The 230,686-nt window shown below is 73.8% G+C and carries 201 protein-coding genes, 2 pseudogenes and 1 riboswitch (1 of these 204 cut by a window edge); of the genes and pseudogenes, 113 read left to right on the forward strand and 90 right to left on the reverse strand.

Annotation, left to right across the window (positions count from 1 at the left end):
* Positions 1-860 carry the 5' portion of a 2-hydroxy-acid oxidase gene (locus FHX31_RS11590; protein WP_402883848.1) on the reverse strand. Its footprint begins 109 nt before the window's first position, so 860 of the gene's 969 nt are visible here — the first part of the coding sequence; it begins with the start codon at positions 858-860; the stop codon falls past the left edge of the window.
* A 5-nt stretch (positions 861-865) separates the two neighbouring features.
* Positions 866-1,804 (reverse strand): 3-oxoacyl-[acyl-carrier-protein] synthase III C-terminal domain-containing protein, encoded by a 939-nt coding sequence (locus FHX31_RS11595; RefSeq protein ID WP_047892608.1) that lies wholly within the window; start codon positions 1,802-1,804, stop codon positions 866-868.
* A gap of 71 nt (positions 1,805-1,875) precedes the next feature.
* Between FHX31_RS11595 and FHX31_RS11600 the strand changes: the two genes are divergently transcribed.
* The 5 genes from FHX31_RS11600 to FHX31_RS11620 all read left to right on the forward strand — a co-directional run bounded on the left by FHX31_RS11600 (position 1,876) and on the right by FHX31_RS11620 (position 7,181).
* Positions 1,876-3,036 (forward strand): glycosyltransferase, encoded by a 1,161-nt coding sequence (locus FHX31_RS11600; RefSeq protein WP_184976094.1) that lies wholly within the window; start codon positions 1,876-1,878, stop codon positions 3,034-3,036.
* 85 nt (positions 3,037-3,121) lie between these two features.
* On the forward strand, positions 3,122-4,099 hold the full coding sequence (locus FHX31_RS11605) for a daunorubicin resistance protein DrrA family ABC transporter ATP-binding protein (RefSeq protein WP_013286857.1): 978 nt from the start codon (positions 3,122-3,124) through the stop codon (positions 4,097-4,099).
* A 23-nt stretch (positions 4,100-4,122) separates the two neighbouring features.
* Positions 4,123-4,887, forward strand: coding sequence for an ABC transporter permease (locus FHX31_RS11610; RefSeq protein ID WP_013476421.1), 765 nt, complete (start codon positions 4,123-4,125; stop codon positions 4,885-4,887).
* 116 nt (positions 4,888-5,003) lie between these two features.
* Positions 5,004-6,656 carry a class I adenylate-forming enzyme family protein gene (locus FHX31_RS11615; RefSeq protein WP_396853885.1) on the forward strand — a complete coding sequence of 551 codons (1,653 nt, stop codon included), beginning with the start codon at positions 5,004-5,006 and terminating at the stop codon, positions 6,654-6,656.
* 45 nt (positions 6,657-6,701) lie between these two features.
* Positions 6,702-7,181, forward strand: a complete 480-nt coding sequence (locus FHX31_RS11620) for a hypothetical protein (protein ID WP_013286854.1) — start codon at positions 6,702-6,704, stop codon at positions 7,179-7,181.
* Positions 7,182-7,212: 31 nt separating this feature from the next.
* On the opposite strand, the gene FHX31_RS11625 is transcribed toward FHX31_RS11620, so the two are convergent.
* Positions 7,213-8,796, reverse strand: coding sequence for a ricin-type beta-trefoil lectin domain protein (locus FHX31_RS11625; RefSeq protein WP_184976097.1), 1,584 nt, complete (start codon positions 8,794-8,796; stop codon positions 7,213-7,215).
* A gap of 525 nt (positions 8,797-9,321) precedes the next feature.
* Here FHX31_RS11625 and FHX31_RS11630 point away from each other — a divergent pair.
* From FHX31_RS11630 to FHX31_RS11645, 4 genes are all read left to right on the forward strand, one after another.
* Positions 9,322-10,323, forward strand: a complete 1,002-nt coding sequence (locus FHX31_RS11630) for a glycoside hydrolase family 11 protein (RefSeq protein ID WP_184976100.1) — start codon at positions 9,322-9,324, stop codon at positions 10,321-10,323.
* Between the two features lie 139 nt (positions 10,324-10,462).
* On the forward strand, positions 10,463-10,891 hold the full coding sequence (locus FHX31_RS11635) for a Fur family transcriptional regulator (protein WP_184976103.1): 429 nt from the start codon (positions 10,463-10,465) through the stop codon (positions 10,889-10,891).
* 23 nt (positions 10,892-10,914) lie between these two features.
* The gene (gene katG / locus FHX31_RS11640) at positions 10,915-13,191 is read left to right on the forward strand and encodes a catalase/peroxidase HPI (RefSeq protein WP_013286850.1); all 2,277 of its coding nucleotides are present in this window, start codon (positions 10,915-10,917) and stop codon (positions 13,189-13,191) included.
* 368 nt (positions 13,192-13,559) lie between these two features.
* On the forward strand, positions 13,560-15,764 hold the full coding sequence (locus tag FHX31_RS11645; protein ID WP_184976106.1) for a carbohydrate-binding module family 20 domain-containing protein: 2,205 nt from the start codon (positions 13,560-13,562) through the stop codon (positions 15,762-15,764).
* A 53-nt stretch (positions 15,765-15,817) separates the two neighbouring features.
* On the opposite strand, the gene FHX31_RS11650 is transcribed toward FHX31_RS11645, so the two are convergent.
* A complete protein-coding gene (locus FHX31_RS11650; RefSeq protein WP_013286848.1) occupies positions 15,818-16,339 on the reverse strand; it encodes an RICIN domain-containing protein in 522 nt (173 codons plus the stop codon).
* Positions 16,340-16,533: 194 nt separating this feature from the next.
* Here FHX31_RS11650 and FHX31_RS11655 point away from each other — a divergent pair, with 194 nt between their 5' ends.
* Positions 16,534-19,308, forward strand: coding sequence for a helix-turn-helix transcriptional regulator (locus FHX31_RS11655; RefSeq protein WP_184976109.1), 2,775 nt, complete (start codon positions 16,534-16,536; stop codon positions 19,306-19,308).
* Here the strand turns inward: FHX31_RS11655 and FHX31_RS11660 are convergent.
* From FHX31_RS11660 to FHX31_RS11675, 4 genes are all read right to left on the reverse strand, one after another.
* Complete coding sequence (locus tag FHX31_RS11660) at positions 19,236-20,450, reverse strand: MFS transporter (RefSeq protein WP_091327128.1); 1,215 nt, start codon at positions 20,448-20,450, stop codon at positions 19,236-19,238. The two genes, FHX31_RS11655 and FHX31_RS11660, sit on opposite strands and share 73 nt — an antisense overlap.
* A gap of 79 nt (positions 20,451-20,529) precedes the next feature.
* Positions 20,530-21,003 (reverse strand): hypothetical protein, encoded by a 474-nt coding sequence (locus FHX31_RS11665; protein WP_184976112.1) that lies wholly within the window; start codon positions 21,001-21,003, stop codon positions 20,530-20,532.
* A 33-nt stretch (positions 21,004-21,036) separates the two neighbouring features.
* Positions 21,037-21,225 carry a hypothetical protein gene (locus FHX31_RS11670; protein WP_047890361.1) on the reverse strand — a complete coding sequence of 63 codons (189 nt, stop codon included), beginning with the start codon at positions 21,223-21,225 and terminating at the stop codon, positions 21,037-21,039.
* 41 nt (positions 21,226-21,266) lie between these two features.
* Positions 21,267-22,079: a hypothetical protein gene (locus FHX31_RS11675; protein WP_236619277.1), complete on the reverse strand. Its 813-nt coding sequence runs from the start codon at positions 22,077-22,079 to the stop codon at positions 21,267-21,269.
* A 110-nt stretch (positions 22,080-22,189) separates the two neighbouring features.
* Between FHX31_RS11675 and FHX31_RS11680 the strand changes: the two genes are divergently transcribed.
* Both FHX31_RS11680 and FHX31_RS11685 read left to right on the forward strand, forming a co-directional pair.
* The gene (locus FHX31_RS11680; RefSeq protein ID WP_013476432.1) at positions 22,190-24,850 is read left to right on the forward strand and encodes a cation-translocating P-type ATPase; all 2,661 of its coding nucleotides are present in this window, start codon (positions 22,190-22,192) and stop codon (positions 24,848-24,850) included.
* Between the two features lie 33 nt (positions 24,851-24,883).
* Positions 24,884-25,765 carry a universal stress protein gene (locus tag FHX31_RS11685; protein ID WP_013286840.1) on the forward strand — a complete coding sequence of 294 codons (882 nt, stop codon included), beginning with the start codon at positions 24,884-24,886 and terminating at the stop codon, positions 25,763-25,765.
* A 76-nt stretch (positions 25,766-25,841) separates the two neighbouring features.
* Here the strand turns inward: FHX31_RS11685 and FHX31_RS11690 are convergent, their stop codons facing one another.
* Positions 25,842-26,141, reverse strand: a complete 300-nt coding sequence (locus FHX31_RS11690) for an STAS domain-containing protein (RefSeq protein ID WP_013286839.1) — start codon at positions 26,139-26,141, stop codon at positions 25,842-25,844.
* A complete protein-coding gene (locus FHX31_RS11695; protein WP_184976115.1) occupies positions 26,138-30,283 on the reverse strand; it encodes a SpoIIE family protein phosphatase in 4,146 nt (1,381 codons plus the stop codon). Before FHX31_RS11695 ends, FHX31_RS11690 begins: the two co-directional genes overlap by 4 nt.
* A gap of 293 nt (positions 30,284-30,576) precedes the next feature.
* On the opposite strand from FHX31_RS11695, the gene rph reads away from it, so the two are divergent.
* From rph to mmsB, 7 genes are all read left to right on the forward strand, one after another.
* Positions 30,577-33,171, forward strand: coding sequence for a rifamycin-inactivating phosphotransferase (rph, locus tag FHX31_RS11700; protein ID WP_184976118.1), 2,595 nt, complete (start codon positions 30,577-30,579; stop codon positions 33,169-33,171).
* A gap of 48 nt (positions 33,172-33,219) precedes the next feature.
* Positions 33,220-33,588: a MerR family transcriptional regulator gene (locus FHX31_RS11705; RefSeq protein WP_013286836.1), complete on the forward strand. Its 369-nt coding sequence runs from the start codon at positions 33,220-33,222 to the stop codon at positions 33,586-33,588.
* A gap of 42 nt (positions 33,589-33,630) precedes the next feature.
* Complete coding sequence (locus tag FHX31_RS11710; RefSeq protein ID WP_013476435.1) at positions 33,631-34,725, forward strand: oxidoreductase; 1,095 nt, start codon at positions 33,631-33,633, stop codon at positions 34,723-34,725.
* A gap of 184 nt (positions 34,726-34,909) precedes the next feature.
* Positions 34,910-36,262, forward strand: coding sequence for a glycoside hydrolase family 10 protein (locus tag FHX31_RS11715; protein WP_013286834.1), 1,353 nt, complete (start codon positions 34,910-34,912; stop codon positions 36,260-36,262).
* A gap of 201 nt (positions 36,263-36,463) precedes the next feature.
* The gene (gene chvE, locus FHX31_RS11720; protein WP_184976122.1) at positions 36,464-37,603 is read left to right on the forward strand and encodes a multiple monosaccharide ABC transporter substrate-binding protein; all 1,140 of its coding nucleotides are present in this window, start codon (positions 36,464-36,466) and stop codon (positions 37,601-37,603) included.
* An 83-nt stretch (positions 37,604-37,686) separates the two neighbouring features.
* Positions 37,687-39,225 (forward strand): multiple monosaccharide ABC transporter ATP-binding protein, encoded by a 1,539-nt coding sequence (mmsA, locus tag FHX31_RS11725; protein WP_184976125.1) that lies wholly within the window; start codon positions 37,687-37,689, stop codon positions 39,223-39,225.
* The gene (gene mmsB / locus FHX31_RS11730) at positions 39,222-40,472 is read left to right on the forward strand and encodes a multiple monosaccharide ABC transporter permease (RefSeq protein WP_120569487.1); all 1,251 of its coding nucleotides are present in this window, start codon (positions 39,222-39,224) and stop codon (positions 40,470-40,472) included. Before mmsA ends, mmsB begins: the two co-directional genes overlap by 4 nt.
* 59 nt (positions 40,473-40,531) lie before the next feature.
* On the opposite strand, the gene FHX31_RS11735 is transcribed toward mmsB, so the two are convergent.
* Entirely contained in the window at positions 40,532-42,187 is a 1,656-nt protein-coding gene (locus FHX31_RS11735; RefSeq protein WP_184976128.1) for a glycoside hydrolase family 27 protein, read from the reverse strand.
* Between the two features lie 653 nt (positions 42,188-42,840).
* On the opposite strand from FHX31_RS11735, the gene araB reads away from it, so the two are divergent.
* The 9 genes from araB (at position 42,841) to FHX31_RS11780 (ending at position 55,132) form a co-directional block, all read left to right on the forward strand.
* Entirely contained in the window at positions 42,841-44,523 is a 1,683-nt protein-coding gene (araB, locus tag FHX31_RS11740; protein WP_013476440.1) for a ribulokinase, read from the forward strand.
* Positions 44,520-45,191: an L-ribulose-5-phosphate 4-epimerase gene (locus FHX31_RS11745; protein WP_091327160.1), complete on the forward strand. Its 672-nt coding sequence runs from the start codon at positions 44,520-44,522 to the stop codon at positions 45,189-45,191. Before araB ends, FHX31_RS11745 begins: the two co-directional genes overlap by 4 nt.
* Positions 45,192-45,288: 97 nt before the next feature.
* On the forward strand, positions 45,289-46,284 hold the full coding sequence (locus tag FHX31_RS11750) for an ABC transporter substrate-binding protein (RefSeq protein ID WP_013286827.1): 996 nt from the start codon (positions 45,289-45,291) through the stop codon (positions 46,282-46,284).
* 72 nt (positions 46,285-46,356) lie between these two features.
* Positions 46,357-47,898 (forward strand): sugar ABC transporter ATP-binding protein, encoded by a 1,542-nt coding sequence (locus FHX31_RS11755; RefSeq protein WP_013286826.1) that lies wholly within the window; start codon positions 46,357-46,359, stop codon positions 47,896-47,898.
* Complete coding sequence (locus tag FHX31_RS11760; RefSeq protein ID WP_184976131.1) at positions 47,895-48,965, forward strand: ABC transporter permease; 1,071 nt, start codon at positions 47,895-47,897, stop codon at positions 48,963-48,965. The genes FHX31_RS11755 and FHX31_RS11760 overlap by 4 nt, the downstream gene beginning before the upstream one ends.
* Positions 48,962-49,954 carry a galactofuranose ABC transporter, permease protein YjfF gene (gene yjfF, locus FHX31_RS11765; protein WP_013286824.1) on the forward strand — a complete coding sequence of 331 codons (993 nt, stop codon included), beginning with the start codon at positions 48,962-48,964 and terminating at the stop codon, positions 49,952-49,954. The genes FHX31_RS11760 and yjfF overlap by 4 nt, the downstream gene beginning before the upstream one ends.
* A gap of 26 nt (positions 49,955-49,980) precedes the next feature.
* Positions 49,981-51,483: an L-arabinose isomerase gene (gene araA / locus FHX31_RS11770; RefSeq protein ID WP_184976135.1), complete on the forward strand. Its 1,503-nt coding sequence runs from the start codon at positions 49,981-49,983 to the stop codon at positions 51,481-51,483.
* Between the two features lie 248 nt (positions 51,484-51,731).
* A complete protein-coding gene (locus FHX31_RS11775; RefSeq protein WP_091327169.1) occupies positions 51,732-53,807 on the forward strand; it encodes an RICIN domain-containing protein in 2,076 nt (691 codons plus the stop codon).
* Between the two features lie 335 nt (positions 53,808-54,142).
* Complete coding sequence (locus FHX31_RS11780) at positions 54,143-55,132, forward strand: LacI family DNA-binding transcriptional regulator (RefSeq protein WP_030268480.1); 990 nt, start codon at positions 54,143-54,145, stop codon at positions 55,130-55,132.
* A 54-nt stretch (positions 55,133-55,186) separates the two neighbouring features.
* Here the strand turns inward: FHX31_RS11780 and FHX31_RS11785 are convergent, their stop codons facing one another.
* Genes FHX31_RS11785 through FHX31_RS11795 form a run of 3 tightly spaced genes read right to left on the reverse strand, consistent with a single transcriptional unit; the run spans position 55,187 to position 57,575 of the window.
* On the reverse strand, positions 55,187-55,789 hold the full coding sequence (locus FHX31_RS11785; protein ID WP_013476443.1) for a copper resistance CopC family protein: 603 nt from the start codon (positions 55,787-55,789) through the stop codon (positions 55,187-55,189).
* A gap of 20 nt (positions 55,790-55,809) precedes the next feature.
* Complete coding sequence (locus FHX31_RS11790; RefSeq protein WP_184976138.1) at positions 55,810-57,027, reverse strand: Dyp-type peroxidase; 1,218 nt, start codon at positions 57,025-57,027, stop codon at positions 55,810-55,812.
* Complete coding sequence (locus tag FHX31_RS11795; protein ID WP_091327177.1) at positions 57,024-57,575, reverse strand: copper chaperone PCu(A)C; 552 nt, start codon at positions 57,573-57,575, stop codon at positions 57,024-57,026. Before FHX31_RS11795 ends, FHX31_RS11790 begins: the two co-directional genes overlap by 4 nt.
* A 229-nt stretch (positions 57,576-57,804) precedes the next feature.
* Between FHX31_RS11795 and FHX31_RS11800 the strand changes: the two genes are divergently transcribed.
* Entirely contained in the window at positions 57,805-58,209 is a 405-nt protein-coding gene (locus tag FHX31_RS11800) for a Fur family transcriptional regulator (RefSeq protein ID WP_013286817.1), read from the forward strand.
* 38 nt (positions 58,210-58,247) lie between these two features.
* On the opposite strand, the gene FHX31_RS11805 is transcribed toward FHX31_RS11800, so the two are convergent.
* The 6 genes from FHX31_RS11805 to FHX31_RS11830 all read right to left on the reverse strand — a co-directional run bounded on the left by FHX31_RS11805 (position 58,248) and on the right by FHX31_RS11830 (position 66,972).
* Positions 58,248-58,640 (reverse strand): SCO5389 family protein, encoded by a 393-nt coding sequence (locus tag FHX31_RS11805; RefSeq protein ID WP_013286816.1) that lies wholly within the window; start codon positions 58,638-58,640, stop codon positions 58,248-58,250.
* 139 nt (positions 58,641-58,779) lie between these two features.
* On the reverse strand, positions 58,780-64,245 hold the full coding sequence (locus FHX31_RS11810; protein ID WP_013476446.1) for an ATP-binding protein: 5,466 nt from the start codon (positions 64,243-64,245) through the stop codon (positions 58,780-58,782).
* Positions 64,246-64,480: 235 nt separating this feature from the next.
* Positions 64,481-64,711 carry a DUF2188 domain-containing protein gene (locus tag FHX31_RS11815; protein WP_013286814.1) on the reverse strand — a complete coding sequence of 77 codons (231 nt, stop codon included), beginning with the start codon at positions 64,709-64,711 and terminating at the stop codon, positions 64,481-64,483.
* A gap of 132 nt (positions 64,712-64,843) precedes the next feature.
* Positions 64,844-66,223 (reverse strand): MBL fold metallo-hydrolase, encoded by a 1,380-nt coding sequence (locus FHX31_RS11820; protein WP_184976141.1) that lies wholly within the window; start codon positions 66,221-66,223, stop codon positions 64,844-64,846.
* A 39-nt stretch (positions 66,224-66,262) separates the two neighbouring features.
* On the reverse strand, positions 66,263-66,607 hold the full coding sequence (locus FHX31_RS11825; RefSeq protein WP_184977770.1) for a rhodanese-like domain-containing protein: 345 nt from the start codon (positions 66,605-66,607) through the stop codon (positions 66,263-66,265).
* A 50-nt stretch (positions 66,608-66,657) separates the two neighbouring features.
* Positions 66,658-66,972, reverse strand: a complete 315-nt coding sequence (locus FHX31_RS11830; protein WP_013286811.1) for a rhodanese-like domain-containing protein — start codon at positions 66,970-66,972, stop codon at positions 66,658-66,660.
* A gap of 197 nt (positions 66,973-67,169) precedes the next feature.
* Between FHX31_RS11830 and FHX31_RS11835 the strand changes: the two genes are divergently transcribed.
* Positions 67,170-67,820 (forward strand): class I SAM-dependent methyltransferase, encoded by a 651-nt coding sequence (locus FHX31_RS11835; RefSeq protein ID WP_013476448.1) that lies wholly within the window; start codon positions 67,170-67,172, stop codon positions 67,818-67,820.
* A 12-nt stretch (positions 67,821-67,832) separates the two neighbouring features.
* Here FHX31_RS11835 and FHX31_RS11840 read toward each other — a convergent pair whose 3' ends face one another.
* The 6 genes from FHX31_RS11840 to FHX31_RS11865 all read right to left on the reverse strand — a co-directional run bounded on the left by FHX31_RS11840 (position 67,833) and on the right by FHX31_RS11865 (position 73,899).
* On the reverse strand, positions 67,833-69,035 hold the full coding sequence (locus FHX31_RS11840; protein WP_221488058.1) for a sugar efflux transporter: 1,203 nt from the start codon (positions 69,033-69,035) through the stop codon (positions 67,833-67,835).
* Positions 69,036-69,103: 68 nt separating this feature from the next.
* Positions 69,104-69,409 carry a DUF2470 domain-containing protein gene (locus tag FHX31_RS11845; RefSeq protein WP_013286808.1) on the reverse strand — a complete coding sequence of 102 codons (306 nt, stop codon included), beginning with the start codon at positions 69,407-69,409 and terminating at the stop codon, positions 69,104-69,106.
* The gene (locus tag FHX31_RS11850) at positions 69,406-70,944 is read right to left on the reverse strand and encodes a heme ABC transporter ATP-binding protein (protein WP_013476449.1); all 1,539 of its coding nucleotides are present in this window, start codon (positions 70,942-70,944) and stop codon (positions 69,406-69,408) included. The genes FHX31_RS11845 and FHX31_RS11850 overlap by 4 nt, the downstream gene beginning before the upstream one ends.
* Positions 70,941-72,044, reverse strand: coding sequence for a FecCD family ABC transporter permease (locus FHX31_RS11855; RefSeq protein WP_013476450.1), 1,104 nt, complete (start codon positions 72,042-72,044; stop codon positions 70,941-70,943). Before FHX31_RS11855 ends, FHX31_RS11850 begins: the two co-directional genes overlap by 4 nt.
* On the reverse strand, positions 72,041-73,075 hold the full coding sequence (locus FHX31_RS11860; protein WP_486481668.1) for a heme/hemin ABC transporter substrate-binding protein: 1,035 nt from the start codon (positions 73,073-73,075) through the stop codon (positions 72,041-72,043). The genes FHX31_RS11855 and FHX31_RS11860 overlap by 4 nt, the downstream gene beginning before the upstream one ends.
* Positions 73,072-73,899 carry a neocarzinostatin apoprotein domain-containing protein gene (locus FHX31_RS11865; protein WP_071094599.1) on the reverse strand — a complete coding sequence of 276 codons (828 nt, stop codon included), beginning with the start codon at positions 73,897-73,899 and terminating at the stop codon, positions 73,072-73,074. The genes FHX31_RS11860 and FHX31_RS11865 overlap by 4 nt, the downstream gene beginning before the upstream one ends.
* 193 nt (positions 73,900-74,092) lie before the next feature.
* Here FHX31_RS11865 and FHX31_RS11870 point away from each other — a divergent pair, with 193 nt between their 5' ends.
* The 3 genes from FHX31_RS11870 (at position 74,093) to FHX31_RS11880 (ending at position 77,693) form a co-directional block, all read left to right on the forward strand.
* Positions 74,093-75,586 carry an HtaA domain-containing protein gene (locus FHX31_RS11870; protein ID WP_114920628.1) on the forward strand — a complete coding sequence of 498 codons (1,494 nt, stop codon included), beginning with the start codon at positions 74,093-74,095 and terminating at the stop codon, positions 75,584-75,586.
* Positions 75,587-75,678: 92 nt separating this feature from the next.
* Entirely contained in the window at positions 75,679-76,794 is a 1,116-nt protein-coding gene (locus FHX31_RS11875; RefSeq protein WP_184976144.1) for a WxL protein peptidoglycan domain-containing protein, read from the forward strand.
* The gene (locus tag FHX31_RS11880) at positions 76,791-77,693 is read left to right on the forward strand and encodes a hypothetical protein (RefSeq protein ID WP_184976147.1); all 903 of its coding nucleotides are present in this window, start codon (positions 76,791-76,793) and stop codon (positions 77,691-77,693) included. The genes FHX31_RS11875 and FHX31_RS11880 overlap by 4 nt, the downstream gene beginning before the upstream one ends.
* Here FHX31_RS11880 and FHX31_RS11885 read toward each other — a convergent pair.
* Positions 77,690-79,264: an FMN-binding glutamate synthase family protein gene (locus FHX31_RS11885; protein ID WP_013286800.1), complete on the reverse strand. Its 1,575-nt coding sequence runs from the start codon at positions 79,262-79,264 to the stop codon at positions 77,690-77,692. The two genes, FHX31_RS11880 and FHX31_RS11885, sit on opposite strands and share 4 nt — an antisense overlap.
* A 40-nt stretch (positions 79,265-79,304) precedes the next feature.
* Between FHX31_RS11885 and FHX31_RS11890 the strand changes: the two genes are divergently transcribed.
* From FHX31_RS11890 to FHX31_RS11905, 4 genes are all read left to right on the forward strand, one after another.
* Positions 79,305-79,916 carry an RNA polymerase sigma factor gene (locus tag FHX31_RS11890; protein WP_145753472.1) on the forward strand — a complete coding sequence of 204 codons (612 nt, stop codon included), beginning with the start codon at positions 79,305-79,307 and terminating at the stop codon, positions 79,914-79,916.
* The gene (locus tag FHX31_RS11895; RefSeq protein WP_123109385.1) at positions 79,909-80,622 is read left to right on the forward strand and encodes a hypothetical protein; all 714 of its coding nucleotides are present in this window, start codon (positions 79,909-79,911) and stop codon (positions 80,620-80,622) included. Before FHX31_RS11890 ends, FHX31_RS11895 begins: the two co-directional genes overlap by 8 nt.
* 67 nt (positions 80,623-80,689) lie before the next feature.
* Positions 80,690-81,208: a hypothetical protein gene (locus FHX31_RS11900; protein WP_184976150.1), complete on the forward strand. Its 519-nt coding sequence runs from the start codon at positions 80,690-80,692 to the stop codon at positions 81,206-81,208.
* Positions 81,209-81,245: 37 nt separating this feature from the next.
* Complete coding sequence (locus tag FHX31_RS11905) at positions 81,246-81,806, forward strand: DUF5872 domain-containing protein (RefSeq protein ID WP_013286796.1); 561 nt, start codon at positions 81,246-81,248, stop codon at positions 81,804-81,806.
* A gap of 69 nt (positions 81,807-81,875) precedes the next feature.
* Here FHX31_RS11905 and FHX31_RS11910 read toward each other — a convergent pair whose 3' ends face one another.
* A complete protein-coding gene (locus FHX31_RS11910) occupies positions 81,876-83,069 on the reverse strand; it encodes an endo-1,4-beta-xylanase (RefSeq protein WP_013286795.1) in 1,194 nt (397 codons plus the stop codon).
* A 210-nt stretch (positions 83,070-83,279) separates the two neighbouring features.
* Positions 83,280-84,284: a LacI family DNA-binding transcriptional regulator gene (locus FHX31_RS11915; protein WP_013286794.1), complete on the reverse strand. Its 1,005-nt coding sequence runs from the start codon at positions 84,282-84,284 to the stop codon at positions 83,280-83,282.
* A 177-nt stretch (positions 84,285-84,461) separates the two neighbouring features.
* On the opposite strand from FHX31_RS11915, the gene FHX31_RS11920 reads away from it, so the two are divergent.
* The 7 genes from FHX31_RS11920 to FHX31_RS11950 all read left to right on the forward strand — a co-directional run bounded on the left by FHX31_RS11920 (position 84,462) and on the right by FHX31_RS11950 (position 94,395).
* Positions 84,462-85,730, forward strand: coding sequence for an ABC transporter substrate-binding protein (locus FHX31_RS11920; protein ID WP_240638062.1), 1,269 nt, complete (start codon positions 84,462-84,464; stop codon positions 85,728-85,730).
* Positions 85,727-86,725, forward strand: a complete 999-nt coding sequence (locus tag FHX31_RS11925) for a carbohydrate ABC transporter permease (protein ID WP_013286792.1) — start codon at positions 85,727-85,729, stop codon at positions 86,723-86,725. Before FHX31_RS11920 ends, FHX31_RS11925 begins: the two co-directional genes overlap by 4 nt.
* A complete protein-coding gene (locus tag FHX31_RS11930; RefSeq protein ID WP_013286791.1) occupies positions 86,722-87,588 on the forward strand; it encodes a carbohydrate ABC transporter permease in 867 nt (288 codons plus the stop codon). Before FHX31_RS11925 ends, FHX31_RS11930 begins: the two co-directional genes overlap by 4 nt.
* Before the next feature lie 39 nt (positions 87,589-87,627).
* Positions 87,628-89,952 (forward strand): beta-xylosidase/alpha-l-arabinosidase, encoded by a 2,325-nt coding sequence (locus tag FHX31_RS11935; protein WP_184976153.1) that lies wholly within the window; start codon positions 87,628-87,630, stop codon positions 89,950-89,952.
* Between the two features lie 206 nt (positions 89,953-90,158).
* The gene (locus FHX31_RS11940; RefSeq protein WP_184976157.1) at positions 90,159-91,265 is read left to right on the forward strand and encodes a glycosyltransferase family 39 protein; all 1,107 of its coding nucleotides are present in this window, start codon (positions 90,159-90,161) and stop codon (positions 91,263-91,265) included.
* Positions 91,266-91,378: 113 nt separating this feature from the next.
* A complete protein-coding gene (locus FHX31_RS11945; protein WP_184976160.1) occupies positions 91,379-93,247 on the forward strand; it encodes a glycosyltransferase family 2 protein in 1,869 nt (622 codons plus the stop codon).
* A complete protein-coding gene (locus FHX31_RS11950) occupies positions 93,241-94,395 on the forward strand; it encodes a glycosyl hydrolase (protein WP_184976162.1) in 1,155 nt (384 codons plus the stop codon). The genes FHX31_RS11945 and FHX31_RS11950 overlap by 7 nt, the downstream gene beginning before the upstream one ends.
* A gap of 288 nt (positions 94,396-94,683) precedes the next feature.
* Here the strand turns inward: FHX31_RS11950 and FHX31_RS11955 are convergent, their stop codons facing one another.
* Positions 94,684-94,860, reverse strand: coding sequence for a hypothetical protein (locus tag FHX31_RS11955; protein WP_225319553.1), 177 nt, complete (start codon positions 94,858-94,860; stop codon positions 94,684-94,686).
* Positions 94,861-94,894: 34 nt separating this feature from the next.
* Here FHX31_RS11955 and FHX31_RS11960 point away from each other — a divergent pair, with 34 nt between their 5' ends.
* Together FHX31_RS11960 and FHX31_RS11965 are read left to right on the forward strand one after the other, a co-directional pair.
* Positions 94,895-96,127 carry an RNA-guided endonuclease InsQ/TnpB family protein gene (locus FHX31_RS11960; RefSeq protein ID WP_114920619.1) on the forward strand — a complete coding sequence of 411 codons (1,233 nt, stop codon included), beginning with the start codon at positions 94,895-94,897 and terminating at the stop codon, positions 96,125-96,127.
* 50 nt (positions 96,128-96,177) lie between these two features.
* Entirely contained in the window at positions 96,178-96,396 is a 219-nt protein-coding gene (locus FHX31_RS11965; protein WP_013476467.1) for a YwqG family protein, read from the forward strand.
* Between the two features lie 13 nt (positions 96,397-96,409).
* Here the strand turns inward: FHX31_RS11965 and FHX31_RS11970 are convergent, their stop codons facing one another.
* Complete coding sequence (locus tag FHX31_RS11970; protein WP_184976165.1) at positions 96,410-97,735, reverse strand: aminotransferase class V-fold PLP-dependent enzyme; 1,326 nt, start codon at positions 97,733-97,735, stop codon at positions 96,410-96,412.
* A 140-nt stretch (positions 97,736-97,875) separates the two neighbouring features.
* Here FHX31_RS11970 and FHX31_RS11975 point away from each other — a divergent pair, with 140 nt between their 5' ends.
* Complete coding sequence (locus tag FHX31_RS11975) at positions 97,876-98,766, forward strand: alpha/beta hydrolase family protein (RefSeq protein WP_013476469.1); 891 nt, start codon at positions 97,876-97,878, stop codon at positions 98,764-98,766.
* Between the two features lie 123 nt (positions 98,767-98,889).
* On the forward strand, positions 98,890-101,577 hold the full coding sequence (locus FHX31_RS11980) for a helix-turn-helix transcriptional regulator (RefSeq protein ID WP_486481669.1): 2,688 nt from the start codon (positions 98,890-98,892) through the stop codon (positions 101,575-101,577).
* Positions 101,578-101,641: 64 nt separating this feature from the next.
* Here the strand turns inward: FHX31_RS11980 and FHX31_RS11985 are convergent, their stop codons facing one another.
* Positions 101,642-102,400, reverse strand: coding sequence for a class I SAM-dependent methyltransferase (locus tag FHX31_RS11985; protein ID WP_013286780.1), 759 nt, complete (start codon positions 102,398-102,400; stop codon positions 101,642-101,644).
* A gap of 181 nt (positions 102,401-102,581) precedes the next feature.
* On the opposite strand from FHX31_RS11985, the gene FHX31_RS11990 reads away from it, so the two are divergent.
* The 24 genes from FHX31_RS11990 to FHX31_RS12105 all read left to right on the forward strand — a co-directional run bounded on the left by FHX31_RS11990 (position 102,582) and on the right by FHX31_RS12105 (position 127,921).
* On the forward strand, positions 102,582-104,861 hold the full coding sequence (locus FHX31_RS11990; protein WP_184976173.1) for an FAD-dependent oxidoreductase: 2,280 nt from the start codon (positions 102,582-102,584) through the stop codon (positions 104,859-104,861).
* Positions 104,858-105,178, forward strand: coding sequence for a putative quinol monooxygenase (locus FHX31_RS11995; protein ID WP_013286778.1), 321 nt, complete (start codon positions 104,858-104,860; stop codon positions 105,176-105,178). Before FHX31_RS11990 ends, FHX31_RS11995 begins: the two co-directional genes overlap by 4 nt.
* The gene (locus FHX31_RS12000) at positions 105,175-106,401 is read left to right on the forward strand and encodes a cytochrome P450 family protein (protein WP_030268518.1); all 1,227 of its coding nucleotides are present in this window, start codon (positions 105,175-105,177) and stop codon (positions 106,399-106,401) included. Before FHX31_RS11995 ends, FHX31_RS12000 begins: the two co-directional genes overlap by 4 nt.
* 38 nt (positions 106,402-106,439) lie before the next feature.
* The gene (locus FHX31_RS12005) at positions 106,440-107,105 is read left to right on the forward strand and encodes a TcmI family type II polyketide cyclase (RefSeq protein WP_013286776.1); all 666 of its coding nucleotides are present in this window, start codon (positions 106,440-106,442) and stop codon (positions 107,103-107,105) included.
* A gap of 120 nt (positions 107,106-107,225) precedes the next feature.
* A complete protein-coding gene (locus tag FHX31_RS12010; RefSeq protein ID WP_184976175.1) occupies positions 107,226-109,361 on the forward strand; it encodes a sigma-70 family RNA polymerase sigma factor in 2,136 nt (711 codons plus the stop codon).
* A gap of 186 nt (positions 109,362-109,547) precedes the next feature.
* Entirely contained in the window at positions 109,548-110,906 is a 1,359-nt protein-coding gene (locus tag FHX31_RS12015; RefSeq protein ID WP_145822324.1) for a pectinesterase family protein, read from the forward strand.
* A gap of 20 nt (positions 110,907-110,926) precedes the next feature.
* Positions 110,927-112,297 carry a cellulose binding domain-containing protein gene (locus FHX31_RS12020; protein WP_184976178.1) on the forward strand — a complete coding sequence of 457 codons (1,371 nt, stop codon included), beginning with the start codon at positions 110,927-110,929 and terminating at the stop codon, positions 112,295-112,297.
* A gap of 126 nt (positions 112,298-112,423) precedes the next feature.
* Complete coding sequence (locus FHX31_RS12025; protein ID WP_013286772.1) at positions 112,424-112,807, forward strand: DUF1622 domain-containing protein; 384 nt, start codon at positions 112,424-112,426, stop codon at positions 112,805-112,807.
* 67 nt (positions 112,808-112,874) lie between these two features.
* Positions 112,875-114,956, forward strand: coding sequence for a heavy metal translocating P-type ATPase (locus tag FHX31_RS12030; protein ID WP_013476476.1), 2,082 nt, complete (start codon positions 112,875-112,877; stop codon positions 114,954-114,956).
* Positions 114,957-115,050: 94 nt separating this feature from the next.
* Entirely contained in the window at positions 115,051-115,458 is a 408-nt protein-coding gene (locus tag FHX31_RS12035) for a TOBE domain-containing protein (RefSeq protein WP_013286770.1), read from the forward strand.
* A complete protein-coding gene (modA, locus tag FHX31_RS12040; protein ID WP_013476477.1) occupies positions 115,455-116,237 on the forward strand; it encodes a molybdate ABC transporter substrate-binding protein in 783 nt (260 codons plus the stop codon). The genes FHX31_RS12035 and modA overlap by 4 nt, the downstream gene beginning before the upstream one ends.
* The gene (locus FHX31_RS12045) at positions 116,234-117,031 is read left to right on the forward strand and encodes an ABC transporter permease (protein ID WP_184976182.1); all 798 of its coding nucleotides are present in this window, start codon (positions 116,234-116,236) and stop codon (positions 117,029-117,031) included. The genes modA and FHX31_RS12045 overlap by 4 nt, the downstream gene beginning before the upstream one ends.
* The gene (locus FHX31_RS12050; protein WP_123109373.1) at positions 117,028-118,080 is read left to right on the forward strand and encodes an ABC transporter ATP-binding protein; all 1,053 of its coding nucleotides are present in this window, start codon (positions 117,028-117,030) and stop codon (positions 118,078-118,080) included. The genes FHX31_RS12045 and FHX31_RS12050 overlap by 4 nt, the downstream gene beginning before the upstream one ends.
* 95 nt (positions 118,081-118,175) lie before the next feature.
* Positions 118,176-118,448, forward strand: a complete 273-nt coding sequence (locus tag FHX31_RS12055; RefSeq protein ID WP_013286766.1) for a hypothetical protein — start codon at positions 118,176-118,178, stop codon at positions 118,446-118,448.
* Positions 118,449-118,497: 49 nt separating this feature from the next.
* The gene (locus tag FHX31_RS12060; protein ID WP_387030816.1) at positions 118,498-119,517 is read left to right on the forward strand and encodes a zinc-dependent alcohol dehydrogenase; all 1,020 of its coding nucleotides are present in this window, start codon (positions 118,498-118,500) and stop codon (positions 119,515-119,517) included.
* Between the two features lie 2 nt (positions 119,518-119,519).
* Positions 119,520-119,918, forward strand: a complete 399-nt coding sequence (locus tag FHX31_RS12065; RefSeq protein WP_013286764.1) for a 6-pyruvoyl trahydropterin synthase family protein — start codon at positions 119,520-119,522, stop codon at positions 119,916-119,918.
* Positions 119,919-119,922: 4 nt separating this feature from the next.
* Complete coding sequence (locus FHX31_RS12070; RefSeq protein ID WP_123109372.1) at positions 119,923-120,960, forward strand: glycosyltransferase family 4 protein; 1,038 nt, start codon at positions 119,923-119,925, stop codon at positions 120,958-120,960.
* Positions 120,957-121,766 (forward strand): small ribosomal subunit Rsm22 family protein, encoded by an 810-nt coding sequence (locus FHX31_RS12075; protein WP_013286762.1) that lies wholly within the window; start codon positions 120,957-120,959, stop codon positions 121,764-121,766. Before FHX31_RS12070 ends, FHX31_RS12075 begins: the two co-directional genes overlap by 4 nt.
* Positions 121,767-121,868: 102 nt before the next feature.
* Positions 121,869-122,810, forward strand: coding sequence for a lysylphosphatidylglycerol synthase transmembrane domain-containing protein (locus FHX31_RS12080; protein ID WP_184977772.1), 942 nt, complete (start codon positions 121,869-121,871; stop codon positions 122,808-122,810).
* A 69-nt stretch (positions 122,811-122,879) separates the two neighbouring features.
* Entirely contained in the window at positions 122,880-123,509 is a 630-nt protein-coding gene (locus FHX31_RS12085) for a GTP cyclohydrolase II (protein ID WP_091327262.1), read from the forward strand.
* Complete coding sequence (locus tag FHX31_RS12090; protein WP_013286759.1) at positions 123,506-124,195, forward strand: RibD family protein; 690 nt, start codon at positions 123,506-123,508, stop codon at positions 124,193-124,195. Before FHX31_RS12085 ends, FHX31_RS12090 begins: the two co-directional genes overlap by 4 nt.
* Before the next feature lie 107 nt (positions 124,196-124,302).
* Positions 124,303-125,982, forward strand: a complete 1,680-nt coding sequence (locus FHX31_RS12095) for an extracellular solute-binding protein (RefSeq protein WP_013286758.1) — start codon at positions 124,303-124,305, stop codon at positions 125,980-125,982.
* Complete coding sequence (locus FHX31_RS12100) at positions 125,979-127,004, forward strand: ABC transporter permease (protein ID WP_091327266.1); 1,026 nt, start codon at positions 125,979-125,981, stop codon at positions 127,002-127,004. The genes FHX31_RS12095 and FHX31_RS12100 overlap by 4 nt, the downstream gene beginning before the upstream one ends.
* Positions 127,001-127,921, forward strand: a complete 921-nt coding sequence (locus tag FHX31_RS12105) for a carbohydrate ABC transporter permease (protein WP_091327268.1) — start codon at positions 127,001-127,003, stop codon at positions 127,919-127,921. Before FHX31_RS12100 ends, FHX31_RS12105 begins: the two co-directional genes overlap by 4 nt.
* Before the next feature lie 50 nt (positions 127,922-127,971).
* Here the strand turns inward: FHX31_RS12105 and FHX31_RS12110 are convergent, their stop codons facing one another.
* From FHX31_RS12110 to FHX31_RS12130, 6 genes are all read right to left on the reverse strand, one after another.
* On the reverse strand, positions 127,972-128,709 hold the full coding sequence (locus tag FHX31_RS12110) for an amino acid ABC transporter ATP-binding protein (RefSeq protein WP_123109370.1): 738 nt from the start codon (positions 128,707-128,709) through the stop codon (positions 127,972-127,974).
* Entirely contained in the window at positions 128,706-129,476 is a 771-nt protein-coding gene (locus tag FHX31_RS12115; protein WP_013286754.1) for an amino acid ABC transporter permease, read from the reverse strand. Before FHX31_RS12115 ends, FHX31_RS12110 begins: the two co-directional genes overlap by 4 nt.
* Positions 129,477-129,514: 38 nt before the next feature.
* Entirely contained in the window at positions 129,515-130,369 is an 855-nt protein-coding gene (locus FHX31_RS12120) for an ABC transporter substrate-binding protein (protein ID WP_013476489.1), read from the reverse strand.
* Between the two features lie 109 nt (positions 130,370-130,478).
* Positions 130,479-130,604: a hypothetical protein gene (locus FHX31_RS32670; protein WP_262420631.1), complete on the reverse strand. Its 126-nt coding sequence runs from the start codon at positions 130,602-130,604 to the stop codon at positions 130,479-130,481.
* 33 nt (positions 130,605-130,637) lie between these two features.
* A riboswitch (SAM riboswitch) is annotated at positions 130,638-130,748 on the reverse strand.
* 55 nt (positions 130,749-130,803) lie between these two features.
* Positions 130,804-131,454: a hypothetical protein gene (locus FHX31_RS12125; protein WP_013286751.1), complete on the reverse strand. Its 651-nt coding sequence runs from the start codon at positions 131,452-131,454 to the stop codon at positions 130,804-130,806.
* A gap of 108 nt (positions 131,455-131,562) precedes the next feature.
* Positions 131,563-133,038, reverse strand: coding sequence for an NAD(P)/FAD-dependent oxidoreductase (locus FHX31_RS12130; RefSeq protein WP_047890416.1), 1,476 nt, complete (start codon positions 133,036-133,038; stop codon positions 131,563-131,565).
* Positions 133,039-133,219: 181 nt separating this feature from the next.
* Here FHX31_RS12130 and FHX31_RS12135 point away from each other — a divergent pair, with 181 nt between their 5' ends.
* A complete protein-coding gene (locus tag FHX31_RS12135; protein ID WP_013476491.1) occupies positions 133,220-134,464 on the forward strand; it encodes a hypothetical protein in 1,245 nt (414 codons plus the stop codon).
* A 76-nt stretch (positions 134,465-134,540) separates the two neighbouring features.
* On the opposite strand, the gene FHX31_RS12140 is transcribed toward FHX31_RS12135, so the two are convergent.
* Together FHX31_RS12140 and FHX31_RS12145 are read right to left on the reverse strand one after the other, a co-directional pair.
* Positions 134,541-137,090 carry a hypothetical protein gene (locus tag FHX31_RS12140; RefSeq protein WP_013476492.1) on the reverse strand — a complete coding sequence of 850 codons (2,550 nt, stop codon included), beginning with the start codon at positions 137,088-137,090 and terminating at the stop codon, positions 134,541-134,543.
* Positions 137,087-138,421 (reverse strand): SWIM zinc finger family protein, encoded by a 1,335-nt coding sequence (locus FHX31_RS12145; protein ID WP_184976187.1) that lies wholly within the window; start codon positions 138,419-138,421, stop codon positions 137,087-137,089. Before FHX31_RS12145 ends, FHX31_RS12140 begins: the two co-directional genes overlap by 4 nt.
* A 59-nt stretch (positions 138,422-138,480) precedes the next feature.
* Between FHX31_RS12145 and FHX31_RS12150 the strand changes: the two genes are divergently transcribed.
* Complete coding sequence (locus FHX31_RS12150; RefSeq protein WP_013286746.1) at positions 138,481-139,023, forward strand: GNAT family N-acetyltransferase; 543 nt, start codon at positions 138,481-138,483, stop codon at positions 139,021-139,023.
* A 37-nt stretch (positions 139,024-139,060) separates the two neighbouring features.
* Positions 139,061-139,471, forward strand: coding sequence for a hypothetical protein (locus FHX31_RS12155; protein WP_013286745.1), 411 nt, complete (start codon positions 139,061-139,063; stop codon positions 139,469-139,471).
* Between the two features lie 46 nt (positions 139,472-139,517).
* Here FHX31_RS12155 and pgi read toward each other — a convergent pair whose 3' ends face one another.
* A complete protein-coding gene (gene pgi / locus FHX31_RS12160) occupies positions 139,518-141,152 on the reverse strand; it encodes a glucose-6-phosphate isomerase (RefSeq protein ID WP_013476494.1) in 1,635 nt (544 codons plus the stop codon).
* Positions 141,153-141,399: 247 nt separating this feature from the next.
* Here pgi and FHX31_RS12165 point away from each other — a divergent pair, with 247 nt between their 5' ends.
* The 3 genes and pseudogenes from FHX31_RS12165 to FHX31_RS12175 all read left to right on the forward strand — a co-directional run.
* Entirely contained in the window at positions 141,400-143,340 is a 1,941-nt protein-coding gene (locus tag FHX31_RS12165) for an ABC transporter ATP-binding protein (protein ID WP_071094648.1), read from the forward strand.
* A 77-nt stretch (positions 143,341-143,417) separates the two neighbouring features.
* Positions 143,418-144,466, forward strand: a pseudogene (locus FHX31_RS12170) (aldo/keto reductase).
* Positions 144,467-144,597: 131 nt separating this feature from the next.
* Positions 144,598-145,029: pseudogene (locus FHX31_RS12175) on the forward strand (RNA 2'-phosphotransferase); the annotation flags it as partial.
* A 7-nt stretch (positions 145,030-145,036) separates the two neighbouring features.
* Here the strand turns inward: FHX31_RS12175 and FHX31_RS12180 are convergent.
* The 7 genes from FHX31_RS12180 to FHX31_RS12205 form a co-directional block, all read right to left on the reverse strand.
* Positions 145,037-146,320, reverse strand: a complete 1,284-nt coding sequence (locus FHX31_RS12180) for a sulfite oxidase (RefSeq protein ID WP_123109364.1) — start codon at positions 146,318-146,320, stop codon at positions 145,037-145,039.
* 83 nt (positions 146,321-146,403) lie between these two features.
* Positions 146,404-147,042, reverse strand: a complete 639-nt coding sequence (locus FHX31_RS12185) for a hypothetical protein (protein WP_123109363.1) — start codon at positions 147,040-147,042, stop codon at positions 146,404-146,406.
* Positions 147,039-147,491 (reverse strand): selenium-binding protein SBP56-related protein, encoded by a 453-nt coding sequence (locus FHX31_RS32675; RefSeq protein WP_402883886.1) that lies wholly within the window; start codon positions 147,489-147,491, stop codon positions 147,039-147,041. Before FHX31_RS32675 ends, FHX31_RS12185 begins: the two co-directional genes overlap by 4 nt.
* Positions 147,454-148,446 carry a selenium-binding protein SBP56-related protein gene (locus tag FHX31_RS12190; protein WP_402883888.1) on the reverse strand — a complete coding sequence of 331 codons (993 nt, stop codon included), beginning with the start codon at positions 148,444-148,446 and terminating at the stop codon, positions 147,454-147,456. The genes FHX31_RS32675 and FHX31_RS12190 overlap by 38 nt, the downstream gene beginning before the upstream one ends.
* Positions 148,447-148,462: 16 nt before the next feature.
* Positions 148,463-149,188 carry an ABC transporter ATP-binding protein gene (locus FHX31_RS12195; protein WP_047894429.1) on the reverse strand — a complete coding sequence of 242 codons (726 nt, stop codon included), beginning with the start codon at positions 149,186-149,188 and terminating at the stop codon, positions 148,463-148,465.
* Complete coding sequence (locus FHX31_RS12200) at positions 149,161-149,997, reverse strand: ABC transporter permease (protein WP_123109362.1); 837 nt, start codon at positions 149,995-149,997, stop codon at positions 149,161-149,163. Before FHX31_RS12200 ends, FHX31_RS12195 begins: the two co-directional genes overlap by 28 nt.
* Positions 149,994-150,965, reverse strand: coding sequence for a sulfonate ABC transporter substrate-binding protein (locus FHX31_RS12205; RefSeq protein WP_013286735.1), 972 nt, complete (start codon positions 150,963-150,965; stop codon positions 149,994-149,996). Before FHX31_RS12205 ends, FHX31_RS12200 begins: the two co-directional genes overlap by 4 nt.
* Before the next feature lie 143 nt (positions 150,966-151,108).
* Here FHX31_RS12205 and FHX31_RS12210 point away from each other — a divergent pair, with 143 nt between their 5' ends.
* A complete protein-coding gene (locus FHX31_RS12210) occupies positions 151,109-152,275 on the forward strand; it encodes an LLM class flavin-dependent oxidoreductase (protein WP_013286734.1) in 1,167 nt (388 codons plus the stop codon).
* 151 nt (positions 152,276-152,426) lie between these two features.
* Here FHX31_RS12210 and FHX31_RS12215 read toward each other — a convergent pair whose 3' ends face one another.
* Both FHX31_RS12215 and ybiA read right to left on the reverse strand, forming a co-directional pair.
* Positions 152,427-152,936 carry an NUDIX domain-containing protein gene (locus FHX31_RS12215; protein WP_013476504.1) on the reverse strand — a complete coding sequence of 170 codons (510 nt, stop codon included), beginning with the start codon at positions 152,934-152,936 and terminating at the stop codon, positions 152,427-152,429.
* Positions 152,937-152,970: 34 nt separating this feature from the next.
* Positions 152,971-153,567, reverse strand: a complete 597-nt coding sequence (gene ybiA / locus FHX31_RS12220) for a riboflavin biosynthesis intermediates N-glycosidase (RefSeq protein WP_013286732.1) — start codon at positions 153,565-153,567, stop codon at positions 152,971-152,973.
* Between the two features lie 648 nt (positions 153,568-154,215).
* Between ybiA and FHX31_RS12225 the strand changes: the two genes are divergently transcribed.
* Positions 154,216-155,367 (forward strand): IS110 family RNA-guided transposase, encoded by a 1,152-nt coding sequence (locus tag FHX31_RS12225; protein WP_486481670.1) that lies wholly within the window; start codon positions 154,216-154,218, stop codon positions 155,365-155,367.
* Here the strand turns inward: FHX31_RS12225 and FHX31_RS12230 are convergent.
* The 5 genes from FHX31_RS12230 to FHX31_RS12250 all read right to left on the reverse strand — a co-directional run bounded on the left by FHX31_RS12230 (position 155,343) and on the right by FHX31_RS12250 (position 159,577).
* Positions 155,343-155,984 (reverse strand): SRPBCC family protein, encoded by a 642-nt coding sequence (locus FHX31_RS12230; RefSeq protein ID WP_184976192.1) that lies wholly within the window; start codon positions 155,982-155,984, stop codon positions 155,343-155,345. The genes FHX31_RS12225 and FHX31_RS12230 overlap by 25 nt on opposite strands.
* A complete protein-coding gene (locus tag FHX31_RS12235; RefSeq protein ID WP_030268584.1) occupies positions 155,981-156,346 on the reverse strand; it encodes an ArsR/SmtB family transcription factor in 366 nt (121 codons plus the stop codon). Before FHX31_RS12235 ends, FHX31_RS12230 begins: the two co-directional genes overlap by 4 nt.
* 119 nt (positions 156,347-156,465) lie before the next feature.
* Positions 156,466-157,140: a peptidoglycan recognition protein family protein gene (locus tag FHX31_RS12240; RefSeq protein WP_013476506.1), complete on the reverse strand. Its 675-nt coding sequence runs from the start codon at positions 157,138-157,140 to the stop codon at positions 156,466-156,468.
* An 88-nt stretch (positions 157,141-157,228) separates the two neighbouring features.
* The gene (locus FHX31_RS12245; RefSeq protein WP_030268587.1) at positions 157,229-157,975 is read right to left on the reverse strand and encodes a lysozyme; all 747 of its coding nucleotides are present in this window, start codon (positions 157,973-157,975) and stop codon (positions 157,229-157,231) included.
* Between the two features lie 126 nt (positions 157,976-158,101).
* Positions 158,102-159,577, reverse strand: a complete 1,476-nt coding sequence (locus FHX31_RS12250) for a flavin monoamine oxidase family protein (protein ID WP_374537719.1) — start codon at positions 159,575-159,577, stop codon at positions 158,102-158,104.
* On the opposite strand from FHX31_RS12250, the gene FHX31_RS12255 reads away from it, so the two are divergent.
* The 8 genes from FHX31_RS12255 to FHX31_RS12290 all read left to right on the forward strand — a co-directional run bounded on the left by FHX31_RS12255 (position 159,548) and on the right by FHX31_RS12290 (position 166,850).
* Positions 159,548-159,898 (forward strand): YciI family protein, encoded by a 351-nt coding sequence (locus FHX31_RS12255; RefSeq protein ID WP_013286726.1) that lies wholly within the window; start codon positions 159,548-159,550, stop codon positions 159,896-159,898. The genes FHX31_RS12250 and FHX31_RS12255 overlap by 30 nt on opposite strands.
* On the forward strand, positions 159,895-161,100 hold the full coding sequence (locus FHX31_RS12260; RefSeq protein ID WP_184976195.1) for an RNA polymerase sigma factor: 1,206 nt from the start codon (positions 159,895-159,897) through the stop codon (positions 161,098-161,100). Before FHX31_RS12255 ends, FHX31_RS12260 begins: the two co-directional genes overlap by 4 nt.
* A 140-nt stretch (positions 161,101-161,240) precedes the next feature.
* Positions 161,241-162,059, forward strand: a complete 819-nt coding sequence (locus tag FHX31_RS12265; protein WP_123109355.1) for an ABC transporter ATP-binding protein — start codon at positions 161,241-161,243, stop codon at positions 162,057-162,059.
* Positions 162,056-162,772 carry an ABC transporter ATP-binding protein gene (locus FHX31_RS12270; protein ID WP_013286723.1) on the forward strand — a complete coding sequence of 239 codons (717 nt, stop codon included), beginning with the start codon at positions 162,056-162,058 and terminating at the stop codon, positions 162,770-162,772. Before FHX31_RS12265 ends, FHX31_RS12270 begins: the two co-directional genes overlap by 4 nt.
* Before the next feature lie 13 nt (positions 162,773-162,785).
* Positions 162,786-163,664 carry a branched-chain amino acid ABC transporter permease gene (locus tag FHX31_RS12275; protein WP_091327291.1) on the forward strand — a complete coding sequence of 293 codons (879 nt, stop codon included), beginning with the start codon at positions 162,786-162,788 and terminating at the stop codon, positions 163,662-163,664.
* A complete protein-coding gene (locus FHX31_RS12280) occupies positions 163,661-164,806 on the forward strand; it encodes a branched-chain amino acid ABC transporter permease (protein WP_123109354.1) in 1,146 nt (381 codons plus the stop codon). The genes FHX31_RS12275 and FHX31_RS12280 overlap by 4 nt, the downstream gene beginning before the upstream one ends.
* A gap of 50 nt (positions 164,807-164,856) precedes the next feature.
* Entirely contained in the window at positions 164,857-166,128 is a 1,272-nt protein-coding gene (locus FHX31_RS12285) for an ABC transporter substrate-binding protein (protein WP_030268596.1), read from the forward strand.
* A gap of 95 nt (positions 166,129-166,223) precedes the next feature.
* On the forward strand, positions 166,224-166,850 hold the full coding sequence (locus FHX31_RS12290; protein WP_013286719.1) for a TetR/AcrR family transcriptional regulator: 627 nt from the start codon (positions 166,224-166,226) through the stop codon (positions 166,848-166,850).
* 78 nt (positions 166,851-166,928) lie between these two features.
* Here FHX31_RS12290 and FHX31_RS12295 read toward each other — a convergent pair whose 3' ends face one another.
* A complete protein-coding gene (locus FHX31_RS12295) occupies positions 166,929-167,345 on the reverse strand; it encodes a MarR family winged helix-turn-helix transcriptional regulator (RefSeq protein WP_013286718.1) in 417 nt (138 codons plus the stop codon).
* Between the two features lie 79 nt (positions 167,346-167,424).
* On the opposite strand from FHX31_RS12295, the gene FHX31_RS12300 reads away from it, so the two are divergent.
* On the forward strand, positions 167,425-169,215 hold the full coding sequence (locus tag FHX31_RS12300) for an ABC transporter ATP-binding protein (protein WP_184976198.1): 1,791 nt from the start codon (positions 167,425-167,427) through the stop codon (positions 169,213-169,215).
* Positions 169,216-169,397: 182 nt separating this feature from the next.
* Here the strand turns inward: FHX31_RS12300 and FHX31_RS12305 are convergent, their stop codons facing one another.
* Positions 169,398-170,300, reverse strand: a complete 903-nt coding sequence (locus tag FHX31_RS12305) for a hypothetical protein (protein WP_184976201.1) — start codon at positions 170,298-170,300, stop codon at positions 169,398-169,400.
* 342 nt (positions 170,301-170,642) lie between these two features.
* On the opposite strand from FHX31_RS12305, the gene FHX31_RS12310 reads away from it, so the two are divergent.
* A complete protein-coding gene (locus tag FHX31_RS12310) occupies positions 170,643-171,188 on the forward strand; it encodes a hypothetical protein (protein ID WP_030268602.1) in 546 nt (181 codons plus the stop codon).
* On the opposite strand, the gene FHX31_RS12315 is transcribed toward FHX31_RS12310, so the two are convergent.
* Complete coding sequence (locus FHX31_RS12315) at positions 171,116-171,421, reverse strand: hypothetical protein (protein ID WP_013286714.1); 306 nt, start codon at positions 171,419-171,421, stop codon at positions 171,116-171,118. The two genes, FHX31_RS12310 and FHX31_RS12315, sit on opposite strands and share 73 nt — an antisense overlap.
* A 2-nt stretch (positions 171,422-171,423) precedes the next feature.
* Positions 171,424-171,684 (reverse strand): DivIVA domain-containing protein, encoded by a 261-nt coding sequence (locus tag FHX31_RS12320; RefSeq protein ID WP_123109350.1) that lies wholly within the window; start codon positions 171,682-171,684, stop codon positions 171,424-171,426.
* Positions 171,685-171,977: 293 nt separating this feature from the next.
* On the opposite strand from FHX31_RS12320, the gene FHX31_RS12325 reads away from it, so the two are divergent.
* From FHX31_RS12325 to FHX31_RS12355, 7 genes are all read left to right on the forward strand, one after another.
* A complete protein-coding gene (locus tag FHX31_RS12325; RefSeq protein ID WP_013286712.1) occupies positions 171,978-172,217 on the forward strand; it encodes a winged helix-turn-helix domain-containing protein in 240 nt (79 codons plus the stop codon).
* A gap of 56 nt (positions 172,218-172,273) precedes the next feature.
* A complete protein-coding gene (locus tag FHX31_RS12330) occupies positions 172,274-173,119 on the forward strand; it encodes an alpha/beta fold hydrolase (RefSeq protein ID WP_184976204.1) in 846 nt (281 codons plus the stop codon).
* Positions 173,120-173,359: 240 nt separating this feature from the next.
* On the forward strand, positions 173,360-174,619 hold the full coding sequence (locus FHX31_RS12335; protein ID WP_091327298.1) for a hypothetical protein: 1,260 nt from the start codon (positions 173,360-173,362) through the stop codon (positions 174,617-174,619).
* 211 nt (positions 174,620-174,830) lie between these two features.
* The gene (locus tag FHX31_RS12340) at positions 174,831-175,565 is read left to right on the forward strand and encodes an HNH endonuclease (RefSeq protein WP_402883563.1); all 735 of its coding nucleotides are present in this window, start codon (positions 174,831-174,833) and stop codon (positions 175,563-175,565) included.
* Between the two features lie 288 nt (positions 175,566-175,853).
* Positions 175,854-178,763 (forward strand): M36 family metallopeptidase, encoded by a 2,910-nt coding sequence (locus FHX31_RS12345; protein WP_232236594.1) that lies wholly within the window; start codon positions 175,854-175,856, stop codon positions 178,761-178,763.
* Between the two features lie 186 nt (positions 178,764-178,949).
* On the forward strand, positions 178,950-179,390 hold the full coding sequence (locus tag FHX31_RS12350) for a ribonuclease domain-containing protein (RefSeq protein ID WP_013476518.1): 441 nt from the start codon (positions 178,950-178,952) through the stop codon (positions 179,388-179,390).
* Positions 179,391-179,449: 59 nt separating this feature from the next.
* Complete coding sequence (locus FHX31_RS12355) at positions 179,450-179,878, forward strand: barstar family protein (RefSeq protein WP_013476519.1); 429 nt, start codon at positions 179,450-179,452, stop codon at positions 179,876-179,878.
* Positions 179,879-180,600: 722 nt separating this feature from the next.
* Here FHX31_RS12355 and FHX31_RS12360 read toward each other — a convergent pair.
* The 8 genes from FHX31_RS12360 to FHX31_RS12395 all read right to left on the reverse strand — a co-directional run bounded on the left by FHX31_RS12360 (position 180,601) and on the right by FHX31_RS12395 (position 190,202).
* The gene (locus tag FHX31_RS12360; RefSeq protein WP_184976206.1) at positions 180,601-181,326 is read right to left on the reverse strand and encodes an HD domain-containing protein; all 726 of its coding nucleotides are present in this window, start codon (positions 181,324-181,326) and stop codon (positions 180,601-180,603) included.
* A 7-nt stretch (positions 181,327-181,333) separates the two neighbouring features.
* A complete protein-coding gene (locus FHX31_RS12365) occupies positions 181,334-181,792 on the reverse strand; it encodes an ATP-binding protein (RefSeq protein WP_184976208.1) in 459 nt (152 codons plus the stop codon).
* A 283-nt stretch (positions 181,793-182,075) separates the two neighbouring features.
* Positions 182,076-183,419, reverse strand: coding sequence for a pectate lyase family protein (locus tag FHX31_RS12370; RefSeq protein ID WP_184976210.1), 1,344 nt, complete (start codon positions 183,417-183,419; stop codon positions 182,076-182,078).
* Positions 183,420-183,448: 29 nt separating this feature from the next.
* Positions 183,449-184,654 carry a Gfo/Idh/MocA family protein gene (locus FHX31_RS12375; RefSeq protein ID WP_486481671.1) on the reverse strand — a complete coding sequence of 402 codons (1,206 nt, stop codon included), beginning with the start codon at positions 184,652-184,654 and terminating at the stop codon, positions 183,449-183,451.
* Positions 184,651-186,135 carry a mannitol dehydrogenase family protein gene (locus tag FHX31_RS12380; RefSeq protein WP_184976212.1) on the reverse strand — a complete coding sequence of 495 codons (1,485 nt, stop codon included), beginning with the start codon at positions 186,133-186,135 and terminating at the stop codon, positions 184,651-184,653. The genes FHX31_RS12375 and FHX31_RS12380 overlap by 4 nt, the downstream gene beginning before the upstream one ends.
* Positions 186,126-187,427 (reverse strand): enolase C-terminal domain-like protein, encoded by a 1,302-nt coding sequence (locus FHX31_RS12385; protein WP_184976214.1) that lies wholly within the window; start codon positions 187,425-187,427, stop codon positions 186,126-186,128. Before FHX31_RS12385 ends, FHX31_RS12380 begins: the two co-directional genes overlap by 10 nt.
* On the reverse strand, positions 187,424-188,857 hold the full coding sequence (gene uxaC, locus FHX31_RS12390; RefSeq protein ID WP_123109342.1) for a glucuronate isomerase: 1,434 nt from the start codon (positions 188,855-188,857) through the stop codon (positions 187,424-187,426). The genes FHX31_RS12385 and uxaC overlap by 4 nt, the downstream gene beginning before the upstream one ends.
* A 16-nt stretch (positions 188,858-188,873) precedes the next feature.
* Positions 188,874-190,202, reverse strand: a complete 1,329-nt coding sequence (locus FHX31_RS12395) for a Gfo/Idh/MocA family protein (protein WP_013286698.1) — start codon at positions 190,200-190,202, stop codon at positions 188,874-188,876.
* Between the two features lie 241 nt (positions 190,203-190,443).
* On the opposite strand from FHX31_RS12395, the gene FHX31_RS12400 reads away from it, so the two are divergent.
* From FHX31_RS12400 to FHX31_RS12435, 8 genes are all read left to right on the forward strand, one after another.
* On the forward strand, positions 190,444-191,490 hold the full coding sequence (locus FHX31_RS12400; protein ID WP_013286697.1) for a LacI family DNA-binding transcriptional regulator: 1,047 nt from the start codon (positions 190,444-190,446) through the stop codon (positions 191,488-191,490).
* 97 nt (positions 191,491-191,587) lie between these two features.
* Complete coding sequence (locus FHX31_RS12405) at positions 191,588-192,931, forward strand: ABC transporter substrate-binding protein (protein ID WP_013286696.1); 1,344 nt, start codon at positions 191,588-191,590, stop codon at positions 192,929-192,931.
* Positions 192,932-192,952: 21 nt separating this feature from the next.
* Positions 192,953-193,933, forward strand: coding sequence for a carbohydrate ABC transporter permease (locus FHX31_RS12410; RefSeq protein WP_013286695.1), 981 nt, complete (start codon positions 192,953-192,955; stop codon positions 193,931-193,933).
* Entirely contained in the window at positions 193,930-194,799 is an 870-nt protein-coding gene (locus tag FHX31_RS12415) for a carbohydrate ABC transporter permease (RefSeq protein WP_013286694.1), read from the forward strand. The genes FHX31_RS12410 and FHX31_RS12415 overlap by 4 nt, the downstream gene beginning before the upstream one ends.
* Positions 194,796-195,446: a hypothetical protein gene (locus FHX31_RS12420; RefSeq protein ID WP_184976216.1), complete on the forward strand. Its 651-nt coding sequence runs from the start codon at positions 194,796-194,798 to the stop codon at positions 195,444-195,446. The genes FHX31_RS12415 and FHX31_RS12420 overlap by 4 nt, the downstream gene beginning before the upstream one ends.
* Positions 195,443-196,387: a DUF6807 domain-containing protein gene (locus FHX31_RS12425; RefSeq protein WP_184976218.1), complete on the forward strand. Its 945-nt coding sequence runs from the start codon at positions 195,443-195,445 to the stop codon at positions 196,385-196,387. The genes FHX31_RS12420 and FHX31_RS12425 overlap by 4 nt, the downstream gene beginning before the upstream one ends.
* Positions 196,388-196,493: 106 nt before the next feature.
* Positions 196,494-197,456, forward strand: coding sequence for a sugar kinase (locus tag FHX31_RS12430; RefSeq protein ID WP_363603607.1), 963 nt, complete (start codon positions 196,494-196,496; stop codon positions 197,454-197,456).
* Entirely contained in the window at positions 197,453-198,067 is a 615-nt protein-coding gene (locus FHX31_RS12435) for a bifunctional 4-hydroxy-2-oxoglutarate aldolase/2-dehydro-3-deoxy-phosphogluconate aldolase (RefSeq protein WP_071094746.1), read from the forward strand. The genes FHX31_RS12430 and FHX31_RS12435 overlap by 4 nt, the downstream gene beginning before the upstream one ends.
* On the opposite strand, the gene FHX31_RS12440 is transcribed toward FHX31_RS12435, so the two are convergent.
* The 17 genes from FHX31_RS12440 to FHX31_RS12520 form a co-directional block, all read right to left on the reverse strand.
* Positions 198,060-198,824, reverse strand: a complete 765-nt coding sequence (locus tag FHX31_RS12440) for a hypothetical protein (protein WP_184976222.1) — start codon at positions 198,822-198,824, stop codon at positions 198,060-198,062. The genes FHX31_RS12435 and FHX31_RS12440 overlap by 8 nt on opposite strands.
* A gap of 18 nt (positions 198,825-198,842) precedes the next feature.
* A complete protein-coding gene (locus tag FHX31_RS12445) occupies positions 198,843-199,319 on the reverse strand; it encodes a hypothetical protein (RefSeq protein ID WP_013286688.1) in 477 nt (158 codons plus the stop codon).
* Positions 199,320-199,374: 55 nt separating this feature from the next.
* A complete protein-coding gene (locus FHX31_RS12450) occupies positions 199,375-200,295 on the reverse strand; it encodes a carbohydrate-binding protein (RefSeq protein WP_013286687.1) in 921 nt (306 codons plus the stop codon).
* Positions 200,292-200,969 (reverse strand): phage tail protein, encoded by a 678-nt coding sequence (locus tag FHX31_RS12455; protein WP_184976224.1) that lies wholly within the window; start codon positions 200,967-200,969, stop codon positions 200,292-200,294. Before FHX31_RS12455 ends, FHX31_RS12450 begins: the two co-directional genes overlap by 4 nt.
* Positions 200,950-203,574, reverse strand: a complete 2,625-nt coding sequence (locus tag FHX31_RS12460; RefSeq protein WP_091327327.1) for a putative baseplate assembly protein — start codon at positions 203,572-203,574, stop codon at positions 200,950-200,952. Before FHX31_RS12460 ends, FHX31_RS12455 begins: the two co-directional genes overlap by 20 nt.
* On the reverse strand, positions 203,571-204,020 hold the full coding sequence (locus tag FHX31_RS12465; protein ID WP_013286684.1) for a GPW/gp25 family protein: 450 nt from the start codon (positions 204,018-204,020) through the stop codon (positions 203,571-203,573). The genes FHX31_RS12460 and FHX31_RS12465 overlap by 4 nt, the downstream gene beginning before the upstream one ends.
* Positions 204,017-204,355, reverse strand: a complete 339-nt coding sequence (locus tag FHX31_RS12470; RefSeq protein ID WP_013286683.1) for a hypothetical protein — start codon at positions 204,353-204,355, stop codon at positions 204,017-204,019. Before FHX31_RS12470 ends, FHX31_RS12465 begins: the two co-directional genes overlap by 4 nt.
* Complete coding sequence (locus FHX31_RS12475) at positions 204,355-205,926, reverse strand: phage baseplate assembly protein V (protein ID WP_013476538.1); 1,572 nt, start codon at positions 205,924-205,926, stop codon at positions 204,355-204,357. Before FHX31_RS12475 ends, FHX31_RS12470 begins: the two co-directional genes overlap by 1 nt.
* Positions 205,923-206,681 (reverse strand): CIS tube protein, encoded by a 759-nt coding sequence (locus tag FHX31_RS12480; protein WP_013476539.1) that lies wholly within the window; start codon positions 206,679-206,681, stop codon positions 205,923-205,925. Before FHX31_RS12480 ends, FHX31_RS12475 begins: the two co-directional genes overlap by 4 nt.
* A gap of 1,509 nt (positions 206,682-208,190) precedes the next feature.
* Positions 208,191-208,673, reverse strand: a complete 483-nt coding sequence (locus tag FHX31_RS12485; RefSeq protein WP_013286679.1) for a phage tail protein — start codon at positions 208,671-208,673, stop codon at positions 208,191-208,193.
* Position 208,674: 1 nt separating this feature from the next.
* Complete coding sequence (locus FHX31_RS12490) at positions 208,675-209,931, reverse strand: phage tail sheath family protein (protein WP_184976227.1); 1,257 nt, start codon at positions 209,929-209,931, stop codon at positions 208,675-208,677.
* A 17-nt stretch (positions 209,932-209,948) separates the two neighbouring features.
* Positions 209,949-210,629 (reverse strand): carboxypeptidase-like regulatory domain-containing protein, encoded by a 681-nt coding sequence (locus FHX31_RS12495; RefSeq protein WP_184976229.1) that lies wholly within the window; start codon positions 210,627-210,629, stop codon positions 209,949-209,951.
* Entirely contained in the window at positions 210,626-211,234 is a 609-nt protein-coding gene (locus tag FHX31_RS12500; RefSeq protein WP_047892460.1) for a glycine zipper family protein, read from the reverse strand. The genes FHX31_RS12495 and FHX31_RS12500 overlap by 4 nt, the downstream gene beginning before the upstream one ends.
* A gap of 14 nt (positions 211,235-211,248) precedes the next feature.
* Positions 211,249-211,593 carry a hypothetical protein gene (locus FHX31_RS12505; protein ID WP_013476543.1) on the reverse strand — a complete coding sequence of 115 codons (345 nt, stop codon included), beginning with the start codon at positions 211,591-211,593 and terminating at the stop codon, positions 211,249-211,251.
* Positions 211,594-211,730: 137 nt separating this feature from the next.
* Entirely contained in the window at positions 211,731-212,594 is an 864-nt protein-coding gene (locus FHX31_RS12510; RefSeq protein ID WP_256092749.1) for an LppM family (lipo)protein, read from the reverse strand.
* A gap of 145 nt (positions 212,595-212,739) precedes the next feature.
* Complete coding sequence (locus tag FHX31_RS12515; protein ID WP_486481672.1) at positions 212,740-213,213, reverse strand: nitroreductase family deazaflavin-dependent oxidoreductase; 474 nt, start codon at positions 213,211-213,213, stop codon at positions 212,740-212,742.
* Between the two features lie 92 nt (positions 213,214-213,305).
* Positions 213,306-214,295: a LacI family DNA-binding transcriptional regulator gene (locus tag FHX31_RS12520; RefSeq protein ID WP_114920561.1), complete on the reverse strand. Its 990-nt coding sequence runs from the start codon at positions 214,293-214,295 to the stop codon at positions 213,306-213,308.
* A 117-nt stretch (positions 214,296-214,412) separates the two neighbouring features.
* Between FHX31_RS12520 and FHX31_RS12525 the strand changes: the two genes are divergently transcribed.
* Together FHX31_RS12525 and FHX31_RS12530 are read left to right on the forward strand one after the other, a co-directional pair.
* Positions 214,413-215,672, forward strand: coding sequence for an MFS transporter (locus FHX31_RS12525; RefSeq protein WP_047892464.1), 1,260 nt, complete (start codon positions 214,413-214,415; stop codon positions 215,670-215,672).
* An 87-nt stretch (positions 215,673-215,759) separates the two neighbouring features.
* On the forward strand, positions 215,760-216,092 hold the full coding sequence (locus tag FHX31_RS12530) for a hypothetical protein (RefSeq protein WP_013476546.1): 333 nt from the start codon (positions 215,760-215,762) through the stop codon (positions 216,090-216,092).
* A 17-nt stretch (positions 216,093-216,109) separates the two neighbouring features.
* Here the strand turns inward: FHX31_RS12530 and FHX31_RS12535 are convergent, their stop codons facing one another.
* Positions 216,110-216,472 carry a fluoride efflux transporter FluC gene (locus FHX31_RS12535; RefSeq protein ID WP_184976231.1) on the reverse strand — a complete coding sequence of 121 codons (363 nt, stop codon included), beginning with the start codon at positions 216,470-216,472 and terminating at the stop codon, positions 216,110-216,112.
* A 22-nt stretch (positions 216,473-216,494) separates the two neighbouring features.
* Positions 216,495-216,965, reverse strand: a complete 471-nt coding sequence (locus tag FHX31_RS12540) for a FluC/FEX family fluoride channel (protein ID WP_184976233.1) — start codon at positions 216,963-216,965, stop codon at positions 216,495-216,497.
* A gap of 233 nt (positions 216,966-217,198) precedes the next feature.
* Here FHX31_RS12540 and paaK point away from each other — a divergent pair, with 233 nt between their 5' ends.
* Both paaK and paaI read left to right on the forward strand, forming a co-directional pair.
* Complete coding sequence (gene paaK, locus FHX31_RS12545) at positions 217,199-218,506, forward strand: phenylacetate--CoA ligase PaaK (RefSeq protein WP_013476549.1); 1,308 nt, start codon at positions 217,199-217,201, stop codon at positions 218,504-218,506.
* Between the two features lies 1 nt (position 218,507).
* Complete coding sequence (gene paaI / locus FHX31_RS12550; RefSeq protein WP_013286666.1) at positions 218,508-218,915, forward strand: hydroxyphenylacetyl-CoA thioesterase PaaI; 408 nt, start codon at positions 218,508-218,510, stop codon at positions 218,913-218,915.
* 87 nt (positions 218,916-219,002) lie between these two features.
* On the opposite strand, the gene FHX31_RS12555 is transcribed toward paaI, so the two are convergent.
* Positions 219,003-221,123: an adenylate/guanylate cyclase domain-containing protein gene (locus FHX31_RS12555; protein WP_184976235.1), complete on the reverse strand. Its 2,121-nt coding sequence runs from the start codon at positions 221,121-221,123 to the stop codon at positions 219,003-219,005.
* A 189-nt stretch (positions 221,124-221,312) separates the two neighbouring features.
* Here FHX31_RS12555 and FHX31_RS12560 point away from each other — a divergent pair, with 189 nt between their 5' ends.
* The 4 genes from FHX31_RS12560 (at position 221,313) to FHX31_RS12575 (ending at position 227,832) form a co-directional block, all read left to right on the forward strand.
* Positions 221,313-224,252 (forward strand): helix-turn-helix transcriptional regulator, encoded by a 2,940-nt coding sequence (locus FHX31_RS12560; RefSeq protein WP_114920555.1) that lies wholly within the window; start codon positions 221,313-221,315, stop codon positions 224,250-224,252.
* 115 nt (positions 224,253-224,367) lie between these two features.
* Positions 224,368-225,138, forward strand: a complete 771-nt coding sequence (locus tag FHX31_RS12565) for a DUF5995 family protein (RefSeq protein WP_013476553.1) — start codon at positions 224,368-224,370, stop codon at positions 225,136-225,138.
* A gap of 96 nt (positions 225,139-225,234) precedes the next feature.
* Positions 225,235-225,672, forward strand: coding sequence for a hypothetical protein (locus tag FHX31_RS12570; protein WP_013476554.1), 438 nt, complete (start codon positions 225,235-225,237; stop codon positions 225,670-225,672).
* A gap of 63 nt (positions 225,673-225,735) precedes the next feature.
* Positions 225,736-227,832: an APC family permease gene (locus FHX31_RS12575; RefSeq protein ID WP_036310118.1), complete on the forward strand. Its 2,097-nt coding sequence runs from the start codon at positions 225,736-225,738 to the stop codon at positions 227,830-227,832.
* A 39-nt stretch (positions 227,833-227,871) separates the two neighbouring features.
* Here the strand turns inward: FHX31_RS12575 and FHX31_RS12580 are convergent, their stop codons facing one another.
* From FHX31_RS12580 to FHX31_RS12590, 3 genes are all read right to left on the reverse strand, one after another.
* Positions 227,872-228,831: a TIGR03557 family F420-dependent LLM class oxidoreductase gene (locus FHX31_RS12580; RefSeq protein WP_013286660.1), complete on the reverse strand. Its 960-nt coding sequence runs from the start codon at positions 228,829-228,831 to the stop codon at positions 227,872-227,874.
* Between the two features lie 181 nt (positions 228,832-229,012).
* On the reverse strand, positions 229,013-229,219 hold the full coding sequence (locus FHX31_RS12585) for a hypothetical protein (RefSeq protein WP_013286658.1): 207 nt from the start codon (positions 229,217-229,219) through the stop codon (positions 229,013-229,015).
* A 108-nt stretch (positions 229,220-229,327) separates the two neighbouring features.
* Positions 229,328-230,530 carry a low temperature requirement protein A gene (locus tag FHX31_RS12590; RefSeq protein WP_013286657.1) on the reverse strand — a complete coding sequence of 401 codons (1,203 nt, stop codon included), beginning with the start codon at positions 230,528-230,530 and terminating at the stop codon, positions 229,328-229,330.
* Between the last annotated feature and the right edge of the window lie 156 nt (positions 230,531-230,686).

Raw genomic sequence — 230,686 nt, forward strand, 5'->3', positions numbered from 1 at the left:
GCCAGCGCGGCCACGCTCAGGTAGCCCAGGCCGGGCTCGTAGTCGGCCACCACCACCGGCCGGGGCCGCGCCGCGTCCCCGGCGAGACGGTCCAGCAGCGCCCACCAGACCCCGGTGGACGGCTGCCTCGGTGGACCGGTCGTCACCGCGCCGCCGCCGGGGCCGGGCCACACGGCCGCGAGGTCGGCGCCGAGCACGACCGCGACATCGGTACGCCCGGCCGTCAGCTCGCGCACCTCGGCCGCCGCGAGCGCCGCGACGTCGCCGGGGCCGACGTCGGCGTGCTGGCGCAGCCCTGTGACCCGCGTCCCGCCGGTCCGGGCGGTGTCGTCGTCGGCGGTGCCGTAGAGCATGGCCACGGCCCGGTGGCGGGCCGGTACGGGCACCGCCGTGTCGTACGGCAGGACCGCCTGCTCGACGGTGAGCAGTAGGGCACGGCGGCACCCGTACTCGCGGGCGATCCGCAGCCCGGTGAAAGCCGCCGCCGAACCCTGGTCGCAGAGCGCGAACGACATCGGCGTGCCCGGGCACACGTGACTGAGGTACGCCGCGGTGGCCCGCCCGGGCAGCACGTCGTGCACGGCGAACGCCAGCACCAGCAGGTCCACCGGCTCGTCCGGAGGCACGAGCGCCGGGATCAGCTCGGCGGCCATCTCCCCGTACGACTGACCCAGCGCCCCCGACGGCGCGTCGAACAGACCGTTCGGCACGCGCAGTCCGTACGGCCGGGTCAGGTCCGCCAGGTAGCCGGCGCTGCGCTCGCGCAGCACGGGATCGGCGAGCAGCGCGGCGGGGCCGGTGACCGTGCGCCGCGCGGCCCGCAGCAGGCGCAGCCCGTCGTCCAAGGTGGCCTCCCGCACGCCGGTCAGTGCTCGAACACCATGGCGGCGAACGTCGCGCCGTCCCCGGCGCCCACCGCCGCGACCAGGTAGCGGTCACCCGGCCGGAGCAGGTCGCGCTCCCGGGCGGTGCGGTAGTTCACGAACGCGTCGGCGCAGAACACGTGCCCGGTCTCGGTCACGTTGTCCAGCAGCACCCGGTCCAGCGGCAGCCCGATCAGCCGGCACAGCCGCTTCCAGGTCATCAGGTTGACGTTGTGCGGTAGCACCAGCCGCAGCTCGGACAGCGCCGTCCCGGCCCGGTCCAGCGCGCGGCCGATCACCTCGGCCAGCGCCGGCCGGTACGCCCGCTGGAACCGTGCCGGGGACTCGCCGCCGGCCACGTCGAACTCGCCCCGCTGGTGGCAGGCGTACGCGAGGAGCCGGTCCCGGCCGCCTCCGGCGCTGAGCAGGCAGGCCGAGGAGCCCTCGCTGAACACCGACGTCTCGGGGATGAACTGGGCGTCGCGGGTGAACGCCTTCTCACCGGTGAGCACCAGCGCGAGCGGCGGGCCGTCGGGCGTGTCCGGTTCGGACGCGAGCAGCCGCCCGGCCACGTCGATCGCGGCCAGCGCGCTGGCGCAGGACTGCTGGGTGAGCGTGAACGCGAGTGCGTGGCCCAGCCCGAGCGTGCGGCACACCTCGTGCAGCGGGTTGACCGGATAGGGGGTGACCACCGGGAACGCCCGCCCGTACACCACGAACCGCACGCGCTGCCGTAGCGCGGGAAGCGCGGTCAGGCCGGCCGCCGCGTGCAGCAGCAGGTCGGTCAGGGACAGCCCGGGGTCGCGACGGACCTCGGTCAGGCCGTGGAAGCGGCGGAACAGGCGGACCTGCATGTCGGTCAGGCCCAGCGGCGCGGCCAGGCTCTCGACCGGCACCCGGCGCTGCGGCAGGAACACCGAGACGGCGTCGATCGCCGTCATACGCGTACCGTCACGCCACGGATCAGATCAGTGACGCCGATGGATGTCAACGCGCGTGCGATCATATCGACGTGGCTCGTTTCCTCTTCGTCGTGCTGCCGGTGGAGTCCCATCTGCACGCCCCGGTCGCCATCGCCCAGCAACTGGAGGCGGCCGGGCACGAGGTGGCCTGGGTCGGGCCGCGCAGCGACCTGCGTCCGCTGGTCGGCCCGGACGCCACACTGTTCCCGACCGGCAAGCGCTACTACCGCCCCGACGGCGCGTCCGGGCCGGACTCCGTGCGCAGCCTCTGGGAGGGGCACGTGCTGCCCGCCAACCGGTTCATCCGCGACGCCGCCGACTCGGCGGTCGAGCGGTACCGGCCGGACGTGGTGGTGGCCGACCAGTACGCGCTGGCCGGCGCGCTCGCCGCGCACCGGCGCGGGCTGCCGTGGGCGACGTTCTGCGTCGGCATGCTGGAGCTGACGCCGCCGACCGGGGAGATGCCCGAGTTCACTGACTGGGTACGCGCCCAGGTCCGCCGGGTGTGGGCGATGACCGACGTACCGGTGGACGAGACGATCGACCTGCGCTTCTCGCCGTACCTCGTGATCGGGCTGACCACCACGGCGCTGACCGGCCCGGCGCCGCTGCCGCCGGGCTGCGTGCTCACCGGGCCGGCGCTGGGACGGCGGCCGAACGCGCCCGTGTTCGCCTGGGACGCGTGGGATCCCGGCCGCCGGCACGTGCTGGTCACGGTCGGGACGATGGCCGAGCACCTCGCAGCCGACTTCTACCGGCGGATGACGGCGGCGACCGCGCCGCTCGCCGACCGGGTCCAGGTGATCCTCACCGCCGCCCCCTGCCTGGTGCCCGACCCGCCGCCGCACGTGCTGGTCGCGCCCCGGGTGCCGGTGCTGGAGCTGATGCCCCGGCTGGACGCGCTGGTGTCCCACGGTGGCCTGGGCACCGTCTCCGAGGCGCTGGCACACGGCGTGCCGGTGGTGGTCGCGCCGATCCGGCACGACCACCCGGCGGTGGCGCGTCAGGTGCGCCGGGCCGGCGCCGGCCTGGAGGTCTCCTTCGGATCGGCGACCCCGGCGGAGCTGACCGCCGCCCTGATCGCGGTGCTCGACGAGCCCGCGTACCGGGCGGGCGCGCGCCGGGTGGGGGAGTCGTTCGCGGCGGCCGGCGGCGCCCGCGCGGCGGCGACGCACCTCGCCGCGTTGGCACGGACGGCTCCCGACGCCTGACGCATCGACCGTTGTCCAACAGTCGGGGCCGAACTAGCCTGACCTGACGCACCCGCGCAGGCGTCGTGCCGCACGAGGAGGCTCGATGATCGAGGCCACCGGCCTACGCAAGTCCTTCCGGGTCGGGCGCGGGCGCGGCGCCACCACAGTCGACGCGGTACGCGGCGTCGACTTCGCGGTACGCCGAGGCGAGATCGTCGGGTTCCTCGGCCCGAACGGCGCCGGTAAGTCCACCACGCTGCGGATGCTCGCGACGCTGATCCGGCCCAGCGGGGGAGCGGCCACCATCGCCGGTGTCGATCTGCTGCGCGCGCCCGCACAGGTCCGGCGGCGGATCGGCTTCGTGGCGCAGGCCAGCGGCACCTACGACGACTCCACCGCCCGGCGGGACCTGGTGCTCCAGGCCCGGATGCACGGTCTGTCCAAGTCGGTGGCGCAGGAACTGGCAGCCGGGGCGATCCGCGCGTTCCAGCTCGACGACTTCGCCGACCGCAAGATCAAGACGTACTCGGGCGGACAGCGCCGCCGTCTCGACGTGGCACTGGGTGTCATCCACTCGCCGCAGGTCATGTTCCTGGACGAGCCCACCGCCGGGCTCGACCCGCCCAGCCGGGTCCGGATGTGGCAGGAGGTACGGCGGCTGCGCGAGGAGGGCATGACCATCTTCCTCACCACGCACTACCTGGACGAGGCCGACAGCCTCTGCGACCGGGTCTCGATCATCGACGCCGGGCGGATCGTGGCCGAGGGCACCCCGTCGGCGCTCAAACGGGAGATCTCCGGTGACGTGGTCGCGATCGACTTCGCCGCCGCCGACGTCGCGGGCGAGACCGGCGGCGACCTGCCGGCAGCGACGAAGCTGCTGGCCGAGGCGCCGTACGTGCACGCGGCCGAGCCGGTCGACGGCACGCTGCGGCTCTACGTGGACAGCGCCGCCACCGCCATCCCGCAGATCATGCGGGCGCTCTACGACAGGGGCATCGAGCCCGGCGCGATCGAGGCCCGCCGGCCCAGCCTCGACGACGTGTTCCTGGCCAAGACCGGCCGGTCGCTCGCCGAGTGACCGGACGCCGAGAGGAGTACGGCGTGAAACTCGTCCGCGACACCTGGCTGATCTTCCAGCAGGAGGCCGGCCTGATGGTGCGCAACCCGGTGATGGTCGCGTTCAGCCTGGCCCAGCCGATCACCTACCTGATCCTCTTCGCGCCGTTCCTCAAGGTGGTGATGGTCGACCGGGGCGCCGCGTCCTACGCCGACGCGTACCGGATCTACGTGCCCGGCCTGTTCGTGGCGATGGGCCTGTTCGGTGGCCTGTTCGCTGGTTACGGGCTGCTCAGCGCGCTGCGCGCGGGCATCATCGACAGGTGCCGGGTGACGCCGGTGAGCCGGACCGGCCTGCTGCTGGGCCGGGCGCTCATGCACGTGTGCCTCAACGTGGTGCAGGCCGTCGTGGTCACGCTCGTGGCGCTGCCGTTCGGCCTGCGGGTGCACCTGGCGAACCTGCTGGTGTCGTACGCGCTGCTGTCGGTGATGGTGCTGCTCAGCACCTCGATCTCGTACGACATCGCGTTGCTGGTGCGCAACGAGAACAGCCTCGGCGTGCTGGTGAACACCGTCGGGCAGCCGGTGTCGCTGCTCGCCGGCGTGCTCATCCCGCTCGTGCTGGCGCCGATGTGGATCCAGCGGGTCGCGGTGTGGAACCCGTTCGCCTGGGCCACCGACGGCATGCGCGCGCTGTTCGCCGGCCAGATCACCCAGACCGTGGTGTGGCAGGGCGCGCTGATCATGTCCGGGCTGGCCGCCGCCAGTCTGTTCTGGTCGTCGCACCTGTTCAACCGCGAGGTCTCCTGACCATCCGTACATCGACCATTGTCTCAGCGTGGCGGGCGCTCTAGCCTGATCGTGTCCCCGCTCGGCGGCCGGTACGGGGCGCGGCCGTGACGCGTGTCAGCTGAGGAGGCCACTCGTTGGGTGCCGACAACTTCCGGGCGACGCTGGCGGCCGACATGGAGCTGGGCGCGGGCAACGTGCTGCTCAGGCTGGCCGAGCACGGCGCCGACATGGACATGCCCCGGGTGACGTTCGACGCCGACGTCGACGGCATCCCCGCCTGGACGCCGCTGTCGCTGGCCACGCTCACCGACCGGGTCGCGGCCCGGGCCGCCTGGTTCCGGGCGCGCGGCGTCCGCCGGGCCGACCCGATCGCGGTGTACGTGACCTCCGCGCCCGACGTGTTCCTCAACTTCCTGGCGCTGACCTGGCTCGGCGCGATCCCGGCGCTGATGAACGGCAACATGCCGGTCCCGCTGGCGGCCGAGTTCATCAGGCGGCTGCGCGGGGCCGGCGTGGTGGTCGACGCCGACCACGCCGCGCTGGCCGGGCACGACCTCGGCGTGGAGATCCTCGGCGACGCGGCGCAGACCGGCACCGGCGACCCGGCGCAGGCACCGCCGCACCACCGGCACCACCCCGAGGAACCGGTGGTCATCACCCACTCCTCGGGCACCACCCGGGTACCTGCCGCGATCGTCCACTCGCACCACGGCCTGTTCGCCGCGATCCGCGCGGTCCGCCTCACCGAGTCCCGGCCGTACGGCGAGGTGCGGGAGATGTCCGCGCTGCCGGCCGCGCACGCCGCCGGCATCATCACGCTCAACCAGGCGCTCTGCAACGGCTACCAGCTGCTGTGCCTGTCCGCGCAGGGCGGCCCGTTCGAGCGCAGCGCGGAGACGATCCTGGACGCGATCGAGCGGTGGCGTCCCACCGGCGTCTTCGGCTTCGCGGTGACCTGGTCGGAGCTGGCCCGGGTCGACCTGACCACCCGCGACCTCAGCTCGGTGCGCAACTGGTTCAACACCGGTGACTGCGCGCACGAGGCGCACGTACGCCGGCTGGTCGCCGTCGGCAGCCACCCCGCGTACACCCGCGACGGCATGGTCGACGTCCCGGGCTCCAAGTTCGTCGACATGCTCGGCTCCACCGAGATGGGGCACGGCGCGTTCCGGATCACCCACCGGCTGGGCAGTGACCGCTACGACCGCTGCGTCGGCAGGCCGTACCCGTTCGCCGAGATCGCGCTGCTCGACGTGGACACCGGCGAGGAGGTCCCGCCGGGGCAGGTGGGGCACGTCGGCCTGAAGTCGCCGACGCTGGCGCTCGGCTACTGGAACGACTCGGTCACCACGTACCGGACGCGGCTGGGCGGCTACTACCTGACCGGTGACCTGATGTACCGCGACGCGGCCGGCGACTACCACCACGTCGACCGGGCCAGCGACGCGGTCGACCTGGGCGGCGGCACCTGGCTGTACACCGCGCTGTCCGAGGAGCGCATCCTCCGGCACTGCCCGGACGTCCGCGACTGCACCGTCCTCGCGGCGGCGGGGGAGGACGGCACGACTGTGACCGACGTGCTGCTCCTGCTCACCGCCGACGCCGATCCGGCAGCCGACCGTACCGGCCTGGTCCGGGCCGCGCTGGGGCCGGCGGTGGCCGCGACGCTGCGCCGGGTGGTGACGGTCCCCGACGACGACGTGGTCATGGGGCCGACCGGGAAGGTGCGCAAGTTCCTGATGCGACAGCGGCTGCTGGCCGACGCCGGAGCGCCCGGCGCGGGCTGACCGGCGGGGGATCGACGGTTGGCACGGCCGTGCCAGAATCCAGCCGTGTCCTACCTCCCCTCGCAGCCGTACCCGCCGATGCCCGGCGGCGTCAGCCCGCTGATCGCCTACCCGCACCCGATCACCCCGCCGCCCGGCTGCGGCGTGCTCGTCGTCTCGGTGAACCGCGGGCCGTACCTGATCCCCGTGCCGGCGACCAGCCGCTTCAAGATCGACCGCCAGGTGGTCGCCATCCCCGGTGAGGGGACATGGCACGTCGCGGTGCCGGCCGGCGCGCACGACATCCGGTACACCGACTTCATGGGTGTCCCGATCGTCACCACGACGCTCGCGGTGCAGCCGGGGGCCGCGCACCACCTCGCGTTCCGCTTCGGCGGGTGGCGCAACCGGGTGTACGACGGCTACGGCACCGACGTCACCCGGTTCGGCATGTGGTCCAACTACAGCGTCATGCTGGTCCTGCTGGCCGTCGTCGGCGTGGCCTGCTGCGGGGTGCTCGGGCTGGCCGTGGGCTCGAATCCCTGATCCGGTCCGGCCAGCGGGCCCGGTCGCGCGGCTAGCGAAGCGACCAGGTCTGCTTCACGTTGAACACGCAGGTCCAGGCGTTCAGCGGTGCGCCCGCGGCGTGCCCGTCGACGTCCAGGCAGCGGTCGGTGGCCCGGTTGAACAGCGACCGCCGGCCCTGGCTCTCGATCCACTCCCACTTCTGCGCCGGGTTGCCGCTGCACCACGCCGTCTGCACCGGTACGCCGTCGCGCTTCTCGCCCCAGGCCACGTCCAGGCAGAGGCCGCCCTCGACCCGGACGCTGCCGTCGGACGCGAACGTCCACCACTGGGAGCGCTCCTCCCGGCAGGCCCGCAGCACGACGCGTACGCCGTCACCGCTGCCGCCGCTGGCGCACAGGCCGGTCTCCTTGCCGACGAGTTGCTTCGCGCCGGCCGGGCGGACCGGTGCGGCCGGCTTCTCCGGTTCCTTCGACGTGCCCGCTGCCGGCGACGACGTGGACGGGCGCGCGGCCGACGAGGCCGGCGGCTTCGGCGTCCGGGTGCCGGGCGACGGCGTGCCGGAAGTCGCCGGCGTGCCCCGCAGCCGGCCGTCGAGGGCGTAGAAGTCGGTGAACTCCCGGACCGTGCGCAGGAACTCCTGCGTCCTGGCGTCGAAGTCGCCGCCGGTGTGGCGCACGGCGTCGGTCCCGTCGCGGTGCGCCGCCAGCGCCAGCAGGTCCGGGTCGCCGTCGAGCGCGGCCAGTTCGCGCCGCAGCGCGCAGAGCGTGGCGCCGGCCGCCGGTACCGCTGCCTGCGGATCCCACGGCGAGGCGCCGGACGGGCCGTACGCACGCCACAGCTCGGGCCGGAACTGGGCGATGCCCTTGCGGCCGCCGTCGCCGAGCAGGTTCGGGTCGAACCCGGAGGAGGCCATCAGCTGCGCGGCGACAGCGGCCGGCGGCACCTGCGGGCACACCGAGCCGGCCCGCACCACGAGGCGGACGTACGCGGCGGGGACCGCCTTGGGCTGCCGGCGTTCGCTCTCGCGGTTCGCCGGGCCGGTCTCGGCGAAACCGTCCTGCCGGCCGTAGTAGGCGGCGTACCGGCTTGCCTCGTCGACGTACGGGACCGCCGTCGAGGGCACCCCCTCGGCAGCGCGTACCTCCTCGAACCCGGTGTGGAACGCGGCGAGCGACAGCCGCCACGGGTCGCCGGGGACGGCAGCCGCGCGCACCTGCCCGGCCAGGTCGCACATGTGGTGGGCGAGCGCGAGGATGTTGGCGGCGCTGTCGGTGCGCTGCGCGTCCGGCCACGGCGCCCAGGTCCGCCACCGCTCGTCGTCCAGCCCGGCCAGGCCCCGGCCGCCGGACGCGGTCCGCTCGGCCCGCGCGTCCAGACCCGATTCGGCCATCAGCTGCCCGGCCAGCCGCGCCGGGGTCAGCGCGGGGCAGGACCGGGCCGCGGTGCGGATCGTGGTCAGGTGCTCGGCGGAGACGGTCCGGGCGGCCGGCTCGTCGTCGCGGGCGGCGGCGACGCTCCCGCTGAGGGCGGCGACCACCAGGCTCAGCGCCGCCAGCCCGGCGGCGCCGGCGGCGACCACGCCGCGCGGGATCCGGCGCGGCCGCGGGCGCGCGCCGGGGGCATCGGGTGTCACAGGGCGGTCCTTCCGGTGATGACGTACGCCGGACGGGTGCGCGACGTCCTCGGTTCACCCGGCCGGAATCGGGTCCGACTCCGGTCCGGCCGTCATTGAACCGACCGACCGGCGAGCCGTCAAATGTGGACTGTCCGGCCCGGCCCCGCCCGCTCGCGCGCGCCGAGCAGCAGGGGCAGCGTTGATCCGGAACAGGTCCGAAAAGTTTCGGAATCCGGTCGCCTTCAATGGCTTCCGGGCGCCCTTCGCCGACATGTCGACATTGGTCGATGCTCTTTTCCGGCAGCCGCAACGGCCGTTCAGGGCCGGACAGCGGTTACCACAACATTTCCGGAACTTGTTGACAGGATGAACCGGGCCTCCAATACTGTGGCCATCGGCGTATCTCGATTGACGTCGATGTCCGACCATCACCCGTGGCGCGGCTGTCGCCCCGGTCCCGCCGTCCGCGGGCGGGCGAGCACCCGCGGCTCGCGCCACCGGAAGCTGGCCGCCCGCCAGCCGTCACAGGGAGGAAACCCGTCCATGAAAGACGCCCCCGTCCGTACGGGCATCCGCAGGCGCGGACGCCTCAGGATGGTCCTCGGCGGCGCCTGCGCCGTGGCGCTGATCGCCGCCGGGGCGACGGCCGTCGCGTCAGGTCCGGCCTACGCCGACACCACCGTCACGTCGAACTCCACCGGCACCAACAACGGCTACTTCTATTCCTTCTGGAAGGACAGTGGCAACGTCTCCATGACCATGGGCAACGGTGGTCAGTACAGCACCCAGTGGAGCAACATCAACAACTTCGTCGCCGGCAAGGGCTGGAACCCGGGCGGCCGCCGCACGGTCAGCTACTCCGGCAGCTTCAACCCGTCCGGCAACGCGTACCTGACGCTCTACGGCTGGACGCGCAACCCGCTCGTCGAGTACTACATCGTGGACAGCTGGGGCAGCTGGCGCCCGCCGGGCAGCGGCTACATGGGCTCGGTGTCCTCCGACGGCGGCACGTACGACATCTACCGCACCCAGCGGGTCAACGCCCCCTCGATCGAGGGCACCCGGACGTTCTACCAGTACTGGAGCGTCCGCCAGTCGAAGCGCGTGGGCGGCACCATCACCTCCGGCAACCACTTCGACGCCTGGTCGCGCTACGGCATGAACCTCGGATCGCACGACTACCAGATCCTGGCCACCGAGGGCTACCAGAGCAGCGGCAACTCCAACATCACGATCGGCGGGACCGGCGGTGGCAACCCGACCACCCCGCCGCCGAACAACGGTGGCTGCACGGTCAGCGTGAGCCGGGCCGAGGAGTGGGGCGACCGGTTCAACGTGACCTTCTCGGTCAGCGGCACCAGCAACTGGGTGGTCAACATCCAGACCCAGGGCGGGCAGAGCCTGCAGAACAGCTGGAACGCCTCGATCAGCGGCACCGGCGGCACGCTCACCGCGCGCCCGAACGGCAACGGCAACAACTTCGGCATCACGCTCTACAAGAACGGCAACAGCAACACACCGACGGCGAGCTGTTCCGCCGCCTGAGCCCTTCTCCGGGGAGGGGGTGCCGCGCGCGAGGCGCGCGGCACCCCCGTTTTCGTGCGCCCGGACCCTGCTGGTGTGACGGCCGACACACCTGGGCAAAAACTTGATTCATTCCAAAAGACCGGACTAAGGTCGTCGCATGACGGCCGACTTCGAGACGCAGCTCCGGGCGGTCTCGTTGCGGGTGACCCGGCCCCGCGTGGCGGTGCTGGCCGCGCTGAGTGACCACCCGCACGTCGACACCGACACGGTGATCGCCCTGGTCCGCGCCGAGCAGCCCACTGTGTCCCACCAGGCGGTCTACGATGTGCTCCGGGCACTCACCGACGCCGGGCTGATCCGGCGCATCCAGCCGGCCGGCGCCACGGCCCGCTACGAGTCGCGGGTGGGAGACAACCACCACCACGTCGTGTGCCGTTCCTGCGGCGCCATCGCCGACGTCGAGTGCGCCGTCGGCCGCGCCCCCTGTCTCACCGCCTCCGACGACCACGGCTTCGTGGTGGACGAGGCGGAGGTCGTCTACTGGGGCACCTGCCCCGGCTGCGCGGCCGACCGCACCGCCCAGTGATCCGCCAGTTCGGAAGGAAGCAGATGAGCGACACCCAGGACAACCGGCCCGTCAGCCCGCAGGGCGTGGACGCCAAGGAGGCGGCCGGCTGCCCGGTCGCGCACGACTCCGTGACCGCGCACGGCAGCGAGAGCGAGAACCCGGCGATCGACTCGCCGACCCCGAAGACCGGCGGTCGTCCGCGCAGCAACCGCGACTGGTGGCCCAACCAGCTCGACCTGTCGGTGCTGCACGCCCACTCGTCCAAGGGCAACCCGCTGGGCCCGGAGTTCAGCTACGCCAAGGAGTTCGCCAAGCTCGACGTCGAGGCGCTCAAGCGGGACATCACCGAGGTCCTCACCACCTCGCAGGACTGGTGGCCGGCCGACTTCGGCCACTACGGCGGCCTGATGATCCGGATGAGCTGGCACGCCGCGGGCACCTACCGCATCGAGGACGGCCGCGGTGGCGCCGGCGACGGCGGGCAGCGCTTCGCCCCGCTGAACAGCTGGCCGGACAACGCCAACCTGGACAAGGCCCGCCGGCTGCTCTGGCCGGTCAAGCAGAAGTACGGCCAGAAGATCTCCTGGGCCGACCTGCTGGTGCTCGCCGGCAACGTGTCCCTGGAGTCGATGGGCTTCAAGACCTTCGGCTTCGGCTTCGGCCGTGAGGACGTCTGGGAGCCGGAGGAGATCTTCTGGGGCCCCGAGGACACCTGGCTGGGCGACGAGCGCTACGCCTCCGAGAAGGACATGGTGGCCGGCGTCGGCGCGACCGAGATGGGTCTGATCTACGTCAACCCGGAGGGCCCGCGCGGCAACGCCGACCCGCTCGCCGCGGCGCACTTCATCCGCGAGACGTTCCGCCGGATGGCGATGAACGACGAGGAGACCGTCGCGCTGATCGCCGGCGGCCACACGTTCGGCAAGACCCACGGCGCCGGCCCCGCCGACCGGCACGTCGGCCCCGAGCCGGAGGCCGCGCCGCTGGAGGCGCAGGGCCTGGGCTGGCTGAGCACGTACGGCGAGGGCAAGGGCGGCGACACGATCACCAGCGGCCTCGAGGTCACCTGGACCGACAAGCCGACCCAGTGGAGCAACCGCTTCTTCGAGATCCTCTTCGGCTACGAGTGGGAGCTGACCACCAGCCCCGGTGGCGCCAAGCAGTGGGTGGCCAAGGACGCCGAGGCGATCATCCCGGACGCCCACGACCCGTCGAAGAAGCACAAGCCGACCATGCTCACGACCGACCTGTCGCTGCGCGTGGACCCGGCGTACGAGAAGATCTCCCGCCGCTTCCTGGAGAACCCGGACGAGTTCGCGCTGGCGTTCGCCAAGGCCTGGTACAAGCTCCTGCACCGTGACATGGGCCCGGTCAGCCGCTTCCTCGGCCCGTGGGTGCCCGAGGCCCAGCTCTGGCAGGACCCGGTGCCGGCCGCCGCGCACGACCTGGTGAACGACGCCGACGTCGCCGCGCTCAAGGCGAAGGTGCTGGAGTCCGGCCTCACCACCGCCCAGCTCGTCTCCACCGCCTGGGCCTCGGCCGCGAGCTACCGCTCCACCGACAAGCGCGGTGGCGCCAACGGCGCGCGGATCCGGCTGGAGCCGCAGCGCAACTGGGAGGTCAACCAGCCCGAGCAGCTCGCCACCGTGCTGGCCACCCTGGAGGGCATCCAGCAGGAGTTCAACGCCGCCGGCGGCGCCCAGATCTCGCTCGCTGACCTGATCGTGCTGGCCGGCTCGGCCGCTGTCGAGCAGGCGGCGCGCGACGCCGGCGTCGAGGTGACTGTGCCGTTCCACCCGGGTCGTACCGACGCCACTCAGGAGCAGACCGACGTCGAGTCGTTCCGGGTGATGGAGCCGCGCGCCGACGGGTTCCGCAACTACCTGCGGCCGGGCGAGAAGACCCAGCCGGAGGTGCTGCTCGTCGACCGCGCGTACATGCTGAACCTGACCGCGCCGGAGATGACCGTCCTGGTCGGCGGCCTGCGCGCGCTCGGCAACAACGTCGGCGGCGCCGCGCACGGCGTGCTCACCGACCGGCCGGGCGTGCTCACCAACGACTTCTTCGTCAACCTCCTCTCCCCGGGCACCCGGTGGAAGGCGGCGGAGTCCGAGGAGCACGTGTACGAGATCCGCGACCTGGCGACCGACCAGGTGAAGTGGACCGCCACCGCGGTCGACCTCATCTTCGGCTCCAACTCGCAGCTGCGGGCGCTCGCCGAGGTCTACGCCAGCGACGACGCGCGGGAGAAGTTCGTCCGCGACTTCGTCGCCGCCTGGACGAAGGTCATGGAGCTGGACCGCTTCGACCTGGCCTGATCCGTCACATCTGAGCGAGCCCCGGTCCGTCGCGACGCGACGGGCCGGGGCTCGTCCGTGTCCGGCGGGTGCCGGGCGCACCCGGCCCGCAAACGCTGGAAAATCTGCTCGGAAGTTGCGATCGTCCCGCGAAGCGGGTCGTCCCGTCCCGAGCAGCGGGATCTCGGTCGAGCGCCGACTCTCTCGGTCCAGCGTGGATCGCCGCTGGTGGCCGGGAATCCGAGCCCACTCGTGTTGCCTGCTGGTTTCGAAAACTTTGCCGCAAGCTCTTGCAAAGACTTTCATGGATGGCGCATGGTGTTCGCTACCCGGGACGGCCGCCCCACCCCCGCTCACCCTTTCGAACCCACGGAAGAGGTCCCCCGACCATGCAATCCGCCAGGCCACACCCCCGTGGCCGCGCCGGTCGCCTGCTGCTCGCCGCCGCGCTCGTCGCGGCCGGCGGCACGGTCGCCGTCGCCGCTGCCACCACCACCCCCACCCCCGCCCGCGCCGCCGTCGTCCTGAACGACAGCGAGGTGACCGCCAACCTCTGGGAATGGAACTGGAACTCGGTCGCCGCCGCCTGCACCGACCACCTCGGACCGGCCGGCTACGGCGCGGTGCAGGTGGCGCCGCCGCAGGAGTCGGTGAAGCTGCCCGCCAGCGCCGACGGCGCCTACCCCTGGTACGAGGTGTACCAGCCGGTGTCGTACAAGCTGGACAGCCGGTTCGGCAACCGCCAGCAGTTCGCCGCCATGGTCACCGCGTGCCACAACGCCGGTGTGCGCGTCTACGTCGACGCGGTCGTCAACCACATGGCCGGCACCAACAACCCGGCCGGCACGCGCGGCTACGCCGGCACCGAGTTCTCCGGCTACAGCTACCCGGCCGTGCCGTACGGCGCCGGCGACTTCCACCGCCCCGGCGACAACTGCCCGACCGGCGGCGCGATCAGCGACTGGAACAACGAGGCCCAGGTGACCAGCTGCGAGCTGCTGTCGCTGTCCGACCTCTACACCGAGAAGGAAGCGGTCCGCAACAAGATCGCGGGCTACCTCAACGACCTGATCGGGCTCGGCGTCGACGGCTTCCGGGTCGACGCGGTCAAGCACATCCGCAAGGACGACTTCGCGGCCATCCTGGGCAAGCTGAACAACACCGTCGCCGAGGGCCGGCGTCCATACGTCGCGCAGGAGATCTTCGACGGCGCCAGTAATCCCGCGTTGCAGGCCCGGGCGTACATCGGCAACGGCGACGTGCTCGACTTCGCGTACGCCAAGGGCATCCGCTCGGCGTTCCAGGGCTCGATCTCGGCGCTGGCGAACGTGCCGAACTGGAACCTCGACGCGCCGAGCGCCAACGTCTTCGCCATGGTCACCAACCACGACCTGGAGCGCGACGGTGTGGTGCTGTCGTACAAGAACGGCACCGACTACGTGCTGGCGAACTACTTCGCGCTGGCCTACCCGCACGGCAAGCCGTCGGTCTACGACAGCTTCACCTGGTCCAACCGCAACCAGTCCCCGCCGCACGACGGCACCGGACGGGTCACCGACACGACCTGCGGCGCCGCCTGGAACTGCCTGAGCCGCACCACCGGCGTCAAGGGCATGGTCGGCTGGGCCAACGCCGCCCGGCCGGTGAAGACCGTCTCGGACTTCACCACAGTGAACAGCAACGTGATCGGCTTCCACCGGGGCGACCGGGCCTGGATCGGCGTCAACGACTCCGGCTCGGCCACCACCGCCACCTTCGTCACCGGGCTCGCCGACGGCCGGTACTGCGACGTCATCTCCGGCGTCGCCACCGGCAGCGGCTGCACCGGCTCCACGGTGACCGTGTCCGGCGGCCGGGCCACAGTGACCCTCCCGGCCAACGACGCGGTCGCGATCCACGTGAACGCCCGGCCGGGTGCCAGCCCGTCCCCGACCGCCTCCCCGACCGTGTCGCCGACGGCCTCCCCGACCGCGTCCCCCACGGTCAGCCCGGGTGACCGGATCGCCACCACGTTCACCGTCGCCGCGAACCTGGCCGCCGGGCAGGACGTCTACGTCGTCGGCAGCATCCCCGAGCTGGGCTCGTGGACGCCCGCGAACGGCGTCAAGCTCGCCGCGCAGGGCGGCGGCACCTACCGCGCCACCGTCAGCCTGCCCCGGTCCACCGGCGTGGAGTTCAAGTTCGTCAAGCTGACCACCGCCGGTGCGGTCACCTGGGAGTCCGGCGCGAACCGGACGTTCACCACGCCGGCCACCGGCACGTACGCGGTGACCGAGACGTTCCGCGGCGACACCGTCAGCACGGCTGTGGCCACCACGTTCTCCGTCACCGCGACCACCGTCTACGGACAGAACGTGTTCGTGGTCGGCAACGTCCCGGCGCTCGGCGGCTGGAACCCGTCCGCCGCCGTCGCCCTCTCGTCCGCCGCCTATCCGGTCTGGCGGGCCACGGTCGACCTGCCCGCGAACACCGCTGTCGAGTACAAGTACGTCAAGAAGAACCCGGACGGCACGGTGATCTGGGAGTCCGGCGCGAACCGGACGTTCACCACGCCGGCCGGCGGCACCCGGGCCGTCAGCGACACCTGGCGCTGACGATCGTGCGGCCCGTCCCCCTCACCCCTGGGGACGGGCCGCATCCGCGCCGGTCAGACGGCCGCGAACGACCAGACCTGGGCCGGGTTGCCGAAACCGGTGCAGCGGTAGATCTGGACGGTCGCGCCGTCGGCGTCCGATCCGCCCCGCACGTCCATGCACCGGCCGCCGATCTGCGACTTGATCTGGTGCACCCCCGCGAAGGAGTTCGGGTCGACCGTCCACTTCATGCTCGACGTGCCGGTGCAGGCCCACTGCTGCAACGGCGTGCCGTCGGCGTTCACCCCGTTGCGGACGTCCACGCACATGCCGCTGAACTGGTTGACGAACGTGTAGGTGTCCCTGCCCACCGGCGACCAGCGCTGCACGGCCTGGCCGTCGCAGGTGCGCTGCACGACCCGGCCGCCGAGCGACGACGGGGCGCCGGACCGGTCCACCTCCAGGCACTTGCCGCTGCCGTAGTTGACGATGGCGTAGTGGCCGGTCGCGGCCTGCGCCGGCGGGCCGGACGCCACCCCGAGCCCGGTGGCGAGCAGTCCCGCCGCCAGCACCCCGGCGGCTCTCTTCCCGATCATGGTGTCTCCCCTCGGAGTCGTGTCGCCGTCCCGGATGCGCCGGTGGTCACCGGCCGGACGACTGGGGACGACGCTAGGGATCCGCGACGGCCACCGGATCCGGGTTCCTCCTAGTCGACGAGGCCGCGCGAGCCCCCTGTCGGGTTCGCGTCGCGCCCGCCCGCCCGGACGACGCCGGCGGCTAGCGTGCGGTCATGGGCAGTGGTCCGGCGCCGGCCGGTGCCGTCGGCACGGCCACGGACACCGGCGGGGACGCCCTGCTCGGGCGCGCCGACGAGTGCCGGCGGCTCGGTGCGCTGCTGGCCGACGCGGTCGACGGTCACGGCGGCGCCCTGGTGGTGCGCGGCGCGGCGGGCGTCGGCAAGACGGCGCTGCTGGAGCACTGCGCCGCCCGGTCCACCGGGATGCGGGTGCTGCGCGCCACCGGCGCCCCGTTCGAGGCGGAACTGCCGTTCTCCGCGCTGCACCAACTGGCGCGCCCGCTGCTGCACCGGCTCGGCGATCTGCCCGCGCAGCAGGCCGACGCGCTGCGTACCGTCTTCGCCATCGGCGGCGGCTCCCGTCCGGTCAACCGGCTCGCCGCGTACGTGGCGACGCTGAGCCTGCTCACGACGGCGGCCGAGGACACGCCGGTGCTCTGCCTGGTCGACGACGCGCACTGGATCGACCCGGCCTCGGCGGAGGCGCTGCTGTTCACCGCCCGGCGGCTGCTCGCGGACCGGGTCGCCGTCGTCTTCGCGGCCCGCGACGCCCCCGCGTTCCCCGCGCCCGGCCTGCCGGAGCTGCCGCTGACCGGTCTGCCGCGGGACGACGCGATCCGGCTCGCCATGCGCGCCGGCCTGGACCCACGGGTCGCCGCCGACCTGGCGGCGGCCACCGCCGGCAACCCGCTCGCGCTGACCGAACTGCCGGCGACGCTGTCCGAGGAGCACCGCAACGGGTGGCTGCCGCTGCGGGAGCCTCTCGTGCTCGTCGAACGCATCGAGATGACCGTCCTGGCGCACGCCCGCGGGCTCCCCGACGACACCTGGCGCGCGCTCGTCGCCTGCGCGGTCACCGAGGCCAGCACCCCGGCGCTGCTGGAGCGGATCCTGGCGGCGGACGGGCTGCGCCTGGGCGTGCTGGACCCGGCGGTCGACGCCGGGCTGATCCGGGTGACCGATCGCGAGGTGACGTTCCGCCACCCGCTGACCCGCGCCGCTGTGCACTCGGTCGCCGGCCCCGGCCGGCGGCGGGCCGCCCACCTGGCGGTGGCCGCGGCGCTGACCGGCGACGACACCGCCGACCGCCGGGCCTGGCATCTCGCGGCCGCCACCACAGTGCCCGACGAGGGCGTCGCCGCGTTGCTGGCCGACTCCGCCGAGCGGGCGCAACGCCGGGGCGGCGTGGTGGCCGAGGCGCGCGCGTACGAGCGGTCCGCCCGTCTCACACCGGACCCGGACGTACGCGCGTCCCGGCTCGCCGCCGCGTCCCGCGCCTGGGCCAACGCGGGCGCGAGCCGGCACGCGATCACGCTGGGGGAGGAGGCGATCGGGCTGACCCGGCGCGCCGACCTGCGTTGCCGGGTCAAGCCGTTGCTCGCCCACCTGGCGCAGCAGCACTGTGACACGGAGGGCGCCGAGGCGTACCTGGCCGACGCGCAGGCGTACGCGCAAGCGGATCCGCTCGGCGCGGCCCGGCTGATGAGCGCCCGCGTCAACCAGTTCTGGGCGCGGCTGGACGTCACCGGCATGGTGCCGCTGTGCGCGCGGGTGGCCGAGCTGGCCGCCGCGGACGCCGGCGCGACCTGGCCGAAGGGGCCGATCCGGCTGGCCGCGGCGCAGGTGCTGGCCGGGCTGCCCGAGGGGGTCGCGTCGGCCCGTGCCCTGGTCACCGCCTGCGCCGGCCACGCCGACGGCTCGGCGGCGGAGCTGGCCGAGGTGTTCTGCTGGATCGGGGACCACGACACCGCGCGTGCGCTGCTGGAACCGGAGATCGACCGGGCCCGCGCCACCGACGACGTGTTCCTGCTGGCGTACGCCCTGCCCCGGCTCGCCGGGCTGGAGTGGCGCACCGGCCGGCTGCACGCGGCCTACCAGGCCGCCGCCGAGGCGGTCCGGATCGCCGAGCAGGTGGCGCTTCCGGTGCTGCGGGCGGAGGCGCTGGCCGTGCTGGCCCTGGTGGAGGCGCTGCTCGGCGAGGAGCCGGAGGCGCTCGCGCACGTCGAGGACGCCCGTCGTCTCCTGCCGGGCGAGTTCCGGGAGATCGAGGTCCGGCTCCGCTACGCCACCGGGATCGCGGCGGTGGTGGGCGCGCGCTGGCACGACGCCGTGACCGAGCTGGAACGGGTCCGCCGGGCCCAGCGCGACGGCGGCATCGCCGAACCGGGGTGGCTGCCCGTCGCGGCCGAGCTGGCCGAGGCGTACGCGCACCTGTCCGACCCGCAGCGGTCGGCACGGCGGTTGCGCGACCTGGCCGGTACGGGTGGTGCCGCCGCCCGCGCCGCCTCCGCGCGCGTCGAGGGCCTGCTCGCCGGCGAACCGGACCTGGACGAGGTCTTCGCGGCGGCGCTGGCCCGGTGTGATCCCGCCGTCGTCCCGCTGGAACGGGCCCGGACGCTGCTGAGCTACGGGCAGCGGCTGCGCCGGGCCCGCCGTCGCCGGGACGCGCGGGTCCAGTTGCACGCCGCGCTGCGGTTGTTCGAGGCGCTCGGCGCACAGGGCTGGGCGCGGCGGTGCCGCACCGAGATCGACGCCACCGGCCGGCGGCCGCCCGAGCCCGGCGACCGGACCGTCGACCGGCTGACCGGCCAGGAACGCCTGATCGCCCTGCACGTGGCGGAGGGCCTGACGAACCGGGAGATCGCGGCCCGGGTCTTCCTGTCACCGAAGACCGTCGAGTACCACCTCGGCAACGTCTACCGGAAGCTGCGGCTGCGTTCCCGGCCGGAGCTGATCCGCCACCTGTCCGGCCCGCCGGCCGCCGGTTGACGACGCGGCCGGACGGCCGCCGCCAGTGCCGCGGCCAGGCACGCCACAGCGGCGAGCACCAGCGGCGGCCGGCCGCCGACCGCGACCGCCGCCGACCCGAGCGGGATGGCCAGCGTGATCGGGCCGAACATCGCGGTGTTCGCGGTCCCGGCGACCCGCCCGAGCATCGCCTGCGGCGTGTACGTCTGCACGGCGGTGACCGCCGCGACGAGCGTCCACGGCAGACCCACACCGACGACGACCGAGGCGGCCACAGTGCCCGGCCACCAGGGCAGGCAGCGCCCCAGACAGCCGGCGGCGAACAGGACCGCGCCCGCGGCACCGACCGTGATCTCGCCGTGGCGACGGACGAGCCGGCCGACGACGAGCCCGGCGAGCAGTGACCCGCCGCCCTGCGCGCTCGCCAGCACACCGAGGAACGTCGACGGCAGCGCCAGGTCCGTCACCACCACGTCGTACAGCGCTGCGGTGGTGAACCCGGACATCGCGATGGACACCGCCGCGAGCGCCACGGGTACGCGCACCGCCCGCCGGGCCAGCAGCGCGGCGAGGCCGTCCCGCACCCCCGCCGGGCGTGCGGCCGGGGGAGCGGGGGCGGTCCGCGTCAGGCGCAACGCGCCGTACAGGGCGGCCGCGAGCACCGGTACGGCGGCGGCGAGCACCGCGACGACGTGCCCGCCCCGCCACGCGTACAGGCCCGCCCCGGCCAGCGGCGCCACCAGCTTCATGCCCTCCTGTGCGCTCGACCGCCAGCCGTTGACGTCGGCCAGCCGGGCCGGGGGGAGCGCGGCGGGCAGCAACGCGGTCTCGCCGGCGTCGACGAGCACGTAGCCGATGCCGTAGGCGAGCGAGACGGCGTAGATCAGCCACGCCTCGCCGGGCCCTCGCACCGCCAGCAGGCTCAGCAGCGCGGCGGCGAGCGCGAGGTCGACACCGATCACCAGGGGACGCCGGGGCACCCGGTCGAGCAGGCCGCCGAGCCACGGTCCGGCCAGCGTCGGGGCGTAGACGCAGAGCCCGGCCAGCGCGGCGAGCCCGGTGGAACCGGTGAGATCGAGGATCCAGATGCCGGAGACCAGGGCCATGGCGCTACCGCCGGACAGCAGCGAGACGGCCACGAACAGGACGGCGTTGCGGCGCATGGATCCCCCGAGAGGTTGAGTCTGGTGGACTCACATCCTCCGGAGTTGAGCCGTCTCGGGGCAATGCCTTGGGCGTACGTCAATGCGATGTTGACAGCGCGGCGGCGATGCGCCGGGCGGCGTCGCGTGCCGGAGCGGGCAGCCGCCGCCCCGCCCCGGCCAGGTCGTCGGCGAGGTGCGCGGCCAGCGCGTACAGCGGCCCGGCGGGGGCGTCCAGCGCGAGCGCGCAGGTGCGGCGCGTCAACGCCGCGCGGGCGAAGCGCCCGTCCCACGCGCGGTCCGTCTCGATCCAGCGGTGCAGGTCGGTGACTGCCGCCCGCAGCACGGGCAGTTCGGGGGAGTCGCCCGGGTCGAGCCGGGCCAGGCGGGTCCGCCGGGCCGCCACGAGGCGTTGCCGGCGCTGCTCGGCGGCCTGCCGGCTGCCCAGGCCCAGCGCCCGCGCGACGTCGGCCCAGGTGGCGCCGTCGTGCCGGGCCCGGTCGCTCAGGTCCAGCTCGCGGTCGTCCAGCCGGACCCGGGCCGCGGCGATCTCGGACAGGCGGTCCAGGGTCACCCGTCAACGCTACATTGACATCGGCCCGGCGCGTCAGTCCGCCGGGACGCCCGGGCCCACCTCGCCGCGCGCCAGGTGCTCGGCGTTGCGGTCGGCCTCACTTTCCGCGTTCTCCGCCCCGGCGCCCGGATCCCGGGTACGCCGTCCCTCGGCGTCCTGGAACACCTGCCCGCGCTCGAGCGCGCCCTCCTGCTGCCGCTGGAACTGCTCCGGATCAGTCATGACCGTCAGGTGCCCCGGCGGCCGCGCGGCAAACCGGTACGTCAGCGCGGCGGCGCCACGTAGAGGGCGGTCCGGCAGCCGGTCTCGCCCGGCTCCAGCCAGATCCGGTCGTACCCGGGACTCTCGATCTTCCCGGCCGGCGTGCGGACGAGCAGGAGACAGTCCCGTTCGGCCGGTACGCCGACGGCGGCGACGAGCGCGCCCTCGTGCACTGTCGTGTCGACGCTGATCCAGTCCTGTGGGAAGGCCGCCCGCACCGCGCCCGCAAGCGTGTCCGGGGTGGCGGTGCGCAGCACGGCGGTGAGCCGCTGCCGCCCGTCCTCGGGCACCCTCGGCACCGGCGCGGCGGTGGGCGGCGAGGGAGCGGGGCCGCTCGGACAGTCGATCTCGTGGTACGTCGTGTAGCGGTAGAGCTCGAACTCGTAGCGGTAGCAGCGCGTGGCCTCACCGGCGCTGTTGCTCGCGCCACCGATCGACACCGGCGGCTGCTCCGGCACCGTCACCACGAACCGCACGTCGACGGTGGCCCGCTCGTTCCCGGCGGTGCGCCCGGACCAGGCCAGCGCCTCCCGCCGGACTGTCGCACCGCCGCCGGACGCGGCGTCCGTCGGCTCCTGGACGATCTCGGCCGCTGCGATCGACCCGGCGTCCCGCGCCCGGTTGCGGTGCCCCAGCTCCGTGTTGAGCTGCTTCGCCTCCGCCGCCGCGGTGTCGCGCGCCAGCGCGTCGCCGCTCTCCTCCCCGAACCCCCTCCCGCACCCCGCCGACGCGAGGAGGAGCACCGCGAGCGTCCACCGGACCCATCGGTGGCGGGACGGAGGTGTCGGCTCGGTGGCGCTGCGTGTCCGGCTCACCGCGCCGACGTTACCGACGAGCCGGGGGCCGCGCTGCCCCGTACGCGGGGGGCCGTTGGTCCCGGGTCCGACAGGCCCTCGGCCCTGCGAGCCACGTAGGTTCGCGCGGCATGCTGGGATTGCCCGGCGCGGGCGGCGACGACATGGAGGACGATGTGGTGATCAACGGCGGGCCGGCGACAGCGACGACGCCCACCGAGATCTCTCCGGCCCCCGCGACCGGGCTCGGCTCGGCCGAGGCGGCCGCCCGGCTGCGCGCCGACGGCCCGAACACCGTGGCCGCCCCGCGCAAGCGCGGGCTGGCCGGCCGGGTGTTCCGCCAGCTCACCGACCCGCTGGTGGCGCTGCTGCTGGCCGCCGCCGTGGTGACCACGCTGCTGCGCGACTACCCGGACACCGCGGTGATCGTGCTGGTCGTCCTGATCAACACCGCGATCGGCGTGGTGCAGGAGGTACGCGCCGACCGGGCCGTCGCCGCGCTGGACCGGCTCGCCGCACCGACCGCGCGTGTGGTCCGCGACGGCCGTGACCTCGTGCTGCCCGCCGCCGACCTGGTCCGCGGCGACCTGGTCCGGCTGGAAGCCGGCGACGTGGTACCCGCCGACCTGGACCTCACCGATGCGGTACGCCTCAGCCTGGACGAGTCGGCGCTGACCGGCGAGTCGGTGCCGGTGGCCCGGGTCGCGGGGGAGGAGGCCAGCGCCGGCACCGTGGTCACCACCGGCCGCGCCACCGGAACCGTGGTGCGCACCGGCGCGGCGAGCGCGCTGGGCCGGATCAGCGCCCTGGTCGCGGCGACCCGGCCGGCGCCCACCCCGCTGCAACGACGCCTGTCCTCGCTCGGCCGGGTGCTCGGCCTGACCGCCGTGGTGCTCTCCGGGCTGGTCTTCGCCATCGGCGTGCTCGACGGGCGGCCGGTCACGCAGATGGCCGTCACCGCCGTCAGCCTCGTGGTGGCGGCCGTACCGGAGTCGCTGCCCGCCGTCGTCACGCTCGCGCTCGCCCTGGGCGCGCGCCGGATGGCCGGCAGCCGCGCCATCCCCCGCCGGCTGCACGCGGTGGAGACCCTCGGCTCGGTCACCGTGATCGCCTCCGACAAGACCGGCACGCTCACCGAGGGCCGCATGGCGGTGCAGTACGCGGTCGTCCCCGGCCGCGACCGCTACGCCGTCACCGGCACCGGCTACGCGCCCGACGGCGAGGTGCACCACCGGGGCGAGCCGGTGAGCGCCCCCGACGAGCTGCGCGCTCTCGCCCGCGCCGGGCTGCTCTGCAACGACGCCACAGTGACGCCGCCGACCGACGAGCGGCCCGAGTGGACGGCGATCGGTGACCCGCTGGAGGCGGCGCTCGTCACGTTCGGCGCCCGCTGCGGCCTGGACCCGGACACCACCCGCGACGCCTGGCCCCGCGTGGCGGAGGCCCCGTTCGACCAGGACCTGCGCCGCATGACCACGGTGCACCGCCGCTGCGACGGGCGCTACCTGGTGGTCTGCAAGGGCGCGCCGGAGAATCTGCTGGCCGCGCCGCTGGTGGACGCCGACGCCGCGGAACTGGCCGAGCTGACCGACGCCGCGCACCGGCTCGCCACCGAAGGGCTGCGCGTGCTGGCGGTGGCCTCCGCGGTGGTCGACACCCTGCCCGACCCGGCCCGGCCGGCCGGCCTGCGCCCCCTGGGCCTGGTCGCGGTCGGCGACCCGCTGCGCGCCGCGGCCCCCGGCATCGCCGCGGGCTTCGAGGAGGCCGGCATCCGGCTGGTCCTCATCACCGGCGACCACCCGGCGACCGCCGCCGCCATCGGCGGACGGCTCGGGCTCTGGCGCGACGGCGACCCGCTCGCCAACGGCGACGACGGCGACCCGGGCCGCGCCCACCCCGAGACCCGGGTGTACGCGCGGACCCAGCCGGAACAGAAGCTCGACATCATCGCCGGCCTCCAGAACCGGGGGCACGTGGTGGCGATGACCGGCGACGGCGTCAACGACGCCCCGGCGCTGCGCCGCGCGGACATCGGCGTGGCCATGGGCGGCGGCACCGAGGTGGCCCGGCAGGCCTCCGACCTGGTGCTCGTCGACGACGACCTGACCACCGTGGCGACCGCCATCGGCGAGGGCCGCCGGATCTACGACAACATCCGCCGGTTCCTGCGCTACGCGCTCGCCGGTGGCGTCGCCGAGATCGCGGTGATGCTGCTCGGCCCGCTGTTCGGCCTGCCGGTGCCGCTGCTGCCGGCGCAGATCCTCTGGATCAACCTGCTCACCCACGGCGTACCCGGGGTGGCGCTCGGCGCGGAACCGGCCGAGCCGGGCACGCTGCGCCGGCCGCCCCGCTCGCCGCAGGAGTCGGTGCTCGGCGCCGGCCTGGGCCGGGACGTGCTGGTCACCGGCGGGCTGATCGCCGCGGCGACGCTCGGCGCCGGGGTGTGGGCCGCGGCGGCCGACCGGCCGTGGCAGTCGGTGGTGTTCGTGGTCCTCGGCCTCGCCCAGCTCGGCGTGGCGCTGGCGGTCCGCGCGATCCGTACCCCGGGTTCGCGCGAGCGCAACCTCGCGCTGCCGGTGGCGGTAGCGATCTCCGCTGTGCTCCAGGTGGCGGGCGTGCTGCTGCCGCCCCTGCGCGAGCTGCTCGGCACCTCGCCGCTCAGCGCGCTCGACCTGCTCGCCTGCGCCGCGATCGGCGTGCTGCCCGGGCTGGTGCTGCGGCTGACCCGCCGCTTCCGCGGGACCAACGGCCCCCACGCCGGGCCCGCCGGCCCTGCCGGGCCGGCCGCCTGACCGGCAGGCTGAGGACGAGTGAAGGAGGACGACATGACGATCCACTCGCAGGCCCCCGTCGTGGTGGGCGTGGACGGCTCCGCCGCCTCGCTGGACGCGGTCCGGGTGGCCGCCCGCGAGGCCGCCGACCGGAACCGGCCGCTGCAGGTGGTGCACGCCTTCATCTGGCCGCTGACCCGCGCGCCGCTCACCCCGGCCCCGGGCGCGCCCGCCGGCGCCGGCCTGCGCAACCAGGCCGAACGGGTCGTCGCCGAGGCGGTCGCCGAGGCCGGCAAGGTCGCCCCGGACGTGCCTGTCACCGGCGTGGTGGTCGACGGCGCGCCGGCGGCGGTGCTGGTCGCCGAGTCCCGCGAGGCGGCGCTGATCGTGCTCGGCCACCGCGGTCTGGGCGGGTTCGCCGGCCTGCTGATCGGCTCGGTCACGCTCCAGGTGTCGGCCCGCGCGCACTGCCCGGTGCTGGTGACGCGCGGCGAGGCGCGCGCCGACGGCCCGGTCGTGGTCGGCGTGGACGGCTCCGAGCTGTCCACCGCGGCGGTCGGGTACGCGTACGAGGAGGCCGACCGCCGGGGCGCGTCGCTGATCGTGGTGCACGCCTGGCTGTACCCCACCCCGATCGGCCCCGGCGACATCCTGCCCCTGGTGTACGACCCGGAGGCGCTCGCCGAGGAGTCCCGGCGCGTCCTCGCCGAGTCGATCGCGGGCTGGGCCGAGCGTTACCCCGACGTGCCGGTACGGCAGCGGTCGCTGCGCGGCGCCCCGGCCCGGGTGCTTGTGGAGGAGTCGAAGGACGCCCAGCTGGTGGTGGTCGGCGCGCACGGACGTGGCGCGCTGGGCGGGCTGCTGCTCGGCTCGGTCAGCCACGCGGTGCTGCACCACGCCCACTCGCCGCTGGTGATCGTGCGCAACGGAACCTGACCCCGCGACCGCGCCCGACCAGGCGACAGCCCGTGACGGCGCCCGACCCGCGACAGCGCCTGACGCCCCGACGGCGTCAGGCGCTGCGGACCGTGGTGAGGTCGGCCAGCCCGGAGATGGTCAGCAACGGCTCCAGCAGCGGGCCGGCGATCAGCGCGATCCGGTCGGCGTGCGGGAACAGCGCGGCCAGCCCGGCGCTGTCCAGGTACTCCACCTTCGTGAGGTCCACGACCAGGGGCTCGCCGTCGGGGCGTACGGCCTCGGCCAGCGCGTCGGCGAAGGCGGACGCGTTGCTCATGTCGATCTCACCGACGGCGGCCAGCACGCGGACGCCGTCCGGGCTGTCGCTCGTGGTCAGGGTCAGGGACGTGCTCATGGCGTGATCCTCGCCTGCATGTCGACGGTGGTGCCGGTGGCCCCCGGTGTGACGCTGATGTTGTCCATCAGCGCGCGCATGAGCACGAGTCCCCGGCCGCGGTGCGGGTCGGGAGGCTGGTCCCGGTCGCGCCAGTGTCCGCTGTCGGTGACGCTCAGGCGCAGGGCGCCGGCGGTGGCGGCGGCGCGCAGCCGGATCCGGCCGCCCGGGTTGTCGCGGTGCCCGTGCTCGATCGCGTTGGCGCACGCCTCCCCGGCCGCCACCAGGATGTTGTACGCGTGGGCCGGGGCCAGCCCGCAGCGGTCCAGCCATCCCCGCAGCGCGGTGCGGACCTCGGCCAGGCGCGTCGACTCGGCCGGGAACTCCAGTTCCAGCGGCCCGGGGTGACGGTAGAGCAGCAGTGCCACGTCGTCGTGGTAGCCCCCGTCCGGGGTGAGCCGGTCCATGATCTCGGTCGCCAGCACCTCGACCGGCGCGTGGTGGCCCTGCTGGATGGCGTCGGTGGCGCGGGCGATGCCGGCGGTGATCGGCTGGCGGCGGCGTTCCACCAGGCCGTCGGTGTAGAGCATCAGGGTGGCGCGCGGCGGGACCGTCGCCTCCGCCTCGGGACGTTCCTGCCCGGGGCGTACGGCCAGCGGCCGGGACCGGCCGTGCTGCAGCAGTTCGGGAGTGCCGTCGGCGCGGACCACGATGGCCGGTGGGTGACCGGCGCTGGAGTAGCGCATCAGGCCGGTGGCCGGGTCGAGCACGCCACAGAAGACGGTGGCGCAGGACGCCCCCGGCAGCAGCGCGGCGAACCGGTCCAGCGCCACGAGCGTCCGGGCCGGGCTCGGGTCCTGCAACAGCAGGGCACGGCAGGCGCTGCGCAGCTGACCCATCACCGTCGCGGCCTGAAGGCCGTGTCCCACGCAGTCGCCGACCACGATGCCGATGCGCCCGTCCGGCAGCTCGACGGTGTCGTACCAGTCGCCGCCGACCTTGAGCGGCATCGCGGCGGGGGAGTACCGCACCGCGAAACCGGCGGGGAGTTGCGCCGGGCCGAGGATCGCCCGTTGCAGGGCCAGCGCGGTCTCCCGCTGCTGGTCGATCTGGTGCACCCGGTGCAGTCCCTGCCCGATGTGGCCGGCCAGCAGCGCCAGCAGCGTCTGGTCCTGCTCGGTGAAGGGCCGCTTCTCGCCCAGGTCGATCCAGAGCGCCATGGTGCCGTGCGGATGCTCGACGGCGATGCCGGCGCCGTGCGTACGCGTCGCCACCGGGGTCAGCAGCGGGGTGTCCCGGAGCGCGAGCAACGCCTGCCGGCGCTGCTGCGGCAACGTCTCCCAGCGGGCCGCCGGGTCGGTGGCGGTCACCTCGGGGGCGGGCAGGTCGCCGAAGACGGCGGTGAGCACGCCGGCGGCCCGCCACAGCTTGCGCAGCTCGTCCAGCACCCCGTGCAGCGCGTCGGTGAGGTCGTCGGCCTGCGACAGTCGCATGCTGAGCCCGGCCAGGGCGGTCTCCCGCTGCACCGCGTAGTGCTCGGCGGTGACGTCGCGGAACGTGCCGACGATCATCCGGCGGCCGCTGTCCGGGTCGTCGACCTGGTTGAACGCGGCCGAGATCCAGATCCGGTGCCCGTCGCGGTGGGTCACCGGCACGGTGTACGTGCCACGGGTCTGCCCCACGAGTCTTGAGAACGCCTCTGCCACCTGGCGGTGCGCCTCGGGCTCGGCCTCCCGGTCCGGCCACCACGGGTGCACCGCGGGGTAGGGCAGGTCCTCGGTTCCGTAGCCGAGGATGCCGGTGAACGCCGCGTTGATCTCGACCACCGCGCCGTCCTCGTCGCAGACGAAGAACGCCTCCTGCAACGAGTCGACGAGCGCGGTACGCCAGCGGGCGTGGTGGTTGCGCAGCCGGGCCAGCTCCACGTTCGCGCGTACCCGGGCCAGCAGTTCGGCGGCCGGGAACGGCTTGACCAGGTAGTCGTCGGCGCCGGCCTCCAACCCCTCGATCGAGGCCTCCTGACCGGCGCGGGCGGACAGCAGCAGCACCGGAGTGCCGGCCGTACGCTGGTCGGCGCGCAGCGCGGCCACCAGTTCCAGGCCGTCGAGCCGGGGCATCATCACGTCGCTGACCACCAGGTCGGGGGTGTGCGCGCGGGCGGCGTCCAGCGCGGCCCGCCCGTCGGCGAAGGCCTGCACCTCGTGCCCGGCCGAGCGCAGCAGCCGGGTCAGGTACTCCCGCATGTCGGCGTTGTCGTCGGCCACCAGGACCCGGGCCGGCGCCCCACCGGGCAGCGGCTGGACCGGCCCCTCGGCCGGGTCGCCCTCGCCGACGGCGGCGCCCGGGTCGGCGGGCAGCCAGCGCAGCGCCTCCTGCACGAACGGCTCGGCCGACACCGGCGCCCGGCCGGTGCCCGCCGGGGCGAGCGCGTCGGCGGGCAGGTGGGCGGTGCCGAACGGCAGGCGGATCGTGAAGATGGTGCCCCGGCCCACCGCGCTGGACGCGTCGATGTCGCCGCCGTGCAGCGTGACCAGCTCCTGGACCAGGGCCAGGCCGATGCCGCTGCCCTCGTCGGAACGGGAGCGGGCGTTCTCGATGCGGTGGAACCGCTCGAACAGGCGCGGCATCTCGTCGGCGGGCACGCCGATGCCGGTGTCGGAGATCCGCAGCACCGCCGCGTCGCCCTCGGCGCGCAGCTCCACCCGGATCGTGCCGTCGAAGGTGAACTTCAGCGCGTTGCTGAGCAGGTTCAGCACCACCTTCTCCCACATGCCGCGGTCCAGGTGCACCGGCTCGGGCAGGGGCGGGCAGTCCACCTCGAAGGACAGACCGGCCCGTTCGATAGCCGACCGGAAGACGCTCGCCAGGTCGGCGGTCACCGCGGCCAGGTCCACCGGCTCGTAGCGGGCCTGCATCCGCCCGGCCTCGATCCGGGAGAAGTCGAGCAGGCTGTTGACCAGCTTGCCCAGGCGCAGCCCGTTGCGGCGGATGACGTCCAGCTCGGCGCGGACCTGCTCGTCGGCGCCCTGCAACCGGCCGCGCAACTCGTCCAGCGGTCCCATGATCAAGGTGAGCGGGGTGCGGAACTCGTGACTGATGTTGGAGAAGAACGCGGTCTTCGCGCGGTCCAGCTCGGCGAGTTCCTCGGCCCGCCGCTGCTGCGCCTGGTAGCTGCGGGCGCTGGCGATCCCGGTGGCCAGATGCCCGGCGGTCAGCTCGACGAAGCCGCGGTACCCGTCGTCCAGCGCCCGGTAGCGGTTCAGCCCGGCGACCAGGAACCCGTACGGCGCTCCGCCCTGCTGGCGCAGCGGCACCAGGAGCGCCTCGGCCGGCGCGGCGGGCCAGACACCGGCGGGCAGGTCCGTGAAGGCGGGGCCGTCGAGCGCGACCCGCACCGACTCGCCCTCGGTGAGGGCGCCGGCCGGCCACGGCGCGGCCGGGTCGCCGAGGGACAGCGTGGCCGGTGCCGCCGGGTGGCCCGCCGCCAGCCCGGTCGCCTCGACGAGCCGGGCGCCGTCGTCGTCGTACAGGTAGGTGAGCGTGAACGGCAGGTCCTGCGGGTTGCGGGCCAGCTGGCGGCTGACGAACGCGAGCGTCTCCTGTTCGGTGCGGATGACGCTCGGGTCCGAGCCGAGGTCGCGCAGCGTGGCCATCCGCCGCTCACCGATGACCCGCTCGGTGTCCTCGCTGACCACGCAGAGCATCCCGACCAGGCTGCCGTCGTCGGCGCGCAGCGGGCTGTAGGAGAACGTGTGGTACGTCTCCTCCCGGTAGCCGGCGCGCTCCAGGAACAGCAGCAGGCCCTCGTCCCAGGTCGCCTCGCCGGTGCGCAGCACGGTGTCGACACGGGGGCCGATGTCGTCCCAGATCTCCGCCCACACCTCGTTCGCCGGCAGCCCCAGCGCCCACGGGTACTTGCGGCCGAGCGTGTCCCGCCGGTAGGCGGCGTTGCAGAAGAAGCTGAGCTGCGGCCCCCAGGCCATCCACATCGGGAACCGGGAGGACAGCAGGATCCGCACCGCGGTCCGCAGGCTCTGCGGCCAGGTGTCCGGCGGGCCCAGGGGGTGCGCCGACCAGTCGATCCGCGCCAGGTCCGGCCCGATCTCCGCGTCCACGGCGAAGACGTCGGCACGCGTACGCGGGTCGGTGTCAGCGCCGCTCATCGCCCGAGTCTCCCCCACCCCGTCCGGTCCCGCTCGTCCGGGCCGCGTCGCGGCCTCGTGGTCGCTTCTTGCCCCGTCGCGCCCCCGGCACTCCACCCGGGGCGGGGAGATCTGACTCACGTGACGGCAGCGGGTCAGGGCAGGGGTTCGTGGTGCGGCAAAACGAAAGGCAAGGAGACAGCTCTCCTCGCCACTATCAACGTATATCGCACCCCGGGTCTTGCCGCAAGGCCCCGGTGATGCCGCAGAATCAGCGGCCGATGCGGGTCGAGCTGCGAAAACGGGGGCACGGCATGACCGGACGGTACGTGTGGCAACTGCACGAGATCGACGAGACGCGGATCGCCGCGGTCGGCGGCAAGGGCGCGCACCTGGGGGCGTCGACGCGGATCGACGGGGTGCGCGTACCCCCGGGTTTCTGCGTCACCACCGACGCCTTCCGGCTGGCCGTGGCGCGGACGCCGGCGCTGGCCGGCCCGCTGGAGCGGCTCGCCCGCGCGGACGCCGACGACCCGGCGGCGCTCCGGACGGCCGCCGCCGAGGTGCGTCGCGTCGTCGAGCGGACCGCGCTACCGGGCGACGTCGCGGCGGCGGTCACCGCCGCGCTGGCCGGGCTCGGCGCGGACGCCGCGTACGCCGTGCGGTCGAGCGCGACCGCCGAGGACCTGCCGACCGCCTCGTTCGCGGGCCAGCAGGACACCTACCTGAACGTGGTCGGCACGGCCGAGGTGCTGCGGCACGTGAGCCGCTGCTGGGCCTCGCTGTTCACCGACCGGGCGGTGACCTACCGGCGGCGCCACGGCATCGACGACCGGGCCGTGGACATGGCCGTGGTGGTGCAGCGGATGGTCGTCCCGGACGCGGCCGGGATCATGTTCACCGCCGACCCGGTGACCGGGAACCGGACGGTGGTGTCCGTGGAGGCCGGCTTCGGTCTCGGTGAGGCCCTGGTCTCCGGCCTGGTGAACCCGGACGTCTTCACGGTGCGCGACGGCGCGGTGGCCGGCCGGACGATCGGCGCGAAGGCGCGGGCGGTGCACGCCGTGCCCGGCGGCGGCACCCGGGAGACGCCAGTCGACCCGGCGCGGCAGGCCCAGCCCGCGCTGACCGACGCGCAGGCGGTACGCCTCGCCGCGCTGGGACGGCGGATCGAGGCGCGCTTCGGGTGCCCGCAGGACATCGAGTGGGCCCTGACCGGCGACGACATCCACATCCTCCAGAGCCGGCCGATCACCACGCTGTTCCCGGTGCCGGCGGCCGCCGACGGGCGGTTCCACGTCTACCTGTCGGTCGGCCACCAGCAGATGATGACCGACGCGATGAAGCCGCTGGGCCTGTCGATGTGGCGGCTGACCGCCATGGCGCCGATGCACGAGGCGGGTGGGCGGCTGTTCGTCGACGCCACGCCGCACCTGTCCACGGCGGCGGGTCGTACCGCGTTCCTGGGCATGATCGGCCGGGCCGACCCGCTCACCCGGGACGCGCTGGACACGGTCCTCGCCCGGGACGTCGTACCGGCCGCGCCGGACCCTGCCCCGGCCGGCCCGCCCGTGGGCGGCCCGCCGCCCTCGATCGACACCGACCCGGCGATCGTCACCACGCTCGTCGAACGCAGCCGGGAGTCGATCGCCGCCCTGCGCCGCGACGTCCGCGGCCGCTCCGGGCCCGAGCTGTTCGACTTCCTGATCGAGGCGTTCGCCGAGCACAAGCGGGTGCTCACCGACCCGTTGAGCGCCCAGGTGATCATGGCGGGGATGCAGGCCACCTGGTGGCTCAACGACAAGCTGGGGGAGTGGCTCGGCGAACGCGACGCCGCCGACACGCTCACTCTCTCCGCGCCCGGCAACGTCACCGCCGAGATGGGCCTGGCGCTGCTCGACGTGGCGGACGTGGTCCGCGCGTACCCCGAGGTGGTGGCGTTCCTGCGGGACGCCGCCGACGACGGGTTCCTGGACGACCTGCCGAAACTGCCCGGCGGCGTCGAGGCGCGCGACGCCATCGCCGGCTACCTCGACCGGTACGGCATGCGCTGCGTCGGCGAGATCGACATCACCCGGCCACGGTGGAGCGAGCGCCCGGCCACGCTCGTCCCGCTGATCCTGGACAACGTCCGCACCTTCGCCCCGGGCGCCGCTGCGCGCCGCTTCGCCCAGGGCCGGGAGCGGGCCGAGGCGAAGGCCCGGGAGGTGCGGGACCGCCTGCGCGCGCTGCCCGACGGCGAGCGCAGGGCCGCCGAGACGCAGGCCGTGATCGATCGGGTACGGACGTTCGCCGGCTACCGGGAGTACCCGAAGTACGACATCGTGAGCCGCTACGCCGTCTACAAGCAGGCGCTGATGGGCGAGGCCCGCCGGCTGGTGCGCGCCGGTGTGCTCGCCGGTCCGGAGGACGTCTTCTACCTCACCTTCGACGAGTTCCGCGAGGTCGCGGCCACCGGCTCTGTGGACGCCGCGCTGATCCGCAGGCGCCGGGAGGAGTTCCGGGCGCACCGGTCGCTCACCCCGCCCCGGGTGCTCACCTCCGACGGCGAGGCGCTGAACGGCTCGTACCGGCGCGACGACGTGCCACCGGGCGCCCTGGCCGGCCTGGCGGTCTCGGCCGGCGTCGTCGAGGGGCGGGCGCGGGTCGTGGCGGACCTGGCCGGCGCCGACCTGGAGCCGGGCGACATCCTCGTCACCGCACACACCGACCCGAGCTGGACACCGCTGTTCGTGGCCGTCGCGGGCCTGGTGACGGAGGTTGGCGGGCTGATGACGCACGGCGCGGTGATCGCCCGTGAGTACGGCCTGCCCGCAGTGGTGGCGGTGCCGGACGCGACCCGGCTGATCCCGGACGGTGGGCGGATCCGCGTGCACGGCGCCGACGGGTACGTCGAGCTGCTGTCCTGACCGGTGCGGCATGCCCGATGATGGAGGTCCGGCGAGCGGGGAGGCGCGATGCGGATCGGGGAGCTGTCGGCGCGTACCGGGGTGAGCGCCCGGTCCATCCGGTACTACGAGCAGCAGGGCCTGCTCGCCGCCGTGCGCACCGCGAGCGGGCAGCGGGTCTTCGCCGAGTCGGCCGTGGACCGGGTCCGGCTCATCCAGCGGCTGTTCGACGCCGGGCTGAGCAGCCGCCGGATGGCCGAGCTGCTGCCCTGCGTGACCGATCCGGAGGTCCGCACCTCGTGGCTCACCGACCGGCTGCGCGAGGAGCGGACCCGGATGACAGCCGAGATGGCACGGCTCGCGCACGCCGTCGCGGTGCTCGACGACGTGGTGTCCGACATGACAGTGACCGAGGACACCCGGGATCCGGCCGCCTGAGCGCTTGCCCTTGACACCGGTGTCAACTCCTAGCGTCGGGTCATGAACGCGACCCTGGACACCGGATCGCCGGTGACGCCGCTGCTGGAACCCGTCACCGTCGCCGGGCTGCCGTTGCCGTCCCGCTTCGTGATGGCGCCGATGACCCGTAACCGCGCGCCGGGCGGCGTGCCGACGCCGGAGATGGCCGACTACTACCGGCGCCGCGCCGCGGCCGGCATCGGCCTGATCGTCACCGAGGGTGTGCTGGTCGACCATCCCAGCGCGGGGCACGAGGACACCGTGCCCCGGATGACCGCCGGCGCGGCCGAGGCTGGCTGGCGGGACGTGGTCGAGGCCGTGCACGCCGCCGGCGGCCGGATCGCCGCGCAGCTGTGGCACCTGGGCAGCCTGCGCGAACCGGTCGACGGCCGTCCGGCGTGGACCCCCTCGGGGGTACGCGAGCCGGGCCGCCCCGCGCCGTACGCGATGACCGCGGCCGACGTGGACACCCTGCTCGCGGCGTACGCGAATGCAGCAGAGGTCGCGGTACGGGCCGGGTTCGACGCGATCGAGATCCACGCGGCGCACGGTTACCTGCTCGACGAGTTCCTGTGGCCGTACACGAACCGCCGGACCGACGCGTTCGGCGGCTCGCCGGAGCGGCGGGCGGCGTTCCCGGCGGCGGTGGTGCGCGCGGTCCGCGCGCAGGTCCCGGCGCGTCACCCGGTGATCGTGCGGTTCTCCCAGTTCAAGGAGCGGGCGTTCGACGCGCGGATCGCCGAGACCCCGGCCGAGCTGGCGCAGATCCTCGGCGCGTTCGCCGAGGCCGGCGCGGACGTGCTGCACGCCTCGCAGCGCCGCTTCTGGCAGCCGGCGTTCCCCGGCTCGCCGCTGAACCTGGCCGGCTGGGCGAAGCGTCTCACCGGCCTGCCGTCGATCACCGTCGGCTCGGTCGGGCTGCGGCGGGACTTCCTGCGCCCGGACGGCCCGGAGTCGGTGGCGGGCCTGGCCGCGCGGCTGGCGGACGGGGAGTTCGACCTGGTCGCGCTGGGCCGCGCGCTGCTGGGCAACCCGGCCTGGGTGACGCACGCCGCCGCCGGACGGCTGGGCGAGATCGTCGACTACCGCAAGGCGCACGAGGACGTGTACCCGTAGGACCGGGGTGACCCTCAGGGGTTGACGCCGGGGGATGTTATCGCTCACAGTCGATGGCAGGGCATGAGCGCCGCAAGGCTCACCGGGCGAGCCGCGCTGGTCGTACCTCGACACCACCGCCACCGGACGCGGGGTCGGGGAGTCGCACCACCACCATCGCGCAACCCCCGGAAGAGGAATCCGCATGAGACGAAAGAGAGCCTTGCTGACCACCGGCATCCTGGCCGGCGCGCTCGCCGCCGGGATGGCGGTGGCCCTGGCGCCGGCCGCGAGCGCCGGCACCACGCTGCGCGCGGCGGCGGCCGAGAAGGGCCGCTACTTCGGCGCCGCCGTCGCCACCGGCAAGCTGTCCGACAACACGTACGCCACGGTGCTGAACCGCGAGTTCAACTCCGTGGTGGCCGAGAACGAGATGAAGTGGGACGCCACCGAGCCGCAGCAGGGGCGGTTCAGCTACACCGGCGGCGACCGGCTGGTCAGCCACGCCCGCGCGAACGGCATGTCGGTGCGCGGGCACACGCTGCTCTGGCACGCCCAGCAGCCGTCGTGGGCACAGGGCCTGTCCGGCAGCGCGCTGCGCAACGCCGCGATCAACCACGTCACCCAGGTGGCCACCCACTTCCGGGGGCAGATCTACGCCTGGGACGTGGTGAACGAGGCGTTCGCCGACGGCGGCAGCGGCGGGCGCCGCGACTCGAACCTGCAGCGCACCGGCAACGACTGGATCGAGGCGGCGTTCCGGGCGGCCCGCGCCGCGGACCCGGGCGCGAAGCTCTGCTACAACGACTACAACACCGACGGCATCAACGCGAAGTCGACGGGCATCTACAACATGGTCCGCGACTTCAAGTCGCGCGGCGTGCCGATCGACTGCGTCGGCTTCCAGTCGCACCTGGGCACCACGATCCCCGGCGACTACCAGGCCAATCTCCAGCGCTTCGCCGACCTGGGCGTCGAGGTGCAGATCACCGAGCTGGACGTGATGACCGGCGGCAACCAGGCGAACATCTACGCCGCCGTGACCCGCGCCTGCCTGGCGGTGTCGCGCTGCACCGGCATCACGGTCTGGGGCGTGCGGGACTGCGACTCGTGGCGCGGCTCGGACAACGCGCTGCTGTTCGACTGCGCGGGCAACAAGAAGGCGGCGTACAACGCGGTGCTCGACGCGCTGAACGCCGGCGGCAACAATCCGCCGCCGACCACGACCCCGCCGCCGAACAACCCGACCACCCCGCCGCCGGGTCAGGGCGGGTGTTCGGCCTCGGTGTCGCTGAACTCCTGGACCGGTGGGTTCGTGGCGACGGTGAAGGTGACCGCGGGCTCGTCGGGCACCCGGGGATGGACCGTCACCATGACGTTGCCGGGCGGCGCGAGCATCACCAACACCTGGAGCGCCACCGCGAGCGGGAGCAGCGGCACGGTGCGATTCGCGAACGTGAGCTACAACGGCCAGCTCGGCGCCGGTCAGAGCACCGAGTTCGGGTTCCAGGGCAACGGCAGCGGATCGGGCATGACGCCCACCTGCTCCGCGACCTGAGCCGGGCCACCGCGGGGGCGGCGCGCCGTCGCCTCCGCGGTGTTCCGCCACGTCGTCCCGTCCGACCTGGACTGTCGTCTCTGTTACGAGAAAGAGACATGCGCATTTCGCGCGATTGGTTGACGGGGCAACTTGTGAGCGTTAACACTCCCCGTGAGGGTTACCTGTGTCACAGGGACCGCCACGACAGGGAGGACGCTCGTGCGCAGACGACTTCTGGCCGCACTCAGCGGTGCCGCGCTCGCGATCAGCCTGGCCGCCTGCAGCGGCGAGGGCGCGGGAGGCGGCGGAGACACCAGCTCGGCCAAGCCCGGCGACCTGACGATCGGCGTCTCGATGCCGACGCAGACCTCGGAACGGTGGATCGCCGACGGCAACTCGGTGAAGGAGAAGCTCCAGGCCAAGGGCTACAAGGTCGAACTCCAGTACGCCGGGGACGACATCCCGACCCAGTCGCAGCAGATCGACCAGATGATCACGCAGGGCGCGGACGTGCTGGTCATCGCCCCGATCGACGGCACCGCGCTCAGCGGCCAGCTCCAGGCCGCCGCGGCGGCGAAGATCCCGGTCATCTCCTACGACCGGCTCATCCGCAACAGCCCGAACGTCAGCTTCTACGTCAGCTTCGACAACTACAAGGTCGGCGTGGCGCAGGCCAACGCGCTCCTGGTCGGGCTCGGCCTGCTCACCAAGGACGGCGCCAAGGGCACCGCCACCGGCCCGTTCAACGTGGAGCTGTTCGCCGGCTCGCTCGACGACAACAACGCCGGGTTCTTCTTCAACGGCGCGATGGACACGCTGAAGCCGTACTTCGACGCCGGGACGCTGAAGGTCAAGTCCGGGCAGACCAAGATCGAGCAGGCCGCCATCCTGCGCTGGCAGCAGGAGACCGCGCAGAAGCGGATGGAGGACCTGCTCACCTCCAGCTACAACGACGGCAGCAAGGTCGACGGCGTGCTGTCGCCGTTCGACGGCCTGTCCCGCGGCATCATCACCGCGCTGCAGAACGCCGGCTACCGCGGCGGCGCCAAGAAGATGCCGGTGGTGACCGGCCAGGACGCCGAGGTCGCCTCGGTCAAGCTGATCAACGACGGCGTGCAGAGCTCGACCGTCTTCAAGGACACCCGGCTGCTGGCCGAGCAGGCGGTGATCGCCGCCGAGGCGTTCCTGCGCAAGGAGGAGCCGAAGGCCAACGAGACCAAGGCGTACAACAACGGCGTCAAGGTCGTGCCGGCGTTCCTGCTGCCGGTGCAGACCGTCTACAAGGAGGACATCAAGTCCGTCCTGATCGACTCCGGCTACCTGACCGAGCAGGAGGTCGCCGCGGGCCGGGCCGGCTGACCCGCGGCGACGGGCCCGGCGGCCGCCCGCGCCACCGGGCCCGTCCGCTCCGGACACCACGACCACGAGCAGGACGGATATCCATGAGCGATCACATCCTCGAGATGCGTGGCATCACGAAGACCTTCCCGGGCGTGACCGCGCTCCAGGACGTCTCGCTCGCCGTACGGCGTGGCGAGATCCACGCGATCTGCGGTGAGAACGGCGCCGGGAAGTCGACCCTGATGAAGGTGCTGTCCGGCGTCTACCCGGCGGGCAGCTACGACGGCCAGATCGTCTTCGACGGCGAGCCGGTCGGGTTCCGGGGGATCCAGGACAGCGAGGCCCGCGGCATCGTCATCATCCACCAGGAACTCGCGCTGGTGCCCTACCTGTCGATCGCCGAGAACATCTTCCTCGGCAACGAGCGCCGCGGCCGCGGCGGGCTCATCGACTGGCACCGGACCAACGCGGAGGCCGCGGCGCTGCTGCGGTCGGTCGGGCTGCACGAGAACCCGGTCACCCCGGTCATCCAGCTCGGTGTCGGCAAGCAGCAGCTCGTGGAGATCGCCAAGGCGCTGTCCAAGAAGGTACGGCTGCTGATCCTCGACGAGCCCACAGCGGCACTCAACGACGTCGACTCCGCGCACCTGCTGGACCTGATGCGCCGGCTGCGCGACCAGGGCATCACCTGCATCATGATCTCGCACAAGCTCGGCGAGATCACCGCCGTCGCCGACTCGACAACTGTCATCCGCGACGGCCGTACCGTCGAGACGCTGGACATGTCCGACGGCGCCGTCACCCAGGACCGGATCATCCGCGGCATGGTCGGCCGCGACCTGGCCGCCTTCTACCCGACCCGCAGCGTGACGCCCGGGGACGAGGTGCTGCGCATCGAGGACTGGTCGGTGCGCCACCCGACGCAGGACCGCCTGGTCGTCGACCGGGCCTCGCTGCACGTACGGGCCGGGGAGGTCGTCGGCATCGCCGGCCTGATGGGCGCCGGGCGCACCGAGCTGGCGATGAGCGTGTTCGGCCGGGCGTACGGCCGCGACATCAGCGGCCGGCTCTTCGTCCGGGGCCGCGAGGTACGGGCGCGGACGGTGGCCGAGGCGATCGCGAACGGCATCGCGTACGCCACCGAGGACCGCAAGCACTACGGCCTCAACCTCATCGACGACGTGCGGGGAAACATCTCGGCCGCCGCGCTCGACAAGCTGGCCCGGCGCGGCTGGATCGACGGCAACCGTGAGATCCAGGTCGCCGAGCGGGGCCGGCGCGACATGAACATCAAGGCGCCGACGGTGATGTCCGTGGTGGGCAAGCTCTCCGGCGGCAACCAGCAGAAGGTCGTGCTGGCGAAGTGGCTGTTCACCGACCCGGACGTGCTGATCCTCGACGAGCCGACCCGGGGCATCGACGTGGGCGCGAAGTTCGAGATCTACACGATCGTCAACCGGCTGGTGGCCGACGGCAAGGCCGTCGTGCTCATCTCCTCCGAACTGCCCGAGCTGCTCGGCATGTGCGACCGCATCTACACCCTGGCGGCCGGCCGGGTCACCGGGGAGATGCCGGTGGCCGAGGCCACCCAGGAGAACCTGATGGAACTCATGACCAAGGACAGGGATCTCGTCCGATGACCAGCACGAAGCCTCCCCCCGCCTCGAAGATCGCCACCCCGGACACCGGCGCGGCGGCGACCCTGCACACCGGCACCAGCGACCCGCGTGCGCTGATCCTGGGCAACCTGCGGCAGAGCGGCATCTACATCGCCCTGGTGGTGATCGTGGCGCTGTTCGCGGTCCTCACCGACGGCGTCTCGCTGAGCCCCGGCAACCTGACGAACATCGTCCTTCAGTACTCCTACATCCTGGTGCTCGCGATCGGCATGGTCATCGTGATCATCGGCGGGCACATCGACCTGTCCGTGGGATCGGTGGTGGCGCTCACCGGAGCGGTCTCGGCGGTTCTCGTCATCCGCGAGGGCATGCCCTGGTGGGCCGGCGTCCTGGCCGCGCTCGCGGTGGGCGTCGCGGTCGGCGCGTGGCACGGGCTCTGGGTCGCGTACGCCGGCATCCCGGCGTTCATCGTCACCCTGGCCGGCATGCTCCTGTTCCGTGGCCTGACGCTGCGCGTGCTGGACAACATCTCGCTGTCACCGTTCCCCGAGGAGTACCAGCGGGTCGCCGCCGGATTCCTCAACGGACTGCTGGGCGGCCAGGGCTTCGACGCCTTCACGCTGTTCATCGGCGCGTTCGCCGTGGTCGGGTACGCGGTGAGCGTGTTCCGCACCCGCGTCGCCCGGGTGCGCCACGAGCAGCCGGTGGAGTCGTTCCCGCTGTTCGTCCTGCGGATCGTGGTGGTCGGCGCCGTGGTCATGTGGTTCGCCTGGCAGCTCGCCCACGCCCGGGGCCTGCCGATCGTGCTGATCGTGCTCGCCGTGCTCGTGCTCGTCTACGGCCTGCTCACCCGCCGTACGGTGTTCGGCCGTCAGGTGTACGCGATCGGCGGCAACCTGCCCGCGGCGATGTTGTCCGGCGTACGGGTGAAGCGGGTCAACTTCTGGATCTTCGTGAACATGGGCTTCCTGTCCGCCGTGGCGGGCGTGATCTACTCGTCCCGGTCCAACGGGGCCCAGCCGGCGGCGGGCAACATGTTCGAGCTGGACGCGATCGCGGCGGCGTTCATCGGCGGCGCTGCCGTCACCGGCGGCGTCGGCACCGTGGTCGGCGCCATGGTGGGTGGCCTGATCATGGCGGTGATGAGCAACGGGATGCAGCTCATGGGCGTCGACCAGTCCGTCCAGTCGGTGGTCAAGGGCCTGGTGCTGCTCGTCGCGGTGGCGTTCGACATCTGGAACAAGCGCCGGGCCGCCGGCGCCCGGTGACGGCCGGCCGGACGCTCGCCCCTTCGTCCGGCCGACCGCCGTTCACCGGCCGCAGCCGCTCACACCCGGCTCCACCGTTGGTTGGTGTTGCCGTGGCAGGTCCAGACGATCACCCGCGTGCCGTTGGCGGTGCCCGCGTTGTCGACGTCGAGGCACAGGGCCGGGAAGCGCACGTTGCTCACCGTGCCGTTGCCGTTGATCGTCCACTGCTGGTTGGTGCCGCCGTTGCAGTCCCAGATCTGCACCCGGGTGCCGGCCGTCGCGTTCGTCGGCACGTCCAGGCACTTGCCCAGCACCTGCAATGCCTGCCCGTTGGCGGTGAACTGCTGGTTGGCGTTGTTGTGGCAGTCCCAGATCAGCGTCCCGGTGCCGTTCGCGGTGCCGGCGTTGTCGACGTCGAGGCACCGGCCGGACGACTCGCTGCGCAGCCGGAACGTGGTCGGGACCGGCGGCGGGGTGGTGGTGCCGCCGCCGCTGACCCGGTAGACCACCGTGCCGTGCGCCGGGACGCTGGCGGAGATCGCGCCGCTGCTGCTGGAGGTGGCGTCGGTCCAGGCGTCGCGCAACGTGAACGAGCTGCCGCTCTTGCCGACCGCCGCCGCCGTGGTGGAGACCGTGGTGGTCGAGCTGCCCTGGTTGAACAGGGCGACCGCCACGTCGCCGTTGGCCAGCGGCTTGGCCAGCACCCGCCGGGTGCCGTCGAAGGAGACCTGGACCGCCTGGCGGCCGAGCGTGTCCTGGTTGATCGCGACCAGGTTCGCGTTGCGCAGGATCGCCAGCGTCGCCGCGCTCGCCGAGCGTACGTCGTTGCCCATCATCAGCGGCGCCGCGAGCATCGACCAGAGCGCGAAGTGGCTGCGCATCTCGGTGTCGTTCATGCCACCGTTGCCGACCTCGAGCATGTCCGGGTCGTTGAACCCGCCGGGGGCGGCGTACCCGGCCAGCGGCACCGTGACGTCGACGATGTTCTGGATGCCCATCGGGTAGCCGTTGGTCTGGCCGGTGTTCCAGGCGTTGGTGATGTCCTCGGTGGTCCGCCAGAGGTTCGCCACGTCGCTCCAGTTGCGCTGCGGCCCGGTCTTGGCGTGGTAGCTGTTGGGGTTGATGCTGTAGACGATCGGCCGGCCGGTGGACGCCAGCGCGTCGCGCATGATGCCGAACCGCGCCACCTGGTCGTTGATCGTCCCGGTGCCGGAGCACCAGTCGTACTTGAGGTAGTCCACGCCCCAGGCGGCGAACTGCCGCGCGTCCTGGTACTCGTGGTTGAGGCTGCCGGTGGCGCCGGGGAACGCGCCGCCGACCTGGGCGCAGGTCTTGTCCAGCGGCACCTGGTAGATGCCGAACAGCAGGCCGCGGGCGTGCAGGTAGTCACCGAGCGACTTCATCCCGCTGGGGAACCGCTGCGGGTGCGCCTGGAGGTTGCCCTGCGAGTCCCGGTTCGGGTCGAACCAGCAGTCGTCCACGACGACGTACTTGTACCCGAGGTCGCGCAGGCCGTTGCTGACGATCGCGTCGGCGGTCTGGCGGATGAGGGTCTCGTTGATGTTGCAGCCGAATGTGTTCCAGGTGTTCCACCCCATCGGCGGGGTGCGGGCGACGCCGTTGTCCAGCGCCCGGGCGGGACGCGGGGCCACGGCCTGGTCGGTGACTGTCGCGGCGAGCGCCACCGCCGCGACGCCCAGGACGGCGAGCGTCCGTCGGGTCCATCTGCGCACTGATCCTCCTCGGTCGCCGGGCGCCGGCCGTGCCGGCGTCCGGTTGGGAGCGGCCCGCCGATCGCGCGGCGTCGCCCGGGGTGCGCGGGGACGTACGCGGCACGGCAGTGGAGAGGGGCCGGCCGGTCACCGGCGGGCGCTCGTGGGTGGTGGGTCCGGCGGTCGACGGGGTCGCCGTCCGCGTCGCCGCCCGGCTGCGGCGCCGGGGTTTCCCGGACGGCGGCGCCACGAAGCAGGGATGGCGAGAATGTTATCGCTGACATCAAACCCTGTAAATAGTGAGACGGTCCGCCCGGCCCGTGTCGGCGACGGTTCGCGCGGGTGTAGGCGCCGGGAAAAGTGCCGCTGAGGGGCGCTCTGTGACCTCGGGAGGCTCTCTCCGCGGGCCGGAGCCCGCCGCGCCGATCGCGGCGGCTCGACGATCCACTAAGGCATTGATTGTTGTCGCTAACAAGGCGCTCGCCGGGACTCGGCGGCCGGACCGGGAGCGCGTCCGTGTGGATCTCCTCCGGGCGCGGCCCCGCCGGTCCGTGCCGCCCGGCCGCGGTGGTCCGGCGAGGGTGGTTCCTCGTTACGTAGCTGTTGCCCGGAGGTGTCTTGACGGATGTATATGTGAGCGCTAACACTAACTCCGTGACACGGCGGAGGTGCAAATGAGCGAAGTGGACGCGTCCGACCGGTACGTGATCGGCGTCGACTTCGGCACGCTGTCCGGGCGGGCGCTCGTGGTCCGCGTCCGGGACGGCGCCGAACTCGGTACGGCGGTGCACGAGTACCGGCGCGGGGTCATCGAGACCGCGCTTCCCGACGGCGGCCCGGCGCTGCCCCCGGACTGGGCCCTCCAGGATCCGGACGACTACCGCGACGTGCTGCGCCACGCGGTGCCGGCCGCGCTCGCCGAAGCCGGCGTGGACCCGTCCCGGGTGGTGGGCATCGGCACCGACTTCACCGCCTGCACCGTGCTCCCGACGCTCGCCGACGGCACACCGCTGTGCGAGATCCCGCAACTGCGCGACCGCCCGCACGCCTGGGTGAAGCTCTGGAAGCACCACGCCGCGCAGCCGCACGCCGACCGGATCAACGCGCTGGCGGAAGAACGCGGCGAGCCGTGGCTCGGCCGCTACGGCGGCAAGATCTCCGCGGAGTGGCAGTTCGCCAAGGGCCTGCAGATCCTGGAGGAGGACCCGGAGGTCTACCGCCGGGCCGAGCGGTTCATCGAGGCCGCCGACTGGATCGTGTGGCAGCTGTGCGGCGCCGAGACCCGTAACGTCTGCACGGCCGGCTACAAGGGCATCCGGCAGGACGGCCGCTACCCGTCGCCGGACTACCTGACCGCGCTCGACCCCGGATTCGCCGACTTCGTGACCAAGCTGGACGGTCCGCTGCTGCCGCTGGGCGCGCGGGCCGGCACGCTCAGCGCCCGCGCCGCGGCCTGGACCGGACTGCCCGAGGGCATCGCGGTCGCGGCGGGCAACGTCGACGCCCACGTCACCGCCGCGTCGGCCCAGGCGCTGCGGCCCGGCCGGCTGGTCGCCATCATGGGCACCTCCACCTGCCACGTCCTCAACGGCACCCACCCGGCCGAGGTGCCGGGCATGTGCGGCGTGGTCGACGGCGGCATCAGCCCCGGCGCCTGGGGCTTCGAGGCCGGGCAGAGCGGGGTGGGGGACATCTTCGGCTGGTTCGTCCGCCACGCCGCCCCGGCGGGGTTCGACTCGCACGAGCGGCTCACCGAGGCCGCCGCCGCCCAGCCGGTCGGCGCGCACGGGCTGGTGGCGCTGGACTGGTGGAACGGCAACCGGTCCCTGCTGGTCAACCACGACCTCAGCGGGATGATCGTCGGGCTGACGCTGGCCACCCGGCCGCCGGACGTCTACCGCGCGCTGCTGGAGGCGACCGCGTACGGCACCCGGATGATCGTCGAGGCGTTCGGGCAGGCCGGGGTGCCGGTCGACGACCTGGTGGTGGCCGGTGGTCTCACCTCCAACCGGCTGCTCATGCAGATCTACGCCGACGTCACGAACCGGCCGCTGAGCATCATCGGCTCCGCCCAGGGCCCGGCGCTCGGCTCGGCCATCCACGCGGCTGTCGCCGCTGGGGCGTACCCGACGATCCACGAGGCGTCCGCCGCGATGGGGCGCATCGACGAGGCCGTCTACCGGCCCGTACCGGAGAACGTGCGGGCCTACGACGCCCTGTACGCCGAGTACCGCGCGTTGCACGACCACTTCGGCCGCGGCGCGAACGACGTCATGCTCCGCCTGCGGGCGATCCGCAACGCGGCGGTCGACGCCGCCGCGGACCGCGCCGCCGCGACCCTGGAGGTGGTCGGATGAACAGCCAGGTCGACGCGCTACGCGAGACGGTGGCCCGCCTGCACCGCGAACTGACCCGCTACGACCTGGTGGCCTGGACCGCCGGCAACGTGTCGGCCCGCGTACCCGGTCAGGATCTGATGGTCATCAAGCCCAGCGGCGTCGACTACGACGACCTGACCGCCGGGGCCATGGTGGTCTGCGACCTCAACGGCACGGTCGTCGACGGCGACGGCGCCCCGTCCAGCGACACCGCCGCGCACGCCTACGTCTACCGCGCGATGCCCGAGGTCGGCGGCGTCGTGCACACGCACAGCGGGTACGCCACCGCCTGGGCGGCCCGCGGCGAGGCGATCCCGTGCTGGCTGACCGCGCAGGCCGACGAGTTCGGCGGGGAGATCCCGATCGGGCCGTTCGCGCTGATCGGCGGCGACGACATCGGCAAGGGCATCGTCAGCACGCTGTCCGGGCACCGCTCACCGGCGGTGCTCATGCGCAACCACGGCGTCTTCACCATCGGCCGCGACGCCCGGGCGGCGGTCAAGGCCGCGGTGATGTGCGAGGACGTGGCCCGCACCGCACACCTGGCCCGCGCGCTCGGCCGGCCGGTGCCGATCGCGCCGGCCGACATCGACTCGCTCTACGACCGCTACCAGAACGTGTACGGCCAACGCCCGTCGGCGCACTGACCCCGGACCGCGCCGCGCACCCCCCACCACCACACCCGGGCCGCTCCGGTTTCCGCCGGTCGCGCGCCCGGAACATCCAACCCCCGGAGGAGAATCGATGAGAAGCAGGAGCACGGCACGCACTGTCATCGCGGCGTTCGCCGGCGTGCTGCTCGCCGCCAGCATGGCCGCGTGCGGCAACAGCGACACCGGCGGCGGTTCCGGCGACGGCAACGACAAGATCGTCCTGGGCTTCTCCCAGGTGGGCGCCGAGAGTGGCTGGCGCACCGCCAACACCACCTCGATCAAGGAGGCGGCGGCCGAGGCGGGCATCGAGCTGAAGTTCGACGACGCCCAGCAGAAGCAGGAGAACCAGATCAAGGCGATCCGCAACTTCATCCAGCAGAAGGTCGACGTGATCGCCTTCTCGCCGGTGGTGGAGTCCGGCTGGGACACCGTGCTCAAGGAGGCCAAGGACGCCAAGATCCCGGTGATCCTGACCGACCGCGCCGTCGACTCGGCCGACAAGTCGCTCTACAAGACGTTCCTCGGCTCGGACTTCGTCAAGGAGGGCCGCCTCGCCGGCGAGTGGCTGGTGGAGCAGAAGAAGGCGGCGTCCGGCCCGGTCAACATCGTGGAGCTTCAGGGCACGACCGGCTCGGCGCCGGCCAACGACCGGAAGAAGGGCTTCGCCGAGGCCATCGCCGCCAACCCGAACCTGAAGATCGTCGCCTCGCAGACCGGTGACTTCACCCGCGCCGGCGGCAAGCAGGTGATGGAGCAGTTCCTCAAGGCCAACCCGAAGATCGACGTGCTCTTCGCGCACAACGACGACATGGGCCTGGGCGCGCTCGAGGCGATCACCGCGGCGGGCAAGGAGCCCGGCAAGGACATCACCATCATCACCGTCGACGCGGTGAAGGACGGCATGCAGGCCCTCGCGGACGGCAAGTTCAACTTCATCGCCGAGTGCAGCCCGCTGCTCGGCCCGCAGCTGATGGACCTGGTCAAGAAGGTCAAGGCCGGCGAGGAGGTGCCCGCCCGGATCGAGACCGAGGAGACCACGTTCACCCAGGAGCAGGCCAAGGAGGCACTGCCCAACCGCAAGTACTGAGTCACCCGGGGGTCGCCGTCGCAACCGACGGCGGCCCCCGTACCACCACCGTCGAAGAAGAGGTCCGATGGGATGACGGGTAACCGTCCGGTCCTGACCATGACCGGCATCAGCAAGACCTTCCCCGGGGTCCGCGCGCTGCACGACGTCGACTTCCGGCTGTTCCCGGGCGAGGTCCACGCCCTGATGGGCGAGAACGGCGCCGGCAAGTCCACCCTGATCAAGGTGTTGACCGGCGTCTACGGGACCGACGCGGGCGTCGTCACGCTCGACGGCGAGCAGGTCTCGTTCACCGGTCCGATGCAGGCCGCCGCGGCCGGTGTCAGCACCGTCTACCAGGAGGTCAACCTCTGCACCAACCTGTCGGTGGCGGAGAACGTCTTCATCGGCCGGGAGCCCCGCCGGCTCGGCGCGGTGCGCTGGGGCGAGATGCGCCGCCGGGCCCGCGACCTGCTGGCCCGGCTCGATCTCGACCTCGACGTCTCCGCGCCGCTCGGCTCGTACTCGCTCGCGGTGCAGCAGATGGTCGCCATCGCCCGCGCGATCGACGTGCAGGCCCGGGTGCTGATCCTGGACGAGCCGACCTCCAGTCTGGACGCCGGCGAGGTGGCGCAGCTGTTCCGGATCATGCGGCAGCTGCGTGACGAGGGGATCGCCATCCTGTTCGTCACCCACTTCCTCGACCAGGTCTACGGCATCGCCGACCGGATCACGGTGCTGCGCAACGGCACGCTCGTGGGGGAGTACCGCACCGAGGAGCTGCCGCAGTTCAGCCTGGTCGAGAAGATGATCGGCCAGGAGCTGGACGTGCTGGAGCGGCTCGACGAGCAGCAGAAGCGCGCCACAGTCGACGCCGGTGGCGAGGCCCCGCTCGTGGACGCCGCCGAACTGGGCCGGCGTGGCGCTGTCGCCCCGTTCAGCCTCCGCATCCACGCCGGTGAGGTGGTCGGCCTGGCCGGCCTGCTCGGCTCCGGCCGGACCGAGGTGGCGCGGCTGATCTTCGGCGCCGACCGGGCCGACCACGGCCAGGTACGGCTCGACGGCGGCCGGGCGCCCGTGCGCAACCCGATGCAGGCCATCGGCCAAGGCGTCGGGTTCTGCTCGGAGAACCGCCGGGCCGAGGGCATCGTCCCGGAGCTGACGGTACGGGAGAACATGATCCTGGCGATGCAGGCCGCGCGCGGCTGGCTGCGTCCGATCCCGCGCCGCCGTCAGGACGAACTGGTCCGCAGGTACGTGGAGGCGCTGAGCATCCGCCCGGCCAACCCGGAACTGCCGGTTCGCAACCTGTCCGGCGGCAACCAGCAGAAGGTGCTGCTGGCCCGCTGGCTGATCACCGAGCCGCGCCTGCTGATCCTCGACGAGCCGACCCGCGGCATCGACGTCGGCGCCAAGGCCGAGATCCAGAAGCTGGTGGTGCAGCTCTCCGACGGCGGGATGGCGGTGCTGTTCATCTCCGCCGAGCTGGAGGAGGTGCTGCGCCTGAGCCACCGGGTCGCGGTCATGCGCGACCGGGAGATGGTCGCCCAGCTCGACAACGACGACACGCTCGACGCCGACCGCGTCATGCGCACCATCGCCAGTGGAACGCCCCGGGAGGAGGTGACCCCATGACCGCCGTCGCCGACCGCCTCCGCCCGCTGACCGGCCACCGCCTGTTCTGGCCGGCGCTCGTGCTCGTGGTCATGATCGCCGCGAACACCATCTACCGTCCCGGCTTCCTCGCCGTCGAGGTCAAGAACGGCCACCTGTACGGCACGCCGATCGACATCCTCCGGCTGAGCGCGCCGCTGATCCTGGTCGCGCTCGGGATGACGCTCGTCATCGCCACCGGCGGCATCGACCTGTCGGTCGGTTCGCTCTGCGCGATCAGCGGCGCGATCGCCTGCCTGCACATCAGCGGGGCGGCCGACCAGAACAGCCCGGCCACGGTGGCCACCGCGCTGGCCCTGGCCTTCGGCGCCGCGCTCGTGCTCGGCGCCTGGAACGGGATACTCGTGGCGGTCATCGGCATCCAGCCGATCATCGCCACGCTGATCCTCATGGTGGCCGGGCGGGGCATCGCCCAGCTGGTCACCGAGGGCCAGATCATCACGATCAACTCCGGCCCGTACCGGGCGATCGGGCTCGGGCACTTCCTGACGCTGCCGCTGGCCATCCTGATCGCGCTCGCCGCCGCGCTGCTCGTGGCCGCGTTCACCCGCCGCACGGCGCTCGGGCTGATCGTCGAGTCGGTCGGCGGCAACGCCGAGGCCAGCCGGCTCGCCGGCATCCGGTCGCGGCGCATCGTCTTCCTCGTCTACGTGATCAGCGCCGTCTGCGCCGCGCTCGCCGGTTTCATGGTCACCGCGAACGTCTCCAGCGCCGACGGCAACGCCGCCGGCCTGTGGATCGAACTCGACGCGATCCTGGCGGTCGTCATCGGCGGCACCTCACTGGCCGGCGGCCGGTTCTCCCTCGGCGGCACCGTCCTCGGCGCGCTGATCATCCAGACCCTGACCACCACCGTGTACGCCATGAACATCTCGCCGCAGACGTCGCTGCTGTTCAAGGCGGTCGTCGTCATCGCCGTCTGCCTCGTCCAGGCCCCGGCGTTCCGGGCCCGGCTGCGCCGGCGACGGCGCGGGACCGAACCCGGCCCGGCGGCACCGCAGCGGGAGAAGGAGCAGGTGCCGGCATGAGCAGCACGTCGTTGACCACCGGCCGGTCCTGGCGGCCCAGCCTGCCCCGCCGGCACGTCCCGGTGCTGGCCACGCTCGCCCTGCTGCTGGTCATGTACGGCATCGGCGTGTCCCAGTACCGCGCCTTCTCCAACGTCCAGGTCGTCTTCAACGTCTTCATCGACAACGGCTTCCTGCTCGTCGTCGCGGTCGGCATGACGTTCGTGATCCTCACCGGCGGCATCGACCTGTCCGTCGGCTCGGTGGTGGCGATGACCGCGATGGTGTCGGCCGCGCTGCTGCGCGACGGCCTGCCCGCGGCCCTGGTGCTGGTGATCGCGCTGCTGATCGGCCCGACGCTCGGTTTCCTGATGGGCTGCGCGATCCACTTCTTCGAGATCCAGCCGTTCATCGTGACACTCGCCGGGATGTTCTTCGCCCGGGGCATGTGCACGTTCATCAGCGACGCCTCCATCTCCATCACCGACGGTTTCTGGACCTCGATGTCGCAGCAGCGCATCGGCGACCCGGCCGGCAACTTCGTGTCGATCAGCGTGCTGATCGCGTTCGCGGTGGTGCTGATCGCGGCGTACGTGCTGGCGTACACCCGGTTCGGCCGCAACGTGTACGCGGTCGGCGGCAACGCGCAGTCGGCGCTGCTGATGGGCCTGCCGGTGGCGCGGACCCGGATCGCCGTCTACACGATCAGCGGGCTCTGCTCGGCGATCGGCGGCATCCTGCTGTCGTTCTACACGCTGTCCGGCGCGCCGCTGATCGCCGTCGGGATGGAGCTGGACGTGATCGCCGCCGTGGTGATCGGCGGCACCGTGCTCACCGGCGGTTCCGGGTACGTCTTCGGCACCGTGCTCGGCGTGCTGGTGCTGGGCGTGATCCAGACGCTGATCACGTTCGACGGCAGCCTCAACTCCTGGTGGACCAAGATCGTGATCGGTGGCCTGCTGTTCGCGTTCATCCTCCTCCAGCGCCTCATCGGCATCCGGTTCAAGTGACGGTTCCTAGCGCGGAAGGCAACAACATGGCAACTCACCCCCAGCCCGAGGTCTGGTTCCTCACCGGCAGCCAGGGCCTCTACGGCGAGGACACCCTGCGGCAGGTCGCCGAGCAGTCCCGGCAGATCGCCGCGCGCCTGGACGAGTCGCCGGACATCCCCGTACGCGTGGTCTGGAAGCCGGTCCTCACCTCCAGCGCGGACATCCTCGCCGCCTGCCGGGACGCGGCCGCGCAGGGCGCGGTCGGGGTGATCGCCTGGATGCACACGTTCTCCCCGGCCAAGATGTGGATCTCCGGGCTGGACGCGCTGCGCACGCCGCTGCTGCACCTGCACACGCAGGCCAACGTGGCGCTGCCGTGGGACGACATCGACATGGACTTCATGAACCTCAACCAGGCCGCGCACGGCGACCGGGAGTTCGGGTTCATCCAGACCCGGCTCGGGGTGGCGCGTAAGACCGTCGCCGGGCACGTCACCGACCCCCGGGTCGTCAGGCGGGTCGCGGCCTGGGCCCGCGCCGCGATCGGCTGGTCGGCGGTGCGGACGCTGCGGCTGGCCCGCTTCGGCGACAACATGCGCGACGTCGCGGTCACCGAGGGGGACAAGGTCGAGGCGGAGCTGCGCTTCGGCGTCTCGGTGAACACCTACGGCGTCAACGACCTGGTCGCCGCCGTCGACCAGGTGCCCGACGCGCAGGTCGACGACCTGGTCAAGGAGTACGACGACACCTTCCGCGTCGCGTCCGAGCTGCGGCCCGGCGGGGACCGGCACGACTCGCTGCGGTACGCGGCGCGCCAGGAGCTGGGCCTGCGTGCCTTCCTCGACGCCGGCGGTTTCCGGGCGTTCACCACGAACTTCGAGGACCTCGGCGGACTGCGCCAGCTGCCCGGGATCGCGGTGCAGCGCCTGATGGCCGACGGCTACGGCTTCGGCGGCGAGGGGGACTGGAAGACCTCGGTGCTGGTGCACACGCTCAAGGCGATGGCCGTCGGCGTGCCGGGCGGCACCTCGTTCATGGAGGACTACACCTACGACCTGACGTTCGGTCAGGAGCTGATCCTCGGCGCGCACATGCTGGAGGTGTGCCCGAGCATCGCCGCCGACGTGCCGAGCGCGGAGGTGCACCCGCTGAGCATCGGCGGGCGGGAGGACCCGGTACGCCTGGTCTTCGACGCCGCGCCCGGCCCGGCGGTCGTGCTGGGCATGGTGGACATGGGGGAGCGGTTCCGGCTGGTCGCCAACGCGGTGGACGTGGTGCCGCCGCCGCACCCGCTGCGCCGGCTGCCGGTGGCGCGCGCGGTGTGGCGTCCGCAGCCCGACCTGGCCGGCTCGGCGGAGGCGTGGATCACCGCGGGCGGGCCGCACCACACCGTCCTCTCCCAGGCCGTCGGCATGGAGGAGCTGCGCGACCTGGCCGCGATGGCCCGGACCGAGCTGGTGGTCATCGACGCCGAGACGCGCCCCCACCGCTTCGCGGACGAGCTGCGCTGGAACCAGGCGTACTACCGGCTCGCCCGGGGTTTCTGAGCCGCCTCGGGCCGCCTCGGGCCGCCCGTGCGGCGGGGTCCGTGTTACGCCTTGACGAACGGCATGTTATCGCTCACAGTCGATGGATAGGGTCACCGGCACCGCTCGCGGGCCGTTCCGGGCGCGATCTGCGCCGCAGTTGCCAGGGATCCGACTCCCGCCTGGGTGGGCATCGCTGTTAGCGATAACGCCGCCGTCGTCGGCGCGTACTGCCGTGCCCGGGCTCCGGTCGACGAAGGAGGATCGTGGTGACGGCTCGACTGTCCCGTGGACGTGGACGCCTGTCCCGGTTGCTGGCCGGGGTGGTGGCACTGCTTGTCGGCGGCGTGGTGGTGGGCGCCGTGCCCGCGCCGGTATCGGCTGCCACAGTGGACACCAGCGCCTACTACGTGCTGGTGAACCGCAACAGCGGCAAGGCGCTGGACCTGTACAACCAGGCGACGAACGACGGGGCGCGGATCACCCAGTGGACGCGCAACGACGGCGCCTGGCAGCAGTGGCAGTTCGTGGACTCCGGCGGTGGCTACTACCGGCTGCGGTCCCGGCACTCCGGCAAGGTGCTGGACGTGACCGGCGCGTCCACCGCCAACGGCGCGGCGGTGGTGCAGTGGACGGACCACGGCGGCACCAACCAGCAGTTCCGGCTGGCCGACTCCGACAGCGGGTACGTCCGGCTGATCAACCGGAACTCGAACAAGGTGATGGAGGTGCAGAACGCCTCCACCGCCGACGGCGGCAACATCGTCCAGTACGACGACTGGAACGGCGCGAACCAGCAGTGGCAGCTCGTCCGCGTCGGCGACAACCCCGGCAACCCGGGCAACCCGGGCGGCAGCTTCACCAACCCGGCAGTCTGGCAGGACTTCGCCGACGTCGACATCATCCGGGTGGGCGACGTCTACTACATGTCCGCCTCTACCATGCACTACTCGCCCGGCGCGCCGGTGCTGCGTTCCTGGGACCTGGTGAACTGGGAGTTCGCCGGGCACTCGGTGCCACGGCTGGAGTTCGGCACCAAGTACGACCTGAGCGCCAGCGAGCAGGCGTACGTGGACGGCATCTGGGCGTCGACGCTGAACTACCGGCCGAGCAACCGCACGTTCTACTGGGCCGGGTGCATCGACTTCGCGCAGACCCACATCTACACCGCCACCGCCGTGGACGGCGCGTGGAACCGCCTGACCACCATCCCCAACTGCTACTACGACGCCGGCATGCTGATCGACGACAACGACACCATGTACGTCGCGTACGGCAACGGCACGATCAGCGTGGCCCAGCTCTCCGCCGACGGGCGCAGCCAGGTCCGGGCCCAGCAGGTCTACCAGACGCCGTCGAGCATCGGCACGCTGGAGGGCGCGCGCTTCTACAAGCGCAACGGCGCGTACTACATCTGGCTGACCCGACCGGCCAACGGCCAGTACGTGCTGAAGTCCACGAACGGCCCGTTCGGCCCGTACGAGCAGCGGCAGGTGCTGCTCAACCTGCCCGGCCCGATCTCCGGTGGCGGCGTGCCGCACCAGGGCGGGCTGGTGCAGACGCAGACGGGCGCCTGGTACTACATGGCGTTCACCGACGCGTACCCGGGCGGCCGGATGCCGACGCTGGCGCCGATCACCTGGACCTCCGACGGCTGGCCGCAGGTGCAGACCGTCAACGGCGCCTGGGGCGCGAGCTACCCCAACCCGCTGCCGACCCGCCCGGTCAAGCCGCTCACCGGCACCGACACGTTCCCCGGCACCACGCTCGGCGTGCAGTACGAGTGGAACCACAACCCGGACAACAGCAGATGGTCGGTGAACAACGGCCTGCGGTTGCAGACCGCCACCGTCACGAACGACCTGTACCGGGCCCGCAACACGCTCACCCACCGCATCCAGGGTCCGACCTCGACCGGCACGATCGAGCTGGACTACTCGACCATGCGCGACGGTGACCGGGCCGGCCTGGCGATGCTGCGGGACAGCTCGGCCTGGATCGGCGTACGGCGGGACAACGGCGCCACCCGCGTGGTGATGACGAACGGCCTGACCATGGGCTCGAACTGGAACACCACGAGCACCGGGACGGAGATCGCCAGTGCGGCGGTGTCCGGTGGGCGGATCTGGCTGCGGGCGAACGCCGACATCCGGCCCGGCTCGGGCCGGCAGGCGCGGTTCTCCTACAGCACCGACGGGGTGAACTTCGTGTCGCTCGGTAACGCGCTGACGCTCAACAACGCGTGGCAGTTCTTCATGGGCTACCGGTTCGGCTTCTTCAACTACGCCACCCAATCCCTCGGCGGCGCGGTGACGGTGCGGCAGTTCTCCCTGACGACACCGTGACACCTGACGACACCGTGACAACGGTCACCATTCGCGGCCGTTGACACATCTTCGACAACCCGGGGTGCGGCTCCGGCAATCGCCGGAAATGCCGCACCCCGGGCGCAATTCCACCCGCTCCGAGCTGCCTGTTCGTGCCACTGCGTAACGGAAGGGAATGAGCCGCCTGTCGATTCCCCGATATCGCCGCGCCACGGCGGGAACGGGCGATCAACGGTGCCGATACCGATGGGACCGCTGGCGTAGACTGTCGCCACCCGGGACGGTCCGGTCGAGATCGACCGGGTGTGGCCGCGGGCAGTGGCGAAAGTGAGGTGGCCGTGCGCGGTCCTGCGATGACGGACGTGGCCCGCCTCGCCGGGGTGTCGCACCAGACGGTCTCCCGGGTTCTCAACGGGCATCCCAACGTGCGTGAGCAGACCCGGTTACGGGTGCAGGCCGCCATCACCGAACTCGGCTACCGGCCCAACCGCGCGGCCCGCGCGCTGGTGACCGGTCGGTCCCAGGTGATCGGCGTGGTCGCGCAGAACACCACGCTCTACGGCCCGGCGTCGCTGCTCGCGGCGCTGGAGCAGACCGCCGCCGAGGCCGGCTTCGCGGTGAGCGTCGGCAGTGTCCGCGACCTCGACCACCGCTCCATCTCGGCCGCCGTGGAACGGCACCTGGCACACCGGGTCGCCGGCATCGTGGTGATCGCGCCGGTCGAGTCCGCCGGGGAGGCGCTGGAACGGCTGCCCCAGGACGTACCGCTGGTGACTGTCGACGGCGACCCGCGGCGACCGATCCCGCTGGTCACAGTCGACCAGGTCGCCGGCGCCCGGGCCGCCACCGAGCACCTCCTCGCCGCCGGGCATCGCACGGTGTGGCACGTGTCCGGGCCGTCGGACTGGTTCGACAGCGCCGGCCGCATCGAGGGGTGGCGCGAGGCGCTGCGGCAGGCGGGAGCCGAGATCCCGCCGCTGGTCCCGGCCGACTGGTCGGCGGCGGCGGGCTACCGGTGTGGGCAGATGCTGGCCCGGATGCCGGAGGTCACCGCCGTCTTCACCGCCAACGACCATCTGGCGCTGGGCGTGCTGCGGGCGCTGCACGAGCACGGCCGCCGGGTTCCCGACGACATCAGCGTGGTCGGGTTCGACGACGTGCCCGAGGCGGCGTACTTCATCCCGCCGCTGACCACCGTCCGGCCGGACTTCGGCGCTGTCGCCGCGGCGAGTCTGGACCTGCTCCTGGCCCAGATCGAGTCGCAGACCGTCGGGCCGCTGCGGCAGACGATCGCGCCGACGCTGGTGCCGCGCCGCAGCGTCGGCCCGCCGCCCGCCCGCTGAGGCGGTAGCGGCCCGCCTGCCCGTGGCCGACCCCCGCCGTGCGAGGTCCGGTCGTCAGTGGTCCGTTCGGCGAGCGCGCGCCCGGCGTGCGACCAGCAGCACGATTCCGGTGATCACGAGCAGACCGGCGACCGCCCCACCCGCCAGCAGCGCGACCGGCGGGCCGTCGTCGCCGGACCGCGCGCCCGAGGCATCCGGCTCGTCCGCGCCGTCCACGCCGGCCGACGCGGCAACCGCCGTCGGCGTGGGAGCCGCCGATGCGGGAGCCGACGGTGCGGGCGCCGCCGGGTCGGCCACTGTGAAGCGGTACGAACCCTGGACGGGGTGGCCGTCGCGGGAGACCACCCGGTACGCGACGGTGTAGGTGCCGTTGCCCAGCGGCTCGTCGATCGTCACCGTGCCGGTGGCGCCGTCCACCGCCGGTGCGGAGGTGGGCACCGTGCGCTGGGCCGCGTCGCTGACCGTGATGGTGGTGAAAGAGGGGTTCAGCCCCTGCAGGAACCGCAGCGTGACCTGCGTGGGCGCGGCGGTGAGCCGGGCGTCGCGCGCCGGGGTGGCCTCCTGGAGCGAGTTGTGGGCCGCCGCGGGCGTGGCGGGGACCAGCAGCAGCGCGGTGAGGGCCGCGGCGAGCAGCGCGGTGACGGAACGGGTACGCATGACGCGCCTTCCTGTGGTGGTCAGCCGAGCAGTTGCGAGCCGATCCAGCCGCCCTCGGGGCAGCCGGGCGGTACGGCGAACACGGCGGAGCCGATCGGGGTGGTCCACTCGTTGAGCAGGTCGCGCTCGGCGAGCCGGCGCTGGACGGGCAGGAACTGCCGGGCGATGTCGGCCTGGTACGAGGCGAAGACGAGCCCGCTGTCGGCGGTCCCCTCCGGGGTCGGCACGCCGTCGTAGTTGTACGGCCGGCGCAGGATCTTCTGCCGGTCGTCGGTGACGCGGGCGCGGGTCAGGTGCGAGAAGTCGGGGATCACGGTGAGCCCGTCCGGGCCGAGCGCGGCGAAGTCCGGCTCGTCGTGTTCGGCCCGGCCGGTCAGCGGCGCGCCGGTGTCGATGCGCCGCCCCACGGCGAGTTCCCGGTCGGCGCGGCCCAGCAGGTCCCAGGTCTCCAGGTTCATGCTGATCCGCCGCACCACGAGCGTGGTCGAGTCCCGCAGCCAGTCCGGTCCGTCGGTCACCCACACCGCGGTGTCCGCGGGCGTGCCGGGCTTCGGGTTGGCGGTGCCGTCGAGCTGCCCGAACAGATTGCGCTGGGTACGCCCCGGCTCGGCGCCGGCCGCCCGGCGGAAGCCCTGCTGCACCCAGCGGACGACGGCGAAGGGACGGCTGTCCTTGACCAGGACCCGCTGGGCGTGGGCGACGGTGAGCGGGTCGTCGGCGCAGATCTGGAGCAGCACGTCCCCGCCGGACCAGCGGGGTTGCAGCCGGTCGATGCCGAACGCGGGCAGCTCGGCCACCGAGGCGGGCCGCCGGTCGTCGAGCCCGGCGGCGGCGTAGAGCCCGGGTCCGAAGCCGAACGTGACGGTCAGCCGGGCCGGCAGGACGCTCAGTTCCGGCTCGGTGTCGGCCAGCGCGGGGCGGCCCTGGGTGAGCCGGGCCGCGTCGTCGGAGAGCAGCCGCAGCATCCGCCCGAGCGCCGCCCGGTCGGTGCCGGGGCGCAGCGTGAACGCGACGAACGCCGCGTGCGCCTGCGGTTCGGTGGTGACCCCGGACTGCCGGACGCCGTGGAACGGCTCGACCGCGCTGCCGACCTGGGCCACCGGGACGGCGTCGCTGGGGCGTACCCCGGGAGGGCCGGAACGGACGGCGGTGAGGGCGCCGGCGCCGGCCAGCGCGCCCCCGGCGGCCATCGCGCCTCCGGTGAGCAGGCCGCGCCGGCTCACCCGCCTGCCGGTCATGACGCCGGGCTCGGGCCGTGGCCGGGCGCGTAGCTCTCCTGGGCGCCGGTGAACGGCTTCGCCACGGCGGTGAACGTCTGGGTCCGGCCGTCGGCGAAGGTGAGCGTGATGTCGAGCTGGTCGCCGGGGCGCACCGGGCGGGTCAGGTCCATCAGCATCAGGTGGTCGCCGCCGGGTTCCAGGGCGGCCTGGGAGCGGGCGGCGACCACGACGCCGCCCTGCTTCTGCCGCATCGCCATCTTCCCGTCGGTCATGGCCATCTCGTGGATCTCGGCCCGGGACACGTCGGTGGTCACGCCGGTGATCGTGACGTCGGTGTCGCCGTCGTTGGCGAGCGTGGCGAACGCGGCGGTCATGCCCTTGTCGGCGGCCTTCACCCACGGGTCGCGGACGGTGAGCACGCCCGCCGCCGCGCTCGCCGACGCCGACGCCGACGTGGCGGCGGACGGCGTGCCGGAGGATCCGCAGGCGGTGACCGACGCGGCGAGCACGGCGGCGCCGATCAGGGCCGCCGGGCGCAGGAACCGGCGGCTGGTGGTGCTGGGCATGACGTCGTCCCCTCGAAGATCCGGTGTTCGTACCGTTTGTCGGCGCGGTACGCCGGATAGTTCCGGCCGGGGCGGTCGGGCATGTCACACCCCGGGCGGCGGGCCGTCACGGACCCGGGATCGGCGGTGCGCCCGGAAGGCATAATGGTTCCGGGTGTCACGTGGCGCGCCGGGCGCGGCCGCGGCCGGACGAGGGTGCCGGGCGGGCGCCCGGACGAGGGAGGCGACGGTGACCCAGGCGACGACCGGGGCGACCCGCAACACCCGTCAGCGCGCCGAGGTGCTGGCGCTGCTGCGGGAGTTGGACGGCTTCCACAGCGCGCAGCAGCTGCACCAGATGCTCGTCCAGCGGCAGGCGAAGGTCGGCCTCACCACGGTGTACCGGACGCTCCAGATGCTCGTCGACAACGGCGAGATCGACTCGGCGCGGCTGCCCGGCGGCGAGCACCTCTACCGGCGGTGCAGCCAGAGCCGCCATCACCACCACCTGGTCTGCCGCCGCTGCGGCCGGGCCGTGGAGGTGGCCGGCCCGGCCGTGGAGCGGTGGGCCGACCAGGTCGCCGCGCAGCACGGCTTCACCGACGTCGGGCACACCCTGGAGATCTTCGGCACCTGCGACCGCTGCGCCGCCTGAGCCGCCGCGGGCGGTGACCCGCCCGCGGCGCGTCGCCGTCAGCAGTTGCGCAGTGCCGGTGACTGGTTCAGCAACTGGCCGCGGCTGGAGGTGAACCGGCGGTACGCCTCGGAGCCGGCCGCGCCGGGGCGGAACGCCGCCACCCGGTGGCAGTTCTGGAACGCCAGCGTCACCCCGAAGTGCCGTTCCAGGCCGGCGCGGATCGCGTCGCTGGCCATCGCGCGCAGCAGTTGCCCGCGCTCGGCGTCGCCCGGCGGCGGCACCACGTTGTCGGCGAACTCGGCGTCGGACGCGGCCAGGTCGGCGGCCACCCGGCTGACCGTCTCCCAGGCGTACGGCAGGGAGTCGCGGACGCAGGCGACGAACGCCTCCTCGTCCACGGGACCGGTCTCGGCGGCGTGCAGCAGGGCGGGCGGAACGGTGAGCGACATGGGTCCTCCGTCATCGCTAACGAACACGGTTTCCATTACCGATTGAGCACATCATGCGACGGCAGGCCCGTCAAGGACCGGCGCACGCGAAACGGCGGGCGGACCCGAAGGCCCGCCCGCCGCCCGGCGGTGCAACGTGTCAGCGCAGGCGCGCCTCGATCTCCTCGATGACGCGGGGACGCAGCTCGGCGGCGCGGATCACCGCGTCGACCGAACCGACCTCGACCGCCCGCTGGATGCTGTGCACCCGGTCGAACTCGGCGGCCACCTCGCCGAGCTTCTCCGCCCGCACCGACGAGCGCAGCTCGTCCAGCTCGGCGGTGAGCGCCGCCCGCTCGGTGCCGGCCGCGGCGGTGACCTTCGCCTCCAGGTCGCGTACCCGGGGATCGGCGGCCGTACGGGCGGCGACCTCGCCGGCGAACACCACGGCGGCGGCGGGCGCGCCACCGAGCACCGAGGCGAACGACCCCTCGATCGCCAGCACCGTCATGTCCGGGTTGAGTGCCTTGGAGAACACCACGAACGCGCCGCCGTGGTAGCGCGAGATCACGCAGAACACGATCGGGCCGCGGAAGTTGACGATCGCCCGGCCGATCTCCGCGCCGTACTCCAGTTGCAGCTTGCGCATCGACTCGGGCGAACCGTCGAAGCCGGAGAGGTTGGCGAGCACGACCAGCGGCCGGTTGCCGCTGGCCGCGTTGATCGCCCGCGCGGCCTTCTTCGACGAGCGCGGGAACAGCGTGCCCGCGGTGTACGTGTCCGGGCCGTCGGTGGGCGGGAAGCCGTGCCGGGGCACCGAGCGGGACTCGATGCCGAGCAGGCACACCGGGATGCCGCCGAGGTGCACGTCCTGCACCACAGCCGTCTCCGCGTCGGCCATGCCGGCCCACCGTTCCAGCACCGGGTGGTCCTGGTCGGCGAGCGCCCGCATCACGGTACGGATGTCGAACGGCTTCTTCCGGTCCGGGTTCGCGGTGGCGGAGAAGATCTCGCCCACCGTGGCGAAGTCGCTGCCGGCCACCGCGTGCGGGTAGCCGCAGATGTCCCGGTCCACCGGGTCCATCGTGACGGCCCGGCGCGGCGCGTCCTCGCCCGGCGCGACGTACGTGTGGTCGTAGTGCGCCATCAGCACGTCCCGCGCGGCCGGCAGGCTCGGCGCCCAGTACTGCGCCTGCCCGTTCGGGCCCATCACCCGGTCGTAGCCGCCGATGCCGAAGTTGTCCTCGGCCGAGACACCGCCGGAGAAGTCGAGCGACTGCTTGCCGGTGAGCACCATCGCCGAGTCCGGCGTCATGACCAGCACGCCCTTGGTGTGCATGAGCATCGTCGCCTCGGCGTTCCAGTACGGCTGGGCGCCGACGTTGATGCCCGCCACCACGATGTTGATCTCACCGCCGTCCTGGGTGAACTCGACGATGCGCTTGAGCGCCGCGGCCACCCAGTCCATGTTCTCGGTGCCGGAGGTCATCGAGATGCGGGCGCCGGCGCTCAACGCGTACCACTCCAGCGGCACGCCCATCCGCTGCGCGAGGTCCAGCGCGGCGATCACCCGCCGGCACTCCGGCTCGGACAGCGCGCCGAGGGACTTGGTCGGGTCGCCGAGCAGCACCACCCGGGTCACGCCCTGCGGGTGCCGCGGTGTCGGCGTGGTCACCACACCGGCCACGATCGCCGCGGTGTTGCGGCCCTTCGGCCGGTCCACCGGCACCAGCGCGTGACCGGCGTCCAGGTCGTGCTCGACGAAGTCGCCCAGCAGGCCGGTCAGCTCGTACGGGTACACCGTGTTGCGGCCGGCCGCCCGCAGCACCTTCAACCGGTAGTCGTCAAGCGGCTCGACCGGCTCGGCCGGCGGCTCGCCCACCGTCAGCTGCGCGTGCCCTGTGACGTCGAACGTGATCCGCACGCCGACCTTCGTCAGCTCGCCGGTACGGCGGTCGCGCTGCCGGGCGATGAACAGGATCTCCTCCAGCTCGGCGCCCACGGTGGTCGGGCGTACCCGGCCGGCGATCAGCTCCATCTCCTCGCGGGTCAGCTCGCTCGGCGGCCACACGTAGACGACGATCCGGTTGGTCGGGAACCGCGACTTCGACGGCCGCCGCGACTGCGCCCGGCGGATCGAGTCGATGCAGGCCGCCACCGTGTCCTCGGTGGTCGGCAGCGCCACCAGGCGGCCGTCCTGATCCCGCAGCTCGGTCAGGTCACGTACCTGCGCGAACGCGACCAGCCGCTGGTCGGACGGGTTCTGCCGGGCGACCGCCTGGAACAGGTAGACCTCCTCGTCCAGCGAGGGCAGCCGGGTCAGGTCGAACTCGCGCAGCCGTTCCAGTTGCATCCGCTGCGCGATGTACGGGTGCAGGCCGCGGATCAGCCGCTCCTCGGCCATCCCGCCGCCCTCGGCCGGACGGAACGTGACGTGGTGGTGCATCACCGCGCCGCCGCGCCCGGCGACGGTGGTGGTGAGGCGGCGTACCTGCTGCGGCAGCGGGTGTGCGTTCACCACGTCCAGCAGCGCGGCGGCGGCGGCGTCCAGGTCCTCGGGCTGGTTCTCCCAGGCCAGGTAGACGTCCGCGTCGACGGCCTCGCAGTCCCGGGCCACCTCGGCCAGGCCGCGCAGCGCGTCGCCGAGCGCGTCGAAGCGGACGGCGGCCGAGACGACACTCGACCCGTCCCGCCCGGCCACCACGAACGTGCAGCCACCGGCGGTGCGGGTGCGGACCTCGGTGAGCGCCTTGTTGCCGTAGTACCGGCGGGTCAGCACCTCCAGCATGGCCGCGTTGTCCAGGTCGTTGCGGACCAGGCGCTGACCGAGCAGCCGGACCAGCGGTTCGGTGCTGCGGACCATCTCGGCGATCCGCTCGGCGCGGTCCGGCGCGTCCGGCTGCGCGTCGAGGTGCCGCAGGTGGGTGCGGACCTGGGCGTAGACCCGGGCCCGGTTGCGGCGCAGCAGCGGCTGGGCGAACCAGGCGAACACCACGCCCCGGGCCAGGTCGGCGACCACCGGGAAGCGGACCTGGGTGGCCGCGACGAGGCGTTCCAGCGTGAGACCGGCCGGCTCGCGCAGCGCCTCGTCCGGCGGCGGCTCGCGCAGCCAGGAGCGCAGCAGCGCGGCGATCACCGCGGCGTCCGCGGCGGCCCGCTGCTGGGCCAGGAAGATCCGGAAGACCGCGGCCTCCAGCTCGGGCGAGCGGTCCAGTTCGGTGACGCCGTAGTGGGCGAGCGCCTTGGCCAGGCGGGCCCGGAACGACTCCGGGGAACCGGCCCGCTCGACGTCGAGGCTCTGCAGGTAGGTGTGGAAGTACTCGCGGGCGCTGTGCACGTGCCCGCCCGGCCCGTCGTCGCCGCCGGGCCGGTTACGGCTCAGCTCGGCCAGGTCGGCGAAGACGTTCACCAGTTCCAGTTCCTCGGCCAGCGGCCGGTGCCCGGCCTCCGTGGCCGCCCGCCGCGCGTCCAGGTAGTCGTCGAGCACCCGGCGCTCGTCGTGCGGGTCCACGTCGTAGCCGAGCAGCAGCGAGCAGAGGTCCTCCTGGCCGCGTTCGGCGCGGGACCGCGCGGGCACCTCGGCGGGCGCGGTGGGCAGGTCCAGCTCGACAGCCGGTCCGGCCGGCCCGGCGGCCGCCTCGGCGTCGTCCTCCGCGACCGGCTCCAGGCGCAGCAGCGGCGCCCCGGCCTCCACCTGGGTGCCCACCGCGACCGACGACTCCTTGAGGCGGGCCCGGAACGGCGCCCGCAGCACCGTCTCCATCTTCATCGCCTCCAGCACCAGCACCGGCGCGCCGGCCTCGACCTCCGCGCCGACCTGAAGCGGCGTGGCGACCACCAGCGCCGGCATGGGGGAGCGCAGCACGCCGCCCTCGTCGCGGCTGACCCGGTGCGTCACGCCGTCCACCTCGACCAGGTGCACCGGGCCGTGGGTGTCGGTGAGCAGGCGGAACCGGGCGCCGTTGACGGCGATCTGACCGGTGTGCCGGTCGAAGCGGTCCAGCTCGACGTCGGCGGTGCGCACGTCGCCACCGGCCTCGACACCGACCCGGAACCGGTGCGCGCCGACCCGGGCCACCCGCATCCGGTAGGTCACGCCGCGCAGCTTCAGGTCCAGCGGCCGGCCGCTGCGGTGCTGCACCTGCGGGCGTCCACCGGCCGCGGTGGACAGCAGCCGCTGCCGTTCGGCGGTCTCGTCCTCCTCGTACGCCTCGATCGCGGCTGCCGCCAGCGCGACGGCGGAGTGCCGGTGCGCGACCAGGCGGCCCTCGCCGCGCACCCGGTCGATCCAGCCGGTGTCCGCGCTGGCGTCGATCACCTCGGGCTGGTCGAGCAGGTCGAGCACGAAGCTCTTGTTCGTCGCGCCGCCGGCGATGACCACAATGGTGTTCGCCATCGCCCGGCGCAGGCGTCCCAGCGCCTCGTCCCGGTCCCGGCCGTACGCGATGATCTTCGCGATCATGGAGTCGAAGTCGGCCGGGATGGTGTCGCCCTCGCTGACCCCGGTGTCGACCCGGATACCCGGCCCGGCGGGCAGGTCGAGCCGGGTGATCCGGCCGGGGGAGGGCGCGAAGTCGCGGTCCGGGTCCTCGGCGTTGAGCCGGGCCTCGATCGCGTGGCCGCGCTCGACCGGCGGCTCGCCGGTGAGCCGGCCGCCGCCGGCCACGTGCAGCTGCGCCTTGACCAGGTCGAACCCGGTGGTGGATTCGGTGATCGGGTGCTCGACCTGCAGGCGCGTGTTGACCTCCAGGAACGCGAACAGCCGGTCGCCCGGGTGGTAGAGGAACTCGACTGTGGCCGCGCCCCGGTAGCCGACGGCGACCGCCAGCCGCTCCGCCGACGCCTTCAGCTCCGCGGTCTGCTCGGGGCTCAGCACCGGCGACGCGGACTCCTCGATCACCTTCTGGTTGCGCCGCTGCACCGAGCAGTCCCGTACGCCGAGCGCCCACGCGGTGCCCTGGCCGTCGGCGATCACCTGGACCTCGACGTGCCGGGCGCCGGTGACCAGGCGCTCCAGGAACACCACGCCGCTGCCGAACGCGCGAGCCGCCTCCTGGCTGGTGCGCTCGTAGGCGTCGGCCAGCTCGGCGTCGCTGCGGATCACCCGGATGCCGCGCCCGCCGCCACCGGCGGTCGCCTTGAGCATCAGCGGGTAGCCGATCGAGGCCGCCGCGCGCAGCGCGTCGTCCAGGCTCTCCACCGCGCCGCGGCTCCACGGCGCGACCGGCACGCCGACCTCCTCGGCGATCAGCTTTGCGCCGATCTTGTCGCCGAGCTTGCGCATGGCGTCCGGGCTCGGTCCGACGAACGTCACGCCGATCTTCTCGCACAGTTCGGCGAACGCCGGGTCCTCGGCCACGAAACCCCAGCCCACCCACGCGGCGTCCGCGCCGGTCTCGACCAGCGCGCGCTCCAGGGCCTTGAGGTCGAGGTACGGGCGGGCCGACGCGGGGCCCAGGTCGTAGGCGACGTCCGCCTCGCGGACGAAGGTGGCGGTACGGTCGACGTCGGTGTACAGCGCGACGGTCTCGATCCGGCTGCCGGTCTCCGCGGCCAGTTCCCGGACCGCGTGGATGAGCCGCATCGCGGCCTCACCACGGTTGACGATGGCGACACGGGTGAACACGTGACCGTCCCCTTCGGTTGACCCACGGTGGCGCGCCGGGCGCGGCGATGCCCCCGGCTCGCCTCACCTTTCCGCCTATGCGCGGGCGGCGCCATGTCGTAACGGCCGAAGCCTGAGCGGGGACCGTTGTAGGAACCGAACAAAAGTTTTTAGCCAGCCACTCACTACCTGCCGGTACGCGATACGGCGCCGGACCCGCTCGGGTCCGGCGCCGTACATCGCCTGCGCTGCGTGTTCAGCCCGGGATCTCCCGGGGGTCGCGGCTGCGGGGGTACGTGTTCTTCTCGCCGATCGTGCCGTCCTGCTTCTTGATCACGTGCTCGGCGCCGCGCTCGGCCGCCATCTCCCGGCCGGCCGCCTCGGCCTCCGCCTTGGTGTCGTGGCGGCTGGTCGCGCGCTCGTTGCCCTCCGGGCGGTTCTTCCACTGCCCGTCCTGCTGGTAGGTGTCGATGTCGCCCTTCGCCATGCCGTCAGCTCCCTCGTTCGCGTGTCCGATGACAAATGTCTGCCCATGCGAGGGGAGTGCTAATCCTGGCGGCGCGATCGGACGGTCCGGGCCGGGCGGGGGAGGGGCCCCAACCCGGGCCGGACCGGTGGGTCACGCGGCGGTGTGCAGGCCCTGCCAGGCGCCGTAGCCGCCGAGCAGGTCGGACACGTCGGCGTGACCGGCGTTGCGCAGCAGGCTGGCGGCCACCGAGGAGCGGTAGCCGCCGGCGCAGTGCACGACGACGGGGCGGTCGGTGGGCACCTCGCCGAGGCGGTGGGTCAGCTCGGCCAGCGGGATGTGCCGGGAGCCGTCCACCGCGCCCTGCTCCCGCTCGCCGGCGTTGCGGACGTCCAGCACCACCGGCGCGTCCGGACCGTCGAGGGCCGCGCGCAGCTCGGTGGCGGTGACCCGGCTGGCCCGGGTCATCTCGGGGACCATCTCCAGGAAGGCGCCCTCGGGTTCGCGCAGGTAGCCGATCACCCGGTCGAAGCCGATCCGGGCGAGGCGGACGACGATCTCCTCCTCCCGGTCCTGCGGGGCCACCACGAGCACCGGCCGGTCGGGCGCCACGACACTGCCGGCGGTCTCGGCGAACCGGCCGTCGGCCGGGACGTTGAGCGCGCCGCGCAGGTGCCCGGTCGCGTACTCCTGCGGGTCGCGGGCGTCGACCACGACGGCGCCGTCGGCCCGGGCGGCCAGGAACTCGGCCGGGGTGAGTGGGCGGGCCGGCCGGGCGTGGTCGAACAGCTCTCGCGCCTTGCGGTTGAGCACCGCGTCGAAGGCGAAGTAACCCGGCGCGGCCGGCTGCCCGCCGGTGACCAGGGCGAGGAAGCGCTCCTCGCTCATCGGCGCGCAGGCGTAGTTGGTGCGGCGCTGCTCGCCGATGGTGGACTGCCGCTCGGTGGACAGGTTCTTGCCGCAGGCCGAGCCGGCGCCGTGGGCGGGGAAGACGCGCACCTCGTCGGGCAGGCCCATCAGCTTGTGCTGCACGCTGTCGTAGAGCATGCGGCCGAGTTCCTCGGCGGTCACGCCGAACGAGGCGAGCAGGTCGGGCCGGCCCACGTCGCCGATGAACAGCGCGTCGCCGGTCAGCACGCCGTACGGGACCGGGTCGTCGGCGCGCTCGTAGACCAGGATGCTGATCGACTCGGGCGTGTGGCCCGGGGTCTCCATGATCTCCAGCGTCACGTCGCCGAGGCTGATCCGTTCGCCGTCGGCGAGCTTGCGGCTCGGGTACTCGGTCTCGGCCCGGCTCCCGTAGCCGATCCACGCGCCGGTCGCGGCGGCCACCTCCAGGTGCCCGGCGAGGAAGTCGGCGTGGAAGTGGGTGTTGACGACCCCCTCGATCGTCAGGCCGTGCGCCTTGGCGTCGGTGAGGTACTCGTCGATGTCCCGGCGCGGGTCGACGAGCACGGCCCGGCCGGTGCGGTCGTCGGCGATCAGGTACGAGGCCTGGGACAGGCAGTCGAGGTAGTACTGGGTGAACAACATCGGCCGTGCTCCTTCTCCTGGTGATGGACGGGCGTCTGCTCAGGCCACGTGGCCCGGCCTGCCGCCCTTGGCTCGTACCGCCAGCCCGGCGTTCGTCCACGCCCGCATGCTGCCGGTCAGGTCGTGCACCTCGTGGCCTGCCGCGGCGAGCAGCTTGGCTGCCCGTCGCGACCGCGCGCCGGAGCGGCAGACGGTCACCACGGGCCGGTCCGCCGGCACCTCGGACAGCCGGCCCGCGAGCTGGCCGAGCGGGATGTGCCGGGCGCCGGGGGCGTGTCCGGCCCGCCACTCGGCCGGCTCGCGGACGTCGAGCAGCAGCGCGCCCGCGCCGGACAGCGCCGCCGCCTCCGCCGGGGTGACCCGGGCGACGCGAGGGCCGAGCAGGCGGCGGAGGAAGCCGGTGCGCGGAGCGGCTGCCGTCTCCGGCCGGCCGGTCACGGCCGGCTGCCAGCGGTGACCGGGCGGCCCGAGCGCACCCAGGCGGAGGTGCCGCCGGCCACCGACAGGGCGGTGATGCCGGCGCGTTCCAGCAGCTCGGCGCCGACCCGGCTCCGCCCGCCGGCCTCGCAGATCACGTAGACGGGGCCGGTGCGCGGCACCTGCGCCATCTGGGTGGCCAGGTGGCCCAGCGGCACACAACGGGCACCCGGGACGTGTCCGCCGAGGTACTCGGCGGTCTCCCGGACGTCGATGACAGTCGCCCCGTCGGCGTGGGCGGTGGCGAACGTGGTCACGTCGACCTCGTGCATGGGCGTTCTCCTTCCGGATCCAGATACCCCCGGGGGTATCTGCTCTCGACGGTAGCGCAGCGTCCGGCCGCCCGCCACCCCCCCCCGCTCGTCCGGTGTGCTCGTTTGCCGGAACGGCAAGGTTCCTTGCTGTCCGATCGGCGGCGGCGCACGATGGCGTGACCGGACGGGAGACGGCCGGCGGCGAGGAGGCGGACATGACGGGGCACCACCACGAGCAGCCGGCGGCGGACACCGACCCGGCCCGGTTCTGGGACGAGCGGTACGGCCAGCGGGACCGGATCTGGAGCGGCCGGGTGAACCCGGTCCTCGCCGAGGTCGCCGGCGCGCTGCCGCCCGGCACCGTGCTCGACCTGGGCTCCGGTGAGGGCGGCGACGCGGTGTGGCTCGCGTCGAAGGGATGGCGGGTCACCGCCGTGGACATCTCGTCCGTCGCGCTGGACCGGCTCACCGTCGAGGCCGAGCGGGCCGGGGTGGCGGACCGGATCACCACCGTCCGGCACGACCTGACCCAGGGCTTCCCGCCCGGCCGGTACGACCTGGTGTCCGCGCAGTTCTTCCAGTCGCCGCTGGTCCTGCCCCGGGAGAAGGTGCTGCCCCCGGCGGCCGAGGCGGTCGCGCCCGGCGGCCGGCTGCTCGTCGTCGAGCACGGCGCGCCGCCGCCCTGGGCCGGGCCCGACACCGGCCACCACCGGTTCGCCAGCCCGGAGGAGATCCTGGCCGCGATGAACCTCGACCCGGACGGCTGGGACACCGAGCGGCTGGGCGCGGCGCGCCGTACCGCCACCGGCCCGGACGGCCGGACCGGCGAGCTGATCGACCACGTGGTGCTGGTGCGGCGCCGCTGACCGCCGGGCCGGTCAGGCCCGCGCGTGCGGCCGGGTCAGCAGCAGCACCAGCAGCCCGGCCGCGCACAGCGCGGTGCTCATTCCGTACGCCCACCGGTAGCCGACCTGCGCGGAGAGCCCGAGCAACGGACCGGCGAGCATGGCGCCGATCGGGAACGTGTTGGTGAACAGCGTGGTGGCCCGGCCCGGCTCGCCCGGCAGCAGATCCTGCACGTAGGCGATGCCGACGCCGGACACCGCGGCGATGAACAGCGCGTTCACCGGCTGCGCGAGCAACAGGACCGCCACGCCCGGCGCCGTCGCGGCGGTCGCGTAGTAGGCGACCCCGCAGGCGCCGCCGACCAGGATCAGCGGCCGCAGCCGGACCCGCGCGGTCAGCGCGCCCAGCCCGAGCATCAGCGGGATCTCCAGCGCCGCGCACAGGCCCAGCACCAGCCCGGCGCGGGAGGGGTCGTCGTTCAGTTCGGCGTCGATGAACAGCGGCAGCGCCTGCACGGCGAGCGTCAGCGGGCACTGGAGCAGGACGAACGCGAGCGCCGTCAGCGCCAGCCGCAGCCGGGACGCGCCGGGCGGGGCGGGCACCGCGCCGTCCGGATCACCGGGGACCGGCCGCGCCGGCAGCGGCAGCTCCTCCAGCCGGAACGCGGCCACCAGCGCGGCCAGCGCGTACATGACGGCGGCCATGCCGTAGACCAGGCGGAAGCCGCCGACGTCGAGCAGCACCGCGGCCAGCGCCGGCCCGGCCACCCAGGCCAGCGAGAACACGGTACGCATGAGGCTGACGCCGAACGCGGCCCGCCCCGGATCGTCCCTGTCGAACAGCGCCCGGGTGTACGCGAACGACTGCGGGAACAGCGAGTTCGCCAGCGCGGTGGCCGTCGCGGTCAGCCCCAGCAGGATCCAGTAGTCCCGGACGTACGCGGTCGTCCCCGCGCCCACCACACCGGCCAATGCGGCGCCGACCAGCAGCGCGCGCCGGATCGGCAGGCGGTCCGACAGCCGGCCGATCAGCGCGGAGGCGACCACCCCGGACAGCGGGGCGACGACCAGGAACACGGTCACCCGTAACGGACTGGCGTGGACCTCGCGGTCGAGGAACAGCGACAGGAACGGCAGCACCACGGCGGTGGACAGACCGACGGTCAGGAAGACCACGCCCAGCGGGAGCAGCCGGAATCGGCCGGCGCGCACCGCCGGCCTCGTGTCCACAGCCATGCGGCGGACTGTACGCCGCGGCGGTGCGGCAGCCGACCGGGTTTCCGCAGCCCGGACGGTCCCGGTGCTCAGCCGGCCGGCCGGGGCGGTACGCCGGCCCGGTCGCAGGCCTCCCGGTACATGCGCACCACCTCCCGGCGGATCTGCGCCCGTTCGGTGAGCCGGTGGGCGAACGGGACGCGCACCGGGACCTCCGTGCCGCCGACTGTGACGGCGAAGTCGATGCCGTCGGCGTCCAGGCCGGTGGTGCGGGCCGCGGTGGCGTCCGGCCGGCCGCCGAGCGTACGGCAGATCAGCAGCGCGTCCCCGGCGTGGTCGTCGTTCATGTGCCGGCTGACGGCGGCGACCACCTCCGGCGGGAAACCGGCGCTCACGCGGCGCCCTCCCGGCCGCTCGCCGCCACCAGGCGACCCAGGTCGGTGAAGACCGCGATGTTGTGCTCGTACGCCACCAGCACCTCGTCGCGCAGCGCGGCCCGGCCGGCCTCGTCCAGCGCGAGCGCGTCCAGCCTCGCCCGGTAGGCGTCCTTGTACGACTTCGGGTCGCTGATCCCCGGGAACGTGTAGAACGACGCCCCGGCCTCCTCGGTCACCCCGTAGTACCGGGCCACGCAGCGCCCGATGTGCCGCCCGCCGGACAGGTCGCCGAGATAGCGGATGTAGTGGTGCGCGATGAACCGCTCGGGCGATCCGGCGCAGGCCGAGGTGATCCGGGCGGCGTACGCGACAGCGGCCGGAACAGGCTCCATCACCTCGCGCCAGCGCGGGCCGAGCAGGAACCGCAGGTCGGCGGCGAGCGCGGGCAGCCGGGTCAGCGCGTCGTCGACGAACGGGCCGGCCAGCGGGTCGTCGCGCATCGTGTCCGCCACGCCCTCCAGCGCCGCGTAGATGCCGTGGTGCGCGACGACGAGCGCGGTGTAGCCGGCGACGTCGAGTTCACCGGCGGTGAGCGCGGAGACGTACCGCTGGGACTCGGCGCTCCGGTGCGCGTCGCGTGTCTCGGCGCGCAGCCGGGCCGCGAACGTCTGTGTATCCATCTGCTGTCTCTCCTCGTCGGCTGACGGTCCTGCGGGCCGGCCGCGTCGGGGCACGATCAGCGGCAGCTCGTCACGGGGGTGGGGGACGACGTCGATGTCGTACCGGTAGACCTCGCTGAGCAGCGGGGCGGTGAGCACCTCGCGCGGTGTCCCGGCGGCGCGGACGCGTCCGTCGCCGAGCAGGGTCACGGTGTCCGCGTACGCCCCGGTCAGCGTCAGGTCGTGCAGCACCACGACCACGGCGTCCCCGGCGCGGGCCCGCTCCCGGGCGATGCGCATGACCAGTTCCTGGTGCCGCAGGTCGAGCGCGGCGGTCGGCTCGTCGAGCAGCAGCGTGGTGGCCCGCTGCGCCAGGACCCGGGCCAGCGCGGCGCGGGCCTGCTCGCCACCGGACAGCGCGGGGTACGGCCGGGCCGCGAAACGGGCGACGTCGCAGCGTTCGAGCACGTCGGCGACGACGGCGTCGTCCTGTTCCCGCTCCGGCCGCCCCGCCCACGGCGCCCGGCCCATCCGCACCACCTCCCCGACCGTGAACGGGAAGCTCAGCGTGTTGCGCTGGGTGAGCACGGCGCGGCGCCAGGCCAGCTCCACCGGGCTCCACGACTCGCGGGGCAGCCCGTCGACCTCGATCCGGCCGGCGGCGGCCGGCACGTCACCGCTGATCGCGCCGAGCAGCGTCGACTTCCCGGCGCCGTTCGGCCCGACCAGGGCGTGCACCTCGCCGGCGCGTACCTGAAGGTCGATCCCGTCGAGCACGGTCCGGCCGGCGCGCTCGACGCGCAGCCCGGCCACCCGGATCCGGAGGTGCCCGGCGGGCGCCGGGCGCGGCGGCCGGGCGGCGGCGAACCGGCGCGGCGTACGTGGGAGGCTCATCCCCAGCCTCCGGCCCGGTCGCGGGTGCGGCGCAGCAGCCAGAAGAACGCCGGGCCGCCGATGACCGCGGTGAGCACGCCGAGGGGCAGCTCCTGGTGCTCGACGAGGGTACGCGCCGCGAGGTCGGCGCCGATCACCACGACGGCCCCGCCGAGCGCGCTGGCGATCAGCAGCACCCGGTGGCCCGGTCCGGCGACCATCCGGATCAGGTGCGGCACGACCAGTCCGACGAAGCTGATGATGCCGGTGAACGCGACAGCGGCGGCGCCGAGAAGCGCGGTGACGACGATCAGCCGCAGCCGCAGGCGTTCGACGTTCACGCCGAGGTGCCGGGCGGCGGGTTCGCCGAGGGCGAGCAGGTCGAGGCGGCGCGCGTCGGCGCAGGCGACGGCGAGCCCGGCGAGCAGGCACGGCGCGGCGAGACCCACGGCCGTCCAGCTGGCCTGGGCGAGGCTGCCGAGGTTCCAGAACGCGATGGCCTGCACGCCGGACTGGTCGGTGACGAACATGAGCAGCCCGATCACCGAGCCGGCGACCGCGTTGACCGCGACGCCGGTCAGGACCAGTGTCACCACCTCGGTCCGGCCCCCGGAGCGGGCCAGCGCGTACACCAGGTAGGTGGTGGCGAGGCCGCCGGCGAAGGCGGCGAGCGGCACGGTCCATCCGCCCAGGACGGTGACGCCGGTGACGATGGCCAGGGCGGCGCCGACGGCCGCGCCGGCCGACACCCCGATGACGCCGGGCTCGGCGAGCGGGTTGCCGAAGACGCCCTGCATGACCGCGCCCGCGCAGCCGAGGGCGGCGCCGACGACGGCCGCCAGCAGCACCCGGGGGAAGCGGACGATCCAGAGCGCGTTCTCGCCCTGCGCCGCCGACGGCAGCGGACCGAGGTCCAGCCCGAGGCGGTGCAGCACGGAGCCGAGCACCTCGGCGGGGGAGATCGCCACCTGGCCGCGCCCGGCGGCCAGCAGGGCGACGAGCACGAGGGCGACGCCGAGCCCGGCCACCAGCACGGTGCCCCGCCGGCCGGGGGACCGGGGCGCGCCGGTGACTGCCGCCGGGGCGGCGGCGGGCGCGGGCCGCTTCCGTAGCGTGGTCACGACGGGTCCTCGCAGGAGTAGACGGCGCGGGCCAGCGCCTGGACGACCCGGCCGGAGCGGACGCCGAAGGTGAGCAGCGTGCCGTCGGCCATGTCGACGACGCGCCGGTTCGCCCCGGCCGGCGTCTGCGCCACGCCGGGCAGCTTCACCAGGCCGTCGACGCCGCCGACGGAGGCGAGCCCGGCGCTCATCACCAGGATCACGTCGGGCGCGGCGTTGATGAGGCCCTCGCTGGTCAGCGGACGGAACCTGGACAGCCCGGCGGCGCTGCCGGCGTCGACGCCGCCGATCGCCTCGATCATCGCGTCGGACCCGGCGCCCCGGCCGCCGATCAGGTACACCCCGGCGGTGCCGCGCAGGTAGAGGAACGCGATCCGTGGCGCCCGGCCCGCCGGGGCGGTACGCCGGGCTTCGGCGGTCTCGCTCTGCACGCGGGTCACCAGCCGCTCCCCGGCCCCGGGTACGCCGAGCGCCGCCGCGACCGCGCGGATGTGGGCCGGTACGCCGTCGAGGGTCGGCTCGGCGCGTACCTGGACGACCGGGACACCGGCGGCGCGGAGCTGGCGCAGCACCTCGGGCGGTCCGACGCCGTCGTCGACGAGCACGACGCTCGGGTCGAGGTCGAGCACCGCCTCGGCGGAGAGGTCGTGCCCGCCCGGGGTGACCACCGGCAGGTGCGCGGCGGCGGGGAACGTGGTCGAGGTGTCCCGCCCGATGACGTTGCCGCCCAGGCCGAGGCCGAAGACGATCTCGGCGATCGAGCCGTGCAGGTTCACCGGGAGGATGCGGCTGACGTCGTCCACAGTCACCGTCGTGCCGTCGCCGGAGCGTACGGTGGCCGGCAGCGCTGGTGTGGGCGCCGGGCGGACCGGGTCGACGTCGGCGTCGTCCACCGTGGCGGTGACCGGCCCGCAGCCGGCGGCGGACGGCGTACCCGATCGGCCCGGCGCGGCGCAGCCGGTCGCCGCCATGGTCACCGCGAGCAGCGCGACGAGCGGTCCCCGGCCTGGTCGCGGGTGCGGGCGGCTCACCGGCCGGCACCGCGACGGCGCCGCCACCCGCCGAGGCCGAGCAGGACGGCCAGGGCCAGTGCGGCGGCCATCACCCCGGCGGTCCATCCGCGTCCGGCCCCGGAGGTGTCGCTGACCCGCGTGACGTGGAGGTCGGAGGCCGCGGCCTGCGACGGCGCCCCGGCCCCGGTCGCGGCGCCCGTCACCCCTGCCGCCCCCGCTGCGGCCGGCGCGCTGCCGGAGGCGGCCGGGGCCGGTGCGTCCTGCGCGGTGGTGGTCCGGGGCGCGGCGGCGGGCGTGGTCGCCTTCGGCGCCGGGCCGGCCTTCGGCGGGGCGCTCGTGGCGCCGGCGGCGAACGTGACCGGCACCCGTACGTCCTGGGACCGGTCGGAGGCCCGGGTGTGGTCGGCGCGGGTGACGACCGCGCAGCGCCGGACGGTGCAGTCGACGTCGCCGATGGTGGGGGTCACCTTGACCGTCACCGAGAAGGAGCCGCCCGGGCCGTACGGCTTCGGCAGGCCCTCGGCGTAGGCGGGCGGGTTCGACGAGATCCACTGCGAGGCGCCCAGGCTGCCGGTGGTGTCGGCGCCGCCGCCGCACGGGGTGGCCGCCACGCCCGGTCCGTTGTCGACGCAGTACGCGACGTAGATGCCCTTGTCGACGTCGTAGCCGCGCCCGGAGACGGACACGGTGGCGCCCGAGCGGCTCAGGCCGGTGCTCGGGGTGACGGTGAGCTTCTGACCGCCGCTGCCGGTGGCGGTGCCAGCGTGGGCCGGCGCGGGCGTGGCGACGACGGCGGCGGTGAGTAGAACGGTGGTCAGGATGGTGCGGCGCCGTGCTCGCATCGGGCTCCTCACACGACAGGTCCGGCCGGGTGCACCGACCGGGCAACAACTTAGGTTTGGCTAACCTAAGCGGCAAACCCGCAGGTGGCAAGGGGTCCGTTCGGTTGAAGATCTTGGGACGCTTCGCGGATCACCCGATGATATTAGGTTTGCCTAACCTAATGTCTTCGCTTCCCCTCCCGAGAGGAACAGCATGTTCAGATCCAGAGCCGGAGCCCTCCGGTCGATGCGCTGGGCGGCGGTGCTCGCCCTCGGCGTGTCGAGTGCGCTCGTGGGCGCCGGACCCGCCTCGGCGGCCGAGGCCGAGATCACCAGTGGCAGCCTGACCTGGGGTTTCAAGGCCAGCTTCCGCAACTACGTCAAGGCCGGCAACGGGGATCCGCCGATCGCTGTCAGCAACGGCGCCACTGTCAACGCCGACGGCACGTTCACGTTCCCGTCGACCGGCGGCACGCACGACGCCGCCGCCGGTACGACCAACGCCACGTACGGCGGCACAGTGGTGTTCTCGTACCCGGCGCACCTGCTGACCATCACGCTGGCCAACCCGACCGTCGCCGTCTCCGGCGGCACCGCCTCGCTGAAGGCGGACGTCGACCTGGCCACCACGATGACCGAGCCGGTCTCGGTGAAGCAGGCCACCGTCGCCACCCTCACCGGCAGTCCCGCCGCCAGCGGGAACACGGTGACCGGCAGCAACCTCGCCGCGGCGCTCACCAGCGTGGGAGCCGGCGCCTTCAACGGCTTCTACGCCGCCGGTGAGGCGCTGGACCCGGTGTCGTTCACGTTCACCACGGCAGGCGGCACCGCGCCCGCCACCCCGGCGGTGACAGTCGACCCGGCCCAGGGTCTCGACCCCGCCGGCGCGACTGTCACCGTACGCGGCACCGGCTTCGACCCGGACTTCAACAACGGGGCCGGCATCTACGTCTCGTTCGGACCGAAGGTCGACGAGCACTGGGCCAACGCCGGCGTCCTCCAGGTCACCAAGTGGGTCAACAAGACCAACGAGCCGACCGACGCCCGGGACCGGATGGCCGCCGACGGCAGCTTCACCACGACGCTGCCGATCAGCGCCGTCTACACCGACCGCAACGGCGACGAGGTGGACTGCACCGAGGTGCAGTGCTACGTCATCACGTTCGCCGCCCGCGGTTCGGCCGACCGCCGCCAGGACACGTTCACCCCGATCACCTTCACCCGGACCGGGGCGGGCGGGAACTCGGCCCAGCAGCGGATCACCAGCACCGTGACCGGCGGTCCGCTCAGCCTGAGCGTCGCCGGCGCGACAGTCGCCCTGCCGCCGGTCGGCAAGGGCGAGTACGCCCGGGCGCCGCTGAACACGGCCACGGTGGCCGACCTGCGGGGCGCCGGCACCGGCTGGAGCCTGGTCGGGCAGGTCTCCGACTTCACCTCCGCCGCCGGTGGCGTCATCGCCGGGAACTACCTCGGCTGGGCGCCGACGGCGAGCGTGGTGAACGACCCGCTGGGCGGCACGACCGGTGCCGTCACCCCGGGCGCGGTGGCCGCTCCCGGCGCCGGTCTCGGTGAGGCCCGTGCCCTGTGCACGGCCGGAGCCGGGACCAGCAACGGCGTCTTCGCCTGCGGCGCCGAGCTCAACCTCGGTGTGCCGGCGTCCGCCGCGGCGGGTGACTACGTCGCCACGCTCACCCTGACCCTCTCCTGATTCACCGACCGGGTCGGACCTGGTGGGGCGCGGGCACGTCGCCCGTGCCCCACCAGCCGCCTCCCGGCGACCACCTCGCAGCGGAGCACGGAATGCCTCTCCTCACGCCCTCCACCCGCACCCCGCGGCGGCGCACGCCCGGCCCGGCCGCGCGGTTCGGCGCCGCGCTCGCCGCCGCGCTGCTCGCGGTGCTGCTCGGGCCGCCGGCCGCCGGCGAGGCCGCCCCCCGGCCCGCACCGTCCGCCGACCCCGGTGCCGTCCGCTGGGCGGTCCAGCCGTCCGGGCCCGGCGGGCCGACCGGGCGCAACTACTTCACGTACGACCTGGCGCCCGGCGACAGCGTCACCGACCACGTCGGCGTCACCAACCTCGGTGACCGGCCGCTCACCTTCGCGGTGTACGGCACCGACGCGTACACCACCACCGACGGCGCCTTCGCGCTGCTGCCCTCCGACCGGGCCGCCACCGACGTCGGCGCCTGGATCGGCGTCGAGCGGCGAAGCTGGACCGTCCAGCCCGGCAGGCGCGCGGACATCCCGTTCCGCCTCACGGTGCCGCGCAACGCCACGCCGGGCGACCACACCGGCGGCGTGATCGCCGCGGTCGCCCAGGACGGCGTGACCGCCGACGGGCAGCGGGTCCGGCTCGACCAGCGGATCGCCGCCCGGGTCTACCTCCGTGTGGCCGGCGAGGTCCGCCCCGCCGTGACTGTCGAATCGGTACGCGTCGGCTACGACACCCCGCTCAACCCGATCGGCCGCGCCGACCTCACAGTCACCTACCGGATCCGCAACAGCGGCAACGTCCGCGTCGGCGGCACCGGCGCGGTGGTCGTCGACGGCCCCGGTGGCTGGACGCTGTCCCGGACCAGCCCGGTCGACCTGCCGGAGCTGCTGCCCGGCGCCGAGTTCACTGTCACCGAGCGGGTCACCGGGGTGCCGCCCGCGCTGCGGCTGACCGCGACAGTCGACCTCGCACCCACCACCGTCGACACCGCGCTGCCCCCGGTGCAGCGCACCGCGAGCGTGTGGGCGACGCCCTGGCTGCTGATCGCCGCACTGGCGGCCGCCGGAGCCTGGCTCTACCTGCGTCGCCGTCGTCGCCGTCCCACCTCGGCCGCTGCCGCCGGGCCGGCGGATGCGTCCGGGGCCTCCGTCGCGGGGACGGCCGAACCCCCGGCGGGCGGCGCGGCGGCCGGTGCCCGGTGACCCCGGTCCTGCCGGCCGCCGCCGCGATCCTCGCGCTGGCCGTGCCGGTCCCGGCGCCGCCGTCCACCCCGGACGGCACCGCCGTCTCCGCCCCGGCCGCGCCGTCGTCCAGTGCGGCCTCCGGGGCGCCGCGGCCCGCTGTCGTCGTGCCGTCCGGCCCGCTGACTGTCGGGCAGCGGGTCACCGTCACGCTGCGCGGCTGGCCGGCCGGCCCGGTCCACCTCACGGTCTGCGGCAACGACGCCCACCGGGGCGCGCTCGACTGCGCCAACGAGCAGGCCACCACCGTCCAGGTGCCGGCGGGCACGACGGCGGCGCCGATCGTGCTGGCGGCGCCGCCCGTCGCCTGCCCCTGCGTACTGCGCGCGCATGCCCTGACCGGCACCGTCCAGGCCACCGCCGCGCTGCCGGTCAGCGGCGTGACCGCCGCCCCGGCGCCCGCGCCGGCCGCCACGCCGCGACTGCACCTCGACGAGCTGCGCGTCGCCGGCCGCCGCCCGCTGCGGGAATGGTTCGGGCTGCCCGAGACGCTCACCGTACGCGTCGCGCTGCGCAACCCCGGCCCGGCCGACGTGGTCGACCCGACGTTCACGCTGCTGTTCGGCCGGCCCGGACGGGCGCACACCATCGTCGCCGCCCCGCCCCTGGGCACCATCGGCCCAGGGCAGGTACGGACGTACGAGATCCCGGTGCCGGTGGACGTCGCCGTGCTCGGGGCACACGAACTCCACGGCCGCGTCGACCTGCCGGAACGGCCGGTGGCGTTCGTGGTCGAGACCAGCCGCCACCCCTGGGGACTGCTCGGTGCGGCGGCGCTCCTGGTGGTGGCGCCGGTCGTGCTCCGGCCGCGCCCGCCGCGCCGCCGGGGCCGGCACCGCACCGGCGAGGGAACCGGCTAGCCGACGGCGGTGGGGGAGGGCGGCGCGCTGCCGCCCTGCGGCGCCTCGGCCGTCATCAGCCGCACGATCTCCGCCCGGTCGGCTGCCGACGGCATCCCCCACTCCGGCCGGTAGCCGAACGCCCGGTCCAGCGGGATCGACGAGGTCCGGCCGTCGAGGATCTCCACCGCGTCGGTGCCGATCAGCCCGGGATGCTCGACGCCGCACGCCTCGGCCACCTTGACCAGGTCGCGGCGCAGCGTACGGATGTAGTTCGCGGCCCGCACCGACTTGCGGGCCGGGTCCAGACCCCGGGCCAGCCACGCGTTCTGCGTGGCGACGCCGGTCGGGCAGGTGTCGGTGTGGCACTTCTGCGCCTGGATGCAGCCGATCGCCAGCATCGCCTCCCGCCCGACGTTGACCATGTCGGCGCCGAGCGCGAACGCCACCACCGCGTTGTCCGGCAGGCCGAGCTTGCCGGCGCCGACGAACACCACGCTCTCGTGCAGGTCGCGTTCGGCGAAGGTGCGGTAGACCCGGGAGAAGCCCTGCTGGAACGGCAGCGAGACCGAATCGCTGAAGATCAGCGGCGCGGCGCCGGTGCCGCCCTCGCCCCCGTCGACAGTCACGAAGTCCACGCCGCGCCCGGTGTCGCGCATCAGCGTGGCCAGCTCCTCCCAGAACCCGAGGTCACCGACGGCGGACTTGATGCCGACCGGCAGGCCGGTCTCGGCGGCGAGCAGCTCCACCCAGTCGAGCAGACTGTCGCAGTCGGAGAACTCGGCGTGCCGGGACGGGCTGACGCAGTCCCGCCCGGCCGGGATGCCCCGGGTGGCGGCGATCTCGGCGGAGACCTTCGCCGCCGGCAGCAGGCCGCCGAGGCTCGGCTTGGCGCCCTGACTGAGCTTGATCTCCAGCGCGCGTACCGGCGCCGACGCCACCAGGTCCTTGAGCCGTTCCAGGCTGAACCGGCCCTGCTCGTCGCGGCAGCCGAAGTACGCGGTGCCGAGCTGGAAGACCAGCTCACCGCCGTTGCGGTGGTACGGCGACAGCCCGCCCTCGCCGGTGTTGTGCAGGCAGCCGGCCAGTGCGGCGCCCCGGTTGAGCGCCTCCACCGCGTTGCCGGACAGCGAACCGAAGCTCATCCCGGAGATGTTCACCACCGACTCCGGCCGGAACGCCTGCGCCCGGCCGCGCGCCGCGCCGAGCACCTTGGCGCAGGGCAGCGTCACGTCGTGCCCGGCGGTCGGCGTCGACGGCGGGACCGCCCGGCCGAACGTACGGTGCTTGATGATCGGATAGCCGGAGGTGTGCTCGATGTCGTTGTCGGTGCCGAAACCGAAGTAGTTGTTCTCCTGCTTGGCCGAGGCGTACACCCAGCGCCGCTGGTCGCGGGTGAACGGCCGCTCCTCGTCGTTGCCGGCCACGATGTACTGCCGCAGCTCCGGGCCGATCGACTCGATCAGGTACCGCGCCCGGCCCAGCACGGGGAAGTTGCGGCGCAGCGCGTGGTCGCGTTGCAGCAGGTCCCGGGCCGCCAGCGCGGCGACGGCGGCGACGGCTGCGGGTACGGCTCTTCTCGCCCAGCTCATCCCGCCACTCTTTCCGGCCCGGCACCCGGTCAAACGCCTGATGGAACCCGGCCGCCCCGGGCGGTGTCATGAAAGCGGACCGACGGCGGAGGCTGCCCTGGACGACGACGACCTCGTCACCCGCGTACGCGCCGGCGACCGGGAGGCGTACGACGCCCTGGTCGCCCGGCACACCGCGTCCGCGTACCGGACGGCGGTGCTGCTCGGCGCCGGTCCGGACGCCGAGGACGTGGTCCAGGAGGCGTTCGTGAAGGCGTACCGGAAACTGTCCCGCTATCGGGCCGAGGCGTCGTTCCGGTCCTGGCTGCTCGCGATCGTCGCCAACGAGACCCGGAACCTGCACCGTGCCCGCACCCGGCGGGACGGGCTGACGCTGCGCGCGGCGGCGGCGGAGCCGGTCGCGGCGGTCACCGGCGACGACGGGCTCGACGCCGTGCTGGCGGCCGAGCGCCGCGCCGCGCTGGTGGGTGCGCTGCGGCGGTTGCCCGTCCGCGACCGCGAGGTGATCGTCTGCCGCTACCTGCTCGACCTCGGCGAGGACGAGACGGTGACAGTGCTGGGGGTGGCCCGGGGCACCGTGAAGTCACGGACCCACCGGGCGCTGGCGAAGCTGCGGGCCCTGCTGGACCGGGAGGTGGCGCACCGTGGATGACCTGGAACGGGAGCTGCGGGAGCTGACCGGCTGGCTGGAGCCGGCGCGGACGCCGGATCTGACCGCCCGGGTCCGGGCTCGGCTCGACGCGCCCGCGCCGCGCCGCCGGTGGCGGTACGTGCTGGCCGGCGCGCTCGCCGCCCTGCTGGTGGCGGCGCTGCCGCCGGGGCGGGCCGCGGTCGCCGACGCGGTGACCGGGCTGCTGCGGTTCTCCGGGGTCGTCATCGACACCGCACCCGCGCCGCCGCCGGCCGGTACGCCGTCGCCGTTGCCCGCGCAGCACCAGGTCGCGCTCGCCGAGGCGCAGCGGCAGGTCCGCTTCCCGATCCGCGTCCCGGCCCGGCTCGGCGTGCCGGAACGGGTGCTGGTCGCCGATCCGGACGGTGCCGGCGCCCACCGGGTCGTCAGCCTGCTCTACCGGGGCGGGACGGTCCGGCTGGACGCGTTCGACGGCTCGCTCGACATCGTGTTCCACAAGCGGTCGGTCGGGGCGGACGTGACGCTCACCCAGGTCGGCGGCGAGTTCGCTATCTGGGTCGGTGGGCCGCACGCGCTCGCGTACGTGGACCGGTCCGGGACGGAACGGGTCGCCACCGCGCGGTTGTCCGCCGCCACGCTGATCTGGGAGCGGGCCGGGGTGAGCTACCGGCTGGAGGGCGACCTCACCCGCGAACAGGCGCTGGACGTCGCGTCCTCGTTGGAGTGAGGGCGCCGGGAACCCCGGGGCGCCGGGCGGTGTCCTGTTGACGAGAGTCGTCGACGGGGGAGGCCGGATGTCCGTTCCGAGAAGAGTCCTGCTGGTGTCGGTCCTGCTGCTGGCCGGGTGCACCGGCCCGGCCGGCGTGCCCGCCACGGCCCCGGGCACCACGCCCGCCACCGGCCCGGCCGCGCCGTCGGCCTGCGCCGAGCGGCTGGAGACCGGCCGGCTGCCGGACTGGGCGGACGCCGGGTTCACCGGCGACACCCGGGTGCGGCACGTCTTCGGCACCGGGGGCGACATCGTGGCGATCCTGTTCGCGTACCCGCTGGTGCACGCGCGCGGGGACGGCGCGAACAACAAGATCCTCTGGGTGGCCCGCCCCGATCCCGGCCGGTCCGAACCGGCGCAACTCAGCCCCCTGGTGATCACCGCGACGCTCGACGGGACGGGTACCCGGGCCGTCCGGGAGGTGCCCGGCGGACCCGGGCCGTCCATCGTCGACCTGCCGGCCGCCGGGTGCTGGCGGCTGCGGCTGGACTGGTCGGGCCGCACCGACACGATGGATCTGGTCTATCGGCCGGCGCTCGGCTGACCGGCATGGCCGCTCCCGGTCCGGGTAACGCTGCGTCATGGCGAAGTACACCGAGCCGGAACTGCGGGAGCGCCTGAAGGCCGAGATCCGCGCCTCCGACAAGGGCGGACGGCCGGGGCAGTGGTCGGCCCGCAAGTCGCAGCTGCTGACGAACGAGTACAAGAAGGCCGGCGGGGGATTCGAGGGCCCGAAGGACGCACGGCAGCGCTCGCTGCAACGCTGGGGCGGCGAGAAGTGGCAGACCCGCAGCGGCGACACGCGCGCCCGCAACGGCGGCGAAACCCGCCGTTACCTGCCCAAACAGGCGTGGGAGGAGCTGTCGGAGAACGAGCGGCGCGCCACCGACACCCGCAAGCGCCGCGCGTCGCGCTCCGGCCGCCAGTACGTGCCGAACACCGGCCCGGCGAAGCGGGCCCGCCGGGACGCCACCGCCGCCGAGCAGATCAACGAGTTGCCGGTGACCGAGGCGGTCAAGCTGGTCCGTGACCTCGACACCCGTCAGCTCGACGCGGCGCTGCGCCGGGAACGCGGCGGCAAGGCCCGCAAGACGCTCATCGGGCGGCTGGAGTCGGAACTGGGCCGGCGTCGGGCGGCGTGAGCGTGTGCCGGCCGGGCACAGGCGGCGGGGCCGGTCACCGGACCGGCCCCGCCGTGGTGCGCCAGTCGTCTAGCGGCGCGGGTGCTGCGGGATGCGCGGCAGCACGTACGGCGGACCGGAGAAGATCAGGTCGGCCTTCAGCTCGTGGTACGCCCGCTTCGGCTGGTAGTTCTCGTCGTAGACGGTGGCCAGGCCCTCCGGCGGGTCGGAGAACGCGCCGGGTACCCAGGAGTGCTTGTCGGTGAAGCCCCAGAGGGTGAACGACAGGCAGTGCCGCTCGGCCAGGCAGGCCTGCATCAGCACGCTGAAGTTCGCCGCGGACGCCTGCAGACGCGGGTTGATCTCCGCGGAGTCGCCGGCCTCCACCCCCTCGGTGATCTGGCTGCGCACGTCCACCTCGGTGAGGGCCGTGGCCAGCCCGAGCCCGGCGAACTTGCGCAGGGCCGCGGCCACCTGGAGCGTGCTGAAGTTGCCGTACTGGGTGCCGAGGTGGCCCTGTGCGCCCACGCCGTCGATCGGCACGCCCTTGGCCCGCAGGTCACGGGCCATGTCGTAGACGAACTGCGTCTTGTCGTCGGCCGGGTTGCCGGAGCCGAACGCCTCGATGTTGTAGTCGTTGTAGAACAGCAGCGCCTTCGGGTCGGCGGCGCGGGCCCAGCGGAACGCGTCGGCGATGTAGCCGGGCCCGAGGTTCTGCGCCCAGAACCCCTTGTAGTGCAGGGTGGACGGGGTGTCCCAGGGGTCGCTGACCGCCTCGTTCACCACGTCCCACTGCCAGATCTTGCCCTTGAAGTGGGTGACCACGGCGGTGATGTGGTTGCGCAGGATCTGGCGCAGCTCGGCCTTGCTGATCGAGCCGTCCGCGACGCCGCTGGTCAGCCACGCCGGCAACTGGTTGTGCCAGACCAGCACGTGGCCCCGGACCCGCTGGTTGTTCTTGCGGGCGAAGTCGATCAGCTCGTCGGCCGGCCCCCAGTTGTATGTGCCCCGGGTGGGTTCGAGGCTCTCCCACTTCATGACGTTTTCGGCGGTGACGGTGGAGAACTCGGACGCGGCCAGCTCGCGGTACCGCGGCTCGGCGGCGTCGTTGAGGGCGGCCATGTCGACGGCGGTGCCCACGTACAGGCCGTGGCGCTTGGCCAGCTCGCGCAGGCTCTGCGCGGCCGGGTCGTAGGGGCGGCCGGCCGTCGCGGGGACGACGTTGAGGGCGGTGGCGGTCGCGACGGCGACGGCGCCGGCGGCGAGCCAACGTCTCAGCTTCATGGTCGTTCCTTTCGGGAGGGTGCGCGCGGCCGGAGGCCGGCGGTGGCGGTGCCGGGAACGCCGCGGCGTGGAACGGACCGGCGGGCGCCCGGGTGGACGGACGGTGCGGGCTTCCGAAACTTCCGGTCTCGCTTCCGGAAGTATCCCGAAACATTACGGACGCCGATAGCCGTCCGTCAATCACCCGGGCCGGGAGGGTGAGATGGCGCCTCAGCGCAGCGGGCGGCAGGAGGCACGGACGACCAGCTCGGTGGGGAGCCGGATGTGCGTGTCCCGCTCGACGCCCGCGATGAGGTCGATCAGCAGACGCAGCGACTCGGCGCCCATGCGTTGCAGCGGCTGCCGGATCGTGGTGAGGGGAGGGTCGACGAGCGCCGACTCCGGGATGTTGTCGAAGCCGATGACCGACAGGTCGTCCGGTACGCCGAGGCCGAGGCCGCGGGCGACGTCCACAGTGGAGATGGCCGAGAGGTCGTTGCCGGCGAAGATCGCGGTGGGCCGGTCGGGGAGCGCGAGCAGCTCGGCGGCCGTGCTCGCGGCGCTCTCGGTGCGGAACCCGCCGACCCGCACGAGCCGCTCGTCCACCGTCAGGCCCGCATCGGCCATCGCCTTGCGGAACCCGGCCTCGCGCAGGCGGGCCGACTCCAGGTCGGGGCGGCCGCTGATGTGCGCGATCCGCCGGTGCCCGAGCGACAGCAGGTAGTCGGTGGCCAGCACCGCGCCGGCGAAGTTGTCGGAGTCGACGGTGGGCAGACCGGACGGGCCGGTGTGCGGGTCGACGGCCACCACGTGGAAGCCGTGCTTGGTCTCGACCACTGTCGGCGTCACGATCACCGCGCCGTCGATGAGTGTGCCGGACAGCCGGGCCAGCGAGCGCCGCTCCCACCCTATGGCCGCGCCCTCCCCGTCACCGCTGGAGTAGGCGAGCAACTGGTAGCCGCTGCCGGCGACCTCCCGGGACGCGCCCTTGAGCAGCTCGGTGGAGAACGGCTCGAACTCGGCGACCAGGATGCCCAGCACGTTCGTGCGGTGGCTGCGCAGGCTCTGCGCCCCCAGGCTGGCCTCGTACCCGAGCTCGTGGATGACCTGCTGGACGCGCTCGACGGTGGCCTGCGCGACGCCGTACCGGCCATTGACAACCTTGGATACGGTTGCCACCGAGACGCCGGCCGTACGTGCCACGTCCGACATCTTGACGCGCTCCTGGAACACCACGCCGACGATGATAGAGGGCTCTCCCAGGTCGATCGAAGACGATGTCGAAAACGTTATCGATACCGATTGACTTCACGTTACGGCCCTGTAAAACTCCCCGGCAGGTAACCCGACTGAGTGGTCGAGGAGACATCTATGGTGATGAAGCGCCGTGCTGGCGCCGTCCTGGCACTGTTTGTGACAAGTGCTCTGCTGGCCTCCGCGTGCAGTGGTGGTGGCGACGAGGAGAAGGCCGCCGAGAGCGAGCTGTACAAGAACCCGGTGACCTTGACCTGGTGGCACAACGCGTCGCAGGACGGGCCCGGCAAGACGTACTGGGAGAAGGTCGCCAAGGACTTCTCCACGGCCCACCCGACCGTCAAGATCGAGATCGAGGCGATCGAGACGAACCAGCTCCAGCGCACCCGGCTCCCCGCCGCGCTGCTGAGCAACGACCCGCCGGACATCTTCCAGGCGTGGGGCGGCGGCGAGATGCGCGAGCAGGTCGAGGCCGACTACCTCAAGGACATCACCGACCAGGTGAAGGGCGAGGTCGCCGACATCGGCAACGCCGCCGAGATCTGGCAGGTCGAAGGCAAGCAGTACGGCCTGCCGTACCGGATGGGCATCGAGGGCATCTGGTACAACAAGGACATGTTCGCGAAGGCGGGCATCACGGCGCCGCCGACCACCTTCGAGGAACTCAACGCCGCGGTCACCAAGCTCAAGGCCATCAACGTCATCCCGATCGCCCTCGGCGCCGGTGACAAGTGGCCCGCCGCGCACTGGTGGTACAACTTCGCGCTGCGTGCCTGCTCGGTCGACACGCTGAAGAAGGCGACCAAGGACCGGAACTTCGACGACCCGTGCTTCGTCAAGGCCGGCCAGGACCTCAAGACCTTCATCGACACCAAGCCGTTCCAGAACAACTTCATCGCCACGCCGGGTCAGAACGACCCGACCAGCGCCAACGGCCTGCTCGCGAACGGCAAGGCCGCGATGGAGCTGATGGGTGACTGGAACCGCGGCACCCTGGACACCGTCGCCACCGACAAGGCGGCCCTGGGCAAGTTCCTCGGCTGGTTCCCGGTGCCGGCGATCTCCGGCTCCGCCGGTGACCCGAAGGCGGCCCTCGGCGGCGGTGACGGGTTCGCCTGCTCCAAGAACGCCCCGGCCGAGTGCGTCGAGTTCCTCAAGTACCTCGTCAGCCCCGAGGTGCAGAAGGGCTACGCCGCCACCGGCACCGGCCTGCCCGTCGCCAAGGGCGCGGCCGACGGCGTCACCGACCCGGCCCTGAAGTCGATCCTCCAGGCCACGTCCGACGCCACCTACGTGCAGCTCTGGCTGGACACCGCCTACGGCAGCACCGTCGGCACCGCGATGAACGACGCGATCGTCGCGATCTTCGCCGGCAACGGGACACCTGAGAAGGTCGTCTCGGCCATGAAGGCGGCCGCAAGCAAGTGACGTCCGCATCGCAGACCCGTACGCCCGCCGTCGGTGCGCAAGCGCCGCCGGCGGGCCTCCGGCCCGGCGCACGGGCCGCCTCCCGCCGCGCCGAGACCCGTCGCAAGTGGTACGAGATCATCGGGCTGACCACGCCCGCGATCGTCATCTACGTGATGTTCGTGCTGGTGCCGATGGGCTTCGCGTTCTACTACAGCCTGTTCCGCTGGCGCGGCGTCGGCCCGCCCACCGAGTACGTCGGCTTCCGCAACTACACGCTCGCCTTCCAGGACCCGATCTTCCTCGACGCGCTGCGCAACAACGCGATCATCGTGTTCGGGTCGCTGCTGATCCAGGGCCCGGTCGCGCTGGGCATCGCCCTCCTGCTCAACCGCCGCTTCCGCGGGCGCTCGGCGTTCCGCCTGCTGGTGTTCGTGCCGTACGTGCTGGCCGAGGTCACCGTCGGCATCATGTGGAAGCTGATCCTGACCGAGAACGGCACGCTCGACGCGCTGCTGCAGTCGATCGGGCTCGGCGGGCTGGTGCAGGCGTGGCTGGCCGACCTGGACGTGGTGATCTGGACGCTGCTGTTCGTCCTCACCTGGAAGTACGTCGGCTTCGCCATCATCCTGCTGCTCGCCGGCCTGTCGAACGTGCCGCAGGAGTTGAACGAGGCCGCGGAGATCGACGGCGCGAGCTGGTGGCAGATCCAGCGCCACGTCACGCTGCCGCTGCTCGGCCCCACCATCCGGATCTGGATGTTCCTGTCGATGATCGGCTCGTTGCAGGTCTTCGACATGGTCTGGGTGACCTCGGTGCCGGCCGTGCGCTCGCTCGGCGCCTCGGCCACCATGGCGACGTACATGGTGGACAACGGCTTCTTCGCCCGGCTCTGGGGCTACGGCAACGCGGTGGCCGTGATTCTGTTCGCCATCTCCTTCGTCGCGGCGCTGCTGTTCCAGCGGTTCCTGCTCCGCCGTGACATCGAGGGCGCCATCACCCGGAAGGGGAAGTGACAGTGGCCGTGAACTCCGTACCCGCCCCCTCGGCCGGGCGCCGGCCGGTCCAGTGGAGCGCGCCGCTGACGTACGCGCTCGCGCTCGCGGTCGCGGCCGTCTCGATCGCACCCGTCGTGTACGTCGTCGTCGGCGGTTTCCGGACCACGCCGCAGATCGTGAACGACCCGGCCGGCCTGCCGGACCCGTGGGTCTGGGAGAACTACTACCGGGTGCTGACGCAGAGCGGCTTCTGGAAGCAGGCGTTCAACAGCGCCGTGGTCGCCCTCGGGACCACGCTCGGCGTGGTGGTGCTCGGCATGGCCGCCGCGTTCGTGCTCGCCCGGTACACGTTCCGGGGCCGCGAGGGGCTCTACACCTTCTTCACCCTCGGCCTGCTGTTCCCGGCCGGCGCGGCGATCCTGCCGCTGTACCTCATGCTGCGCGACCTGAACCTGATCAACTCCTACTACGCGGTGATCCTCCCGCAGGTGGCCTTCTCGTTGCCGCTGACGATCGTCATCCTGCGGCCGTTCCTGTCGGCCATCCCGCGGGAGCTGGAGGACGCGGCCGCCATCGACGGCGCCGGCCGGCTCGGCTTCCTCTGGCGGATCGTGCTGCCGCTGTCGCGGCCCGCGGTCGTCACCGTCGGCATCCTCGCGTTCGTGGCGAGCTGGAACGCGTTCCTCCTGCCGCTGCTCGTCCTGGGGGACGTCAACCTGCACACCCTGCCGCTGGGCGTGCAGAACTTCTCCAGCCAGTACACCACCGACACCGCGGGCGTCCTCGCCTTCACGTCGCTGGCGATGTTGCCGGCGCTGCTGTTCTTCACCCTGGCGGAGAAGCAGATCGTGGGCGGCCTCCAGGGCGCGGTCAAGGGCTGAGCGGCAGCGGTACCAGCACAACCAGTGGAAAGGCACACCATGACAGAGGTCCACGCGGTGGTGGACGGGCCGGTACCGGCTCAGGCAGGTTCGGACCACGACCGGCCGGACGGGCACGACGCCGAGGCGCGCGTACGGGAACTGCTCGCTCGCATGACGATCGAGGAGAAGGTCGCGCAGCTCGTCGGGTTCTGGGAGAAGGAGGACGGTGAGGCGGTCGCGCCCCTGCAGGGCGAGTTCGCCGACACCGGCCGGCTCGAGGACTTCTCCCGGCACGGGCTGGGTCACCTCACCCGCGCCTACGGCACCCGCCCGGTCGACGCCGCGGCCCGCGCGGCCTGGCTGTGGAAGTTCCAGCGGGACCTGGTGACCGGCACCCGGCTGGGCATCCCGGCGATCGTGCACGAGGAGTGCCTGACCGGCCTGTCGGCGTGGAAGGCGGCCACCTTCCCGACGCCGCTGGCCTGGGGCGCCGCGTTCGATCCCGATCTGGTCGCCGAGATGGCGGCGGCGATCGGGGCCTCGATGCGCGCGCTCGGCATCCACCAGGGACTGTCCCCGGTGCTCGACGTGATCCGGGATCCCCGCTGGGGCCGGGTCGACGAGTGCATCGCCGAGGACCCGTACCTCGTCGGCACCATCGGCACCTCGTACGTGCGGGGGCTCCAGTCGCAGGGCGTGCTCGCGACGCTGAAGCACTTCGCCGGCTACTCCGGCTCGCGGGCCGGGCGCAACTTCGGCCCGGTGCACGCCGGTCCCCGGGAACTCGCCGACGTGCTGCTGCCGCCGTTCGAGATGGCGATCCTCGACGGTGACGCGCGCAGCGTCATGCACTCGTACGCGGAGATCGACGGCGTGCCGGTCGCCGCCGACCCGACGATGCTCACCGACCTGCTGCGGGACCGGTGGGGGTTCGACGGGACCGTGGTGGCCGACTACTACGGGGTCGCCTTCCTCAACCTGCTGCACCACGTCGCGGCCGACAACGCGGACGCGGCCGTGCAGGCGCTGAGCGCGGGCCTCGACATCGAGCTGCCCACCGGCGACGCCTACCTGACCCTGACCGAGACGGTGCGGGCCGGCAAGGTCGACGAGGCGCTGGTCGACCGGGCGGTGCTGCGGGTCCTGCGCCAGAAGCAGGAACTCGGACTGCTCGACGCCACGTTCGACGACGAGCCGCCGGGCGCGATCGACCTCGACTCGCCGGAGCACCGGGCGATCGCCCGCCGGCTCGCCGAGGAGTCGGTCGTCCTGGTCGCCAACGAGGGCGTGCTCCCGCTGCCGGCGGGCCGGCGGGTGGCCGTGGTCGGCCCGAACGCCGACCGGCAGGGCGCGCTGTTCGGCTGCTACTCGTTCCTCAACCACGTGCTGGCCCACCACCCGGGCGTGGAGACCGGGTTCGAGGTGCCGACAGTGCTGGAGGCGGTGCGCGCCGAGTTCGGCGCCGACCGGGTCACCTTCGCGGCCGGCTGCGAGGTGGACTCGACGGACCGGTCCGGGTTCGACGAGGCGGTCGCCGCCGCGTCCGCCGCCGACGTGGCAGTTCTCGTGGTCGGCGACCACGCGAGCCTGTTCGGCCGCGGCACCGTCGGCGAGGGCTGCGACCGGGACGACCTGGAGCTGCCCGGCGTGCAGCGGCAGCTCGTCGAGGCGGTGCTGGGCACCGGCACCCCGGTCGTCCTCGTGCTGCTCACCGGCCGCCCGTACGCGCTCGGCTGGGCGCTGTCCCGGTGCGCGGCGGTGGTGCAGACGTTCTTCCCGGGCGAGGAGGGCGCCGGGGCGATCGCGGGTGTGCTCTCCGGGCGGGTCAACCCGTCCGGCCGGCTGCCGGTCAGCCTGCCCGGCTCGGCCGGCGCGCAGCCGTACTCGTACCTGCACCCGGAGCTGGGGGAGGGCATGAACGGGACCAACCTGCCGGCGACTCCGGTGGCGCCGTTCGGGCACGGGCTGTCCTACACCACGTTCGCGTACACCGATCTGACCGTGCCGGCCGAGGTGCCGACCGACGGGGCGCTGCGGGTGTCGGTGCGCGTGACGAACACCGGCCCGGTCGCCGGTGACGACGTGGTGCAGCTCTACGGCCGCGACCTGGTCGCCTCGGTGACCCGGCCGGTCGCGCAGCTGCTCGGCTACCGGCGGGTGCGCCTGGAGCCGGGCGCCTCGGTGACCGTCGAGCTGACCGTCCCCACCACGCGGCTGGCGTTCACCGGCCGCACGCTCACCCGGGTGGTGGAGCCCGGGGAGGTCGACGTCTGGGTCGGCACGAGCGCCCGGCGCGACGCCCAGGCGCGGACGACGCTGACCGGCGACACCGCCGCGATCACCGCCGCCTCGCCCCGCTGGACGACGACCGACCTTCGCTGAGCCGGGTCCGCCGGTCGTCCACGGGGCGGTCGGCGGACCCTTTCGGTGCATATTGACGTTATGCCGTTTTTGACTCAGTAGGCTCCAGGGTGTCATCCAGCCCGTGACCCGGGGCTTCCGGTGCCGCCCGCCACGCGCGGATCGCGCCTCGCCGCCCGGTCGGCTGGATCCCCGTCGCCGGCACCCACAGGGATGCGTGAGTCACGATGATGGACGCGGACACGATGGTCCTGCCCCGGCTCGGGGACGCCACGGTCGAGGATCCGTGGGGCGAGGACCGGCCGCGCCGGGTCACCGTCCGCGCCGCGACCGGCGTGCTCCGGTGGCGGATCGTGGCGTGGCTGGTGCCGGCGGTCCTGATGGGTGCGCTCGGCGCCGCGCGGATCACGGAATCCGGGGCGAGCGCCGGAGAACTCGCGACCCGGCGCGCGGCCACGTCGCCCTGGCCGGGGATCGGCGTCACGCTGACCGGCGACGACCTCGCGCTCGGGCCGTACCACCTGCTCATGCGCGGCTGGGCGGCGCTGTTCGGCGCGGCGGACCTCGCGCTGCGCGTACCGTCCCTGCTGGCCATGGTCGGTGCCGCGGCGCTCGTCGGCGCGCTCGCCGCCCGGATCGCCACGCCCGCCGCCGGCCTGCTCGCCGGCGTGATCTTCGCGGTGCTGCCGGCCTCGATCCGGTACGCGCAGGAGGCGCAGCCGTACGCCCTGGCGGTGTTCGCCGCCGTGCTCGCCACCTGGCTGCTGGTGCCCGCGCTCGACCGGCCGGGCGCGCGCCGGCTCGTGCCCTACGCGGGCGCGGTGCTGCTGCTGGGCGTGTGCCAGCCGGTGGCGTTGCTGCTGCTCGCCGGCCACGGCTGGGTCGTGCTGGCGTTCCGTCGCCGCTGTGCTCTCCGGTGGCTGGCCGCCGCGGCCCTCGGGCTGCTCCCGGTCGCCGCGCTGCTCGCCTCCGGCCTGAGTGGCGGCGGGCACCTCGCGTCCGGCGCCCGTCCCGGTGCCGCGGTGCTCGCGGCCACGCCCGGGGACCTGTTCGGCGTCGCCGCGCTCGGCGGCGTGCTGGCCGGGCTGGCCCTGTTCAGCCTCCCGCTGCGGTACGCCGCCGCGATCTGCACCGCCTGGGCGCTGGTGCCGGCGCTCGGGCTGCTGGCGCTGGCGCAGGCAGTGCCGGTCTGGTCGGCGGTGAACCTGCTGTTCACGGTGCCGGCCTGGGCGGTGCTCGGCGGGGTGGCCCTGTCCCGGGCGCGTGCCGCCGGGGTCGTCGCCGTGCTGGTGCTCGTCGCGCTGCTCGCCGTGGCGGCCCAGCTTCCCGGCTGACCGCGTGACCGGTCGACGAACGGGCGACGTCTGCCTGATTCGCCCTTTTTGCGGTTGATTGTCGGCTTAGCATTCGGTCGGCTCCTGAGCCGGAAGCAGACCATGGGGGAAACGTGGCCGTCGCCGCCGATACTCGCCCGTCCCGCGCCACGACGGCCGGGCCGCCGGGCGCCCGCCCGATCGCACCCGTCCCGCCCGGGACGCCGGCCGATCCGGACCGCCGGCAGCGCAACGTCCGCGCCCGCCTGGCGTACGCGCGCTGCGGCGCCACCGCCGGTCCGCTGCGCCCGCCCCGGCGCCCCGACGCGGCGGTCGAGTTCCGGCCCACCGCCTCGGTCGCCGCGCGGCTGGTGCTGACGTTGCTGGTGCTCGTCAACAGCGCCGCCGGGCTGGTCTTCGTCGGCTGGCTGCTGCTGCCCCAGCACGTACCCGGCCCCGGCGTCGTCGGGCTCGGCGGCTGGCAGACAGTCGCCGCCCGGCTCGCGTTCTGCGTCGTCGTCGGCGTCGAGCTGATCCGCCTGGCGCAGAACGTGGTGGTCTGGGTATTCGCCTTCCACGCCCGGGATCCGGTGCCTGTCGACCCGCCGGTCGGCCTGCGGGTCGCCCTGCTCACCACCATCGTGCCGAGCAAGGAGCCGATCGAGGTCGCCGAGCGGACGCTGCGCCGGCTGCGGGAGATCGTCTACTGCGGGCACGTCGACGTGTGGATCCTCGACGAGGGCGACGATCCGGCGGTACGGGCGATGGCCGCGCGGCTGGGCGTACGCCACTTCACCCGCAAGGGCCGGCCCGAGTACAACCGGCCCGGCGGCGAGTTCCGGGCCCGCACCAAGTCCGGCAACCACAACGCCTGGCGGGCCGAGCACGAGCACCGCTACGACGTGGTCGCCAACGTCGACCCGGACCACGTGCCGCTGCCGAACTTCCTGGAACGCACGCTCGGCTACTTCCGCGACCCGGACGTCGCGTTCGTGGTGACCCCCCAGGTGTACGGCAACATGCACCAGAACTTCGTCGCCCACGGCGCCTCGGTGCAGCAGTACCTCTACAACGGGCTGATCGCCCGTGGCGGCAACGGCCTGGACGCGCCGCTGCTGACCGGCACCGGGCACCTCTACCGGCCGGCGGCCTGGCGGACCATCGGCGGCTACCAGGACTCGATCATCGAGGACCACCTCACCAGCATCCGCGTGCACGCCGCCGTCAACCCGGCCACCGGCAGCCGGTGGAAGGGCGTCTACACCCCGGACGTGGTGGCGCTCGGCGAGGGACCGACCTCCTGGGCGGACTACTTCAACCAGCAGAAGCGCTGGGCGGCCGGGATCTGCGAGATCCTGCTCCGGCGCGAGCTGCGCACACCGCGCGACCTGCCGTCCCGTCGTCGCTGGCAGTACCGGCTGCTCCAGTTCTACTACCCGAGCGTGGCGGTGAGCCTGCTGCTGGGTAACGCGGCCACCGCGCTGCACCTGCTGACCGGCGTCGACGCGGGTCGCCTCGACCCGCAGGTCTGGGCGACGCTGTGGGGGTCCACCATCGGCACCTGGTTCCTGCTCTGGCTGTGGCTGCGCCGCTTCAACATCGCCCCGCACGAGCGGGAGGAGGTGGGCATGGCCGGCATGGCGCTCGCGCTGTTCGCCGGACCGGTCTACGTGGCCGCGGCGGTGGGCGCCCTGCTGCGCCGCAAACTCGGCTTCGTGGTCACCGCCAAGGGCGCGCTGCGCACCGTCGAGTCGCCGCGTACGTTCCGGCTGCACCTGTGCTGGGCGCTCGCCGCCGCCGGACTGCTCGCGGCGAGCTTCGCGCTGGACCACGACTACCCGCTGCTGCGGGTCTGGCCGGCGCTGACGCTGCTGACCGGGCTCGCGCCGCCGTTGATCTCCTGGGTGGAGAGTCTGCGGGCGCGCCGGGACCGGGTCGCCGGCGTGGCCCGGGAGCCCCAGGTGGTGCCCCGGACCGTGGCCGAGGGTGGTGTGCCGTGCTGAGGCCGACGCTGCCCCGGATGGGCCTGGCGCTGGCCGGGGTGCTGCTGCTCGCGTACGCCTTCGTGGTGGCGCCGGGCGCGTGGCGCGACCCGGGCACCGACGCCGCGGTGCAGCGGCCCGCCCCGGCGACGCCGCAGGCGAGCACCGACGTGCCGGCGGCGGTCGTGCCGAGCCCGCGCGGCGGCCCGTTCCCGCCGGCCGGGCAGGCGTTCTTCGGGGTGATGACCGACAAGGGACCGTACGACTTCGCGCCGGTCGACCGGTTCGCCGACGCGGCCGGTCGGTCGCCGCAGGTGATGCTCTTCGGCGCGGACTGGGCGTCGGCCGCGTTCGACCGGAGCCTGTTCGACCGGATCGCCGAGCGGGGCATGATGCCGATGCTCGGCTGGGAGCCGTGGGACCACACGGTCGACAAGGCGGCCCGCCGCACCGAGCTGACCGACAGGCAGATCGACCGGCTGCGCGCCACCCAGCCGGACTACCGGCTGTCCCGGATCGCGCGCGGCGACTTCGACGCGTACCTGCGCTCCTGGGCCGACGGCGTCCGGTCGCTGGGCTACCCGGTGGCGATCCGCTTCGCGCACGAGATGAACGGCGACTGGTACCCCTGGTGCGAGCGGGCCAACGGCAACCGCCCCGGCGACTACGTCCGCGCCTGGCGGCACGTGCACGACGTCTTCGCCGAGGCCGGCGCCACGAACGTCACCTGGGTGTGGAGCCCGAACGCCCGCTGGGACAAGACGACCGCCGGGCTCACCGGCCTCTACCCGGGCGACGAGTACGTCGACTGGGTCGGTGTCACCGGCTACTACGGCAGCGGCGCCTTCACCAAGACGTACTGGTCGTTCGACCAGATCTTCGGCCCGACGATCGCGGAGATCCGCAAGGTCACCGGCAAGCCGCTCGTGGTCACCGAGACCGGCGCCGCCGACGCGGCCGGGCACAAGGCCCGGTGGATCCGGGACACGTTCCGCGCCCTGCCCCGCTATCCGAACCTGATCGGGCTGATCTGGTTCGAGGTGGACAAGGAGAAGGACTGGCGCATCGCCGGCTCGCCGGCGGCGGCGACCGCGTTCGCCGAGGCGGTGGCCGCCGAGCGCTACGACGTGACCTGGTCACCGGCGGTGCGGCCACGCGAAGGCCCCTGACCTGGAGCCGTTCCTCGCCCCCCGAGCACGAGATGTACGCCGCCGTCCAGGCGGACCTGCCGGACTGGCTGGACCGCTCGGAGGAGTGGCTCAGCGCCACCCAGATCCGGCTGCTGCGCGACATGCCGCACCTCAATGAGTGCGCTGGCCGAGCAGCTCTGGCCGGAGCGGCAGTCGTGGCTGCCGGAGGACGTCTTCATCGGCGGCTACCGAAGTGCGGGCCAGTGCTCCGGCCTTCAGGCGGGGGAAGGCCCGCGCTGGGAGGGCCGCCAAGGCCCGAGCAGTGCCTTAACCTCGCGCCCGCTCGTTCTGCTCGGCCACGGGGACCGGCACGATGGCAGCGATCCGGCGTCCGTGGTTGGTCACGTAAAGGGTCTTGCCGTAGACGGCGACGCCGTTGAGCGCTCCGGCGAGCGTCTTGCGCAGCTCGCGGACGCTGATCTCATTTTCGCGGGTGTCACTCATAGTCGCCATCGTAACCTTGTGTACACTTGGGTGTGTGCAGCTCCGGTACAACTACCGCGTGTACCCGACGCCTGGCCAGCAGATCGAGCTGGCGCGGGCGTTCGGGTGCGCGCGGGTTGTGTTTAACGACGGGCTGCGCCTGCGTCAGCAGGCCCGGGAGGCGGGGGAGAAGTACATCTCCGACGGGGAGCTGTCCCGGCGTCTGATCACCGAGGCGAAGGCGACGCCGGAACGCGCGTGGCTGGGAGAGGTTTCCACCGTGGTGTTGCAGCAGGCACTGGCGGACCTGAACACCGCGTACCGCAACTTCTTCAACTCGATCACGGGCAAGCGCAAGGGCCGCAAGGTCGCACCTCCCCGGTTCCGCTCCCGCAAGGACAACCGGCAGGCCATCCGCTTCACGAAGAACTCCCGGTTCAAGGTCCTCGACAACGACCGGCTGCGGTTGCCGAAGATCGGCGACCTCGCAGTCCGCTGGTCCCGGACGCTGCCCTCAGACCCGTCATCGGTGGCGATCATCCGGGATGCGGCCGGACGGTACTTCGCGTCGTTCGTCGTGCAGACGGGCGAGGACGAGGCGTTACCGCCGGTCGACTCCGAGGTCGGGATCGACCTGGGCCTGACCCACTTCGCGGTGCTCTCGGACGGCACGAAGGTGGCGGCGCCGACGTTCCTGCGCCGGGCCGCGCGCAAGCTCAAGCGGTTGCAACACGACCTGTCCCGCAAGCAGAAGGGCTCGGCCAACCGCAAGAAGGCCGTCGTCAAGGTCGCACGGGCGCACGGGCGGGTGGCCGACATGCGGCGGGACTGGCAGCACAAGCTGTCCACGGCGATCATCCGCGAGAACCAAGCGGTGTACGTCGAGGACCTGTGCGTCGTCGGTCTCGGCCGGACGCGGCTCGCGAAGTCCGTGCACGACGCGGGCTGGGCCAGCTTCACCGCCATGATGGAGTACAAGGCCGCCCGGTACGGACGCACCTTCGGCCGGGTGGATCGGTTCTTCCCGTCCACCCGCATGTGCTCCGACTGTGGCCGGATCAACGAGAAGATGGCGCTCAACGTCCGAGCGTGGGACTGCCCCTGCGGGGCAGCCCACGATCGGGACGTGAACGCCGCGAAGAACGTCAAGGCCGCCGGGCAGGCGGACTTCAACGCCCGTGGAGCGCACGTAAGACCGGGGCTCGTCCCGGCGGCGCGCAACGAAGCGGGAACCCACCCGGACGCCGCGTGTTCCACGCGCAGCGTGGAGGGAATCTCCGTCCCTTAGGGCGGAGAGGATGTCAAACCATCTCGGCGCAGGACCCGCCCGAGGTGATCATGATGGAGCGGGAGCGGCAGGCGAGGTCGCTACCCGGCCAGGAGCAGATGGTGGCTCTGTACGAGGAGGAGCAGCGGGTGATGCGCGAGTGGGTGCCGCTGGCCCAGTTCGGCGTACCGGACGAGGAGTACGTCAACGCGCGGTTCCTGATCCGCCACGACGACCTCGCCGCCCGGCGGTTCGACAGGGTGCTGTCCTTCTGCGAGTTCACCGAGTGACAGCCGGAGCGGCTCAGACCAGCGTGCGGACCGCCCGCAGCGCCGCCTCCACGTCCTGCTCGCCGTTCGCGATCGTCGCGCCGAAGCGCAGGTACGACGGCCGGTAGGGCGTGCTGCTGGCGATCACGCCGGCCGACCGCAGCCGGTCCACCGCCCGGTCCGCCGGCACGCCCGGCACCTCGCAGCAGACCACCCCGGCGGACAGGTCGGCGTCGCGCGGCGTGACCAGCCGGACGCCCCGGATCCCGGCCAGCCCCTCCTTGAGGAGGTCCGCGAGTTCCCGGGTGCGCCCGGCGACCCGGGCCGGGCCGATGCGCCGGTGGAACGCGAACGCGTCGGCGAGCGCCCAGCGGTGCTCGAAGCTGTGGTAGCCGCCGGGCGTGTGCGCCGGGCCCGGTGGCACGGGCTGCCCACCGGTGCCGCCGGCGAGCCAGCGACCGATGCCGCGCCTGTCGAAGCTGGGGATCACCGGCGTCATCCGGGCCCACGCCCGCTCGGCGGCCCAGACCAGGCCGGTGCCGCGCGGCCCGAGCAGCCACTTGTGGCAGCCGGAGACGAGCACGTCGCAGCCGAGCTGCTCCGGTGTGGACGCGTCGGCGCCGAAGCCGTGCACCGCGTCGAGGCAGAGCAACGCCTCCGGGCTGCGCTCGCGGACCGCCTCGGCCAGCCGGCGTACCGGCAGCTTCACGCCGGTGCTGGAGTGCACCCAGGTCAGCGCCACCACCCGGGTACGCGGCGTGAGCGCCGCGGTGAGGCCCGCGACCATCTCGTCCGCCCCGGCCGTGGCCGCGTCGCGGTAGAGGCGGGCCCGGCGTACGGTCAGCCCGTCGCGTGCGGCGCGCAGCCGCAGCGATTCGTGGGTGGCGTAGAAGTCGTGCTCGGTGGTCAGCACCTCCTCGCCCGGTCGCAGGCGGATCGCGCTGTAGACCAGGCCGAGGCCCATGGTCGTGGAGTCGGTGAGCGCGATGTGGTCCGAGCGGGCGCCGAGGTGCCCGGCCGCCGCGGCGAGCACCGCCCGGTCCAGCCGTTCCTCGTTCGCGGCCAGGTAGCCGGAGGCGTCCCGGTCGAGGCCGGCGCGGTGGGTGGCCACGGCGGCCCGTACCGGGGCCGGGTGCGGTGCGAAGACGAACGTGGCCAGGTGCGCCCGGGAGCGGTCGAGCGCGAACTGGGCGCGGACGCTGTCCCAACTGGCCGGATCCAGGGCGGGCGCGTCGTCGGACACCGCGGTCCCGGCCGCCGGGCGGTCCGGGTCGCAGCCGGTGGCCAGGCCGGTGACGCCCGCCGCCGCTGTGGCGCCGAGCAGGTGCCGCCGGGTCAGGCGCCGTCGGGTCGGATGCATGGGGTCAATCGTCCGCCGTGCATGTCACGGCCGGGTCACCGTCGGTGCCGGGGGACCGGTGATTTCACCGATGCGCGTCGGCGGTCCGGGCGCGGATGCTGACGCATGTCGATGTAATTCCGGCGCAAGGAGTGACCGACGTGCCCACCACCATCCGTTCCCGTACCCCCGTCCGTGCCCTGGCCCGCCTCGCCGTGGCCGCACTGCTCGCCACCGGCGGCGCCCTCGCCGTCCCGGTCGCCGCGAACGCGGCCAGCCCCTACGAGCGCGGCCCGGCGCCCACGAACGCCATCCTGGAGGCCAGTCGCGGGCCGTTCGCCACCTCCTCGATCAACGTCTCCTCGTTGAGCGTCACCGGCTTCGGCGGCGGCGTCATCTACTACCCGACCAGCACCGCCGAGGGCACTTTCGGCGCGGTCGCCATCTCGCCCGGCTACACCGCCTCGTGGTCCAGCCTGAGCTGGCTGGGGCCGCGGATCGCCTCGCACGGCTTCGTGGTGATCGGCATCGAGACCAACACGCGGCTGGACCAGCCGGACAGCCGGGGCCGCCAGCTCCTGGCCGCGCTGGACTACCTGACCCAGCGCAGCTCGGTCCGGGGCCGGATCGACTCCTCCCGGCTGGCAGTGGCCGGGCACTCGATGGGTGGTGGCGGCAGCCTGGAGGCCGCGGCGGCCCGGCCGTCGTTGCAGGCCGCCGTCCCGCTCGCACCGTGGAACCTGGACAAGACCTGGTCCGACGTACGGGTGCCGACGCTCATCATCGGCGGCGAGAGCGACAGCGTGGCACCGGTGGCGAGCCACTCGATCCCGTTCTACAACAGCATCCCGGCGTCCTCGGAGAAGGCGTACCTGGAGCTGAACGGCGCGAGCCACTTCTTCCCGCAGACCGTGAACACGCCGACGGCGAAGCAGACGGTCGCGTGGCTGAAGCGGTTCGTCGACGACGACACCCGCTACGAGCAGTTCCTCTGCCCCGGTCCGACCGGGTCGGCGATCGAGGAGTACCGCAACACCTGCCCCAGCTCCTGATCCCCTCCGCTCCCGGGGTGGTCGCCACGGCGGCCACCCCGGGAGCGTGTCCGCCTCTTTTCCGACGGGTTGCCCATCTGTGACACTGCATGCATGGTTTCTGCATCGACAGTGCATATAGCCTTGCGGGGCCGGGACGACGAGTGCGACGCGATCCGCCGGCTCCTCGACCGCGACGACGGCGGCGCCCTGCTGTTCCACGGGCCGCCCGGCTCCGGGCGCAGCGCGCTGCTGGCGTACGCCCGCAGGTGGGCCGGGCAGCGCGCGGTGCTCGCCGGCGGCGGCCTGGCCGACGAGGCGACACTGCCCTACGCCGGGCTGCACCGCCTGCTCGACCCGGTGCTGGACGCGGACACCGCACTCCCGGTGCGGCAACGCCGGCTGCTGCGCCGGGCGCTGGGCGGCGACGGGTGCCCGGCCGAGCAGCGGCTGGCCCTGGCCGCGGCGGTGCGCTCCCTGCTCGCCGCCGTAGCCGCGGACCGGCCGATGCTGTGCACGGTGGACGACCTCGACACCGGCGATCCGCAGAGCGCCTGGACGCTCGCCGTGGTGGCGCGCCGGCTGCGTCGGCTGCCGGTGGCGATGCTGCTGGCCGCGACCGCACCGGCCACCGTCGACGGCGTACCCGCTCACCGGCTGCGCCCGTTGGACGCCCACGAGTGCCACGCGATGCTCGCCGGGCTCCGCGAGCGGCCACCCGCGCCGGTCGCCGCCGCACTGGCCGCGCTCAGCCGGGGCAGCCCGGCGGCGCTGACCGACCTGGCCGGCACGCTCACCCCCGCCCAGTGGCGGGGCGAGGCGCCGCTGCCCGACGCGCCGCCCGTGGACGGCGCGCTCGCCGCCGCGTACCGGGCCCGCCTGGACCGGCTGCCGGTCCCGACCCGGCGGATGGTGCTGCTCGCCGCGCTCGATCCCGGAGACGACCCGGGCACCCTGGTCCGCGCCGCGTGGGCGGCCGGGCTGACCGTCGAGGCGCTCGCCCCCGCCGAGGCCGCCGGACTGCTGCGCACCGGGCCGGGCGGGGTGACGTTCCCGCACCCGCTCGCCCGCACGATGATCACCGCCGTCGCGCCGCTCGCCGACCTGCGCGCGGCGCACCTGCTGCTGGCCGGCACGCTCGCCGAGGGCACCCTGGGCCGGGCGCTGCGCCACGCCACCGCCGCCGACTGTCCCTCCGACGTGCTCGCCGCCGAGCTGACCGCGGCTGTCGACGAGGTGCCGGACCGGGCCGCCGCCGCGGTCGTGCTGCGCCGCGCCGCCGAACTGAGCCCCGACCCCGGCCGCGCCGCCGAACTGACAGTCGCGGCCGCGCGGTGCGCCTGGACAGCAGGCGACCCGGACCAGGCCCGAGGGCTGCTGCGACGCCTGCCCGCCGCGTCGCCCGCCGAGGGCCGGGCCGACCTGCTCCGCGGCGACATGCAGCTGCGCTGCGACGCGCCCGCCGCCGCGGTCGCCACGCTGCTGGCCGCCGCCGACGCGGTCGCGCCGGCCGACCGGCGGGCCGCGCTGCTGGCGCTGGTCCGGGCCGGCGAGGCCATCTGCGTCACCGGCGACCAGTACCGGTACGCCGAGGTGGCCCGCCGGGCCGAGGCGCTGCGGCGGCCCGGCGACCCGCCCGAGCTCGACCTGCTGGCCACGTTCGCCTCGGGCGTCGGGGCGACGCTGCGCGGCGACCACGCGCGCGGCGGCCCGGCGCTGCGCCGGGTCGTCGTCCTCGGCGGCCGGCTGACCGGGCCCGCGCTCACCCCCGGCGCGCTCGTCTGCGCCGCCGCGGCCGCACTGCTGGTCGCAGTGGACGGTCCCGCGCACCGGCTCGCCGGCCGGGCGGCCGAGGTGGCCCGCTCACGCGGCGAGCTGTCCCTGCTGCCCCGGGCGCTGGAGCTGCGGGCGGTCGCCGAGTACTGGCTGGGCCGGCACGAGGCCGCGGCGGAGACCGCCCGCGAGGGCGTGCGCGCGGCCCGCGCCACGGGCCAGCACGTGTGCGCCCAGGTGCACCTCGGCATCCTCGCCGTGCTGGCCGCGGTCCGCGCCGACCGGGACGCCGCGCTGGCCCGGATCGCCGAGATCGGTGACGGGGCCGCGCCGGGGAGCCGGCCGGACGCCTACGCCCGCTGGGCGCTCGGCGTGCTGGACCTGATCGACGGCCGGTACGCCGACGCGGTGGCCCGGCTGTCCGCGCTGGCCCGTACCCGCACCGGCCGGGGGCAGGTGCTGGTCCAGGTGATGGCCACGCCGTACCTCGTGGAGGCCGCCGCCCACGACGGCGGGCGGCCGGCCGCCGCGCTCGCCGTGTTCGACCACTGGGCCAGCAGTACGGCGAGCCCGTCGCGGCGGGCGCTCGCCGCGCGCTGCCGGGCGCTGCTCGCGCCGCGCGGCGGTCCGGAGGCCGAACGGGAGTTCCACACGGCGCTGCGGCTGCACCCGGCCGACACCGACCGGTTCGAGCGCGCCCGCACCGAGCTGCTGTTCGGCCGCGAGCTGCGCCGCCGGCGCCGGCCGCGGGACGCCCGCGCGCACCTGCACCGGGCCCGGGAGGCGTTCACCCTGCTCGGCGCCGCCGTCTGGGCCGACCGGGCGGGGGAGGAGCTGCGCGCGGCGGGGGAGTCGGTCGGGCCGGTGCGGCACGGCCCGGAGCAGTTGCTGACCGGGCAGCAACTGCACATCGCCCGGCTGGTCGCGGAAGGGGCGACCAACCGGGAGATCGCCACCCGCATGTGCCTGTCCACCCGGACCGTCGACCACCATCTGCGCAACGTCTTCCACCGGCTGGGCGTGCGCTCGCGTACCGAACTGGCCCGACTGCTGTCCTGACCGCCCGCCGCCCTCGGGCGCCCGCGCGGCGTCGGTCGCCGCCGGGCCGGCTGCGCCGCCGGGGTCAGCGCAGTGCGGCCACCGCGGCGTCCGCGCCGCCGCGCCAGAGCACGCCGGCCTCGGTGAAGCCCGCCGCGCGCAGCGCGTCCAGGTGCCAGGTCGCGGGCGGGTTCCACTCCGGGCTGTGCCCGGTCGGGTAGATCTGCCGCCGCTTCTCCACCAGCGGCCCGAGCACCGGATCGTCGGCCGCCTGCTCCCACCAGTCCGACCAGGACAGCGCCGCGCCCGCGCGGTGCCGGGCCGCCCGCTGCTCGCCGGCCCGCGTGTGCAGCCGGTCGGTCAGCGTCGGCATCCCCTCGTCGGGCATGTGGTCGGCGTTGACGAACACCCCGCCGGGGCGCAGCACGTCGCGGATCTCGCCGTACAACCGCGCGAGGCGCGGACCGTCGAGCCAGTGCAGGGCGGTCGCGGTGAGCACGGCGTCGTAGTCGCGGTGCGGCAGCGCGGCGGCCCAGTCGGGCCGGTTGAGGTCGGCGGTCACCACAGTGGCCCGCCCGGCCAGCGCCGCCTCGGCGAGGGTGAGCAGCACCGGGTCGAGGTCGAGCACCGTCACCTCGGCGTCCGGCCGGCGGGCCAGCGTGCGCAGGCTGATCGATCCGGTGCCGCCCGCGAGGTCGAGGACGCGTGGCGGCCGGTCGCCGGCGACCGCCTCGACGGCGTCGAGCATCGCCGCGAAGCGGTGCTCCCGGTCGGGCAGGTACGCCTCCTGCTGCCGGTCCCAGCTCTCCTGCCAGGCCCGCACATCCAAATCGTAAGGAGTCATGCCGCTCACGATAGTTACCGCCGGTGGACCTGTCGAGGCTTGTTGCCAAAGTTTTGCAATAAGCGCCGCCGTCCCGGCGGCGTCACCGGGACCGGACGTGCGGCGGGTCGACGGTGACGAGCGGGTGACGCGCGCTGCGGCAGGGTCGCGGCACGACGACGGCACCGTTCGAGGGGGCTGCATGATCAGGACGATGCTCCGGCTGCGCGCGCGCACCGGCTGCGAGCCCGCGGTCGGGCCGGCCTTCGAGACGGTCGCCGGGCAGCTCGGCGCGCTGGCCGGCAACCTGCGGCACGAGCTGCTGCGCGACGCCCTCGACCCGCGCGGCTTCGTCGTCGTCACCGAGTGGGCCGACGACGCGGCACTGCGCGCGTACCGGCGGGGGCCGGTGGCGGCCCGCCTGGCCGACCTGCTCCGGCCGCTGACCGAGCCGGACGGCGACCCCGGCTACCCGCTGATGCGCGAGACCGGGGACGGGACGGGTCCGGTCTACGTGGACGTCGAACTGACAGTGCCGCTCGACCGGCTTGCCGAGTTCCACAGCGGCTACCCCGAGGTGGTCCGGCGGATGGCGGCGATACCCGGCTACCGCCGCGAACAACTGCTGCGGGAGCCCGGCTCGGACATCCACCACATCTTCGCCGAGTGGGACGGCGCCGCGCCGTTCCTCGCCTGGATCGGCGACCCGGCCCACGCCTCGGCGCAGGCCGGGCCGATCGCGCCGTTCCTTCTCGACATCCGGCGCCGGCTGTTCCACGTCGTGCCCGACGCGGACGGCCGCCGACAACCCACCACGGGCTGGGAGGCCGACGTGCACAGGACAACAGACGTACTCGTCGTCGGGGCGGGGCCCACCGGGCTGACCGCCGCCGTCGAACTGGCCCGGCGGGGCATCGATTGCCTGGTGATCGACAAGCAGGCCACCCCGCCCGGCCACGCCGACAAGGCGATCGGTGTGCACTGCCGCACCATGGAGATCTGGGAGGAGCAGGGCGTCGTCCGCGAGGCCATGGACGCCGGCATCTGGCTCACCGGCAACACGGTCTTCGTCAACGGCGAGCAGACCCACCGGATGAGCTGGGAACTGCCCGGCCTGCCGTACGCCCACCTCGGCCTGCCGCAGTACGAGACCGAGCGGATCCTCACCACCCGGCTGGCCACCCTCGGCGTCCGCCCGCAGCGCGGCACCGAACTCGTCGACTTCACCCAGGACGCCGACGGCGTGACCGCCACAGTCCGCACCGCCGACGGCGGCACCGAGACGGTACGCGCGGCGTACCTGGTCGGCGCCGACGGCGCGCACAGCCGGGTACGGGAGCGGCTCGGGCTCACCTTCACCGGCGGGCTCGGCCGGTTCCCGCAACTGTTCATGCTGGTGGACGTCGACGTGGACTGGGACATGCCGGACGGGCACCTGCTGCGGTTCCTGCACATGACCGACGGGCAGATGGACGGGATGCTCGTCTGCGTACCACTGCGCGGCGAGCACCGCTACCGCATCGCCACCCTCGCCCCGCCCCGGTTCTTCGCCCAGACCGGCGGGCGCGACGCCCCGCCCGGGTTCAGCGAGGAACTCGACGAACCGACGATCGAGGACGTGCAGGCCGCGCTGGACCGCCTGGCGCCGCCCGGCACCCGGGCGAGCAACCTGCGCTGGTCGTCGGTGTTCCGGATCAGCCACGGCATCGTCGACCGCTACCGCGACGGCCGCGTGTTCGTCGCCGGCGACGCCGCCCACCTGCACCCGCCGGCCGGTGGACAGGGCATGAACACCGGCATCCAGGACACCTGGAACCTCGCCTGGAAGCTCGCCCTGGCGGTACGCGGTCTCGCCGCGCCCGGCCTGCTCGACAGCTACGAGACCGAGCGGCGGCCGGAGGGCGAGGAGATCGTCGGCCGGGCGGTACGGATGGCCGGCACCGAGGAGGTGGACCGCGCCGACCTGGAACGGCAGTTCCTCCAGGAGATGTCCATGCTGCTCAGCTACGCCGGCAGCCCGCTGGTCGGGGAGACCGTCGCCGACCCGGCCGCGCTCGGTGACGCGCCCCGCCCCGGCGACATCGCGCCCGACGTCGACGGGCTGCGCCGGCGCGGCGTCGGCCACCCGCTGCGGCTGCGCGACCTGACCCGGGGCACCCGGCACACGCTGCTGCTCTACGCCGACCGCACGGCCGACGCGGGGCAGTTGGCCGCGTTCACCGGCCTGTGCGCCGACGCGCGCCGGCTCGCCGGCGGGGAAGTCGAGGCGTACCTGCTGCTCGACCCGGACGCCGACGAACCGCGACTGCTCGACCCGCCCGTGGTGCGCGACGCCGAGCGCCGCTTCCGCGCCGCGTACGGGCTGGACGGCACCGGCCTGTACCTGATCCGCCCGGACGGGCACATCGGGTTCCGGGGCGCGCCGGTCGACCCCGACGCGCTGCGCAAGCACCTGCACCTGGTGTTCGGGAGCGCCCGGTGAGCCGGGTCCGGACCGTGCTGTCGATGCGGACCCGGGAGGGCTGCGAGGAGCGCTTCGAGGCGGAGTGGCTCACCGCCGCCGAACAGATCCGCACCCTGGACGGCTGCCTGCACCAGGACCTGGTCCGCGACGCCGACGACCCGCGCAGCTATCTGATCATCAGCGACTGGGCGGACCGCGAGCGGCTCGACGCGTTCGGGCGCAGCTCGCACCGGGACCGGCTGCTGAGCATCATCCGTGAGCTGCGGGAGTCCGCCGACCGGCACACCTACCAGGTGCTGCACAGCGTGACCGGCGAGCCGGGGGAGGGGCGATGACCGACGACGTGGTGCCGGCGAGCGAGCTCTACACCGACGCGTTCGCTGCCGACCCGTACCCCACCCTGGCCCGGCTGCGCGCCGAGCGGCCGGTCTGCCCGGTCGGCTCGCCGCGCTTCGACTCCTGGCTCATCACCCGCTTCGACGACGCCCGCACCGCGCTGACCGACCCGCGCCTGTCCAAGGACCTGTACGGGCCGGAGCAGCACTACCTGAAGATCTTCGGCCCGAACTCCGAGGGTCTGAACCGCAACATGCTCAACTCCGACCCGCCGGAGCACACCCGGCTGCGCCGGGTGGTGTCGCAGGCGTTCGCGCCCCGGCGGATCGAGGCGCTGCGCCCCCGGGTGGCGTCGATCGTCGACCAGCTCATCGACAAGATGGCGCCGCACGGCGAGGCGGACCTGATGCACGACTTCGCCATCCCGCTGCCGATGACAGTCATCTGCGAACTGCTCGGCGTGCCGCCCGCCGACCACGGCCGGGTGCTCGACTGGACCCAGGTCATCCGCACCTCCGGCTCCACCAGCCGGCCCCCCGCCGAGGAGCGGGCGGCGGTGCAGGAGGCCCAGCTCCGGCTGCACCACTACCTGGCCGGGCTGGTCCGCGCCAAACGCGACGACCCGGCCGACGACATCATCGGCGCGCTGATCAAGGCGGTCGACCAGGACGGGACGCTGTCCGAGGCGGAACTGGTCACCACCACGTTCCTGCTGCTGTTCGCCGGGCACCAGACCACCGCCGACTTCCTCGGCAACGCCGTACTGGCCCTGCTGACCCACCCCGAGCAGATGGAACTGCTGCGCGCCACGCCGCGTCTGCTGCCCGCCGCGATCGAGGAGCTGTTGCGCTTCGACGGGCCGCTGCCCGTGGCCAGCCCGCGCATCGCCACCGAGGACGTCGACTACCAGGACGTACGCATCCCGCGCGGCGCGATCGTCGGGGTCGCGATCAACGCGGCCAACCACGACCCGGCGCACTTCGCCGACCCGGACCGGCTGGACCTGCGCCGGGTGCGGGGCCCGCACCTCGGGTTCGGTCACGGCGTCCACTACTGCCTGGGCGTCTCACTGGCCCGGATGGAGGCCGAACTCGCGCTCGGCGCGCTGCTGCGCCGGCTGCCCGGACTGCGTCTCGGCGTGCCGCTGGCCGAGGTGCGCCGGCTCCCCGCCGCCTCGCCGTTCCGCGGCCTGCTGGAACTGCCTGTCACCTTCACCGCGTGACGGCGCCGCCGTCCGAACCCACCCACCAAGGAGCAGTCATGGTCTTCCGCAACGTGATCGTCTGTCACATGGTCCCCGGCAGCGAGCAGATCGTCGGCGGCGTGTTCGGCCACTACGACCAGGCCACCCGGCCGCAGGATCTGGGCGTCATCGGCCGGTACCTGCTGTCGCACCACGACCTCTACATCCACGTGATCGAGCGGGAGCAGGACCCGCGGATCTCCGGGCAGACCCGCGGCCTGCCCGCCTTCCAGAAGATCGCCGAAGAGATCGGCCCGTACGTCACGCCCTACCCGCGCTACTGGAAGAACCCGTCGGACTCGGTGGCGAAGGAGTTCTACCACTGGGCGCCCGAGGGCGAGCCGCCAGCCGACACCACGCTCACCGTGATCGTCGGGCGGATCAAGCCGGGCGCCGAGCCGGACGTGGCACGGGTCTTCGCCGAGTCCGACGCCGGGTCGCTCCCGGCCGACCTCGGGGTCACCGGGCGCTGGCTCTACTCGATCGACGACGTCTACGTGCACCTGCTCGAACAGGAGTCGTCGGCGGCCGAGGCCACCCGGGACCAGCACGGCGACAAGCCCGCGTTCGGCAAGGTGATGCAGGACCTGGGCCCGTACATCGAGCCGTACCGGCCGGACCGGTGGCAGGGCCCGCAGGACTCGGTGGCCACCGTCTTCTACCGCTGGCAGGCCCAGGACTGAGCGCCCCGGACGCGACCACGAGCGGGGTTTACAACCCGGTGACCCTGTGCCAGCCTCGTGGGCGCGCTCCCACGATCGCCGGCGGTGGCACGTCTCCCGGGAGCCGGAGGGCGGTGCGCCGTGACGGCGGCGGTGGACGTCGAACTGGTGACGGCGGCACGCCAGGGTGACCGGGCCGCGCTCACCGCGCTTCTCGCCGCCCATCTGCCGCTGGTGTACAACGTGGTCGGACGCGCGCTGGCCGGGCACGCCGATGTCGACGACGTGGTGCAGGAGGTCATGCTCCGCGTCGTCGAGCGGCTGCCCACGCTGCGCGAGCCGGACCGGTTCCGCGCCTGGCTGGTCACCATCGCCATCCGCCAGGTCCGCGAACACGCCCGCCGCCGGGCCGGGGCCCGCCAGGTGCCGCTGGATCCGTACGCGGAGATGCCGGATCCGGACGCGGACACCGCCAGCGCGGCCCTGTCCGAGGTGGACCGGGACGCCCGGCGACGGGACGTGCTCTCCGCGGTCGCCTGGCTCGACGCCGACGACCGTGAGGTGCTCGCGCTGTGGTGGCGGGAGCTGGACGGGGAGCTGACCCGCGGCGACGTGGGCGAGGCACTCGGGGTCGGCGCCTCCCACGCGGCGGTCCGGATCCAGCGGATGCGTTCCCGGCTCGCGCAGGCGTACACCGTCCTGGCCGCGTGGCGGGCCCGGCCGCGCTGCCCCGGCCTGGCCGTCGCCGCTCGGGCGTGGGACGGCACGCTCGTGCCGCTGTGGCGCAAACGGCTGAGCCGGCATGTCCTGGCCTGCCCGGCCTGCCTCGCCGCGGGCGGACGCCGCGGCACGCCGGAGCAGATCCTGCCCGGCCTGGCCGGGCTGGCGGTGCCGGCCGGCCTGGCCGCCGGACTGCGCGCGGCGCTCGAAGCGCAACCGGCGGTGGTGGCGGTCCCGCCCGTGGCGCCGGCCGCGGTGGGCGGCCTGCGGCGGGCGTTGTCGTCGAAGGCGGCGGTCGCCGCCGGCACGGTCGCGGTCCTGGCCGTCACCGCGCTCGCCCTTGCCGTGCGCCACGAGCCGGACGGCCGGGACGGTGTGGTGGCCGCCGCGCCCACGCTCCCGGTCCGGGGCGGGCCGTCGGCCGCCGCACCGTCCACCGTCGCGTCGCCGCGTCCGTCGCGTGCGCTCACCGGCGTGACCGACGCCGACATCGTCGTCGCCCCGGACGGCAGCGACGACGGCGACGGCAGCCTGCGCCGCCCGTACGCCACGCTGAACCGGGCGGCCGAGGTGGTCCGGCCCGGCCAGACCATCGCCCTGCGCGGTGGCACGTACCGGATGACCGAGCCGGTGACCATCGGTACGGACGGCACGGCGGACCGGCGCATCGTGCTCAGCGCATACCGGGGCGAGCGGCCGGTGCTCGACGCCGCCGCGGTGCCCGCGGACGCCTGGGCCGTCACCCAGCGGACCGCCTGGTGGACCGTGCAGGACATCGAGGTACGCGGCTCCCGCAGCCACGCCTGGGTCTGCCGGGCCTGCTCCCACACCGTGTTCCGTCGCCTGTCCGTGCACGACAACGCCCGTTCCGGCCTGACGCTGCGCGACCCGGAAACAGTGGGCAACCAGGTGCTCGACAGCGACTTCTTCCGCAGCTACGACCCGGCGGACCCGGGCGGCTCCGGCGTGGGGCTCGCGGTCAAGTTCGGCGACGGCGCGGGCAACGTGCTGCGCGGCAACCGGACCTTCCACAACGCCGACGACGGCATCGACCTCGGCGGCTTCGCCGACCCGGTCACCGTGGAGCGGAACTGGTCCTACGGCAACGGGCAGAACCGGTGGGGCGTGACCGGCTGGGACAGCAACGGGTACGGCTTCTCGCTCGGCGGCGGGGAACCGGTCCCGGCCGGTCACCGGGTGCGGGACAACGCCGCCTGGGGCAACCGGGGACACGGATTCGGTGTGGAGGCCAACACCGGCCGGATCGACCTCACCGGCAACACCGCGTTCCGCAACGGTGGCGCCGGCTTCGACCTGACCGGCGCCGGCGGCACGGCCCGGTGGAACCTGGCCCTGGACAACCGGACGCCGGCCCGGGGCGGTGAGCGCGTCGCCGCCACCGGAAACTCGTGGGACGACGACGGCTGGAGCGCCGCCCGGCTGCGGTCCACCGACCCGCGCACGGCCGAGGGCCCGCGCCGCGCCGACGGGACACTGCCGTCCACCGGCTACCTCGGCACCGGCACCCGGGTCGGCGCCGACCTGACAGCCCGCTGAGGCGCCCGGCGGAAAACCGGCGCGAGAAAAAGCGTTGTCGCGGCCGGACCGCCCCGTCTGTGTGGTGACGGGTAGCCGGGCAGCATCCGTCACCGGGCACCGGCTGCCGCCGTGAGGGCCGCCGCCAGCGATGGCGGTGACGGCGGAGGCCGACACACCGCACACCCAGGATCCCCGGGGAGAACCGTGAGACAACTCGTCCGACGACGGGCGGCGGCCCTGTTCGCCGTCCTCGTCACCACCACCGCGACCGCCGCCGTCGGCGTCGCCACCGCCGGCCCGTCCCAGGCCGCCGCGGGCTGCCAGGTCGGCTACCGGGTCACCGCGCAGTGGGCCGGCGGCTTCACCGCCGCCGTCACCATCCGGAATCTCGGCGACAGCCTCACCGGCTGGCGTCTCGGCTGGACGTTCCCGGCCGGGCAGTCAGTCACCCAGGCGTGGGGCTTCACCACCAGCTCGACAGGCGCGTCAGTGGTCGCGGCCAACGTCGACTGGAACGCCACCATCGGCACCGGCGCGAGCGTCGAGGCCGGGTTCAACGGCACCTGGAACGGCGTCACGAACCCGAGCCCGGCCACGTTCACGCTCAACGGCGTCACCTGTACCGGCTCGTCCGGCTCGCCCACGCCCACCGCCGCGCCGACGTCACCGCCGCCGACCGGCACGGCGACCGTGGCGGCCGACGGCACCGGCACCTACCGCACCGTGCAGGAGGCCGTCGACGCGGTGCCGGCGAACAACACCACACGTCGGGTCGTCACCATCAAGCCGGGCACCTACCGCCAGGTGGTGCGGGTGCCGTCGAACAAACCCCACATCACGTTCCGGGGACTCGGCACGTCGCCGGCGAACACCGTGATCGTCTTCAACAACTCGGCGAACAGCAGCGGCACCTCCGGCAGCGCCAGCATGTTCGTCGACGGGTCCGACTTCGTGGCGGAGAACCTGACCATCGCCAACGACTTCGACGAGGGCTCGGTGACCAGCGGCCAGCAGGCGGTCGCGCTGCACCTCAACGCCGACCGTGCGGTGCTGCGCAACGTACGCCTCCTCGGTGATCAGGACACCTTCCTGGTCAACGACCGCACCCGGGCGTACGTGGTCGACTCCTACGTCGAGGGCACCACCGACTTCATCTTCGGCGGCGGCACGATCGTCTTCCACGCCTGCACCATCCACGAGAAGCGTTCCAGCGGCGGCACCGTCACCGCCGCCAGCACGGACGCCGCCAAGACGTACGGCTTCCTGTTCTACCGGTCGACGATCACCGGCACCGGGAACAACAACACCACCCTCGGCCGGCCGTGGCGCCAGGGCGCGCAGGTGCTCTACCGGGAGTCCACGCTCAGCGGCACGGTCCGCAACGCCCAGCCGTGGACGAACATGGGCGACGCCACCTGGCAGAACGCCCGCTTCTCCGAATACCGCAACACCGGCCCCGGCGCGACGGTCAACGGCAACCGGCCGCAGCTCAGCGACGCCCAGGCCGCCACCTACACACCGCAGAGATACCTCGCCGGCACCGACGGGTGGAACCCGTTGTGATCACGATGTTGGAGAACGGCATGACTGTCACGAAGAAGGGCCGGCCCTGGCGTACCGCGCTGGTGCTCGGCACGACCGCGGCGCTGGCGGCGCTCGGCGCGGTCACCGCGGTCACCGCCCTGGCGGCGGCCGGCTGCCGGGTCGACTACCGGGTCAGCAGCGAGTGGAGCGGCGGCTTCAACGCCGACGTGACGATCACGAACCTGGGCGACGCGGTGAACGGCTGGCGGCTGGCCTGGACGTTCCCGGCCGGCCAGCAGGTCACCCAGTCGTGGAACGCCACCGTTACGGCCGGGACGTCGAGCGTCACCGCGACGAACGTCGACTGGAACGCCGCCCTGCCGGCCGGGGGGAGCGTCTCGTTCGGCTTCACCGGCTCGCGCGGCGCCACGAACCCGGCGCCCACGGTGTTCACGCTCAACGGCACCGCCTGCACCGGCGGGGTCACCCCGACGACCGGCGCGCCGTCCCCGACGCCGACCACGCCGCCGGCCGGTGTGCCGTACTCGAACGCGCCGGACGGGTTCGCCGGCGCGGCCGGCACCACCGGCGGGGCGGCCGGCGCCACGGTCACCGTGACCAGCCAGGCCGACCTGGAGCGGTACGCGGCGTCCAGCACGCCGTACGTCATCCGGGTCGGCGCGGCGATCACGGTCAGCCCGTACGGCCGGGAGATCCCGGTCGGCTCGAACAAGACGATCGTCGGAGTCGGGCGGAACGGGCAGATCGTCAACGGCGGATTCCACCTCGGCGCCGGCACCGCCAACGTCATCATCCGCAACCTGACCATCCGGGACACCCGGGTGGCCTCGGACGACCCGGACGACAAGGACTTCGACTACGACGGCATCCAGATGGACACCGCGAACCGGATCTGGATCGACCACAACACGATCACGCGGATGAACGACGGCCTGATCGACAGCCGGAAGGACACCACGAACCTGACCGTGTCCTGGAACGTCATCGCCGAGGGCAACAAGGCGTTCGGCATCGGCTGGACGGAGAACGTCACCGCCCGGATCACCATGCACCACAACTGGATCCACGACACGAACGTGCGCAATCCCAGCACCGACAACGTCCAGTACGCCCACTTCTTCAACAACTACCTGCAGAACATCAGGGGGTACGGCAACTACTCCCGGGGCCGTACCAAGCTGGTGATCGAGAACAGCTACTACGAGAACGTGAAGGACCCCTACTACCGGGACGACACCGCGGAACTACGCCAGAGCGGCAGCGTCTGCGTCGGCTGCACCGGTCAGCGGGAGACCGGCGGCTCGGCGTTCACCCCGTCGAGTTTCTACTCCTACCGCCTCGACCCCGCCGCGCAGGTTCCCGCACTGCTGCGCACGTACGCCGGGCCGCAGGCCGCCATCGGGCAGTGACCGGGCCGGCCGGGACGGCGGCGCACCCGCCCCGCCGTCCCGGCCGGACGTCCCCCCACCGGCTGCCCGACCGGCAAACCCGCTCGCGGGCGTGGCCGACGGGTCAGGCTGGTGCGGGGGTGCCGGGTGCCGACGAAGGAGATCGTCCAGCACGTCGGGGCACTGCTCGACCTGGCCGGGGTGCTCGTCATCGCGGTCGGCGTCGCGGTCGCCACGGCGGTGTTCGCGGTGCGCTGCGCCCGGACCCGCCAGGTGGTCGCGCACTACCGGGCGTACCGGCAGGGGGTCGGCCGGGCCATCCTGCTCGGCCTGGAGTTCCTGGTCGGCGGCGACATCATCCGTACGGTGGCGGTGTCGCCCACCTTCACCAGCGTCGGCGTGCTGGCGCTGATCGTGCTGGTCCGCACGTTCCTGAGTTTCTCGCTGGAGGTGGAGCTGGACGGCCGCTGGCCCTGGCAGGGCCGTCCTCCGGCGGACCGGCCGAGCGTCGGCGCCCGCCCCCAGCGCTGACCACCGCGCCGACCGGACGCCGGCAGTTACCCCCAGGGGGTATGGTGGCGGGTGGAGGTGACGCCCGATGGAGCACGGAACCGGCCACCACGGAGGCCACGACACCGGCGGCCACGGCGGCGGTCAGGACGACCACGGCGGCGGGCACGGCGCGCACGCCGGGCACGACCCGGAGCAGTTCCGCCGCCGATTCTGGCTCAGCCTGGCGCTGACGGTACCGATCGTCGCCACCAGCCACATGGTGATGGACTGGTTCGGCTACTCGCTCGAGTTCCCGGGCGTGCGCTGGGTCGGCCCGGTGCTCGGCACCGTGGTGTTCGCGTACGGCGGCTGGCCGTTCCTCACCGGCGGGCTGCGTGAGCTGCGCGAACGTGCCCCGGGCATGATGCTGCTGATCTCGATGGCGATCGTCGTCGCGTACCTCGCCTCGGCCGCCACCAGCCTCGGCCTGTTCGACCTCGACTTCTGGTGGGAGCTGGCCGCGCTGGTCACCATCATGCTGCTCGGGCACTGGCAGGAGATGCGGGCGGTCGGGCAGGCGCGCGGCGCGCTCGGTGCCCTCGCGGCGCTGCTGCCCGACGACGCCGAGCGCCTGGACGACGCCGGGCGGCCGCATCCGGTGCCGGTCGGCGAGCTGCGGGTGGACGACCTGGTGCTGGTGCGCCCCGGCGGGCGGGTGCCGGCCGACGGCCGGATCGTCGAGGGTGCCGCCGAGCTGGACGAGTCGATGATCACGGGGGAGTCGCGGCCGGTGGCCCGCGCCGCCGGGGACCGGGTGGTCGCCGGCACCGTCGCCACCGACTCCACCCTCCGGGTACGCGTGGAGGCGGTCGGCGCGGACACCGCGCTGGCCGGCATCGGGCGGCTCGTGGCCGAGGCGCAGGCCTCCGGCGGGCGAGCGCAGGTGCTCGCCGACCGGTTCGCCGCGCTGCTGTTCTACCTGGCGGCGTTCGCCGGCCTCGCGACGTTCGCGGTCTGGGCGCTGCTCGGCGACCCCGACCAGGCGGTGGTACGCACCGTGACCGTGCTGGTGATCGCCTGCCCGCACGCGCTCGGCCTGGCCATCCCGCTGGTGGTGGCGCTGTCCACAGCGCTGTCGGCCCGCGCCGGCATCCTGGTCAAGGACCGGCTCGCGCTGGAGCGGATGCGCACCGTCGACACGGTCCTGTTCGACAAGACCGGCACGCTCACCACCGGCCGGCACACGGTGACCGGGGTGGCCACCACCGGCGGGACGGACGAGACGGCCGCCCTGGCGCTGGCCGGTGCGGTGGAGGCCGACAGCGAGCACCCGCTGGCCCGGGCGCTGGTTGCCGCCGCCGACGCCCGCGGCGCCCGTCCCGCCGCGCGCGGCTTCCGGGCACTGACCGGCCGGGGCGTGCGCGCCACTGTGGACGGCGTGGACTGGGCGGTCGGCGGGCCGGCGCTGCTGCGCGAACTCGACGCCGCGGTGCCGGACGACCTGGACCGGGCCGCGCAGGAGTGGTCGGGCCGGGGCGCCGCGGTGCTGCACCTGGTCCGCCTGCCCGAGGGCGGCCCGCCGGAGGTGACCGCCGCGTTCGGGCTGGAGGACCAGGTCCGCCCGGAGGCGCGGGCCGCCGTGGCCGAGCTGCGCGACCTCGGCGTACGCAAGATCGTGATGATCACCGGCGACGCGCGCCCGGTCGCCGAGGCGGTCGCCGCCGACCTCGGGTTCCGGCCCGGCGTCGACGAGGTCTTCGCCGAGGTGCTCCCGGCCGACAAGGACAAGGCGGTGGCCGAGCTGCGCGGCCGGGGACTGACGGTGGCGATGGTCGGCGACGGCGTGAACGACGCACCGGCGCTCGCCCGCGCCGACGTCGGGCTGGCCATCGGCGCGGGCACCGACGTGGCGATCGAGTCCGCCGGGGTGGTGCTCGCCGGCTCCGACCCGCGCGGCGTCGGCGGCGTGATCCGGCTGTCCCGCGCCTCGTACCGGAAGATGCGGCAGAACCTGGCCTGGGCGGCCGGCTACAACGTGGTGGCGATCCCGCTCGCCGCCGGTGTCCTCGCCTGGGCGGGGATCGCGCTCAGTCCGGCGCTGGGCGCGGTGCTGATGTCCGCCTCGACGATCGTGGTGGCGCTCAACGCCCAGCTGCTGCGGCGGGTCCGGATCACCCCGGCCGACTGAACCGCAGTCCCGGTTCCCGAGGCGCATCACGGTTCGCGGATGCGAGCCACCACGCCCCTTCCGGCTCGCACCTGCGGGCCGCTAGGGTGAGCGCGTGACGGTGTTCCGGATCGGCGAGGCAGCCGAACTGCTCGGGGTCAGCGCGGACACGGTCCGCCGCTGGATCGACGCCGGCAAGCTGCCGGCCACCCGCGACGAGCACGGCCACCGGGTGCTCGACGGCGCCGACGTGGCAGCGTTCGTCCGCGCCCCCGGCCACCCCGAGCTGTCCTCGGCCCGCAACCGGCTGCGCGGCATCGTCACCGCCGTCGTCAAGGACACCGTGATGGCCCAGGTGGACATCCAGGCCGGGCCGTTCCGTGTGGTGTCGCTGATGAGCCGCGAGGCCGTGGACGACCTCGACCTCCAGGTCGGCTCCGTCGCCGTCGCGGTGATCAAGTCGACCACCGTCGTGGTCGAGCGCGCCCCCGCCACCACCCCCAGGGGAAGGACAAGTCCGTGACCGTACGGTGGATCCGCGCCGCGCTCGCCGCCGCGCTGGTGGGGGCGCTGGGCCTGACCGCCTGTGGCGGCGCGGACGAACCGGCCGGTCCCGACGGTGCCGGCCCGGTGACCGTGTTCGCCGCCGCCTCGCTCACCGAGTCGTTCACCACGCTCGGCAAGGAGTACGAGGCCGCCCACCCGGGCAGCAGCGTCACGTTCAACTTCGGCGGCAGCTCGGGCCTCGCCACCCAGATCACCCAGGGCGCACCCGCCGACGTGTTCGCCGCCGCCTCCCCGGCCACCATGAAGACGGTCACCGACGCCGGTGACGCCGACGGCGAACCTGCTGTGCTGGTCCGCAATCAGCTCGTCGTCGCCGTACCCCGTGGTAACCCGGCCCGGGTCGGCGGCCTGGCCGACCTCGCCCGCCCCGGCGTCAAGGTGGCGCTCTGCGCCGAGCAGGTGCCCTGCGGCGCCGCCGCGCGTACCGCCCTGGACGCCGCGGGCGTGCGGCTCACCCCCGCCACGCTCGAACAGGACGTCAAGGGAGCGCTGGCCAAGCTGCGTCTCGGCGAGGTCGACGCGGCACTGGTCTACCGCACCGACGTCCGCGCCGCACCCGGGCTCGACGCGGTCGAGTTCCCCGAGTCGGCGCGCGCGGTGAACGACTACCCGATCGTGGTGCTGCGCGCCGCCGGGAACCCGGCCGGCGCCCGCGCCTTCGTCGACTTCGTCCGCTCCGACGCCGGGATCGCCGTGCTCACCGCCGCCGGGTTCCAGGCGCCGCCCGGCGCATGAGCCGCACCGTACGCCGGCAGCGGGTGCCGATCGCCCTGCTCGTGCCCGCCGGGCTCGGCCTGACCTTCCTCGTCCTGCCGCTCGCCGGCCTGCTGCTCCGGACGCCCTGGACCACGCTGCCCCAGCGGCTGGCCGAGCCGGGTGTGCTCACCGCGCTGCGGCTGTCGCTGGAGACCGCCACCGTCGCCACGCTGCTCTGCGTGGCGCTCGGCGTACCCCTGGCCTGGCTCTTGGCGCGGGTGGAGTTCCCCGGCCGGCGGCTGGTCCGGGCGCTGGTCACGGTGCCGCTGGTGCTGCCGCCGGTGGTCGGTGGCGTGGCGCTGCTGCTGGTCTTCGGCCGGCGCGGGCTGGTCGGGTCGTGGCTCGACGAGACGTTCGGGGTGACGCTGCCGTTCACCACCGCCGGGGTGGTGCTGGCCGAGGCGTTCGTGGCCATGCCGTTCCTGGTCATCGCCGTCGAGGGGGCGCTTCGTGGCGCCGACCCCCGGTACGAGGAGGCCGCCGCCACGCTCGGCGCCGGACGGTTCACCACCTTCACCTGGGTCACGCTGCCGCTCGTCGCCCCGGGCGTGGCGGCCGGGGCGGTGCTGTGCTGGGCTCGCGCGCTCGGGGAGTTCGGCGCCACCATCACGTTCGCCGGCAACTATCCCGGCCGCACCCAGACCATGCCGCTGGCGGTCTACCTGGCGCTGGAGACCGACCTGCAGGCCGCGATCGTGCTGAGCCTGATCCTGCTCACCGTCTCCGTGGTCATCCTCGCCGCCCTGCGCGACAAATGGGTCGGGACGACATGAGTGTGCTGGACGCGCATCTGGTCGCCGAGCGGGACGGGTTCACCCTCGACGTGCGGCTGCGCATCGCCGCCGGTGAGGTGGTGGCGCTGCTCGGCCCCAACGGCGCCGGCAAGACCACAGCGCTGCGGGTGCTCGCCGGGCTGCACCCCCTCACCGCCGGGCACCTCACGCTCGACGGCGCCGACCTGGACCGGCCGGACCGCCGGGTGTGGACGCCGCCGGAGCGGCGGCCGGTGGGCGTGGTGTTCCAGGACTACCTGCTGTTCCCGCACCTCAGCGCGCTGGACAACGTGGCGTTCGGGCCGCGCCGCCGGGGCGCGGACAAGCGCGCCGCCCGCGCCCGTGCCCAGGAGTGGCTGGACCGGGTCGGCCTCGGCGACCAGGCCCGGCGCCGGCCCCGGCAGCTCTCCGGCGGGCAGGCGCAGCGGGTCGCGCTGGCCCGCGCGCTCGCCGTCGACCCGGCGCTGCTGCTGCTCGACGAGCCGCTCGCCGCGCTCGACGCCCGGACCCGGCTGGACACCCGCGCCGAACTCCAGCGCCACCTCGGCGCGCACCCCGGCGCGACGCTGCTCGTCACCCACGACCCCCTCGACGCCCTGGTGCTCGCCGACCGACTGGTCATCGTGGAGCACGGCCGGGTGGTGCAGGAGGGCGACGCCGCAACCGTCACGGCCCGGCCGCGCACCGACTACGTGGCCCGGCTGGTCGGCCTCAACCTGCACCGCGGCCGCGCCGACGGACACGCCGTCACCGTCGGTGAGCTGACGCTCACCACCGCCGACACCGTCCACGGTGAGGCGTTCGTCGCGTACCCGCCGGCCGCCGTCGCGCTGCACCCGTCCCGGCCGGAGGGCAGCCCGCGCAACGTGTGGGCCGCCACCGTCACCGGCGTCCAACGCCACGGCGACAACCTGCGCGTGCAACTGGCCGGGCCGGTCGAGGTCGCCGCCGACGTCACGCCCGCCGCCGCGGCCCATCTCGGACTGATCCCCGGCCGCGCGGTCTGGGCGGCGGTCAAGGCAGCCGAGACGCGCGCCTATCCGGCGTGACAAACACCGCTGGTCGCGACGTGTACGCAGGTGAGAGGTTTGATCTGCGCTCAACCGGTCACTGGGACGGTAGCGACGACGCAAAGGGGGACACGGTGCCCGACACGATCCGCAACAGGTCCAGTCTGGACGCCGATCTGCCACGGGGAGTCACCGACCCGTTGCTCTGGCGGGCCGCGTACGACGTTGCAGTCGCCCACCGGCCCGACGAGGCCGGCCGGTGCGAGAGCCTGCTGTGTGACGGTCAGGTCGCGCCGTGTGACGCGCTGACCGCTGCCCACCGCGCGATGGAACTGGCCGGGGACCGCCACGCCGACCGGGCCGATCCGGAGACCTGGCGTACGGAGCAGCGCCGGCGCGCCGCCTGAGCATCGGGTCGCGGGCGGTTCGAACCGCGGACGCCCCGCTTCCGTGTCTATGATCGACAACTCGGTCGGAATGCGGGGAAGAGGAGAGTTCGTGACGGTCGACGCCCACGCGTTCTGGCTCCGCGCCCCCGGCGAGGGCGAGATCCGGCCGGTCCGGCTCGCCGCTCCCGGCCCCGGTGAGGTGCTGGTCCGGACCCGCTTCTCCGGCGTCAGCCGCGGCACCGAGACGCTGGTGTTCACCGGCCGCGTCCCGGCCGACCAGCACGACGCCATGCGCGCGCCGTTCCAGGAGGGCGACTTCCCGGCCCCGGTGAAATACGGCTACCTCAGCGTCGGCACCGTCGAGGCGGGCGACGAGCGGCTGCTCGGCCGTACCGTCTTCTGCCTCTACCCGCACCAGAGCGCGTACGTGGTACCGGCCGACGCCGTGACCGTCGTGCCGGACGGCGTACCGGCCGAGCGTGCGGTGCTGGCCGGCACCGTGGAGACCGCTGTGAACGCGCTCTGGGACGCCGCCCCGCTGGTCGGCGACCGGGTCACCGTGATCGGCGGCGGCATGGTCGGCTGCGCGGTGACCGCGCTGCTGGCCCGCTTCCCCGGCGTACGCGTCGAACTCGTCGACGCCGATCCGGCCCGCGCCGCGGTGGCCGCCGCGCTCGGCGCCGGCTTCGCCACGCCCGCCGACGCCACCGGCGAGCGCGACCTGGTGGTGCACGCCAGCGCCACCGCCGACGGGCTGCAACGCGGCCTGGAGTTGCTGCGCCCCGAGGGCACGGTGCTGGAGCTGAGCTGGTACGGCGACCGGCCGGTCACGCTGGCGCTGGGCGGCGCGTTCCACTCCCGACGGCTGGGCATCCGCAGCAGCCAGGTCGGCACCGTGTCGCCCCGGCGGGCCGACCGCAGCTACGCCGACCGGCTCGCGCTCGCCCTCGACCTGCTGGCCGACCCGGCGTTCGACGCGCTGCTCACCGGCCGGTCCCGCTTCGACGACCTGCCCGACGTGCTGGACCGGCTCGCCTCGGGCGAGCTGCCGGCGCTGTGTCATCTCATCACCTACGGCGAGGAGTGATCGTGTTCAGCGTGACCGTCCGGGACCACATGATGGTCGCCCACAGCTTCCGCGGCGAGGTCTTCGGCCCGGCGCAGCGGCTGCACGGGGCGACGTTCGTCGTCGACGCCACGTTCCGCCGCGCCGAGCTGGACGACGACGGGATCGTTGTCGACATCGGGCTGGCCACCGAGCAGCTCAAGGCCGTGCTCGCCGAGCTGAACTACCGCAACCTCGACGACGAGCCCGCCTTCGCCGGGGTGAACACCACCACCGAGGTGCTCGCGCGGACGATCGCCGACCGGCTCGCCGACGCGGTGCACGCCGGCCGGCTGGGGGAGGGCGCGCGCGGGCTCGCCGGGATCACCGTCACCCTGCACGAGTCGCACATCGCGTGGGCGAGCTACGAGCGGTCGCTCTGACCGGATGACAGTCGTCCACGTGGTGCTGCCGGGCGACATCGACGACCCGGCGGACCCCAGCGGCGGCAACGCCTACGACCGGCACGCCTGCCGGGGCCTGGCCGCGCGCGGCTGGACGGTACGCGAACACCAGGTTCCCGGCGGCTGGCCACACCCGGGGCCACGGGAACGCGCCGACCTGGCCGGACTGCTCGGCGGGCTGCCCGACGGCGTCCCGGTGCTGCTCGACGGCCTGGTGGCCTCGACCGTGCCGGACGTGCTCGCCCCGCACGCCGCGCGGCTGCGCCTGGTGATCCTGGTGCACCTGCCGATCGAGGGCGAGACGGAGGCACGGTCACTGGCGGCGGCCACCGCAGTGGTCGCCACCAGCGCGTGGACCCGCGACCGGCTGCTCGACCGCTACCGGCTGCGCCCCGAACGGGTGACCGTCGCGCCACCCGGCGTCGACCCGGCGCCCGTCGCCGACGGCACGCCCGGCGGGGGACGGCTGCTCTGCGTCGCGGCGGTAACCCCGGTGAAGGGCCACGACGTGCTCGCCGCCGCGCTCACCGAGGTGGCCGACCTGGACTGGACCTGCGACTGGGTCGGTCCGACGGACCGGGACCGCGCGTTCGCCGACCGGCTGCGCGGACGGCTCACCGCTACCGGTCTCGCCGGCCGGGTCCGGCTCACCGGTCCGCGCACCGGACCCGACCTGGCCGCCACGTACGCGGCAGCCGATCTGCTGGTTCAGCCGTCGCGGCGGGAGACGTACGGGATGGTGGTCACCGAGGCGCTGGCCCGGGGCGTACCGGTGCTGGCGAGCGACACCGGCGGCCTGCCGGACACGCTCGGGCACGCCCCCGGCGGCGAGCGACCCGGCCTGCTGGTGCCGCCGGGTGACCCGGGCGCGACCGCCGCGGCGCTGCGCCGCTGGCTCACCGACCCGGGCCTGCGGGACCGGCTGCGCCGCGCCGCCCGGCAGCGGCGGCACACCCTCACCGGCTGGCCGGTCACCGTGGACCGGCTGGCGACGGCACTCAAGGAGGCGACCGCGGCATGACCACCTCACTCCCGCCCGGCTTCGCGGACTGGCTGCGACTGCGCGAGCCCGCCGACGCGGCGGCCCGCAGCGCCGAGCTGGCCGACGCGGTCCGCGACCGGCTGCCCGCCGGCCGGCCGATCGTCGTGCACGACCTGGGCAGCGGCACCGGCTCGATGGCCCGCTGGCTCGCGCCCCGGCTGCCCGGCCCGCAGCGCTGGGTGCTGCACGAACGCGACGCGGACCTGCTGGCGCTGGCCCGGGCCGGACGGCTCACCGCCGCCGACGGCACCGAGGTCTCGGTGACCACGCGCGGCTCCGACGTCACCCGGCTGACCGCCGCCGACCTGGCCGACGCCCACCTGATCACCGCGTCCGCGCTGCTGGACATGCTCACCGCCGAGGAGGTCGAGCGGATGGCGGCGGCCTGCGCCGGCCACCCGACGCTGTTCGCGCTCACCGTGACCGGACGGGCCGAGTTCACCCCGCCGGACCCGCTGGACGGCGAGCTGACCGCCGCGTTCAACGCCCACCAGCGTCGTACCGTCGACGGCCGGGTCCTGCTCGGGCCGGACGCGGTGGACGTCACGGTGGCCGCGTTCCGCCGTCACGGCGTCGAGACGCTCGTGCGGCCGACCCCGTGGCGGCTCGGCCCGGAGCAGGCGGAACTGGCCGCGGAGTGGCTCACCGGCTGGGTCGACGCGGCAGTCGAGGAACGACCGCATCTGTCCGGGCCCGCCGCGACGTATCAGAAGTGGCGGCTCACCGAGGCCGCCGCCGGCCGGCTCGAGGTGGTGCTGCACCACGCCGACCTGCTCGCCGGCTGAACCGTACCGGCTGCTGGCACGTGACAACCGGTGGGAACAAGGGAGGACCGTTTGTCACACGTCGCCGTCGCCGGACCCGTACCGGCCGTCGCATCCGTACCGATCCGGCCACGCCGGGCCCGGCTGAACGGAGCCTGGGTACGCCCGCTGCTCGGGCTGGCGGTGCTCGCCGCGCTCGTCGCCTCGGTGGGCACCGGCCCGTTCCTGGCCGGGCTGCGGCTGATCGACGCGCCGGCGCTGGCCGCCGCGCTCGGCATCGGCGTGATCACCACCGTCTGCTGCGCCTGGCGCTGGTCGCTGGTAGCCGGTGGGCTGGGCGTACGGCTGCCGATGCGCGCCGCGGTGGCGCACTGCTACCGGGCGGTCTTCCTCAACTCCACGCTCCCCGGCGGCGTGCTCGGCGACGTGCACCGGGCGGTACGGCACGGCCGCGACGCCGGGGACCTGGCCCGCGGCGTCCGGGCGGTGGTGTGGGAGCGCACCGCCGGGCAGGTGGTGCAGGTGGTCATCGCGGTGGCGCTGCTCGCCGCGTTCCCGTCGCCGGTACGCCGGTACCTGCCGGCGCTGGCCGCCGGCCTCGCCGTGGTCGCGCTGGCGCTGGTGCTCGCCGCCCGCGCGGTGCCCCGCTCCGGGGCGTCCCGGCTCGCCCGGGCCGCCCGGACGGCTGTCGCCGACGTCCGCTCCGGAGTGCTCGGCCGCCGGACCTGGGCCGGCGTGGTGGTCGCCTCGACCGTGGTGTTCGCCGGTCACCTGGCCACGTTCGTGGTGGCGGCCCGCACGGCCGGCGCGGAGGCACCGCTGTCGCACCTGCTGCCGCTGACGCTGCTCGCCCTGCTGGCCATGGCGGTGCCGTTGAACGTCGGTGGTTTCGGGCCGCGCGAGGGAGTGGCCGCGTGGGCGTTCGCCTCGGCCGGGCTGACCGCCGCGCAGGGTGTGGCGACCGGCACGGTGTACGGCGCGCTGGTCCTCGTGGCCAGCCTTCCCGGCGCCGCGGTGCTGCTGGCACGGCGGATGCCTCGGCGCGAGCCCGGCAACTGTCGGTGATCCCGCCTACGGTGGGGGAGCGAGGTGTGCGTCGCCGGGTCCGCCCGGCGACCGGAGGACAGGAGAACCATGGACGAAACGCTGCCCGCCGCGACGGTCCGGACCCGCGTGACGGTTCCGCTCCGGTTCCCCGACGGCTACGTGACCACGGCCCGCGTGCACACCTTCCACGGTCTCGTCGACGGCCGCGAGCACCTGGCGTTCGGGCTCGGTGAGCACGTCGACGCCGACCCGCCGCTGGTCCGCCCGCACAGCGAGTGCCTCACCGGGGACGTGTTCGGCAGCCAGCGCTGCGACTGCGGCCCGCAGTTGCGCGAGGCGGTCGAGCGGATCGCCGAGGCCGGTGGCTACCTGCTCTACCTGCGGCAGGAGGGGCGCGGCATCGGCCTGTACGCCAAGCTCGACGCGTACGCCCTCCAGGACGGCGGCCTCGACACGTACGAGGCGAACCTGGCGCTCGGGCGCGGTGCGGACGAGCGCGACTACACGGTGGCCGCGCAGATGCTCGCCGCGCTGGGCGTGGACCGGGTGGCCCTGCTCAGCAACAACCCGGACAAGGCGGCGCAGCTCGAACGGCTGGGCGTGACGGTGGCCGACCGGGTGTCCACCGGCGTGCACCTGTCACCGGCGAACGCGGGCTATCTGGCGGCCAAGGTGACCCGCGCCGACCATGCCCTCGACCTGCCGTTCGTGCCGTGACGACCCGCCCGTACGTGCTGCTCAGCTGCGCGATGTCGATCGACGGCTACATCGACGACGCGACGACCGAGCGGCTGCTGCTGTCGAACGACGACGACCTGGACCGGGTCGACGCGACCCGGGCCGGGTGCGACGCGATCATGGTGGGCGCGGCCACCGTCCGCCGCGACGACCCTCGCCTGCTGGTGCGCAGCGAGCGCCGGCGCGCCGAGCGGGTGGCGCGCGGGTTGCCGCCGTCGCCGGTGAAGGTGACTGTCACCGGCAGCGGCGACCTCGATCCGCAGGCCCGGTTCTTCACCGCCGGTGACGGGCTCAAGCTGGTGTACTGCCCGAGCGGCGTGGTGGACAAGGCCCGCGAGCAGGTGGGCGCGGTGTCCACGGTGGTCGACGCCGGTGATCCGGCCACTCCGGAGGCGGTGGTGGCCGACCTGGCCGGGCGCGGGGTGGCGCGCCTGATGGTGGAGGGCGGCGGCTCGGTGCACCGCCAGTTCCTGACCGCCGGCCTGGCCGACGAGTTGCACCTGGTGGTGGCGCCGTTCTTCGTGGGGGACGGGCGGGCGCCGCGCTTCGTCGGGGACGGCCACTTTCCGTGGCACCCGGGGCGCCGGGCGCGGGTGGTCGAGGTGCGCCAGATCGGCGATGTGGTCCTCACCCGCTACGCGTTGTCCGACCGCTGCCCGGCCTGACCGCCGTGTCGATCCGGTCCGCCCTTGTGCAAGCTCATCGACGTGATTAGTTTGTTGACCATCCATACGAACTAATCCACTGCGCTTCCCTTCCCGAAGGGGGACCGATGACCGCGCACCACCCCGACCCGGGCTCCTCCCGCCGCCGCTTCCTCGGCCTGGTCGGCCTCGGCGTGGCCGCCACCGCCACCGGCCCGCTGCTCGCCGGCTGCTCGGAGAAGCCGGCCGGCTCCGGCACCGCCCAGGACCTCGACGCCGTCTCCGGCCTGCTGCCCACCCGCAAGGACCTGCCCGGCGCCGTCAAGCCCGACATCGTGGGCACCCGTCCGGTGCCCGACGGCTACACCCGCTATCCGGCGAACCTCGTCGACGCCATCACCGACAAGCCCGGCACCAGCGGCAAGCAGGTCACCGCGATGACCCCCGCCTGGGGGCCGGCGCCGCCCGGAGTCGCGCAGAGCGCCTACCTCCAGGCCGTGAACGCCGAGCTGGGCGTGCCCGTCAACTTCACCATCCAGGACGGCGCCACGTACGCCGACAAGCTCAACGCGATGCTCGGCGCGCGGGACGTACCGGACCTGCTGTGCGTGCCGGGGTGGGAGGTGGAGAAGATCCCGCGCTTCGCCGAGGCGATCAAGGTGCTCTTCGAGGACCTGACCGACCACCTCAAGGGCGACGCCGCCGGCGCGTACCCGATGCTGGCGAGCTTCCCCACCGGGGCCTGGCGGCGCGCGGTCTGGAACGAGCGGATCATGTCCGTGCCGAACCCCACGGACGGGCCGTTCCCCTGGGCGCTGTTCACCCGCAAGGACCTGCTCGACGCGCGTGGCCTGGCCGTGCCGGCGAACCTCGACGACCTGCTCGCCGTGGCCAAGCAGGTCACCGACCCGGCGCGCAAGGTGTGGGCGTTCAACGACGTCTTCGCCATGATCCAGATGTTCCACAAGGTGCCGGGCCACAAGGGCGGGTGGCGGGTCAAGCCCGACGGCACCCCCGAGTTCAAGTACGAGACCCCGGAGTTCCGCCGCGCACTGGAGGTCATGGCCAAGATCTACGCGGACGGCCTGGTCCACCCGGACATCGTGGCCAGCAAGGGCGCGGACGCCAAGCAGCTGTTCGCCAAGAACGGCGCGATCGTGTTCCACCAGGACGGCGTCGGATTCTGGCAGGGCGCCCAGGCCGAGCACCAGAAGACCAACCCCAGGCTGAACATCCAGCCGGTGCCGATCTTCTCCGCCACCGGCGGCGACCCGCTGGTCTGGGGCGACGACGAGCCGATCTCCTACACCTTCGTCAAGAAGGGCCTCGGCAAGGACCGGGTTCAGGAACTGCTGCGGATCATCAACTGGTGCTCCGCGCCGCTGGGCAGCCAGGAGGCCCAGCTGCGGGACTTCGGCGTCGCGGGCAAACACCACACCCCGTCGCCGAACGGTCCCGTCAAGACCGACCTGGCGTTCAAGGAGATCGCCAACCAGTACTTCTTCATCAGCGGCCGCAACCCCACCATCGGGCCGTTCCCGGACACCCCGCGCTTCGTGCCGGACGTGCTCGCGTACTCCAACGAGATGGTCAAGCACATGGAGCCCAACCCCTGGGCCGGGGTGAAGCTGGAGATGCCCGCGGCCTACAAGGCCAACCAGGTGCCCACCGAGGACAAGTTCACCGACGTGCTGCGCGGCCGCCGCCCGCTGAGCGACGTGGACGCCATCGTCGCGGAGTGGAAGGCGAACGGCGGCGAGGAGGCCCGCAAACTTCTCGCCGACTCGCTGCCCAAGGAGGGCCGGTGAACGAGCCGGCCGTCCTGGCCGGGCCCGAACGGGCCCGGCCGGACGCGCCGGCCCCACCGGGCCGTCCGCCCCGCCGTCGCCCGTCCCGCCGCCGGGTGCCGCTGCGCACCCGGCTGCGCCGGGACTGGCAACTGCTCGCCATGGTGGTGCCCGGCTTCCTCGTCCTGCTGATCTTCAGCTACCTGCCGATCGCCGGCAACGTGATCGCGTTCCAGGACTACAACCCCTACCTGGGCGACAACCCGTGGCAGGCGTTCCTGCACAGCGACTGGATCGGCTTCGGGCAGTTCCAGCTGCTGTTCGACGACCCGGCGTTCTGGGACGCGTTCCGCAACACGCTGGCGATCACCGCGTTCCAGCTCGTCTTCTTCTTCCCGCTGCCGATCCTGCTGGCCATCGCGCTGCACAACCTGCTGTCCAGCCGGCTGCGCGGCCTGATCCAGACGATCGTCTACCTGCCGCACTTCTTCAGCTGGGTGCTGGTGGTCACGTTCTTCGTCGCGATGCTCGGCGGTGCCGGGCTGCTCGCCCAGAGCATGCGCGAGGCCGGGCTGCAACCGTGGAACGTGATGACCAACCCGGACACGTTCATCGTCCTGGTCACCGTCGAGGCGGTGTGGAAGGACGTCGGCTGGGGCACCATCGTCTTCCTCGCCGCGCTGTCCACCATCGACCAGAACCTCTACGAGGCCGCCGCCGCGGACGGCGCCGGCCGGTGGCGGCGGCTGTGGCACATCACGCTGCCCGGCCTGCGCCCGGTGATCGTGCTGCTGCTCATCCTGCGCCTGGGCGACGCGCTCTCGGTCGGCTTCGAGCAGTTCCTGCTGCAACGCGACGCCGTCGGCCGGCAGGCCGCCGAGGTGCTCGACACCTTCGTCTACCACTTCTCCATCGCCACCGGGAACTACGGCTACGGCGCGGCGGCCGGACTGTTCAAGGCCGTCATCGGGCTGGTGCTGATCCTGGCCGCGAACCGCGTGGCGCACATGCTCGGCGAACGAGGGATCTACTCGAAGTCATGACCACGCTCATCCGCCGGGTCGCCGGCGACCGATCCCGCCGGCCGGTGTGGCAGGAACCGCCCACCCCGGTCGGCCAGGGGCTCAAGGCCGTCGCGCTCACACTGCTGGTGGCGGGCGTCCTGTTCCCGCTCTGGGTGATCCTGGTGACCAGCCTCTCCTCCCGGGAGACCATCGCGCGGGCCGGCGGCCTGGTGGTCGTGCCCCGGGGGATCGACACGTCCGCGTACGAGACGATCTTCGCCGGTGGCGCGGTCACCCGGGCGCTGTGGATCAGCACGCTCGTCACCGTGATCGGCACCGCCATCGCGCTGACGGTCACCGTGCTCGCCGCGTACGGGCTGTCCCGGCCGGGCTCGCTGGGCCACCGCTGGCTGCTGGCGTACTTCCTGATCCCGTTCCTGGTCTATCCGCCGCTGGTGCCGCGCTACCTGGTGGTCACCGGGCTGGGCCTGAAGGACACCATCTGGGCGCTGGTCCTGCCGCCGGCGATCAGCGTGTTCAACCTGGTCGTGGTGCGCGGGTTCTTCCAGGGCATCCCGTCGGAGCTGCTGGACAGCGCCCGCATCGACGGCGCGAGCGACTTCCGGACGCTCGCGCGCATCGTGCTGCCGCTGTCCCGCGCGGTGATCGCCGTGGTCGGCCTGTTCTACGCGGTCAGCTACTGGAACGTCTGGTTCGACGCGCTGCTGTTCATCGACCGCAACGACATGTACCCGATCCAGCGGGTGCTCCAGAGCTACCTGCTGGCCGGGCAGGCCCCGCACACCTCCGGCGCGAGCAGCGGGGTGACCATGCCGCCGACCGAGGCGATCAAGATGGCGGTGGTGGTGCTGACGGTCGCCCCGATCGTCGCTGTCTACCCGTTCATCCAGCGGCACTTCGTCAAGGGCGTGCTGATCGGCGCGGTGAAGGGCTGAGGCCGCGCGGCGCTTCACCGCGTCGTGGCGCTTCACCGTGCTGGGGCGTGTCAGAGCACCTGGGACAGGAAGCGTCGCAGCCGCGGGTGCTCCGGCGCCTCGAAGACCGCCTCCGGTGGCCCGGCCTCCAGCACCACGCCCGCGTCCATGAACGCCACCGTGTCGGCGACGCTGCGCGCGAACCCCATCTCGTGGGTGACCACGACCATCGTCATCCCGGCGGCGGCCAGGTCCGCCATCACCGCCAGGACGCCCTTGACCAGCTCCGGGTCCAGCGCGCTGGTCGCCTCGTCGAACAGCATCACCTGCGGGCGCAGCGCGAGCGCCCGTGCGATGGCGACGCGCTGCTGCTGGCCGCCGGAGAGCTGCGCGGGCCGCGCGTCCGCCTTGCCGGCCAGGCCGACCAGGTCGAGCTGGGCACGGGCCAGCGCCACCGCCTCGTCCTCGTTCAGCTTCTTGAGCTTGCGCAGCGCCAGCGTGATGTTGCGCAGCACGCTCAGGTGCGGGAACAGGTTGAACTGCTGGAACACCATGCCGATGCGCTGACGCAGCGCGTCCGGGTCGTCGCGCAGCACGCTGCGCCCGTCCAGCAGCACGTCACCGCGGTCCGGCTCGATCAGCCGGTTGACGGTGCGCAGCAGCGTCGACTTGCCGGAGCCGGACGGGCCGATGACGCAGGCCGCGCGGCCCCGGGCCACGTCGAGGTCCGCGCCGCGCAGCACCCGGTGTGCGCCGAAGGCCAGGTGCACGTCGCGGACGGCCAGGCTGACCGAGGTCGTGGTGGTCATCGCGGGTCCTTTCCGGACGGGGTGAGGTCGGCCGGCTCGGTGTCGGGCTCGGGCGGCGCGGCGGGGCGGCCCTGCCGCAGGCGCCGGTCCAGCCAGTTGACCGCGTGGGTCAGCGGCACGGTCAGCACCAGGTAGAACAACCCGGCCAGCAGCAGCGCGGACTGGTTGCCGGTGTTCGCCGCGTAGTCCTGCCCGATCCGGAACAGCTCCCGCTGGCTGGCCAGCAGGCCGAGGAAGTAGACCAGGCTGGAGTCCTTGATCAGCGCGATGAGCTGGTTGACCCAGGCAGGCAGCACCCGGCGTACGCCCTGCGGGATGATCACCAGACGCATCGCCTCGCCCCACGAGAAGCCGAGCGCCCGCGCGCCCTCCAACTGGGCGGCCTCCACGCTCAGGATGCCGGCCCGGAAGATCTCACCGAGGTAGGCGGCGGCGATCAGGGACAGCGCCAGCACGCCCAGCGGATAGGGGTTCGGGCCCCACACCTGCATGCCGAGCGGCGCCAGGCCCACGCCGATGAGCAGGATGGTCGCCGCGGCCGGCAGGCCGCGGAACACGTCGGTGTAGACCCGCGCCGGCCACCGCAACCATCGGGTACGCGAGATGCCGGCGACGGCCAGCAGCATGCCCAGCACCGAGCCGAGCAGGGCGGCGGAGACCGCCAGGGTGAGCGTGTTCGGCAGCCCGACGGTGAGCATCTCGGGCAGCGCCTCGCGCATCGAGTCCCAGTCGAAGAACGTCTCCCACAGCGTGCTCAGTGGATCCATGTCCGCTCCGTCCGCCCCGCTCGTGCTCGCTTACCGGTTCAGGAGGCGGCCGACGGCGACGGCACCGCCACCGACCCGCTGCCCGGCTTGAAGTCGGCCGGGACCGGCCGCCCCGGGTAGTACTCGGCCTGCAGGCGGCTCCACGTGCCGTCGGCGATGACCTCGTCGAGGCCCTTGTTCAGCGCCTCGCGCAGCTTGTCGTCGCCCTTCGCCACCGCGTACGCGGTCGGGGTGGGGCTGAGCTGCTTCGCCGCGACCTTGATCTTGCCGTTGCTGTCGGCGGCGGACTTGTCGCCGATCTCGGCCGGGGCGATCCAGGCGTCGGCGGTACCGGCCTTGAGCTGGTTGATCGCGCTGTTGTAGTCGGGCACCCGCACCGGATCGAGGTTCTGCTTGGTGGCGTAGTCGTCCTGCACGGTGCCCTGGACCACCACCACGCGCTTGCCGGCGAGCTGGTCGAAGCCGGTGATCGAGGAGCCGGCCGGCACGTCCAGGCCGAAGTAGCCGAAGTCGTAGCCGTTGCCGAAGTCCACTGTCTTCTTCCGCGCCTCGGTGATCGTGATCGAGGAGCTGCCCACGTCGAACTTGCCGCTGTTGACCTGGGCGAGCAGGCCGGAGAAGTCGGTGCCGACGAACTCCACCTTCAGGTCGATCTTGGCGGCCACGGCACGCAGCAGCTCGTTGTCGAAGCCGGTGAACTTGCCGTCCTTCAGAAAGACGTTCGGCGGGGCGTCGGTGAGCGTGCCGGCGCGGATCACGCCGGGCTGGAGCAGGCCGTACGGGTTGTCGGCCGCGGTGGTGTCGTCGTTGCCGCAGGCGGTGAGCGCGGTGACGGCGAGCAGGGCGGCCGCGCCGACGGCGGCGGCACGGGTCAGGACGGTACGGAAACGCACGATGTCTCTCCAGAGTGGATGGACGCGCGGGGTGCGCGTCGGCGCCGGCCCGCCGGACGGACGGCCGGGCCGGAGAAGGGTGGATCGGGGAAAGGAGGGTGGCGTTCGCTCAGCGCACGAGGCGACAGGCGTCGCTGCACACCCGCATCAGGTCGACGTGACGGCGCTTGACCAGCGCGAAGCGGGCCGGGTACGCGGCGACGTCGCCGGATGGGGTGGAGGGTGGTGCGGACATCGGTCTCCCTGGTCTGGTGCTGACCTGGGTGCCAGGCCACGCTTGCACCGGCGGCTGCCGGTGCCTGGTCTTCACCCGGGGCACCCCACCGCGGAGGAGGGTTGCCGGCCAGCGAGCCGGGGCTTCGCGCTGGCGCTCATGACCTGCCCAGAAGGCTAGCAGCACCGCCGCGGCGGTCGTCCAGCGGTTATGACCACCCTCACGCGCCGGGGCCTTCAGCCGGTTCCGTTCCGGCCGGACCGCGGAGCCGGTCCTCGATGTCCGGGATGACGAAGCAGATCTCCAACGTCTTCAACTCGGCCCAGAACCGCAGCACGACGCTCCGCCAGGCGGCGCCACCCGCGACGGCGAGCAGAGCCGGCCCGGCGAGGACCGCCGCGGTCCCGCCGAACCCGCGACCGGCTTCGACAACGGCCAGGACCGCGCCGAGAAGCAGCGGCACCGTGGCGTTCCGCATCATCAGCCCGATCGCCCGCATCCGTGTCGCCTCGGCGGCCACCTCCCGGTTGTGCAACTCGGCCGCTGCGAGCAGCACCCCCCAGGGCGCGGTGAGCATCCGCGAGCCGGCCGCGCCGAGGGCCTGCTCCGCGAACACCCGGCGGGCGTCGAATCGGCCCCAGTTCCAGAACGGCAGTGCCCGGTCGACGACACGACCGAGGCCGTACGTGGCGTTGCCCAGCACGTAGGCGAGCAGCAGGGCCAGGAGCAGGAGCAGCGGCGTGGGCTGCCGGCTCAGGTCGTCCAGCCGCACCCAGTCCTGCCGGACCGCGAGGTAGGCGGACAGCGTGAGGTAGAGCGACCCGGGGGTGAGGTAGGTGAAGAGGTCGAAGATGCCGATGCTGAAGGTCATCAGTCCTCGCAGGGCCCGGAGGTGGCGACGCCGGAAGGGGGCCGGTCCCGGTCCACGCTAGGTGACCGGCACAACGCCGCCCGTCACGACCACCTCACGGCCGGGGCCTCACCGCCGGGCCGGGACGACCGGCGCGTCCCGGCCGGTGCCGTGCCGCGACGGGCTGCGCTGCTCGTGGTAGTCCTGCTCGACGTTGACGGTCCAGACGTCGTGCTCCGCGCCGTGCGCGATGTTCTCCGCGGTCAGCATCGCCGTCAGCATGGAGTGGTCGGCGTTGTTGTACCGGTGCATGCCGTTGCGGCCGACCGGGTGCACGTTCGGCACGTTCGCTGCGAGCCAGTCCCGGATCACGTCGACGTTGCGCTGGTACCGCTCGTCGTAGACCGGGTACGCCTTCGGCATCCGGACCACGTAGCCCGCCTCCACGCACCCGGGCTTGACCAGGCCCAGCCGTTCCAGCTCGGCGGTGGCGAACGCGATCAGCTCGGCGTCCGGCGTCCGCCACATCTCGTCGCCCTCGAACACGAAGTACTCCAGCCCCAGGCAGGTCCGCCCGTCCTTCACCAGGTACGGCGACCAGGAGCCGAAGTTCTGGATCCGGCCCACCCGGGCCGCCGGGTCGTGCACGTAGATCCAGTTGTCCGGGAACGAGAACTCCTCCGGCACCACCAGCGCCACGGTCAGGAAGTCCCGGTACCGCAGGTCGTCGGCGGCGGCCCGCACCTCGGGCGGCGCCTCCGGGCGCATCGCCCGCACCAGCGCGGAGATCGGCATCGAGGAGATCACGTGCGCAGCCGGCTCGGTGCGCGCCCCGCCCGCGTCGGCCACCGTCACGGCGGTGGCCCGCCGCGCGGCCGGATCCCGCTGCACCTCGGTCACCCAGACGCCGGTACGAACGGTGCCGCCGCGCTTGGCGACCTCCTCGGCGCAGCGCTCCCACATCATCCCGGGGCCGTGCTTCGGGTACTGGAACTCCTCGATCAGGCTGGTCACGTCGGTGCGGTTGCGCCGGGGCAGCAGCGCGTTGCGCATCGCCGTGGCCAGCGACAGGTTCTTGATCCGCTGGGCGGCCCAGTCGGCCTGCAACCGGTCCGCCGGCATCCCCCAGACCTTCTCCGTGTACGTCTTGAAGAAGATCGAGTAGAGCCGCCAGCCGAACCGCGCCGACACCCACCCCTCGAAGTGCGACTGGTCCTTCGGCGGGCGCAGCCGGGCCCGGCCGTACGAGCCCAGACAGCGCGCCGCCTCCAGCAGGCCGAGGTTGCGCAGCGCGTTGCCGGCGCTGAGCGGGTAGTCGAACAGCGCGCCCCGGTAGTAGATCCGGCTCATCCGTGGCCTGAGCAGGAAGTCCTCGTCGGGGAGGATCTCGTGCCAGAAGTCCTCGACCCGGGACACCTTGGTGAAGAAGCGGTGCCCGCCGATGTCGAAGCGCCAGCCGTCGCGCTCCACCGTCCGGCTGATCCCGCCCACCACGTCGTCGGCCTCGTAGACCCGGACCGGCTCGCCGTGCCGCAGCAGCTCGTACGCGGCGGTCAGCCCGGCCGGCCCCGCCCCGATGATCACGGTCCCGTCGCCGTCGCCCATGCCGTACGCGCCCCCCGCCTGCCGATGTGGCAGCGCGCATACCCACCCTGGCGGCGTCCTCACCTGCCGATCAGCGCCGATCCGCGACGGCTGCGCCGGGTGTGGACCGGTCCGGACGGGGAACGCGCACCGGGTTTTGCGGCCGGGCGAGTCGGCCCGAGGGCCGGACGGTGGGAGCGCGATGGCGGACGAACGGCGGGTCGACCCCGGCGGCGGGGCGCGCGCCGGGCGTACCCGGTGGTGGTCGCGGGGAGTCTCGGTCGCCCGCCGGCTGCCCGAGCCGTGGGGATTCGTGCTCGCCGTCTTCGCCGGCTCGAAGCTCGTGCTCAGCCTGATCGGCGTGCTGGTGCTCACCGCCTGGGACGGAGTGCCGGGCGCGCCGCCGGCCGACGAGACCGCGATGCGGGCCCAGCAGGACGCGATCTCGTCCCACCGTTGGTTCTCGCTCTGGTTCGCCTGGGACTCGTTCCTCTACGAGCACCTGGCCCGGCTGCCGCTGGACCGGCCCTGGCCCGACTTCGGCTTCCCGCTGCTGTACCCGTTCCTGGCCCGGCCGCTCGCGCCGCTGCTCGGCGGGCACACCGCATGGGCGCTGCTGCTCGTGAGCAACGTGGCGCTGGTGTTCCAGCTCTACTACGCGTACCGGCTGGGGGGCCGGCTGCTCGGCGGCGCGGGAGCGGCCGACGGCCGGCGAGCGGTCCGGTACCTGCTGCTTCTGCCGACGGCGTTCCTGTTCCAGGCGGCGCTGACCGAGTCGCTGTTCGTCTGCCTCGCGCTGGCCGCCTTCTGGTACGCCGAGCGGAGCCGCTGGCTGCTCGTCGGCGTCGTCGGCTACTTCCTGGCGATGAGCCGCTCGGTCGGCTTCCTCGTGGTGGTGCCGCTGGCGCTGGTGCTGCTGCGTGAACACGGCTGGCGGGCCGGACCCCGGGCGTGGCCGCGGCTGCTGCGGCAGGGCTGGCCGCTGCTGCTGGTCCCGGCGGGCTGGCTGACGTTCATGGCCTTCTGCCGCTGGCAGAGCGGCGACTGGTTCGCCTACCAGCATGCCCAGGAGACCGGCTGGGGGATCCGGCTGCAGAACCCGATCGCGACGGCCGCGTCCGCGCTGACCGGCGACAACTCGGCCGACGCGCTGCGGGTCTGGATCGCGGTGGCGACGCTGGCGGTGGCGGTCGTCGGGCTGCGCCGCCGCGCCGACTGGCCGTATTTGGTCTACACGCTCGTCATGGTGCTGGTGCCGCTGTCGATGGGGCCGCCGGTGTACAAGAGCCTGCTGCGCTACCTGCTCGCCGCCTTCCCGGTCGCGTTCGTGCTGGCCCGCTGGTCGCGGCGGCCCGGCCTCGACGGCTGGCTCACCGCCGCGCTGGCGCTGCTCCAGGGCGCGTTGTTCGCGGTCTGGCTCACGTACTGGACCCACCTGATCATCTGACCGCTGTGGCTGTGGCCGTGGGCGCTGCCCGGCGGTTGACACCCGACGACGCCAGCCCGCGCGACGACGTGCCGGCTCAGGCGGCCAGGGCGGTGGTGAGCCGGCGGGCCTCGGCGACGAGCCGGCTGCCGCCGCCCCGGGCCACCACGTCGGCCAGCCCCGGTACCTCGATCCGCACGCCCGTCGCGGTCGCCGTGTCCGCCGCCAGCGCCAGCAGGTCCGGCGTGCCCCGGGGCGGCGTCGGCGCGGCCAGCAGCGGCGGCAACGCCGAGGCGAGCAGCCGCCACACGCTCAGCGGGGCGCCCGCCGCCACCGCGTCGCGCAGCGGCGTGACCGCCCGGGTCAGCGTCACCTGCCCGCCGGCCGCCAGCGCGCCGAGGTGCCCGCCGGTCGCCGGCGCGTCCAGGTCACCGGCGGCGGCCAGGATCAGCACCGCGTCGAGCGCGGCCACCCGGTCCGCCTCGTGGCGGGCGCACAACCCGTAGGCCAGCGCGAGATCGAGGGCCGGTCCGCCCGCGCCCGTGCACTCGGCCAGCACCGGCAGGGCCGCGGCGTGCCCGAGGGTGTCCTCCTGCGCCGCGCCGGCCACCTCGGGCAGCAGGTGGGCGGCGACCACGCCCCGGTGGCCGGGCAGGACGGCCGGCCAGACATCACCCCAGCCGTCAGTCCACCGGCCGATCGGCGTGGGGGTCAGGGTGAGCAGGCCGAGCCGGTCCTCGACGCCGTCCGGCGGGGTGAGCGCGACGAGCGTCCGGCCCTCGGGCAGCTGGTCGTATCCCCAGTCGTACCCGGCCGACCGCGCCCGCCGGCCCACCGTCACCACCTGCTGCGCGGGGGCCGGCACGGCGTCGCCGCGCAGCCAGTGGGCCAGCTCGTCACCGGCCGGCGTGCGCAGCGCCGCGGCGCGTTCGGCAAGCGGCCCGTCGACGCCGGCCCGCAGGCGCAGCAGAGCCTGCGCGAGATCCCAGCGCCACACCGGACGGTCACCCAGCGCCGCCAGCCGTTCGTAGAGCGCCACCGGCTCGATCGCCCCGGTGACCGAGGTCGGCGCGGACAGCAGGCCCGGATCGTCGCGTCCGTCCAGCCGCTGCCCGATCTCGGCCAGCCGGGTGCAGGCGAGCTGGACGGGCGCGGGCCGGCGTGTGGCCGGAACCGGCGGACCACCCCGGAACGGGAGCGGCGCGCGCGGGCGGGACTCGGCCAGCAGCGTGCTCCACTGGTCGCGGCGGGTCGCCGCCTCGGCCTCGCCGCAGACGGCCAGCAGGAGCCCGTGCATCTGGACCGAGCGGTTGAACACCGACCAGGGATGGTCGTACGCGCCGACCCGCTCGCGGCGCACCACAGGCAGGAGCGCCGCCGCGAGCCGTTCGCGGTCGGCGGTGCCGAGCCGGACCAGGCCGTCCATGACGCGTTCCGTCGTCAGCGCGGGCCAGCGCCGGCCGAGCGACGCCGCGATCTCCTCGACCAGTTCGTCCACCCCGGCGATCGGCGGCGGGGCGGCCGCTGCCGGCAGCGGCGGCGGCAGGTCGTCGCGAGCCTCGACCACCGTGGCTACGGCAACCGGCCGGTGGCCGTGCCGCCGCGCCAGCGTCAGCGCGCGTTCGCGCAGGCCGGCGTCCGGGTGGTCGGCCGCCACGGCGAGCACCGCGCCGATCTCCGGGGCCTGGTCGGGGTGCTGCCGGGCCAGCCGGTCGAGCCACGACACCTGCGCCCGGACCAGCGCCTTCTCCGGCCGGGCCAGCACCGTCCGGGCGGCCTCCCACAGCGCCTCCGGCTCGGCGGCGTCACCGGCGTCCCGCAGCGTCCGCTGGGCGGTGCGGGCCACCGGCCCCGGCCCGTCGGCGAGCAGCCGCAGGTACGCGCTCGACCGGACCGCCACCTCGTCCGGGGTCGGCGCCAGCAGGTCGTGCAGGATCAGGAACGGGCGCAGCGCGCCCGGCCGGTCGCCACGCAACAGCCGGCCCAGGACGCCGTTGAGCAGGACCGCCCGGTCGAGCCGGCCCTCCGCGGCCAGCGCCACCAGTGCCCGGGGCACCGCCTCCGTGCCCGTACCGTCGCCGCGGGCCAGCTCGGTGCCCACCCCGTCCACCTCGAACAGGCGCGGCAACAGCGCGTCGAGGAACGGGTCCGCGCGCAGCCGGTCCACGGTCGGCGGTCGCGTCCCGCGCGGGTCCGGCCAGCCCTGCGCTGCGGCCCAGCCTCGCACGAAGTCGTCCCCGGTCGGCGGCGGAGCCTTCTCGGCCGTCAGGAGGCCGGCGACGAACCGCCAGCCCGCGACCATCCGGTCCCGGGGGAGCCGGTCGGCCAGCTTGTACGCCACGTCGGCCAGCCAGGTCACCCCGCGTTCCCGGGCGACGTCGACCACCGGCGCCGCGTCGACGCCGTTCAGCCAGACCGAGCGGCGGCCGAGCAGCGCGGCCACCTTGGTCGGGGTGCTCAGCGTGCCCACCGCGGCCACCGCCAGCGTCGCCGCCTCGCCCCGCCACCACCAGTCGTCCCGCCTGCGACGGACGACGGCGACCAGTTCGTCGCCCAGCGCCCGCCGGGCCGGCTCGTCCAACCCGGCCAGCGCCGACCGGACCTCGGACATCCGGCCGCGCACCGCCGCCTCGGCGAAGCCGGTCACGACAGTGCCCCCACCGGCGCCGCGACCATCGACACGGCCAGCGCGTGCCGGCACGGCCCCCGCTGCCCGCGGTGCCGCGCCCACCAGCGGCAGGAACAGGAGTACGCGCCGTCCGGGTGCCGTCGTACCCGGTAGGTCTCGGCGTCGGTGCGTACCGTCGCGTTCTCGCCGTCGCGCTCGACCGCGCCGCGCTCGACGAGCGCACGCGCGCCGACCAGCCGGGGGTTGTCCCGCTCCGCGCGGCCCGCGTCGTAGGGCATCACCCGGTGGAAGTACGCCCCGTCCGCCACGTCGTACCCGACCCGTCCGGCGGTGCCCAGCTGGGCGAGCGCGGCACGCACCCGCTCGTCGGGCAGCGCGGCGGCGTCGGCCAGCGCGGCCACGTCGATCGTCGGATCCCAGTTGAGCAGCGCGCCGACCAGCTCCGCGTCGTCGACCACGTCGTCGCCCGCCAGCGCCGCCAGGGCCGCGCCCTCACCGGAGAAGCCGCGGTACGGCTCGGGGGACAGCGTCAGCGACAGCCGCAACGCCCCGGTGTCCAGCTCCCACGTGCTCGGCACGGCGGGGGAGCCGGCCCGCACCGCCGGACCGTACACCCGCAGGGTGCGCGCGTGCCGCAGCACGCCGCGCAGCGCGGCGAGCCGGCCCGCGCCGGCCAGGCAGACCGCGCCCGGCGCCGGGCGGGAGGTCAGCCGCAGCGTCCGCCCGGCGGGTACCGCCCACAGCACGCTCCGGTCGCCGGCGGCCGGCAGCCTCCGCAGGAACGCCGCCGCCTCCGCCGCTGCGATCTCGGCGCGCGGCTCGAAGCCGGCGGTGAGCACGTGCACCTCGGCGAAGCCGCGCAGCCAGCGGCCGGGCAGCGGCACCTTCCGCTCGACCACCGCGCCGTCCATGGTGGAGACGGTCAGGTCGTCCGGGCCGACCGCCACGTGCAGCGGCTCGATGCCGCCCACCCGGGCCAGCGCCTCGCGCAGCGGCGGGTTCACGTCCACGTTCGTGGTGCCGTGGCCGCTGATCTCCCCGTCCAGCCCGGCCGGCAGCACGTCCATCCGCGCGTACACCCCGCAGCAGCCGGAGAACGACTCGAACCGCAGGCGGCCGCGGCTGCCGGTCACCACCGGGTCCAGGCTGGCCGGGTTGACCGGCTGGTGGTAGCGGGTGCGGGCCACCTCGGCGACGGCGAGCAGCCCGGCCGCCGCCGCGGCGGGAGCGGTGAGGAAACCGGCGAAGAAGCGCGGGTTGGCCGCCGGGCCGCCGCAGGTCTGCAGGTCGAGACCGGCGGCGCGCAGCGCGGACGGCTGAAGATATCGGTACGTCTGGACGGCGTTCACGGCGCAGACCGTAGAGGGACCGACCGACAAAAGCGCGACGGTCCTGCTAGCTTCCCCTGATGTTCGCCCACGCCCTCACCGACGACGCCGAGCTGCGTCCACTGTCGCCCTGGCACGCCGACGAGTTCCTGGCCAACCTCGACCGCTGCCGCGACCACATCTCGCCCTGGGTCGGCGCGTCCTTCGTCGCCACCGACGCCGAGTCGGCCCGCAAGGTCCTCCAGGCGTACGCCGACCGGTGGGCCCGCGACGACGGCGGCATCTGGGGCATCTGGCAGCGCGGCACGCTCGTCGGCGGCGTGCTGTTCGTGTCGCTGAGCACCGAACGCGGGGTGTGCGAGGCCGGCTGCTGGCTGGAACCCGGCGCCGAGGGGCAGGGCCTGGTCACCCGCGCCGCCCGCTTCGTCATCGACTGGGCGGTGCGGGAGCGCGGCATCCACCGCGTCGAGTGGGTCACGAAGGCCGGCAACGACCGCAGCATCGCCGTCGCGCGGCGGCTCGGCATGAGCCGCGACGGCGTCATGCGCGGCGCCGCACCGACGCCCGACGGCCGCGCCGACCTGGAGGTCTGGTCCGTGCTGGCGCCGGAGTGGACCGCCTGACCGGGAAATTGTCGTACCCGGACGTGAACATCTGTCCATGGCTGTCCCCGCACTGGCCGACCGGTCCCCCCAGCCGCGCGCCCTGCCGCTGCGCGAGGTCCGCACCCGGCTCACCCAGCTCGTCTCCCTGGCCGAGCTGACCGACACCGTCACAGTCGTCACCCGCGACGGCGACCCCCGGCCGGTCGCCGCGATCGTGCCCGCGTCCGCCGCCCGCACCGGCGCCCAGGCCCGCGCCGACGCCGAACGCGTCGCCGCGATCAGCGCCGGCTGGGCCCGCCGCTTGGAGGAGCTGCACCGGCAGTCCAGCCGGCGGCACGCCGCCGAGCTGCGGGCGCTGGCCGACGCGCTCGCCGAGGCGTGGGCCGAACTCGACCGCCGCGCGCCGGCCGGCGACGCGGCGCTGACCCGGCTGCGCGCCGCGCACGCCGACCTGCTGCGCCGCTGACCCGTGGCGTCCCGCCCGGTCTACGCGGGACGCCACGGGCGCGCGGTCAGCTCCGGCCGCGCTCGGCCCGGTAGCGGCGGATCAGCTCGGCGGTCGAGGTGTCCACGTCGGCCAGGTCCGGGTCCGGCCCGGTGAGCTTCGGCGCGAGCTGGTTGGCCATCACCTTGCCCAGCTCCACACCCCACTGGTCGAAGGCGTTGATGTCCCAGATCGCGGCCTCGGTGAACGTGATGTGCTCGTAGAGCGCGATCAGCTGACCCAGCGTCGCCGGGGTGAGCTTCGGCGCCAGGATCGAGGTGGTCGGGTGGTTGCCCGCCATCACCCGGTGCGCCACCACCTCGGGCGCGGTGCCCTCGGCCTCCACCTGCTCCCGGGTCCGCCCGAACGCCAGCGCGGCGGTCTGGGCGAAGAAGTTCGACATGAACAGGTCGTGCATGTCGCCCAGGTCGTGGTTGGGCCGGCTGAACGCGATGAAGTCCGCCGGGATCAGCCGGGTGCCCTGGTGGATGAGCTGGTAGAACGCGTGCTGGCCGTTGGTGCCCGGCTCGCCCCAGAAGATCTCCCCGGTCGGGTACGTCACGGGTGAGCCGTCGACGCGTACCGACTTGCCGTTGCTCTCCATGGTGAGCTGCTGGAGGTAGGCGGGGAACCGGTGCAGGTACTGCGAGTAGGGCAGCACCGCGTGGGTCTCCGCGCCGAGGAAGTCGGTGTACCAGACGTTGAGCAGGCCGAGCAGCGCCGGCACGTTGCGCTCCACCGGGGCGGACCGGAAGTGCTCGTCGACCGCGTGGTAGCCGGCCAGCATCTCGCGGAACCGGTCCGGCCCGATCGCCAGCATGACCGACAGGCCGACCGCGGACGGCAGCGAGTAGCGCCCGCCCACCCAGTCCCAGAAGCCGAACATGTTCTCCGGGTCGATGCCGAAGTCGCGGACCCGCTGCTCGTTGGTGCTGACCGCGACGAAGTGCCGGGCGATCGCGTCGTCGTCGGCGTCCAGCCCGGCCAGCAGCCAGCGCCGCGCCTGGTCGGCGTTGGCGAGCGTCTCCTGGGTGGAGAACGTCTTGGACACCACGACGAACAGCGTGCTCGCCGGATCCAGGTCGGCGGTCTTGTCGTGGATGTCGGTCGGGTCGATGTTCGACACGAACCGGCAGCTGATGCCCGCGTCGCGGTACGCCTTCAGCGCCTCGTACGCCATCACCGGCCCGAGGTCCGACCCGCCGATGCCGATGTTCACGACGGTGGTGATCCGCTCGCCGGTGTGGCCCCGCCACGAGCCGGAGCGCACCCGCTGCGCGAACGCCGACATGCGGTCCAGCACGGCGTGCACGTCGGCGACCACGTCCTGGCCGTCCACGGTGAGCGACGCGTCCGCCGGCAGGCGCAGCGCGGTGTGCAGCACCGCCCGGTCCTCGGTGACGTTGATGTGCCGGCCGGCGAACATGGCCGCGATCCGGTCGGTCAGGCCGACCCGCTCGGCGAGCGCGCCGAGCAGCGCGATGGTCTCGTCGGTGACCAGGTTCTTGCTGTAGTCCACGTGCAGGTCGGCGACCTCACCGGTGAGCCGCTCACCCCGCTGCCCGTCGGCGGCGAACAGGTCGCGCAGGTGCGTGGCGCGCATCGCCTCGGCGTGCTTGCGCAGCGCCTGCCATTCGTCGGTGGTGGTGACGTCCACAGCCATCGGGTCGATCTTCTCCTTCACGACGGGCGGTCGGCCGGCGCGCGCCGGCGAACCTCACAAGCCTGCCACCCGGACCGGTCGCGCGCGACGCGACCCGGCGGCGACCACCGTGCGGGCGGGTCTTTCCGGTCACCGCCGAGGGACACGCCGTTGGGACGTCTGTACGACACGCCGGTTACTGAATGACATATTTCGATAGCGGAACGTAGTATCCAGCGTTGCTGCCCGAACGCGTCGAGGGGGTGCCATGGCCGGGGTGATCCACCCTCGTCCACCGTCCGACCCGGAGGAGCCGGCGGGGGAGACGACCCTGCCCGAGCTGGTCGATCCGCACTGGATGCACCGGGCCACCGAGCTGGCCCACACCGGATTCTGGTCGGTGGCACGCCGGCTGCCCGCGTTGATCCGCGAGGCGATCAGTCTCGCCTGGGCGACCAGCCGCCGGGACACCGCCGCGTCGCTGGGTCTCAACGTCGCCGCCGGGGTGCTCACCACGCTGGGCCTGCTCGCCACCACCGGAGTGCTCCACCAACTGTTCGCCGCCGGCCCGACACCGGACCGCATCCGGGCGGCGCTGCCCGCCCTGACGCTGGCGGCGGCCGCCGTCGCCGGGCGCGGCGCGCTGACCATCGCCGCCGGATGGGCGCAGGCCCGGCTCGTACCGCAGATCAACTTCACAGTGGAGCGGCGGCTGTTCGAGACGACCTCAGCGGTGGAGCTGGCCGCCTTCGACGACGCCGGTTTCGCCGAGGAGATGGACCGCGCCCGCGACCGGGGACTGGTCGAGGCGGGCTCCCTGGTCAACGACACGGTCAACCTGGTCACCGGTGTGGTCGGCGTGATCGCCACGGCTACCGCGGTGACGATCATCCACCCGCTTCTGCTGCCCTGCCTGGTCGTCGCCGCCGCGCCGGAGGCGGTGACGGCGGTACGGATGGCCCGCCGCCAGCACGTCGACTGGCTCGCCCGGATCACCCGGCGGCGACGCAAGTGGATGCTGGGCGACCTGATGGCCAACCGGCACACCGCGGCCGAGATCCGCGCCTACCAGATGCGCGACTTCCTGCTCTCGGAGTACCACCTCATGACGCGCCTGGAGACCCGCGCCGAGCTGCGCCTGGCCCGGGCGCAGACGATCACCCGGGCGATCGGCCTGTCCGTCACTGGGATCGCCACGTTCGGGCTCTACGCGGTTCTGGGGACGTTGCTCGTCGGGGGCGTGGTGGCGCTCGCGGCGGCGGCCACCGCGCTGCTCGCGCTCCAGTCCGCGCGTACGAGCCTGCGCACGGCGATCTTCGCCACCAACTCGCTCTACGAGGACGCCCTCTACTACCAGGACTACCGCGACTTCCTCGACCGGGCGACCCGGCGGATCCCGGCCGGCGGGCACCTGCCGGTCGACGGGTTCACGCGCATCGACGTCGAACGGGTCAGCCTGCGCTACCCGGACACCGACAGCGCGGCGGTCGACGAGGTCAGCCTCACGGTCCGGCGCGGTGAGGTGATCGCGCTGGTGGGGGAGAACGGCTCCGGCAAGACCACCCTCGCCAAGCTGATCGCCGGCCTCTACCGGCCCACCGGCGGCACGATCCGCTGGGACGGCGTGGACGCCGCCGAACTGGACCCACGGCAGACCGCCGCCCAGGTCGCGGTGATGAGCCAGGACTGGTGGAGGTTCCCGTTCACCGCCCGGCAGAACATCCGCGTCGGCCGCCACGACCGTGCCGGCGGGCCCGGGCCCAGCGTGGAGACCGCCGCCCGCGACGCCGCCGCGCACGACATGATCAGCGAGCTGCCGTTCGGGTACGACACGCTGCTGGACCGGCAGTTCAAGGACGGCCAGGACCTGTCCGGTGGGCAGTGGCAGCGGCTGGTGGCCGCACGCGGCCTCTACCGTGACGCCCGGCTGCTGATCTGCGACGAGCCGTCCGCGGCGCTTGACGCGCGTGCCGAGCACGCCCTCTTCCAGCATCTGCGGCGGCACCCGGACCGGGCCGTCGTGCTGATCACCCACCGGCTCGCCAACGTCCGGCACGCCGACCGGATCTTCGTGATGGACCACGGCCGGCTCGTGCAGTCAGGCGACCACGACACGCTGATGGCCCAGGGCGGGCTCTACCGAGAGCTGTTCGAGTTGCAGGCGGCCGGCTACCTCGCCGGCAGCGCGGAACCAGCGGCCGAGAGTTGACCTCCAGCGCACTCGAACTCCTACCGTGACCGGACCGCGCGCCACCCGGCCGGCGCGGTGCAACCCAGGGAGTTCACATGCGCTATCGCGTCCTCGGCGGCACCGGCATCGAGGTCAGCGTCCACTGCCTCGGCACCATGATGTTCGGCGCGGTCGGCAACCCCGACCACGACGACTGTGCCCGGATCGTCCACAAGGCACTCGATCAGGGGATCAACTTCGTGGACACCGCCGACATGTACTCGGCCGGCGAATCGGAGGAGATCGTCGGCAAGGCCCTGCGCGGCCGCCGCGACGACGTGGTGCTCGCCACGAAGGTCCACTTCCCGATGGGTGAGGGGCCCAACCGGGGCGGCAACTCGCGACGCTGGATCGTCCGGGCGGTCGAGGACAGCCTGCGCCGGCTCGGCACCGACTGGATCGACCTCTACCAGGTGCACCGTCCCGACCACACCACCGACGTCGAGGAGACGCTCGGCGCGCTCACCGACCTGGTCCGGGCCGGGAAGATCCGCGCGTTCGGCTGCTCGACCTTCCCGGCCGAGGAGATCGTGGAGGCGCACCACGTCGCCGAACGGCGGGCGCTCGGCCGCTTCCGCACCGAGCAGCCGCCGTACTCGATCCTGGCGCGCGGCATCGAGACGTCGGTGTTGCCGGTCTGCCGCCGCTACCGGATGGGTGTGCTGGTGTGGAGCCCGCTGGCCTCCGGGTTCCTGTCCGGCCGGTACCGGCAGGGCCGACCCGTCGACCTCGGCGCGGGCCGCCCGGCGCTCACCCCGGCCCGGTTCGACCCGGCGTTGCCGGGCAACACCGCCAAGTACGCCGCCGTGGAGGAACTGGTCGCGCTCGCCGACGAGGTGGGCTGCACGCTGCCGCAGCTCGCCGTGGCGTTCGCCGCCGCGCACCCGGCGGTCACCTCGACCATCATCGGACCGCGCACGATGGAGCAACTGGACGCGCTGCTCGCCGGGGCGGAGCTGACGCTCGACGACGCGGTGCTGGACCGGATCGACGAGATCGTCCCGCCCGGTACGAACCTCTACCAGCCCGACGGCGCCTGGTCCCCGCCCACGCTGACCGACCCGTCCACCGCCGCCGCCCCCTCCCGGAGCGGGCCGCAGCCTGACCCTCGCCCCTCCCGCCCTCCCGCCTCCGTCCCGACCCTCGGCTCCCCGGCTCGTCGATCATGGGCTTCCTGCCCCGGCAAAGAGTGCGAACCGGGCATCCGAGGGGCCGAAACCGCAAGATCGACGGGGCGATGTGCTCGCCGGGCTGAGGATCAGCCGCGCCCAGCTGGACGCCGTGGTCGTTGGCAACGACAAGCAGCGCTTCGCGGTGGAGGCCGGTCCGGACGGGGCCGACCGGATCCGCGCCAACCAGGGGCATTCCGTCCCGGTCGACCTCGGCCTCACCCCGGCCGCGCCGCCGCCCCGGCTGTTCCACGGCACCGGTGAGGCCGTGCTGGACGCGATCCGGGCGCAGGGGCTGCGCCGGGGCGGGCGGCACCACGTACACCTGTCGCCTGACGTGGCGACGGCCCGGCGCGTCGGTGCGCGCCGGGGCGGCGCGGTGGTGGTGCTGACCGTGGACGCGGCGGCGATGGCCGAGGCGGGGTACCTGTTCTACCGCTCGGCCAACGGGGTGTGGCTCACCGACACCGTGCCGCCGCCCTACCTCAGCACCACCTGAGCGGCGGTCAGCAGGCGGTCACGGGGTGGGCCACGACGGCGTCGAACAGGTACGCGAGGTGGTTCGGCGCGGCCCGGTCGGGCTGGACGGCGCCCGTGCAGTCGGTGGCGCGGGCGCGCAGGACGTGCCGGCCCGCTGCCGGGGGGCGCCACCTGACGGTCCAGCGCTGCCAGGCGCCGCCCCGGTCGGCGGCGACCAGGTCGGCGGGGCGCCACCCGTCGCCGGTGTCCGCCTCGACGTGCGTGATCGGGCCGTTGCCGGACCAGGAACGGCCGGTCAGCAGCATCTCCTCGCCGGCCGGCACCCGGGCGTCCCAGGGCAGCTCGAACGCGCTGCGCACTGGCTGGGCGGTGAGCACTGTGCCGTCGGCCGGGTGGCCGGGGCCGAACATCCGGTAGAACTGCGTGTTCCACGGCGAGAACAGGGGAGTGGTGGAGACCTCGATCGCGCCCACCCACTTGATCGAGGAGATGCCGACCCAGCCGGGCACCACGACCCGCACCGGGAAGCCGTGGTCGGGGGGCAGCGGCTCGCCGTTCATCTCGTACGCCAGCAGCACGTCGTCGAGCGCCTTCGCGACCGGCATCGGGCGGCGTACCCGGCCGAGGTTGACCCCGCCGGAGACGTAGTCCGGGTCGAGGCCCTCGGGCATCACGTCGACCGCCTCGTCGCGCAGCCCGGCCAGGCGCAGCACCGTGCCGAGCCGCACGCCCCGCCACCGCGCCACGCCGACGCTGCCCAGCCCCCACGCCACGCCCGGGGTCGGCTCGTCCTGCTGCTCGGCGAAGTAGCGCCGCCCGTTGCCGGCGCACTCCAGCAGCGCCGCGTGCTCCTCGGCGGGCAGCCGGCGCAGCTCGTCGAGGTCGAACTCGACCGGGTTGTCCCGGGTCGGCGCGCCGCGCAGCCCGTCGCCGAACAGGCGCAGCCGCCAGGTGGCCGCGTCCAGGTGCGGCGTGACCGTGTGGTTGCGGACGAAGAAGCGGTCGATCGGGACCACGTACCCCTGGCCGGCCATCGACGGCCAGCGCATCTCGGCGTTGGTGTCCAGCGGGCGCAGCAGGTCCGGCGGCAGCGGCTTGACGATCGGCGCGCCGGGGTCGACTCCGACCGGCGCGGACGCCACCGCGACCGGCTCGCGCTCCGCGGCGGCGGCGGTCACCGCCGCCATCGCCGCGCCCACCTCCAGCAGCCGGTCGCGGTCGACGCCCGGCCCGTGCGCCTGCCCGGCGAGCCACTGCCGGCTGCGGTCGGCGTCGTGGACGGCTTCGGCGGGGGACGGGGACTGACTCACGGCTGACCTCCGGGGTAGGCGACGCTGCCTTTCCTATTCAATCAGTAGGACTTTTCATCGATCCGTCGCAGGTGGCGGCGACCTCACGCCGCGCCGATCAGCGTCACCACGCCGGCCGCCACGAGCACACCGGCCCACAGCCGGTCGACGTTGAACCAGGCCCGGCGGAGCACACCGACGCCGAGCACCTCGTACACCAGCAGGGCCACGACCAGCGCGACGGCGAGCATGGCGACTGTGTGCACGGCGGCGGCGAGCAGGCCGGTCAGCGCGCCGGCCGGCGCGGCGGCGAGGTGCCCGGCGTGCGGGCCGGCGCCGGCCGCCGGTTCGGCGAGCAGCACCGGCAGCAGCATCAGGCCCGCGCCGTGCGCCGCGGACATCAGGAACGACCAGGCGGTGAGCTGCGCCGCCGACAGCCGCATCCCGGCCCACCGGAAGTGCCGCTCGGACAGCAGCCGCCACAGCCCGAACCCGACCAGCAGCACCCCGCCGGTCACCGCGACCAGCGTGCTCGCCGTCACCGACCGGGTGGCGCTGACCAGCGCGGCGACCACCGCCACCGACGCCAGGTGACCGGCCGCGATCGGCGGCAGGGCCGCCAGCAGCGCGGCCCGGCGGCGCTCCTGCAGGCCCCGGGCCACCGCGAACAGCCACCCCATCGCCGGGTTCAGGCCGTGGAACGCGCCGAGGCCGGCCAGCGCCGCCCAGGTCGCGCCGGTCACGGGAAGCAGTACGAGTCGGACGAGGCGTCGCCGCCCTGCAACCGGGTCTGGTGTACGCGCAGGCCGCGGAACTCCTCGCCGCGCGGAAAGAACCGCGGGTCCGGCACGAGGCCGCCGTGCTCCGGGTCGACGTCGAGCTTCGCCACCCAGGCGCCCACCCCGTCGGGGTAGAACTGGTCGTCCCAGGCGCCGTAGAGCGAGTTGCTGACGTAGACGCGGCGGCCGTCGCGGCTGATCTCGACCATCTGCGGCCCGCCGGCCAGCGGCTCGTCCGGGAACGCCGGGTGCGGGGTGCGGTTGACGATGCCGCCGAGGCGTACCGAGCCGACGCGTACCGGGTGGAACGGGTCGCTGACGTCGTAGCGGATCAGTTCGCCGGTGCCCCAGCAGGAGACGTGCAGGAACCTGTCGTCAACGGACAGGTCGATGTCGGTGACCAGCGGCGGCACCGCCCCGAACGGCTTGAGCAGCTCCGGCCGGGTCGGCCGGGTCGGCCGGCTCGGCGGGGATGTCGATCACCTTGGTGACCGCCCAGGCGTCGCCGTCGCGGTGCCACAGCCAGATCGACGCGGACAGGTCCTCGACGCTGATCACCACGCCGACGAAGCCGTACGACTTCGTCGGGTCGTGCGCGGGCCGCAGCTCCAGCGGCATCTGGTACTGGTCGCCGAGGTCGACGCGCTGCACGTGCCGGCGCCTCGCCAGGTCCCAGAAGTGGATCGCGTGCCCGTACCGGCGGCCCAGCAGCAGCTCACCGACGATGCCGTCCTCGATCATCGACGGCGTGCCCCACTCGCTGGTGACCAGCACGTCCTGCGTGTAGTGCCACCAGAAGTCGTACGCCAGGAACTGCGGCCCCCGGTCGGCCTCCCACGCGCCGCGTACCTCGAACGTGGTGTGGTCGAGCACGGCGATGCCGCCCGGCCCCTCCTGCCCGTCGGCGCCGCCGAGCGCGGAGACGTAGATGCCGTCCGGCCCGCAGTGCACCGTGTGCGGGCGGGAGTACCCGGCACGCCTGCCGAGTTCCTCCGCTCCGATCACCTTGACCAGCTCGGGGCGGCGCGGGTCGGGCTTGGTGTCGAGCACGTGGATCCGGGACGAGCGCAGGCCCGGCACGATCAGGTAGCGGCGCTCCACGTGCGGGTGCGGCGCGGTCGGGCAGAGCGCGCTGCTGCACGCGTTCCAGCCGAAGTGGTGCAGCTCGTCGCCGGTGTCCGGCAGCTCGGTCCAGCCCACCACCCGGCCGTACGAGCCGGAGTCCGGGTCGGTGTCGAGCACCGCGATGGCGTCGGGGCGCTGCCCGGCGCGGTCGAACGCGGCGACGTACGCGAGTTTCTCGGCCGGCGCGGCGGCGGCGAGCGCGGGGGAGGGGTAGAAGGTCGGGTCGGGTGTCCAGCGGGTCATGGGTTCTCCCTCGCGGTCAGCCGGCGGGTACGCCGAGGCGGTCGAGCAGGTGGCGGCGCAGCGCGCCGAGGGCCGGGTCGTCGGGGCTCGGGGACGGGCCGAGGCGTACCGGCACCTCTTCGGCGATCACGCCGTCGTCGAGCAGCAGGACGCGGTCGGCCAGCAGCAGCGCCTCCTCCACGTCGTGGGTGACCAGCAGCGCGGCGAAGCCGTGCTGGGCGCGCAGCCGCCGCAGCAGCCCCTGCATGCGCAGCCGGGTCAGCGCGTCCAGCGCGCCGAACGGCTCGTCCAGCAGCAGCAGGTCCGGTTCGCGGACCAGCGCGCGGGCCACCGCGACCCGCTGCGCCTGCCCGCCGGACAGTTCGGCCGGCCAGGCCCGGCCCCGGTCGGCGAGACCCACCTCGGCCAGCGCGCGGCCGACCCGGTCGCCCACGTCCGGTCCGGTCAGCCCGAGCGCCACGTTGTCCGCCACCCGCTTCCACGGCAGCAGCCGGTGCTCCTGGAACACCACGGCGGCGGTGCCGTGCAGCACGTGCTCGCCGCCCGCGTCACCGTCGAGCCCGGCGAGTACGCGCAGCAGCGTGCTCTTGCCGGATCCGCTGCCGCCGAGCAGCGCCACCGTCTCGCCGTCGCCGATGGTCAGGTCGACCCCGGCCAGCACCACCGCCGGGCCGAAGGACCGGGTCACCGCGCGTGCGGTGAGCACCGGCCCGGTCAGGTCGCGCGCAGTCCGCGTCGCCACGCCAGCGTCCTCCTCTCCGCGTACCGGATGAGCAGGTCGGAGGCCAGCCCCAGCAGCGCGTAGATGAGCAGGCCGAGCACCACCACGTCGGTCTGGCTGAACTCGCGCGCCTCCATCATCAGGAAGCCGACGCCGGTCTGCGCGTTCACCTGCTCGCCGACGACCAGGCTGAGCCAGGCCGCGCCGATGGCCAGCCGCAGCCCGAGGAACAGCGCCGGCAGCGCGCCGGGCAGCACCACGTGCCGCAGCCGGGCCACCGCCCCGAGACCGCAGGTGCGCGCCGCCTCCACCAGCCGCTCGTCGATGTCGCGGATGCCGGCGTACGTGTTGAAGTAGATCGGGAAGAACGCGCCGAGCGCCACGAGCGTGACTTTCAACGACTCGCCGATGCCCACCCAGATGATCAGCAGCGGGACCAGGCCCAGGTGCGGCAGCATCCGGGCCATCTGCACCGGCGGGTCGACCAGATCGTCGCCGAGGCGCAGCAGCCCCGCCGCCGCGCCGAGCACGAGCGCCAGGCCGCCGCCGATGAGCAGGCCGAGCGCGGCGCGGGTGAGCGAGTCGAGCAGGTGCACGCCGAGCGTCCCGTCGCTCGCCAGCCGCCACCCGGTCGCCAGCACCGCGCTGGGCGCGGGCAGCTTCTCCGGCGCGAGCAGCCCGGTCCGCGCGGCGGCCTCCCAGGCGAGGACCAGCACGACCGGGCTCACCGTGCGCCGCCACCGCCGCGGGGCGCGGGCCCGCGACCGCCGCGGCGTCACCCGATCGGGTACGACCGCAGGACTCGCCTCGGCCAGCGCCGGACTGCTCACTGGAACGCCTCGTTGAACCGGCCGTCCACCCGCCCGGCGATGTCGACCGGTCCGGGCACCAGCTTCAGCTCCACGAAGCTGTCCGCGATGGCCTGCAACTCGGCGCCGATCTCCGGCGTGACCGGGGCGAGCGGCTTGGCGCTGCGGGCCAGCGCCCGGGTGGTCACGTCGAGGGGGATCTTCAGCTCCGGGGCGAGGACGGCGGCCCGCTCGGCCGGGTGGGCGATGCCCCAGTCGGTGGTCTGCCGGTACGTGTCCAGGAACGCCCGTACGTCGTCGGTGCGGTTCTTCACCGCATCCGGCGCGGCCAGCACGTACTCGCGGTTGCCGGCCAGGCCGGTCGCGTCGGCGAGCACCCGTACGCCGGGCTGCTCGGCCAGCGCGAAGTAGGGATCCCAGATGATCCACGCGTCGACCTGCCCGTTGTCGAACGCGGGCCGTCCCTCGGCGGGCTTGAGGTACTTCACCTTGATGTCGGCGAGCGTCATCCGGTTCGCCTCCAGCAGCTTCACCAGCAGCCAGTGCACGTTGGAGCCCTTGTTCAGCGCTACCGTCTTCCCGCGCAGGTCGGCGAATCCACGATACGGGCTGTCCGCCTTGACCAGAACCGCCTCGCCCTGCGGGATCGGCTGGGAGGTGCCGACCACGGAGAACGGGATCTTCCCGGCGGCGGCGAACACCGGCGGCGCCTCGCCCACCTGGCCGATGTCGATCGAACCGGCCTTGAGCGCCTCGGTCAGGGCCGGGCCGCTCTCGAACAGCGACCAGGTGACGTTCTTCGCGTCGCCGCGCGCCTTGACCAGGCTGAGCCCGCCGAAGCGCTGGTAGCCGATCCGCAGCGGGCCGTCGCCGCCGCCACTGGCGTCGGCCGCCTCGCCGCCGCAGGCCGTCAGCGCCGTCGCGGCGAGCAGCGCGAGGGTGGTGAGCAGCGCGGCCACCGGCCGGCGGCGCGATCTGGGGGTACGCATGGCGACTCCTCGGGGAGGGATGGGCCCGGCCGTCGGCGGGCGACAGCAACCTACCAACCCGATAGGTTTTATGGGTAGTGTGTCGGCGTGGTCGTCCCACCACTCAGGAGGCGACCCGTCCGATCCCGCACCGGAGGTACACCATGTCGCTCACCTTCCACTGGTTCCTGCCGACCTACGGCGACAGCCGGGACATCGTGGGCGGCGGCCACGGCGTACCGGTCGGCACCGCCGGCGGCGCCCGGCCCGCGAGCGTCGCGTACCTGGGGCAGATCGCCCGCACCGCCGAGCAGCTCGGCTTCGCCGGGGCGCTCACCCCCACCGGCGCCTGGTGCGAGGACGCCTGGCTGACCACCGCCATGCTCACCGAGGTCACCGAGCGGCTGAAGTTCCTCGTCGCGTTCCGGCCCGGCCTGCTCTCACCCACCCTCGCCGCGCAGATGGCGTCCACGTTCCAGCGCCTGTCCGGCGGGCGGCTGCTGCTCAACGTGGTCACCGGCGGCGAGTCCGCCGAGCAGCGCGCGTACGGCGACTTCCTGGACAAGGACGCCCGCTACGCGCGTACCGACGAGTTCCTGCACGTGGTGCGGTCGCTGTGGCGCGGCGAGACGGTCGACCACGACGGCGCCCACGTGCGGGTCGAGGGAGCCCGGCTCGGCCGGGTGCCCGACCCGGTGCCGCCGGTCTACTTCGGCGGTTCGTCCGGCGCGGCCGGGCCGGTGGCGGTACGGCACAGCGACGTGTACCTGACCTGGGGCGAGCCGCCCGCGCAGGTGGCCGGCAAGCTGGACTGGATCCGCGGGCTCGCCGCCGAGGCCGGCCGCGAGCTGCGGTACGGCATCCGGCTGCACGTGATCAGCCGGGACACCGCCGAGGAGGCGTGGGCCCAGGCGCGCAAACTGCTCGACGGCATCCCCGAGGCCGACGTGCGCGCCGTGCAGGAAGGGCTGCGGCGCAGCGAGTCCGAGGGGCAGCGGCGGATGCTCGACCTGCACGGCGGCTCCCGCGACGGGCTGGAGGTCTCGCCGAACCTGTGGGCCGGATTCGGCCTGGTACGCGGCGGCGCGGGCACCGCGCTGGTCGGCAGCCACACCGAGGTCGCCGACCGGATCGCCGAGTACCACGCGCTCGGCCTGGACGAGTTCATCCTCTCCGGCCACCCGCACCTGGAGGAGGCGTACTGGTTCGGCGAGGGCGTGCTGCCGATCCTGCGGCGGCGCGGGCTGTGGCGGCACCCGGCCGGCGAGCCGGAGACCGAGGCGCCGGCCGCCGTGCCGTTCTCACCCCAGCCGGTCCCGGCCCGCGTCTGACCCCGCCGTGCCCGTTTCCGGGCTGGAGCGTGCCGGGCCGTCCGTCGCTGCCGGATTCGTCGCGGTCAGGGCCGGGCGCTGCCCGGGGTCGCCTCGGCCAGATCGGGCGGCCCCCGGGTTCCGGTCAGATCGGGCGGCCCCCGGGTTCCGGTCAGATCGGGCGTTGCTCGGCGAGGAAGTCGGCCAGCACCCGGGTGTGCGTGGAGAAGGCCAGCTCGACCGGATCGGTGAGCACCAGCCACTCGGTGGCCTCCTCGGTCGGCGCCGACGGCGGCAGGTCACCGACCGGCCGCTCGGGCAGCACGCCGAAGACCATCATGGTGCCGCCCGCCGGAGCGCCGTGCACCGCGAACAGTCGCGCCTCGCCGGCCTCGGCCCGCAGCCCGGTCTCCTCGCGCAGCTCACGCACGAGCGCCTCGGACCACTCCTCGCCGTACTCGATGAAGCCGCCCGGCAGCGCGAGCTGCCCCCGGGCCGGTTCGATGTCGCGGCGTACCACCACCACGCCGAGCCCCTCCGGTGTGCGGACCGGCAGCACCGCCACCGCCACCGGCAGCGGATTGCGCCACACCGTCTCGCCGCAGGAGGAACAGACACGCGGCCACCCGGAGTCCGCCGGGTAGGCCGCGCCGCAGAACGAGCAGTGCGAGTACGCGGTCACGCCGCAGCACGTTACCCGGACCCCCGGCCCGGGGTCAGGCGTCACCCCCTCGGCCGGCGAGCGTGGCGCGCGCCTCCATCAGGGCGAACCCGAGCAGGTTGTCGCCCCGCCAGGTAGCCGGGTCGGCAGCCCGTGGATCGTCGGCGGTCAGGCCGATGCCCCAGATCCGGTCGGTCGGGCTGGCCTCGACGAGCACCCGGTCGCCGGTGCCGAGCAGGAACCGCCGCAACGGCTCGTGCCGGCCGAACTTGGCGACACTGCCGGCCACCACGATCTCGTAGCGGCGGGCCGTCCAGGTCGCCTCGTCGAAGTCGCGGACCTGCCGGCCGAGCGCCTTGGCCCGGTGCGGATGCCCGGCGGCCAGCACCCGCTCGGCGATCGCGTGGTCTCCGAAGAGCGTGGCCTTGTGCCACATCATCCAGTGCTCGGCGGTGGCGAACTCCCGGCCGTCGACTGTGAACGCCGCCGGCCACCACTGGCTCAGGCAGCTCGCGCCGACGCTGCCGTCAGGCCGTGGCCGGTGCCCCCAGAAGTGCAGGTACTTGACCGTCTGCCCGGCGTCGAGCGCAGTGGTCAGGTCGGTGACGGAGCGGATCGGCATGCCCCGCAGTCTGCCCCACCCCACCGACATCCCACCGCCGCATTTCACCCCGGGGACGGCACACCGACGTCACCGTCCACCGCGGACATCTCCGTCCGGCCCCGCCCTCCCCGCCCGCTGCCTCGGCTCGTCCTCTCACGTCGACATTCCGACCACGCGCGCCTCGCGACGTCGAGCCACATTCGCCTGCCCGAGCCGACTGCGCATCTTGACTGCGGAGAAGGCCGTCCCGCATCACGAGATCCCGAGAGATCTTGGAGCGAACGGGCCCCCATGAGGGCCATTTCCTACCAAGATCTCCAAGACCTGAGCCGCCCTCATCGTCGATGTTGCGCTTTGGTGCCCCTCATAACGTGCCTATCGGACATTCTGCGGGCGCAAAGTGCAAGACGCTTCTATGTCTGTGGTGATCGGTTCGGCTGATTGCCGTTAGGGTTCGGCGTTGGTGATCACTTGGGTGGCTCTTCGTTGATCCGGCCGCCTGTGGTGTGGGTGTGCCTTGTGCAAGACCTGTCCCCGGGTGATCGTCGGCGCCGGCCCGGCCCACCCTGCTGGCCTGATCAGAAGCCTGCCCGTGCGAGCACACGTGGCCCATCACAGATTTGCCGCCGAGGTGATGTCTTCCCGAGCCGACGCCGACTGTCCCGGTCGTCGCTGGCAAAGGAGCAACAATCCGAGATGAGAAGGATCGTAGAACGGGTCGCGGATCGCTATGACGTGGTGGTGGGGGTCGATACTCACACCGATACGCATACCGCCGCCGTGGTGGACCGACTCGGTGGGGTGTTGGCGCAGGTCACGGTGTCCACTGACCCGGACGGGTTGAGCCGGTTGTTGGCCTTCGCCGTCGCGCACACCCCACCGCAGGGGCGCCGGTTGTGGGCGGTGGAGGGCACCCGGTCACACGGGCAAGGGCTGTGCCGGCTGCTGACCGCTGCTGACGAACCCGTCTGCGAGGCACCCAAGCCCCCCGCTGCGGCCCGTCGTCGGGGCGGCAAGTCCGATCAGCTGGACGCGGTCGCCGCCGCCCATACGGTGCTGGCGCTGCCCGCTGAGCGCATCGCCGTGCCCCGCAGCGACGGCCCACGCGAGGCCCTGCGTCTGCTGCTGATCTGCCGCCGGCACCACACCGATGCCCGCACCGCCGCGGTCAACCTGGTCAAAGCGTTGATCCTGACCGCTGACGACACTCTGCGCGAGGCGCTACGCGGGCTGTCCACCACCATCCAGATCGCCCGCCTGGCCGCCCTCGAACTGCCCGAAACCACCGCCCTGCCCTGCGAGGAACACACCCGCCGCCGCGAACTGGTCACCCTCGCCCGGCACATCCACATCCTCGACGCCACACTGGCCGACAACCACCAGCGCCTACGAGCCCTCGTCACCGAACTGTGCCCGCCCCTGCTCGACCAACCCGGAGTCGGACCCGTCACCGCCGCGATCGCCCTCACCGCCTGGTCCCACCCCGGCCGCGTCCGCTCAGAAGCCGCCTACGCCACCCTCGCCGGCGCCGCCCCCATCCCCGTGGCCAGCGGCCGCACCGACCGACACCGCCTCAACCGCGGCGGCGACAGAACCCTCAACAGCGCCCTGCACACCATCGCCCTGACCCGCCGACGCATCCACCCCGAAACACGCGACTACATCACCCGACGCCACGCCGAAGGCCGCACCACCAGAGAAATCACCCGCTGCCTCAAGCGCTACATCGCCCGACAGCTCTACCGCACCATCACCACCCACCACCAAACCCCTCGACAACCCCACTCACAGATCGACGGGGAGAGGGGTGGGGTGGGAGAAGGTCAGGGAGTGGGGGCGCCTGTGTAGAACGCGGTTACCCGGTCGCCTGCCGTGTGGGCCTGCTCGGTGGGAGTGCCGGCCTCGATGCTTGCTGTCGTCCAGCTTCTGCTGGACTCGGTGACGAAGCGCAGGCCCTCGGGTGAGGCCATCCAGTCGGCTGCGGCGGCCGGGTCGACGCCCGTGCCGTCGGTGGCGAAGTGGGAGGCCAGACCGACCAGTGCCAGGTCCCAGCCGATGCCGACCGCGCCCGGACCGTACTCGGCCCACCGCTGGTCGTCGACGTGCGCGACGTGTTCCAGCTCGAAGCGGGTACGCCCCGGTCCCGCCTCGCGCAGCCGTACCTCGATCCAGCTCACCTCGCCGCCGAACTCCCAGGTGGCGGCGAAGCCGTGCGGCGGGTCGCAGCGTTCGACGGTGCCGCCCGCGTTGCCCTCCAGCTGGTACCGGCCGCCGAGGCTCAGGTCGCCGGAGACCGGCAGGAACCAGCGGGGTATCCGTTCCGGGTTCGTGCACGCGTCGAAGACGTCGGCCACCAGCGCGTCGTACGTCTGGGCGATGGTGAGCACCCGCGCGTGCCCGGCGGGGAGCGTACGGTCGCCGATGCGGCGCTCGACGGCGCTGATCTGTCCGGTCACGTCGATCATGGTTCGGTCCTCTCGTCGTCGGTGGTGTCCTCGCGCAGCCGTCGTTCGCGGCGGCCCCGGGCCAGCTCGGTGGCGAGCGCCGCCAGCGGCGGCGTCCAGAAGCGGCGGAACCCGTCCAGCCACGCGTCTATCTCGCGCAGCGGGCCGGGATCCACGGCGTAGAGGCGGCGGGTGCCCTCGGCGCGCACAGTGGTGAAGCCGTGCTCTCGCAGCACCTTGAGGTGCTGGGAGACGGCGGGCTGGCTGATGCCGAACTCGCGCCGCACGGTCTCGCCGAGCGTGCCGGCGGGTTGCTCGCCGTCCGCGAGCAGTTCCAGGATCCGGCGGCGGACCGGGTCGCCGAGAACGTCGAAGGCGTGCACGAACCCTTTGTATCAGACCCAGCTTATATAAGCGAGCGCTGACGCAGTGAGCGCTGACGCAGTGGGCGCGCGCAACGCGGGGCGCCCGTCGCACCCGGGCGCCCCGCGTACCCCCGTGGTCAGCCGCCGAGACGGGCGGCGACGGTACGGCGCAGCTCCGGCAGGCGGTCGTGCAGCAGCCCCGGGCACTGCGTGTTGTTGAAGTCCTTGTGCCCGTAGATCTCGGTGGGCGCGATGCCGTACTGCTGGCAGGTGAACGCGCAGAACGTGACGAGGCTGTTCCAGAGCGCCTGCGGCGGCTGCACGTCCACGTAGATGCCGTCGTTCTCGATGCCGATGGCCTGGCTGTTCTGCCCGACGCAGTGCGCGCCCTGCACCATGGTCTGGCCGTGCAGCAGCGCGTAGAGGCTGCCGTGCCTGCCCTCGGTCAGGTGGCCGCCCCGGCTGTTGGTGAAGTGCTGTCCGGAGTCGAGCCAGCCGTTGCCGTCCATGTGCAGGTTCTGGATGTCGCGGGAGTTGCGGTACGCCTGGGCGAGGCTGTAGTCGGTGGTGTTCGGGAACGCCGTGTGATGGACGATGATCTTGTTGGGCCGGCTGGTCACCACGCTCACCGGCGACGAGGGCGGGCGGGCGCCCCAGGTCGCGCAGTTGGCGATGGTCGGCTGGTCGACCCGGGTGGCGGCGGCCCGGGCGCCGGGGCCGGAGCCGATCTGGGTCAGCGCGCCGACGCCGGCGGCGGCGCCGAGCAGGACCGCGCCGCGCAGCACGGTCCGCCGGGGTACGGGAACGGACATCGCAACCTCCTCGCGGAAGGGGAGCGCCGGATCGGCCGGTACGCCGGGCGTGGCGGGACCGGCACCGCCCGCCACGCCCGGGCCGGGGTCAGCAGGGTCCGTTGCAGGCCAGGACGCGCAGCCGGTCGAGCGAGCCGTTCCAGACGTTCTGGTCACCGGGGAAGACGCCGGAGGACGACCACTGCCAGAACGAGTACGTGCCCCAGCCCGCGGGCAGCGTGCCGACGCTGCTTGCGTACCGGGCGATCCACAGTGGGTTGTTGGCGGCGAACTGCGAGGTGTTGCCGGTGCAGGTGCTCCACCAGTCAGTGGTGGTGTAGATGGTGGCCCACCGGCCGGTGCGGGCGTAGTACTGGTTGACGAACGAGGCGATCCAGCTGCGCATCGACGCCTGGCTCAGGCCGTAGCAGGTCGCGCCGTACGGGTTGTACTCGATGTCCAGCGCGCCGGGCAGCGTCCGCCCGTCCTTCGACCAGCCGCCGCCGTGGTCGACGAAGTAGTTGGCCTGGGTGGCGCCGCTCGTGGTGTCGGGGCGGGCGAAGTGGTACGAGCCGCGGATCATCCCGACGTTGTACGAGCCGTTGTACTGCTGGGCGAAGTACGGGTTGGTGTAGTACGTGCCCTCGGTCGCCTTGACGTACGCGAACCGGGCGCCGTTCGCCCACGCTCCGGACCAGTTCACGTTGCCCTGGTGGCTGGAGACGTCCATGCCGGGCAGTCCGGCCGGGGCGGCGGAGGCGGGGGCCGCCCCGGACAGCGTCGCGGCGGCGACGGTGACGGTGGCGAGCAGCGCGGCTCCGGCCGCGCGCAGCGCCGATCGGATCGAACTGTGCATCTGTCCTCCCTGGGGGTTGCCGCGCTCCGGCGGCGGGAGTATGACGAAAGGAACTGTCGTCATTAGGGCACAGGGCGGAGAAACTTTTCAATAGACTCCATCGAAGAATCTCACTGGATAGGGTGCTCAGCCGAGCTGGGCGAGCGCCTCGGCGGCGGCGCGCTCGCCGGCGGTCACCGCGCCCTCCAGGTACCCGCTCCACCGGGTCGCGGTCTCGGTGCCGGCCCAGTGCACCCGGCCCACTGGCGCCCGCAGTTCCGGGCCGTACGCGCACCACGCGCCGGGTGGCAGGACGCCGCAGAAGCAGCCGCGCGTCCACTCGTCGGCCGACCAGTCGTACTCGACGAGGTCGTCCGGTCGTGCGGCGGCCGGGCCGAAGATCGCGGCGAGCGCCTCGCACAGCGCGTCCCGGCGCGCGTCCTGCGGCAGCCGGCGCAGCCCCCGGGCCTGCGCGCCGTAGCTGAACGCGGTGAGCACCCCGCCCGGCGCGTCCGGCAGCGAGTTGTCCACCGTCTCGGTGAGCGGCCCGGTGTCGGTGCTGGACACGCCGGAGCGGCCGTCGGCCCGCCAGAACGGCTCCGGATAGAGCGCATGCACCTTGAGCGCCACACCCATCGGCATCCGCTGGGTCAGCCCGTCGCGCAGCGGCGGCAGCGGCGGGTCGTACCGGATCCGCCCGGCCAGCGTCGGCGCCAGCGCGATCACCACCGCGTCGCCGCGGTACGCTTCGCGGCCGGCGCGCACCCGCACGCCGTCGCCGTCCTGCGCGACGCCGTCCACCGGGGCGCGCAGGCACAGGCTCCCCGGCGGCAGCGCGGCGGCCATCCGCTCGGCCAGCGCGGCCGGACCACCGACCAGCCGGTCCTGCTGGGCGCCACCGGCCATGCGCAGCAGCGACCCGGTGCCGCCGCCGCTGCGCAGGTAGAACAGCATGTGCAGCAGCGAGACCTCGTCCGGTGAGGCGGCCAGCAGCCCACCGGCGAGCATCCGGCCCGCGTACCCGGCGGTGACCGGGTCGGCAGCGCTCGCGTCGAGCCAGCCGCCCAGCGTGATCCGGTCCCACCGGGCCGCGTCGTCCACCCGCCACGGCGCGGCCGGGTCGAGCCCGCCCGCCATCTCGTCGAGCGTGCCCAGCAGCGCGGACAGCCCGGGCGGCTCGCCGGTGGCCGGGCGTCCGCCGAGCAGCAGCGCCGCCGCGCCGTGCGCGGGGGAGGAGAACGTGGTCAGGCCGTACGCGGCGACGAGCGCGTACATCCGGTCCTGGGTCGGGCCGATCCACTGCGCGCCGAGGTCCAGCCAGCCGCCGCCGGGCAGCGGGCGGCTCAGCGTCCGGCCGCCCACCCGGTCCCGGGCCTCCAGCACCCGCACCTCGGCGCCCGCCGCGTCCAGCGCGAGCGCGCAGGCCAGACCGGAGAACCCGGCGCCCACGACGACGACCCGGTGGCGGCGCACGCGACGGCGTACCCCGCTCCCGGCCGGATTCACCCGGCCCGGCGTGTCGAAACGGGCATCAGTCGTTCGTGTGGAGGGTGAGAGGGCGGCGCGGGGCCGTCCGGTGACGAGGAGAAGCCGATGAAGCAGTACCTGATCAGCATGTACCAGCCGGCCGGCGAGGGCCGCCCGGACCCGGAGTTCCTGGCCGGGGTGATGCGCGAGGTCGAGGCCATCGGCCGCGACCTGCGGGAGGCGGGGTGCTGGGTGTTCGGCAACGGCCTGCACGACCCGCAGACCGCCACCGTGCTGCGCCCGGCCGGTGACGAGGTGCTGGTCACCGACGGGCCGTTCGCCGAGGGCAAGGAGTACCTGGGCGGCGTCACCATCATCCGGGCGCCCGACCTGGACGCCGCGCTGGACTGGGGCCGCCGGTACGCCCTCGCCACCACGCTGCCGATCGAGGTCCGCCCGTTCCAGGGCGAGGGATGACCGACGTCGAACGCGTCTTCCGGGCCGAGTACGGCCGTGCGGTTGCCGTCCTGGTCCGTCTCCTCGGCGACATCGACCTCGCCGAGGAGGCGGTCCAGGAGGCGTTCACTGTCGCCGTGTCGCGGTGGGCCGCCGACGGGCCGCCGCCCAGCCCGGCCGGCTGGATCATCACCACCGCCCGGAACCGGGCGGTCGACAGGTTGCGGCGCGAGGCGACCCGGGCGGCCCGGCACGCCGAGGCCGCCCTGCTGCATGCCGCCGACCCGCCCGCCGAGGAGGGGCCCGTGCCCGACGACCGCCTGCGCCTGATCTTCACCTGCTGCCACCCGGCGCTCGCCGCTCCCGCCCGGGTGGCGTTGACGCTTCGCCTGCTCGGTGGCCTGAGCACCGCCGAGATCGCGCGGGCCTTCCTGGTGCCGGAGCCCACCATGTCGCAGCGCCTGGTCCGGGCCAAGGCGAAGATCCGCGACGCCGGTATCCCGTACCGGGTGCCGCGCGACGCGGACCTGCCGGACCGGCTGCGCGGGGTGCTGGCAGTGGTGTACCTGATCTTCAACGAGGGGCACACGGCGAGCGCGGGGGAGCGGCTGGGCCGCGCCGAGCTGGGCGCCGAGGCGATCCGGCTGGGCCGCCTGCTGGTGACGCTGATGCCGGACGAGCCGGAGGCGCTCGGCCTGCTCGCGCTGATGCTGCTCACCGAGGCGCGCCGCGCCGCCCGGACCGGCCCGGACGGGGTGCCGGTGTCGCTGTCCGAGCAGGACCGCGGCAGGTGGGACCGGGAGCTGATCGCGGAGGGACAGGACCTGGTCCGCCGGTGCCTGCGCCGGGACCGGCCCGGGCCGTACCAGATCCAGGCCGCGATCGGCGCTGTGCACGCGGACGCGCCCACCGCCGCCGTCACCGACTGGACCCAGATCCTCGCGCTCTACGACCAGCTCGCCGCCGTCGCGCCCGGGCCGGTGGTGGCGCTGAACCGGGCGGTCGCGCTGGCCGAGGTACGCGGACCGGCGGCGGGACTGGCCGAGGTGGAGCGTCTGGACCTGGCCGGTTACCACGTGTGGCACGCGATCCGGGCCGACCTGCTGCGCCGGCTGGACCGTCCGAAGCAGGCACGGATCGCGTACGACGCGGCGATCGCCGGCACCGGCAACGCGGCGGAGCAGACGTTCCTCCGCCGCGCCCGCGACCGCATGCCGGGATGATCGCACCGACCGTGCACGTAGGAGGCCGGTAACCCCCGTAAGCGAGCGGTGATCGTCGGGGCATTGACGCGGCGGCAGAGAAAAGTACACTCCCGGTGTAATTAGTTTTTCCGTGCTCCGTCGACCGGCACGAGGTGACGATGAGCCCACCGGCCAAAGCCGCCGACGAACCGGGCCTGGCGCTGCACCACGTCGGCGTACGCTTCGGCGGCCTGGTCGCCCTCGACGACGTCTCGCTGCGGGTGCCGCCCGGCCGGATCGTCGGCGTGATCGGCCCCAACGGCGCCGGCAAGACCACGCTGTTCAACGTGGTCTGCGGCTTCGTCCGGCCGACCGAGGGTTCACTCACCCTCGACGGCCGGTCGTTCCGGCCCCGCCCGCACGCCCTCACCCGGCTCGGCATCGCCCGCACGCTCCAGGGCGTCGGCCTGTTCGCCGGGCTGAGCGTGCTGGAGAACGTGGTCGCAGGCGCCAGCCACACCGCCCGCGCCGGATTCGCCGCCGCCTTGTTCGGCCTGCCCCGCAGCGACCGGGACGAGCGGCGGCTGCGCGTCCGGGCCCTGGACCTGCTCACCGAGCTGGGCATCGAGAAGTACGCCGACGCGGCGCCCGCCACCCTGCCGTACCCGGTGCGCAAGCGGGTCGCGCTGGCCCGCGCGCTGATCGCCCGGCCCCGGCTGCTGCTGCTCGACGAACCGGCCGGCGGTCTCGGCGCCGACGACGTGGCCGAGCTGGCCGACCTGGTCCGCGCGCTGCCCGACCGGGAGGACGGCTGTGCCGTGCTGCTCGTCGAGCACCACATGGACCTGGTCATGTCCGTCTGCGAGGAACTGGTGGTGCTCGACTTCGGCAAGGTGATCGCGGCCGGGCCGCCGGATCGCATCCGCGACGACCCCCGGGTCACCGAGGCGTACCTGGGCGCGGACGTGCCCGCCGAGCCGACCGGGAGCGCGTCGTGACAGCCGTGCTGGAGGTGGAGGCACTCAGCTGCGGCTACGGACCCGTGCCGGTGCTGCGCGACGTCGCGTTCACCGTCCCGGCCGGCACCGTCACCGCCGTCCTCGGCGCCAACGGCGCGGGCAAGACCACGCTGCTGCGTACCCTCTCGGGTCTGCTGCGGCCCACCGGCGGCCGCGTCCGGTACGCGGGCGAGGACCTGCGCGGCGTCCGGGTGGAACACCTGGTCCGGCGCGGCCTGGCGCACGTGCCGGAGGGGCGCGGCGTGGTCACCGAGCTGACAGTGGCGGAGAACCTCCGCCTGGGCGGGCTGTGGCGGCGCGACCGGGCCGACGCCCGGCGCGCGCTCGACGAGGTGTACGAGCTGTTCCCCGCCCTGGCCCGCCGCCGCGACCACGCCGGGCACCAGCTCTCCGGCGGCGAGCGGCAGATGCTCGCCATCGGCCGGGCGCTGATCGCCCGGCCCCGGCTGCTGCTGCTCGACGAGCCGTCGCTCGGGCTGGCGCCCAAGGTGGCCGCGCAGATCATGGCGCTGCTGCGGCGGCTGCGCGACGAACGGGGGCTCACCGTGCTGCTCGTCGAGCAGAACGTGCGCACCGCGCTGTCAGTCGCCGACCAGGGCATCGTCATGTCGCTCGGGCGGGTGGTGACGGCCGCGCCGGCCGCCCGGCTGCGCGACGACGACCAGCTCCGGCACGCGTACCTCGGATTCTAGGAAGGGGTCGCGGATGGAGCGGTTCTGGTTCCTCACCTTCGACGGGCTCGCCGCCGGGGCGGTCTACGCGGCGTTCGCGCTCGCGCTCGTGCTCATCTGGCGGGCCGCCCGGGTGGTCAACTTCGCCCAGGGTGCGATGGCCGTGGCCACCGCCTACGTCGGGTACGCGGTCGTCTCCGCCACCGGCTCGTACTGGCTGGGCCTGGCCGCCGCGATCCTGTCCGGGCTGGCCCTGGGCGCGCTCGTGGAGCGGGTGCTGATGCGGTTCGCCGGCCCGGGCGGCCCGCTCAACCAGGTGATCGTCGCGCTCGGGTTGGTGCTGGTCATCCAGGCGGTGCTCGGCATGGTCTTCGGCAACGACTACCGGCCCGCACCGGCGCCGTTCGACACCGACGCGCTCACCGTCGGCGGGGTGGCCGCGCTGTCCCCGTACGACCTGTGGGTGCTCGGCGCGGCGCTGACTGTGGTGGCGCTGCTCGCGCTGCTGTTCACCCGTACCCCCGTGGGCCTGCGGATGCGGGCCGCCGCCTTCGCGCCAGAGGTGTCCCGGCTGCTCGGCGTCAGCGTCGGCCGGATGCTCACGCTGGGCTGGGCGCTCGCCGCCGGCGTCGGCGCGCTCGCCGGGATGCTCGTCGTCCCCACCGGACTCGGCCTGCACTCGCACGCCATGGACCTGGTCTTCGTGGTCGCGTTCACCGCCGCCGTGGTCGGCGGCCTGGACAGCCCTGTGGGCGCGGTGGTCGGCGGCCTGCTGGTCGGGCTGATCCTGTCCTACGTCACCGGCTACCTGGGACCGGACACCACCCCGCTGGCCGTCCTGGTGCTGCTGCTGTCCGTCCTGCTGGTCCGCCCCGGCGGGCTCTTCTCCGCGGCGAGAGCGAGGCACGTGTGACGAGCGCCCCCACCGAGATCGCGCCCGCCGCGCCGTCCCCGCTGCGGCGGCTGCTTCCCGGCGCCCCCGCCGGACGTGAGGCGCGCGGCTCCACGCTGCTGCGCCACCTGGCCGTGGCCGTGTTCGCCGGCACGCTCGTCGTGCTGGTGACCAACCAGCTCGCGCCGTACCAGAACCTCCAGGTGGCGCGCGTCTGCGCGTTCCTCTGCGTCACCGCCGGGCACACCGTCCTGGTCGGACTCAACGGCCAGCTCTCGCTCGGGCACGGCGCGCTGATGGCCGCCGGCGCGTACACCGTGGCGCTGACCCAGCAGGCACTGGACGAGCGGGCCGTACGCGGCTGGTGGACGCTGCCCGCGTCACTGCTCGTCGCCGTCGCGGTGACAGCGCTCGGCGGGCTTGTCGTGGGGCTGGCGGCGGCCCGGCTGCGCGGCCCCTACCTGGCCGGCGTGACGCTCGCGGTGGCGACGCTCGTCCCGGCGGTCACCACGATCTTCACCGGCGTGTTCAACGGCGAGCAGGGGCTGCGGTTCCCGGCGCAGACGCCACCGGCGGCGCTCGGCGCCTACTTCCAGCCGGAACGCTGGCTCGCCTGGATCGCGCTGGGCGCCGCGCTGCTCACCATGCTGCTGCTGGCCAACCTGGTACGCAGCCGCTTCGGCCGGTCGCTGCGGGCGGTCCGCGACGACGAGGTCGCGGCCCGGCTCGCCGGCATCCCGGTGGCCCGCACGCAGGTGCTCGCGTTCGTGGTGAGCGCCGCCTGCGCGGGCCTCGGCGGCGGCGTGTACGCCATGCTCACCGCCACTGTCGCACCCGGCAAGTTCCCGCTGGACCTGTCGCTGTTCCTGCTCATGGCGATCGTGATCGGCGGGCTGGGCAGCCTGGCCGGCGCGGTCTGGGGAGCGGTGCTGCTGGTCGCGCTCCAGGACCTGCCCGGCCTGCTCACCGAACACCTCAGCCTCTCCGCCGGGCTGGCCCAGCGGCTGGAGGGCAACCTCGCGCTCGCAGTGTTCGGCCTGATCCTCATCGTCGTCATGCTCGCCGCCCCGGGCGGCCTCCAGGGCGGGGTGCGTGCCGTCGGCGCCCGCCTGCGCAGGGCCGTCCGCCGTCGTCCCGCCGCCCGCCGGTCGCCGGACCGCTGACCTCACCGGTTCCACCCACCGTTCGCACCGTCGCACCGGAATGGAGAACCATGCGCCCCACCACCCGCCGCGTTCTCGCGGCCGCCGCCGGCCTGGCCCTGCTGGCCGCGTTGCCGGCCTGCGCCGACGACGAGAAGCAGGCCGCCGAGAACGTCCCCGGCGTCAGCGACTCCGAGGTCGTCATCGGCACCCACCAACCGCTCACCGGACCGGCCGCGCCCGGCTACTCGAAGATCTCCGCCGCCACCAAGGCGTACTTCGAGCACGTCAACAGCAAGGGCGGCGTGCACGGCCGGAAGATCGTCTACAAGGTCATGGACGACGGCTACAACCCCGCCAACACCGAGAACGTGGTCCGCAAGCTGGTGCTCGACGACAAGGTCTTCGCGCTGCTCGGCGGCCTCGGCACGCCGACGCACACGAACGTGCTGGAGTTCGTCAAGACGCAGAAGGTGCCGGACCTGTTCGTCTCTTCCGGCAGCCGCAACTGGAACCAGCCGGACAAGTACCCGACGACGTTCGGCTGGCAGCCCGACTACACGGTCGAGGGCAAGATCCTGGCCAGCTACGTCAAGCGGGAGTTCCCCGGCGCGAAGGTCTGCCACTTCGGGCAGAACGACGACTTCGGGCGGGACTCGCTGGCCGGGGTCGAGCAGGTCCTCGGCCCGGTCGCGGCGAAGCAGACGTACACCACCACGAACCAGCAGGTCGGCCCGGCGATCGGGGCGCTGCGCGCGGCCGGCTGCCAGGTGGTCATCTCGGCGACCATCCCCGGCTTCACCGCGCTCGCCATGGGCCAGGCCGCCGGGCAGGGCTTCAAGGCGCAGTGGGTGGTCTCCAACGTGGGCGCGGACTACACCACGCTGTCGGCCCAGCTCGGCGACAAGAAGGTGATCCTCGAAGGCATGATCGCCGACAACTACCTGCCGATGGTGGGCGACACCGCGAACCCGTGGATCCAGGAGTTCACCAAGATTCACCAGAAGTACAACGCGGGCAACCCGGTCGACGGTAACGCCATCTACGGCTACTCGATGGCGTACACGTTCGTCCAGGCGATGCTCGCCGCCGGGCCCGACCCCACCCGGGAGAAGCTGGTCGAGGCCGTGCGCAAGGGCGGCTTCCGCGGCCCGGGCCTGACCCCCTTCCGGTACGCCGAGGGCGTGCACGCCGGCTACGGCGGTGTCCGGCTGACCAAGGTGAGCAACGGCGCGCAGGCGTACTTCGGTCCCGCGTACACCACCGACGACGGCGACGGCGCGATCACCGAGTTCACCGAGCCGCCGACGAACCCGCCGGCGGACGCCGTTCCGACGTCCTGACCGCCGTGCTGCCGCCGGGCGGCCGGGTGCCGGTCGCCCGGCGGCACGCACGTAGAGTGGCCGCCGGCAGACGAGCAACAGGAGAGCCCGTACCCATGATCGAGCTGGAGACCGACCCGCCGGAGCGGGTGGACGGCCGGGCGGCGCGGGCCGAGCGGACCCGGGCCGCGATCGTGGAGGCGCACCTGGCCCTGATCGACTCCGGTGACCTGCGGCCCACCGGGGAACGGATCGCCGAGCGGGCCGGGGTGTCGCTGCGCACGCTCTGGACCAACTTCAAGGACATGGAGACGCTGTTCGCCGCGACCGGACGGCGGGTCGGCGAGCGGCAGGCCACGCTCTGGCAGCCCGTGTCGCCGGAACTGCCGCTGACCGCCCGGATCGCCGCGTTCTGCGACCAGCGCGCCCGGCTGCTGGAGGTGCTGGCGCCCTCGGCCCGTGCGTCGGCGCTGCGGGAGCCGTTCTCCCCGCAGTTGCGGCGCAACCGGGAGGCGGCCATCGCCCGGGTACGCCAGGAGATCGAGTCGGTGTTCGGCGCGGAGCTGGCACACGCCGGGCCGGGCCGGGAGCAGTTGCTCGACGCGCTCACCGTGGCCGGCACCTGGTCGGCGTGGTCGATGATGCGTGACTCGATGGGGCTCGACGTCGACGCGGCCCGCGCGGTGATGGCCCGTACGCTCGGCGCGCTGCTGGTCGACGCGATCGCCGCCGGCCTGCGCTGACGCTTCCGGCGGCCGGTCTTCCGGCCGACTTGGCACCGACGGCCGCCTTCCGCGCCGGTCCAGGTGCCCGGCCCTCGTTCAGTCCTCGCGCAGCAGGCGCAGGATGCGGGTCAGTTCGGCCCGGTCGTCCGGTGCGAGCGCGCCGAAGAACCGTTCCGCCTCGGTGGCCCGCGCCTGCCGGATCGCGGTGCCCACCCGCTCGCCCTCGGCGGTGGGCGCGACCAGCGTGGCCCGCCTGTCGCCCGGGTCGGGCCGTCGCTCGACCAGGCCCCGCTCCTGCAACCCGTCGACCACCTCGGTGGCCGAGCGCGGCGCGATGCGAAGGTGCTCGGCGAGCGCGCCGGGCCGCAGCGCGCCGTGACGCATCAGCACGCCCAGCGCCCGCGCCTGCCCGGGGCTGATCTCCCACGGCTCCAGCGCGCGCTTGGTCTGGTGCCGCAGGCGGCGGGTCACCGCCCAGAACGTCTCGGCCAGGCTCTCGTCGCTGCCGTTCACGGGAATACGGTAACAGGCTTTCGTGTTGTTCCCTCATGTTGAGGTAACCTCAGCATTGTCCCCTGCACGAGGAGCACAGTTGGATCGCATCCCCGACGGCCGCCGTGACGGCCGGACCGTTTCCCCCGCCGAGAAGGCCCAGGCCCGCGAGGTGTCCCTGCGCCGGATCGGCGGCCTGTTCACCGCCCACCGCGGCCCGCTCGCCACAGTGGTGGCGATCATCGTGGCGTCCTCGATCATCGCGATGGCCACACCGTTCCTGCTGCGTTCCGTGATCGACAGGGCCCTGCCCGAGCGTGACCTGACCCTGCTGGCCTGGCTGGTCGCGGGCATGGTCGCGGTCGCAGCGGTCACCGCCGTGCTCGGCGTCGCGCAGACCTGGATCTCCACCCGCGTCGGCCAGGAGGTCATGCACCGGCTGCGCGCCGACGTCTTCGCCCACCTCCAGCGCCAGTCGATCGGCTTCTTCGTGCGCACCCGTACCGGCGAAGTCCAGTCGCGCATCACCAACGACATCGGCGGCATGCAGGCGGTGGTCACCTCCACCGCCACCTCGATCGCCGCCAACCTCACCACAGTGGTCGCCACCACCATCGCCATGCTGGCGCTGAGCTGGCGCCTCACCCTCGTCTCGGCGGTCGTGCTGCCGCCCGCGCTCTGGCTCACCCGCCGGGTCGCCCGGCTGCGCCGGGAGATCACCGCCCAGCGCCAGCGCGAACTGGCCGACCTCACAGTGACCATCGAGGAAGGGCTGTCGGTGAGCGGCGTACGGCTGGCCAAGACGCTCGGCACCGGCCCGGCCCTGGTCGACCGGTTCACCGCCTCCTCGGCCCGCCTGGTCGACCTGGAACTGCGCTCGGAACTGGCCGGCCGCTGGCGGATGGCCGCCATGAGCATCGTCTTCGCCGCCATCCCCGCGGTGATCTACCTGAGCGCCGGCCTGCCCGGCACCGCCGGCACGCTCACCATCGGCACGCTCGTCGCGTTCACCGCCCTCCAGGGCAACCTGTTCCGGCCGCTGATGGGCCTGCTCAACGTCGGCGTCACGCTCACCGCGTCGCTGGCGCTGTTCGCCCGCATCTTCGAATACCTCGACCTGCCCGTCGAGGTCGCCGAGCCGGCCCGCCCGGTCCCGCTCGATCCGGCCACCGCCCGCGGCCACCTGCGCGTCGAGGACGTCACCTTCAGCTACCCGGGCAGCGACACCGCCGCCCTCGCCGGCGTCAGCCTGGACGTCCCGGCCGGCACCAGCCTCGCCCTGGTGGGGGAGACCGGCTCCGGCAAGAGCACGCTCGCCGCGCTGATCAGCCGGCTGCACGACCCGGACGCCGGCCGCATCACGATCGACGGGATCGACCTGCGCGACCTGCGCCCGGCCGACCTGGCCGCCGTCGTGGGCGTGGTCAGCCAGGAGACGTACCTGCTGCACGGCACCGTGCGGGACAACCTCCGGTACGCCCGCCCGGACGCCACCGACACCGAGATCGAGGCCGCCGCCCGCGCCGCCCGCATCCACGACCTCGTCACCGCGCTGCCCGACGGGTACGACACCATGGTCGGCTCGCGCGGCCACCGGTTCTCCGGCGGCGAGCAGCAGCGCCTGGCGATCGCCCGGACCCTGCTGCGCGACCCGCGGATCCTGGTGCTGGACGAGGCGACGAGCGCGCTGGACACCGAGACCGAGCGCGCGGTCCAGCGGGCGCTGGACGAGCTGGCCCGGGGCCGCACCGTGGTGACCATCGCGCACCGGCTCTCCACTGTTCGCGACGCCGACCGTATCGCCGTGCTCGACCACGGCCGGATCGTCGAATCCGGCACCCACGACGCGCTGCTGGACCGGCGCGGCCGCTACGCCGCCCTGGTCGGCTGAGCGTAGGAAAGTGACCACCGCCGCCCGGTGGCGCGTGCCGGCGCTGCGCACGACCGCTGTCGTCGCCGGGGCGATGCTGGGCGTGCAGCAGCCCGCGCAGGCCGCCCGGGCAGAAACGCCCGCCCCGAGAAGGCCGCCGTCCCGGGCTGACCGTCCCGGCTCAGACCTGGGCCCGTCCCGGCTCAGACCTGGGGCGGCTCCGGCTCGCCCGGGCGGGGCCGCTGTCCCGGGGCCGGGCGCGGCGCGGGCGGGGGGAGCAGCGGCTCCAGCGGGGTGAACGACTCCACCGGTCCGTCCGGCCGCGATCCACGCCGCGCCCGCCCCGGCCCGCCGGGCATCCCTCGCGCGTCCCGTGCCGCGCCCGCCGGCCCGGTCCCGTCGGCCGGCGGTGCCGTGGCGGCCGGCTCGCCGTCCTTCCCGGCTCGCGCCGCCGTCGGCCGTTCACGGCGGTCGCGTTCCTCCGCGTACTCGGCGCGGCGGCGGGCCAGGTCGCGCTCGCACTCCAGCGCGATGCGCTGCTCCCAGTACGGCTGGAGCAGCTTGCGCACCCGCTCGTCCAGGTGCACCGTGACGTCCGGCTCGCAGGCGAACGTCACCTCGCCGCGCGCGTACGTCCAGGGCGGCGGGTCGTCGTCGGCGAGCGCGGCGGTCAATGCGGCGTGCAGGTCGCGCGGGCGGTGCGGCGGCACCTCCACCGCGTGCCGGACCGCGAGCCGGTGCAGGCGCTGCGTGGCCTGCTGCTGGAAGTAGTCCACGTACCAGCCGAACAGCTCCGGCCGGGCCGTCTCCGACGACCAGGTGTAGGTGGCGCGGACCAGGAACACGTACACCTGGCCCTGCGCCGGCACCGCGAGCGGCTCCGGGACACGCCGGTCGACTGTGGTCACCGGCGTCACCGGCTCCTCGGTCCACCAGAGCTGCCGCAGCGTCGGCTGCGCGCCGTCCCAGAAGCGCCGGGTCCGCACGCGCGCCGCCTCGCCCAGCGCCCGCGCCCGTCCGGCCCACCGCCGCCGCCTGCTGTCCACCGGCGCGCCGGGCTTCGGCCGGCCGCCGCCCGGCTCGGGCCCTCCCGGCACCGCGGTCATCGCACCCCCTCCATGCCGGATTCGCAGCACCGCGTCCCGCGGCGTCACCGGCGCGCGCGGGCCGTCGGGCGAGGGGTGGCCGGACCGCCGTGGCGGTCCGCGATCCACGCTAACAACCCGGGCCGGTGTACGCGCGCAGCCGCGCGCACGGCGGTTCCGCCCGGCCCAGGGGCGGGCGCTGACCGATCGGACGAGCCGTCCCGTAGTCCTATCCGTGGGACTCGGGCGGTTTCGGTCCCGTTCACGGGACCGACCATCCAGAGTCGATCGGCGCGTCTTGATCCGTGATCGAAGCGCTTCGTAGCGTGAGGCTCCGCGATCCTTCGGGGAGGACCAGAACGCATGGGCGTAGACGCTCGTCAGGCCGCCGGCCAGACCGTGAATTTCCTGCGGTCCCTGGCCGAGCGGCAGTACGACCGGGTCTGGACCCCGGACTTCCTGCACCTCAGCCCGGACGTGCAGGGCTTCGCCGTGTTCCACCGTGGCGGCCTGGTGCTGGTCTACGGCGCGGTGTCGCCGGAGGACCCGGCCCGCTGGGTGTTCCGGATGGCCTGCGTGGCCGGCGCCGACGTGCCGGACATCTCCGGGGCGATGGCCTGGGCGAACATCCGCAACCGGCTGGCCGAGGCCGGGCGCTACTACTGCGTCGTGAAGGCCGACCAGAGCGCCTGCCACGTGGTGTTCGCGCTGGATGTCCGCAGCCCGCTGCTCGACGACGTCACGGCCCCCGACGCGCAGGCGGTGCGGGAACTGCTGCACTTCTCGCTCGCGGTGTGCGTCCACAACGCCGTGGCGGACTTCCGCGATCTGGCGTCCTATCTGCCGGCGCGGCCGCTGGCGCCGACCGAGATCGACGCCTGGACGCTGTTCGCCGGCACCCAGGACTGATCGGGCGGCAACGGTTCGCCGGCTCGACGCAGCCCGGCGAGCTGCACGAAGATCTCCCGCTTCGCAGTGGCGGTGCCGCGACTGTTGACCACGTACCCGGTCAGCCAGATCCACCCGGTGTACGTCACCTCGGGCCCGACCGATACGACCCGGAACGTGAGCGCCCGACCGCCGCCGAACTGCACCGACGCGCGGCCGTCGACCCGTAGCAGGTCGCCGGGTTGCGGGCGCACCGCTACCAGTGGCCGTCGTTCGGTGGGCGGCACTCCCGGGCGTGCATGGCCTGCCAGTCCCGCAGGGCGCGCTTCAGCCTGTCGTTCTCCTGCGCGAGCACGCGTACCCGGCGGTGCAGTTCGGCCAGTTCGTCGGCGACCCGGGCCTGGAACTCGCGTACCTGATCAGGGTCGACGCCGCGCCTGCGGGCGTCGAAGGCGTGCGTGCGCACCTCGTGCGGGGTCAGTCGGGCCGGCAGGCGGCCGGATCGATGCAGCGTCACTTCGGTCCTTCCAGGAGCAGGGGACAGGTGCGGTGGAAGGGCGGGCCGTCCGCACGCCGGCCGCGGCCGGCCCGCCCGCTCCGCCACCGCAGCCCGGATCGACGGTACGGAGGCGGAGCAGTCCGGAGGGTCGGGACGGGTACGCGCACCCGCCCCGACCGGGGGATGAGCCGAACTCGTTGCCACGCGAGGAGCGGCCCGGAATCAACTTATCTAGACATGTCAGATGAGTCAACGCTGCTTGTTAGGCGCGTCGCGGTGTGATCGAATCGGGTCGCCACGCGAGGAGTGCCATGCGAGAAGTGCCGGATTACTGGCGCATCGCCGACGATGTGATCGCCGACGTCAGAGGAAAGAAGCTGAAGCCGGGGGACAAGCTGCCCTCGATCGCTGCGCTGCGCGATCGCTACGGCGTGAGTCACGGCACCGTGCAGATGGCGTATGCGCGTCTCGAAGCGTTGCGGGTGATCCGGCGGCAGCAGGGCAAGGGTGTCTTCGTGACCGATCCGAAGACCTGGATGAGGGAGCCGTAACCGGCGTCAGTCCAGCAGGCCCACCGGTCGTCGTCCGACTCGCCATACTGTCGGCGATGACTGCGGACGTGCGTACCGAAGACGGTTGTCGCCTGTGGGCCGACCAGGTCGGCGCCGGGGCGCCGCTGGTGCTCTGTCACGGCGGTCCGGGCATCTGGGACTACCTCGGCCCGGTCGCCCGGCTGCTCGACGGGCACGCCCGTGTCATCCGGTGGGACCAGCGTGGTTGCGGGCGCTCCGAGCGGCGCGGCCCGTACACGATCGGCCGTTTCGTCGCCGACCTCGACGCCGTACGCGAACACCTGGCCGGACCGCGGACGGCACTGCTGGGCCACTCGTGGGGCGCGCACCTGGCGCTGCGGTACGCGATCGAACACCCGGAGCGGGTCAGTCACCTGATCTACGTCTCCGGCACCGGCATCGACCCCGAACGCGGCTGGCATCCGCACTACGAACGGAATCTCCGGCGGCGGCTCGGGCCGCACCTGGACCGATGGGAGGCGCTTGGTACGCGGGACCGCACCCCGGCGGAGGAACGGGAACGGGCGGTCCTGCAGTGGTCGGCCGACTTCGCCGACCCCGACGCCGCCATGACGCACGCCGAGGACATGGCCACGCCGTGGCTGGGCATCAACCACGACTGCAACCGGGCCGTCAACGCCGAGGTCAAGCGGGAACTCCGTACCTCCGGGATCGCGGCGCGGTGCCGGACGCTCGACCTGCCCGTGCTGATCATCGACGGCCCCGAGGACATCCGTCCCCGCTGGGGCGCCGACTCGCTGGAGAAGGCGCTGCCCAATTGTGAGCGGGTCAGCCTCCCCGGATCCGGCCACCTGCCGTGGGTCGAGAATCCACACGACTTCCGTCGGGCCGCGGCCGTCTTCCTCGACGCGCCGGCATGAGCCGGCGTCCGGAACCTGAAAGCGGGAGCCTTCGGTAGCGGCCTGTCGCGGAGATCGGTACTTACGGGTACACCCGTCCCGTCGACGGGACGGCTAGAGTCTTCGCGTGATCGACCGGAGGCGCCCCTCGAGTCGGTCAAGAAGGTGCGAGCCGCTGATCTGATGGCGCCCTCTTAAGGCCACACAGCGAACAGAGTAGACAGCGTCGCTCTCCATCCTCCCACCCGTCAGGAGCCGACAATGGGTAACGAGATTCAGCTGATCAGCGACGGCGACGGGCTGGCGGTCATCGGAGATCCGACGGCTGTCGAACGCTTCCTGGTCTCCGAGGGCTTGCCGTCGAAGAACCTCGGGCTGCCTCGGCTCGGGTCTGTTCTCAAGGTCGGGGCGGCAGCGACTCAGGCTGGTTCCGAGATCGCCGCCAACTCCGGTCGTTGGGTGCAGCTGACCCAGGAGTCAGCGCAGCTCGTCCACAAATTCGGTCTGATGCCGACCAAGACCCCAGGGGTCAGCCACGCGATGGTGGGAGATCCAGGCTCGATCCAGAAATGGCTTCAGATCTCGAAGGGGCCCGGGGCGGTCGCAGGCAACCCGGCGTTGCTGGCCGGTGCGGCGGGGCTCATGGCGCAGCTTGCGATGCAACAGAGCATGAAGGAGATCACCGACTATCTCGCCACGATCGACGAGAAGGTCGACGATGTGCTCCGTGCCCAGAAGGACGCTGTGTTGGCCCGCATGATCGGCGTGGGCTTCGTCATCGAGGAGTCCATGACCATCCGTGAGCAGCGCGGCCGAGTCGACGAAGTCACATGGTCGAAGGTGCAGGGCGCGCCGGCGACGATCGCAGAAACCCAGGCGTACGCGTTGCGTCAGCTCGACGCGCTCGCGGAGAAGCTGGAGCGTAAAAGCGCGATCGGTGAGCTTGCCAGGGCAGCCAGGGAAGCGGAGTCCAAGGCGCAGGAGTGGCTTGTCGTCCTGGCCCGCTGCTTCCAACTGCAGGACGCGATCGCCGTGCTCGAACTCGACCGGGTGCTGGACGCGTCGCCGGACGAGTTGGACGGGCATCGCGTCGGGCTGAGGAATGCTCGGCAGAACCGACTCGAACTCATCTCCCGGTGCACCGAGCGCCTCCTTGCCCGCATGGAAGCGGCCGCGGGCAGGGCGAACGCCAAGGTTTTGCTGAACCCGATGGACTCACCGGCGGTGGTGAAGTCGAGCAACCAAGTCTCGACAGCCATCGTCAACTTCCACGGGCGACTCGGTATCGAGAGCGCTCGGCAGTCGTCGGACGCGAGACGATGGGCGGATGCGGCCAAGGAGGCGAGAGACAAGGCGCTTGAGACCGGAGCAGACGGCGTTGATGCCGCCAGGCGCCTCGGTAACGACACTTTCGACCGGGCTAAATGGGCGACGGGCAAGCTTTCCGGCCGGGTCGGCGGGTGGGCACTGCGTCGGCGCGGGGAGGACGACGAACTCAAGGAGAAGAGTGGCGACGCTTGATCAGGAGAGAGAACGTGACCTGACCCCCGCCACCTATCCGCGTCTGGTGGGGTGGAGGACTGACCGAGACCCGCTGTTTGCGTCTTCGTAACGGACCCGACGACGTGGATGCGCGAACTTTGACTGGTCGGGTTCGTGACGCCGGTCGGGGTAGCGACAAGATGCATTCAATCGCGTCGTCGGCGGTGGCTTCTTCAGCGGCTTCACCCAGTTGAAAATCTCGGAAGCGTGGAACCTCTTCGGCGAGGGCAACGGCGTCGCGAGCCTCGACGAGATGAGGCGTAGCGTCGGGCGGTACCGGAAACAGCCGATCGAGCCGGGGGAGGATCCGGTGATCGGGTGCATCTTCGTTCGTGACAGCGTCTTCTTCGCCGACGGCTCGTCGGTCGATCCGCCCCCTGGCTTCGCGCCGAACGTCGTACAGGGCAAGACGTACGACCTCGCTGATCCAGCCGCTGCGGACTACTTCGGTCTTGCCCTTCACCGCCTTCTGGGTGGAGAGGTCGATTTGGACCTTCGTGAGCCGTGGCATCGCCCCGGCCCGATCTACGGAGATCCACGGCTCGTTCCCCAGCGTCTCGGCCAGAAGTCGTTCAAGGCGGTGGTGCTCGGCGCGTACGGCCGCCGCTGTGCGATCACGGGCAACAAGTTGCAACCGGTGCTCCAGGCGGCGCACATCCGGCCACTGCCGGCGGGCGGCGAGCATCGGATCGACAACGGCATGCTGCTCAGGTCCGATGTCCACATCCTCTTCGATCAGGGCTACCTGGGCGTGGACCCGAGGTACCGCCTGATGGTGAGTCCGCGCCTGCGAAGCGAGTTCGGCAACGGCGACCAGTTCTACGCGAAGGCCGGGTCCGTTATCGCGATCCCAGAGCGACGTGGAGACCGTCCCAAGGCCGAGTTCCTGGAGTGGCACCTGGAGTCAGTGTTCAGAGCGGCCTGACTGCTGAGTCGCCTCCCGCCTAGCAGCTGCTGACGCTGTGGAGATCTTGGTACGAAAGGACCCTCATGGGGGCCGTTTCGTACCAAGATCTATTCGTGTCTCGTCTGGTGAGACGCGAGTCTCGAAGCTGCTCGGCCAGGGGCGCCGTGAGGGCCGCCGAGAAATCGACGCAGCAACAATTATGGATGTTCGGATGGTGTCGGACGGTTGATCGTCCTGGTCGGATGGCGGAACGGACATCGCCGTTCGACGATGACAGGAGGGACCGTGCGCACACCATCCCGTGCGTTGACGGGGACCACCGCGCTGCTGCTCGCAGCCGGGCTGGTTCTGACCGCCGCTGGTGGCGGCCAGGCGGCACCCCGGGAACAGACCCGTACCCAGGCGCCACCCGACCACCTGCCGGGCGACCGGCACGACACCAAGGCCAAGGACAACCGCAAGGGCCGCGTCGCCGCCAGCGACCGGCAGCGGGACCGGGCCGCCGCGCTCGGCGCGCGCGTGCGCTGGACCGACTTCGGTACGCCCGCCACGCTCACGTCGACCGGCAAGCCCCTCGCCACCGGCCTGCCCGCCGACCCGGCCGCCGCCGCGCGCGCGTACGTGGCCGCCAACCGGGACGTGCTGGGCCTGACCGCCGAGGGCGCCGCCGCGCTGGAACTGCTCACAGTGGCGCCGATGGGGCAGGGCGCGACCGTCCTGTTCCGGCAGCGCTTCGGTGACCTGCCGGCCGCCGTCGACGGCATGCTGTCGATCGGCGTACGCGACGGAGCGGTGTGGCACGTCAGCTCCTCGCTCGCCCGCGACGCCGGTACGCCGGCCCCGGCCACGATCAGCGCCGAGCAGGCCCGCAAGGCCGCCGTCGCCGACGCCGGCCGCTCCGACGCGCAGGTCGTGCGTACCTCGTTGGTCGCGGTGCCCACCGCGGACCGGGGGCCGCGCGCGGCGTGGGAGGTGGTCCTCGGGGCGGACACCACCGGCGCGGACCCGGCCGCCTACGCCACCTACGTGGACGCCCGCGACAGCGCCGTGCTGGTCCGTGAGGACCTGATCGACCACGACGCCGACCACCCCTCGTGGGAGGTCTTCCCGAACTCGCCGCGGGTCGACAGGTCCTCGGTCGACACCCGCAAGCGGTGGTGCGCCGTGCCGGCGCGCGGCTGCGCCGAGGTGGTGGGCGTGCCCGGGCACCCGGCGTGGGACGTGGACCCGGCCACCGGCCAGTCCACCACCACGACCAAGGGCAACAACGCGATCGCGGTGCAGAACTGGTTCAGCAACGACCCGTTCAGCGTCGGCACCGAGACCGCGACGCCCCGCCCGGACCGCCGGTACGACTACCCGTGGACGAACCAGTGGCAGGAGCAGCGCTGCAACCCGGAGGTGTTCACGTCGCCGCAGGCGAACGACATCGACGCGGCGCGGGCGAACCTGTTCGCCATGCACAACCGGATGCACGACTGGACCTATCACCTCGGGTTCACCGAGGAGACCTGGAACATGCAGCAGGACAACCTCGGCCGCGGCGGGCTCGGTAACGACCCCGAGCAGGGCAACGCCCAGGCCGGCGGGGCCAGCGGCGGCCCGCCCAACTTCGCGGCCCGCAACAACGCCAACCAGATCACCCCGCCGGACGGCGTCGCGCCGACCACCAACATGTACCTGTGGCAGCCCATGGCGGGCTCGTTCTACGCGCCGTGCGTCGACGGCGACTTCGACATGTCGGTGATCGCCCACGAGTACGGCCACGCGGTCACCAACCGCATGATCGCCGGCCCGAGCGCCGGGGTCAGCTCGCCGCAGGGCATGAGCGAGAGCTGGTCCGACCAGCTCGCCATGGAGTACCTGTTCGAGCACGGATACGCCGCGCCCGGCCGGCGCGGGTTCACCATCGGCGAGTACACCACCCAGGACCCGAACGCGGGTATCCGCAACTACAACATGAGTGACAGCCCGCTCAACTACAGCTCGGTCGACTACGACTTCGTCGGCCTCCAGGTGCACGCCTCCGGTGAGGTGTGGAGCGCCACCAACACCGACATCCGCGCGGCCATGATGCGCCGGTGGGGCAGCGGCACCCCGGCCGTGCAGAAGGCGTGCGCCACCGGCGCCCGCGACGTGACCGCCTGCCCGGGTAACCGGCGCTGGATCCAACTGGTGTTCGACTCGTTCCTGCTGATGTCGGTCAGCCAGGTCAGCATGGTCGACGCCCGGGACGCGATGCTCGCCGCCGACCGGATCCGCTTCGGCGGCGCCAACCAGGACCTGCTCTGGAACGCGTTCGCCGGGCGCGGCCTCGGCGAGACCGCGGCCAGCGTCGGCCACACCGACGCCGACCCCACGCCGGGCTTCACCTCGCCGTACGCGCGGGAGGGCTCGCTGCGGTTCCTCCCGGTCGGCGAGCGCGGGCCGGTGGCGGGCGCGCAGCTGTTCGTCGGGCGCTACCAGGCCCGGGCGGTGCCGGTGGCGGACACCGACGCGGCCACCCCGCTCACCGACCGGGTGGATCTGGTGCCCGGCACGTACGAGTTCGTGGTGCGGGCGCCCGGCTACGGCCACACCCGGATCGGCCCGGTGAAGGTCAAGGCGGGCCAGAACCGGACGCTGGCGGTGTCGTTGCGACCCAACCTGGCCTCGGCCACCGCGGGTGCGGCGGTCACCGGCGACGGGATCAACCTGCCGCAGATCGCCGACGACGACGAGGCCACGAACTGGGCCTCGCTGGGCGCGCCGGTCGCCGGACGGCAGGTCACAGTCGACCTGGCCGGCGACGTCCAGCAGGTACGCCGGGTGCAGGTCAGCGCCATGCTGCGTCCGGCGGTCGCCGGTGACGCGGACGCCGGCACCCAGAGCCGGTACTCCGCGGTGCGGCAGTTCCGGGTCCTCGCGTGCACCGCGACCGGGCCGGTGACCTGCGCGGACGCGGCGGACTTCCGCCCGGTCTACACCAGCCGGCCGGACGCGTTCCCGGCTGTGGCGCCGCGTCCCCGGGCGCCCGAGCTGATCATGCGGTCGTTCGACATTCCGCGTACCAAGGCCACGCACCTGCGCGTCGAGGTGCTGACCAACCAGTGCACGGGCGCGCCGGACTACGCCGGTGAGCAGGACGACGACCCGCGGGCGGCGACCGACTGCGCCACCGCCAGCCCGCAGGCGCAGAACGTGCGGATCGCCGAGTTCCAGGCGTTCACGCGCTGACCCACGCGGCGGGTGCGGACGGGCGGCTCGGGTCGTCCGTCCGCACCCGCCATCGTGTGTTCACCCGGGGTTCGGGGCGCCGTCGCCGGATCGGGGCTGTACCGCGGGCAGGATCCTCGACAGACTGAGCGGCGACCAGCGAACGACGTTGGTCGATGCCCTGCCGGCTCGCTCAAGGAGGATCCCTTGACCCCGTTCCGTGCCGCCGTCACCCGCGTACGCCGCGCCCTCGCCGCGTCAGCCCTGGTCACCGCCGTGGCCGCCGCCGCGCTCGTCGCACCGTCCACTGTCTCCACCCGCCTCGCCGAACCCGCCGCGGCAGCCGTCTACGGCTCCTGCACGCAGTCCCGCTGCGCCGACGCGCGCACCGCGCGGTCCGGCTGGTCCGCGAAGAGCTTCCCGACCAGCCGTGGCTGGTACTCGTGGAGCGGCGGCCGGTGCAACTTCGCCGGCGGCCGGTTCTACAACTACGAGGGTCAGCTGCCCGCCGGCGCCACCTACTACGAGTACGACGTCTACCCGCGCGCCTGCAACGCCTCCCGGGACGCGTACCGGATCGTGGTCAACAAGAGCACCGGGGCGACCTGGTTCTCGCCCGACCACTACGCCAACTTCTACCGGCTCTGAGCAGCCTCGGCGCCGGCGGGGGGCGACCCCCGGCCGGCGCCGTCGGGAAAGGACGGATCATGGGCGCAGCGTCCCCGCAGCCGCCGGCCTGGCTCGTGTACGACGGCGCGCCGCCCGAGCCGGACGGTGTGCCGGTCTCCGGCGGGGCCAGCCGCACCCGCGCCGGGCTGCACGAGACGCTGGCCGGGTCACTGGCGCTGCCCGGCTGGTACGGCCGCAACTGGGACGCCCTCGCCGACGCGCTCGCAGACCGCCTCGACTCCGGTCCGCTGACGCTGGTCGTGACCGACGCGGCGGACCTGCTCGCCGACGAGCCGCCCGCCCAGCTCGGCACGCTGCTGGACGTGCTCGGCGCGGTCGCCGCCGGTGGGCACGAGACGCTGCGGGTGGTGCTGCGCGACGACCCGGACCGACTGCGCGCCCTGCGTGACCGCGTGGCCGCCGTGCTCGGCGGGCGGGTGGGCGCCCCGCCTCCCGCAACCGGCTGACCGGGTGCCGTTTCGCCGCCCCCTCCCCGAAGCGGCGACCTCGTGCGGTGAGCATGGCCGCCAGCTCGGCGAGGTGGTGGGGTCTGGTGGGTGGGGATGCCGCCACTTCCCCGTAGCGGCGGGCCGGGTGCCAGTTCGGGGTGGTGGCGGGGGTCTGGTGGGTGGGGATGCGGCCACTTCGGGGAGGTGGTGGGCTGATCGCCAGTTCGGGGAGGTGGTGGGGTCCGGTGGGGAGGGATGCCGCTACTTCGCCGTAGTGGCGGGCCGGGTGCCAGTTCGGGGTGGTGGTGAGGTCCGGTCGGTGGGGATGCAGCCAATTCGGGGTGGTGGCGTGGGCGGTCGCCAGTTCGGGGGAGTGGCGGGGTCCGCTGGGTGAGGTTGTCGCCACTTCGCGGTGGTGGTGGGCCGGGTGCCAGTTCGGGGAGGTGGTGGGGTCTGGCGGGTGGGGATGCGGCCACTTCCCCGTAGTGGCGAGCCGGGCGTCAGCCTGGGGAGTGGCGGGCCTGACGGGTGGGGAATGCCGCCACTTCGCGGTGGTGGTGGGCCGGGTGCCAGTTCGGGGTGGTGGTGAGGGCTGGTGGGTGGGGATGCGGCCACCTCGGGGTGGTGGTGGGCCGGGCGCCGGTTCGGGGAAGTGGCGAAGGTGAGGGTGAGTGCGAGCCGGGTGGTGAGGGCGCGGGTCGCGTCGGCGGCCTGGGCGGGACACGCCGGACCGGGTGGGGTCAGGCGGGCTGGTCGAGGATGGCGCTGAAGCGCTCCTCGGCCAGGTCCAGCTGGGCGAGGATGTGCTGCTTGACCGGTGCCGACAGCGGCGTGTCAGGCCGGGCGACCAGGTCGCGGAAGACCGGCACCAGCGGGCGGTACTTGGTGGCGGCGCGGGTCACCTTCGGCCCGACCGTGTGGATCACGCCCACGCCGTTGTCGGTGAAGTCGGACACCTTGATCACGCGGGCCCAGGGTTCCCGTTCCAGGCTGGCCGCCACGTGCTCCCGGTACTGCTCGTCGCGGTCCCGCCCCGGGTCGTACGCCGGATTGGTGACCGCCGCGACCAGCCGGGCGACCCGCGCGCCGAAACGGTCGGACAGCGCGTCGAGTGCCGCCGGCGTGGCGTCCGCTGCCGACTCGGGGTCGAGCCCTGCGAGTTCGGCGGGGTGGTCCTCGACCGCGTCGTGCAGCAGCCCGGCGACGATCACGTCCACGTCCCGCACCTGGTAGTGGTGCATCAGCCGGATCGCCACCCGCAGCAGGTGGTTGAGGTACGGCTCGCGTACCCGGCGGTCGTCGCGGTGCAGGTCGGCGGCCAGGTCGAGCGCCTCGGTCAGCCGGTCGCGGGCGGCCTCGTCGAACGCCTCGATCTCCAGCCGGAACCGGGCCAGCAGGCCGGGCTCACCGTGGATCTCGGTGATCGCGTGCATCGGCATGGTGGCGAGGTACGCGGGGAACTCCATGCGTCCCTTATAGCTGATCTTCGCTAGATCCGGCGTCCGCCGGGCCGCTCACGTCGCCGGTGAGGCGCTTGACCAGGCGGACGCAGGTGCCCTCCGGCGTGCCGACGATGGTGGCCTCGTCCATCACCCGCGCCATGATCAGCCGTCCCCGGCCGCGGTCGCCGGTGTCGTCGCCGTCGGCCGCGCGCCAGCCGCCCCGGTCGCGTACCTCGATCTCCAGCCGGTCGCCGCGCAGCTCGGCCCGCAGCGTGGTGATGCCCTCCCGGGCGAAGCGGTAGCCGTGCTCGATGGCGTTGGCGCACGCCTCACCGGTGGCGATGAGGACGGTGTCGACGTCCCACTCACTCACGCCCCGGTCGTGCAGCCAGCCGCGCAACCGTTCCCGGGTGGCGGCGAGCCGGGCCGGGTCGGCCGGCAGGTCGATGGTGAGGACCGGGCCGGCGTCGCCGGATGTCCCACCCGTCACGTCCGGCCCTCCGTCCCGTGCCCGTCCCCGGACCTGGGCGCCCACTCGCGCTGTCACCGCCTGATTCTCACCCTGTTGTCCCCGGTGGCCGCCGATTCATTCCCCCGGCGGCGGTGTCCGTCAAACGTGATCATTGCGCATCGGGGGCGGCGTGTCAGCCGGCGGCCCGGCAGAGGCGGCAACGCGGCGGGCCGGCGACCCCCGAGGGGACGCCGGCCCGGGACGAGCGGTCGCGGTTGCCCCGACGGCGTCGAGGTGGTGCGCGTGCGGGCTCGGGCGCAGGTCAGAGCGGCAGCCGCCCGGCGCCGGCCCAGGCGTCGACGACGAACGGGACCAGCGGGGCCGGCAGCGGCCGGGCGGCGCGCAGCGTGGGCGTCCACCCGGCGTCGCCGCCGAGGTCGGGGTCGTGGGCGGCGTTGTACGCGGCGCGCAGGTCCACCGGCCGGGGCAGGCGGTCACCCTGCCGGACCCAGCTGCCCCGCTCGGTGAGCGCGGTGCCGCCCCAGTCGTACAGCAGGTCGGCGGGGCCGGTGTCGCCGGTGAGCGTGAAGAAGTTGTTCTCCGCGTACAGCGCGGACTGCACGCCGACGCCGAGGGCGTACGCGAAGCCGGGCCCGCCGAGCCGGTAGTGGTTCTCGTGCACGTCGACCTGGCCGAACCGGACCCGGGGCAGCCGTTGCAGCGTGCCGTCGAACAGGTTGTGCCGCACGGTGACGTTGAGCCGGCCCACGTCCGGGCCGACCGTGTTCGACGAGCCGATGAGCATCACCTTGTCCCGGCCGGTGAACCGGTTCCAGGACACGGTGACCAGGCTGGCGGTGTGCGTGACGTCCACCGAGCCGTCGTGCACCTGCCAGGGCCGCCCGAAGTAGACGGGCTGGGCGCTGTCCGGGTTGTCGCCGTCGGTGAACGTGTTGTGGTCGATCCAGACGTGCTCGCTGCGGCGCACCGAGATCTGGTCGTACTGGGAGTTCCAGTTGCCGGTGTCGCCGTCGGTGGGGGACCAGGCCGGGAAGCAGTCCCGGGCGTCGGCGAACTCGATGTTGCGCACGATCACGTTGGCCACCCGGTCGATCATCAGCGTCAGGCCGGTGAGCCGCGCGCCGCGCAGCCCGACGATTGTGGTGTTCGAGCCGACGTTGATCTGGGTCTGCCGGGTCTGCTCGGCCACCGACCGCACCCGGGCGGCCTCCAGCGGTCCGCTCGGGTTGACCCGGCCCCAGGTCGCCGGGTCGTACGCGGCCAGGTAGGCGGGCAGCGAGTACTCCGGGTCGGCCAGGTCGGCGCAGTCCAGCAGGGTGCCGTCCGGTCCTTCGAAACCGTCGACTGTCCCGGCCACGTACACGATCTTGGGGGTGGCGTCGGCGGCGTTCGTGGCGTTGTCGCCGCCGAGCGCGGCGACCAGCTCGGCGCGGGTACGCACGACGTGTACCCGGTCCGGCGCGGCGGCCGACCCGCCGGTGGTGCCGGTGCCCGCGGCGGCCCAGCCGTCGTTCGCCGGGAGGGTCTGGCGGCCGATCAGCTCGGCGGCCCGGGACGGCTTACCAGGTGCGGCCGGCGCGGGCGCGGCGGTGGTGAGGACGAGCGCGGCGGCCAGCGCCGCGACGGCTGCGGTTCGGGTACGCATGACTCGTTTCCGTTCTCCTGGAGGGACATTCACTGCACGGGTAGATCCACCACATAGGGCTTGACCGCCCACGGCACGCCCGCCTCCGACGGCAGCGCGCCGGTCTCCGCTGCGGTCCGCAGCACCGCGCCGACGCCCCGTACCATCCGCACCCGCTGCGGGCCGTCGCCCGCCGCGCGCACCAGGTCCCCGTCGAGCAGCGTCGGAGCGGGTGCGTCCCGCAGCGCGTCCAGCACCGCGGTGAACGGCTCGGTACGCGCCAGGGGCGCGATCAGCGGCGTGCCGTCGGTGCGGTGGTCGAGCAGGTTCGCCAGCAGCCCTCGGCGGCCGGGCACCGGGTGCGGCGCGTCGTCGCCGGGCAGTCGCAGCCGGTCGGTCGGGTACTCCAGCACCGCCCGGCCCCGCTCGTCGGTGACCAGCACCTCCCCGGGGACGTGTTCCTCGGCGGCGAGGGTGAGCGCGGCCAGCACCGGCGGCCCGGCGTGCGGGGTCAGCCGCAGCACAGTGGTGTCGTCCACCTCGATCGGGCGGACGCGGTAGCGCTCCACTTCGATCCGGGCCGGGCGGACCGGCGCGCCGGTGACCGATTCGGCGACGGCGAGGCACTGCATCAGCGCGTGCGCGAGCGGGTTGGCGAGTGCGCCGTCCAGCGCCGGGTGACCGTCGACCGACAGTCGCCCGGCCCAGGGGGAGCGGGCGTAGTAGGCGTCCGGGCGTTGCCAGGCGGCGAGCGTGGCGATGCCGGTGACCGGACCGAGCCGTCCGAGCGCGCCGGTCAGTTCGGTCAGCGCGGCCGAGCCGAGCGCCTGGAAGTTGACCTGCACGGCCCGGCCGGCTGCGGCGGCGGCTTCGGCGAGCGTCCGGTGTCCGGCCAGGTCGAGCACCGGCGGCTTCTCGAGCAGCAGGTCGGCCCCGGCGGCGAGTACGTCGAGCGCGATCGGCAGGTGCGTGTGCGGCGGTGTGCAGATCACCACCACGTCGGGCCGGGACTCGGCGAGCATGTCCCGGTGGTCGGTGAACACGCCGGTCTCCGGTGGGACCGGAGCCTCCGGTTCGTGCTCCAGCGGGCGCACGTCGACCAGCGCGACAAGGCGCGCACGCCCGGCCGCGTGCAGTTCGGCGATGGTCCGGCGGTGCCAGCGGCCGTGCCCGTTCGCCCCGATCAGCGCCACCCGCGGCGGGTCGTTGCCGCTCACCGGCGACCCCCGGCGGGTCGCCGCCCACCCGCCGGTCACCGGGCACCTGCCAGCGTGGCCCGGACGCCGTGGCGTTCCAGCGCGGTGAGCCAGCCGGTCACGTCGGCGCGGAACTCGTCGTCGGCGGCCAGGTCGGCCGGGAACACCTCGCGCAGTGCGAAGACCGCGTCCACCACCCCGGCCGGGGTGTGCGCTCCGGCGGCCAGCGCGGCGCGCAGCCGGTCCGCGAGCGGGTCGTCCAGCGGCAGCGGCCGCCCGTCGTCGGCGTACCCGAGCAGGAACCGCAGCCACGCGGCCACCACGAGCGCGCTCCACCGCGCCGACCGGCCCGCGGCCCGCAGGTCGGCGACGGTGTGCAGCACCCGCTGCGGCAGCTTCTGCGAGCCGTCCATCGCGACCTGCGTCGTCCGGTACCGGATCGCCGGGTTGCCGAAACGGGCGAGCACCTGTTCCCCGTAGTCGGCCACGTCGGCGCCGGGCGGCGGGGTGAAGCTCGGCGCGATCTCCTCGGCGAGCAGCCGCCGCAGCACCGCGTCCAGGTGCGGCAGCGTCAGCGCCTCGGCCACCGTCTCCGCGCCGGCGAGCGCACCGAGGTACGCGGTGGCGGAGTGCACGCCGTTGAGCGCCCGCAGTTTCAGCCGCTCCCACGGGCCGGCGTCGCCGGTGAGGATCGCGCCGGAGCGTTCCCAGGCCGGGCGGCCGCCGGGGAAGTCGTCCTCGATCACCCACTGTGACCACGGTTCGGCGGCGACCGCCGCGAGGTCGGTCACGCCGAGCGCCTGCCGGGCGGTGTCCCGGGTCTCGTCGGTGCTGGCCGGCACGATCCGGTCGACCATGGTGCCGGGGCAGGTGACCGCCGCCAGCACCCGCTCGGCTGTCGCGTCCGGCACCCGGGCCAGCGCGAGGCACTGCTCGACCAGACCGCGCAGCCGCCGCCCGTTGGCGGGCAGGTTGTCGCAGCTCACGAGCGCGATCGGCCCGGCGTCGGCGGCGGCGCGGGCGAGCAGCCCGCGGACCAGCAGACCCGGCACGGTACGCGGGGGACGGCCGGTGGTCAGGTCGGCGGTCAGGTCCGCGTCCACTGTCAGCGCGGCGGTCACCGGGTCCAGCCGGTACGCCTTCTCGGTCACCGTCAGCGTGACCACCCGGATCGCCGGGTCGGCGAGCAGGCCGACCACCGCGTCCGGGTCGCTCGCGGCGTGCCGTACCCCGGCGAGCGCGCCGACCACCCGCGTGGCCGCGCCTTCGGCGGCGAGCGTGGTGACGCTGAACAGGCAGTCCTGCGCGTCGAGGGCCTCGACCACGTCGGTGCTGCGCGGCGCGACGCCGATGATGCCCCAGTCGCCGCCGGCCGCGCCGACCGCCGCCTCGGTGTGCACGGCCTGGTGGGCGCGGTGGAACGCGCCGAGACCGAGGTGGACGATGCCGGCCGGCACGGTGCCGGGGCGCACCAGCGGCCGGGACTCCGGCGGCAGGTGGCGCAGCGTGGCCAGGCCGAGCCGGTCGGGGGTCAGCGCCATGCCGGTCCCTCCGGGAAGCGGAACTCCGCGATCGACTCCGGCCGCATGGTGGCGCTGTAGCCGGGCGCTGTGGGCAGCAGGTAGCGCCCGCCCCGGGTGCGGACCGGGTCGGTGAAGTGTTCGTGCAGGTGGTCGACGTACTCGACCATTCGGCCGTCCAGGCTCGTGCCGACCCGCAGGTAGTCGAAGATCGCGAGGTGCTGCACGTACTCGCACAGGCCGACGCCGCCGGCGTGCGGGCACACCGGCACGCCGAACTTCGCGGCCAGCAGCAGTTCGGCGAGCACCTCGTCCACCCCGCCGACCCGGCAGGCGTCGACCTGCATGACGCCGATCGCCTCGGCCTGGAGCAGCTGCTTGAAGATCACCTTGTTGGCGGCGACCTCGCCGGTGGCGACCCGGCAGCGGCCGCCGGTCAGCTCGGTGACCGCGCGGGCGATCCGGGCGTGCCCCAGGACGTCGTCGGCGTGCGTGGGCTCCTCGATCCAGTACGGGTCGACCTCGGCGAGCACGCCCATCGCGGCGATCGCCTCGTCCACGTCCCACACCTGGTTGGCGTCCATCATGAGCAGCGCGTCCGGGCCGATCTCGGCCCGGATGATCCGGGCCCGCCGCAGGTCGTCCTCGATCCGCCCGCCGACCTTCATCTTCATCGCGCGCCACCCCTGCGCGTACGCGTCGCGGGTCAGCGCGCGCACCTGCTCGTCCGGGTAGCCGAGCCAGCCCACCGACGTCGTGTACGAGGGGAACCCGTCGCGTTCCAGCGCGGCGAGCCGGTCGGTGAGCCCGTCGCGTCCCTTGTCCAGGATGGCCGCCGCCTCGTCGGGGGTGAGCGCGTCGGTGATGTGATGGAAGTCGACTGTCGCGACCAGTTCGTCGGTGGGCGCCTCGGCGAGGAACCGCCATATCGGCTTGCCGGCGAGCTTGGCGCGCAGGTCCCACACGGCGTTGACGAGCGCGCCGGTGGCCATGTGGATCACGCCCTTCTCCGGGCCGAGCCAGCGCAGTTGCACGTCGGCGGTGAGCGAGCGCCAGAACGCCACGGGTTCGGCGGCGATCTCGGCGACGGTGCGCCCCCGGACGTGGTGGGCGAGTGCGCGGACCGCCGCGCAGGTGATCTCGTTGCCCCGGCCGTTGGTGAACGTGAACCCGGTGCCGGTCGGCCCGCCGTCGGTGGTCAGCTCCACGTATGTGGCCGAGTAGTCGCCCCTGTTGATCGCGTCCGAGCCGTCGCCGCTGGCGGCGGTGGGGAAGCGCACGTCGTGCACCTCGACGTCGACGATTGTGGTCATGCGGGCCCACCTCCGAACTTGAAGACCTGCTTCGGCAGCCGGTACGCCAGGTCGACGATGGTCTCGGCGGCCTCGTCCTCGGTCAGCCGGTGCTCGGCGACGAGGCGGGCGAGGAATCCGGCGTCGACCCGGCGGGCCACGTCGTGGCGTACCGGGATGGAACAGAACGCGCGGGTGTCGTCGACGAACCCGGCGGTGTTGTAGAAGCCCGCGGTCTCGGTGACCGCCTCGCGGAACCGGCGCAGCACCTCGGGGGAGTCCAGGAACCACCAGGGCGCGCCGAGGCGCAGCGCCGCGTACCCGCCGGCGAGCGGGGCGAGTTCCCTGGTGAACGTGTCCTCGTCGAGCGTGTAGAGCACCACTGTGAGCCGGGGGTCGTTGCCGTGCGCGTCGAGCAGCGGCGCGAGGCCGTGCACGTACTCGGTGGCCTGCGGCACGTCGCCGCCCACGTCGCGGCCGTGCCGGGCGTGCAGCCAGCGGTTGTGGTTGCGGACCGCGCCGGGGTGCAGCTGCATGACCAGGCCGTCGTCGAGCGACATCCGGGCGAACTCCAGCAGCATGTGCGCCCGGAACGCCTCGGCGTCGGCGGCGTCGGCCAGGCCGCGTCGGCCCTTGTCGTACAGCGCCGAGGCCTGTGCGGGACTGAGATCGAGGGTACGGGCGGTGGGGTGCCCGTGGTCGGACGAGGTGGCCCCGGCGGCGGCGAACGCCTCCCGCCGTGCCCGCAGCGCGGCCAGGTATCCGGCGTACGTGCCGGTGTCCTCGCCGGAGATCTCGGCGAGCCGGTCCACGTTCGCGGCCCAGTTGTCGAACTCCATGTCCACCACGTCGTCGGGGCGGAACGTGGTGACCACCCGGCCGCCGGGCCCGCCCCAGCCGTCGGCGGCGAGCTTGGCGTGCCGGCCCAGGTCGTCCAGCGGTGACTCGGTGGTGGCGAGCACCTCGATGCCGAAGCGTTCGAACAGCGCCCGGGGCCGGAAGCCCGGCTCTGCCAGGCGCGCGGCGAGCGCGTCGTAGACGGCGTCGGCGGTGGCCGGGCTCAGCGGCGTGTCGACGCCGAACACGTGCCGGAACGTCTGCTCCAGCCACAGCCGCGACGGGGTGCCGCGGAACAGGTGCCAGTGCGCGGCGAAGCGCCGCCAGATGGTCCGCCCGTCGGTCTCCACCGGGCTGCCGTCGACGCTCGGCACGCCCAGGTCGGCCGGGGGTACGCCCTGGCTGAGCAGCATCCGGGTCAGGTAGTGGTCGGGCACGATGAGCAGCCGGGCCGGGTCGGGGAACGGCTGGTCCTCGGCCAGCAGCCCGGGGTCGACGTGCCCGTGCGGGGAGATGAGCGGCTGCTCGGCGGCGAGCGCGTACAGCTCGCGGGCCAGGGCGCGCAGCCCGGGCTCGGCGGGCAGCAGCAGGTCGCCGCGGGGGATGATCGGCACAGCGAGGGCTCCTCGGTCAGGGCAGGGTGAGCAGGTCGGCGACCCGGACGGGCGCGCCGGTCTCCAGCGAGCGGTTGGCGGCCAGGCCGGTGAGCAGGGCGAGTGCGCCGTCGCGGGCGGTGGCGGCCCGGCCGAGCGGGTCGGGTTCGCCGCCGAGCAGCACCCGGGTCATCCGGGCGTCCGCGCCGCCGTGCCCGCGCCGGGTCCAGCCCTCGACCGGGATCTCCTGCGGCGGCGCCCAGAACGGGCGCAGCGTGAGCCGGGCCGCGCCCTGCTCGACGGCGGCCTCGTCGCCGTGCAGCGCCGCGCCCTTGAGGGCACCGGCGACGGACGGGCTGACGTGGTCGCTCTCGGTCACCTCCAGTTCGAGGCGGCCCCGGCTGCCGTTGACCATGACCCGGTAGCCCTCCCAAGGGGCGTACGCGGTGAGGTGGTAGGTCATCGTGGCGCCGGTGTCGTAGCGGGCCAGCACCGCGAGGTCGTCCTCGATGGTCACGCCGGGGGCGAAGACGTTGCGGTCGCGGTGGTAGCCGTCCTCGGCCTCGGCGTCGAGGTACAGCTCGCGCAGCCTCGGGTGGTCGGCCAGGCGCAGCGCGAACGGGTCGCCGTCGGCGGCGGGGGAGCCGTGCGCCCGGTCGTAGTCGCGGGCGTAGCCGTGCCGGCGGCCGTCCTCGCCGTAGAAGAACAGCCGGCCGTACGCGTGCACCTCGACCGGGCGGGCGTCCAGCCACCAGTTGACCAGGTCGAAGTGGTGGCCGGACTTGTGCACGAGCAGGCCGCCGGAGACGGACTTGTCCCGGTGCCAGCGGCGGAAGTAGTCGGCGCCGTGGCGCACGTCGAGCAGCCACTCGAAGTGCACCGACCCGATCTCGCCGACCGCGCCGTCGGCCAGCAGCCGCCGGAACTGCTCGTGCAGCGGGTTGTAGCGGTAGTTGAACGCGACGGTGACGCGCCGGCCGGTCTCGGCGACCGCGTCCAGGATGCGGCGGCACCGCTCCGCGTCGACGGTCATCGGCTTCTCCACGACCACATCGCAGCCGGCCCGCAGCGCCGCCGTCACGTACTCGTCGTGGGTGGCGTCGACGCTGGTCACCAGCACCACGTCGACCCGCTCCTTGGCGAGCATGGCGGTGACGTCGGCGGCGGCGTACGTGGGCACCGGCGGGTGGCCCAGCTCGGCCAGCCAGCGGTTGTGGGCGTCCATCCGGATCTGGTTGACGTCGGCGAGCGCGACCAGCTCGGCGGTGTCGGCGTGGTCGAGCGCGAGGGCACGGACGAACATCTCGGCGCGTGCCCCGGCACCCACCAGGGCGTGGCGGACCCGTTTCCGGGCCGGTGGTGACATGACGTCGGCCTCCCCGGCAGTCGGCTGCAAAGGTTTGCAGCCGAAGAAACCATGACGGTGGATGCGTCGTCAACGGTTGCCGCCCAAGCCGTCCTATCCATCCGTATTGATGGGCATTCATGCACGTGGCGGGAACGCCGGCGCAATCGAGCCGCAACAATGGACCGTTGACACGGGCGCAACCGTTTGCATTAATGGGCGGCACCCGTGACGCCCACCACATCGGACGAGGGAGCCCGCCGTGCCAGCCACCATCCGGGACGTCGCCCGCGCCTCCGGTGTGCACATCTCCACCGTGTCCCGGACGTTCTCGGCCCCGCACCTGGTCAACCCGGAGACCCGGGTCCGGGTGCTGGCCTGTGCGGAGGACCTCGGCTACCGGCCCAACCGGGCCGCCCGGGCCCTCATCACCGGCCGTACGCACAACATCGGCCTGATCGTGGCCGACATCGCCAACCCGTTCTTCCCGCCGCTGATCAAGGCGGCGGAGGGGCAGGCCCGGCACCGCGACTACCACGTGTTCGTGGCCGACACCAACGAGGACCCGGTCGCCGAGGAGGACCTGGTCCACGCCCTGGCCAAGCAGGTCGACGGTGTGCTGCTGTGCAGCCCCCGGATGAGCAACAGTCTGATCGAGCAGGTCAGCCGCGAGGTTCCGGTGGTGGTGATAAACCGCCAGATCGCCGGCCTGCCCTGCGTGATGATGGACGTCGGGCAGGGCGCCCGGGCCGCGATCGAGCACCTGCTCGGGCTCGGTCACCGCCGGATCGCGCTGCTCGGCGGCCCGCGCGGCTCCTGGACCGCCCGGGAGATGCGCCGCGCCGCGACCGCCGCCGCCCGGGGCGGGGGAGCGGAACTGACAGTCCTCGGACCCAACCAGCCCACCGAGACCGGCGGCGGCGCGCTCGCCGAGCAGGTACGCCGCAGCGGCGTCACCGCCGTGCTCGCCTACAACGACCTGATGGCGATCGGCCTGATCGAAGGGCTGGACGCGATCGGGGCGCGGGTGCCGCACGACGTGAGCGTCGTCGGCGTCGACGACATCGCGCTGAGCCGGCTCACCCGCCCCAAGTTGACGACGGTGGCCACGCCGACCGCGGCCGCCGGCCGGACGGCCGTCGACATGCTGCTGCAACTCGACTCCGACGCGCCACGCGGCGCCCGGGGCCGGGGCGCGGCGGCCGGCGACCGTCGCACCACCGCACAGGTAATGCTCCAGACCGAACTGGTCGTCCGCGACTCGACCGGGCCCGTCCCCGCGCCCGGCCGGGACGGCACCGGAGCCTGAGCAGGTGGCCCGGGCCCGCACAGCCTTGCGGACCCGGGCGGCCCGCGGACGGCCGCCGGTGACGTCGTCGCCTCCCACAGCCGAGGAGTGAGCGCAGATGCACCCCGCAACGTCCCCCACCGCCGGCGCACCCGCCGGGCGGGATCACCGTACCCCCCTGACCCGACGCCGACTCGTCCGCGGCCTGGCCGCCGTCGCGCTCGCCGTGCCCCTCGCCCTGGGCGCGGCCGGCTGCGGCGACGACGAAGCCGGCGGCGACGGCGGCCCGGTCAAGCTCTCCGTCTTCTGGTGGGGCGGAGAGGCCCGGGCCAAGCTCACCGAGGACGCCCTGGCCCTCTACACCAAGAAGCACCCGGACGTGACGTTCGAGAAGACCTGGCAGGCCAACCAGGGCTACTTCGACAAGCTCGCCACACTGACCGCCGGCGGCAACCCGCCGGACCTGTTCCAGATCGACGACAACTACCTGGCCGAGTACGCCGGCCGCAGCACCACGCTCGACCTGAGCAGCTACCGCGACTCCGGCAAGCTCGACGTGTCGAAGTTCCCCAAGAGCCTGCTGGAGTACGGCGTGGTCGACGGCAAGCTCGCCGGGGTCGCCGCTGGGGAGAACACGCAGGGCCTGGTCTACAACAAGACGCTGCTCACCAAGAACGGGCTGCCCGAGCCGACCACCGGGATGAGCTGGGAGGAGCACATCGCCTGGGCCGAGCAGGTGGCGAAGAAGACGAAGGTGCCCGGCACCCAGGACCCGAGCGCCGACTACAAGGCGCTCTGGGTGTGGCTGCGCCAGCAGGGCAAGGACCTGTACAAGGGCAAGGAACTCGGCTTCACCGCCGAGGACGTGACGAAGTGGTTCGAGCTGTGGAAGGGCGCGCGGGACCGGGGCGCCACCCCGACGCCTGATGTCATCCACGAGGGCAACTCCAGCGACATCACCAAGCAGCTCGTGGTCACCGGCAAGTCGGCCACCTCCTGGGTCTGGGTCAACCAGATGCCGGACCTGAAGAAGAACACCAAGGACGAACTGGGCGTGGTCGCGTACCCGGGTGACCCGAGCGCGCAGTGGGCGCGCGCCTCGATGTACTGGTCGGTGTTCAAGGGCAGCAAGCACAAGGACGTCGCCGTCGATGTGATCAACTTCCTGAACAACGACCCGGAGGCGGTGGCGCTGCTCGGCACCGACCGCGGTCTGCCGTCGAACATGGATCTGCGCGCCAAGGTCAGCGAGACCGCCACCGACCCGGCCATGAAGCAGTCCATCCAGGTCGAGTCCGACCTGGCGCAGAAGTTCGGCGCCTCGCCCCAGGTCCCGATCAAGGGGCACAGCAAGGTCAAGTCCGAGCTGGTCAAGGCCGCCGAGAACGCCCAGTACGGCCGCGCCACCCCGGCCCAGGCGGCGGAGCAGTTCGTCGCCGCCTGCAAGTCCGCGATCGCCTGACCCCACGAAAGGACCGGTCCCGTGGCTCTCACCACGGCGCCCGGCCGGACCCCGCGCACCGGACCGGCCGGCCCTCGCCCCACGCGGCGTCGGGCCGGCCGGGCCCGGCTCGGCGAGGGCCTGGCGGGGTACGTCTTCCTCTCGCCCTGGCTCATCGGACTGATGGGCGTCACGGCGATCCCGATGGTGCTCTCGCTCTGGCTGAGCTTCACCGACTACGACATCCTCACCCCGCTGTCCGAGGTGCGGTGGGTGGGGCTGGCCAACTACGAGCGGATGTTCACCGCCGACCCGTCGTACTGGCACGCGGTGCGGGTCACGCTGACGTTCGCGCTGATCGCGGTGCCGCTGAAGCTGGCCGCCGCGCTCGGTGTGGCGCTGCTGCTCAACCGTGCCTGGCGCGGCGTCGGGCTGTTCCGCAGCCTGTTCTACCTGCCGTCGCTGCTCGGCGGCAGCGTCGCGCTGGCCATCGTCTGGGTCAACATGTTCAACCGGGACGGCGCGTTCAACTCGTTCCTCGCCCTGTTCGGCGTCGAAGGGCTGCCCTGGGTCAGCGACCCGGACTGGGCGCTGGAGACGCTGATGGTGCTGGCGATCTGGCAGTTCGGCGCACCCATGGTGATCTTCCTGGCCGGGCTCAAGCAGGTGCCCACCGAGCTGTACGAGGCGGCGGCCGTGGACGGCGCCGGGGCGTGGCGGCGGTTCCGCGCGGTCACGCTGCCCATGCTCTCCCCGGTTATCTTCTTCAACCTGGTGCTGGAGACCATCAACGGCTTCCAGGGCTTCACCGCCGCGTTCGTGCTCAGCAACGGCACCGGCGGCCCGGTCGACTCCACGTTGATGTACACGCTGAAGCTCTACATCTCCGGCTTCACCGACCTGGAGATGGGCTACGCGTCGGCGATGGCGTGGGTGTTCCTGGTGGCGATCGGCGTGGTCACCGCCGTCTTCTTCAGCACCGGCCGGTTCTGGGTGCACTACTCGGACGGAGACGACTCATGACGGCGCTTCCTGTCGCCCGCCGCCGGCCGGGCGGCGGCCGGAACGTCCTGCGGCTGATCGTGCTCGTGGCGATCGTCGCGGTGGTGCTCTACCCGCTGTTCTGGATGCTCGGCACCTCGGTCAAGTCGCAGGCCGAGATCGTCAACAACGTCGGCCTGCTGCCGGAACGGTTCACCCCCGGCAACTACCTCGACGGCTGGACCAACTTCGACATCAGCTTCGGCCGGTTCTTCCTCAACAGCGCGCTGGTCAGCGGGCTCACCGTCGTCGGCAACGCGCTGTCCTGCCTGCTCGCCGCGTACGCCCTGGGCCGGCTGCGGTTCCGGCTGCGCAAGATGTGGTTCACCGTCATGATCGGGACGCTGCTGCTGCCCGGGCACGTGCTGATCGTGCCGCAGTACATCCTGTTCCGCAGCCTCGGCCTGGTCGGCGGCGACTGGCCGTACCTGCCGCTGCTCGTGCCGCAGTTCCTGGCCACCGAGGCGTTCTTCGTCTTCCTCATGGTGCAGTTCATGCGCGGCATCCCGCGCGAGCTGGACGAGGCGGCCACCATCGACGGCGCGTCCCCGTACGGCGTGTTCCGGCACGTCATCCTGCCGCTGAGCCGCCCGGCGCTGGTCACCACCGCGATCTTCTCGTTCATCTGGACCTGGAACGACTTCTTCCGCCAGCTGGTGTTCCTGTCCAGCCTGGAGGACTACACGGTCCCGGTGGCGCTGACCCTGTTCATCGACTCGACAAGCCAGAGTGCTGTCGGCCCGATGTTCGCCATGTCGGTGCTGTCCCTGCTGCCGGTGTTCCTGTTCTTCCTGGCCTTCCAGCGGATGCTCGTCGAGGGCATCAACACCAGCGGGCTGAAGGGATGACCGCCGTGCCTGCCCACACCGACGCCGTACCCGCCCACCCCGACACCGTGCCGGCCCGTGCCGACTGGCGGGACACGCTGCGCGAGGCGACCGACCTGGCGCTGCTCGGCTTCGCCGTGGCGCTCGCCGCGCTGCCGGTGCTCACGCTCGCCCCGGCGGTCGCCACCGCGAGTGCCGCGCTGCACGACAGGTCGGTCACCGGCGCCTGGCCGGACGCGCGGACCAGCCTGACCCGGTTCGGCCGCGCGCTGCCCGCCGGATCGGCGGTGAGCGCCGTCGCACTCGCGGCCGCCGCGCTGCTCGCCGCCGATCTGCTCGCGCTCACCACCGGCCGGGTACCAGGCGGCGGGCCCGCGCTCGCGCTCACCGCCGTCGTGGTGGCTGTCCTGCTCGGGTACGCGGGCCTTGTCGCCGTAGCGGTCGGACGCACCGGCGGCCGGGGCTGGCGAACGGCCGCGCTCGAGGTGGCCCGCACCTGCCCGCAGCGCCCCGGCACCTGGGCCGCCGCCTCCGGCGTCTGCGTGCTCGCCGTGGTGCTGGGTGTGCTGGTCACGCCGGTGGCGGTGCCGATCCTCGGCGGGTACGCGCTCGCGGCGCTGCACGCGCTCGACGCCCGCCACCCGGTCCCCGCGCCGGAGCCGTCGTGACCGCCGAACCCCGTTCCGCCGCTGCCGAGCCGCGCCGGGCTGACGCCGAGTCGCGCCTTGCCGGGGGCGACGCGGAGTCGCGGCTTGCCGGCACCGACGCCGAGTCGCGGCTGGTCGTCGGTGGCGCCGAGGTGGCCCGGTACGTTGTCCGGCCCGACCTCGACCCGCGTCACGGACCCCGGCCGTACCTGCACCCGGTGCGGACCCGGGCCGGCACCCCGGTCACGGACGCGCTGCCGGCCGACCACGTCTGGCACCTCGGCGCGTCATTGGCGGTGCAGGACGTGGACGGCGTCAACCTGTGGGGCGGCCGGACGTACGTGCGCGGCACCGGCTACACCTGGCGCGACGACCACGGCGTGATCGCGCACACCGGCTGGCGGGACCGGGCCGCCGACCGGCTCGACCACGATCTGGAGTGGCGGGACCGGCACGGCCGGGTGCTGCTGCGCGAACACCGGCGGATCACCGCCACGCCGGCCGGCGAGGACGCCTGGTGGCTGGACCTGTCCGCCACGCTCACCTCCGCCACCGGCGCTGACGTGCATCTGGGCAGCCCGGCCACGAACGGCCGCCCGGGCGGCGCGGGGTACGGCGGCTTCTTCTGGCGTGCGGTGGCCGACGGCGAACCCCTCGTGCGTACCGCCGACGCGGAAGGCGAGGAGGCGGTGAACGGCTCGGCCGCGCCCTGGCTGGCGTTGTCCGCCACCGTGCCCGGAGGTGGCGCGTACACGCTGGTGTTCACCGGCCTGGGGACGCGCGACAGGTGGTTCGTGCGCACCGCGATGTACCCGGGCGTCTGCGTCGCGTACGCGTTCGACAGCCCGGCGGTGGTCGCGGCCGGGCAGCCCCGGCACAACCGGCACCGGGTCCTGGTCGCCGACGGCCACCTCGACCCGGCCGACATCGCGGCCCGGCTGGACGCGGCGGTCATCCGGTGAGCGCGCGGTGTGAGCCGGTGTTGCGGGCCCCACGGTGAGCGCGGGGAGCGAGCCGCGTGCCTCCGGTACCGCGGTCGCGGCCGGGGGCGGGCCGGAGGTGGTGTGCGTGGGCGAGACGATGGTGGTGCTCGCCCCTGACGGCGGCGGGTCGCTGGAGGACGCCGCGCGGCTGACTGTCGGCGTGGGCGGCGCGGAGTCCAACGTGGCGGCCGGGCTGGCCCGGCTCGGGCACCGCGCGGCGTGGGTCAGCCGGGTCGGCGACGACCCGTTCGGGCGGCGGGTGGTGGCCGAGGTCGCCGCCGCGGGCGTGGACGTCTCCCCGGTCACTGTCGACAGGGACGCGCCGACCGGCCTCTACCTGAAGGATCCCGGCCCGGACGGTACCCGCGTCCACTACCACCGCGCCGGGTCGGCAGCGAGCCGCCTCGGCGCGCCGGACCTCGGGCGTCCCGCGCTGGCCGGGGCGCGGCTGCTGCACCTGTCCGGGATCACCGCCGCGCTCTCCGGCACCTGCCGTGACCTGCTCGTATCAGCGCTGGACGGGCGGGCGCTGCCCGGCGCCCGGGTCAGCTTCGACGTGAACCACCGCCCGGCGCTCTGGCCCGCCGACCGGGCCGGACCGGTCCTGCGTGACCTGGCCGACCGCGCCGACGTGGTGCTGGTCGGCCTGGACGAGGCGACCGTGCTCTGGTCGGCGGGCGATCCGGCGGCTGTCCGTGCGCTGCTGCCCGGCCCGGAGCTGGTGGTGGTCAAGGACGGGCCGGTCGGCGCGACAGCGCTGCCGTGTACCGGGCCGGCGGTGTTCGTGCCGGCGTTGCCGGTGGACGTGGTGGAGCCGGTCGGCGCGGGTGACGCGTTCGCCGCCGGGTTCCTCTCCGGGCTGCTGCGCGGCCTCGACCTGCGAGCCTGCCTGCGGTTGGGCCACCTGACCGCCGCGCCGGTGCTGGCCGTGCCGGGCGACACCGCGCCGCCACCGGACGCGGAGACGATCGCGCGGGCGCTGGCGCTGCCGGACGCGGCGTGGACTGAGCAGGCGCCGATGCAGGTCAGGGGAGGGAGCGGGAGATGAGCGGGCACGACTTCGAGGCCCTGTTCGGCGGCGCGCGGGTGATGGTGATCCTGCGCGACCTGCCGCCCGGGGAGACGGTCCGGCTGGCGGAACTGGCCTGGGATCTCGGCATCGACGTGGTGGAGGTGCCCATCCGTACCCCGGAAGCGGTGCCGGCGCTGCACGCCGCCGTGACGGCCGGGCGTCGGCGGGGCCGGATCGTCGGCGCGGGCACTGTGCGTACCCCGGCGCAGGTCCACGACGCGGTGGCCGCCGGGGCGGCGTTCACAGTGGCGCCCGGCCTGGACCTGGCCGTCGCCGACGCGGCGGCCGGTCTCGGCGTGCCGCACCTGCCCGGCGTGGCCACCCCGACCGAGGCGCAACGGGCGCTCGACCACGGCCTGGTGTGGCTCAAGGCGTTCCCGGCGGTCAGCCTCGGCCCGGCCTGGTTCCGGGCGGTGGCCGGGCCGCTGCCGGAGGCCCGGTTCGTCGCCACCGGCGGCGTCGATGCCGGCAACGCGGGCGATTTCCTCGCCGCCGGGGCGCGGGTGGTGGCGGTCGGGTCGGCGCTGACCGACCCCGAGCAGCTGCCGCGCCTGGCCACGCTCGCCGCCGGCGGCGCTATCACGTGACGGTACGGCCGGACGTGGTGGCGGTGGTCCGGATCGCCTTGACGATCGCCGGGATCGACCCGATCAGCAGCACCAGCGCCCAGATCAGCGCCACCACGGCGAACACCACGGCGCCCAGGTCGTCGAGGATGCTGACCAGGATCACCGGCACCAGGCCGTGCAGGAACTGCAGCACCACAGTGCACAGCAGCGTGGTCAGCGCCAGCGCGACGAGGCCTTTGTTGCGCAGGAACCGGGGCTGGGCGGCGAGCAGCAGCGCGACCCAGACCAGTTTGAGCAGCAGCGCCAGCCCGAGCAGCACCGCCGCGTCGTCGACCGGGAAGAACCCCCACACCGCGAGGTACGCCAGCGTGCCGAACGGCGGGGCCAGGAACAGCGAGACCATCACCGTCAGTTCGATGAACGCGACGATCAGCAGGACCAGCGACACCAGCAGCAGCACGATCGAGAAGACGAGCGTGGCCACGCCCTGCACCCGGCCCTGCATCCGGTCCGGCAGCACCAGGCTCAGGCAGAACAGCCCGGTCGTCCAGAGCGCCACCACGTCGATCAGCGCCAGGTAGCCGATGCCGCGCCCGGACGGCTCGGACACCGCGCCGACGTCACCCAGCTCGACGCCGAGCCGGCCGGCGCTGTCCCGCAGCGCGCCACTGGCGTCCCCACCGCCGGTCAGCGCCGCCGCGCCCAGCTCCACGCCGACCACGAGCGCCACCGTGAGCAGGGCCAGCAGCAGGAACGGCTTGCGCAACTCACCCATGCCGCGTCTCCGTTCCGGTCAGGACCGGGCCAGCGTGACCGAACATCCGCCACCTCCCGGACAGCGCAGGAGCACCTCGGTCTCCCGGTCCACAGCCACCTTCGCCACCGCCGGGCCGTCCGCGTCCGGGGCGACCTCGTCGGTGACTGTGACGTCCGCGTCGCCGGGTGCGCGGGCGGTCACCTCGAACGGCGTCGTACCGCGCAGCACCAGCGTGCGCAGCGCGCCCGGGTCAGCCACCCGCAGCCGGCACGCGGTGCCGAAGGCGAGCGTCACCCCGTCGGCGGTGGTGGCCGGTTCGGCGGCCGGCGGCAGGCAGGTCACGGCCACCGTCGCCGGGTCCACAGTTCCGGACCCGCGCCCGAGCCGGGCCAGCGCGCCCGGCCCGGCCCCCGGGTCGCCCGGGTCGTCGCGGCGCCCGGCGACCGCCACCACGTACAGCGCCACCAGCAGCACGGCCACGGCCACCAGCAGCACCTTCTGCCGCCCGCTCACGGTGCCGTCCCGGTTCGCGACTGCGGGGCTCGCAACACCGGCTCACTCCTCGCGCTCACGGCCGGACGACGGGCGTGAAGCGGATCTCGTCCACGCCCGCGAAGTACCTGTCGGTGCCCTGCGTCTTGCTCACCGCCACGAGCGTCAGCTTGTGCGGACCACGGGTCAGCTCCACGGTGCCCACGTCCACCTCGTCGGTGCGGACCACAGTCGGGCTGAACCCGAAGAACGTGTCGCCGACCTGCCTGCCGTCGACCAGCCAGATCGTGTTCGCGTAGTCGAACGAGGTGGTGCGCACGGTGGAGAACCGCCAGGTGCCGTCGGACGGCACGTCCACCTGCACTGTCACCCGGTCGCCCACGCCCCGGCCCAGGAAGAACAGTTGCGCGTCGCCGGACCACACCACGTCGCAGCAGTTCTCCTGCGCCACCACCTCCGCCTTCGCGCCGGTGGTGGACTGCACCGCCGCGCCGGAGACGAGCGTCTCCGCCTCCACCGTCACGGCGTCGGCGCGCGGCGGAGCCGGGGTGTCCGGGCCGCGGGTCACCAGCCAGGCCACCACCCCGGCCACGACCAGCACCAGCGCCGCGGCGGCGGCGATCCACGGCCACGGCGCGCGCTTCGGGGGTACGACGGCCCGCACGTCGTACGTGACCCGGCCGCTGGATCGGGAACTCTCCTCCGGTGCGGTGTTGGCCGAGTACGCGAACCCGGTCATGTCGTAGCGCCGGGGCGGCGTGCCGGGCGGCACGGCGAGCCGGACCAGGAACGACACCGAGCCCTGCCCCGGCACCACCCGCTGCGGCTCGGCCACCGTGAACCAGGCCCGCTGGCTGCCCTCGCCGGGCGCCACGTCGAAGACGACGGTGTCCGGCGCGGTACCCGGGTTGGACACGGTGAACGTCAGCTCGCCGGCGTTGCGGGCGTCCAGCGTGAACTGTTCGGCGGCGGCGACGACTGTCCATTCGGTGGTCATGACGGCTCCTCGGGCGGATCGTGGGGCAGGGGTGCTGGTACGTGCGCCCGGCCGACCGCGCGCACCGCAGCGACCCCTGCGGCGGGCTCGGCGGTGTCCGGCTCGGGCGGTCCGGAGTCGGGGGGCGGGCTCGGGGTGGCCGAAACCGGATCGGCCGGTTCCGCGTCGACCGGGGAGGCGAGCACCTCGACGGTGACCGCGGCCGGTTTCTCCGCCTCGACGATGCGGGTGACCAGCGCGAGCCGGTCGGCGGCGGCCGGCGGCACCCGCACCACGAGGTGGAACGGCCGTTCGGGCGGCTCGTCCAGCACGAACCCGGTCACGCCGGTGGCCAGTTCCAGCGCGGTCCGCATGCCGTACGGGGTGCCGCGCCACCGGGCCAGCAGCGCGCCGTGCGCCACCAGGTCCCGCAACCGGCCTGCCGGCAACGGCAGCGGCGCGTCGGCGCGGGGTGCGGCGACCACATGATCCATCGCCACCCAGCGGGTCAGGTACGCGACGAACCCGTCCGGCGTCCGGTACGGGTCGAACAGCGCGTCGACGTCGGCGAGCACCGCCTCGTCCGGGGCGTGCAGCGCCTCCATCACGTCCAGCAGCGCACCCAGCACGCTGCCCGGGCCGGCGGCCCGCTGGTACGCGGCCGGCAGCAGCCGCTCAATCGCCGCTCGGCGCATCCTGCCGCACCACCTCGATGTCGTGCTCGCCGGAGCAGAGCAGCCAGGTGCCGGGGACGGTGACCACGTCGGCGGTGGCCTGGTTGGCGCTCGCCGTCCAGTCCTCGCCGTCGCCGCTGCGGAACACGCCGCGCTCGCCGCCGGCCAGCACCAGCCGTCCGGCGCCGGACGTGCCGGTGGGCGCGGTGGCGGCGATGGCGTCGACCGGGACGAACCGGGTCCGGTCCCGCAGCGGCAGGCCGCAGTTGACCATCACCGGCGACCACTGCGGCTGCCCGGCGAGCGTGTCGAGCCGGACCACGCCGCCGCTCTGCGTCGCGGCGAGCGCGAGCGGGCCGCTGAACGCCAGATCCCGGCAGGTGCCGCCGATCCAGCCTGATGCCATCGACTGCCACTTCACGTCCGACTCGAACAGCCGGGTCCGATGGCAGCCCTGGCCGGGCTTCTTCGGGTCCGGCTCGCCCGCGCCGCACCACAGCAGCGTGGCCGGGCCGTCGTACTGCACGGCGAGCACCCGGTTGTCCACGTTGGCGAGGCCGACGTGGGCGAACGTGCCGGGGCGTCCGGCCGCTGTGGACAGGTAGACCCCGAATCCGGCCTGCGCGGCCACCGCCACCCCGGGTGCGCCGCGCTCGGAGACGAACGCGCGTACCGCGTAGAAGCCCCGGTCCGCGTCGGCCGGGTCGACCAGGATCTGCAACGGCACCGCGCCGGGTAGCAGCGGCACCTCGTACAGGCCGCTGTCGGTGGCCAGCAGCAACGCGCCGGTGCCGTCCCGGTCGATCCAGGCCAGGTCGCGGACGCCGGAGTCGAGGTCGGTCAGCAGCGTCCACGTCTCACCCAGGTCGGTGCTCAGCCGGACCCGGGAGCCGCCGGCGTCGCGGGTGGTCACCACCGCCACCGAACCGGCCCGGGGCACGACGCCGGGGCGTACCGGGGCGGGCGCGGGCACCACCCGGACCACCGTCTCGTCGTCGAACCGGCCGGCCGGTTCCCAGCCGGCGCCGGCGTTGGTGGAGCGGAACAGCACCGGGCCGCCGCCGGCGTACCAGGTGTCGGCCTGGTACTGGTCCACCGCCACGGTGCGGACCCGCGCGTCGGGCGCCTCGTCGACCACGAACCGCACCGACTCGACGTAGCGCACGCCCGGCTCGGCGTGCTCCAGCATCCGGTAGACGTTGGAGGCCCGCAGCGGCTCGCCGAACGCCCAGCCGGCCGGGTTGAGCGGCGTGGGCAGCGGGCTGAGCGTCTGGTGCAGCCGGTCGTGGATGCGGCGGCGCACCGCGTCCACGTCCTCCTCGCGGCGCACCACCACCCGCGCCTGGATGGACACCGCCTTGTACCGGGCCCAGCCCGCCCGCACCGCCGTACCGAGGGCGCGGCGGCGTTCCAGGTCGGCCTCGACCCGGCGGCGGGCCTCCTCCACCTCGTGCTCGCGCAGCACCGCCACCGGCAGCCGTCCGCCGGGCCGGGCCGCCTCCGGCACGTACGGCACCAGCACCACCTCGACCTCGCCGGGCCGGGCGAAGCTGTAGACGGCGGCCCGTGTGAACGCCCGCGCCCGCGCCACCGCCCCGGAACCGGTGGCGAGGATCTCGAAGTCCCGGGCGGTCACCGCGCGCTGCTGGGCGAAGAACTCGTACGGCCCGCGCGCCAGCACCGACTCCAGCGACTCCAGGTCCCGGCCGCCGGTGGCCGGCTCCGGGTTGTCCACCTTCACCCCGGGCAGCGGGTCGCGCAGGCTGGTGAGCACGCCCGCCGCCACGTTCCCGGCGGGCCCGCCGCCGCAGCGGTACCAGAGCCGCACCTGCCGCCCGGCCGGTGGCACCGCCGCCACAGTGGTCGCCCCGGCCGCCCCCTCGACGGCCGGAGCGGCTCCGGTGTCCGGGCGCAGGTCCAGCGCCGGGGCGAACGTGACCACCCCGGAGGCCCGGTCCACCAGGTAGACCTTCGCCTGCGGCCCGACACCGGCGAAGCTGTCCACCGGCCGCCAGATCTCGTACGTGCGCCCCTCGTGCTCCCGGGCCGCGGCGCCCAGCTCCACCGAGCCCGCCGGCACCTCCACGCCGAGCAGCAGATCGAGCGCCTCGGTGGTGCGGGTCAGCGGTGCGCGGGCGGCCCGGAACACCTGACCGGGCTGCCCGGTGCCGGTGCCCAGCAGCTCCGCCTCGACCGGCTCGCAGTGGTGCACGCGTACCGTCGTGGTTGTCTCCCCGGCGGGCAGCACCGCCGGTTCGGTGGTCACGAAGACGACCGGCCGGGGGTCGGCGCCGCGGGCCGCGGCGACGCGGGTGCCGGCCGGCACCCGCACCGGGCCGCGGTCCGGGCCGGTGCGGGTCAGGCGCACGTCGGCCCAGGCCGCCGCCGGTGGGTGCCGGGTGACGCCGAGCAGGTTCAGGAACGCGACGTACGCCTTCTCCGGCAACTGGTTCAGCCGGTAGATCATCACCTCGGTCAGGTAGGCGAACGCCTCCAGCAACGCCATCCCGGGGTCGTGCGCGGACAGGTCCGTCCAGTCCGGGCAGGACCGGGCGATGCGTTCCCGCGCCTCGGTGACCAGGTCGAGGAAGGCCCGGTCGTCCAGGTGCGGCACCGGCAGCGTCATGACGTGCCCTCCTCGTCGGGGGTGTCGCCGGGTTCCTCGTCGGCGGGGAGCAGGTCGACGGAGAACACCAGGTGGCCGGGGGAGAGGCTGGCCCGGACCCGGTAGTCCAGCCGGATCACCAGGCGCCACGGGTCGTCCGGGTCGGGACCGGCGTCCACGTCCAGCACCTCGACCCGGGGCTCCCAGCGCCGGATCGCCTGCCGCACGTAGTGGATCGCCAGCCCGGCGGTGGTGTCGTCGTTCGGCGCGAAGACGAGGCGGTGCAGCCGCGACCCGTACCCGGGACGCATCAGCCGCTCCCCGGGTGTGGTGGACAGCAGCAGGTACAGCGCCTGGCGTACCGTCTCGTCGCCGTCGGTCATGGCGAGCCCGCCGGCGGCGGTGAGCGCGAGACCACCGGCGCGGCCCGCGTCGAAGCCGGCGCCGACGAAGCGGAAGGCCCTCATGCGTCCGCCCCGAGGAAGCCCTGCCGCACGTCGCGGACCTGGTGGTGCACGGTGCCCGGCGGGGTGCCGTCGGTGAGGCCGTCGAGGTGTGACAGCACCACGGGCTGCCGGTCCACCCGCACCCACGTGCTGTAACCCACTGTCACGGTCAGCGTGTGCAGGCACGGTTTGATCGTCGGGCCGTAGTTCGGGCAGGCGGTGATGTCGCGCCCCTCCGGGTCGGGCCGCACCAGCACCGGCACGCCCCGGACCGTGACCCAGTCCTGCGACGGGCGGTTCTTCACCCGCCCGTCGTGTCCGCAGGTGATCAGCGAGTCGCGGTGGATCCAGCGCATCAGCCACCTCCGGCGGAACGGGCGAGCGTACGGGCCTGCGCGGCGGCGGTCTCGGCGTCCTCGGCCGCCGGGGCGTGCAGGAAGTCGACTGTGCGGCCGCGCACCACGACGGCCCGGCCGGGCGCGGAGAGCACCAGGTCACCGGCCGCGTGCACGGTGGTCAGCTCGGGACGCAGCTCGACGAAACTGCCCGCGTCGGTGGCCAGCCGAAGCGTCCGCCCGTCGTCGTCGATCACGATGGACTGCCCGGTGCCGGTCCGCATCGACCAGCGGCGCGAGCGCCCGGAGACGATCCCCGCGTCGTACGGCTCGACCGCGCCGAACAGCGAACCGAGTACCACGCCCGAGGCGGGTTCGCCGCCGGGCAGCGCCACCAGCACGGTGTCGTCCGGGTCGGGCAGCGCGACGATGCCCTTGCCCCGGCCCGCGCCCGGGCAGAGCACCGCGAGCCAGCCGGCGTCCAGATCGCCGTACGCCGGGAGCGTCACGCGGGCCCGGCCCAGCCCGTCCGGGTCGTCGATGTCGGTGACGGTGCCGAGCGTGACTGTCGCCGCCGGGGGCGCGACCGTCGGCGGTGGGCCGGGCGGCGCCGTGGAGAACCGGGTCAGGTGCCCGTCGGCGTCCACCGTGTGCACCACCTCGGTGAGCACGTACACCCCGGCCAGCGGGTCCGGGACGCCGGCGAGGGCGATCCGGCGGCCGGGCCGCAGCGCCGGGTCGCCCTCCGCGGTGCCTTCGGCGGTGACCAGCGCTGCCACCCGGGTGTCCAGTCCGGCCTGGGCCAGCGCGGCCAGCTCGTCGTCGCTGCGGCCGGGCTGGTCCACAGCCGTGCGTACGCCGTCGGCGCCGACGTCGCCCGGGTCCGGGCGCAGCGGGATGCGCCGCCCGCTGCGCGCCTCGTCCGCCCGCTGGCTCAGCGGCTCGGCGCGCTGCGGATGCCAGCCGAGGACGGCGCACTCCGCGCCGGCCCGGTCCAGGTTCTCGGTGACCCGCAGCGCGTGCACCGTCTCGCCGAGCGTCAACGGCAGCGGCTCCCCGTACCCGTCCAGCGTGAACAGCCGCAACCGGTCACCGTCGACGCCCAGGTGCAGCCCGGCCCGGCCGGCCACCTCGCACAGCAGGTCCAGGTCGGTGTGCCGGTGCTGGAGCAGCCGGTCCAGGCGCGGCCCGTCCTCATCGGCCGTCACGCTCAACCCGAGCCCGGCGCACAGCTCACCGGCCAGCTCGGCGGCGGTCACCGACTCGAACACCCGCAGCTCCTGCCGCTTGCGCAGCCGGTGCAGCGGGTCGTACGCCCGGATCCGGGCCAGCGCGGCGCCGTCACCGGCGTACTCCCGCTCGACTGCCGTCACCTCGCCGGTGAACAGCGCCTCCGCCTGGCCGTCGAGGCGGACGTCGACTGTGGCGCCGGGGCGTACCGGCGGGTCGAGCGGGCCCGCCCCGGGGGCGGCGGTGAGCGTCAGCTCGCACTGCGCGGGCCGGTCCAGGCGGGCGGCGACGCGGATGCCGCGCAGCCGGGCCGGGTCGGCCAGCGGCCGGCCGTCGAGTGTGACCAGGGCGGCCCGGCTCACGGGGTGCCTGCCGTGGTGACGGCATCCGGCGGGGCGGTGGCGGCGCCGACCGGGGGGACGGCGAGCGCGGTGCCCGCGGGCACTGTGAGCGGGTCGGTGATCCGGTTGTGCTCGGCGAGCAGCCGCCAGCGCAGCGGCGAGCCCAGCGCGTCGTGGGCGAGCAGGTCGAAGCGCACCCCGGACCAGCCCGGCTCGGCCGCGCCGTCGGCGGCGGCCACCACCGCCGACCCGGGCGCGACAGCGGGTGTGCTCGCCGCGGCCAGCTCCTCCTCGAACCCGGCGCGCGCCGCCTCCGCGCCCTCCGCGACCCGGACCAGCTTCAACCGCAGCCAGGACCGCCGGGGCGTACCGGTGAGGGTGAACGCGTCGAAGCGTTCCGCGATCGCCGTGATCACGCCCGGGACGTTCCAGGTCTTGCCCCAGACCAGGCGGACCAGCGGCGGGCGCAGCCAGCCGTGCTCGACCGCCGAGTTCTCGGCCAGCATCCACAGCGGCCGGGTCAGCGCGCGGACGTCCTCGGGCCGGGCCGGCGACTCCACGAAGTCGACGTCGAAGAGCAGGTCCAGCACCAGCTCGGTACGCCCGCCGCCGGTGAAGACGAGCGGGTCGTCGGCCAGCCCGGCGCCGGTGAGCGGCCCGTCCGGTCCGCCGCGCGGGCGTACCCCGGCCAGCCGGGTCACCTGCACGGTCTCCGGGTTGAGCAGGCAGTCGACCCGGGTACCTGACTCGTCCACGAGGAAGGCGACGCGCTCCATCAGTCACCCGCCTGTTCCCGGTCCAGCCGGGCCGTGTCACCCCACGGGGTCGGTGTCGGAAGCCATACCGGTTCGGCCGGGAGCACCGGCCACGGATCCGCGTATGCTCCGCCGTCGGCCGCCCGGGCCGCGCCGGCCGGGTTCGTCGTCCGGGCCGGGCCGGCGTCGTCCGGCAGGACCGGCCACGGGCTGCCGGACGGGGGCCGCGCGGGTCGCTGCCACTGTCGCGCCCGGAACTCGCCGCCGGTAGCCGGGTCGTGCCCATCCGGGTACGGCGAGCCGGCGGCCCGTCCCGGGTGGTCGGCGACGGATCCGTCCCCGGTCCCGCCGCGACAGTTCGCCGGCCCGGTTCGACCGCCCCTGGTGTGTGCGGCCGGTCCATGCGGCAACGACGGTGGCGCAGCCGCGAAGACGAGCGGGAGCACGTCGCCTCGATCGGGCGACAGGTCCGCCCCGGCGGCGTCATCCCGGTGCCGTGCCCGGCCCCGGCGGATCTGTGCGAGGTTCCGGAGCGCATCCACCCGGCCCGCGCCGAGGCTGGGCCACCGCTCAGGGGTCGACGGCGAGGCCGAGTCGCCGGACGTGACGCGGCCCGGCGACCCGATGGCGTCACGGCTGCCGTCCGGGTCTGCGCTGGTGCGCGCGCCGGTCCTTGCCTCTGCCGTCCGTCCGGTGCCGGCGGTCCCTGTGGTCTCGGTGGCTGTGGCTGTGGCACCGGTGCCTGTGGCCGGTGTGCCGCGGATGCCTGATGTGCCGAGGGTGTCCCGCGACCCGGAGCCGTCGGCGATGCACGCCGATCTCGCCGGACCCGGCGATCCGGCCGGACCGTTTGACGTCACGCACCCGCACGGCGGAGGGCCCTCACGTGACCCGGCGTCGTCTGGCCGCACTGCGTCACCCGAGCGGCATCGAGTGTCCACCGTCGGCGGGGAGATCTCCGACCCCGCAGCGCCCTCCCCACCACCTGCCCGCGTGACCGCCGCTCCCGGCCGCGGCAGTGCCGCACCGCGTGGCTCAGCCTTCTCAACTCCCGAGATACCCGTCCCACCTTCCAGGACCTCCGGAAGATCTTGGTAGGAAGCGGCCCCTATGGGGGCCCTTTCGTACCAAGATCTCGACGGCGAACCGGGATCGGCCTCGTGGCGGGAGCGCGTCCGGGAACGGGATGTGCCGAAGCGGTCGGCCGACAACGCCGTCCAGCCTCGCCACAACCGCACCACTGCGCGGCGGGCCGTCCGGCTCCGCCGCACCGGCGTCTGGTCCGGGCCGGCGTTCGCGGACGGGTCGGTGAGAGGTCCGTGCTCGACGGAGGGCGGGGGGAGGTCGCGCAGGAGGCCCGGAGCGTGCGCCTCCACCAGCCGTCGCCAGTGCTCGGGCGGCTGTCCGGGCGGGCGCGGCACGTCGGCCGGCGAGCCCGGCGAGCCCAGGGAGTCCGGCGAGTCCGGTGAGCCCGGTGAGCCCGGTCCGGACAGGCGGTCGGCGGTGGCCCGCAGCGCGCGGGCCAGCCGGTCACGCGGTCGCCGGGGCGGCGGCACCGCCGGCCTCCAGCTCCAGGCCCTCGTACGCCAGGGTCAGCGCCTCGATGGCGATCTCCTGCGACAGCGTGTTCAGGTGCGCGCCCCGCCACCGCGTCGGCCACGCGTTGATCATGTTCCAGCGCAGCACCTCGGCGGTGCCGGCCGGGTCCAGCAGCACCACCGACACGTTGCGCCGGTTGACTGTGCCCTTCGCCGCCGCGTTCACCCAGTCCCACAGCTCGCGCGAGCTGGTCAGGCCGAAGTGGAGGGTCACCGGGGCGTACTCGACCTGTCCGGGCACGGCCCGGATGCGCTCGTTGCCCGCCTCCCGGTACGACAGCGCCGGTATCGCCACCTCGAAGCCGCTGACCTCGGTGAAGTGCCCGTTGGTGATGCCGTTGATCAGCAGCTTGAAGTGGTACGCCCGGTACGGGTCGACGGGTGCGCCCGGCTGCGGCGTCGCAGTGGTGGGCATGTCAGCCTCCGATCGTCTCGGTCTCGGTGCCGCCGGCCCACTGGCTCAGCTTGAACACCACGAACTCCGCGGGCTTGACCACAGCGATGCCGATGTGGGCCACCACCATTCCGGCGTCGCGGACGTCGGCCGGGTTGGTCTCCTCGTCGCACTTGACGAAGAACGCCTCCTCGGGCGTACGGCCGAGCAGCGCGCCGTCGCGCCACACCCGGGTGAGGAACGCCCCGATGTCGCGGCGGATCGAGCGCCACAGCGTGAAGTCGTTCGGCTCGAACACCATCCACCGGGTGCCGTTGGCGATGGCCTGCTCGATGGAGATGGACAGCCGCCGCACGTTCAGGTAGCGCCATTCGCTGGCCTCGGCGGCGAGCGTCCGGGCGCCCCACAGCCGGATGCCCTCCCCGGCGAAGAAGCGGATCACGTTGACGCCCTTGGGGTTGAGCACGTCGTGCTCGGGCCGGGTCACCCGGTACGCGAGGTCGACCGCGCCGCGTACCGGCTCGTTCGCGGGCGCCTTGTGCACGCCGCGCAGCGCGTCGGTGCGGGCCCAGATGCCGGCGACGTGCCCGCTCGGCGGGGTGAGCACGAGCTCGCCGCTGAGCGGGTCGCGGACCCGGATCCACGGGAAGTAGAAGGTGGCGAAGTCCGACTGCCGGGGCCGGTCGCCGCCGGTGCCGGGCGGTTCGCCGTCGCCGTCGCCCGGCGTACCCTCGGGGGGTTTGTCGGACGACGCGGCCGAGCCGGCCGACGCGGGCTTGGGCGGCTTGCCCGGCGTGCCGACGCGGGTGAGCCGGGAGACGTCGGTGACCTCCGGCGGCGGGTCGCAGATCGCGACCATGGTGCGCAGCCGCTCGGCCATGCTGATCAGGGCCTCGTGCGAGACCGGGTCGTGGTAGCCGGGCGCGGCCAGGATGGAGATCTCGTCGATGGCCTCCAGCAGTTCCAGGCCGCCGCGCCGCCCGCCGGTGCCGGTGAGCCGGCCGCCCTCGCCGACGTTGACGACCCAGCAGCGGGTGCCGCCGTTGTCCAGGAAGCCGAACACGGCGCGGGCCAGCGGGGTGCTCTCCAGTTGCTCGCCGTCGGCGTAGAGCCGCAGGAACTCGGTCCAGCTGTTCACCGCCAGCGCCTCGCCGACGTGGGCGCCGCGGTCGGGCGCGACCCCGACGAACGCGGCGGTGCTCATGCCGACCGGCCCGATCGGGCGGGCCCCGCTGGGCACCTCCTCGACGTAGATGCCGGGGGAGAAGTAGGTGGGCATCGGTCCTCCTCGGGACGTCAGTCGGGGGCGCGGACGACGATCAGGCCGTCGCCTTCGGGGTCGAGCTCGGCGGTGTGGACGCGCCCCGCGCCGGTGAGCCGGATCCGCACCGGGGCGTCCGGCGCGTCGGGGTCGTGCGGCACGCCGGCCAGCCGGAACCGGCCGGCGGCGTCGGTCTCGGTGGCCTGGGCGGCGCCCACCAGCTCCACCCGGACGGCTGCGAGCGGCTGGTCCTGCGGACCGACCACCCGCCCGTGCAGCGTGCGCATGCCGAGTTGCCGCAGCCGCAGCGGCTGCCGTACCGGCGGCGCGACCGGGACCGGCCGTTCCACCCGGGCCGGCGCGTCCAGCAGCAGCGCGGGCCGGGGCGCCACGCCCAGCGCCCGCCACAGCGCCGGGTCGCCGGCGGCCAAAACCAGCTCCGGCCGGCCCGCCGTGGTGGCGGCGGCGAGCACCCGGTCCAGCGCGGGCAGCGCCGCCGGCCCGCCGCCGGAGACCAGCAGGCGGACCACGAACCGGTACGGCTCGCGCGTCGCGCCGCCGGTCGAGGTCTGCCGGGCCGGCCGCAGCTCCAGCGGCCAGACCGTGAGACCGCCGTCGGGGTCGTCGCGCGGCGGACCGACCGGTACGGGTTCACCCGCGGCCCCGGCCAGCCAGCTCGCGACGTCCGCGACGGCCGTCTCGATCGCGCCGGTCATCGCGGTGGCGTCCCCTGGATGCGGTACGCGATGGCCTCGTTCCACACGTGCGGGTAGACGCCGATCTCGAAGTAGCGGGTGAACCGGTTGATCGGCGCGTTGGTGTGGTCGTGCCAGAGCAGCCACACCGGTGCGATGGTGAACAGCACGTAGTTGAGCGCCACCAGCGGCAGGTAGAACGGGCCGAGCAGCCGGGCCTGGAGCACGTGCACGTCCTCGTGCCGCTGGATGCCCGGGCTGGACCCGGCGCAGACGGTGCCGATCGTGGTGGCGTACCGGGGGGAGACGCCCTCGACGACGTTGACCCGGCCGCTGCCGGCCGAGACGACCCGGTCGAGCTGGTGACCGAAGACCAGGTGCAGCGCCAGGTAGAGCGCCCCGGCGAACGTGTTGAGCAGGCTCCACGTGTGGTCGATCACGAAGAGGAAGATCCCCTTCGGGTCGGCGCCGTACGTGCCGGCCGAGGCGGACGCCCAGCCGAACGGCGCGCCGACGAGCAGGCCGACGACCGCGCCGACGAGCAGGCCGACGGTGCCGGCGGCGAGCTGCCCGAGCAGGGCGCCGAAGACGACCTGGACGGCCGCGCTGAGAATGCCGAAGATCATGGGGGTCACCTCTCTCAGACCCAGGAGCGGACGAAGCGGGGCTCCTGCCCCTGGGCGAGCTGGGTGGGCGACGCCTGCGTCGCCTGCCGGTTGCCAGGGGGGAGCTGGTTGACGCCGAGCGCGGCCGAGAAGATCACCAGGCCGTTGAAGAACGCGATGATCCACTTCTCCGGGCCGGCGTCGTCGGCGAACGCGGCGGTCAGGTAGGACAGCAGGAGCGCGATGCCCAGCGCGATCCACTTGCGCGCCTTGTCGCCGCTCGGTCCGATCAGCCCGCCGATGACGTTCGTGGCGAGCAGGGTGGCGGCGCTGGCGCCGGTGAGGCTGCCCAGGGCGGCCCAGGTGAAGAGATCGTTCACGGCGATCCCCCTTTTCCGATGGTGCGGTGGTGCGGTCGGGGTGGAGTGGTGCGGCGGTTTCCGGGTTTGCTGAACCCGGGTTCCGCCCGGTGTGCTGGTGGGCCGCCGGCGCGGGCGCCGTCGGTGGTCGGTGGGTCTCAGGCCGGCGGACCGGCGGGTGGCGCCGGTGCGGCGGGGTTGCCGGGCGCGGCCGGTCCCGTGGTGGCCGCGGGTGCCGGTCCGGCGGGCGCTCCCGGGCCGGTGGGGGCGCCCGGACCGGTGGTGGCCGTCGTGGCCGGGCCGCCGCGGGAGCCCCGGCGCCGCAGCAGGAGCACGACCACCACGGCGACGACCAGCAGCAGGACGACCGCGCCGGCGACGACCGGCAGCCAGGGGAAGGAGCCGTCACCGGTCACCACTGCTGCCGGGCTGGTGGCGGGCGGCGGGGGCGCCTGGGCGATGGCGCGCAACTCGGCCGGCTTGGGCTGGTTGGCGACCACCTTCCAGCTGACCGAGCGTCCGGTGATCGTGCCGTTGGTGTCGAGCACCCGGCCGGGGAACGTCACCGAGATCTCGAACTCCATCAAGGTCATGAACGCCTGTTGCTGGCGCGGATCCTGCTGCCCGAACTTGCCGCCGTATTTCTTGGGGTCCAGCGGAAGCGAGAAGCGAATGAGATCATCGTCCCGGACAAGATTCACGCTTTCGCTCGTGAATTGCGCCAGCGGCGTTTTCCGGTACGTGATCTGAATGCCGTACGAGGTGGCGTCCTCGTACCGGGTCTCCGCTCCGGGTGGAAGTGAGGGAATGTTCGGCCGCAGCTCGGCGAACGCCACCGCCGGGTCCGGGTTCCGCTGCTTGAGCACGGACTTCGGCGCGGTGAGCAGGAGCTGACCGGAGACGGTGTCGTCGTCGTTCACGGTCAGCCCGAGGTTGAGCTGCATGCAGCCGCTCAATATCGCCACGAGGGCGAGACACACCGCGAGGCCGAATGCCCGGCTGCGGCGGAGTCTCGTATTCATGCGGCAAGTGTGAGCGCCCGCGCCGGGCGCGACAGTCAGCGATCAGCCGCCTTCGTGTCGCCGATCTTACCGGCCGTCTCTCCCATTCGGCCGACCCGCGGAAACCGCCGCGCTCGATATTCTGGAGTTTTGTGCCCGAGCCTTTTCACCGGGTGTCCGCCGGCACGATCCGGAACACCGGAACACCGGCGGCGACCCGGGCGAAGTCGGCGAGCGGGGCGTGCCGGTCCACCGGCACGTGCGCCCGGGCACCAGGGGCGAGCGCCAGGTGCCGGCGCACGACCGGTGGCCGCTGCGCCACCGGCACCTCGACCAGCCGGACCGGCTCGCGGCCGCGACGGCGCAGCACGACCCGCCCGCCCGCGGCGCGCACGTTCGCCACCCAGTTGGCCCGATCGCCCAGCATCGACACGACGTACCGCTCGCCGTCGAGGTCGGCGACCACGATCGGCACCGAGACGGTCCGGCCGGTGCGGCGGCCCGGCACCTCCATCGTCAGCCAGTGCCGCGGGGCGAAGCCGGCGCCGTACTGCCAGGCCGACAGCGCGTTCATCATCCGGGCCAGCCGGTTCGGCCGGCCGCCCCGGTACATCCATCTGGTGGGTCGCCACCGCCGCATCGGAAACTCCCTTCCCCGCCCTCCATTAGCGGACGGCGCTAGGGAGACGGCCAGGGCCGGCCGGCCCGGACGGGACCGGGCCGAGTGGCCGGTCAGGCGCTCTCCCGGGTGACCAGCGTCGACGGGAACGCGGTGCTCGGGGCGGCCGGCGCGCGCGTCAGCACGGCCGTGGCCGCAGCGGCGGCGATCCGGTCGACCGGGTGGGTCGCGGTGGTCAGCGGCGGGCTGCTGATCGCCGCGTACGGCAGGTCGTCGAACCCGGCCACCGCCACGTCGTGCGGCACCCGCACACCGCGCCCGCGCAGCGCGGCGATCACGCCGAACGCGGTGGCGTCGCTGGCCGCGTAGACCGCGTCGGCGTCCGGCCACCGGCGCAGCGCCTCCAGCGCCGCCCGGCCGCCCCGTGCCGTGGTGAAGTCGCCGGTGACCAGCCGCTCCGGCGACCCCGACTCCCGCATCAGCTCCCGGTACGTGGTGACCGAACGCTCGGCGCAGCTCAGCCAGCGCGGCCCGGTGACCATGACGATGCGGCGCCGGCCGGTGGCGTACAGATGACGCAGCACCTCGCCCGCGCCACCGGCGTTGTCGACGTCGAACGACGGCACCGTCGCCGAGCCCTGGCCGATCGAGGCGACGCGGCCGCGCAGCCTCGGCGGCACCGCGTCCAGCGCCGCCTGGGTCGTGTTGACCAGGATCACCCCGCAGACGCCCCGGTCCGTGCCGAGCCGGGTCAGCCCCGACGGGTCGGCCAGCGGCAGCCACTCCAGGGCCACGCCGACGCCGTGCGGCGCGCACACCCGCGACGCCGCGCTCACCACCCGGTGCACGTACGGGTCGTCCAGCACCGTGTCGTCGCGGCCCACCACCGCCACCACCAGGCGTACGCCTGCTCCGCGCACCAGCGCCCGGGCCGCGAGGTCCGGCACGTAGTCGAGGCGCTCGGCGGCGGCCCGCACCCGGGCGCGGGCGTCCGTCGAGGTGAACCCGTAGCCGCCGAGCACCCGGGAGGCGGTGGCCCGGGACACCCCGGCGTCGCGGGCCACGTCGTCGAGCGTGGCGGGGCGTGTGGTCGGCGTTCCCATGTCCGCATCATGCCTGCTCGGGCGTGGATGAGCTAAGCCATAACGGCGCTTGTGGTGGTAGCGCTCTCAGGTGTGCGATTGTCGTCGGGACCAGCCGGGGGAAGGGACTACCGCACCGTGAGCAGCACCATCGACGCGCCGGCCGGGAAGCGGCCTCCGGCGCCCCGGGCGGTGCTGACCGCCCGCAACGGCGTCGCCGTCGTCTTCGCCCTCAACGGGCTCGCGGTGGCGAGCTGGTTCTCCCGGGTTCCGGCGGCCCGCGAGGCGCTCGACCTCAGCCCGAGCCGGCTCGGGCTGCTGCTGCTCTGCGTGTCGGCGGGTTCGCTGCTGGCCATGCCGACCGCCGGCCTGGTCGCCCAGCGGCTCGGGCCCGCGCGCACGGTGGCCGTGTCGGTGGTGCTCGTCACGCTCGGCCTGACCGGGGCCGGTCTCGCCGCCAGCCTGGCCGGATCGGTCGTCGGGGTCGGGTTCGGGCTCGCCGCGTTCGGCTTCGGCTCCGGCCTGTGCGACGTGGCGATGAACGTCGAGGGGGCCGCGGTGGAGAAGCGCCTCGGCCGCACGATCCTTCCCCGCTTCCACGCCGCCTGGAGCCTCGGTTCGGTGGCCGGGGCCGGGCTGGGCGCCGGCGCCGCCCGGCTGGACGTACCCGTCGGGGTGCACCTGCCGGTCCTGTCCGTGCTGGTCCTGGTCGGCACGCTGCTCGGCGCCCGGGCGTTCCTCGCCGCACCTGCCGAGGCGGCCGGAGACGGGCAGCCGGCGGCCCGGCGGCGGGCGCTGCTGGCCGCCTGGCGCGAGCCCCGCACGCTGCTGGTCGGGCTGTTGGTGCTGGTCATGGCGTTCACCGAGGGCAGCGCCAACGACTGGCTCGCGGTGGCGTTCGTGGACGGGTACGGGGTCGACGAGGCCGTCGGCGCCGCCGTGTTCGGCGTGTTCGTGGTGGGCATGACGCTCGGCCGCACCGTCGGCACCGTCGCCATCGACAGGTGGGGGCGGGTGCCGGTGCTGTACGCGACCATCGCGACGGCGTCCGCCGGCGCGGCGCTGGCCGTGCTGGCCGGGTCCGGCCCGCTCGCCGTGGTCGGCGTCGCGCTGTGGGGACTCGGCGCCTCGCTCGGCTTCCCGGTCGGGATGAGCGCCGCCGCCGACGACGAGGACAAGGCCCCGGCCCGGGTGAGCGTGGTGGCGGTGATCGGTTACACCGCCTTCCTGGCCGGGCCGCCGCTGCTCGGCTTCCTCGGCGACCACTTCGGGGTGCTGTCCGCGCTCGGCGTGGTGCCGCTGCTCCTGCTGCCCACGCTCGCGCTGGTGCCGGTGCTGCGGGAGCGTCCCGCCGCGCCGGACGCGCAGGCCGGTGCCCCGGCGGCGAAAGCCGGCTGAGCCGGTCCAGCCGACTCCCACCGCGCTCCCAGCCGCCTGCCAGGCGGGCGTGCTGCACTGGAGCGAACGCGAGGAGAGGAGGCGGGCATGGGCTGGTTCAGCCGCCGGGCCGCCGACCCGACGACGCCCACGAAGCTCGACCGCGAGGCGAACAAGGAGGACCTGGCGCAGCTGGAGGCGTTCGTCACCAGCCGGCGCGGGGTCGAGTTCTACCTGGAACCGGAGACCACGGCCACCGACACCACAGTCGTCGCCATCGCGGACGACGGCGAGTGGATCCGCCGCCGTACCGGCTCGCCCCGCGTCGCCGGCCGGATCGCCCAGAAGCACGCGGTGCCGCTGTACGAGGCGGCCCGCACCGGCTACCCGGAGCGGATGCGGGCGTGGAACCGGGCCCACCCGGAGCGCCGGGCCCGCTGACCGGCTGACCGGCGCGGTCAGCCGCTCAGCGCGGCGACGAGGGCGTAGCCGAGGAACGCCGCGCCGAGCCCCGCGACCACACTGAGCGCCACATTCGCGTACGCGAGGTGGCGCTTCCCGGTGCGGGCCAGGCGCAGCGTCTCGTAGCTGAGCGTGGACCAGGTGGTCAGCGCGCCGCAGAAGCCGGTGCCGGCCAGCGCTGTCACGCCCGGGTCGACGGGCGCCGCGAGCAGGCCGCCGAGCAGCAGCGACCCGGCCACGTTGACGGTCAGCGTGCCCCACGGGAACGGTGAGCCGTGCCGGGACTGCACCGCCCGGTCGGTCAGGTAGCGCAGCGGCGCGCCGATAGCGGCGCCGAGCGCGATCAGCAGGACTGTCACTGTCGCCTCCCGTCCCGGGCGGTCACCGTCGGCTCCCGTCGCGGGCGGCCAGCAGCCGGGCGGTCACCGTGTCCCCGGTGGCGACCGCCGCCAGCGCGCCGAGCACAGTCGCGGCCAGGTAGACGCCCGCCGTGCCGGCCGCGCCGTCGGTCAGCAGCCGCTGCGCGTCGACCGCGTACGCGGAGAACGTGGTGAACCCGCCGAGCACGCCGACGCCGAGGAACGGCCGGGTCAGAGGGTGGGCCGGGCGGGCGGCGAGCACCGCCATCAGCACGCCGATGAGCAGGCACCCGGTGACGTTGACGGCGAACGTGGCCCACGGGAAGTCGCCGGGCTGGTGCGGCACCGCCGCCTGGGCGCCCGCCCGGGCCAGCGCGCCCAGCACGCCACCGGCGGCGATCACGCCGAGCACGGCCGCCGGGTGCGCGGACAGTTCCGTCCGGTCCGCCGGTACGCGCAGATCGACGTCCGGGTCGACGCGGGGATCGGACACAACACCTCCCACCAGCACTCGCGAGCATAACCCTGCCCCCGCGCCCGGCCCTCCGCTCTCCGCTCTCCGCGATCTTGCAGGTTCCGCCCCGGCGGACCGGACATTCGCGGCATCCGTGGGGCGGCAAGTGCAAGATCGCGGGGGAGAGGGGTGAGGGAGGGGGGAGGCGGGCGTACGGTGGGCGGCAGCGCCCGGCGCGCGGCGTCCGGGGCCCGTCGTGCCAGGAGGTCACCGTGGAGGAGCGCACGCCCCGTCCGGACGAGCTGGATCCCGTCGAGCGGATCGGTGTCGACGAGCTGCGCGCGCTGCAACTGGACCGGCTGCGGCACTCGCTGCGGCACGCGTACGACAACGTGCCCCACTACCGGCGCGCGTTCGACGCCCTCGGCGCCCACCCCGGCGACCTGCGTGAGCTGGCCGACCTGGCCCGCTTCCCGTTCACCGCGAAGGCGGAGCTGCGCGAGAACTACCCGTTCGGCATGTTCGCGGTGCCCCGCGAGCGTGTCGCCCGGCTGCACGCCTCCTCCGGCACCACCGGCCGTCCCACAGTGGTCGGCTACACCCGCGCCGACCTGGACACCTGGGCGAAGCTCATGGCCCGCTCGATCCGGGCTGCCGGGGGCCGCCGCGGCGACCGGGTGCACGTCGCGTACGGCTACGGGCTGTTCACCGGCGGTCTCGGCGCGCACTACGGCGCCGAGGAACTGGGCTGCACGGTCGTCCCGGTGTCCGGCGGCATGACCGAGCGCCAGGTCATGCTGATCCGTGACCTGGAGCCGGAGGTCATCATGGTGACCCCGAGCTACATGCTCGCCATCGTGGACGAGATGGAGCGCCAGGGCGTCGACCCGCGCGCCACCTCGCTGCGGGTCGGTGTCTTCGGCGCCGAGCCGTGGACCGAGGACATGCGCCGCGAGCTGGAGCAGCGCCTGGACATGCACGCGCTCGACATCTACGGCCTGTCCGAGGTGATGGGCCCGGGTGTGGCGGTCGAGTGCGTGGAGACCAAGGACGGCCTGCACCTGTGGGAGGACCACTTCTATCCGGAGATCATCGACCCGGTCACCGGGGAGGTGCTGCCCGACGGGGAGCGGGGTGAGCTGGTGCTGACCTCGCTGACCAAGGAGGCCATGCCGGTGGTCCGCTACCGCACCCGCGACCTGACCCGGCTGCTGCCCGGCACCGCCCGTCCGATGCGGCGGATCGAGAAGATCACCGGGCGTACCGACGACATGATGATCGTCCGGGGGGTGAACGTCTTCCCGACCCAGATCGAGGAGCTGATCCTGCGTACCCCGGCCCTGTCGCCGCACTTCCAGTGCGTGCTCGACCGGCGGGGCCGGCTCGACACGCTCACCGTGCACGTGGAGCGACGCGCGGGCGCCGCCGCCGACGAGGCCGAGCGGGCCGGCGCGACGCTGGTCGAGCAGGTCAAGAACACCATCGGGGTGTCAGTGGCGGTACGGGTCATCGAGCCGGACGGGGTGGAACGCTCGATGGGCAAGATGCGCCGCATCGTCGACCAGCGGCGGGAGTCCTGAGATGAGCGGTGACGGCGGCCGTACCGCGGCGCACGACATGTTCGACGCCGACGTGGCGTCCAAGGGGCTCGGCATCGAACTCGTCTCGGCCGGTGACGGCGCGGCGGTCGCTCGGATGCGGGTCACCCCGTCGATGCTCAACGGGCACGCGATCGGGCACGGCGGCTTCGTGTTCCTGCTCGCCGACACCGCGTTCGCGCTGGCGTGCAACAGCCACGGCCCGGCCACGGTGGCGGCCGGCGGCGAGATCAGCTTCCTGCGCCCGGTACGCGAGGGCGACCTGCTGGAGGCGTACGCCACCGAGCGGGTCCGGCACGGCCGCAGCGGCATCTACGACGTGAGCGTGCGACGCGGGGACGAGGTGGTGGCCGAGTTCCGGGGCCGCAGCCGCACCATCGCCCGCGACTGATCGCCGGCCCGCCGGCCCGCGCCCGCACACCTGCGTGCCGGGTGACGTCCGGGCCGGAGTGGCCCCGTGCCCGCTCCGACCCGGACGTCATGCGGCCAGCCCGAGCGCCTGCCCGCCGGACCCGGTTCTTCGCCGGTTCCGGCCCACCCGCCCGGGTGGACCGGTCCGCCGCTCCTGCCGTGCCGGGACCGCTGATGACGGATCGGTCCGCTGACCGGGCCACGCCGTGACCGCGGACGCCGGGCCGTTCCGCCACCGGGACCGCTCCGCGGCATCCGCGACGGTCCCCGTCGCGCCGCCCGTCGCCGGTCCGGCGCGCACCGGCTGCCCCGGCCGTGCGGGCACCGCCCGGAGCGCGCCGGACCGGCCCGGCTGCCCGGGCACCGGACACAGCGCGTCGGACCCGTCCGGCCGGTCCGGCGGGACGGGCGCCGGTCGGGCCCCTCCACCCGACCGGCGCGACCGTCCCGCCCCGAGCGGGCAGACCTCCCGCTCGCCGGCGCCCCGGGACGGGACGCCGGTTCCCGCTGCCGGCACACGGCCGGCAGCGGTGTCCTTCGCGGCGCGCAGGCGGCGGGCGAAGTCCGCGCGGACCGCACGGGACAGCCGCATCGCGGCCACCCGCGCCACCAGCGCGTCAACAGCCCAGCCGTCCGCCGTGACCTGGCGGATCAGCCCAGCGGCGGCCAGCGCCCGCAGCACCGGCCCGGCCCGGCCGGCGGGCCAGCCGAGCATCGCCTCCACCGAGGCGGCCACGACCGGGCCACTCCGGGCGGCGCCGGCCAGCAGCACCGCCCGGTGCGTACCGTCGAGCCGGTCCAGCCGGGCGTCCACCAGGCGGCGCGCGGCGGCCGGTACGCCACCCGGCTCGCCGGCCGGGTCCGCGGACGCGTACGCGGTCGCGACCGCCGGACTGCCGCCGACCAGCGCGACCAGCCGCGCGGCGAGCGCGGCCGGCCGCCCGGCCCGGTCGAGCAGGTGCCGCAGCAGGCGCCCGGTGTCCAGCGGACCCAGCGGCTCCACCGGGATCCGCCGCGCCGGGGTGGGCAGCGGGTCGGCCGAGCCGGAGCCGCACGTGGTGACCACCGCCAGGGGAAGTCCCCGCTCACCCGCGGCCACGTGGAGCTGGTGCAGGAACCGGCGCAGCGCCGGGGCGGCCCGGTCCAGGTCGTCCACCGCGACCACCACCGGTGCGTCGGCGGCCAGGCCGAGCAGCGCCTCGCGGCAGGCGACCACGGCGCGGGCCGCCACCGTGTCGTCGTCCGGCGCGGCGAGGAACGCCGCGAGCGCGCCGCTGCCCGGGCCGTCCGCGACCGAGCCGTCCGGCCGGGGACGGACCAGGTCGGCCAGCGGCGCCAGTTCCCCGCACGGGTACGGCGGGCAGGCCGTCACCCGCCGGCGCACCGGCACACCGTCCACGTGCGACACGGCGCGGGTCACCTCGTGCAGCAGCCGGCTGCGGCCGCTGCCCGGCGGCCCGACCAGCGAGATCCACCGGGGACGGCGCTCGCGCAGTGCCCGGGTCACCTCGTCGGCCGCGCCGGCCAGCTCCCGGCGGCGGCCCACCAGCGGGACGCGGTGCCGGGCCGGTCTGCTCCCGGCCGCCCCGGTCACCCGCCACACGTCCAGCGGCAGGGCCTTGCCGGCCAGCGTCAGGGTGGCGAGTGGACGCTGTTCGACCAGCCCCGCCACCGCGGTGCGGGTGACCGGGCAGACCACGACCCCGCCGGGCGGCGCGTGCTCCTGGAGGCGGGCCGCCGTGGTGATCACCGCGCCGCTGGCCGCGCCGTGGCCGCCGTCGTGGACCCCGGCCAGGTCCAGCAGCACCTCGCCGGTCGCCACGCCGACCCGCACGCGCAGCCGGATGCCGGCCGGTCGCCGCCGCTCCAGCGCGGCCTGGATGTCCAGCCCGGCCCGCACCGCCCGGTACGCGTCGAGACCGTCCGAACCGGACGTGCCGAACAGCGCCATCACCGCGTCGCCGACGTACTTCTCCACCACGCCCCGCCAGCGGCGCAGCACCGAGGCGACGGTGCCGAAGTAGGCGCGCTGCAACGCGCGTACGTCCTCCGGGTCGAGCCGCTCGACCAGACGGGTCGAGCCGACGATGTCGACGAAGAGGACGGTGACGGTACGTCGTTCCTCGGGCACCGGCCGGCACGCCGCGATGACGGCTTCCCGACTCCCTGCGGGCGTGGTGATCAACATCGCACCCACCCTTTCCCGATCGTGGTGCCCGACGACCTCAGCAGACTTTCACCACCGGGTTGTCGGGGGATCTGTAGGACGACGTATGTCGGGCACCCGCAACCATTAGTCGTGTAGTCGACGCGAGAGGTACGAGTCCGGCCCCGAGGCCGTAGAACGGTGCGGGGACCTGTGACTAGGCTGCGTTCCATGGCCAGCGACGTGGACACGGCACCGCTCGTCGGCCGTACCGGGACCATGGCGACGCTGCGGTCGGCGCTCTACGACGACCTACGGCCCGGGCAGACCGGCGCGGTGTTCCTCACCGGAGAGAGCGGGGTGGGCAAGACCCGCCTGCTGACCGAGGTCGGAGAGCAACTGCGGCAGACCGGCGCCCTGGTGCTCACCGGCACCTGCCTCGACATCGGAGACGCCTCGCCGCTGCACCCGGTACGGCAGGCGCTGCGCCGGCTCGACGCCGAGCAGGCGCAGGCGCGCACCACGTCGGCGATCCGCGGGGTGTTGCAGGTCTTCGACGAGGAGACCCCCGGCCCGGACGGCGCCGGCGCGCTGCTGGAACGCGTCGCCCAGGGCCTGCACGTGGTGGCCGGCGGACGGCCGCTGGTGCTCGTCCTCGACGATCTGCAGTGGGTCGACCGCAGCACCCGGCAGCTCCTGCTCTACCTGCTGGCCGGCCTCGGCGACCTCCAGCTCTCAGTGCTGGCCGCGATCCGGGCCGAGTCGCTGCGCGGCGCGCACCCGCTGCGCCGGGTGCTCACCGAGCTGCGCCGGCTGCGCTCGGTGCGGGTGATCGACCTGCTGCCGCTGGACCGGTCCGCCACCGACGAACTGGCCGCCGCCGTGGTCGGCTCGCCGCTGCCTCCCGAGGCCGCCGACCAGCTCTGGCAGCGCAGCGGCGGCAACCCGTTCGTGGTGGAGGAACTGGCCCGCGACCGGCGCGACGGCCGCGACGGCCTCTCCGACACGCTGCGCGAGGTGTTCCTCGACCGGGTCGACGCGCTGCCCCAGCCGGCGCACGCGGTGGTGCACGCGGTGGCGGTCGGCGTCGAGCCGGTCGAGCACTGGCTGCTGGCCCAGGTGGTGCGGCTGCCCGAGGAGGAACTGCTCGACGCCGTCCGCGAGGCGGTCGCACACCGCCTGCTGGTCGGCGCCGACGACGGCTACCGGCTGCGGCACCGGCTGGTCGCCGAGGTCCTGGCCCACGAGCTGCTGCCAGCCGAGCGGGCTGCGCTGCACCGCCGCTACGCCGAGGCGCTCACCGCCGTACCGGCCGAGCTGCACCAGGCCCGGCTGGCCCACCACTGGCGGCACGCGGGCGAGCCGGCCCGGGCACTGCCCGCGGCGATGGCGGCCGCCCGCGAGGCGGAACGACTGCACGGGTACGCCGAGGCGCACCGCCACTGGTCCGCCGCGCTGACCCTGGCCACCGAGCCGGCCTCCGTCCCGCCCGACGGGGCACGGCCCGAGCCGGTCGAGGTGGACCGGGCCGAGCTGCTCAGCCACGCCGCCGAGGCCGCGCACCACAGCGGGGAGCATGCCCGCGCCCTGACGCTGCTGGAGGAGCTGGCCGACGACCCGTCCGGCCCGCCGGTCTGCGCGCTGCGCATCCGCCGGGCCCGCTACCTGGCCGCGGCCGGCCGGTCGGCACCCGCCGAGCAGGAGTACCGGCGGGTGCTGGACTCGCCCGACTGCACGCCGCAGGAGCGGTGCACGGCCGCCGCCCGGCTGGCCGAGCTGCTGTTGCACCTGGGCCGCTACGCCGAGGCCGGCGACCAGGCCCGGGAGGCCCTCGCGCTCGCCGCCGACGTTCCCGGCACCACCTCCGAGGTGGTGATGGCCAGCGCCGCGCTCGGGTTCAGCGAGGCGTTCCTGGAGGATCCGGCTGCCGGGCTGGCGGTGATGCGCCAGGCGCTGGAGACCGCCGAGCGGTCCGGCCGTCCGGAGGACGTGGCCTGCGCGTACCTGCACCTGGCCGAGCTGCTCACCGGGCCGCTGAACATCCTCGAGGAGGGGGTGGTGGTGGCCCGGCGGGGCGCCGACCGGGTCGCCGAGCTGGGGCTCGGCCGCACCTGGGAGACCCGGCTGCTGGCGGTGGCGACGAACGGGCTGTTCCGGGTGGGGCAGTGGGCCGAGGCGGAGAAGGTCGTCGCGGCCGCGCTGCGGCACCGCCCGTCCGGGGCCGACGCGGTCGAGCTGCTGCTGGCGCGGTGCCGGCTCTCCGTCGGGTACGGCGACGTCGAGGCGTCCGACCGCGACCTGGAGGCGGTGGCGACGGTGCTGGCCGGCGGCGGCGCCCGGCACGTGCTGCCGATGCTCATCCTGCGGGCCGGCCTGGCCATGTGGCAGGGCCGGCACGACCTGGCCCGGCAGGCGGTGCAGCGGGGCCTGACCGAGAGCCGCTCCGACGACGTGATCGTGCTGGCCACACTGGCCTGGCACGGGCTGCGCGCGGAGGCCGAGGCGGCGGCCAGCCGCACGATCGAGGTGGACCCGAACGCGGTGCGCCGGCTGCGCGAGGTGGTCGACCGGGTGACCGGCAAGAGCGCGAAGGCGGGCGCACCGGTGCGGTACGTCGCCGAGGGCTTCCTGGCGCTCTGCGACGCCGAGCTGAGCCGGCTCGACGACGGCCGCGGCGACCCGGCGCTGTGGGAGCGTTCCGCGCTCGAGTGGGACCGGCGCAACCACCCCTACCCGGCCGCGTACTCCCGGTTGCGGCAGGCCGAGGCGCTGCTGGCCCGCCGCAGCCGGGTGGCCACCGCGGGCAAGCTGCTGCACCGGGCGTACGCGATGGCCCAGTCGCTCGGCGCGGTGCCGCTGACCGCGGAGATCCGTACCATCGCCTCGCGGGCCCGGGTGGCCCTGGACGCCGCGCCGGACCCCGCTCCGGTGCCCCGGCAGCGGGCGGCGGCGCCCGCCGGGCCGGCGGTGGACGAGCTGGCGACGCTCACCGCGCGGGAGCGTGAGGTGCTCGCCGCCGTCGCCGAGGGACTGACCAACCGGGAGATCGGGCAGCGGCTGTTCATCAGCGAGCGGACCATCGGCGTCCACGTCTCGCACATCTTCGACAAGCTCCAGGTACGCACGCGGGTGCAGGCCAGCGCCATCTTCCTGCGCAATGGCGCGGAGTAGGCGTACGTCGGCAATACGTCGTTCGACGGATCCGCGGTGTGGACGGCGGCTGGCAGGCTGTGCCGCGGAACAGGGGTGGTGGCGTCGTGGGGGCGCCGGCCGTTGTGGAGGAGAGATGACCGAACCGGTCTGGGGTCCTGTGCACCAGGACATCGTCGGGCTGCTCGCCGACCACCCCGCCGACGTGCCGGCGGTCGTGGACCATCTGACCAAGTTGCAGGATCTGCTGGTCCGGCTGCCGCCGCTGGAGGAGAGCTGCCCGCTCGCCGACTTCAACAAGCTCTACCTGGTCATCACCAGCACCGTGCTCGACGGCCTGTACGACGACCGGTTCTGCGACCCGGCGTTCCTGGCTCGGCTCGATGTGGAGTTCGCGGCCCGCTACTTCGAGGCGCTGCGGTTCTGGAGCGACTCCAGCCCGAGCACCCCGAAGGCGTGGTCGTGCCTGTTCAAGCGGATGCGCGGCCCGGACGCCCGGCCGTTGCCGTCGGCCGCCGCCGGCGTCAACGCGCACATCAACTACGACCTGCCGTTCGCGCTGGTGACCACGTTCGACAGCCTGGAGTCGGAGCCGATCGACGGCAGCGACCAGCACCGCGACTACCTGGAGATCAACAAGATCTTCGCCGAGCGGATCCCGGAGCTGCGCCGCGGCTACCTCGACAACTGGCAACTCATGATCGACATGGTCAACGGCGACATCGACGACTGGTACCAGGGCGAACTGGTGGAGTACACCCGGAACGTGGCCTGGCGCAACGCGCAGAAGATCTGGCGCTGCCGGCACGACCCGGACGCCCGCGAGTGTGAGCGGATGCGGCTGGACGACAACGCCGCGCTGCTCGGCCGGCTGCTGCTGTCGCCCCTCGGGGCGTTCCTGCAGTAGCCGGGACGGGGGGTTCCCGCGTCCCGCCGTCCGGGCGCGGGACGCGGGAACGCCGCCCGCGGGTGTCGAGGCCGCCGCACCGGGTACGTCGCCGCCGTGCCGCCAGACGAACCGGCCGGCCCCGGGGCGCTCCCGCCGGGCCCGGTCCGCCGCTTCCCGTTCCGTTTCGACCCGGCGTTCCGGCTGCCGCTGGCGCTGCTCGGGGTACGGCCCGCCACGGCCTGGCTCGACTGGGGCCCGGACGCGCTCGTCGTCCGGTTCGGGCCGTGGCTGCTGCGCACCACGCCGGGCAACGTGACCGGGGCCGAGCTGAGCGGGCCGTACCGCTGGTGGCGGGCGATCGGCCCGCACCTGTCGGCGGCCGACGGCGGGGTGACCTTCGGCGCCAGCGTGGCCGGCGGGCTCTGCCTGCGCTTCGCCGAGCCGGTGCCGGCGCTGGCCCCCGGCCCTTGGCTGAGGCACCCGGCGGTCACCGTCACAGTGGCCGACCCGGCGGCGGTGCGCGACGCGCTGGCCCGCGGACCGGATCTTTGACCGGTTCGGCCGGGCCGCACCCGGGACAACCCCTACCGTCTTCATAGGGACGAAGGGGAGCAGATGGGGCAGGCGGGGGAGCCGGAACAGCCCAGGCGTACGCGGGAGCGGCGCCGGGAGGCGCACGCGGCCGCGGCGGCCCGGGCCGGTCGGCACGGCGACCACGCCGAGCGGGCCGGCCGTGCCGTGCCGGAGCTGCCGGAACGGGTGGCGGCCCCGACGCGGCCGGCGGCACCGGCGGGCCGGCTGCACCGGTGGTTGTTCGCGCACCGGGTCGAGCCGGTCGGACCGGAAATCCGCGAGCACCAGACCCGGTCCCACCCGTGGTGGCAGGTGATGTGCCTGACCGGCGTCGACTACTTCTCCACGCTGTCCTACCTGCCCGGCATCGCCGCCGTGGCGGCCGGCGCGCTCAGCCCGCTGGCCACGTTGCTGATCGTGGCGCTGACGCTGCTCGGGATGCTGCCGATGTACCGCCGGGTGGCCCGGGAGAGCCCGCACGGCCAGGGCTCGGTGGCCATGCTGGAGCGGCTGCTGCCGTTCTGGCGCGGCAAGGTCTTCGTGCTGGTTCTGCTGGGCTTCGTCGCCACCTCGTGGATCATCACGATCACGCTCTCCGCCGCCGACGCCAGCGTGCACCTGCTGGAGAACCCGGTCCTGCCCGCGTCGTTCCGGCACGGCGGCACGGCGGCGGTGCTGGTCACCGTGGCGCTGCTGCTCGTGCTCGGAGGCGTGTTCCTGCTCGGGTTCAGCGAGGCCGTGCAGGTCGCCATCCCGCTGGTGGCGGCGTTCCTGGCGTTGAACGCGGTGGTGGTGGTCGTCGGCGTGGCCGAGGTCGTCGCCGACCCGGGCCTGCTCGGCGACTGGACCGGACGGCTGGCCGGCACCGGCGGGCCCGGCGACGTCCTGGCCACGAGCGTCCTCGCGTTCCCGCTGCTGGTGCTCGGCCTGTCCGGGTTCGAGACCGGGGTGAGCATGATGCCGCTGGTGCGCGGCGAGGGCGAGGACGCGCAGCGGCGGCTGGACGCCCGGATCCGCAACACCCGCCGGCTGCTCACCGCCGCCGCGCTGATCATGTCGGTCTACCTGATCGCCACCACCTTCGTGACCACCGTGCTGATCCCGCCCGAGGCGTTCGAGCCCGGCGGGCCGGCGAACGGCCGGGCGCTGGCGTTCCTCGCCCACGAGCACCTCGGCGAGGCGTTCGGCACCGTCTACGACATCAGCAGCGTGCTCATCCTCTGGTTCGCCGGCGCGTCGGCGATGGCCGGGCTGATCAACATCGTGCCCCGCTACCTGCCGTCGTACGGCATGGCGCCGGAGTGGGGGCGGGCGGTGCGCCCGGTGGTGCTGGTCTACACCGCGATCAGCATCGCCATCACGATCGCCTTCTCCGCCGACGTGAACGCCCAGGCCGGCGCGTACGCCACGGGCATCCTCGCGATGATGGTCTCCGGCGCGATAGCGGTGACCATCGCGGCGCTGCGCGCCCGCAGCCGTGCCGCCGCGGCCGGGTTCGCGCTGCTCACCGCCGTGCTGCTGTACGCGCTGGTGGAGAACGTGGTGGCCAAGCCCGACGGCATCACCATCTCCGGGTTCTTCATCGCCGGGATCGTCGCGGTGTCGCTGATCTCCCGGGTCACCCGGACCACCGAGCTGCGCGCCGAGCGGATCGAGTTCGACGAGCCGGCCCGCCGCTTCGTCGACGAGTCGGTGGCCCGGGACGGGCGGCTGCACCTGATCGCCAACAAGCGGCAGAGCGGGTCGGTGAAGGAGTACCGGGTCAAGGAACGGGCGCAACGGTCGATGAACCCGGTGCCGGGCGCCGCCGACGTGCTGTTCCTGGAGATCGACGTGAGCGACCCGTCCCAGTTCAGCCAGGTGCTGCGGGTGCACGGGGTGGAGTCCGGCGGCTACCGGATCCTGCGTACCAGCAGCCCGGCCGCGCCGAACGCGATAGCCGCGATCCTGCTGGCGTTGCGGGACGCGACGGGGGTGCGCCCGCACTGCCACTTCGAGTGGTCGGAGGGGAACCCGATCGCGCACCTGCTGCGCTACCTCATCCTCGGCCGGGGCGACACCCCGCCGGTGGTGCGGGAGATCATCCGCAAGTCCGAGCCGGACCCGACCCGCCGCCCCGGCATCCACGTCGGCGGCTGAGGTGCGCGGGCCGGCCGAGCGCGGGGGGAGCGCGGAGCGCTAGCCGAGCGCGCGGACGCGGGCGAGCAGGTCGCGGGCGCAGAAGTCCAGGAAGCCGTCCGGGTCCGGCCCGGCGTTCTGGAGCACGATGTGGTCGAAGCCGGCCTCGACGTACGTGCGCGCCTTCTCCACGTGCGGAGCGGCGTCCGGGCCGACGGAGAACTGCTGCCGGATGTGGTGGTCCTCGACCCAGGCGGTGGCGGCGTCGAAGTTCACCGGGTTGGGCAGCTCGCTCATCACCTTCCAGCCGGTGATCGCCCAGCGGCTGGTCTCCCGGGCCGCACGGACCGCCGACTCCTCGTCGGTGGCCCAGGCCATCGGCACCTCGGCGTAGCGGGGGCCCTGGCCGCCGGCGTTGCGGTACTGGTCGACGATCGACGACTTCGGCTCGGTGGCGAACAGGCCGGTGCCCAGCTCGGCCGCGAGACCGGCCGACTCCCGGCCGCTCGCGGCCACGGCGATCACCGGCGGCTGCTCGGGCAGGTCCCAGATCCGGGCGTCCTCCAGTTGGAGGTGCCGGCCGCCGTACGAGCGGTAGCCGCCCTGCCAGAGCAGCCGGATGATCTCCAGCGCCTCGCGCAGCCGCTCGTGCCGCCCCCGGACACTGGGGAAGCCCTGCCCGACGACGTGTTCGTTGAGCCGCTCGCCGGCGCCCACCCCGAGCGTGAACCGCCCGTCGGAGATCAGCGCCATGGTGGCGGCGGCCTGCGCGACGATCGCCGGGTGGTAGCGGACCGACGGGCAGGTGACGCCGGTGGCGAGGCCGATGCGGGTGGTGCGGGCGGCGATCGCGCCGAGCGCGCTCCAGGTGAAGCAGGAGTGCCCCTGCACCTCCAGCCAGGGGTGGTAGTGGTCGCTCATCTCGACGAAGTCGAAACCGGCCTCCTCGGCCCGGACCGCCTGCCGGATGAGTTCCTGGGGCCCGAACGCCTCCGAGGCGAGCTTGTAGCCGATCCGCATGCCCGGTTCTCCGTTCCGTCGTCGGCGAACCGCTGCCGTTCCCACCGGTTCCGGCGGCAAACCAGGCGAAACCCAGTCTCCTAGGACGCCCGAGGGGTGGTGACGGTCCGCGCGGCGGGCACGGAACGGCCCGCGCTCGCCGGGCGGGCGCGGGCCGGAAGGGGAGTACGGGGGTGGCCGCCTACTTCGACGGCTCGGGGAGCTTGCAGTCCACCTTCGGGTTGGCGCCGATGTAGTTCAGCGGGCCGGCCACGATCGTGACCAGGATCGTGCCCGCCTCCGCACAGTTGGTTTCGTCGTTGCCGTAGTAGCCGCGCTGACCGGCGGCGATGGCGCCGATGATGAGCCAGATGACGACCAGGACGCCGACTATCGAGGTGCCGCGCATCAGTTGCCTCCACTGGGGTCGTGGTGGATTCGAGGTGGAGGCCTTGTACCCCGTGCGGGTGATCCGCCAAACGGCGCACAGGTACCGGCACGGCCGATTCCGATTACCTCAGTGCGGTGGCATCGGCTCCTCCGGCGGGCGGCCCTGGCTGCGGCGGTAGTCGGCGCAAGCGACCCCGGCCAGCACCAGCATCGCCCCGGCGGAGGCGTAGACCGGCGCGAGGAACAACCCGGCCGGGGCGATCGTGAGCAGTGCCAGTATCCCGCCGGGCCGGGACGCCGACACCCGGCTGAACACCTCGTACTCGAAGGCGCCCCGGCCGATCAGGAACAGCGCCGGCCCGCCGAGGATCACCGCCAGCCAGGCCGGCGGCGTGTGGCCGGTCGGCTTCAGCAGGACCAGGTCGAAGCCCGCCGCGGTGGTCACCACCCCGGCCACCATCAGCAGATGGGTGTACGGCGCGGTGTTGAGGAACCGGCTCGGCTGAGCCGCCCGGGCGATGGCGTGCGGCAGCAGCTCACCGGACTTGTGCACGTAGATGCGCCAGAGCAGCAGCGTGGTGGCGAACGCGGTGGCGAACGCGGCCAGGTTCTCCACCTCGGAGTGGTGCAGGCTGAACACGGTGCCGGCGACCAGCACGGCGTCGCCGAGCGCGATGATGAAGAACTGCTGGTACCGCTCGGACAGGTGCTCGGCGGTCACGTTGCGCTGGGACTCCGGCACCGCGCCCAGACCCGGCACCGGGTACGCCAGACGGAACCCCAGGTAGTCGATGGCCAGGGCGCCGGCCCAGAACCACAACCGGGCGGTGCCGTGCGCGGCCAGCGCGCCGACCAGCCAGGGCACCGCCGACACGGCGAACCAGGCGAAGATGCGCAGGGCCCGGCGGTTGCTCTGCGGGTGCCGCCGTACGGCGGGCATGAGGAACAGGCCGCGTCCGAGATGGATCGCCACGTACGTGCCGGCGAACACCAGCCCTCGGGTGCCGAACGCCTCCGGGATGGCGGTGGTCATCAGCAGCGCGCCGAACATCACCGCCACGATCAGCAGCTTGATCTCGGTGCGCTGCGGGTCGTAGATGTCAGTGACCAGCGTGGTGATCGCCCAGGTCCACCAGATCGCCATCAGCATGACCAGGGACTCGGCGGCCCGTTCCCAGGACACGGAGCTGATCAGGTTGCGCGAGATCAACGCGAGCGCGACCACGTAGACCAGGTCGAAGAAGAGTTCGAGCAGCGTGACCCGGCGCGGCGCCTCCGGATCGCGGACCGGCGGTCGCCGGCCGGCGGGCTCCGGCGCTGCGGTGGGCACGAGATGCTCCTGCGGGTGGCGGTACGCGCGGCGGGCCGTCCCGGCCCTTCACCGACCGTAGTCATGCCCGCCCGCACGCGGTCACTTTTCCGGCATACCGGCCCGGGCGGGGGTGACGGGGTGGCGATGTCACCACGTCGGGTGCTGGTGCTGGTG

The sequence above is a fragment of the Micromonospora sp. CNZ286 genome, assembly GCF_014207755.1.

Coding starts and splice junctions, on each gene's coding strand:
- FHX31_RS11595 (WP_047892608.1), bottom strand. CDS start 1,804: ATGACGGCGATCGACGCCGTCTCGGTGTTCCTGCCGCAGCGCCGGGTG.
- FHX31_RS11605 (WP_013286857.1), top strand. CDS start 3,122: ATGATCGAGGCCACCGGCCTACGCAAGTCCTTCCGGGTCGGGCGCGGG.
- FHX31_RS11630 (WP_184976100.1), top strand. CDS start 9,322: ATGAAAGACGCCCCCGTCCGTACGGGCATCCGCAGGCGCGGACGCCTC.
- FHX31_RS11635 (WP_184976103.1), top strand. CDS start 10,463: ATGACGGCCGACTTCGAGACGCAGCTCCGGGCGGTCTCGTTGCGGGTG.
- katG (WP_013286850.1), top strand. CDS start 10,915: ATGAGCGACACCCAGGACAACCGGCCCGTCAGCCCGCAGGGCGTGGAC.
- FHX31_RS11645 (WP_184976106.1), top strand. CDS start 13,560: ATGCAATCCGCCAGGCCACACCCCCGTGGCCGCGCCGGTCGCCTGCTG.
- FHX31_RS11650 (WP_013286848.1), bottom strand. CDS start 16,339: ATGATCGGGAAGAGAGCCGCCGGGGTGCTGGCGGCGGGACTGCTCGCC.
- FHX31_RS11655 (WP_184976109.1), top strand. CDS start 16,534: ATGGGCAGTGGTCCGGCGCCGGCCGGTGCCGTCGGCACGGCCACGGAC.
- FHX31_RS11660 (WP_091327128.1), bottom strand. CDS start 20,450: ATGCGCCGCAACGCCGTCCTGTTCGTGGCCGTCTCGCTGCTGTCCGGC.
- FHX31_RS11670 (WP_047890361.1), bottom strand. CDS start 21,225: ATGACTGATCCGGAGCAGTTCCAGCGGCAGCAGGAGGGCGCGCTCGAG.
- FHX31_RS11680 (WP_013476432.1), top strand. CDS start 22,190: ATGCTGGGATTGCCCGGCGCGGGCGGCGACGACATGGAGGACGATGTG.
- FHX31_RS11685 (WP_013286840.1), top strand. CDS start 24,884: ATGACGATCCACTCGCAGGCCCCCGTCGTGGTGGGCGTGGACGGCTCC.
- FHX31_RS11690 (WP_013286839.1), bottom strand. CDS start 26,141: ATGAGCACGTCCCTGACCCTGACCACGAGCGACAGCCCGGACGGCGTC.
- FHX31_RS11695 (WP_184976115.1), bottom strand. CDS start 30,283: ATGAGCGGCGCTGACACCGACCCGCGTACGCGTGCCGACGTCTTCGCC.
- rph (WP_184976118.1), top strand. CDS start 30,577: ATGACCGGACGGTACGTGTGGCAACTGCACGAGATCGACGAGACGCGG.
- FHX31_RS11705 (WP_013286836.1), top strand. CDS start 33,220: ATGCGGATCGGGGAGCTGTCGGCGCGTACCGGGGTGAGCGCCCGGTCC.
- FHX31_RS11710 (WP_013476435.1), top strand. CDS start 33,631: ATGAACGCGACCCTGGACACCGGATCGCCGGTGACGCCGCTGCTGGAA.
- FHX31_RS11715 (WP_013286834.1), top strand. CDS start 34,910: ATGAGACGAAAGAGAGCCTTGCTGACCACCGGCATCCTGGCCGGCGCG.
- mmsA (WP_184976125.1), top strand. CDS start 37,687: ATGAGCGATCACATCCTCGAGATGCGTGGCATCACGAAGACCTTCCCG.
- mmsB (WP_120569487.1), top strand. CDS start 39,222: ATGACCAGCACGAAGCCTCCCCCCGCCTCGAAGATCGCCACCCCGGAC.
- araB (WP_013476440.1), top strand. CDS start 42,841: ATGAGCGAAGTGGACGCGTCCGACCGGTACGTGATCGGCGTCGACTTC.
- FHX31_RS11745 (WP_091327160.1), top strand. CDS start 44,520: ATGAACAGCCAGGTCGACGCGCTACGCGAGACGGTGGCCCGCCTGCAC.
- FHX31_RS11750 (WP_013286827.1), top strand. CDS start 45,289: ATGAGAAGCAGGAGCACGGCACGCACTGTCATCGCGGCGTTCGCCGGC.
- FHX31_RS11755 (WP_013286826.1), top strand. CDS start 46,357: ATGACGGGTAACCGTCCGGTCCTGACCATGACCGGCATCAGCAAGACC.
- FHX31_RS11760 (WP_184976131.1), top strand. CDS start 47,895: ATGACCGCCGTCGCCGACCGCCTCCGCCCGCTGACCGGCCACCGCCTG.
- yjfF (WP_013286824.1), top strand. CDS start 48,962: ATGAGCAGCACGTCGTTGACCACCGGCCGGTCCTGGCGGCCCAGCCTG.
- araA (WP_184976135.1), top strand. CDS start 49,981: ATGGCAACTCACCCCCAGCCCGAGGTCTGGTTCCTCACCGGCAGCCAG.
- FHX31_RS11780 (WP_030268480.1), top strand. CDS start 54,143: ATGACGGACGTGGCCCGCCTCGCCGGGGTGTCGCACCAGACGGTCTCC.
- FHX31_RS11785 (WP_013476443.1), bottom strand. CDS start 55,789: ATGCGTACCCGTTCCGTCACCGCGCTGCTCGCCGCGGCCCTCACCGCG.
- FHX31_RS11790 (WP_184976138.1), bottom strand. CDS start 57,027: ATGACCGGCAGGCGGGTGAGCCGGCGCGGCCTGCTCACCGGAGGCGCG.
- FHX31_RS11795 (WP_091327177.1), bottom strand. CDS start 57,575: ATGCCCAGCACCACCAGCCGCCGGTTCCTGCGCCCGGCGGCCCTGATC.
- FHX31_RS11805 (WP_013286816.1), bottom strand. CDS start 58,640: ATGTCGCTCACCGTTCCGCCCGCCCTGCTGCACGCCGCCGAGACCGGT.
- FHX31_RS11815 (WP_013286814.1), bottom strand. CDS start 64,711: ATGGCGAAGGGCGACATCGACACCTACCAGCAGGACGGGCAGTGGAAG.
- FHX31_RS11820 (WP_184976141.1), bottom strand. CDS start 66,223: ATGTTGTTCACCCAGTACTACCTCGACTGCCTGTCCCAGGCCTCGTAC.
- FHX31_RS11830 (WP_013286811.1), bottom strand. CDS start 66,972: ATGCACGAGGTCGACGTGACCACGTTCGCCACCGCCCACGCCGACGGG.
- FHX31_RS11835 (WP_013476448.1), top strand. CDS start 67,170: ATGACGGGGCACCACCACGAGCAGCCGGCGGCGGACACCGACCCGGCC.
- FHX31_RS11840 (WP_221488058.1), bottom strand. CDS start 69,035: ATGGCTGTGGACACGAGGCCGGCGGTGCGCGCCGGCCGATTCCGGCTG.
- FHX31_RS11850 (WP_013476449.1), bottom strand. CDS start 70,944: ATGAGCCTCCCACGTACGCCGCGCCGGTTCGCCGCCGCCCGGCCGCCG.
- FHX31_RS11865 (WP_071094599.1), bottom strand. CDS start 73,899: ATGCGAGCACGGCGCCGCACCATCCTGACCACCGTTCTACTCACCGCC.
- FHX31_RS11870 (WP_114920628.1), top strand. CDS start 74,093: ATGTTCAGATCCAGAGCCGGAGCCCTCCGGTCGATGCGCTGGGCGGCG.
- FHX31_RS11875 (WP_184976144.1), top strand. CDS start 75,679: ATGCCTCTCCTCACGCCCTCCACCCGCACCCCGCGGCGGCGCACGCCC.
- FHX31_RS11885 (WP_013286800.1), bottom strand. CDS start 79,264: ATGAGCTGGGCGAGAAGAGCCGTACCCGCAGCCGTCGCCGCCGTCGCC.
- FHX31_RS11890 (WP_145753472.1), top strand. CDS start 79,305: ATGGAACCCGGCCGCCCCGGGCGGTGTCATGAAAGCGGACCGACGGCG.
- FHX31_RS11900 (WP_184976150.1), top strand. CDS start 80,690: ATGTCCGTTCCGAGAAGAGTCCTGCTGGTGTCGGTCCTGCTGCTGGCC.
- FHX31_RS11905 (WP_013286796.1), top strand. CDS start 81,246: ATGGCGAAGTACACCGAGCCGGAACTGCGGGAGCGCCTGAAGGCCGAG.
- FHX31_RS11910 (WP_013286795.1), bottom strand. CDS start 83,069: ATGAAGCTGAGACGTTGGCTCGCCGCCGGCGCCGTCGCCGTCGCGACC.
- FHX31_RS11935 (WP_184976153.1), top strand. CDS start 87,628: ATGACAGAGGTCCACGCGGTGGTGGACGGGCCGGTACCGGCTCAGGCA.
- FHX31_RS11940 (WP_184976157.1), top strand. CDS start 90,159: ATGATGGACGCGGACACGATGGTCCTGCCCCGGCTCGGGGACGCCACG.
- FHX31_RS11955 (WP_225319553.1), bottom strand. CDS start 94,860: ATGAGTGACACCCGCGAAAATGAGATCAGCGTCCGCGAGCTGCGCAAG.
- FHX31_RS11965 (WP_013476467.1), top strand. CDS start 96,178: ATGATGGAGCGGGAGCGGCAGGCGAGGTCGCTACCCGGCCAGGAGCAG.
- FHX31_RS11970 (WP_184976165.1), bottom strand. CDS start 97,735: ATGCATCCGACCCGACGGCGCCTGACCCGGCGGCACCTGCTCGGCGCC.
- FHX31_RS11985 (WP_013286780.1), bottom strand. CDS start 102,400: ATGACTCCTTACGATTTGGATGTGCGGGCCTGGCAGGAGAGCTGGGAC.
- FHX31_RS11990 (WP_184976173.1), top strand. CDS start 102,582: ATGATCAGGACGATGCTCCGGCTGCGCGCGCGCACCGGCTGCGAGCCC.
- FHX31_RS12000 (WP_030268518.1), top strand. CDS start 105,175: ATGACCGACGACGTGGTGCCGGCGAGCGAGCTCTACACCGACGCGTTC.
- FHX31_RS12005 (WP_013286776.1), top strand. CDS start 106,440: ATGGTCTTCCGCAACGTGATCGTCTGTCACATGGTCCCCGGCAGCGAG.
- FHX31_RS12020 (WP_184976178.1), top strand. CDS start 110,927: ATGACTGTCACGAAGAAGGGCCGGCCCTGGCGTACCGCGCTGGTGCTC.
- FHX31_RS12030 (WP_013476476.1), top strand. CDS start 112,875: ATGGAGCACGGAACCGGCCACCACGGAGGCCACGACACCGGCGGCCAC.
- FHX31_RS12045 (WP_184976182.1), top strand. CDS start 116,234: ATGAGCCGCACCGTACGCCGGCAGCGGGTGCCGATCGCCCTGCTCGTG.
- FHX31_RS12050 (WP_123109373.1), top strand. CDS start 117,028: ATGAGTGTGCTGGACGCGCATCTGGTCGCCGAGCGGGACGGGTTCACC.
- FHX31_RS12060 (WP_387030816.1), top strand. CDS start 118,498: ATGATCGACAACTCGGTCGGAATGCGGGGAAGAGGAGAGTTCGTGACG.
- FHX31_RS12070 (WP_123109372.1), top strand. CDS start 119,923: ATGACAGTCGTCCACGTGGTGCTGCCGGGCGACATCGACGACCCGGCG.
- FHX31_RS12075 (WP_013286762.1), top strand. CDS start 120,957: ATGACCACCTCACTCCCGCCCGGCTTCGCGGACTGGCTGCGACTGCGC.
- FHX31_RS12085 (WP_091327262.1), top strand. CDS start 122,880: ATGGACGAAACGCTGCCCGCCGCGACGGTCCGGACCCGCGTGACGGTT.
- FHX31_RS12095 (WP_013286758.1), top strand. CDS start 124,303: ATGACCGCGCACCACCCCGACCCGGGCTCCTCCCGCCGCCGCTTCCTC.
- FHX31_RS12105 (WP_091327268.1), top strand. CDS start 127,001: ATGACCACGCTCATCCGCCGGGTCGCCGGCGACCGATCCCGCCGGCCG.
- FHX31_RS12110 (WP_123109370.1), bottom strand. CDS start 128,709: ATGACCACCACGACCTCGGTCAGCCTGGCCGTCCGCGACGTGCACCTG.
- FHX31_RS12115 (WP_013286754.1), bottom strand. CDS start 129,476: ATGGATCCACTGAGCACGCTGTGGGAGACGTTCTTCGACTGGGACTCG.
- FHX31_RS32670 (WP_262420631.1), bottom strand. CDS start 130,604: ATGTCCGCACCACCCTCCACCCCATCCGGCGACGTCGCCGCGTACCCG.
- FHX31_RS12125 (WP_013286751.1), bottom strand. CDS start 131,454: ATGACCTTCAGCATCGGCATCTTCGACCTCTTCACCTACCTCACCCCC.
- FHX31_RS12130 (WP_047890416.1), bottom strand. CDS start 133,038: ATGGGCGACGGCGACGGGACCGTGATCATCGGGGCGGGGCCGGCCGGG.
- FHX31_RS12135 (WP_013476491.1), top strand. CDS start 133,220: ATGGCGGACGAACGGCGGGTCGACCCCGGCGGCGGGGCGCGCGCCGGG.
- FHX31_RS12150 (WP_013286746.1), top strand. CDS start 138,481: ATGTTCGCCCACGCCCTCACCGACGACGCCGAGCTGCGTCCACTGTCG.
- FHX31_RS12155 (WP_013286745.1), top strand. CDS start 139,061: ATGGCTGTCCCCGCACTGGCCGACCGGTCCCCCCAGCCGCGCGCCCTG.
- pgi (WP_013476494.1), bottom strand. CDS start 141,152: ATGGCTGTGGACGTCACCACCACCGACGAATGGCAGGCGCTGCGCAAG.
- FHX31_RS12165 (WP_071094648.1), top strand. CDS start 141,400: ATGGCCGGGGTGATCCACCCTCGTCCACCGTCCGACCCGGAGGAGCCG.
- FHX31_RS12190 (WP_402883888.1), bottom strand. CDS start 148,446: ATGACCCGCTGGACACCCGACCCGACCTTCTACCCCTCCCCCGCGCTC.
- FHX31_RS12205 (WP_013286735.1), bottom strand. CDS start 150,965: ATGCGTACCCCCAGATCGCGCCGCCGGCCGGTGGCCGCGCTGCTCACC.
- FHX31_RS12210 (WP_013286734.1), top strand. CDS start 151,109: ATGTCGCTCACCTTCCACTGGTTCCTGCCGACCTACGGCGACAGCCGG.
- ybiA (WP_013286732.1), bottom strand. CDS start 153,567: ATGTCGGTGGGGTGGGGCAGACTGCGGGGCATGCCGATCCGCTCCGTC.
- FHX31_RS12225 (WP_486481670.1), top strand. CDS start 154,216: ATGAGAAGGATCGTAGAACGGGTCGCGGATCGCTATGACGTGGTGGTG.
- FHX31_RS12230 (WP_184976192.1), bottom strand. CDS start 155,984: ATGATCGACGTGACCGGACAGATCAGCGCCGTCGAGCGCCGCATCGGC.
- FHX31_RS12240 (WP_013476506.1), bottom strand. CDS start 157,140: ATGTCCGTTCCCGTACCCCGGCGGACCGTGCTGCGCGGCGCGGTCCTG.
- FHX31_RS12245 (WP_030268587.1), bottom strand. CDS start 157,975: ATGCACAGTTCGATCCGATCGGCGCTGCGCGCGGCCGGAGCCGCGCTG.
- FHX31_RS12255 (WP_013286726.1), top strand. CDS start 159,548: ATGAAGCAGTACCTGATCAGCATGTACCAGCCGGCCGGCGAGGGCCGC.
- FHX31_RS12260 (WP_184976195.1), top strand. CDS start 159,895: ATGACCGACGTCGAACGCGTCTTCCGGGCCGAGTACGGCCGTGCGGTT.
- FHX31_RS12265 (WP_123109355.1), top strand. CDS start 161,241: ATGAGCCCACCGGCCAAAGCCGCCGACGAACCGGGCCTGGCGCTGCAC.
- FHX31_RS12275 (WP_091327291.1), top strand. CDS start 162,786: ATGGAGCGGTTCTGGTTCCTCACCTTCGACGGGCTCGCCGCCGGGGCG.
- FHX31_RS12285 (WP_030268596.1), top strand. CDS start 164,857: ATGCGCCCCACCACCCGCCGCGTTCTCGCGGCCGCCGCCGGCCTGGCC.
- FHX31_RS12290 (WP_013286719.1), top strand. CDS start 166,224: ATGATCGAGCTGGAGACCGACCCGCCGGAGCGGGTGGACGGCCGGGCG.
- FHX31_RS12305 (WP_184976201.1), bottom strand. CDS start 170,300: ATGACCGCGGTGCCGGGAGGGCCCGAGCCGGGCGGCGGCCGGCCGAAG.
- FHX31_RS12310 (WP_030268602.1), top strand. CDS start 170,643: ATGGGCGTAGACGCTCGTCAGGCCGCCGGCCAGACCGTGAATTTCCTG.
- FHX31_RS12325 (WP_013286712.1), top strand. CDS start 171,978: ATGCGAGAAGTGCCGGATTACTGGCGCATCGCCGACGATGTGATCGCC.
- FHX31_RS12330 (WP_184976204.1), top strand. CDS start 172,274: ATGACTGCGGACGTGCGTACCGAAGACGGTTGTCGCCTGTGGGCCGAC.
- FHX31_RS12335 (WP_091327298.1), top strand. CDS start 173,360: ATGGGTAACGAGATTCAGCTGATCAGCGACGGCGACGGGCTGGCGGTC.
- FHX31_RS12355 (WP_013476519.1), top strand. CDS start 179,450: ATGGGCGCAGCGTCCCCGCAGCCGCCGGCCTGGCTCGTGTACGACGGC.
- FHX31_RS12360 (WP_184976206.1), bottom strand. CDS start 181,326: ATGGAGTTCCCCGCGTACCTCGCCACCATGCCGATGCACGCGATCACC.
- FHX31_RS12370 (WP_184976210.1), bottom strand. CDS start 183,419: ATGCGTACCCGAACCGCAGCCGTCGCGGCGCTGGCCGCCGCGCTCGTC.
- FHX31_RS12380 (WP_184976212.1), bottom strand. CDS start 186,135: ATGGCGCTGACCCCCGACCGGCTCGGCCTGGCCACGCTGCGCCACCTG.
- FHX31_RS12385 (WP_184976214.1), bottom strand. CDS start 187,427: ATGACCACAATCGTCGACGTCGAGGTGCACGACGTGCGCTTCCCCACC.
- FHX31_RS12395 (WP_013286698.1), bottom strand. CDS start 190,202: ATGTCACCACCGGCCCGGAAACGGGTCCGCCACGCCCTGGTGGGTGCC.
- FHX31_RS12405 (WP_013286696.1), top strand. CDS start 191,588: ATGCACCCCGCAACGTCCCCCACCGCCGGCGCACCCGCCGGGCGGGAT.
- FHX31_RS12415 (WP_013286694.1), top strand. CDS start 193,930: ATGACGGCGCTTCCTGTCGCCCGCCGCCGGCCGGGCGGCGGCCGGAAC.
- FHX31_RS12420 (WP_184976216.1), top strand. CDS start 194,796: ATGACCGCCGTGCCTGCCCACACCGACGCCGTACCCGCCCACCCCGAC.
- FHX31_RS12435 (WP_071094746.1), top strand. CDS start 197,453: ATGAGCGGGCACGACTTCGAGGCCCTGTTCGGCGGCGCGCGGGTGATG.
- FHX31_RS12440 (WP_184976222.1), bottom strand. CDS start 198,824: ATGGGTGAGTTGCGCAAGCCGTTCCTGCTGCTGGCCCTGCTCACGGTG.
- FHX31_RS12450 (WP_013286687.1), bottom strand. CDS start 200,295: ATGACCACCGAATGGACAGTCGTCGCCGCCGCCGAACAGTTCACGCTG.
- FHX31_RS12455 (WP_184976224.1), bottom strand. CDS start 200,969: ATGCGCCGAGCGGCGATTGAGCGGCTGCTGCCGGCCGCGTACCAGCGG.
- FHX31_RS12460 (WP_091327327.1), bottom strand. CDS start 203,574: ATGACGCTGCCGGTGCCGCACCTGGACGACCGGGCCTTCCTCGACCTG.
- FHX31_RS12465 (WP_013286684.1), bottom strand. CDS start 204,020: ATGAGGGCCTTCCGCTTCGTCGGCGCCGGCTTCGACGCGGGCCGCGCC.
- FHX31_RS12470 (WP_013286683.1), bottom strand. CDS start 204,355: ATGCGCTGGATCCACCGCGACTCGCTGATCACCTGCGGACACGACGGG.
- FHX31_RS12480 (WP_013476539.1), bottom strand. CDS start 206,681: ATGGAGCGCGTCGCCTTCCTCGTGGACGAGTCAGGTACCCGGGTCGAC.
- FHX31_RS12485 (WP_013286679.1), bottom strand. CDS start 208,673: ATGCCCACCACTGCGACGCCGCAGCCGGGCGCACCCGTCGACCCGTAC.
- FHX31_RS12490 (WP_184976227.1), bottom strand. CDS start 209,931: ATGCCCACCTACTTCTCCCCCGGCATCTACGTCGAGGAGGTGCCCAGC.
- FHX31_RS12495 (WP_184976229.1), bottom strand. CDS start 210,629: ATGACCGGCGCGATCGAGACGGCCGTCGCGGACGTCGCGAGCTGGCTG.
- FHX31_RS12500 (WP_047892460.1), bottom strand. CDS start 211,234: ATGATCTTCGGCATTCTCAGCGCGGCCGTCCAGGTCGTCTTCGGCGCC.
- FHX31_RS12510 (WP_256092749.1), bottom strand. CDS start 212,594: ATGAATACGAGACTCCGCCGCAGCCGGGCATTCGGCCTCGCGGTGTGT.
- FHX31_RS12515 (WP_486481672.1), bottom strand. CDS start 213,213: ATGCGGCGGTGGCGACCCACCAGATGGATGTACCGGGGCGGCCGGCCG.
- FHX31_RS12520 (WP_114920561.1), bottom strand. CDS start 214,295: ATGGGAACGCCGACCACACGCCCCGCCACGCTCGACGACGTGGCCCGC.
- FHX31_RS12530 (WP_013476546.1), top strand. CDS start 215,760: ATGGGCTGGTTCAGCCGCCGGGCCGCCGACCCGACGACGCCCACGAAG.
- paaI (WP_013286666.1), top strand. CDS start 218,508: ATGAGCGGTGACGGCGGCCGTACCGCGGCGCACGACATGTTCGACGCC.
- FHX31_RS12555 (WP_184976235.1), bottom strand. CDS start 221,123: ATGTTGATCACCACGCCCGCAGGGAGTCGGGAAGCCGTCATCGCGGCG.
- FHX31_RS12560 (WP_114920555.1), top strand. CDS start 221,313: ATGGCCAGCGACGTGGACACGGCACCGCTCGTCGGCCGTACCGGGACC.
- FHX31_RS12565 (WP_013476553.1), top strand. CDS start 224,368: ATGACCGAACCGGTCTGGGGTCCTGTGCACCAGGACATCGTCGGGCTG.
- FHX31_RS12575 (WP_036310118.1), top strand. CDS start 225,736: ATGGGGCAGGCGGGGGAGCCGGAACAGCCCAGGCGTACGCGGGAGCGG.
- FHX31_RS12580 (WP_013286660.1), bottom strand. CDS start 228,831: ATGCGGATCGGCTACAAGCTCGCCTCGGAGGCGTTCGGGCCCCAGGAA.
- FHX31_RS12585 (WP_013286658.1), bottom strand. CDS start 229,219: ATGCGCGGCACCTCGATAGTCGGCGTCCTGGTCGTCATCTGGCTCATC.